Genomic DNA, 229,445 nt, shown 5'->3' on the forward strand with positions numbered 1-229,445 from the left:
GAAAGTCCCACACGTTTTGAAAGCTCGACGTTGGAAATACGCCCATCCTTTTGCAATTCATTCAGAATGTTACGATCGATACGGTCGAGATCTTTGCCAGGGCGCTTCTTGCTATCTACCATTATTATTGTCTCTCTGTATTCCTTCCCTACTCCTGCCTGGACCCTGTGCACATCACTGTTCAGAGCCTGTACCCGTTAATCATCACATCGCCTGGTTTTGTATTAGACGCGATGCGGATTCGGGTTCTGTTGGTAAGAAGACCGTTGCCCGAAGGCTGTCACCGACATCACGTATGGCGTCTGTCCACGCCATGCGTAGATTTCACTGACCCGGTAAAAATGGCATTTACGTGCATGCCTATGCGGCATACGGTTAACGCGGTTTTTTTTCTTCCTTGAATGTTTTCGCAAAAGCGCAGGGGATTGTCAAAGCAAAACATCGTTTTTTAGTACAACATGCCGGATATTCATTACGACAGGGTATTAATCCTCATTTTATTGCCTTATAAACGACCGGTTTTCTTAAGAAAGCGTGATGTTATCGCGCGCGATTCATCGTCCACGGCTATTACACAGATTGATATCAAAATTGCTGCGCTCTTTTTTTACGGCAACAAATTCCCTACAATCCAGCCAAATGTCTGCCAACAACAATGGGGATCTCATGGGCACGGCCAAACACAGTAAGCTGCTAATCCTTGGTTCTGGACCTGCGGGATATACCGCGGCGGTCTACGCTGCACGCGCTAACCTGCACCCGGTACTCATCACCGGTATGGAAAAAGGCGGTCAGCTGACCACCACCACCGAAGTGGAAAACTGGCCAGGGGACCCGAACGACCTGACCGGGCCGCTGCTGATGGAGCGCATGCACGAGCATGCCGCTAAATTCGAAACCGAAATTCTGTTCGATCACATCAACAAGGTCGACCTGCAGAACCGTCCGTTCCGCCTGACGGGTGACAGCGGCGAATACACCTGTGACGCGCTGATCATCGCTACCGGCGCCTCTGCCCGTTATCTCGGTCTGCCATCCGAAGAAGCGTTTAAAGGCCGCGGGGTTTCTGCCTGCGCCACCTGCGACGGTTTCTTCTATCGCAATCAGAAGGTCGCGGTCATCGGCGGCGGCAACACTGCCGTGGAAGAGGCGCTGTATCTGGCGAACATTGCCTCTGAAGTGCACCTGATCCACCGTCGCGAGACCTTCCGCGCGGAGAAGATCCTGATCAAACGTCTGATGGATAAAGTGGCAAGCGGCAACATCGTGCTGCACACCAACCGCACCCTGGAAGAGGTGACGGGCGACCAGATGGGCGTTGCCGGTCTGCGTATCCGTGATACCCAGAACACCGATAACGTCGAAACGCTGGAAGTGGCGGGTCTGTTCGTGGCTATCGGCCACAGCCCGAACACCGCGATCTTCGAAGGCCAGCTGGAGCTGGAAAACGGCTACATCAAAGTGCAGTCCGGCATTCACGGTAATGCGACTCAAACCAGCATCCCGGGCGTATTCGCGGCCGGTGACGTGATGGACCATATTTACCGTCAGGCGATCACCTCTGCGGGCACCGGCTGTATGGCCGCGCTGGACGCTGAACGCTACCTCGATGGACTGGCTGAACAAGGTAAATAATCTTTACAAGTCAGTAACAAACGTAAATAAAGGCGGCGATAAGTCGCCTTTATTGTCTCCCCGTTGTAACATTGCGCTGCCCAACTTCTAATAACGTCACCTGCAAAGTACGCAATGGAAAAAACCCGTCAACAAGAGTTAACACGCTGGCTGAAACAGCAAAGCGTTCTTTCCCGCCGCTGGCTTACGATTTCCCGTATTTTGGGTTTCATCAGCGGTCTGTTGATTGTTGCCCAGGCATGGCTGCTGGCCCGCATTCTTAATCACATGATCATGGAGAACATTCCCCGCGAAGCGCTCCTGCTGCCCTTTATTGTCCTGATCCTGATTTTTATCCTGCGCGCCTGGGTGGTGTGGCTGCGTGAGCGCGTCGGTTTCCACGCGGGGCAGCATATCCGCTACGAGATCCGCCGTCAGGTGCTCGACAGGCTTCAGGAAGCCGGGCCCGCGTGGATCCAGGGTAAACCGGCCGGTAGCTGGGCGACGCTGATCCTTGAGCAGATTGACGATATGCATGACTACTACGCGCGCTATCTGCCGCAGATGGCCCTTGCCGTCTTCGTTCCGCTGCTGATCGTGATCGCCATTTTCCCGGTGAACTGGATGGCAGCGCTGATTCTTATGGGCACCGCCCCGCTGATCCCGCTGTTTATGGCGCTGGTCGGGATGGGGGCAGCGGATGCCAACCGCCGAAACTTCCTGGCATTGGGTCGCTTGAGCGGTCATTTTCTCGATCGCCTTCGCGGCATGGAGACGTTACGCATTTTTGGCCGCGGTGAAGCGGAAACCGAAAATATTCGCCTGGCGTCGCAGGACTTTCGTCAGCGCACCATGGAAGTGTTACGCCTCGCCTTCCTGTCCTCCGGCGTACTGGAATTCTTCACCTCGCTGTCGATTGCCCTCGTGGCGGTCTACTTCGGCTTCTCCTACCTCGGCGCGCTGGATTTCGGCCATTACGGCACGGCGGTGACCCTTTCCGCCGGGTTCCTGGCGCTGATCCTGGCGCCGGAGTTTTTCCAGCCGCTTCGCGATCTGGGGACCTTCTATCACGCCAAAGCCCAGGCGGTTGGCGCCGCCGATAGCCTGAAAACGTTCCTGGAAACGCCGCTGGCCCACCCGGAGCGCGGTGATGTAACGCTGAATGCTAAAGACTCCGTGACCATTGAAGCGCAGGACTTTTCCATTCTGTCGCCCGAAGGCAAAGTGCTCGCCGGTCCGCTGAACTTTACCTTACCTGCCGGACAACGCGTGGTGCTTGTCGGCATCAGCGGTTCCGGGAAAAGTTCTCTGCTGAACGCGTTGTCCGGTTTTATGGCCTACACGGGTTCACTGCGGATCAACAAAACCGAACTGCGCAACCTCGACCCCGACGCCTGGCGTAAACAGCTCAGTTGGGTAGGCCAAAACCCGCAGCTTCCCGCCGCGACGCTGCGCGAAAACGTGCTTCTGGCGCGCCCGGACGCGCGTGAAGATGAGCTGCAATCGGTTCTCGACCGCGCCTGGGTCAGCGAATTTCTGCCGCTGCTGCCGCAAGGGGTGGATACCGTAGTCGGCGACCAGTCCGCCGGGTTGTCGGTCGGGCAGGCGCAGCGTGTGGCCGTTGCCCGCGCGCTGCTTAACCCATGCCAGCTTATGCTGCTGGACGAGCCCGCAGCCAGCCTTGACGCACACAGCGAGCAGCGCGTAATGGAAGCGCTTAACGCCGCCTCCCTGCAGCAAACCACCCTGATGGTCACCCACCAGCTGGAAGGGATTGCCGACTGGGACCAGATCTGGGTCATGGAAAACGGCCGTATTGTTGAGCAAGGCGACTACGCCTCTCTCGTTGCCGCCCAGGGGCCATTTGCGACCCTGCTGGCAAACCGTCAGGAGGATATCTGATGCGCGCTCTGCTGCCTTATCTTGCGCTCTATAAACGCCACAAATGGATGCTGACGCTGGGGATTGTGCTGGCGATTGTCACGCTGCTCGCCAGCATCGGCCTGCTCACGCTTTCCGGCTGGTTCCTGTCGGCCTCGGCCGTCGCGGGGTTCGCCGGATTATACAGCTTCAACTATATGCTTCCGGCCGCCGGGGTTCGCGGTACCGCTATCACCCGTACTGCCGGGCGCTATTTCGAACGCCTGGTCAGCCACGACGCCACTTTCCGCGTGCTGCAGCACCTGCGTATCTATACCTTCAGCAAACTGCTGCCCCTCTCCCCTGCCGGGCTGGCGCGTTTTCGTCAGGGCGAGTTGCTTAACCGCGTGGTGGCGGACGTTGACACGCTGGATCACCTTTACCTGCGCGTGATTTCCCCTATCGTGGGCGCGTTTGTGGTGATTGTGGTGGTCACGCTTGGGCTGTCTGTTCTGGATGTTCCCGTTGCGCTGACCCTGGGTGGGATCATGCTGCTGACGCTTATCGTTCTGCCGCCGCTGTTTTACCGCGCCGGGAAATCCACCGGGGAAAACCTGACGCGCCTGCGCGGGGACTACCGCCAGCAGCTGACCGCCTGGCTTCAGGGGCAGGCAGAGCTGACCATTTTTGGTGCCAGCAAGCGCTACCGCGCGCGGATGGAAAGTACGGAGCTGAACTGGCATGAGGCCCAGCGCCGTCAGTCGGAGCTGACGGCCTTCTCTCAGGCGCTGATGATGCTGATCGGCGGCGTGGCGGTAATAGCCATGCTGTGGCTGGCATCCGGCGATATCGGGGGAAATACACAGCCGGGTCCGCTTATTGCCCTTTTCGTCTTCTGTGCGCTGGCCGCGTTTGAAGCGCTGGCCCCGGTGACGGGCGCCTTCCAGCATCTGGGGCAGGTCATCGCTTCTGCCCTGCGCATCACCCAGATTGCCGAGCAGAAACCTGAAGTCACGTTCAGTGCCGGGCAGACCGTGGTACCAGAGCAGGTTGCACTGACGCTGGAAGATGTCACTTTCGCCTACGACAAACAGGCGCAGAACGCGCTGGACGGTATTACCCTTTCTGTTAATGCCGGTCAGCGGATTGCGATCCTCGGCCGTACCGGCTGCGGTAAATCGACGCTGCTGCAGCTGCTGACCCGCGCCTGGGATCCGCAGCGCGGTCAGATTCGTTTTAATGACACGTCGCTGACTGATTTCAGCGAGCAGGCCCTGCGCAAAACGGTCAGCGTCGTTCCGCAGCGCGTGCATCTGTTCAGCGCCACCCTGCGCGATAACCTGCTGCTGGCAGCCCCAGAGGCCACGGATGATGCGCTTCGCGCCGTGCTGGAACAGGTCGGTCTGCATAAGCTGCTTGAGGACGAGGGATTGAACAGCTGGCTGGGCGAAGGCGGTCGTCAACTCTCCGGCGGTGAACTGCGCCGCCTGGCGATTGCACGCGCGCTGCTGCACGATGCGCCGCTGATGCTGCTTGACGAGCCCACCGAAGGGCTGGATGCCACGACCGAGAGCCAAATCCTTGATTTGCTGGCCAATGTCATGACCGGTAAAACCGTCCTGATGGTCACGCACCGCCTGCGCGGACTGGCGAGTTTTGATCGGATAATTGTGATGGACAACGGACACATTATTGAGCAAGGTAGTCACGCAGAGCTGTTGGCGAAACAGGGTCGCTACTACCAGTTTAAACAGCGTCTGTAGACTATATTTGTAGCGTCCTCACTCGCGTACTGGAGTTTTGCTGTCATGCGCCTGGTCCAGCTTTCTCGTCATAATATCGCGTTCCCTTCTCCGGAAGGCGCGCTGCGTGAGCCCAATGGGCTGCTGGCCCTTGGCGGTGACCTCAGCCCTGCGCGGTTATTGATGGCGTACCAGCGCGGAATCTTCCCCTGGTTTTCTCCCGGCGACCCCATTTTATGGTGGTCTCCCGATCCGCGTGCCGTGCTGTGGCCAGAGCAGTTTCACCTGAGCCGCAGCATGAAGCGTTTCCATGCGAAATCCCCCTACCGCGTCACCCTGAACCACGCCTTTGGACAGGTCATTGAAGGCTGTGCCGAAGACCGCTTTGAGGGAACATGGATAACCCGCGATATCATTACCGCCTACCACCAGCTTCATGAGCTTGGCTACGCTCACTCCATCGAGGTATGGGACGGTGGAGCACTCGTCGGCGGCATGTATGGCGTGGCGCAGGGGACGCTGTTTTGTGGTGAGTCGATGTTCTCCCGCGCGGTTAACGCCTCGAAAACGGCGCTGCTGGTCTTCTGCCAGGCGTTTGCCCAGCGCGGCGGACGCCTGATCGATTGTCAGGTGCTCAATGAGCACACGGCTTCCCTCGGCGCCGTTGAGATACCGCGACGCCAGTACATCGAGCATCTGGATGCCAGCCGTCAGGAAAAGCTCCCGCGCGACTTCTGGATACCGAGAACGCTCTTTATGCCCAATGCCTAAATGTTTTCCGCATATTTTTTGTGAGGGTGTTATAATTACGCCGCAGAGTAGCTTCTGCCTGTTGCCCCGCCGCCGTTTGGGACCTTCGCTTCAGATAACGTCCTGACGTTTATCCTGTTGTCTCCCCTTTACGAATGCGCTTCCTGTTCGGTTGTACCGTGACGCTTGGGCAATGCGCCGAAACTGTTTTGCTGCGTTTTAATCGCGCAATTCTTTACTTAATTGATGAATTTCGGCATTATCTTGCCGGTTCAAAACTTGGTAGTGATACCCCAGAGGATTAGATGGCCAAAGAAGACAATATTGAAATGCAGGGTACCGTACTTGATACGTTGCCTAATACCATGTTTCGCGTAGAGCTGGAAAACGGTCACGTGGTAACTGCGCACATCTCCGGTAAAATGCGCAAAAACTACATCCGCATTTTGACGGGCGACAAAGTGACTGTTGAACTGACCCCGTACGACCTGAGCAAAGGCCGCATTGTCTTCCGTAGTCGCTAATTGTTTTCGCCTGTAATGGCAGATGAATATTTAAAAGGTCGGGTTAAACCCGGCCTTTTTTATTTGTGGCTTTAATTTGGCTATGCCGGGGGATGTATTTTTTGGCAACCTGGTGGCCTCATCCCAGCCCTCTTCCACAGGGAGAGGGCGAAAGCGGGCATAAAAAAACCGGGCTATTGCCCGGTTTTTAAGACCTACGTAAGAAATCAGTGAGCCGCTTCCGGCTTGTGCTTCGCCGCACTCTGGAAATCGTACGTCAGTTCGTTCTTCGCCTGGTCCAGCGCCACGGTCACCTGGCCGCCGTCCACCAGCGAGCCAAACAGCAGCTCGTTCGCCAGCGGTTTCTTCAGGTTGTCCTGAATCACACGCGCCATTGGACGGGCCCCCATCGCACGGTCGTAGCCTTTCTCGGCCAGCCAGTTGCGGGCCTCCTGGCTTACTTCCAGCGACACGCCTTTCTGATCCAGCTGAACCTGCAGCTCGACGATGAACTTGTCCACGACCTGATGGATCACCTCGGTAGAGAGGTGATCGAACCAGATAATGTTGTCCAGACGGTTACGGAACTCCGGCGTGAAGATCTTCTTGATCTCCTCCATCGCATCGGTGCTGTTGTCCTGGTGGATCAGGCCGATGGATTTACGCTCGGTTTCACGTACCCCGGCGTTGGTGGTCATCACCAGCACCACGTTGCGGAAGTCCGCCTTGCGCCCGTTGTTGTCGGTCAGCGTCCCGTTGTCCATCACCTGCAGCAGGATGTTGAACACGTCCGGGTGCGCTTTCTCGATTTCATCGAGCAGCAGTACCGCGTGCGGATGCTTGATCACCGCGTCGGTGAGCAGGCCGCCCTGGTCAAAGCCCACGTAGCCCGGAGGCGCACCAATCAAACGGCTGACGGTGTGACGCTCCATATACTCGGACATATCAAAGCGCAGCAGCTCAATGCCCAGCGCTTTGGAGAGCTGAACCGTTACCTCGGTTTTCCCCACGCCGGTCGGGCCGGCAAACAGGAAGGAACCGACAGGCTTGTGCTCATGCCCCAGTCCTGCGCGGGCCATCTTGATCGCTTCGGTTAAGGCCTCAATGGCTTTATCCTGACCAAAGACCAGCATTTTCAGGCGATTGCCAAGGGTGCGCAGCGTGTCGCGGTCGCTCTGAGAAACGCTCTTCTCAGGGATACGCGCGATGCGGGCCACCACGGACTCAATATCCGCCACGTTAACGGTTTTCTTACGCTTGCTGGCCGGCATCAGTCGCGCACGCGCCCCAGCCTCATCAATCACGTCAATCGCCTTATCCGGCAGATGACGGTCGTTGATGTATTTCACCGCCAGCTCCACCGCCGCACGCACCGCTTTCGCGGTGTAACGCACGTCGTGGTGCGCTTCATACTTCGGCTTCAGGCCGTTGATGATCTGCACCGTTTCCTCGACGGACGGTTCGGTCACGTCGATTTTCTGGAAGCGGCGCGCCAGCGCACGGTCTTTCTCAAAGATGTTGCTGAACTCCTGGTAGGTGGTGGAGCCAATCACGCGGATCTTGCCGCTGGAGAGCAGCGGTTTGATCAGGTTAGCCGCATCCACCTGGCCACCGGAGGCCGCCCCTGCGCCGATGATGGTGTGGATTTCATCGATAAACAGGATGCTGTTGGTGTCCTGCTCCAGCTGTTTTAACAGCGCCTTGAAGCGTTTTTCAAAATCACCACGGTATTTGGTGCCCGCCAGCAGCGAGCCGATGTCCAGCGAGTAGATGGTGCAGTCGGCAATCACTTCCGGTACGTCGCCCTGCACAATGCGCCAGGCAAGGCCTTCGGCAATCGCGGTTTTACCCACGCCAGATTCCCCCACCAGCAGCGGGTTGTTCTTGCGGCGACGGCACAGCACCTGGATCGCGCGCTCCAGCTCTTTATCGCGACCAATCAGCGGGTCGATACCGCCAACGCGAGCAAGCTGATTAAGGTTGGTGGTGAAGTTTTCCATACGATCCTCCCCGCCTGCTTGCTCTTCATTGTTATTGACCTGATTGCTGGAATCCGATGCCTGGTTAGGCTCGTCTTTGCGCGTTCCGTGAGAGATAAAGTTAACCACATCGAGGCGGCTGACTTCGTGTTTGCGCAGCAGATAGGCAGCCTGTGACTCCTGCTCGCTGAAGATGGCGACTAAGACGTTTGCGCCAGTCACTTCGCTACGTCCGGAAGACTGGACGTGGAATACCGCGCGCTGCAGCACGCGCTGGAAGCTGAGCGTCGGCTGCGTGTCGCGCTCCTCTTCACTGGCTGGCAGCACCGGTGTGGTTTGTTCAATGAAGGCTTCGAGTTCCTGACGTAGCGCCACCAGATCCACGGAGCAGGCTTCCAGCGCTTCGCGGGCAGATGGGTTGCTAAGCAGTGCGAGCAGTAAATGCTCGACGGTCATAAACTCATGTCGGTGCTCACGCGCTCTGGCGAAAGCCATGTTTAAACTGAGTTCCAGTTCTTGATTGAGCATAGGCACCTCCCCCAATTTTATGCCTTATCAGGCCTTTTCCAGCGTACACAGCAACGGATGCTCGTTCTCCCTCGCATAGTCGTTCACCATCGCCACTTTGGTTTCCGCCACTTCGGCTGTGAAGATGCCGCAGATAGCTTTGCCACGATAATGAACGGTAAGCATCAGTTGCGTTGCACGTTCTACATCATAAGAAAAGAACTTTTGTAGCACGTCAATAACAAATTCCATCGGCGTGTAATCATCGTTCATTAACATAACTTTATACATAGATGGCGGTTTTAGCGCGTCACGCACTTTGTCTTCCGCCAGCTGGTCAAAATCCAGCCAGTCGTTGGTCTTACCCATTTTGCATAACCACTTTGAATCTACCTCAGATGTTAGATAACAATCATCTATTACTGTCATCCGCGATGTCTGTCACAAACTGTTGCAATAGCGTTAACTGCTTCAAACTTTGGTTGATTATTGTCCCATCTCCAGCGCCAAACGCTTGACGACGTCTTTCGTTTCTCTAAATTGTACAAGCGTGAGATGGCGAGGTTTTGAACAGCCCCCACTCCACCACCGGTTCATTCCATCTTAACTTATAAGATTTACGAAGGATGTCGAAGCATGGAAATGGGTACTGTTAAGTGGTTCAACAACGCCAAAGGGTTTGGCTTCATCTGCCCCGAAGGCGGCGGCGAGGATATCTTCGCTCACTATTCCACCATTCAGATGGATGGTTACAGAACGCTCAAAGCCGGGCAGTCCGTCCGGTTCGATGTCCACCAGGGACCAAAAGGCAATCATGCAAGCCTTATCGTCCCCATTGAAGCAGAGACGGTTGCATAGCTCTCTGTTTTATTGTGTACATCCCGCAGTCAAAATGCCAGCCCGATCGGCTGGCATTTTTATTTTCGGGTTATTCCCGAGCCAGCGCATCCACCGGATCCAGCCGCGCCGCGTTGCGGGCGGGCAACCAGCCAAACAAAATGCCGGTAAAGGTTGAACACAAGAATGCGGTAATAATGGCCACCGGCGAGAAGCCAATCTCCCAGCCGGGTAAAAAGAGCTGGAGCGCGAAGGCGATCATCATCGAGAGCGCAATCCCCATCGCACCGCCGACCAGACACACCAGCACGGCTTCAATCAAAAACTGCTGCAGCACGTCGCTGGCTCTGGCCCCGACCGCCATGCGGATGCCAATCTCCCGGGTTCGCTCGGTTACCGACACCAGCATGATGTTCATCACCCCGATACCGCCGACGACCAGCGAAATCACCGCCACCAGCGTGAGGAACAGCTGAAGAGTACGTGTGGTCTTTTCCGCCGTTTTCAAGAGGCCGTCCATATTCCAGGTGAAGAAATCCTTCTTCCCGTGGCGCAGGGTGAGCAGCCGCTCAAGCTGCTGCTCGGCCAGCGCGCTGTCGTAGCCCTCCTTCACGCGCACGGTGATGGAATTGAGCCAGGACTGGCCCATAATCCGCCCGGAGATGGTGGTGTACGGCAGCCAGACGCGCAGGATCTTGCTGCTGCCAAACATCGACTGCTTCTCTTCCGCCACGCCGATGACCGTCGCAGGCATGTTGCCGACCAGGATCACTTCGCCCACCACGTTGGCTTTATTGGGGAAGAGCTGCCTGCGCGAGTTTGCGTCCAGCACCACTACCTGCGCCCTGCCCGCCAGCTGTTCGGCGTTAAAGGTGGCGCCTTCGCTAAAGGTCATACCGTAGACGTTGAAATAATCCCCGCTGACGCCGTTCGCGCTGGCCGCCACGTCAACATTGCCCACGCGCAGGCGCAGGTTTTGCGACACCGCAGGCGTGGCGGAGTTGACCCACGGCTGCTTCTGAATGGCCGCCAGATCGTCGTATTTCAGCGCCTGCTGATACTGCGGCTCGTCGTCACCAAAGTCTTTGCCGGGATAGACGTCAATGGTGTTGGTCCCGATTGCGCGGATATCGGCCAGCACCAGCTGCTTGGCCGCATCGCCCACCACCACAATCGACACCACCGAGGCGATACCGATGATGATGCCGAGCATCGTCAGCAAGGTACGCATTTTATTGGCCGCCATCGCCAGCCAGGCCATGGTCGATGCTTCACGAAAGCCGCTGGAAAATTGCCCCCATCCGGTTGATGCCGGAAGCACTTCTTTCGGCGCCGCAGCCCTGGACTCACGCGGCGGCGGGTTGCTGACCAGCTCGCCGTCGTGGATCTCAATGATTCGCTCCGCCTGCGCCGCCACCTGCGGATCGTGGGTCACGATAATGACCGTATGCCCCTGATCGCGAAGCTGGTGCAGGATCGCCATCACCTCTTCGCCGGAATGGCTGTCGAGCGCGCCGGTTGGCTCATCCGCGAGGATCACCTGCCCACCGTTCATCAGGGCTCGGGCAATACTCACGCGCTGCTGCTGGCCGCCGGACAGCTGCGAGGGCTGATACTCCACCCGCTCCGCCAGCCCCAGGCGCGTCAGCAGCATCTGCGCGCGCTCGAGGCGTTTTTTCCGCTCGACGCCCGCATAGACCGCCGGTACTTCTACGTTCTGCGCGGCATTGAGGTGAGAAAGCAAATGGTAACGCTGGAAGATAAAGCCGAAGTGCTCCCGACGCAGCTTCGCCAGCGCGTCGCCGTCCAGCGTTGAGACGTCCGTCCCGGCCACGCGGTACGTACCGCTGGTTGGTTTATCCAGGCAGCCGAGAATGTTCATCAGCGTCGATTTACCGGAGCCAGATGCCCCGACAATCGCCACCATCTCGCCCGCCTCCACGCGCAGGGAGATGCCTTTTAGCACCTCCACCGGGCCATCACCCGACGGATAGCTGCGGCGAATGTCTTTCAGCTCAAGCAATGCCGTCATTTCGCGGCTCCGGGCAGGCTTTCGCTGATGACAACCTCCTCACCCTCTTCCAGCCCTTTCACCACCACCACGTCGGTGTCGTTGCGCGCGCCAATCACCACTTCGCGCTCGCGCGTTTCGCCGTTGCGCAGCACTTTCACTTTATAGCGGCTATCACCGGCGGACTCACCCAGCGCGGAGAGGGGAATGGTCAGCACGTTCTTCACGCCGGTCAGCTGGATATGCACCTGCGCGGTCATGTCGAGACGCAGCACGCCCTGCGGGTTCGGCACTTCAAAACGGGCATAGTAGAAGATGGCGTCGTTAACCTTTTCCGGCGTCGGCAGAATGTCTTTCAGCACGCCTTCGTAGCGCGTCTGCGGATCGCCCAGCACCGTAAACCAGGCATTCTGCCCCGGTCTGAGATGGATAACGTCCGCCTCCGAGACCTGAGCTTTGACCAGCATGGTGCTCATGTCCGCCAGCGTCAGAATGTTGGGCGCCTGCTGCGCGGCAATCACCGTCTGCCCCTGCAGCGTGGTAATTTGCGTCACTTCCCCGGCCATCGGCGCAACGATTTTGGTGTAGTCGAGGTTGGTTTTCGCCGTATCCAGCGAGGCCTGGTTGCGTTTGATTTGCGCGTCAATCGTGCCAATCTGCGCCTGCTTCACCGCCAGTTCCGTGGTGGCCGTATCTAAATCCTGCTTCGAGATCGCCTGGGTTTTGGCCAGCGCCTGCTGACGGGTCAGCGTCACCTGGGCCAGGTTACGCTCTGCCTGCGCCTGCGCACGCTGCGCGCGCAGCTCCATCAGCGTGGCTTCCACCTCGCGGATCTGGTTCTCGGCCTGTTCAGGATCGATCACGCCGAGCAGCTGGCCTTTTTTAACCTTATCGCCAATCTCAACCGACAGCGTTTTCAGCTGACCGCTGACCTGCGCGCCGACGTCAACCTTGCGCAGGGCATCAAGCTTGCCCGTCGCGAGGACGTTTTGTTGCAGTTCGCCAGGACGAACAATCAGCGTCTGATACTGCGGCACCGGCGCATTCAGCACCTGCCATAGCCAGTACCCACCGGCCAACACCACGACCGCCAGCAGCAGAAACAGCGTTCTGCGTTTTCCCTTGAGGTTCATAAATATTCCAAATAAATGTTCTGGCAATGATAAATGCTGATTCTATCTAAACGACTCCTCAACGAAACCCCTGTTCTCCGAAATCGTCACAATTTGTTTACGAGACGTTGAACGTTCGCCTGCTGAAATGGAGATCTTCATCAAGAAGCAGGATCTAACATGTCTTCCATCGTCGATACACCTTTTTCAAACCTGCCACAGCCTGCATCGGGTTGGCAGCTCTTCAGTCATCTGGCTTCCGGTAAGCTCACGCCAGGGCTGGCGTGGCAAAACCCCGCCTATCGACGTAAATTCATGCTACGTTCGCTGGCGACGCCTGTAAGTACCGCTCGCCTGTTGACGAGCCTTGCAAAACAGCCGAGCCTGATGCAAATGCTGCAGGTGCAGCCAGGACTGCCGTGCCGTCTGCATCGCCCCTGGCTGACGGTGAATATGGATCGCCAGCAGGCCCTTGAGTCCCTTAACTGGCACTATCAAACGATGAGCCGCCATATGCCGGCATCGCTGCTCTCGGGCTATCTGTCGAAAAAGGGCTTCACGCTGCTCACCTTAACCGGTAAAGATGAAGAGCAATTTACCGTCCGCCTGTGCGCCGATGCGTTTCTGGATAAAGAAGGGGAAGCAACCCTCGCCTTCTGCGACCACCAGAATACGGTGCTGGCCGAGATGACCTTCACCCTGTGCCAGTTTGAGGGAAAATCGACGCTGTTTATCGGCGGCCTGCAGGGCGCAAAAGCCCACGTTCCCCATGAGCTGATCCAGGGTGCGACGAAGGCCTGCCATGGTCTGTTCCCGAAACGTCTGCTGGTCGAAGCCGCCATGACTCTCGGCACCGCCTTCCCGGTAGAACAGATTGTCGCCGTCAGTAACGACACCCATATTTATCGCAGCTGGCGCTACCGCAAGAAAAAAGAGGGGAAACTGTTGGCCGATTACGACAGTTTCTGGATCTCCATCGGCGGTGAAAAGCAGGATAGCGGCAACTTCATGCTGCCACTCGTCATGCCGCGTAAACCGATGGAAGAGATCGCGAGCAAAAAACGCTCCGAATATCGCCGCCGCTACGCGCTGCTGGACAGCCTGATTCAGCAGGTGAAACAGGCGACTCAACGTTAATCCGCTCTCCCGCGTGCCAGCCACAACACGCGGGAAAACATCTTCCGCAGCAGGGTCGGCACCGCCTCCACGCCCCGTCTCCCCGCTTCCGTCGCCACTTCAATGGCTAAATCCGGTTTTGAAGAACGATGAATAGCTTTGGCGATCACGCGCCGCATGTTCATCGGGACATCGACCGGCACCATGGCAATTCGGTGGAATACGTCGTCGAACCCCTGACGATACATAAAGTGCTCCATGTCCATCGCGGGCAGCATGGTTAAATGGTCGCGCTCTTCCTCGCGCTCGTTATTCAGCAGGCTGCGTACGGTCGAGGCATATTTTTTGCCCGCCTCATCACCGTCGACCAGAACGTGCCACTCGATCCCCATCCGGCGGGCAAATTTTATCAGCGGCTTGAGTCCCGACTGGGCGAATTCAATCACCTTAATGCCTTCCGCATCAAAATGGTGGCCGCACTGGCGCGCCAGTTCGTTGATGACCCAGGTTTCCGTCTCTCCTTCCACCAGCAGCCAGCAGCGGGCAAAGAGCGACGACGCGCGGTTAAAGCGAATATGAAACGCGATGCGCCGCCCGTCTTCCGCGTTCAATCCACCCGGACCTAACCGGTAGGCGGAGACGCGGGAAGATTCACGCACCAGACGACAGACGTGCTCGACCGGCGTCAGCGATAATAATTCGCCGGAATTGGTGGTCGTAACGCGCTGGAGCGGCAGCAGATTCAGCAGATGCCATGCCACGGAGAGCATGATGGGATGCAGGCGCGTTTCCGGGTCTTCCACCAGCAGCAGCGGCCGGGCGTCCCGGTCAAGACGCACGGTGCCTTTGGCCTGCAGAAGCGTTGAAAACAGCCCCAGCAAAATCACCCGATGGGTACGACCGCCGGGCCGGTCGATCATCCGGTTAATGATATCGAGGTAGCGCCAGCTGCGCTGTTCGTCATGAGAGCGGCGGCGCATGAGGCGGTGGCGCGACTCCGACGTTCCCTGCTCGGAAAAATAGTGCTCCAGCAGCTGTACCATTGCGGACAACCCCTGACGAATTTGACCGTCGGTCAGATTCTGCGGACGCGACACCAGCTCTCTCGCCAGAAAATCCAGCTCGCGGGCGGTGACTTCCACTTCCGGCATATTCGGTACGGTACCGTTACGGATGCGCCGCATAAAACGCGCGTCGCGCAGGCGCAGCACCGGCGTCAGGCGGATCAGGTGGCGGGCAAGATCGTCGATATTGTCCAGCGGGATCGGGCTGGCCTTCTCATCAAGAAAATCACGCAGGGTCAACACGCCCTCGTTTTCCGCCATCTCCCCTTCCAGCCGGTAGAATATCCGGTGGAAACCGTCATCGCACGGTACCCAGCAGGGTGACAGCGGGCGGAAGCGACGCACCCGATGGCGCCCGGGTTCGGATTCGCGGAACGTCAGGATGATATGCAGGTGCTTCTCGCGCCCCGTCACGTCGCCGGGGGGGAACCAGAAATCGTCGCGAACGAAGTGATACAGATCGTCTTCGGGCGAAAGCAGTAACGTCAGCGCATCCAGCAGGCTGGACTTACCCCAGGCGTTCTCGCCGATCAGGACGTTGTTCTGTTCCAGCTGCAGCGACAGGCGGTTAATACCGCGAAACCCGACAATTTCCACACGTTCGAGAAGCATAAATCCCCCGCGCAATGTTCACTTTTTCCTTTAAGTTATCAGCAGTATAGCGGGAGGCGCCCTGTCACGACAGCACAACATTCACCCTGACGAGAATTGGTCTATGCTCTATTTACCGCTGATTTGAACAAGGATTGACATCACATTGCCTTAAATCAAATTAATCGAATTTATTTAAGTGGCGAAGGGGTGTTATTGGTTTCTAAAATACGGACTCTTTGAGTCGTCATCCCTTTATGGCGATATATCCCGCGCGCGGTAAAGCGTGCGGAAAATTATTTGAGGTGGTTGTGTTTAGAAAATTGGCAGCAGAATGCTTTGGTACATTCTGGCTGGTATTTGGTGGCTGCGGTAGCGCCGTTCTGGCAGCAGCATTCCCGGAATTAGGTATCGGTTTTGTCGGCGTCGCGCTGGCATTTGGTTTAACCGTATTAACCATGGCCTTTGCCGTGGGGCATATTTCCGGCGGTCATTTTAACCCGGCAGTGACATTAGGTTTATGGGCCGGCGGTCGTTTTCCGGCGAAAGAGGTAATTGGTTATATTGTCGCTCAGGTGGTGGGCGGTATTATCGCAGCGGGCGTTCTGTACGTCATTGCCAGCGGTAAAGCTGGCTTCGACGCGGCGGCCAGCGGCTTCGCCTCTAACGGCTTCGGCGAGCATTCTCCGGGCGGTTATTCCATGCTGTCTGCCATCGTGATTGAAATTGTGCTGACCGCAGGTTTCCTGCTGGTGATCCACGGCGCAACCGACAAACACGCGCCAGCCGGTTTCGCGCCGATTGCCATTGGTCTGGCACTGACGCTTATCCACCTGATCTCCATTCCGGTTACCAACACCTCCGTTAACCCGGCACGCAGCACCGCTGTCGCCATCTTCCAGGGCGGCTGGGCGCTTGAGCAGCTCTGGCTGTTCTGGGTGATGCCGATTATCGGCGGTATCCTGGGTGGCGTGCTGTACCGCACGCTGCTGGAAAAACGCGATTAATTGCGCGCGGTGTCGGGTGGCGCTAACGCTTACCCGACCCACATGAGTGTGCACTTGTAGGCCGGGTAAGGCGCAGCCGCCACCCGGCTTTTTTATTGCCGCTTTACTGAACAGTCTTTATTGGGTAGTGTCTCTGGCGCTCAACAGATACTCAAAAGGACCGGCTGTTCATGTTTTCAGGACTCCTCATTATTCTGCTGCCCCTGATTGTGGGCTATCTCATCCCGCTGCACAGAGAATCCGCATTACGGCTTATCAACCGTTTTCTCAGCTGGATTGTTTACGTCATTCTTTTCTTTATGGGGATCAGCCTGGCCTTCCTGGATAATCTGGCGACGAATCTGCTTTCCATCCTGCATTATTCTGTGGTCACCGTGGTGGTTATTTTGCTGTGTAATATCGCCGCATTATTCTGGCTTGAGCGCACCGTTCCGTGGAAAAACCATCATCATCAGGAAAAACTGCCTTCCCGAATTGCGATGGCGCTGGAATCATTAAAACTGTGCGGCGTCGTGGTGCTCGGTTTTCTTCTTGGGCTGACCGGCTGGGCATTTTTACAGCACGCGACAGAGGCCAGTGAATATACGCTAATTTTCCTGCTGTTCCTGATCGGTATCCAGCTGCGAAATAATGGCATGACGCTGAAGCAAATTGTTTTAAACCGTCGGGGAATGATGGTTGCGGTCATTGTGGTCGCCAGTTCCATTGTGGCGGGCGTGATTAATGCTTTTATTCTCGACCTGCCGCTGAAAACCGGCCTCGCGATGGCGTCAGGCTTTGGCTGGTATTCCCTCTCCGGTATCCTGCTGACCGAATCCTTTGGCCCGGTCATCGGCAGCGCCGCCTTCTTTAACGATCTGGCGCGCGAGCTGCTCGCCATTATGCTGATCCCGGGGCTGGTTCGCCGCAGCCGCTCTACCGCGCTGGGCCTGTGCGGCGCGACGTCGATGGACTTTACCCTGCCAGTATTGCAACGCTCTGGTGGACTGGAGATGGTGCCCGCCGCCATCGTTCACGGCTTTATTTTAAGCCTGCTGGTTCCGGTTCTGATGGCCGTCTTCTCGGCCTGATACCTCTTTGGCGGTAGGGTGCCTGCCGCCAAAATTGCGCTAAATCAATCTCCCTCTATTTTGTAGCAGAAAGCCCTTTTCTCCGTTCTGGCACAGGCATAACCTTAAACATGTATATCAAATATAACTTTAACAGGTGTGATTATGTTTTGTGTGCAATGTGAACAAACCATCCGTACCCCCGCAGGCAATGGCTGCTCTTACGCACAGGGTATGTGCGGCAAAACCGCAGAAACATCTGACCTGCAGGACCTGCTGATTGCCGCCCTGCAAGGCCTTTCCGCATGGGCGTGCAAAGCCCGCGAATACGGCATTGTCGACCATTACGTCGACAGCTTCGCCCCGCGCGCCTTCTTCTCCACGCTAACCAACGTTAACTTCGACTCTCCGCGCATTGTTGGCTATGCCCGCGAAGCCATTGCCCTGCGTGAAGCGCTGAAGGCGCAGTGCCTGAAGGCGGATGCCAGCGCCCGCGTGGAAAACCCGATGTCTGACCTTCAGCTGGTGAGCGACGATCTCGGCGATCTGCAGCGTCAGGCGGCCGAATTCACCCCAAATAAAGACAAAGCAGCGATTGGCGACAACATTCTCGGCCTGCGCCTGCTGTGCCTGTACGGCCTGAAAGGCGCTGCGGCCTATATGGAACACGCGCACGTGCTCGGTCAGTACGATAACGACATCTACGCCCAGTATCATAAAATCATGGCGTGGCTGGGCACCTGGCCTGCCGATATGAACGCGCTGCTGGAATGCTCAATGGAAATCGGCCAGATGAACTTCCGCGTGATGAGCATTCTGGACGCGGGTGAAACCGGCACCTACGGCCACCCGACGCCGACGCAGGTCAACGTCAAAGCGACCGAGGGCAAATGCATCCTGATCTCCGGTCATGACCTGAAAGATCTCTACAACCTGCTGAAGCAAACCGAAGGCACCGGCGTTAACGTCTATACCCACGGTGAAATGCTGCCAGCGCACGGCTATCCGGAGCTGCGTAAATTCAAGCACCTGATCGGTAACTACGGCAGCGGCTGGCAGAACCAGCAGGTGGAATTTGCCCGCTTCCCTGGTCCTATCGTAATGACCTCTAACTGCATCATCGACCCGACCGTGGGCGCGTATGACGACCGCATCTGGACCCGCAGCATCGTCGGCTGGCCGGGCGTGAGCCATCTTGAAGGTGACGATTTCGGACCGGTGATAGCGCAAGCGCAGCAGATGGCAGGCTTCCCGTACAGTGAGATCCCGCATCTGATCACCGTCGGCTTCGGTCGTGAAACCCTGCTCGGCGCCGCTGACTCGCTGATCGATCTCGTCAGCCGCGAAAAGCTGCGCCACATCTTCCTCGTCGGCGGCTGCGACGGCGCGCGCGGCGAGCGTAACTACTTTACCGATTTCGCCACCCGCGTGCCGGAAGACTGCCTGATCCTGACCCTGGCGTGCGGTAAATACCGTTTCAACAAGCTGGACTTCGGCGACATCGAAGGCCTGCCGCGCCTGATCGATGCGGGCCAGTGTAACGATGCTTACTCGGCCATTATTCTGGCGGTCACGCTGGCGGAAAAACTGGGCTGCGGCGTAAACGATCTGCCGCTCTCGCTGGTGCTCTCCTGGTTTGAGCAGAAAGCGATTGTCATCCTGCTGACCCTGCTCTCTCTGGGCGTGACCAACATCGTGACCGGCCCGACAGCGCCAGGCTTCCTGACGCCGGACCTGCTGGCCGTGCTGAACGAGAAATTCGGCCTGCGTTCCGTGACCAACGTTGAAGATGATATGAAGCAGCTGTTGAGCGCGTAAGGAGTAATTTATGACCATGCCAACCTCACAATGTCCGTGGCGGATGCAGGTGCATCACATCCATCAGGAGACGCCGGATGTGTGGACGCTGTCGCTGCTGTGCCACGACTACTATCCGTACCGAGCCGGTCAGTATGCGCTGGTTAGCGTTCGCCATTCGGCAGACACCCTGCGCGCCTACACCCTCTCCTCCACGCCGGGCGTGAGTGAATACATCACGCTCACCGTCCGCCGCATTGATGACGGCGCGGGCTCGCAGTGGCTGACCCGTGACGTGAAGCGCGGGGATTATATCTGGCTCTCCGACGCGCAGGGTGAATTCACCTGTGACGACAAAGCGGACGATAAATTCCTGCTGCTGGCGGCGGGCTGTGGCGTAACGCCGATTATGTCGATGCGCCGCTGGCTGGCAAAAAACCGCCCGCAGGCCGACGTGCAGGTGATCTTCAGCGTGCGCTCTCCGGACGATGTCATTTTTGCCGAGGAGTGGCGTGATTATCCGGTGACGCTGGTGGCTGAGCACAACGCGACGCACGGTTTTGTGCCCGGTCGCCTGAGCCGCGAGCTGCTGCAAAGCGTGCCGGATATCGCGAACCGCACCGTGATGACCTGCGGCCCGGCGCCGTACATGGCTATCGTGGAAGAAGAAGTGAAAGCGCTCGGCGTGACCCGTTTCTTCAAAGAGCAGTTCTTCACGCCGGTGGCGGAAGCGGCAACCAGCGGGATTCAGTTCACCAAACTGCAGCCTGCGCAGACCTTCTTTGGCCGCGTGGGCACGACGCTGCTGGAGGCGCTGGAAAGCAACAACGTGCCGGTGGCGGCGGCCTGCCGTGCCGGGGTGTGCGGCTGCTGTAAAACAAAGGTGGTTTCCGGGGAGTACGCCGTCACCAGCACCATGACGCTGTCCGACGCGGAGATTGCCGAGGGTTACGTGCTGGCGTGCTCGTGCCATCCGCAGGGGGATTTGGTCCTCGCATAAGCAATAAACGTTCGTTCGTAGGCCCGGTAAGCGTCAGCGCCACCGGGCTTTTTTGCCGGGTGGCACTGCGTTTACCCGGCCTACGTTGTGCCTACTGCGTGTTCGGCATTGGACCCTAACCACCGACGCTTACCCGGCTGAAGTGCTTTCTAAGCTGCCTGTACGGCAGTGAACTTTTCCCTCCGGCTACAAAAGACGGGAAACGCTTTTCTAAGCTGCCTGTACGGCAGTGAACTTGAACGGTGGTTACTTTCTTGTAACAGCAGCTTTTCTAAGCTGCCTGTACGGCAGTGAACCTGCGCAAGCAGGAAGTTCAACGGCTGTCGCATTTCTAAGCTGCCTGTACGGCAGTGAACTGGAACAATCTACACCTATCTTCTTGTGATATAAAGAAATCCCTCTAAAACTCTCCGTAAACCCTTTTTTCATCACCAACAATTCACCGTTGTGAAATCAACAACTTAAAACTTACCAATAAAAAAGGGTCCATAGACCCCTTCCCTCGGAACAGATTCCAACCCCTACCGCCACGCGGGCGTTTTCCCCAGCGCAAACCGCCCTGCCCCTAAAAACGCCACTGCCAGCGAGCCGATAAAGAAGTACACCAGGCTTTCAATCGCCCATGCCCCGACCTTGTCGAGCGCGAATGTCTCATCCAATCCCACCATCAGCCACGCCACGATCATCGTTAACGCCAGCACCAGCGCGGCCGGGCGCGTAAAGAGCCCGACAATAATCAGGATCGGCGCCACCACTTCGCCAATCAACACGCCGTAGGCAATAAACCCCGGCAGCCCTTTCTCCACCAGCATGCCGCTGATAAAGCCCACCCCACCAAACAGCTTATGCAAACCGTGAAAGAGCATCAGCCCACCGACGGCAAGTCGTAACAAGAGTTTGCCAAGATCGTCGCACGATAGCTTTTCATTAACAGCAATTAACAATGATTTAACCATTTGAAATGATTCCTGTTTTCACTGAGATATGACCAGATTATGCCGAAGCGTTGCGCGTGAAAAGCACCTTTTAATTGGGGGGATGTGACGGGCAATACGGAGACTTTCTTCTAAGCTTGTAAGCGTTATCACAAAAAGGAGACGGACAACCATGAAACAAACCGTGGCTGCATATATAGCGAAAACGCTCGAACAGGCTGGCGTAAAACGTATCTGGGGCGTCACCGGCGATTCCCTGAACGGACTCAGCGACAGCCTCAACAAGATGAAGACCATCGAATGGATGCCGACCCGCCATGAAGAGGTTGCCGCGTTCGCCGCAGGTGCTGAAGCGCAGCTTACGGGTGAGCTGGCCGTCTGCGCCGGATCCTGCGGGCCGGGTAACCTGCATCTGATCAACGGCCTCTTCGACTGCCACCGCAATCACGTGCCGGTGCTGGCGATTGCCGCCCACATCCCCTCGTCCGAAATCGGCAGCGGTTATTTTCAGGAGACGCATCCGCAGGAGCTGTTCCGTGAATGCAGCCACTATTGCGAACTGGTTTCATCCCCGGAGCAGATCCCGCAGGTTCTGGCGATCGCCATGCGCAAGGCCGTGCTGAATCGCGGCGTGTCCGTGGTCGTTATCCCGGGCGACGTGGCGCTCAAGGCCGCGCCGGAAGGAGCCAGCACCCACTGGTATCACGCGCCGCAGCCGGTGGTGACCCCAGCCGAGGAGGAGCTGAAAAAGCTGGCGCAGCTGCTGCGTTACGCCAGCAATATCGCCCTAATGTGCGGCAGCGGCTGTGCGGGCGCGCATAAAGAGCTGCTGGAATTTTCCGGAAAGCTGAAAGCCCCGATCGTCCACGCCCTGCGCGGCAAAGAGCACGTCGAATACGACAACCCTTACGATGTGGGGATGACCGGTCTGATCGGTTTTTCCAGTGGCTTCCACACCATGATGAACGCCGACACGCTGATCCTGCTCGGCACCCAGTTCCCGTACCGCGCGTTTTACCCGACGGATGCCAAAATCATTCAGATTGATATCAACCCGGCCAGCATCGGCGCGCACAGCAAGGTCGATATGGCGCTGGTGGGCGACATCAAATCCACCCTTGCCGCCCTGCTGCCGCTGCTGGAAGAGAAAACCGATCGCAAGTTCCTCGATAAAGCGCTAAGCGACTATCGCGATGCCCGCAAGGGTCTGGACGATCTCGCCAAACCGAGCGACAAAGCCATTCACCCGCAGTATCTGGCGCAGCAGATCAGCCATTTCGCGGACGAAGACGCCATTTTCACCTGCGACGTAGGCACGCCAACCGTCTGGGCGGCACGCTACCTGAAAATGAACGGCAAACGCCGACTGCTCGGCTCGTTCAACCACGGCTCGATGGCTAACGCCATGCCGCAGGCGCTGGGCGCAAAAGCGACAGCGCCGGAGCGTCAGGTGGTGGCGATGTGCGGCGACGGCGGGTTCAGCATGCTGATGGGTGATTTCCTGTCGGTGGTGCAGATGAAGCTTCCGCTGAAAATCGTGGTCTTTAACAACAGCGTGCTGGGCTTCGTGGCGATGGAGATGAAGGCCGGAGGCTATCTGACGGACGGCACCGAGCTGCACGACACCAACTTTGCCCGCATCGCCGAGGCCTGCGGCATCACCGGCATCCGCGTGGAGAGAGCCTCTGAGGTGGATGAAGCCCTGCAGCGCGCCTTCTCCATCGACGGGCCGGTGCTGGTGGATGTGGTCGTCGCCAAAGAGGAGCTGGCGATCCCGCCGCAGATCAAGCTTGAGCAGGCCAAGGGCTTTAGCCTGTACATGCTGCGCGCCATCATCAGCGGGCGCGGTGACGAGGTGATCGAACTGGCAAAAACCAACTGGCTCAGGTAAAACATCTGGCATCGCCTTTTTAAATATAAGGACATGCCATGATTGATTTACGCAGTGATACCGTTACCCGCCCGAGTCGCGCCATGCTCGAAGAGATGATGGCCGCCCCGGTCGGGGACGACGTCTACGGCGATGACCCGACGGTCAACGAGCTGCAGCGCTATGCCGCAGAGCTGAGCGGAAAAGAGGCCGCCCTGTTCCTGCCCACCGGCACGCAGGCCAACCTGGTGGCGCTGCTCAGCCACTGCGAGCGCGGTGAAGAGTATATCGTCGGCCAGGGCGCGCATAACTATCTCTACGAAGCGGGCGGTGCCGCGGTGCTCGGCAGCATTCAGCCGCAGCCGATTGACGCTGCGCCGGACGGCACCCTGCCCCTTGATAAAGTCGCAGCGAAAATCAAAGCCGATGATATTCATTTTGCCCGCACCCGGCTGCTCAGCCTCGAAAACACCCACAACGGCAAGGTCCTGCCGCGCGAATACCTGAAGACGGCGTGGGAGTTTACCCGCGAGCGCGGGCTCGGCCTGCACGTGGACGGCGCGCGCATCTTCAACGCCGTGGTGGAATACGGCTGCGCGCTGAAAGAGATTACGCAATATTGCGACTCGTTCACCATCTGCCTCTCTAAAGGGCTGGGCACCCCAGTGGGTTCCCTGCTGGTGGGCAATGCGGACTACATCAAGCGTGCCAACCGCTGGCGTAAAATGACCGGCGGCGGCATGCGTCAGGCGGGTATTCTGGCGGCAGCCGGGCTGTATGCCCTGAAAAACAACGTGGCGCGCCTGAAGGACGATCACGACAACGCCGCGTGGATGGCGGCGCAGCTGCGTGAAATTGGCGCCGACGTGATGCGCCACGACACCAACATGCTGTTCGTCCGCGTGGGCGATGACCACGCCGCTGCGCTTGGCGAATTTATGAAATCACGCGGCGTGCTGATCAACGCCTCACCTGTGGTGCGTCTGGTCATGCATCTCGACGTCAACCGCGAGCAGCTGGCCGACGTGGTGAAACACTGGCAGGCGTTTTTACAGCGATAAGGAGCATCACGTGCCGCAACGCATTCTGGTGCTCGGCGCCAGCGGGTATATCGGTCAGCATCTCACCGCGGCGTTAAGCCAGCAGGGGCACCAGGTGCTGGCTGCGGCACGCAACACGGAGCGCCTGCAGAAGCTCAGTTTGCCGGGCGTCACCTGCCACAGCGTTGATCTCAACTGGCCGAAGGAACTTCCCGCGCTGCTGGACGGGGTCGACACGCTTTACTATCTGGTCCACAGCATGGGCGAAGGCGGCGACTTTATTGCCCACGAGCGTCAGGTGGCGATGAACGTCCGCGATGCGCTGCTGCAAACGCCGGTAAAACAGGTGATTTTTTTAAGCTCGCTCCAGGCGCCCGAACATGAGCAGTCCGATCATCTGCGCGCCCGCCAGCTGACGGCTGACACCCTGCGCGGCGCCGCTATTCCCGTCACCGAACTGCGGGCCGGGATTATCGTCGGCGCGGGCTCCGCCGCCTTCGAAGTGATGCGCGATATGGTCTACAACCTGCCGGTGCTCACGCCGCCGCGCTGGGTTCGTTCGCGCACCACGCCGATTGCGCTGGAGAACCTGCTGCATTATCTGGTGGCCCTGCTGGATCACCCGGCGGAGCAACACCGCGAGCTGGAGGCCGCCGGGCCTGAAGTGCTGAGCTATCAGGAGCAGTTCGAACATTTCATGCGCGTCAGCGGCCGCCGCCGCTGGCTGATCCCCATCCCCTTCCCGACCCGCTGGATTTCGGTGTGGTTTTTGAATGTGATCACCTCCGTGCCGCCGACGACCGCCAAAGCGCTGATCCAGGGGCTGAAACACGATCTGCTGGCGGACGATCGCGAGCTGCGGGCGCTCATTCCCCAGGATTTGATCCGCTTTGACGATGCCGTGCGCAATACGCTGAAAGAGGAAGAGCAACTGGTGAACTCCAGCGACTGGGGCTACGACGCGCAGGCCTTTGCCCGCTGGCGGCCCGAGTATGGCTATTACCCGAAACAGGCGGGCTGCACGGTGAAAACCCACGCCAGTCTGGCCGCGCTGTGGGAGGTGGTGAACCAGATTGGCGGCAAAGAGCGCTACTTCTTTGGCAATATTCTCTGGCAAACGCGCGGCGCGATGGATCTGCTGGTAGGCCACCGGCTGGCGAAAGGCCGCCCGGCACGCCCGTATCTTGAGGTGGGCGACGCGGTCGACAGCTGGAAGGTGATCATCGTCGAACCGGAAAAACAGCTGGCGCTGTTGTTCGGCATGAAAGCCCCGGGGCTGGGCCGACTCAGCTTTACCCTGAAAGACAAAGGCGATCATCGTGAACTGGACGTGCGCGCCTGGTGGCATCCGCACGGAATGCCGGGTCTGTTCTACTGGCTGTTGATGATCCCTGCCCACCTGTTTATCTTCCGGGGAATGGCGAAACGCATTGCGCAACGGGCAGAACAAAAGACGGAAAAGATCTAAATAAAACTCTCTTTCTTTCACCTTTCCCATTGCATAGCGCCGTAATTCACGAAAGAATGCGCACGAAATTCTTTTCAACACAGTGGATAGCTATGAAGGTACTGGTTACCGGGGCGACCAGCGGCTTAGGCCGAAATGCGGTCGAATTTCTGCGCAACAAGGGCATCAGCGTCAGGGCTACCGGTCGCAACGAAGCGATGGGTAAGCTGCTGCAAAAAATGGGCGCAGAGTTCGTCCATGCCGACCTGACGGAGCTGGTCTCCTCGCAGGCGAAGGTGATGCTCGCCGGTATCGACACGCTATGGCACTGCTCCAGTTTTACCTCCCCGTGGGGGACCCAGGAAGCCTTCGATCTCGCCAACGTGCGGGCCACCCGCCGTCTGGGGGAATGGGCCGTTGCCTGGGGCGTGCGTAACTTTATTCATATCTCCTCCCCGTCACTCTATTTCGACTATCACCACCACCGTGACGTGCAGGAAGATTTCCGCCCTGCTCGCTTTGCATGCGAGTTCGCCCGCAGCAAGGCGGCCAGCGAAGAGGTCATCGACCTGCTGGCGCAGTCAAACCCGCACACCCGCTTTACGGTCCTGCGTCCGCAGAGCCTGTTCGGGCCGCACGATAAGGTATTTATTCCGCGTCTGGCGCAGATGATGCACCATTACGGCAGCGTGCTGCTGCCGCGCGGCGGCGATGCCCTTGTGGATATGACCTACTACGAAAACGCCGTTCACGCCATGTGGCTGGCCAGCCAGCCGGACTGCGATAAGCTGATCTCCGGTCGCGCCTACAACATCACTAACGGCGAACCCTGCACGCTGCGCAGCATTGTGCAGCGGCTGATCGACGAGCTGCAGATCAACTGCCGTATCCGTTCCGTGCCCTACCCAATGCTGGATATGATTGCCCGCAGCATGGAGCGCTTTGGCAGTAAAACAGCCAAAGAGCCTGCGCTGACGCATTACGGCGTCTCTAAACTCAACTTTGACTTCACGCTGGATATTTCGCGGGCGGAGAATGAGCTGGGGTATAAACCGATTGTGACGCTGGATGAAGGGATTATGCGCACGGCGGCGTGGCTGCGGGATCACGGGAAGCTGCATCGCTAGCCTTTTTGCCCGGTGGCGGCTTCGCCTTACCGGGCCTACAACGGCTCCGTACTGACCCCTCGCCCCTTAGCCTCATGTAGGCCGGGTAAGCGCAGCGCCACCCGGTAAAAGACAGAGGGTGCAAATACGAAAACGGCAACCCGAAGGTTGCCGTTTGCTTTTACAGAGCCGTCCAGGCATCAGCCCACGCCAGGCCAGCGCCGGGTTCGTAGTATGCCGGGGCATTGTTACACCAGCCGCTGTACGGGAACGGTTTGCACTGGAACAGTTTACCGTGGTTGTTCACGATATCACCTGCGTTGTACTTGCTGTTCGCGCTCCACGCGGCGTAAGAGCCGGAAGTGCCTTCGTCCTTAGACTCGGCTTTCGCTTTCACATTCAGCAGGTAGGACGTGGTGCTGGTCAGTTCACCATCACTGACGGTCAGGCCGATTTCGTACTGCTGAGCCGTTGCAGACTCTGGCGCCTTGAAGGTCACCACCGCTTTGTCCTGACCGGTCACGGTCTGGCCATCCTGGGAACGCCAGGTGTAGGTCAGCTTGTTACCGTCGGCGTCTGTGGAGCCTTCCGCGCTCAGGGAAACCTGCGCACCCGCTTCAACTGCCCCGATTGGGCCCGCAATCTGCGCCACAGGGGCGTGATTCACGGTAGCCGGTTCAACAGGGGTGGTATCTTCCGCTGGCGTCGTATCCGCTGGCGGCGTGGTGTCTGCCGGAGTTTTGTCTTCGCCTGGGGTTACGGCTGAGCCGTCGTCGTTAATGATGTTCACGTTATAGAACTTCTTAACGCAGTTGGTGTAGTCACCCTCTTTGAACGCGCTGAACGGCGTCTGGTACCCCACCAGCTGGCAGGAGTAGGTCTTACCGTCCGGCGTATCCGGGCTCCACCCCCAGTCCTGCTCCCAGTAGATCTTCAGCGCGCCGGCGCCGCCTTCATCGAACTGCTTCATGTTGGCGCAGCCCAGCACTTCATTCGCCGGAACAGGCACTTTCAGGTAGTTCGCGAACTCTTTGTAGTACTTGATGCGGTTTTCAGACTGGGCAATCTCGGTTGGGCCGCCGCACTCTACGCCACCGTTGATGATCTGGGTGGTCACGCCGAAGCCCGGAACCAGGCCGTTGGCTTTATCGTGATCGTTTGGCTGCCAGGTGCCGTCGATAACCTGCAGCATGCTTGGTTTTGGCGGCTGCGGATAGGCGAAGAAGAAGATCGCACTTGCCAGGTTCAGCCAGGTATCCGCCACCAGCTCAGGCTTGTCGAGCAGGGTGCGGACGGTACCAAACATCGCTTCAGAGAACGGACCGTAGTTGTAGTTGTAAGACAGCTGCTTCGCGCCGCGGCCAAAGTAGCTTACGAAGTCGCCGTCTTTGTCTTTACCGCATGGCCAGGTCTGCCCCTGCCAGATGTCTGGGTTACATTCGCCGTTATAGCCGCCTTTCTGGCCTTCGGTCCAGCCCATTTCACGGACGTGAACCAGGGCCTGACGCCACTCGGCTTCCGGACGCCAGCTCTCATGGCCGCCGGTTTCCTGCGCAAAGTGGGCGAACATGGTCGCCAGCTCTTTGCGGCAGATGGCGTCGCTGTCGCGACCATCGTTATAGGTCTTACACAGTGCCGGGAATTTACCAACAGCCTTCAGGAAGTTACTGTAGGTATAAGACTGAGCGCGCAGCGGGAAGAGATATTCCCAGTCGCTGGCCTTCACGATCCCTTCAACGCGCTTGACGTTGTCAGGGTTCGAGGCACGACCTGGCTCTATCTGCTCAACGAGGCTATTGTCCAGGGTCGCAATGGTATCCTTCACCGAAACCATCAGCGGGAAATTGGTCAGCTCTTTTTCCTTTTTCGCCAGATCGCTGGCTTTCATGGTGTACGGCTCACTGCTGGCCGCCTGCAGTGATGCAGCCTGGGCCATAAAGGGTGCAATACATGCCCCCGCCACGAGAACGCTCAGTAATGTCCTTTTCGTCATTTCAAATAATCCTGTATTTAAGCAACTAGGGTGAGTACATTCCCGGCTTATGTATTACTCCCTTAATAAATAAGCCAGAGAGTGTGGTTCTTTTTCATTTTCTGAAGAACACCGAAAGGAATTCTTCAAAAAATAAAAATAATGCTACGGTTATTTACCCGATTTTATTTGCTGATACTTCGCCCACACTTTATGGGCATAACGCATGCGCTGCGGATAATTTTCTTTTTTCAATCCGGCGTTATACGCGCCCACCGCTTCCCAGTTATAGCCATACACGTTTATCATCCCGGACAGGATGGAGGCACCGACCATAATGGAGGTACAGGGCTCATTAATAAGCTGATTTTCATCAATACCCTGACGTGCTAACTCACTGAAGTGTGAGCTGTTAATCTGCATCAACCCGACGTCACGCGTGCCGTCGTGGTTCCAGCCTACCGCGTGGGGATTCATTCCGGATTCGACTTTGGCAATTGCATACAATAACCACGGATCGACATGATAATAATGTCCGGCGTTATCCCAACAGTTCGCGAATACGCTTTGACTAAACAGCAGTAAAAATATAATCACGCGTTTCATGAGCACCTGCTTTTTAAATACTGAACCTCTTTCCGCTCATCATTAGCGATAATTCTGAAGTGTTGGTCACACCCGAAGTGGGGTGTGACCAACTATTGCGGGTTGATATCATTCCCGCAATCCACGGTTCAGAAGGTTATTTGCAGTCTGTTGAAGGACCTTCTTTCACCCATACATCGCTGTTAGCCGGGTTGTCACCGCGGGTCCACCATTTGGCACGGTAAACGTTGCCCTGGTAGGTTGTGGTTTCGCCGCCGTTATAAACCAGGTCAGAACGCCAGTTCATCTTCACGTTGCTGACCAGCTCCCAGGCATCCACACCGAACCCAGGCTGGTTGCCTTGCGTCCAGTACTTCGCTTTCCACACCAGATGGTCGAAGCTCACGGTATCGCCACTGTTGTAGATTTTGCTGGCATCCCACGCGGCATATTTGCTGGCGTTAGCATCGACAGGCGCATCGCAGCTACCGGTTGCAGACCCTTCGTCAGATGGCGGGGTCACGTCATCAGACGGAGGCGTAACCTCATCAGAGGGTGGCGTTACGTCATCAGACGGAGGTGTAACCTCATCAGACGGTGGTGTAACGTCAGCCGGTTTCGGATTCACGGTTACCTGCACGTTAGACTGCACGCTGGTTTTGCCGTCGCCTACAACTACGCTCAGCGTATAGGTAGACGTGGTGGCAACGTCTGGTGCAGTAATCGTCACGTTCGCGGTATCGGTACCGGTTGCATGCATATCCGCTGGCACGCTCCAGGAGAAGGTCATCGCATCACCGTCTGGATCCACAGCCTGCGCGTGCAGAGCATAGGTTTCTCCTGCCTGCAGCGTCACTGCCTCCATTGCGTTCACGACTGGCGCCTGGTTAGCTTTTGGCGCTTTATTCACAACCTGCACATCAATGGCGTTGCTCAGGCCTTTAGCATCCGTAACCGTCAGGCGGAACACCATGGTCTGATCGCTGGTCGCTGCCGCAACGTTGAAGGTGGCTTTCGCTTTGGTGCTGTTGGAGAGAGTTACAGATGGGCCAGAAACCTGGGTCCATTTGTAGGTAATCGCATCGCCGTCTGGATCGCTGGAAGCAGAACCATCAAGCGTGACGGTTGCCGGGCCAGAGACGTTCTGATCCGCAGAAGACGCGATTGGCGCATGGTTGGTGACGACCGGATCGACCGGGGTAGAACCGCCCAGCAGACTTTCGTTCATCGCGTTCAGGATGTCGCCGGTATCAGAGTCAATAGACCAGGCAAAGAGTCCGCCCAGGTTTTTCGACAGCACATACTTGCCTTTAGCGGCGGTAGAGCGTGCATCTTCATAGGTGATCAGGTCGCCGGTAGACTTATTGAAGACATATGGCGCTTCAGCATTCGCGTCGTAACCATATTCCCAGCCAGGCTTGCCTTTGTACTCGTTAACGATCTGACGGTAGTCGACCACGCCAGGTTCCCAGGTACCTTTCACCATACCGGTTGCGGTACCCGTGAATGGATTGTCACCGGTGTAGCCATGCACGCCAGTCCAGCCGCGGCCATACATGCCCGCACCCACCACGATCTTGCCTGGCTGTACGCCCTGAGCAAGCAGCGCGTCCACGCCGTTCTCGGTGGTGTAGTTTGTGTCCGGACGCCATGACGGCGCGCGCAGTGCGGCCTGGTGGCCCAGCTCGGTGTTGCTCCAGCCGCCGTAGAAGTCATAGCTCATCAGGAAGATGTGGTCGAGGTACTGCTGAGCAGCGGTGTAATCCACGTCTTCAATCTTATCGCGGCCCGCACCGATGGCGCTGGTCAGTTCATAGGTACGGCCAGTCTGTGCAGACAGCTCGTTCAGCATGGTGCGCAGGTCATGCATCAGGGCGGTATACGTCGCTTTATCCTGCTGCGGGTTACCCAGGTGTTCGCTCACGCCGCCGCCGCCAGGGAATTCCCAGTCGATATCCACACCGTCAAAGAACTTCCAGGTCTGCAGGAAATCTTTCACAGAGGAGACGAAGCGGGCACGGATTGCCGGGTCGCCCATGTGGAAGAACGGATCGGACAGCGTCCAGCCACCGATGGATGGCAGCACTTTGAGGTCCGGATGCGCTTTTTTCAGCGCCATCAGCTGGCCAAAGTTACCTTTGTACGGGTCGTCCCAGTTGGAGACGCCAGACTGCGGTTTTTGCAGCGCAGCCCACGGATCGTGAATGGCGACGGTATAGTCCGGTCGACCCGCGCAGTCGCGCTGCAGTACGGAGAAGCTGTTACCGCCTTCAACGGTTTTCAGGCCATCGTTGATGCCGTCGCCGCCACAGATTGGAATGAAGCCATAGAGGATGTGGTTAAGGTTCGCTGCCGGGATTTTATCAACCGGGAAGTTACGATCGTAAACGCCCCATTCAGGGAAATACGCCGCAACCACTTTATCAGTATGTTTGGCGAACGTTTTGTTGTTCTCCTGCAGCGGCGCGTTCAGCGGCAGCAGATGGCTGCCGTCGGTGTCCGCCACGATGATCAGCTTGCTGGCGCTTTTGGTACAGCCGCTGGCATTACAGACTTCCACCTGCTCCTGATAACGTCCGCCCTTTTTCACTTTAAAGGTGGCTGAGCCGCTTGCACCAGCTGCGCCGGTCCACACGGTTTTACCATCCAGCAGCACTTTTGCAGACGTTGGCGCGTCGCCGCTCCACACGTTCCACTCGACTTTCACATCCACGCCGTCGTTATGTACCTTGACGAGGCTGTTGTAATCCTGCGCGGCCTGATCCACCTCGACCAGCGCAAATTTGTCATTGCCGGAGCCGATGGTCGGTGCACCTGGCGCAGCAGCGAATGCAGAACCGGTTGCCGCTGCAATAAAGAGCGCCAGATATTTAGGCTTAATAAATTTCATTTTTTTTCCTGATAAATTTATTCGTAAACGAAATTGATCCATGTCTTCCTTTAGAACATGGAATGATATTCACATAGTGCGTTTTTAAATACGCAGACAGCCGTTATCCAAACCTTAAAGACGCGTTGTATTCCTCCATTAAAAGATACAAGCTAAAAATCCGTGTAGCTTATGCCTTTTACGATACACTGAGGATAAAATATCGTCCTTCTCTTTCCTCGTCGAAAATATTGATAAAAAAACTTGACCCGGTTATTTAATAGGTATTCACAAATAGCTGGCAGGTATAGAGCGCTATTCCAGCAAAAGCCAGATAAGGTCCGAAAGCGATGGTTAGGTTATTTTTATTCGATTTATTTAATAGCAAATAGCCCACTATGCCACTTAATGCGGCAATTAATTCAATCGCAGGGAGTGACTGCCAGCCGCACCAGGCGCCCAGCGCCGCCAGCAGCTTGAAATCGCCGTAGCCCAGCCCTTCCCGACGGGTAAGCAGACGAAACGCCCAGTACACCAGCCAGAGCGAAAGATAGCCTGCCACCGCGCCGAGCAGCGCATCACGCAGGAGCAGCCCGTGGCTGAAGGCGTGGAACAGCAGCCCGGCCCAGAGCAGCGGCTGCGTCAGGCAGTCGGGCAGCAGCTGGTGCTGTCCGTCAATCATCGCCAGCGGCAGCAGAAAGGCCGCCAGCACCCACAGCGAGAAAAGGGATGCTAAGTCCGGTATCCACCGGGCGGTGAGGCCAAAGAACACCGCCGTCAACAGCTCGAGTAAAAATAACCGCAGCGGAATCGGCGACTTACAGCAACGACAGCGTCCCCGCAGCGCCAGCCAGCTCAGCAGCGGGATGTTCTCCCATGCGCGCAGTGCATGCTGGCAGACGGGACAGTGTGACGCCGGGAAAAGCAGGTTGCTGCGGCTCTCCTCCTCTAGCACCATCCCCGGCACGCGATCCACCACAACGCCGAGAAAGCTCCCCAGGATCGCGCCGAATACGCCGCTCATCGCGGCAAACCCGACGGGATAACTCTCCCGGACGAGTATCAGCCCGTTCATGCCACTTTTTTCCAGGTCAGCTGGATTTCGGCCTTCACGTCGCTCAGGTGATCCACGGGCGTGAGGTTCATTTTCTCCAGCCTGACGCCTGACGCGAGGTTCATCTCCCGCAGCCAGTTTTTTAATTCATACACGTTGACCCGGTTCACGACAAAGGCCAGAGTCTGACCATCCTGACGAATATCGGTCAGCGTCAGGTTAATTTCATGCGCGCTATTCTCCACCACGCTGCGTGGATTATCGGTTTTCACCTGTAGCACCGGCAGATGATTTTTATCAATTTCTGTTTTCATCCAGTTTACCGTTTCAATTTGTCGCGCCAGCGTCGCCTGGCTATTTTTTATCATGTTATCCAGGGGAATTATCCCTGCGTAATAGATGACGGCGCTGCATAAAGCTCCCGCCGCTATTTTTAAAATGAATTTTTCTCTGGTGCTGTATTGTTGATAACGAGATGTAAACTGTCCAATTCGCGCTTTCATTTATATTTCCCTGTAATCATGGCCGTATACGGCGCGTCCTTTGAAATAGGCTGTAACGTAAAATCAAAATTCGTGCTGGCCTGATGAATGAATTCCTGTAATGCCTGCTCGTTTTGCGCACTCACGCTTAATGTCAGGGCTCCCTGCGTGTCGTCATATTCAAACAGCGTAATTTCCATCGACGGAACGGACTGACGGATCTTTTCCAGTTCGTCCATCTGCAAAAAAATGCCTTTGGGCTGCTTCTTGATGTTCTGTCCGAAATGGTACTTAAGGTTGGTCTGGTGACGCATACTCGGAAAATGGTGTTGATAAAGCTCGACCATCTCCTGCTGCACCTGATTTTCCCGATCTGCCAGCATCCACGCCAGGGTGATGCGGGGGCCGAGCAGCAGGCCCAGAGAGAGAAGCCCCATCACCGCGATGGCGGCCTTCATCCCTTTCGCCGCCCTCGCGCTGGTCGCTTTCGCGCTGAACGCACCGTGCAGCACGTTGACGCGGCACGCCCGCCACTGCGGCTGGATCAGCACCAGCGGATGTTCTGCCGCCAGCTGTTCGTCAACCTCAATGCCCGGCGGGATGTCCCCGTAGCAGCGGACCTCGCCCTCTCCGGCTTTTTGCATCAGCAGCGGCAACAGGCCAACCTCAACGTTACAGGCGATATGCGGCGACAAGCGCAACCAGTAGTTCTCTTCCCGCGCAACCAGCGTGCTTCCACCCGCCGTGACCGGCAGCAGCCAGGCGTCAGGCAGGACCTGAATGACCTTCAGGCCCGCCTCGTGAAAGCGGGTCAGCCACTGCTGCAGGCGGGCGGAATCTATCGCCACGGCGTCCACCTCGGCACCTTTTTTGTTCAGCACCGTCCAGTGGAGATCGTCCACCTCACCAATCAGAGTCTCCTCCGCCATCCACGAGAAGGCGGTCGCCTGCGACGCCATTTTCTTCGGCAGCGTAAAGTGGCGGAAGATCATCTCACTGGCGGGCAGCAGCAGACACACGCGCGCAGCCAGAGGATGGTCGGCAAGGGTATGCAGCGCCTGCGGGGTGTCCAGGGTTGTAACCTGTTCGCTTCCCGACTCACACCACATGATTTTCCCGTCCTCACGGCTGTCGGGACGAACAAAAAGGACCTGTTTCATAGCGTTCTACTTTTCTTATTCAATCATTCGGTAACGACGTTGCCACGTCACAATTTCACCGGCTTCGTTATTCACCTGAAGCTGGCTCACCACGCGAAGCGTTAACTCATCGGTATTGCCGGTGTAGTTGACGCGAAAATACCGGCTGTTGATGGAGAGCAGCCCGGCCACCTGCGGCAACTCTTCCTTCAACTGCGGGAAGGCCTGTTCCAGCGCTTTGCTGAAGACGTCCATACTTTCCCAGCCGGTTTCCGGCCGCGACTCAATCAGGCGTACGGCATCGTCCGCGGTGAGTTTTCCCGGGAACAGGGCTGCCAGTAAGGGCGCCTGCTCCGGCGTCAGAGTATTGACATCCACCTTGCTGGCCGAGTCCGGCAGCGCGCATAACAGCTTGCTCACTTTCGGGTACGCTGCAGCAGGAAACGCCGGCAGCAGCTTGATCTCGGCAAGGGTGCGCATCATCTGATTCGCAGGCTGACGCGCCGGCACTACGCCAGACCAGGCGTCCATCTCCGCGCCCTCTTTCACCGTCGTGGCGTCGCCGTCGAGATAATCCACCAGCTGCTGATAAATTTCTTCCGCCGCCGTCTGGCTGATGCCGCCGTCCGTCAGGATCTGCTCGACAATCTTCTCTTTTCGCGGCTTTTCCGGCACGGTTGACGCATTTTGATCCTGAGCCACTTTGTCTGCGGCCAGCAGGTTATTGACGTTGAAGCAGTCCTGCGCGTCGTCGACCTGGCTGACCACCGTATAGTCTTCACCCTGCGTCTCCAGCGGCTGGTGCCAGTCGCCCGCCGGGTCGAGCGGTTTGCTCTCGCCGCTGGCGTCGTTCTGCAACCGGTCTTTCACCACTTTTTCCTGCGCCTGCATTGCCCAGCGCAGCTGCTGCTGGCTCACCTGATAGTGGGTTTTCTGCAAATTACGGCAGAACTGCTGGCTGATTTTGGCCGCCAGGGCCGACATCATGACCAGCAGGATCAGCACAACCAGCAGGGCAACACCGCGTTGCTGATGGACCCGGCTCATGGCTTCACGTCCGGCGCAGGCGCATTTTGCGGGGCAGGCGCGTTTTCTGCCGCCGGTGCCGCCGCTTCTGGTATCTCTCCCGGCGTGGTAAACACCCAGCGCCAGGTGTCGCCATTTTCCATGGTCAGCGTAAGCTCCACGCCGTCTGGCAGATGGGCAGAGTCACCCCAGCTTTTTTGCCAGCCCTGGTGATAAAACCGCCACTGCATCGCTTTCACCTCGCTGACGATAGGCACTTCATCGGGTTTGACGTCCGCCGGGCTGTCAATCACCGGCCAGACGTCGCGATACAGACGCCCTTCTTCCAGCCGCCAGCGCACGCGCTCCAGCTGGACCGTGCCACTCACGCCGTTCAGCGTGGTAAATTCCACAGCATCGCCATCCTGTAAAAACAGATCCGGCGCGTTGCGCGGCGCCCGCGCCTGCAGCTGGAAAAAATCGCGCTCCATCAGGCTCCAGGCACGCTGAAGCTGATTAAGCTTCGCCGCGCGGGTATCGGTTGCCGAACTGGTGCGCATCGCGCCGTCGAGAATTTGCCAGGCCAGGGTGCTGATGACCGCAAAAATGGTCAGCGCAATCATGATCTCCAGCAGGGTAAAACCGCGCTGGCGTCGGCTCGTCTTCACTTGCTCTCTTCTCCCGGCCCAATGATCTGAAGCGAAATGACCGGCTGGCTTTTATCGCCTTCGGCGTAAACGCGGATGGCATTGGCCCAACCGCTATTGGCGGTTTTCACCCGCTGCTTATGCCAGTACCAGCTGCGCCCCCCCATGATTTCCGTCCCCTGCTCCTCGGCATCGGGAAAATCGGTTTTGCTGAGCTGGGCTTCAGCCAGCTGATTTTCTGCAACCCAGCTGGCCTGCAGCGTTTCGGCCAGCCCGTGGGTGAAGCGCACGTTCAGGGAGACGGAATTCATCAGCGCCAGCGCGGCGGTGGAGAAAATGACCAGCGCCACCATCACCTCCAGGAGCGTCATCCCGTTCTGCTTAACCTTGCCTTTAGTCATCGTTCTCTACCGAAACCGGGGCCGCGCCCTGCGACACCACGCGGAAGTGATGCTGTTTGTCGTAACTTTGCAGCGTCAGCGTAAAACGGCCAATCTCGCCGTCCGGCAGAAAGAGGATCTGGGGGTCGGCCTCGACGTTAGCCGCCAGACGCTGAGGCGAGAGCGACACGTGCATCTCTTCCGGGAAATCGCCTTTCGTGGTAATACGGCCTGCGGATAACGGCACCCAGTGACGTTCGCCGTTTTTATCGTCGAGCGTGACCAGCTGATATTTATCGGTCGCGATCACCAGCCCGACAATATTTCCGTCCATGACCGCGCGGTCTGAACCATAATCAACGAGGGCTTTTAATTGCTGACCAAATATATCCGCACCGCTGCGTGAGGGTATTGTTGAGACAACCATCATGGCGCAACTGGCAAATATCACCAGCGCCAGAATAATTTCCAGCAACGTAAAGCCGCGTTGATTCTTCATTATTTCTCTTTCTTATCCAGAGACCAGTTCGTAATATCGTCTGCGGTGTTGGCTTCGCCATCAGGACCGGCAGAGAAGACGTCTACGGCGCCGTGTTCACCCGGGCTGACGAGCAGATAATCGTTGCCCCACGGATCCTGCGGCAGGCGGCGAATATAGCCGTCGGCGCGGTAGCCGTTGGGAATAGGCGCGATCTCAGGCTTGGTCACCAGCGCCTGCAGACCCTGCTCGGTCGTTGGGTAGCGGTGGTTATCGAGCTTATACATATCCAGCGAGCCTTCGAGCGCAACAATATCGCTGGTCGCCTTTTGCGCGTCCGCTTTTTCTTTGTTACCCATTAAATTGGGCACTACCATACTCGCTAAAACGCCGAGAATAACGATCACCACCATTAATTCGAGCAAGGTGAACCCCGCCTGGCGAGCCAGACGTTTTGTTTTTATAGCCATGATTTAACCTACCATATTATTAAGTTGCAGAAGCGGCTGTAATATTGACAGCACGATGAATAAAACAATCGTCGCCATGGAGACCACCAGCGCTGGTTCAAATACCGAGAGCGTTAACGTAATACGATGCTGTAGCGCCGACTCCTGGTTTTCCGCCGCGCGGTCCATTAAGTTGCCTAACTCGCCGCTCTCTTCGCCGGAGGCAATCATGTACAGCATGGTGGGCGGGAATAATTTCGCCTGCTCCAGCGCGGCATAGAGCGAGGCCCCCTGACGCACGGTATCCGCCGCCTGCTCCAGCACCTGCCGGGCGTAGAGGTTTTCGATACCGTCCATCGCGATATACATCCCTTCAAGCAGCGGCACGCTGCTCGCCTGCAGGATGCTGAGCGTGCGGATATAGCGGGCGCTGTTGATCGCGCACACCAGCTTTTTAATCGGCGAGCCGTTCACCAGCCAGCTGTGCCAGCGAAAACGGTTTTTGGCGTTTCTGAGCCAGGTCTTAAAACCAACAAACCCGCCGCCGAGGATCCCCACGATGTAGATCCCGTACGCCTGCAGGAAATCGCTCACCGCAATCAGCGTGCGGGTGGTGATCGGCAGCTGCTGCTTCATGTGGGTGAACTGCTCGATCACCTGCGGCACCACCGCCACCAGCAGAATGCTGATGACCGCGATGGCGACCACGGTGAGGGTAATCGGGTAGACCATCGCCTGCGTCAGCTTGCTCTTCATCTTCTGGCGCTGCTCGTTGTACTCCGCCAGCTTTTCCAGCACGTCGCCCAGGTGGCCGGTTTTTTCACCGGCCATCACCAGCGTGCAGTAGAGCTTGTCAAAGGTGCGCGGGAACTGGCTGAAGGCGTCGAACAGGGTGTGACCTTCCACCACCTTCTCGCGGATCTCCACCACCATTGCCGCCAGCTTTTTGTCTTCCGTTTGCTTCGAGATCGCCTTCAGCGCGCTCTCGAGCGGCAGTGCGGCGTTGACCAGCGTGGATAACTGACGGGTAAACATCGACAGCACCGGCGTGGAGAGCCTGGCTCCGGTTTTTGCTTTTCCGGCAGACGCCGCTTCACGGGTTTCGCTGATGCTGACGGGCATCAGCTTTTGCTCGCGCAACATCTGGCGAACCTGCTTTTGCCCCTCGGCCTGCAGCGTGCCGCGCTGGGTTTTGCCTGCGACATCCGTCGCCGTCCAGGCGTAGAAGGCCATTACGCATCCCCCCCGCGCTCGGCGGTCACACGCATCACCTCTTCCAGCGAGGTGACGCCGCTAATCACCTTCAGCAGCCCGTTTTCGCGCAGGCTGTAAGCCTGCTTAAAGAGCTGCGTCTCAATGGACATTTCGTCTTTATCTTCATGAATGGCGCGGCGCATGGCGCTGTCCACCACCAGGAACTCGTGAATACCGGCACGGCCCTGATAGCCGCTCTGGCGGCAGTGTTCACAGCCCACCGCGCGGTAAATGGCTTTTGGCGGCGCGTCCATAAAGCTGAACAGCGCTTTTTCATTGGCATCCAGCGGACTGGTGGTCCGGCAGTGCGTACACAGCCGACGCACCAGACGCTGGGCAATGACACCGAGCAACGATGAACCGATTAAAAAGGACTCCAGCCCCATGTCCCGCAGACGCGTAATCGCCCCGGCGGCGCTGTTGGTGTGCAGCGTAGACATGACCAGGTGACCGGTGAGCGACGCCTGCACCGCAATTTGCGCGGTTTCACCGTCACGAATTTCCCCGATCATCACCACGTCCGGGTCCTGACGCAGAATAGCGCGCAGCCCGCGGGCAAAGGTCATGTCCACGCGCGGGTTAACCTGCGTCTGCCCCACCCCTTCCAGCTCATATTCGATCGGGTCTTCCACGGTCAGGATGTTGCGTTCGTGGCCGTTCAGCGCCGAAAGAATGGCGTAAAGGGTGGTACTTTTACCGGAGCCTGTCGGCCCGGTGACCAGGATAATGCCGTGCGGGCGCTCAATCAGCCCTTTTAACTTCTCCAGCTCTTCATCGATCAGGCCCAGCTTGTTGATGTCGGGCTTGAGATTGCTTTTATCGAGCAGGCGCATGACCACGCGCTCGCCGTACTGGGACGGAATGGTCGAGACGCGCACGTCGATCGCCTTGCGGCCAATGCGCAGTGAGATACGGCCATCCTGCGGCAGACGTTTTTCGGCAATGTCGAGTTTCGACATCACCTTGATACGCGACACCAGCAGCGGGGCGAGCTTACGCGCCGGCTGCAGCACCGGGCGCAGCACGCCGTCAACGCGGAAGCGAATGCTCAGCGTGCGCTCAAAGGTTTCGATATGGATATCCGACGCGCCGTCCTTAACCGCCTCGCCGAGAATGGCGTTGATCAGGCGGATCACCGGCGAGTTTTCGTCGTTATCAAGCAGATCTTCGTTATCCGGGATCTCTTCGGTTAACGCCATCAGGTCGATATCCGCATCCATGTCGTCCACCAGCTGCTGTGAAACGCCGCTGCTCTGCTGCCAGATTTTGGCCAGCATCTCGTCAAACGCTTCCGCCGTCACAGTAACCGGGACGAACGCGCGGCCCAACACCCGGCGCACTTCCAGCAGTGCTAACGCCGGGGTGTCCTCACGGATATAGATGTCATTGTTGTAAAGCAGAACGCCGTTATCTTTTGCATAGCTGCTGCTACACAGTGTTTTACTCAGTTCGTCCACGTTGCCCCTCCGCCTTACTCTTTAAACGGATTGCGTGTCGCGCGGGTTTTCACCGGTGCGGCGTGAGGGCTTGCTGAAGGAAACGCGGGCAGGACGGCATTGTCGCTCGGCTCAACAATACCGAGCTTTTTCTCTTCCACGCGCTGCATCTGGCGCACCCGGATCTGGTCATATTTCTCTTTCGAGGCCGCGCTGTAGTTGTCGTCGTCACGCAGAACGGTGGTATGAATGAACACCATCAGGTTGCGCTTGGAGGTATCCTGGGAGGTGTAGCGGAACAGCTGACCGACCAGCGGGATATCGCCGAGCAGCGGCACTTTGGACACGGACTGTTTGGTCACATTTTCCATCAGACCGCCAAGCACCACCGTCTGGCCACTGTGGACCATCACTTCGTTATTGATCGTGCGCGTATTGAAGGTTGGGCCGAGGCTGGAGTCTTCCGTCGCGCTGTTGTCGACGCTGGAGACTTCCTGCTCAATCTTCAGATGGATCATGTCGCCATCGTTAATCTGCGGCACAATTTTCAGCTTGGTACCGACCGTCTTACGCTCAACGGAGTTAAAGACGTTATCGCCGCTGGTGGTTTGCGAACCGGAAAGTACCGGCACATCCTGGCCCACGTTGAACGACGCTTCTTTGTTATCCAGCGTGACCACGCTTGGCGTGGAGAGGATGTCATTTTTGCCGTCGGTGGAAAGCGCAGTCACCAGCGCACCAAAATCACCGTTAAAGAAGCCGGTCGCCAGGCCAGTGAAGCTCGCCCCTTTCATGGTGCCATTTTTAATCTGGCTGATTGGCAGGCCGGTGGAGCCGAACTGCACGCCGCCGTGCTTGCTGGTCCACTGCACGCCGAGATCCAGGCCGTTCCCGTCCTGCACTTCCGCGATGATGGCTTCCACCAGCACCTGCGGACGACGGATGTCGAGCTTGTCGATCACCTTCTCAAGGGAGTTCATCACGTTAGGCTGGGCGGTAATCACCAGCGAGTTGGTTGCTTCGTCGGCGGTAATGTTCAGATCGCTGGACGCTGGCGCGGTTTTCGACTTCGGCGCGCCGGCCTTGTCCTTCAGCTGCTCGCCGATGCCGGTGAGTACCGGCACCACCTTGGTGGCGCTGGCATACTTGAGATAGAAGACGCGGGTATTCCCCTCGTTGTTCTGCTCGCGATCCAGCTGATGGATCAGGGAGCGGGTCCGCGCGCGCGCATCTTCCGAACCGCTGATCACCAGGCTGTTGGTTTCGTCATCGGCCACCACTTTGGTCGCCAGCTGCGGCGCGTTCTGCCCTTTCTGCTCTTCGTTGTTGAGGTTATTCAACATCTCCGAGAGCTCTTTGGCGGACGCAAAGCGCAGCGGCACGATTTCACGACGCTGAATACCGTCTTTGTCCACGCGCTGGACCAGATCCACCAGGCGGTTCACCACCGAAGCTTTACCGGTTAGCAGCAGGACGTTGGACGGCTCAAAGTGGACCACGTTACCGATGCCGGTGGCATCGTTGAGCTGACGCAGCAGCGGCGCCAGCTCGCGAACAGGCACGTTTTCCATGCGCACAACGCGGGTGATGATCTCGTCGCCTTTGCCCGGATTTTTACCGTCGGCCAGCGGCGCACCGGCGGTGCGGGCAATGCTCGAGCGCACCACTTTAACCATGCCGTTATCCATCGGGATCACCGACAGGCCGTACAGGTCCAGCACGCTCAGGAAAAACTGGTAATATTCGTCTTCCGTCAACACGTTATAGGTTCTGACCGACACCGTGCCCTGCACGGACGGGTCGACCAGAATGGTTTTGTTCAGATTGCGGCCTACCGTATCAATAAATTCGCGGATATCGGTGTTTTTAAAGCTGGCGCTAAAGTTAGCTGCGAGCAGCGAACTGGAATATAACGACAATGCGGTCAGCGCCACGCACGCCCAAGGAAATTTCTTCATGTCTGTACACTTGTTAATTGTTTAGAACATTGACCCGAATATTTTCAAGGTGAGCGTGACGTCTGACGACGACCTCCGCTTCTTTCATTTTCGACCAGTTGGCAATAATATCTTTTGCCTTTTTTGCATCGGTCATATCGACAGAATTGACTTTTACCGCCACATCACCTTTTTCCAGACCGGCATGACTGTAGAAGTCAGAGGCATTCCTTGGATTAATGTTGTAGCCTTCCAGCTGGCCCTTTTCGATAAGTGGCTTTAACACCAGATAATCATCCAGATGCACGCTTTCAGCACCAGCATCTTTCGTCGATTGGGTTATCGGGCCGCTGTCAACGCCGCCCTTAAAATAGTCAGGTTTATTTAACGCCAGTACCTGCGTAGCACCTTCGTAATTAACCACCACATTGTCTTTGTTTATTTCCTGAATAAAGGCATCGTTAAAACCGGTCAGCGCTTCGCCTTCGCGATAGCTCTTTTGACCACCCGGCGTTTTGATCACGGCGAAGGACAACCAGGCATCGTCGCTGCGGACGATCCCCTCAATTTCGGCAGCGAGCGGGGCTTTTCCGGCTGCTGGCAGGTTGTCCTGACGCACGGCGGCGGTGAAAAGTGAAAATGTCTTTTCTTCCTGACGTTTTTTTTGCGGTTTCGCCGCTGCGTTCGCGAGTTTATTCGTCACTTTTTTATAATCTTTAAAAATGACGTAGCCTTGCCGACCGCAAAAAATCAGCAATACAAACATAATACAGGGCGTTATCCACCGTGAAAAAAGTGAGAGCCTCATTATTCATCTGGCCTTTAGCAAAGCGGAAATAAGCAGCGTCATGCTGCGCCAATATGTGACATAAATAGTAATTAGCGGCCTGACAATCGACCACCTGCTTCGCCGTTAACTTTGATAAAGAAAAAGATTGACCGTCAAAAAAACCAGTGTTAGAGGAAGCCGACAGGTTATTTTTACCCTGCCCGTAAATTGACCATGACGCACCCTTGCCGTACTTTTCTGGACCATTGCTATTCATGCCCAGAGACGGTAAGTCGTTATGTATCAGAGTCATTTTAAATTTAATCACCCGCCTTTTCGAAAAATCACCCGCGCCTCGGGCGATTTCTTCGTGCCGTATCACCAGGATATTTTCAACCTGCTGAAAGAGAAAACCCAACAGGCGGGGATTATTGGGCTCTTTGCAGACGATGCCCCGCTGCTGGGCCAGTTCAGCGACGCCCTGAAATCCGCAACCCCTGACGTTGTTGCCATCAACGCGTTTCCAAAACTGAGTGCCAGTAGCCTGCTGTATAAACTCAACCCGGGAACGAAAGAGAGCAAAAACCGGCTTCAGGCGGTGGATGCCATCCTGCACCAGTGGCAGGGGGGAAAAAGCAGGACGAAAGTGCTGGTGATTAGCCATACCGATGCCATGAAAGAGACCTGTCGGGAGGTGCTGGCTCTGCTGCTGACGCGCGCGCAGGAGCTGGAGTTTCGTCTGTCCGTCGTACTGATGGGTGCAGCGGATCGGGAAGCCGTTCTGATGCAGCAGTCTGAACTGCGTGAATATGCGCATACCTGCCACACCCTGCGCCCCCTTACCTGCCGGGAGTTTCTCAGCTACGTTCAGGCGCAGTGTGAAGCGCATGGGTGTGAGCACTCGCCGTTGACCCCGGCGCGCGTGCGTAAAATGCATGCGCTGACCAAAGGGAATATCAGCAAGCTGAACGAGCTGGCGCACCTGTCGATGCTCGCCGCCTGGACCGAACGCGCAGAACAGGTTAGCCCGCGTCATCTGCGCCTGGCGGCCGGTGAGATCCTGCCTGCGAAAAAACACGGTATGCGCCTGGCTACCGTGGGGCTGTTCGCCTCCGTGCTGTTCGCTGCCTGCGGCTGGTATTTGACCTCCTCGATCGGAGCAAGACTTCCGATTCAACTGCCGGTGCCCGCGAACTGGAAACAGCAGACGCCCATCGAGCAGGCGCCGGTGGTGCCGGCTATCGACAACGAGGTGGTTAATCAGCCGGATGCGATGCATCAGCTCTATCTGATGTGGGGGTATGACGCCTCGGCGGACGATGCCCTGTGCCAGAACGCCGCGAAGGTGAACCTGATGTGTAAGCAGGGAAATGCCTCACCGGACGCGCTGGCCCAGGAAGGGTATCCGTGGGTGAGTGAACTGAAAACCGGCAACCACCTTAACTATGCCGTGGTCGCCCGCGTCGGGGATAACTCACTCGACCTGCTGATGAATAACCGCACCTGGCAGGTAAGCCGTCACTGGTTTAACCAGCATGCCACCGGCAATTATACCCAGCTCCACCGCCTGACGCCGGAAGGCAAAGACGCCATCAGCGCCGCCAGCGATGCGAAGGACATGGGGTGGCTGGATCAGCAGCTGAGCCAGGCCCTTGCCGAGCCGGAAACCCACGCTCAAACCTGGACGACGGAGATGATGAAACGTACCCGCGAGTTCCAGCAAAAAATGCATCTGCGCGTCGACGGTATCCCGGGTGAAGAGACGCTGATGCAGTTGATGCGCGACACTAACACCACGCCGAGCGTGCTGCTTCAGCCCCCCCATGCCGCACCGGACGCGAAAACGCAGGAGAAGCATTCCTAATGTCTACCATCTGTCTTGCGGCTCAGCGCAGCTACGTTTCCGGGGAGGCGGTCTGGTTTTCGTACCGCATTCCCCGCCTGAGAAAAATCGCTTCTAACGCCTTTTTAGGAATAGTAAGCCTCTGCCTCATGCTGATGGCGGGGCTGTACGCCCACGTATACTGGCAACTGCGCCACCCTGCGCCGGAGCCGGTAAAAAAAGTGAACGTGGCGAAGCCCGAGACGCAGCTTACCGATATGCACTACGTGTACGTGAGCAAGCCGTTCCCGCATCCGCACCCGAAACCCGTCCCGGTGCAGGCCGACGTCCCTGCCATGCAGGATCTGCCGATTAACAGCGACGACGCCGACTGGCAGCAGATGCCTGACGGCACGGTGCCGCACGATACCTCGCGGGATACCCTCCCCGGAACGGAAGCGCACGACGATGCCGTCTCCCCCCGCACGGAGGGTGACGACGCATCATTAACCGAACTGTTTAAGCAGGCGTTAAAAGAACAAGAGCAGGATTATTCGCAAGGGAAAATACCCGCACCGCCGGTTGACGAAACGCAGGATAATACTCAGGCGGGCGCATTACATAAAGAAAGTTCCCGGTCTCCATTAAGTAAAAAGGGAGACCGGCTGGAATAGTTAATATTTTTCAGGCAGGTTGGTGATATTAAGGAGTCGACCCTTTTCCACCACAATGTATTGACCTTTTTTCAGATCGGAGAGGATTTTTATAATCGTACTGCGTGCCAGGCTGGTGTATTCCTGAATATAATCATAAACATTAATATCGCGTTGATGATGTACAATCAGTTCATTAATTTCCAGCAAAAATTCGCGCACGACAGAATAGGCGCTGCGGGCAACCAGCACGTCATCGCGCTTGCTCAGGAGACAGATATACCAGGCCAGTACCTTGGTGAGTTCAGGCCACAAGCCTTTCTCGGTCATCAGTTGAGAGAAAACGCTTTTCGGAATCGAGCGCACCACGGTATTCGAGCGGACCAGGCCATACATATGGGACGAATGATAAAAAATGGAAGAGAGTCCAAAAATGCACTGCCCCTGCAGGGTGAACAAGCAGAGCTCGTCGGATTCGCGGCGGAATTCCACTTCACCGCTGACGATAATATGAATAAATTCATTATCGACGGTGGAAATTTTTTGCCATTTCTTTAACAGTTTTTCTTCAAATCCTTCCGTTGCGGAAATGATTTTTTCTATTTCATGATGAGGACGCAATTTTCTGCCGTAAATGCTTAACATTGTTATACCCGAATTAAGATGTAAATTTTAGATAAAAAATGGCCACGGTGGAACCACCGAAACTATTCGTATAATCCTGATAAAAAACTTCAAGGAGAAGTGATAATAAAAATCACTATGCAGGTGTTATTTTTTATAAATACTTAGCAAGCTATACATCTATCTTAAATGAGGGTACTTTTAAGTCAATTAACTAAAAATGAATTGAGAATGTACTTAAGATTAATCTCAAGAAAACTAAGGTAATACGGCCTGGTCAGGGGCAGCCCTGAGGACTACCCTTGCCCGTACTTCTCTAAAAGCGCCTCGGCGATGGCCAGGGTTTCTACGTCAGCCACGCCGTTCCACAGCGCGGGGCGGAAGTGCATCTGAAACGCGCTGATCACCCTCTTCTGCTGCTGTTCCGTGGCGTTGTCCGGCACCTCGTAGCCATAGCGTTTCAGCACATCAAGCAGCGCACCGCGCTCGACCTCCTGATAGCGCGGCCGCCCGTTAAGATAGAACGCCACGCGCGCGGGATCGGGCCAGGCACCTATCCCCTGCTGCGCCAGCTGCTGCCACGGAAACAGCGGGCCGGGATCGTCTTTACGCTGCGGGGCAATGTCGGCATGGGCAACCACGTTCTGCGGCTGAATGTCATAGCGGGCAATAATGTCCCTGGCAAGCGGGATCAGCGCTGCAATCTGCGCAGGCGCAAACGGGGTAAAGGTTTTCACGCCGTCACGCGTTTGCCAGCCGCGGTTCTCGAGCTCAATCCCCACGGACGTATCATTAATCCGGTTGGTGCCGCGCCAGAAGCTAATGCCCGCATGCCAGGCCAGCTCGCTCTCGGGAACCAGCTGCCAGATGCGCGGCTTGCCGTCCGGCGCCGGGGGGTTGGCAGGGATCAAATAGTGAGAGCTAACGTTTTTATCCGTCAGCGTGGCCAGCGAGCTGTCAAAATCATCCGCGGTGTAGTGGATCACCAGCACCTTGATGCGCGGGTAAGCCGCCTGCGCCTGATGACGCGTATCCAGCTCGTAGGCACCTTTATCGATAATCCCCTTTTCCGTAACGCATCCTGCCAGCAGCAGCGCCAGCAGGAGCGTGGCAAACGCACGCCTCATCGCAGGGTTTTCACCGCCGTACCGCTTACGCTCACCATCAGCATGCTGCCGTCTTTCCCGACCGTTTCGTAGTCAATATCGATTCCCACGACCGCATCCGCGCCGAGGGCTTCCGCCTGCTCGCCGAGCTCTTTAAAGGCGATTTCGCGTGCTTTGCGCAGCTCTTTTTCGTATGCGCCAGAGCGGCCACCCACGATATCGCGGATACCGGCAAAAAAGTCACGGAAGATATTGGCGCCGAGAATCGCTTCGCCGGTGACCACGCCGCAGTACTCGGTTATTGTCTGTCCTTCCAGGGTTGGCGTTGTTGAAAACTGCATGGTTTCTCTCCTTCTTTAGCGTTCAATGCCTTAGGCACAGCATTATCGGTTCGTTACGCTATGATTGAAAGGATAGTTAATAAATAAGGAAATCAACATGCGCTATTCAGCTTTAACACTTTTCGTGCCCTGCGCGCTGGTGCTCAGCGCCTGTACCACCACGGTCACGCCAGCCTTTAAGGATATCGGTACCCGCAGCGGCCCCTGCATTGAGGGCGGCCCGGACACCGTGGCGCAGCAGTTCTATGATTACCGGATTCAGCACCGCAGCAACGACCTCACCGGCCTGCGCCCGTATCTGAGCGATGGTCTGGCAAAACTGCTTAACGATGCCACCCGCGATCCGCAGCACAACGCGCTGCTGAAATCCGACCCGTTCTCCAGCCGCACCACGCTGCCGGACAGCGCAGAAGTGGCCAGCGCGTCAACCATCCCGAACACGGATGCCCGTAACATTCCGCTGCGCGTGAAGCTGACGCAGGGCAGCCAAACCTGGCAGGACGAAGTGCTGATGATCCGTGAAGGCCAGTGCTGGGCGGTGGACGACGTACGCTACGTGGGCGGCAGCGTGCATGCCCCGGCCGGCACGCTGCGCCAGTCGATTGAGAACCGCTGATTCATCAGTGATAAAAATGTTACCCCCGTAAAATGTCCGGCATTTCTCGCGGAATGCCGACATTTATACTCACCGCCTTTGCCCTTCGCTATTTTGTGCTATGTTTAAGAGGAAATACGGGTTATATTTAACTTTTAACGCAGAAATATTGCATAACTATTCTGTCAACGGTACTATCTGCGGCCTCAATTGCTATAGATTGCCTGGATGAGTAAAGACTGCCCCGATGAGTATTAAACTAAACGGCATTAACTGCTTCTACGGCGCACACCAGGCGCTGTTTGACATCACGCTGAACTGCCCGGAAGGCGAAACGCTGGTTTTGCTTGGCCCAAGCGGTGCAGGCAAAAGTTCCCTTCTGCGCGTCCTTAATCTGCTTGAAATGCCTCGTTCAGGTACGCTGGCAATTGCCGGTAACCATTTTGATTTCGCAAAGACGCCGTCTGATAAAGCGATTCGCGAGCTGCGTCAAAACGTCGGCATGGTCTTCCAGCAATACAATCTCTGGCCGCACCTGACGGTGCTGCAAAACCTGATTGAAGCCCCGTGCCGCGTGCTGGGCTTAAGCAAAGATCAGGCCATCGCGCGTGCCGAAAAGCTGCTGGAGCGTCTGCGCCTCAAGCCCTACAGCGACCGCTACCCGCTGCACCTGTCCGGTGGTCAGCAGCAGCGCGTGGCCATTGCCCGTGCGCTGATGATGGAGCCTGCGGTACTGCTGTTTGATGAACCAACGGCCGCGCTGGACCCGGAAATCACCGCTCAGATCGTCAGCATTATTCGCGAGCTGGCGGAAACCAACATTACGCAGGTTATCGTTACCCACGAAGTGGAAGTGGCGCGTAAAACCGCCAGCCGTGTGGTGTACATGGAAAACGGGTATATCGTTGAGCAAGGTGATGCGAGCTGCTTCGCTAACCCGCAAACCGATGCCTTCAAAAACTATTTATCTCATTGATTGTGTCAGGGGAAATATAATGAAAAAAGTATTACTTGCCGTGCTGCTTGCTGGCGTTACCCTTTCCGCTACCGCAGCTCAGACCATTCGTTTCGCCACGGAAGCCTCTTACCCTCCGTTTGAGTCCATCGATGCGAACAACAAAATTGTTGGCTTCGACGTGGACCTGGCTAACGCCCTGTGTAAAGAGATCGATGCGACCTGCACCTTCAGCAACCAGGCGTTCGACAGCCTGATCCCAAGCCTGAAGTTCCGCCGTATCGACGCCGTAATGGCCGGTATGGACATCACCCCGGAGCGTGAAAAGCAGGTGCTGTTCACCACCCCTTACTACGATAACTCTGCCCTGTTCATTGGTCAGAAAGGCAAATTCACCTCTGTCGATCAGCTGAAAGGCAAAAAAGTGGGCGTGCAGAACGGTACCACGCACCAGAAATTCATCATGGATAAGCATCCGGAAATCACCACCGTGCCATATGACAGCTACCAGAACGCGAAGCTGGATCTGCAGAATGGCCGTATCGACGGCGTATTTGGTGATACCGCTGTCGTGACCGAGTGGCTGAAAGCCAACGACAAGCTGGCGCCAGTGGGCGACAAAGTGACCGATAAGGATTACTTCGGTACCGGTCTGGGGATTGCCGTTCGTCAGGGCAACACTGAGCTGCAGCAGAAATTCAACGCTGCGCTGGAAAAAGTGAAGAAAGACGGCACCTACGAAACCATCTACAAAAAATGGTTCCAGAAGTAATTCCTGATGAATGAAATTTTTCCTTTAGCAAGCGCCGCCGGGATGACCGTCGGCCTTGCCGTTTGCGCACTGATTATCGGCCTGGTGCTGGCGATGTTCTTTGCGGTGTGGGAATCCGCGAAATGGTTCCCCGTCGCCTGGACAGGCTCCGCGCTGGTCACCGTGCTGCGTGGGCTACCGGAAATTCTGGTGGTCCTGTTCATCTATTTCGGCTCCTCACAGCTGCTGCTCACGCTCTCGGACGGCTTCACGATTAATCTCGGCTTTGCGCAGATCCCGGTGCAGATGCAGATTGACAACTTCGACGTCAGCCCGTTCCTGTGCGGCGTCATTGCGCTCTCCCTGCTCTACTCCGCGTACGCGTCGCAAACCCTGCGCGGTGCGCTGAAGGCCGTGCCGCAGGGACAGTGGGAGTCGGGTCAGGCGTTAGGGTTGTCAAAATCCGCCATCTTCTTCCGTCTGGTGATGCCGCAGATGTGGCGTCATGCCCTGCCGGGCCTCGGCAACCAGTGGCTGGTGCTGCTGAAAGATACCGCGCTGGTGAGCCTGATCAGCGTTAACGATTTGATGCTGCAAACCAAAAGCATCGCCACCCGTACCCAGGAGCCGTTTACCTGGTACATTGTGGCGGCGGCAATCTACCTGGTGATCACGTTGCTCAGTCAGTACATCCTCAAGCGTATTGACCTGCGTGCGACGCGCTTTGAACGGAGACCAGGCTGATGCTTGAATACTTTCCCGAGTTGATGAAAGGGCTGCACACCAGCCTGACGCTGACCGTGGCGTCCATTATCGTGGCGCTGATCCTGGCGCTCATCTTCACCATCATCCTGACGCTGAAAACGCCGGTGCTGGTGTGGATTGTGCGCGGGTACATCACCCTGTTTACCGGTACGCCGCTGCTGGTGCAGATCTTCCTGATTTACTACGGCCCGGGCCAGTTCCCGTCGCTGCAGGAATATCCGGTTATCTGGCATCTGCTCTCTGAGCCGTGGCTGTGTGCCCTGATTGCCCTTTCGCTGAACAGCGCGGCCTATACCACCCAGCTGTTCTTTGGTGCGATCCGCGCCATTCCGGAAGGCCAGTGGCAGTCCTGCGGGGCGCTGGGCATGAGCAAGAAGGACACGCTGGCGATCCTGCTGCCGTACGCCTTTAAGCGCGCGCTCTCCTCCTACTCCAACGAAGTGGTGCTGGTGTTCAAGAGTACCTCGCTGGCCTATACCATCACCCTGATGGAGGTGATGGGTCACGGACAGCTGCTCTATGGACGCACCTATGACGTGATGGTGTTCGGCGCGGCGGGCGTGGTCTATCTGGTGGTGAACGGTCTGCTGACGCTGATGATGCGCCTTATTGAGCGTAAAGCGCTGGCGTTTGAGCGCAGGAATTAACCACGCAAGTGCATAAAACGGTATTCATGGAGCGGGTAACCTGATGGGTTATCCGCTTTTTTTTCGCGCTCAACACAATACTTAATCATTTTTATTGCATACAAATTCATTAACTGGCATTGTACATCCAGGCCGCAGACACGGCGCATCAATAAGACAGACGGGAGCATTACAATGAAAAAGTTAGTTCTGGCCGCATTACTCGCCACCTTCGCCGCTGGCGCATCCGCTGCGGATAAAATCAATTTCGGCGTCTCCGCCACCTATCCGCCGTTTGAATCGCTGGATGCCAGCAACCAGATCGTCGGTTTCGATATCGATCTGGCGAAAGCGCTGTGCAAACAGATGCAGGCCGACTGCACCTTTACTAACCATGCTTTTGACAGCCTGATCCCGTCGCTGAAGTTCAAAAAATACGACGCGGTGATCTCCGGGATGGACATCACGCCTGAGCGCAGCAAGCAGGTCGCGTTCACCGACCCGTACTACGCCAACTCGGCGGTGGTGATTGCGAAGAAAGGCGCTTATACCTCTTTCGATCAGCTGAAAGGCAAACGCATCGGGATGGAAAACGGCACCACCCATCAGAAGTACCTGCAGGACAAACATCCGGAAGTGAAAACCGTGGCCTATGACAGCTACCAGAACGCGATTATCGACCTGAAAAATGGCCGTATCGACGGCGTCTTCGGCGATACCGCCGTGGTGAATGAATGGCTGAAAACCAACCCGCAGCTGGGCACCGCAACGGAAAAAGTGACCGATCCGCAATACTTCGGCACGGGCCTCGGCATCGCGGTACGTCCGGATAACAAAGCCCTGCTGGAAAAACTGAACGGCGCGCTGAAAGCGATTAAAGCGGACGGTACGTACCAGAAAATTAGCGAACAGTGGTTCCCGCAGTAATGTCTTTTGCCGGGTGGCGGCTTCGCCTTACCCGGCCTACGGGGGGAGTTGTAGGCCGGGTAAGCGCAGCGCCACCCGGCACTCTCTCACAGCGGCACAAAGAACCTGAACCGCGCCCCGCTCGCCGACTCCATCAGCCTGATCCCGCCGCCGTGCAGCTCCAGCATCCGTTTCACGATTAACAGCCCCAACCCGCCGCGATTCTCTCTCGACGCCTGGGTGTTGAGCGCCGACGGCCGCTGGAACAGATCGTCGCGCAGCGAGGCATCCACGCCCGTTCCGCTGTCGGACACTTCGACCTGCAGCTGTTCATTCTCCTGCCACACCGCCAGGCGAATTTCTCCGCCGCCAGGCGTATGGCGCATCGCGTTATCCAGCAGGTTGGTCACCACGCGTTCAATCATCGACACATCGGCGTTTACCATCGGCAGCGGCCCCGGCACGTCAATATGCAGATTGACCTCTCGCGTGCGGGCCGTGAGCTCAAACTTCTGCGCCACGTCGGAAATCAGCTCCGCCATTGCGAACCGCTCGCGCTGGGGTTTAATACCGCCGTGTTCAAGGCGCGCCAGCTCAAACAGCTGCTGCGAAAGATGCCGGACTTTTTGCCCCTGACGCAGCGCGGTGGCGAGATACTGCTGGTGCTCCTGCGGCGTCAGGGTGGCGGATTTGAGCGACAGGGTTTCGAGATAGCCCAGCAGCGAGGTGAGCGGCGTGCGGAGATCGTGCGAAATATTGGCGATAAACTCACGACGCTGACGATCGCTGTCGGCCAGCCGATCCCACTGTTGGGTGATTTTGCGCGCCAGCTCGATAAAGCTGTTGCGCAGGATCGCCACTTCATCTTTTGCCGCCGCGTCCGGCGTCTGTGCCGCCAGCAGCCTGATGGCGCTTATGCTGTCCTGCTCCAGCCCGGCGACCTCCACCGTCAGCTGTTTGACCGGGCGCGTGACCCAGTACCAGACCAGCAGCCCTGCCAGCAGCCCAAACAGCGCGACCCACAGCAGCGACCACAGGACGGTACTCCACAGCGCCTTGTGCCAGGCCATTTCCGCCAGGGCGTTTGACTCCTCGCCCTGCAAAATAATGTACAGATAGCCTTTTAGCTCGCCGTCCTGCCGCAGCGGCGTAGCGCTAAAGACTTTTTGATTTTGACTGCGCGGATCGTCGCCCAGTACCGGCATGGCCGTGCCGCTCAGGAAGCTCTGCACCGGCGCCAGGTCGATTTTTTGCCGCTGAATATGGCCCGGCGGGGCAGCGTCGGCGAGGATATCGCCGTCCGGTGAGACAACGTACAGCTCAACGCTCGGATTAAAGGTCATCAGCCGGCCAAACAGCGGTTTCAGCGCGCTGCGGTCGACCCTGCCCTGCGCATCCAGAATCGGTTCGCGCTGGACGATCTGCTGCGCCAGCCCGCCCGATAACCGCTGCACCATCGCATTACCGTACTGCATGCTGCTGTAGAGCTGGACCGCGCAGGCGACGGCGGCGCAGAGCATCATCAGCAGGATGAAGAGCAGCGTCAGGCGCTGGCTCAGGCTAAAGCGACGCATCATGCTGCGGCTCCGCAAATTTGTAGCCCTTGCCCCAGACGGTGCGAATGATCTCCGGCTCGGCGGCGTCCTTCTCTATCTTGATGCGCAGGCGGTTGATATGGGTGTTGACGGTGTGCTCGTAGCCTTCGTGCTGGTAGCCCCAGACCTGCTCCAGCAGCGCCAGGCGGGAGAACACCTCGCCGGGATGACGGGCAAAGAAGTAGAGCAGCTCGAACTCGCGCGGGGTGAGGTCCACCACCTGGCCGTGAAGCAGCACGCTGCGCGCCAGCGGAACGATGGTCAGCCCGTGCGCCTGAATGTGTCCGTCGGTTTGCGCCTGCCCCATCGCCTGCTGGCGACGAAACAGCGCTTTGATCCGCGCAATCAGCTCCTGCACGGAGAACGGTTTTGCCAGATAGTCATCGGCGCCGGTTTCCAGCCCGGTAATGCGGTCGGTTTCGCTGCTGCGGGCGCTGATGATGATCACCGGCAGGTAGCGCGTCATCTGACGGATGCGGCGGCAAATCTCCAGACCGTCAACGTTGGGCAGCATCAGGTCGAGGATCACCGCATCCCACGTCTGGGCGTCAAGACGCTGTAAGGCGTTGCCCCCGTCGGGCTCGTGGGTGATGGCGTAGCCTTCGTCTTCTAAATTGAGTCGCAGAAGCGCCGCGATATCGTGGTCGTCTTCTACCAGCAGGATCTGCTTCATGGGTAAGCCTATATTCATGTCTTATGACGTAAGCTTACCTGATTTCGCCGGGATGAAGAGTTCACATTTTGTTTAAGATTTTACGAGCAACGTCAACACTTCATAATGCGCGGTGTGCGGGAACATATCGAAAAGCTGAACGCGTTCAATGCGATAGCCCGGCAGTTGAGCGATGTCTTTCGCCATGGTCTGCGCGTTGCAGCTGGAATAGATGATGTATTCCGGCGCCATCTGGCTCAGGTAGTCGCATAGCGCATTCCCGATGCCGCGGCGCGGCGGGTTAACCAGCACCAGTTCCGGCACGTTGCCCTGGCCGGTGGCGAACTGCGTGGAGTCGAGCGCCTGGAAGTGCAGATTCGTTAACCCCAGCTCAGAGGCAGACTGCTTCGCGCAGGCAATCGCTTCGGCAGAGATCTCAATGCCGGTGAGCTGCATCTCCGGCGTGGCGCAGTGCAGGCCAAACCCGCCCACGCCGCAGAACAGATCCCACATATGGTGAACGTTCAACGCACGCACCCAGTCGCGGGCGGTGGCGTACAGGCTGCTTGCCACGGTCGGGTTGGTCTGGAAGAAGCTTTGCGGGCGGATCCACAGCGGCACGCCGTTGAAGCGCTCCGCGAGCGCGTGCTGGTCGGTGAAGAAAATCTCTTTCTCCCCTTCCATAATCGCCATATGCACCGGCTGAATGTTCGCCGTAATGACCTTCAGCTGCGGAAGCTGCGCCTGCAGCCAAGGCAGGGCCGCGCGCAGCTGCTCAAGCTTGGTTTCAGAGCGCAGCACGAAGCGCAGCATCATGCCGCCGTCGATCTGGCTTTCGGTCAGCAGAAGGTATTTCAGCTCGCCGCGCTTGCGGGCCACGTTATAGGGCGTTAACCCCGCCCGGGCAATAAACGGCTTGAGTGCGGCAAAGACCGGTGCAAAGGAGTCGGGATAGAGCGGGCAGTCGGTTAAGTCTTCCGGCGTGCCGTCGCGGTGCAGCATTCCCAGCAGCGGTTTTTCTACGCTGCCGCTGACCACCATTTTGGCTTTGTTGCGAAAACCCTGTTCCGGGCCGCTGACGGGTGCGCACCACTCGCCCACCGCGTGTGCTGCCAGCAGCTGTTGCAGGTCGGCCATTTTGGCGGTGAGTTGTTGAGAGACCGGCTGTTCTATCCACTGACAGGAGCGGCAGCGTCCGGCGTCATAGAGTGCGCACTGCATATGAAAACCTTAAGAATCACGAGGGCTGCGATTATACACATTATTGCAGGCGGAAGAACCGCCGACTGGAGGCCGGAACGAAGAGGAGACAGAGCACCAGCATATCCGGCAGCTTTTGCATAAACAGCGCGCGCAGGATCTCACGTTTGGATTCACCGGCAATGCTGAACAGCTCCGGGTAGCCGTAGCCCAGCGAGGCGGCCCACAGATAGCTCGCCGCGGTAATCTGCGTCAGCAGATAGATCCAGCGCGCCCAGTTGCGCCCTTTGACCAGCGAAAACGCGCAGTAAATCTCGATAAACACCAGCACCAGGCTGCTCAAAAAGACCAGCGTCAGATTCCACGTCTGCACGCTGCGGTGAATGAATTCACCGATGCCGCGCACGCCCAGGGTATTCAGAATCATCAGCACGTCCAGGCAGCGGATCATAATAATGGCGAGCGCCGCCACCTGAACCAGTGCAGGTACGTTAGGACGCGCGTGCGTAATACGTGATTTTTTTAATAATCCCAATGTTTTACTTCCCTGAAAAACAGTGCCGCGTCATGCGCGGCACATCACTGGAAATTTTAAATCCTTCAGCCGCGTCTTGCACGCTGGATATCGCGCACGCGCTGTTTTTCCGCGCGCGCCATCAAATACCAGGCGATAAATCCGACAATTCCGACCACGCCGAGGATGATAGAGGCCAGGGCGTTGATCTCCGGGTTGACCCCCATGCGCACGCTGGAGAAGACCAGCATCGGCAGCGTCGTCGCCCCCGGGCCGGAAACAAAGCTGGCGATCACCAGATCGTCGAGCGACAGGGTAAACGCCAGCAGCCAGCCAGAGATCACCGCCGGCATAATCATCGGCAGCGTGATGATGAAAAAGACCTTCAGCGGCGTCGCGCCGAGATCCATCGCCGCCTCTTCAATGGAGCGATCCAGCTCGCGCAGGCGCGAGGCGATCACCACCGCGACATAGGCGGTACAGAAGGTAACGTGCGCCAGCCAGATGGTGAGCATCCCGCGATCCGCCGGCCAGCCGATGGCGTGCGCCAGGGCCACGAACAGCAGCAGCAGCGCGAGACCGGTGATCACGTCCGGCATAACCAGCGGGGCGGTGATCATAAAGGCGAAGCCGTTCGAACCGCGAAAACGCCCGAAGCGCACCATCACCAGCGCGGCGATCGTGCCCAGCACGGACGCCATGGTCGCCGCCAGCGCTGCAATGGTCAGGCTCAGCCCCACCGCGCTCATCATCGCATCATCGTGGAACAGCTCGCTGTACCAGCGCGTCGACCAGCCTGCCCAGACCGTCACCAGTTTGGAGCTGTTGAACGAGTAGATCACCAGCATCAGCATCGGCGCATACAGGAAGGTAAAGCCGATGACCAGGATCGCAATTCGCCACGGGGAGCGCACTACCGGTAAGTTGTTCATCCGCGATCTCCCATCTGTTTCTGCTGATGCTTGTGGAACCACATGATCGGCACGATCAGCAGCAGTAGCATCACGATCGCCACCGCCGACGCCACCGGCCAGTCGCGGTTATTGAAGAACTCCTGCCACAGCACGCGGCCAATCATGATGCTGTCTGGCCCGCCGAGCAGTTCCGGGATCACAAACTCCCCCACCGCCGGGATAAAGACCAGCATCGACCCGGCGATAATGCCGCCTTTGGTCAGCGGGACAATGACGCTGAAGAAGGTTTTTAACGGACGGGCACCGAGATCGAGCGACGCTTCCACCAGCGAGTAGTCGATACGCGTCAGCGCCGTGTAGATCGGCAGCACCATAAACGGCAGATAGGCGTACACAATTCCAATATAGACCGCGAGGTTGGTGTGCAGGATCGTCAGTGGCTGATCGATAACGCCTAACCACATCAGAAAATTGTTCAGCACGCCGTTGTTTTTCAGGATCCCCATCCACGCGTAAACGCGGATCAGGAACGAGGTCCACGACGGCAGGATCACCAGCAGCAGCAGGATGTTTCGCGTCGACGGCTTGCTGTGCGCCACCGCCCACGCCAGCGGATAGCCCATCACCAGACAGCAGAGCGTCGAGATCGCCGCCACCTGCAGCGATTGCAGATAGGCTTCGAAATAGAGCGGATCGTCGGTGAGCTGCAGGAAGTTACCCAGGTTTAAGGTCAGCGTCAGCTGCCCGTCGGCCCAGTCCAGCAGGTTGGTGTAAGGCGGGATCGCCCGCGCCATTTCCGCCAGGCTTATCTTGAAAACAATCAGGAACGGCAGCAGAAACAGCAGGATCAGCCACACGTATGGCATGGCGATCACCAGCTTGCGGCCGTGCTTCATCTGCATGCGCGTCAGCCAGTGGGCAAAGCCGCCCGGCTTTTCGACGCGGGCTGGAGGTTCAAGTGTACTCATTGGCCGCTCCTTATACCGTCAGCACAACGCAACTGTCTGCATCCCAACACAGGCGCACTTCGTCGCCCCAGGTCGGCTGTCCCTTGCGGTAGCGATGTTCGTTCTGTAACTGCGCGCTGAGCATCTGCCCGCTTTTCAGGCGCACGTGATAGATGGAGAGATCGCCCAGATAGGCAATGTGCACCACTTCGCCCACGGCAAAGTTATAGCCATCGGCAGGCGGATCCTCACAAAGCATGATCTTCTCCGGACGCAGCGCGACGTAAACCGGCACGTTATCCACCACCGAGTTATCCGGATCGACCTTAAGCGGATGCTGCAGCCCCGGCGATTCGATGACCAGGCCGTCTTCCTGACGATCTTTCAGCAGCCCTTCGAAGACGTTAACCGAGCCGATGAACTCCGCGCTGTAGCGGGTGGTTGGGTGCTCATAAATCTCTTCCGGCTCGCCAATCTGCACGAACTTCCCGCGGTTCATGATGGCGATACGTCCGGCCATGGTCATGGCCTCTTCCTGGTCGTGGGTGACCATCACGCAGGTCACGCCCACGCGCTCGAGGATATCGACCACTTCAAGCTGCATACGGTCGCGCAGCTTTTTATCCAGCGCGCCCATCGGCTCATCAAGCAGCAGCAGTTTCGGGCGTTTTGCCAGGCTGCGGGCCAGGGCCACGCGCTGGCGCTGGCCGCCGGAGAGCTGGTGCGGCTTACGCTTCGCGAACTCCTGCATGTGCACCAGGCTCAGCATCTCGGCCACGCGCGCGGTAATTTCAGCCTTCGGCAGCTTGTCCTGCTTCAGGCCAAAGGCGATATTCTGCTCCACCGTCATATGCGGGAACAGCGCGTAGGACTGGAACATCATGTTGATCGGGCGCTGATACGGCGGCACGCTGGAGAGGTCCACGCCGTCGAGCACGATCTGCCCGGCGGTGGGCTGTTCAAAACCGGCCAGCATACGCAGCAGGGTCGATTTACCACAGCCAGAGGCCCCCAGAAGGGCAAAAATTTCGCCTTTATAGATCGTCAGGCTGACGTCGTCCACGGCATGCTGGCCATCGAAAGATTTAGTGAGGTTACGAATTTCAAGCAGCGGGGTCAGCGCTTTACGGACTTTCGCCTGCGGGCGGGGGATCGCGTCATTCACGGGGTGTTCTCCGGTAGAGATCAAATCATGGTGCAGGCGCACCAGAACGGTGCGCCTGTTGCCGGGGGCGCTTCGCTTGCCCGGCCTGTGACAAAGGGTTATTTACCGCTTTTCACCTTGGTCCACGCGCGGGTACGCACGCGGTCAATTTTTGGATCCTGGACTTTCAGGGTGAAGAGCTTGGCGAACACATCCGCTGGCGGATAGATAGCCGGGTTATTACGGATCTCTTCGCTCACCAGCGGCACGGAGGCCTTGTTACCGTTCGCGTAGTAAACGTGGTCGCTGATGTGGGCGATAACCTCAGGACGCATCAGGTAGTTGAGGAACTGATACGCTTCGTCTTTGTTTTTGGCGTCAGCCGGCATCGCGAAGACGTCGAAGAAGGCCAGCGCCCCCTCTTTCGGAATGAAGTAGGAGACGTTCACGCCGTTTTTCGCCTCTTTCGCGCGGTTTGCCGCCTGCCATACGTCCCCTGCCCAGCCGATCGCGACGCAGATGTCGCCGTTCGCCAGGTCGTTAATGTACTGGGACGAGTGGAAGTAACGAATGTTTGGACGCAGCTTCAGCAGCAGATCGGTCGCCGGGCCGGTGTAATCATCGGCCTTATTGCTGTTCGGATCTTTGCCCAGGTAGTTCAGCACGGTCGCGAAAATCTCTTCCGGCGCATCGAGGAAGGAGACACCGCAGCTTTTCAGCTTCTCGAGGTTTTCCGGCTTCAGCACCACGTCCCAGCTGTCCAGCTTCACGTCCGGGCCCAGCGCGGCTTTGACTTTATCCACGTTGTAGCCGATACCGGTGGTCGCCCACAGGTAAGGCATCGCGTATTTGTTGTCCGGGTCGTGCTTAGCCACCAGCTTCAGCACTTCCGGATCGAGATTTTTCCAGTTCGGTAACTTGCTCTTATCCAGCGGCTGGAAGACGCCTGCCGTCAGCTGGCGCTCCAGGAAGCTTGCGGAAGGCACCACGAGGTCAAACCCGGTGCTGCCCGCCATCAGCTTTCCTTCCAGCACTTCATTGGAATCGAACACGTCGTAGACGACTTTAATGCCGGTCTCTTTTTCAAAATTTGCCACCGTGTCCGGCGCAATATAGTCAGACCAGTTATAAACGTGCAGCGTTTTTTGTTCCGCAGCGAGCGTGCCGGCAGAGACGGCCATCAGAGCACCCGCAACCAGACCCGATAACCATTTTTTATTCAAGGCGATCATAGTGTTATTCCTTCTGAAAGCTCGTTAACAAACGAACTAAAACTGTGCAATCAGGATATATGCAAAAATCATGCATAGTTTGTCGCTCTGCTCAAAATAAAAAGAAACCTCTTTACCCGGCAGCTTCCGCTCGCTTTTTTAAGCATCGCAAGAATAACTGTAGCCCGTGTCCCCGGCTATAGCCCAGACGAAAAAACGCCTTTTATCAATTTTTTATGCAGGTTAAGTCTACGTGATAAGCCGAAACGGCCTTCAGGGAGGTGAAATATTCTTTAAAGAAAGGTTAAAAGCAGCAGAAAAAATGGCCTTCTGCAGCCGCTATGGCAGCGACTGCGCAAAAGTCAGACAGGCTTAGTGAAGAAAATTGGGAGATGCATCATTATTCTCTGCATCATCTTCCGCGCTATACAGCAGATGGTGTGCATTGGCTTCCATCATAACCATGGAAATTTGCTCTTCGCTCAAGCGCATAAACCAGGCGAACTGCTTGAACGACAGCCCTGCCCCGGAGAATAAAGACTGGCAAACGACCAGTTTTGGCAGATTATCATCCTGTATGTCGAGAAATGCCTTCACCGTCAAAGAACTGGCATTGATTGCCGACAGGTCGGAAGCCAGCGCCAGCAGCGCGGAGGGCTTCACTTCGGCCAGCGCGGAGAAAAGGATCACGTCGTTAATCAGATCGATTTTGGCATCGAAAATGCCGTCGAAATTCTGCATATGAGGCAGATGCAGCGCCTGGCAGGAATCACATTCGAAGAACGTAATTCCGGCATCATCAAGCCATTGACGTAACGTATCCAGTGTAGGTACGACCTGTAAATCCATCGCGATGCAGCCTCTTTAATAAAAACTTCGCATAGGGTACTTAAAAAGCGCGCGGTAATCCATTTAACCACCCGTTTTCAGACAGTAGCCCGGCGTCGCATGACGCTCGATCCATAAGATCATTTTACCCGCAATATCGACCCCTGTGGTTTTTTCCACACCTTCCAGCCCCGGCGAGGCGTTCACCTCCATGACCAGCGGCCCGCGCGTCGCGCGCAGCAGATCTACACCCGCCACGTCCAGCCCCAGGGTTTGCGCCGCTTTCACGGCAATTTCCCGTTCGCGATCGCTGATATCGGCGATTCTGGCAATGCCGCCGCGGTGAAGGTTAGAGCGGAAATCGCCCTCTTTGGCCTGCCGCTCGATAGCCGCCACCACTTCGTTACCCACCACAAAACAGCGAATATCGCGCCCTTTCGCCTCTTCGATATACTCCTGCACCAGAATGTGGGCATTGAGGCCCCGGAAGGCATCAATCACGCTCTCCGCCGCCTGACGGGTCTCCGCCAGCACCACGCCAATGCCCTGCGTGCCTTCCACCAGCTTGATCACCAAAGGCGCGCCGCCCACCATGTCGATCAGATCGCTGGTGTCGTCCGGGGAATGGGCAATCCCGGTGACGGGAAGATCGATCCCCTGACGGGCAAGAAGCTGCAGCGAGCGCAGCTTGTCGCGGGCGCGGGAAATGGCGACGGATTCGTTGAGCGGGTAGCTGCCCAGCATCTCGAACTGGCGCAGCGCGGCGGTGCCGTAATAGGTAATCTGGGAGCCGATGCGGGGGATCACCGCATCAAAGTGCGGCAGCTTGCGGCCTTTGTAGTGAATCGACGAGGCGGCCGGATCGATGTTCATATAGCAGGACATCGGGTCGAGGATTTCAACCTGATGCCCGCGTTTCGCCGCCGCTTCTCGCAGGCGCTTACATGAATAGAGCGTTCCATCCCGGGACAATATGGCAATTTTCACCCTGCACCTCTCTGAAGACATGGAAAAAGCCTGCGTATCATATACGCAGGCAGGCGCAGGATAAATGGACTATCGCGTCGCCCAGCCCTGTTTGTGCAGGTAATCAAGAATAAACGGGCGATTTTCTTTAATGATGGTGCGGCGAATATGGTCCGTCCAAGTGTCGCGACGGTTATTGCTGCCGCGCGTCATGTAGTAATTCGCCAGCTCTTCATCGTAGTGATTCAGGACATCCTGATCGACCGGCTGGTAGTGGTTTTCATGCACCAGCATCGCCGCAGGAATGCGCGGCTTCAGATCCGGGTTATCCGCCGGCCAGCCAAGGCACAGGCCAAACAGCGGCAGCACGTGTTTTGGCAGCTTCAGCAGGTCGGTCACACTTTGAATGTTGTTACGCAGGCCGCCAATGTAAACGCCGCCTAACCCCAGCGACTCCGCGGCCGTAAAGGCGTTTTGCGCCATCAGCGCGGTATCCACCACGCCCAGCAGCAGCTGTTCGGCCAGGCCCAGCTCGGCCTCAGGGCAGATCTGCAGGTGGCGGTTAAAGTCGGCGCAGAATACCCAGAACTCGGCAGCCTGAGCCACATGCTTCTGCCCGCCGGTCAGCGTCACCAGCTGTTCACGCATCGCCGGGTCGGTAATGCGGATAATGGAGCTGCACTGCAGGAAGCTGGAGCTGGAGGTCGCCCTTGCGCTGTTAATAATCGCTTCGCGCTGCGCATCGGTAATCGGCTCATCGGTGAAGTGGCGAATGGAACGATGGGAAAGGAGCAGGTCTATGGTTGGCGTCATCTTGTCTCTCTTTGTCTTGCTTAAACCGTATGGCAGCCAGTATAGGCAATGATATGCGCGGTGTAATTGGCGAAACATAGCTCATAGATATTATAACGACAGGCGAAACCTTCTTTAATGACGACAGGTTATGGGGCACTATACGTGTCATTCGCCGTCAGGCTTGTTTTTTTGAGGAGAGAGAAATGTTTGCAGTTATTTTTGGTCGTCCAGGGTGCCCTTACTGTGTGCGCGCGAAAGAGCTGGCTGAGAAGCTGACCGAAGAGCGCGATGACTTCAACTTCCGCTATGTGGACATCCACGCGGAAGGCATCACCAAAGCCGATCTGGAAAAAACTGTCGGTAAGCCGGTTGAAACCGTACCGCAGATCTTCCTCGATCAGAAACACATTGGCGGCTGCACCGACTTTGAAGCTTACGCCAAAGAGCACCTGGGCCTGTTTGCTGCCCAGTAATGAAATGAAAGGACGCCCTCACCGAGAGGGCGTTTTTATTTGTGGTGCCGTCGGTTATGAAGCAGACTGCGCACAAATAAGTAGCAGAGCGCGCCAAGGGCGCACCAGAAAACAGCGCTCATCAACCACGCCAGCTCCTGCCAGAAACTCCGCGTAGAGATATACAGCAAGCGCATCATCAGCAAACAGAGCGGCGCGGCCAGCATGGCACCCAGCAGTGGCTTCACCACCTCCCCTTTACGGGAGAGAAAACTGGCAGCTGCCCCCGGCAGGGTAAAAAAGAGCAACCCGAGCTCCGGATGACCCGACGCCCTGAATGCCCCTTTCACGTTAAAAGCAAGCGACATGCATACGACCGTGAACAGCAAAAAGCAGCTGATCACCCCCGCCCAGTTTCGTTTCATATTCAACCTATCCTCCTGACTTATCTCTATCAAAAACACTTTCGTCGGGTAGACGCCCAGTCAGATAAAGCAATGCGGCAATCCTTGCCAAAGTACGCACAGGGTGATGCGATAATCAGTAGCTGTCAGTAGCTAATGCGATTAAACTACACGCCAGCTAATGTTTTAGGGAATAAAGCAGGAAACAGGGAGCGTTAACGCTTTTCCCTGACCCAAAAAACAGTAGCCCAAAAAGTCCTTTCATTCAACAACTTACTGGTAAACAAGAAGTTAGCCTCCGTGAATATAAACGTCGCAGACTTGTTAAATGGGAATTACATCCTGTTATTATTTGTGGTACTGGCGCTGGGTCTTTGCCTGGGTAAATTGCGCCTGGGTTCGGTTCAACTCGGTAATTCCATTGGCGTTTTAGTCGTCTCCTTATTATTAGGCCAGCAGCACTTCAGCATTAACACGGACGCGCTCAACTTAGGTTTTATGCTGTTTATTTTTTGTGTTGGCGTGGAAGCGGGGCCGAACTTTTTTTCTATTTTCTTCCGCGACGGCAAAAATTATCTGATGCTGGCGCTGGTGATGGTCGGCAGCGCGCTGCTGATCGCGTTAGGGCTGGGTAAACTGTTTGGCTGGGATATCGGGCTAACGGCCGGTATGCTGGCAGGCTCGATGACCTCCACTCCGGTGCTGGTGGGTGCCGGTGATACCCTGCGCCACTCCGGTATGGCCGGAGAACAGCTCTCCACCGCCCTCGACCACCTGAGCCTGGGCTATGCCCTGACCTATCTGATTGGTCTGGTGAGCCTGATCGTTGGCGCACGCTATCTGCCAAAACTGCAGCATCAGGATCTGCAGACCAGCGCCCAGCAAATCGCCCGCGAGCGCGGTCTGGATACCGACTCCAAACGTAAAGTTTATCTCCCGGTGATCCGCGCCTACCGCGTCGGGCCGGAGCTGGTGGCGTGGGCTGACGGCAAAAACCTGCGCGAACTGGGGATTTACCGCCAGACGGGCTGCTACATCGAACGTATCCGCCGTAACGGCATTCTGGCGAACCCGGACGGCGACGCGGTGTTGCAGATGGGCGACGACATCGCGCTGGTGGGTTACCCGGACGCCCACGCCCGTCTCGACCCGAGCTTCCGTAACGGCAAAGAGGTGTTCGACCGCGACCTGCTCGACATGCGCATCGTCACCGAAGAGATCGTGGTGAAAAACCATAACGCCGTGGGCCGTCGCCTGGCGCAGCTGAAGCTGACCGACCACGGCTGCTTCCTCAACCGCGTGATCCGCAGCCAGATTGAGATGCCGATCGACGACAACGTGGTGCTCAACAAAGGCGACGTTCTGCAGGTCAGCGGCGACGCGCGACGCGTAAAAACCGTGGCTGACCGCATCGGCTTTATCTCCATTCACAGCCAGGTCACCGACCTGCTGGCCTTCTGCGCCTTCTTTATCGTTGGCCTGATGATCGGGATGATCACCTTCCAGTTCAGCAACTTTAGCTTCGGCATCGGTAACGCCGCCGGGCTGCTGTTCGCCGGGATCATGCTGGGCTTCCTGCGAGCGAACCACCCGACCTTCGGCTACATTCCGCAGGGCGCGCTGAACATGGTGAAAGAGTTCGGTCTGATGGTCTTTATGGCGGGCGTGGGCTTAAGCGCGGGCAGCGGCATTGGCCACAGCCTGGGTGCCGTTGGCTGGCAGATGCTGGTTTCCGGACTTATCGTCAGCCTGGTGCCGGTGGTGATCTGCTTCCTGTTCGGCGCCTACGTGCTGCGCATGAACCGCGCCCTGCTCTTCGGGGCGATGATGGGGGCGCGTACCTGTGCGCCTGCTATGGAAATCATCAGCGACACCGCGCGCAGCAACATTCCGGCGCTGGGCTATGCGGGCACGTACGCCATTGCCAACGTACTGCTCACGCTGGCGGGTACGCTGATCATCATCATCTGGCCGGGGCTCGGATAACTCCTAAGAATGCGCGTGGCGGAAAATATTTTCGTTATGCGCAGAACTTTTTTATCAGGGGGCAGTCATAACTAGTGCCACTGCTTTTCTTTGATGTCCCCAATTTGTGGAGCCCATCAACCCCGCCGTTTTGGTTCAAGGTTGATGGGTTTTTTGTTGCCTGAAATTCCCCACCTTCTAATATTTTCTTCTCGCCCGCCACCAAAAAATATATGATTAAACGCATATAAAAATCATACCTGCAGGAACACCCATGCTCCACCCACTCCACCTCTTCAAAACCCTCTCCGACGAAACGCGGCTCGCCATCGTCATGCTGCTCCGTGAGGCAGGAGAACTGTGCGTCTGCGATCTCTGCGCCGCCACCGCCGAATCTCAGCCGAAGGTTTCCCGCCATATGGCGCTGCTGCGCGAGTCCGGGCTGGTGATCGACCGTCGCGAGGGTAAGTGGGTCCATTACCGTCTCTCTCCCAACATGCCTGCATGGGCGGCAGCCGTTATCGACACCAGCTGGAACTGCCTGCGGGAAGAGACGCGTATGAAGCTGAAAAACCGGCTTCCGGGTTCGTGCTAATCAAAACACATTCACAAAAACAGATATAACGGAGTAAGCGATGTTTCTGGCAGGTGCAATTTTTCTGTTTACGCTGGTGCTGGTCATCTGGCAGCCCAAAGGACTGAGTATCGGCTGGAGCGCGACTATTGGCGCCGTGCTGGCGCTGGCCAGCGGCGTGATTCACATTAACGATATTCCGGTAGTCTGGAATATCGTCTGGAACGCCACGGCAACGTTTATCGCCGTCATCATTATCAGTCTGCTGCTGGATGAGTCCGGCTTTTTCGAGTGGGCAGCGCTGCACGTCGCTCGCTGGGGGAACGGTCGCGGGCGATTGCTGTTTACCTGGATTATCCTGCTGGGCGCAGCCGTCGCAGCGCTGTTTGCTAATGACGGCGCGGCGCTGATCCTCACGCCTATCGTCATCGCCATGCTGCTGGCGCTGGGGTTCAGCAAACAGGCCACGCTGGCGTTTGTGATGGCGGCAGGTTTTATCGCCGATACCGCCAGCCTGCCGCTGATTGTCTCCAACCTGGTCAACATCGTGTCGGCGGACTTCTTCGCGCTGGGGTTCAGCGAGTACGCTTCGGTGATGATCCCGGTGGATATCGCCGCGATTGCCGCAACGCTGGTGATGCTGCACCTGTTCTTTCGCAAGGAAATTCCTCCAGAATATGACCTGGCGAAACTCCAGGAGCCTGCGCGGGCCATTCACGACCTCCCGACGTTCAGAACGGGCTGGATCGTCCTCCTCCTTCTGCTCGTCGGTTTCTTCGTGCTTGAACCTCTCGGCATTCCGGTCAGCGCCATTGCGACCGTCGGCGCGCTGATTTTATTCGCTGTCGCAAAACGCGGACATGCGATAAATACCGGAAAAGTGCTGCGCGGCGCGCCGTGGCAGATCGTCATCTTCTCGCTGGGGATGTATCTGGTGGTGTATGGCCTGCGTAATGCCGGGCTGACGGACTCTCTCACAGGCGTACTGAATAGCCTGGCCGGACACGGGCTGTGGGCCACCACGCTGGGAACCGGGTTCATCACCGCGTTCCTGTCATCCATAATGAACAATATGCCCACGGTGCTGATTGGCGCGCTCTCCATTGACGGCAGCACGGCAACAGGATTGATAAAGGACGCGATGATTTACGCCAACGTGATTGGCTGCGATCTGGGGCCAAAAATCACGCCTATTGGTAGTCTCGCCACCCTGCTCTGGCTTCACGTGCTGGCGCAGAAAAACATGACGATTACCTGGGGCGGCTATTTCCGGACGGGCATCATCATGACGCTGCCGGTCCTGTTTGTGACGCTCGCCGCGCTGGCGCTACGTCTCTCCTTCACACTGTAATGAGCCACTAATATGAGCCACATCACCATTTACCACAACCCCGCCTGCGGCACCTCGCGCAACACGCTGGAGATGATCCGCAACAGCGGCGCGGAGCCAGAGATTATTCTCTATCTGGAAACGCCGCCGTCGCGCGATACGCTGACCGCCCTGATTGCCGATATGGGCATTTCGGTGCGCGATTTGCTGCGTAAAAACGTGGAGCCCTATGAACAGCTCGGCCTTGCCGACGATAAGTTCACCGACGACCAGCTTATCGATTTTATGCTGCAACACCCGATCCTGATTAACCGTCCGATCGTGGTGACGCCGCTGGGCACCCGCCTGTGCCGCCCGTCTGAAGTCGTCCTCGACATTCTGCCGGACGCGCAGAAAGGGGCGTTTACGAAAGAAGATGGCGAAGCGGTGGTGGACGCCAGCGGGAAGAATATCCTGAAAAAATAATCCTTCCTCAGGTGGACGACAGGGCCAGCGCCCGGCGGGCCCTGAATGCCAGGAGAAAACAACCGCCCGCTAGCTCGCCACGCAGACCCGGTTGCGCCCTTCACGTTTTGCACGATAAAGCTCACGATCGGCTCGCGCCAGGGCTGACTGCACGCCATGTTCAATCTCCAGTTCATCCGGCGTCATGCATACGAGCCCCATGCTGGCGGTGAAGCGGATCGTCTGCCCGTTGAAGTCGACGTTCTGGCTGGCAAGGCTCATCCGTACGCGCTCGGCGATCTCAGCGGCCGTCTCCAGAGAGGTCTGCGGCATTGCCACGACAAACTCTTCCCCGCCGAAGCGGGCGACAATGTCGCTACCTCTCACCAGTGCCGGAAGCGCGTTGCCAATATGCTTCAGCACCGCATCGCCGCCGTCATGGCCCCAGGTGTCGTTAATACGCTTGAAAAAATCCAGATCCATGCTCATCAGGCACAGGGGCTGCTGGTGCCGACGGGCAAGATTGCAGGCCCGCAAAGACCACTCATCAAACTGGCGACGGTTTGCCAGCCCGGTGAGCGGATCGAGCCGCGCCTCCTGCTGGAAACGCGCCCGCTGCAGGGCGTTGACGTGAATGTAATGCATCAGAAACCACTGCGTAATGGAGATAACCAGAATCGCCAGCGCCGTCCACAGAGCCTGATAATACCAGCCGTGCAGCACGTCTTTTCTGGCCAGCCCGACGGCCAGCACCCATTTGCGTTCGTTGAGATTAAGAAATACACCCACACGTTCAACGCCATCAATCGGAGAGGTATATCGTTGGACCTGTGCGGTATCGCTTGCGTATTCCAGCAGCTTCGCGAGGCGCGGGTCGGAGGTGTTCAATTGCGAACCGTCATTCGCCCCCATACGGGCAAGCTGCACCGCATTGTCACGGTCAAGGACCGCCATCGCCCCACCCTGACCTAAATCGAAGCCCTGCGCTTCCATTTTGCGAAACATATCGTTCATGGTGTTACCATTGAAGAAACCCAACGCACCACCTAGAAAGCGACCATGTGCGTCGCGCACTGCACGGAACATCACGAAGCCCAACATGTTTTTATCCGTGCCGTTGCTCTGCCAGTAAAACAAACTTTCGGTAACTTCATCCCGGCGAAAATCACTAAACAGAGGGTGCTGCCGAAAGCTGGCCTGCGCAAGCGTAGAGGCGTCCAGAGCGCGCTCAAAAGGAAATAGCGCGCGGCTGCTGAGAAAATCACCGTCTTCATCAAAGACGACAACGCCATCCAGCCAGGCGCGCTTGAGCTCCCCTTGCAGGAATGGCTGCGCGTTTTCAGGCGTGACCGTATGGTTGAGCAGAAAGGCATTCCCGATAAAGCGCATCTGGTAGCGCATCGCGTTAAGGCTGGTATCAAACTGCTGGGACTGGAGTATGGCCGTATTGCGAAGGATACGTGCAGCGTTATCCTCCACATAGCCGCGCTGGTAGAGCAGATGCCCAATCAGCAGACTCGCCTGAACCAAAATCAACAGTACTAACAACGCTCTCTTTTTTGCCAGACTGACCTGCACGAACCAGGTACTTACTTTTTCACCCAACGCCAACCTCAACCACTGAACAGTAAATAACCACCGCGGTGGATAGTCACGTGTTCGGTCCGGATTGTCAATATGGAGAAAAATCGTAATACATTGAAAAATATGAACTAATTTTCTTTATTTAACGGTGTAATGCCCGCAATCCTCCCCACCATCGCCCGAATCTCCTCCCGGCTTAACGGCGCCCGGTCGGTGACATAGTGCAGCGTCATCCCTTCGATAAACGCGTCCAGCGCGCGGGTGGTGACCGGGTCGAACCACTGCTCCAGCGTGGTCTGGCTCATCTTCATCCAGTCCTGCATCACCGTTTTCAGCGCCGCGCTGCGGTGCATAAAGGCGTAAAGCTGATACATCAGCGCCATGTTGTGCGGCGTGGTCACCTGCGAGCTGTGGATCAGCGTGGTGATGGATTCACACGCCATTTCCGGCCCGGTGACGCCCGCGAAGAAATCCCGGTACTGCTGCGACATCTGGCGGGTAAACCACGTGAAGGCCTCCTCCAGCAGCGGCTCCATGCCGTCGAAATAGTAGGTCATCGACCCCAGCGGCACGCCCGCGCAGGTGGCGATTTTACGGTGCGTGACGGCATGAATACCGTGTTCAGCAATGGTGTCGAGCGTCGCCTGCAGGATCTTCTCCCGGCGATGCGGATCGTTGGGTGGTCTGCTCATCAATTCCTCACCTGGTTTGTGTACAAATGTACACAAACTTGCTAGTGTTGTCGCTATTGTTGTACTTCTGGTGCTACCCCAATGACGCTGACCTCTCCCCGCAAAGCCCTGCAACTCCGCCTGTGGGCGCTGTTTATGTTCTTCTTCATTCCCGGTCTGCTGATGGCCTCCTGGGCCACGCGCACGCCCGCCATTCGCGATATTTTGTCCGTCTCTACCGCGGAAATGGGCATCGTGCTGTTCGGCCTGTCGATAGGCTCCATGAGCGGCATTCTCTGCTCCGCGTGGCTGGTAAAGCGCTTCGGTACGCGGGCGGTGATCCGCACCACCATGTGCTTCGCGGTGTTCGGGATGATGGTGCTGAGCGCGGCGCTGTGGTTTGCCTCACCGGTGCTGTTTGCGCTGGGGTTGACGGTGTTTGGCGGCAGCTTCGGCTCGGCGGAAGTGGCGATAAATGTGGAAGGGGCAGCGGTCGAGCGCGAGATGAACAAAACCGTGCTGCCAATGATGCACGGCTTCTATAGCCTCGGCACGCTGGCCGGTGCGGGCGTGGGGATGGCGCTGACGGCCACTGGCGTGAGCGCGAATCTGCATATTCTGCTGGCGGCGCTGGTGTGCATCATTCCCATTCTGACCGGCATCCGGGCCATCCCGGACGGCACCGGTAAAAACTCCGCTGACGAACAGCACTCAGCCGAAAAAGGGCTGCCCTTCTACCGCGATTTCCAGCTGATGCTGATCGGCGTGGTGGTGCTGGCGATGGCGTTCGCGGAGGGGTCCGCCAACGACTGGCTGCCGCTGCTGATGGTGGACGGTCACGGCTTTAGCCCGACCTCCGGCTCGCTGATTTACGCCGGGTTTACGCTGGGGATGACCGTCGGGCGCTTCACCGGCGGCTGGTTTATCGACCGCTACAGCCGCGTGGCGGTAGTGCGCGCCAGCGCCCTGCTCGGCGGGCTGGGTATCGCGATGATCATCTTTGTGGATGTGGACTGGATTGCCGGCGTCTCGGTGATCCTCTGGGGGCTGGGCGCGTCCCTCGGCTTCCCGCTGACCATCTCTGCCGCCAGCGATACCGGCCCGGATGCCCCGACGCGCGTCAGCGTGGTGGCAACCACGGGCTATCTCGCCTTCCTGGTCGGGCCGCCGCTGCTCGGCTTCCTCGGGGAGCACTACGGGCTGCGCAGCGCCATGCTGGTGGTGTTAGGGTTGGTCATCATCGCGGCGCTGGTGGCGCGCGCGGTGGCAAAGCCGGAAACGAATCAAACGACACTGGAGAAGGGATATGAGCGTTAAACTGATCGCCGTCGACATGGATGGCACATTCCTGAGCGATGCCAAGACCTACAATCGCCCGCGCTTTCTGGCGCAGTACGCGCGCATGAAGGCGCAAGGCATTCGCTTCGTGGTCGCCAGCGGCAACCAGTACTACCAGCTCATCTCCTTTTTCCCGGAGATTGCGCATGAAATTTCATTCGTCGCCGAAAACGGCGGCTGGGTCGTGAGTGAGGGTGAAGACGTCTTTAACGGTGAACTGTCGAAAGCCCATTTCGAGACCGTCGCAAGCGTCTTAAACGACGTGCCGGGCATTGAGATTATCGCCTGCGGGAAGAGCAGCGCCTACACTCTCAAGTGCTATGACGAGGGCTTTAAGGCCATCGCGGCGAAGTACTATCACCGTCTGGAAATGGTCAGCGATTTCGACAACCTGAACGATATTTTCTTCAAGTTCGGACTCAACGTGTCCGATGATGAAATTCCGCGTATTCAGGCGCTGCTGCATGAAAAGCTCAGCGACATCATGGTGCCCGTCACCACCGGTCACGGCAGTATCGACCTCATTATCCCCGGCGTGCATAAAGCCAACGGCCTGCGGATCCTGCAACAGCGCTGGGGGATAGAGAACAGCGACGTGGTGGCCTTCGGCGACAGCGGCAACGACGTGGAGATGCTGCGCCAGTCCGGGTTCAGCTTTGCGATGGCAAATGCCAGACCGCATATCAAAGCGGCGGCGCGTTTTGAAGCACCGCATAATAACGATGAAGGCGTGCTGGATGTGATTGAGAAGGTGTTGAACGGGGAGGCACCGTTTAATTGACCGCGTGCGGTCTGGTGCCCTCACCCTAGCCCTCTCACACAGGGAGAGGGCATAAGAATTAAGGTTGCAGGGCGTTTCCGACGCGCTTGTCTTTCAGGAATACCACCATCAGGCCAACCCACAGCACGCCATTGGCGAGGTTAAACAGGCTGAACAGCCCGTTACCGCCCATCGCGTAGGCATGCTTGCTCACCTCGATACCGACGGTAAAAATCAGCATCTGTAGCATCCCCATCGCCGCGGAGACCGTGCCCTTACTTATCTCGCTGGCAAACAGCGTCAGGCGCACCAGCCCGGCGTTCGCCACGCCAATCCCGAAGGCGTAGATACTCAGCCCCGCCGTCATCCACAAATAAGCGTGAGATGACGCGACGGTTGCCACCGCCGCCAGAATCAGCCCTGCCGCAATCGGCCAGCCGCCCATGATAATCAGCGAACGCACGGTGCGGCGTGACGTCAGACGAGCCAGCACCAGGTTACCGATAATCAGCGCACCAAAGATCGGCACCTGCAGCAGGCCGTACTCGTAGCTGCTGAGCTTTTCGCCGCTGATGATAATGACCGGAGACTGGGCAATCCACGCCAGCAGCGGCAGGCTAACAAACCCGGTCGCCAGCGCGCCCGCTACAAAGCGGCCGTTTTTCAGCACCTCTTTGTAATCCCGACCCAGCTCTTTCAGCGAAAGTTTCTCGCCGATGCGGGTGGCGGTTTCCGGCATCGCACGGTGCAGGCCAAAGAAAGCGATGGCGGCGAGAACCGCAAACAGCACAAACATCCCTTCCCAGGGGGCCATATGCACCCATGCGGCGCCCACCAGCGGCCCGAGTAAGGGAGCGATCAGCGCCACGTTCGCCATCAGCGCGGTGATTTTGATACACACCGCCTCTTCAAACGACTCCTGAATGGCCGCATACCCCACGGCGCCGATAAAGCACAGGCTCACCCCCTGCAGGAAACGCAGCAGAGTAAATTGTTCAATATTTTGCGCCAGCAGCGTGGCAAGGCAGGTGACGATGAACCACACCACGCCCGTCAGCATCACCGGGCGACGGCCAATACGATCCGACAGCGGGCCTAACAGCCACTGCAAAAACATGCCGCCGGCCAGATAGGCGGTCATGGAGGTCGGTACCCACTCAATTCCGGCGTTGTACTGCGCCACCACGGCCAGCATACCGGGCTGGATCATATCGTTGCCGATATAGGTAGAAAATTCGTAGAGCACCAGACACAGGGGGAAAAGCAACGCCTGACGACCCAGACGTGAACCTGAAGAAGAACGGTTTAACATGCAATCTCTTTATAATGACAAAATCGCGACGAGTGTAATGAAATGCCGCAGCCCGAGATAGTGATTTATCGAGGATAAACAGAAATAAAGCACATATCGTCTTCGTTTAAGGTTTCCTTAATTTGACAGATTTATGATAGCCCCATTACTCGTCAACGACCCCAAATTATGTCACTCACCTCCAGCCGTTCAGAATTGTCTAAGTTACAGACAAATAAGACAAAACGCCTTTACCGCTTGCCGGCCCGCTTTTATGGTTATCAGCTTTTCATACTGATAGTCCTTGCCGTGGTGTTTACGTGGCTATCGCGCAATGAAGCGCTCGACAGATGGATCACCGGCTTCTGGTATGACGCGGCGACGCAGAGCTTCCCGCTGCAGAAAGACCACCTGCTGGATCTGCTCAACCATCGTCTGGCGAAGTACATTGCCATCGCTTTAGGCGCCGTGGCGCTGTTTTACGGCGCGTACAAGCGTAACGCGAGGCTGGTTACGGCGGCGCTGCTGATGGGGCTTGGTGCGCTGGTCGTGGGCGTGCTGAAAAGCATGAGCCATCACAGCTGCCCGTGGGACCTGGTGGAATATGGCGGTAAGGTGATGTCCTATCCCCTGTTCAGCGCCGTCCCGGCGGACAGCGGCCCGGGGCGCTGCTTCCCCGGCGGCCATTCTTCCAGCGGCTTTATGGTGATGGGACTGTTTTTTGCCTTCTGGCGCGAGCGGCCGCGTCTGGCCTGGAGCTTTGTCGTTCTCGGCATTTTGCTGGGTCTGGCGATGGGCTTCGGTCAGGTCATGCGCGGGGCGCATTTTTTCTCTCACAACCTGTGGGCCGGGTGGTGGGTCTGGTTTTCCCAGGTGGCAGTCTACGGGCTGGTTTCCACCCGGTTTGCTAAAGAGTGATAACGCTATGCTAGAGAATCTGAATTATCAGCTGTTTTATCTGATCAACGCCACCCCGGCCTCGCCCGAGTGGATGATCGACTTCGCCACCTTTCTGGCAAAAGATCTGATCAGTATCGTGCCCGCACTGGCAGCCATCCTCTGGCTGTGGGGACCGCGTAGCCAGGTGAAAGCGCAGCGCAAGCTTGTAATCAAAGTGGCGATGGCTCTCGGCGTAAGCGTCCTGGCGAGTTACATTCTGGGCCAAGCGTTCCCGCACGATCGTCCGTTTGTCGATCACGTCGGCTATACCTTCCTGCACCATGCGCCGGATGACTCTTTCCCGAGCGATCACGGTACGGTGATCTTCACCTTCGCACTGGCCTTCCTGTTCTGGCATCGCCTGTGGTCGGGTGCGGTGCTGATGGTGGTCGCTGTGGCCATCGCCTGGTCTCGCGTGTATCTGGGCGTCCACTGGCCGCTGGATATGGTGGGTGGCTTCCTGGTGGGGCTGATTGGCTGCGTGAGCGCGGCTATCCTGTGGAGCCTCATCGGGGAAGCGCTCTACCGTGCGCTTTCTTCACTCTATCGCGCCATTTTCGCCATCCCGATCCGCAAAGGCTGGATACGTGACTAACCCCGACCTGACAGGTTACACTTGAACCCCCGCCCTGCGGGGGTTCATTTTTTTATGCCGAGGAACTATGGAAACACGTCGCGATGACCGCATTGCTCAGCTGCTACAGGCGCTGAAGCGCAGCGATAAGCTGCATCTTAAGGAAGCCGCCAACCTCCTCGGCGTCTCGGAGATGACCATTCGTCGGGATCTGAACAGCGAGAGCGCGCCCGTCGTGCTGCTGGGCGGATACATTGTGCTTGAGCCGCGTAGCGCCAGCCATTATCTGATCAGCGACCAGAAGACGCGCCTGGTGGAAGAGAAACGCAAAGCCGCGCGGCTTGCGGCCTCCCTGGTACAGCCGCACCAGACGCTGTTTTTTGACTGCGGTACCACCACGCCGTGGATTATCGAAGCCATCGACAGCAGCATTCCGTTTACCGCCGTCTGTTATTCCCTGAACACCTTTCTGGCGCTCCAGGAGAAACCCGAGTGCCGGGTGATCCTCTGCGGCGGTGAGTTTCACGCCAGCAACGCGATCTTTAAGCCGCTCAACCTGCAGGACACGCTCAGCAATCTCTGCCCGGATATCGCGTTTTATTCCGCCGCAGGCGTCAATGTGCGTCAGGGGGCAACCTGCTTTAACCTGGAAGAATTACCGGTCAAGCACTGGGCGTTAAGCGCCGCGCAGTACCATGTGCTGGTGGTCGATCACAGTAAGTTTGGTAAGGTGCGTCCGGCAAGAATGGGCGAGCTGGCGCAGTTCGATGCCATCGTCAGCGATTGCCGCCCGGACGACGAGATTGTGGTCCACGCGAAAGCGCAGCAGGTGAAGTTGATGTATTGAGGTTATGCCGGGTGGCGGCTTCGCCTTACCCGGCCTACAACGGCTCGAACGTAGGCCGGGTAAGCGCAGCGCCACCCGGCAAAAAACTTAGCTAAACCAGCTGCCGAACCACCCGTGGAATTTCATCATCACGAAATCCCACATCCGGCTGAAGAAGCCGCCCTCTTCCACTGCTTCCATCACAATCAGCGGACGCTGTTCAATCGACTTACCGTTAAGCTGGAAATCAATCGTCCCAACCACCTGGCCTTTTTTCAGCGGGGCGGTGAGCTGTGGGTCGGTCAGAGTGTAGCTGGCCTTCAGGTTTTTCAGCTGGCCGCGCGGAATGGTTACCGAGCCCGCCTCACCCGCGCCCAGGTTCACCTCGCTCTTGTCACCAAACCAGACGCGCTGGCTGACGAACGTGGCATCCGGTTTAATCGGCGTCACGGTTTCATAAAAGCGGAAGCCCCAGGTCAGCAGTTTTTCTGATTCGTTAAAGCGAATGCGGTCGGTTTTGGTGCCCAGCACTACCGAAATCAGGCGCATGTCGCCCTGGGTCGCGGAGGCCACCAGGTTATAGCCTGCACCCGCCGTGGTGCCGGTTTTCATCCCGTCCACGTTGACGTTGCTGCTCCACAGCAGGCGGTTGCGGTTCGGCTGGCGAATTTTGTTGAAGGTAAACTCTTTCTCTTTGTGGATGGCGTATTCATCCGGCACGTCGTGGATCAGCGCTTTCCCCAGCAGCGCCATGTCGCGCGCGGTGCTGAACTGGCCCGGCGCATCCAGGCCGTGAACCGTTTTGAACGTGGTGTTGGTTAAGCCCAGCTTCTGCGCGTAACCATTCATCAAGCCAATGAAAGAATCCTGGCTGCCGGCAACGTAGTCGGCCAGCGCGATGCACGCATCATTTCCCGACTGAATAATCACCCCTTTATTCAGATCGGAAACGGAGACCTGATCCCCTGGCTTCAGGAACATCACGGAAGATCCGCGCAGGGCCGGGTTGCCGGTCGCCCAGGCGTCTTTCCCGATGGTCACCATATCGTCCAGCTTGATCTTGCCCGCTTTCAGCGCCTGGCCCACCACATAGCTGGTCATGATTTTGGTCAGGCTTGCCGGATCGAGTTTCTCATCCGCATTTCCTTCCGCCAGCACTTTACCGCTGGCGTAGTCCATCAGGATCCAGGCGCGCGCATCCACAGGCGGCGCTTCGGGCGCAGCCTGTTCAGCTGCGTAGAGCGTTGGTGCAAACAGGAAAAGGAGCGCAGAGCCTGCCGCCAGGCTGCGCAGAGAAGTCATTTTACGCGTCATAAATGCCACCCGAGTGTCCATTCAAAAATTACGTCACATCACCGTGTCGCAAGAAGCGATGAGTAATAGCGCACTAAAACCGTTAAAGAAACCCAACGAGGGTAAAGTTATTAAAGTTTATGCAATAACATTCAGATACGCTTTGATTAAGGCGATTTTTTTGTCTTCTGTTGCGTAATTGTTAGGTTTATCTCACCATGGCGAAAAGCTGATTCGGATTCACATCTCATCGGGAGTAAATATGATTACGCTGTGGGGCAGGAATAACTCGACCAACGTTAAGAAAGTGCTCTGGACGCTGGAAGAGCTGGATTTACCGTTCAATCAAATTATGGCAGGCATGGCGTTCGGCGTGAACAAGGAGGCCGACTATCTGGCCATGAACCCGAATGGCCTGGTGCCGCTGCTGCGCGATGATGAAACGGACGCGACGCTTTGGGAGTCCAACACCATTGTGCGTTACCTCGCCGCCCAGTACGGTCAGGGCCGCCTGTGGGTAGAAAACCCGGCCCGCCGCGCCCAGGGCGAAAAGTGGATGGACTGGGCGAACCAGACGCTGTCCCCGACCCACCGCGTGATCCTGATGGGGCTTATCCGCACGCCGGAAGCGGAACGCGATTATCCCGCGATTCACGCCGCGCAGGATGCCTGCGAAAATCTGTTTGCGATGATGGATGACGAGCTGGCGAAGCACGCCTGGTTCTCCGGCGAGGCGTTCGGCACCGGCGATATCGCCGTGGCGCCATTCGTCTGGAACCTGACCAACATGGGCCTGAAGTGGACGCCGCGCCCGCACCTGGAGCGCTGGCTTAAACAGCTGAGCGATCGCCCGGCGTACCGTAACGTCGTGATGATCCCGGTTACCTGATTACGCGCCGGACGGGCTGACTTTCAACAGCCGCCCGTCCGTCTCGTCGGTCAGGACATACAGATACCCATCCGGCCCCACCCGCACATCGCGAATACGCTGATCCCGGTCACCCAGAATGCGCCCGTCCTCTGTCACCTTGTTACCCTCCACGCTCAGCACGATCACGTCCTTCTCCTTCAGCGCGCCGATAAACAGCTTGTTTTTCCACTGCGGGAAGACGTCGCTGTTGTAGAACGCCATGCCGCTTACCGCGGGTGAGACTTTCCAGACGAACAACGGCTTCTCGGTGCCCTCAACGTGCTCGCCTTTGGCTTCCGGGATTTTCAGACCGCTGTAGTTAATGCCGTGCGTTGCCAGCGGCCAGCCGTAGTTCTTACCCTTCTCCGGGATATTGATCTCATCCCCGCCGCGCGGGCCGTGCTCGTTCAGCCACAGCGTGTCGCTCCAGGGGTTCATCGCCATCCCCTGCGGGTTGCGGATGCCGTAAGACCAGATTTCAGGTCGCGCACCGGGGGCACTCACAAAGGGGTTATCCGGCGGGACTTTTCCGTCTTCGGTGAGGCGCACCACTTTGCCCTGCAATTTATCCAGATCCTGCGCCGTGGGACGCTGGTTATTCTCGCCGAGTCCGATAAAGAGGGAGCCTTTGCCGTCGAACACCAGCCGTCCGCCGAAATGGTTACCGGTTGAGAGTTTCGGTATCTGGCGGAACGCCACCTGGAATCCCTCGATGCGGGAATAGTCGTCGCTCAGGCGGCCAAAGCCCACCGCCGTTCCGGCTTTGCCGTCATGCCCGGCCTCGGCGTAGCTCAGCCAGACGCGGCGCGACATTTCAAAATCCGGCGCCAGCACCACATCCAACAATCCTCCCTGGCCGTTTGCCCAGACCTTCGGTACGCCGACAATCGGATCGGAGAGCCCTTTTCCGGCCTGCCAGCGTTTGAGCTGGCCGCCCTTCAGGGTCACCAGCAGCCCGTTATTATCCGGCAGGAACGCCAGGGACCAGGGGTGATCGAGTCTGTTTTGCAGCACCTCGACCTTAACCGCCTCTGGCGCGGCTAGAAGTGAAAACGGAATAAATAACGCAGGCAGGGAAATCAGCGAGGATCGAGGCATAACGCGCTCCTTTATCGGCATATGGCTTAAAGATTAGCCACTGCGTCCGGGCGCGTTACCACTTTTACAAAAGCTTAATCAGAAGGGGGAGTTGCCTCCCCCGGGATCAGTGCTGTTCAAGCTGTTTGTGCTCGTTCAGACACATGATGCATAGAGAGAGCGTTGTCAGGCAGTTTTCAAGCTTCTCCGCGTTTACGGCGATAAAATTCGGGCAGTCGTGGCGTCCGTTCATCAGACACACCCCTGCAATGGAGAGCACCTCGGCGGCGCGGCGCAGCGCGACTTCTTCACTTTCGCCGTAGTTCGCCTGCAGGGCCGGTGCTTTTTCACGCATGAAATTGCAAAGTTCAAACAGGTTATCACGCAGATGTTCGCTTTCGCTGACTGACATATACCCTTTCGCCTTCCTCAACTGCAGGTACGCGGCCAGGTCGATTCGGGCGTTGATCAGCTTGTTCAGCAGATCGCGTTTTAGTCTGTCAACGGTCATGCTCTTTCCTCCTCTGTCAGCCATGGTGCATAGTCAGGATAAGTACATTTTTTGTACAGTTTAATGCCTGGGATCAATTTTTATTAACTGATTAACATTATTTACAATGTTACAACCTCTGCCCGGCGCATCCGCCTTACAAAGAGTGTATAAATCCCCCGCGATACGCTGTAAAATCCCGCCCTGATAACTCCATAATTGATGAATTTTTAACCTATGAGCAATGTTACGCACCAGCCGAAAATCGGCTTCGTCTCCCTGGGCTGCCCGAAAAACCTGGTGGATTCAGAACGCATCCTGACCGAACTGCGCACCGAGGGCTATGACGTGGTGCCAAGCTACGACAACGCCGATATGGTGATCGTTAACACCTGCGGGTTTATCGACAGCGCGGTCCAGGAGTCACTGGAAGCCATCGGTGAAGCGCTGACCGAAAACGGCAAAGTGATCGTGACCGGCTGTCTGGGCGCGAAAGAAGACCAGATCCGCGAAGTGCACCCGAAGGTGCTGGAGATTACCGGCCCGCACAGCTACGAGCAGGTGCTGCAACATGTTCATCACTACGTGCCAAAACCCAAGCACAACCCGTTCCTGAGCCTGGTGCCGGAACAGGGCGTGAAGCTGACGCCGCGCCACTACGCGTACCTGAAAATTTCCGAAGGCTGCAATCACCGCTGCACCTTCTGCATTATCCCGTCCATGCGTGGCGATCTGGTGAGCCGTCCAATCGGCGAAGTGCTGGCGGAAGCCAAACGTCTGGCCGACGCGGGCGTGAAGGAACTGCTGGTCATCTCCCAGGACACCTCAGCTTATGGCGTGGACGTTAAGCACCGCTCCGGTTTCCACAACGGCGAGCCGGTGAAAACCAGCATGGTGGGCCTGTGCGAGCAGCTGTCCAAACTCGGTATCTGGACGCGTCTGCACTACGTTTACCCGTACCCGCACGTTGACGACGTGATCCCACTGATGGCGGAAGGCAAAATTCTGCCGTACCTGGACATCCCGCTGCAGCATGCCAGCCCGCGTATCCTGAAGCTGATGAAGCGCCCTGGCTCCGTTGACCGCCAGCTGGCGCGCATCAAACAGTGGCGTGAGATCTGCCCGGACCTGACCCTGCGCTCGACCTTCATCGTCGGCTTCCCGGGTGAAACCGAAGAAGACTTCCAGATGCTGCTCGACTTCCTGAAAGAAGCGCGTCTGGACCGCGTCGGCTGCTTCAAGTACAGCCCGGTAGAAGGCGCAACCGCCAACGAGCTGGCGGATCAGGTGCCGGAAGAGGTTAAGGAAGAGCGCTGGAACCGCTTCATGCAGCTGCAGCAGCAAATTTCTGCCGAACGTCTGCAGGAGAAAGTGGGCCGCGAGATCATGGTTATCATCGACGAAGTGGACGAAGAAGGCGCGATTGGCCGCAGCATGGCGGACGCCCCTGAAATCGACGGCGCGGTGTACCTGAATGGCGAAACCAACGTTAAGCCGGGTGATATTATTCGCGTGAAGGTTGAAAACGCGGATGAGTATGACCTGTGGGGTAGCCGGGTTTAATCTCCCCACTCCGCTTTTGTAGGCCGGGTAAGGCGTAGCCGCAACCCGGCACATTTCACTGCACTACCCCTTTATCCTCGGATCCAGCGCGTCGCGCAGCCCATCCCCCAGCAGGTTAAACGCCAGCACGGTCAGGAAAATCGCCAGACTCGGGAAGATCGCCACGTGTGGCGCAATCACCATATCGGCCCTCGCCTCGTTCAGCATCGCGCCCCACTCCGGTGTCGGAGGCTGTGCCCCCAGCCCCAGAAACGACAGGCTGGCCGCCGAGATTATCGACACGCCGATACGCATGGTGAAGTAGACCACGATAGACGACACCGTCCCCGGTAGAATATGGCTGAAGAGAATGGTGGCGTCGCTGGCCCCCATACTGCGGGCCGACTCGATAAAGGTCTGCTGTTTCAGCACCAGCGTGTTGCCGCGCACCAGGCGGGCAAAGGCCGGAATCGAAAACACCGCGACCGCAATGATGACGTTGGCCATGCCGCTGCCCATGATCGCCACCACGGCAATCGCCAGCAGAATGCCGGGGAAGGCAAACAGCACGTCGCAGATGCGCATGATGATGCGGTCCCACCAGCCTTCGTAATAGCCGGCGACCAGCCCCAGCACGATCCCGATTGCCGCGCCGATCAGCACCGCAAACACCCCGGCGGCGAGCGAGATCTGCGCCCCCACCAGCACCCGGCTAAAGATATCCCGCCCGAGAGAGTCCACGCCGAACCAGTGGAGCATTGAGGGCCCGTCGTTCAGGCGGTCGTAGTCAAAATAGTTTTCCGCATCAAACGGCGCCACCCACGGCGCCACGATCGCCACCACGATCAGCAGCAGCACGAACAGCCCCGCCGTCATCGCGACCGGCTGACGGCGAAAGCGCCGCCAGAATTCAGACCACGGGGTGCGGATGTGGTCCGGTTTTAGCCCCGGCATGGCGTTTAATACGGCCTGACGCCGCCAGTTCAATAATCGCATCTTACTTATACCTGATGGCCGGGTTAATGGCGGCGTAGAGCACGTCCACCACGAGGTTGATAAGAATAAACTCCAGCGAGAAAAGCAGGACTTCCGCCTGAATCACCGGATAGTCGCGCATCTCGACGGAATCGACCAGCAGACGTCCCAGCCCCGGCCAGTTGAAGACCTTTTCCACCACGATAGAGCCGCCCAGCAGGAAGCCAAACTGCAGCCCCATCATCGTCACCACCGGGATCATCGCATTGCGGAACCCGTGCTTGAGGATGACCCACTTCTCGCTGACCCCTTTCGCCCGCGCGGTGCGAATATAATCTTCGCTCAGCACGTCAACGAACGAGGCGCGGGTAAAGCGGGCCATCACCGACGACACGGCAGCCCCCAGCGTCATTGAGGGCAGAATGTAATGCTTCCAGGTATCGGCCCCGACGGTGGGCAGCCAGCCCAGCTCAACGGAGAAGATCTGCATCAGCAGCATCCCCAGCGCGAACGCCGGGAAGGAGATGCCGGTCACCGCCAGCGCCATGCCGAGCTTGTCCGGCCAGCGGTTGCGCCAGACGGCCGCCACAATCCCGGCGCCAAGTCCGAACACCACCGCCCAGCTCATGCTGGCTATCGTTAACCAGAACGTGGGCATAAAGCGGCTGGCGATCTCCTCCGACACCGGACGACGCGACACCATCGAGATACCAAAATCGCCCTGCAGAACGTTGCCAATATAGTGCAGAAACTGCATATACAGCGGCTGGTCAAGACCCAGCTGTTTACGCACCAGCTCAATGACCGTGGCATCCGCTTCGGGCCCGGCAACCAGACGCGCCGGATCGCCCGGCAGCATGTGGACAAACAAAAACACCAGCACCGCCACAATCAGCAGCGTCGGGATAAGCCCCAGCAGGCGTTTGCAAACATAGTTCAGCATGGGCGTTATTTTAAATCCGCATCGTCAAAGCTAAAGCCCGTATCCGGCATGATATAGAACCCGGTCAACGCTTTGTTATGGGCTGACACCAGTTTTTCCACCACCAGCGGCACCCACGGCGACTCTTTCCAGATGATGTCCTGCGCGTCCTTGTAGAGGCGTGCTTTCTCCTCCGGTTTGGTGGTTTTCAGCGCATCGGCCAGGTCTTTGTCCACCTGCGGGTTGCTGTAGAACGCGGTATTGAACAGGGTTGGCGGCCAGTTCTGCGAGGCAAACAGCGGCGACAGCGCCCAGTCGGCTTCACCCGTCGAGGCCGACCAGCCGGTGTAGAACATCCTCACCCCGCTCTCTTTCTGCCCTTTTCCCTCTACCTCTGCCGCACGCTGTCCGGCATCCATGGCGGTAACCTGCGCCTTAATCCCCACCTGCGCCAGCTGCTGCTGAGTAAACTGCAGCACCTTCTGGGCGGTACTGTGGTTATGCGACGACCACAGCGTGGTGTTAAAGCCGTTCGGATAGCCCGCCTCTTTCAGCAGCTCGCGCGCTTTGGCCGGATCGTACGGCCACGGCTGATAGCTTTGCGCATACGCGATAGCCGGCGGCAGCACGCCGGTGGCCGGGGTGGCATAGCCCGCAAAAGCGACCTTCACCAGCGCCTGGCGGTTAATGGCATAGTTAATGGCTTCGCGCACCTTCGGATTATCGAACGGCTTTTGCGTGACGTTCATGCTGATGTAGCGCTGCATGATCGACGGGCTGGCGACCAGCTCCAGCTTGCTGTTTTTCTCCAGAATGGCGGCCTGCTCGTACGGGACCGGGAAGGCAAACTGCGCCTCGCCGGTTTGCAGCATCGCCGCACGGGTATTGTTATCCACTACCGGACGCCAGGTGATGGTGTCCAGCTTCGGCAGCCCTTTCTGCCAGTAGCCCGCGTATTTCTTCACCTTCACAAAATCGGTCTGATTCCAGGTGACCAGCTCGTACGGACCGGTACCCACCGGGTGGAAGCCAATCTCCTTGCCGTATTTCTTCAGCGCGGCAGGGGAGATCATCGCCGTCGCCGGATGCGCCAGGATATTGATAAACGCGGAGAACGGCTCTTTCAGGGTGATTTTTACCGTCGCCGGGTCGACCACCTCGGTTTTGGCGATGTTTTTATAGAGGTTATAACGCTTGAGGCTGTTCTCAGGATTGCTGGCGCGATCGAGGTTTACCTTCACCGCGTCGGCATTAAAGTCGGTGCCGTCCTGGAACTTCACCCCGGTTTTGAGCTTAATGGTGTACACCAGCCCGTCATCCGAAACGGTGTACCCCTCCGCCAGCACGTTTTTAAGCTTCATCTCTTTATCCAGGCCAAACAGGCCCTGGTAGAACGATTTCGCCACCGCCTGGGAGAGCGTGTCGTTAGCGTCATACGGATCCAGCGTGGTGAAGTTAGAGCCGACGGCGACCACCACATCTTTGGCAGCGAACGCGGGGGCAGCGGCCAGGGCTGCCGTCACGCTCGCGGCTAACAACCATCTACGCGCTACAAATGTAACCATTATGTTCTCCTGCCTGTTGAAAGTTATAACCGCGAAAAGGCATTGTCCTGACGCGGGGGAGCCACGAAATGACCCGGACCGACCTCACGCAGCGCCACGCGCTCCACGGCCTCGCCGCGTTTACGAATATTGCTCGGCATTTCATCCTGCAGCAGCACGCGCTGGCCGTGACGATGCGCCGGATCGGCGACCGGGACCGCCGCGATGAGCTTGCGGGTGTACGGGTGCTGCGGGTTCTCAAATACGGCCCTTCGCGGCCCGATTTCCACGATTTGCCCCATAAACATCACCGCCACGCGATGGCTGATGCGCTCAACCACCGCCATGTCGTGCGAGATAAACAGGAAGGCGATCCCCATATCCCGCTGTAAATCCAGCAGCAGATTGATGATTTGCGCCCGGATAGAGACATCCAGCGCCGAGACGGATTCATCCGCAATCACCACTTTCGGGTTCAGCGCCAGCGCGCGGGCGATGCAGATACGCTGCCGCTGCCCGCCGGAAAACTCGTGCGGATAACGCCAGGCGTGTTCCGGCTTCAGGCCAACGCGCTCCAGCAGCCAGGCCACGCGACGCTGCGCCGCCTCGCCGTCGAGCAGGTTATGCACCCGCAGCGGCTCCATGATCGAATACCCCACCGTATGTCGCGGATCGAGGGAGGCATACGGATCCTGAAAAATAAACTGAATATCCCGCCGCACCGCCTGCAGCCTGCTGTCAGGAAGGGTATCAATGCGCTCGCCGTTAAAGGTAATGCTCCCCTCCTGCGCGTCCACCAGACGGAGCAACGCGCGCCCGGTCGTGGATTTACCGCAGCCGGACTCCCCTACCAGCGCCAGCGTTTCGCCCGGCCAAAGGTCGAAGCTGACGTTTTCCACCGCGTGCACTTCGCGCTTTACGCGGTTCAACACACCGCTGCGCAGCGGAAAACGCGTGACCAGATTGCGCACTTCCAGAATGGGCTTGCCCGGCACCACGGTGTCCTGCTCGCGTTCCTCCTCCTGCGGCTCAGACGCCTCCAGGGAAATCAACGGAAAACGACGCGGCAGATCGCTGCCGTTCATCGCCCCCAGGCGCGGAACCGCCGCCAGCAGCGCTTTGGTGTAAGGATGCGCGGGCGCGTGAAAAATCTGCTCGACCGGGCCGGTTTCCACCGCGCTGCCCTTGTGCATCACCAGCACCCGATCGGCGATATCGGCGACCACGCCCATATCGTGGGTGATGAAAATCACCCCCATCTCCATCTCCTGCTGCAGCACCTTGATGAGCTGCAGGATCTGCGCCTGAATCGTCACGTCCAGCGCCGTCGTCGGTTCATCGGCAATCAGCACCGCCGGACGGCAGGAGAGCGCCATGGCAATCATCACCCGCTGTCGCATGCCGCCGGAAAGCTGATGTGGATAGCGGCTCAGGATGGCCTGCGCCTCCGGAATGCGCACCAGCTCCAGCATGCGTCGGGCCTCGTTGAGCGCTTCATCACCGCTTAGCCCCTGATGCAGGCGGATGGACTCGGCAATTTGTTCCCCGACCGGGAACACCGGGTTCAGGGAGGTCATCGGCTCCTGGAAGATCATCGCAATGTCCGCCCCGCGCACGCCCTGCATCTGCGCGCCGCTCAGCTCGTTTAAATCAATGACCTGACGGTTACGGCGGCGCAGCAGCATTTTCTCGCTGCTGATTTGCCCGCCCGTCTGTTCCAGCAGGCGCATCAGCGCCAGCGCGGTGACCGATTTCCCGGAGCCGGATTCGCCAACAATCGCCAGCGTCTCGCCGCGCCTGAGCGTGAACGATAAATTCTGTACTGCGGGGATGAACTGCCGCTCTTCCTGAAACGCAATATTCAGCTGATGGACAGCCAGCACTTCGCGGTTGTCCAGCTCTTCACTGTGCGGCACGCGCTGCCCCCTTATTCACGATAGATCCCCGTGCTCGGCTCATCACCGGCATAGCCCCAGGCGCGGTACATGCCTTCGCTGTTGAACGGCAGGGCCACGTTGCCCTCGCGATCCACCGCAATCAGCCCGCCGACGCCGCCCAGGGCAGGCAGTTTCTCCATCACCACGCGCTCGCAGGCTTCGCTGAGGCTTAAACCGCCGTAATCCATCAGCGCGGTGATGTCGTAGGCCGCAAGGGCACGAATAAAGACTCCCCCGGTGCCGGTACACGACACCGCCGCCGTCGCGTTATTGGCATAGCAGCCGGCGCCCGGCAGCGGGCTGTCGCCCACGCGTCCGGGGAGCTTGTTGGTCATCCCGCCCGTGGAGGTTGCCGCCGCGAGGTTGCCCGCTTTGTCGAGCGCCACCGCGCCGACCGTGCCCATTTTGCTGCGCTCATCCAGCGGCGCAGTATGGTCAAGCTGCGTCATGCCCGCCGAACGGGCGTCCAGCAGCTGCTGATAGCGCGCCTCTGTGGAAAACAGATCGGGCGATACCGGCTCCATTCCGTGTTCGAAGGCAAACCTCTCCGCCCCCGCGCCCGTCAGCAGCACGTGCGGGCTCTCTTCCATCACCAGACGCGCGGCCAGCACCGGGTTACGCAGGTGGCTGACGCCTGCCACGGCCCCCGCTTTCAGGGAGATACCGTCCATGACGCAGGCATCCAGCTCGTGGGTTTCATCCCGGGTAAAGACCGAACCTATCCCCGCATTAAATAACGGGCACTCCTCCAGCAGGCGTACCGCCTCGGTGACCACGTCCAGCGCGCTCTCGCCCGCTTCCAGCATTTTCTGGCCCGTTTCGACAATGGCGTACAGCGCGTCGATGTAGCGCTTTTCCTGCTCAGGAGTGAGCTGTGCACGGGTGATTGCCCCGGCCCCGCCATGAATTGCGATTACCGCCTTAACCATTCGCATCACCCGTTAGCCTGTTTTGCGGCTTTTTCTATAAATATCATTATCGTCGACGAAACTTCAGATGATTTTTGAATATAGAAAGACGTAACAGTGATGTAAAGCGTACACCCTCCGGTCATACAGTTAGCCGCACTTTTCTGCCATAATGGACGCTTTCGTTGTTACTCCGCAGGAGCCCACCATGGATTTTACCGCCGGACTGATGCCGCTTGAGACGGCACTCACGCAGATGCTTGACCGAGTTTCCCCGCTGCATGACGTTGAGACGCTGCCCCTCGTGCGCTGTTTTGGCCGTATTGCCGCACGCGATATCGTCTCCCCGCTCAACGTGCCGGGGTTTGATAACTCCGCGATGGACGGTTACGCGGTACGCCTGGCGGATCTCCAGACGGGTAACGCCCTGCCAGTGGCGGGTAAAGCCTTTGCGGGTCAGCCGTTTAGCGGGGAATGGCCTGCGGGCACCTGCGTGCGCATCATGACCGGTGCGCCGGTTCCGGCTGGCTGCGACGCTGTCGTCATGCAGGAAGAGACCGAACAGACCGACGACGGGGTGCGTGTTACCGCCAGCGTCAAAGCGGGCCAGAACATCCGCCGCACGGGCGAAGACATCACCCTCGGCGCGACCGTTTTTGCCGCCGGGCAAAGGCTGACGGTGGCGGAGCTGCCGGTGCTGGCCTCGCTCGGCATCGCGGAAGTTGACGTTATCCGCAAAGTGCGCGTCGCCGTTTTCTCCACCGGCGACGAGCTGCAGCTTCCGGGCCAGCCGCTGCAGGACGGCCAGATTTACGACACCAACCGCCTGGCGGTACACCTGATGCTGGAGCAGCTGGGCTGCGACGTGATTAACCTCGGCATCATTCCTGACGATCCGGAAAAACTGCGCGCGGCGTTTATCGAGGCGGATAAATCCGCCGACGTGGTCATCAGCTCCGGCGGCGTCTCCGTGGGCGAAGCGGATTACACCAAAATCCTGCTTGAAGAGCTGGGCGAAATCGCCTTCTGGAAGCTGGCGATCAAGCCGGGCAAACCGTTCGCGTTTGGCAAGCTTCCACACAGCTGGTTCTGCGGCCTGCCGGGTAACCCGGTCTCGGCGGCACTCACCTTTTACCAGCTGGCGATCCCGCTGCTGGCGAAGCTTTCCGGCAACAAGGCCAGCCCGCTGCCGGAACGCGTGCGCGTGCGTGCCGCCACGCGGTTGAAAAAATCACCGGGCCGTCTCGATTTCCAGCGCGGCATTCTGGCGTGCGGTGCGGACGGCGAGCTCGAAGTGAGCACCACCGGACATCAGGGTTCGCACATTTTCAGCTCCTTCAGTCTGGGCAACTGCTTCATCGTGCTGGAGCGCGAACGCGGCAACGTGGAAGCCGGCGAATGGGTTGAGGTCGAGCGCTTTAACCACCTGTTCGGAGGCTGACATGACGGTGGAGCTGAGCGATCAGGAGATGATGCGCTACAACCGCCAGATTGTGCTGCGCGGGTTTGATTTCGAAGGTCAGGAAGCGCTCAAGGCGGCCAGCGTGCTGGTCGTCGGGCTGGGCGGGCTGGGCTGCGCCGCCGCGCAGTACCTTGCTGCGGCGGGCGTAGGAAGCATGACGCTGCTGGATTTCGATACCGTATCGGTGTCCAACCTGCAGCGCCAGACGCTGCACAGTGACGCGACGGTGGGCCTGCCGAAAGTGGAATCCGCCAGGGCTGCGCTGGCGCGTATCAACCCCCACGTTCAGTTCACGCTGATTGACGCAATGCTGGATGACGACGCGCTCTCCGCGCAGATTGCCCGGCACGATCTGGTCCTGGACTGCACGGATAACGTCACCGTCCGTAATCAGCTCAACGCGGGCTGTTTTGCTCATAAAACGCCGCTGGTTTCCGGGGCGGCGATCCGCATGGAGGGGCAAATCAGCGTCTTCACGTACGCCGAGGGTGAACCCTGCTACCGCTGCCTGAGCCGTCTGTTTGGCGAGAATGCGCTGACCTGCGTTGAGGCGGGCGTGATGGCGCCGCTCGTCGGCGTGATTGGTTCACTGCAGGCAATGGAAGCGATCAAGGTGCTGGCGAATTACGGCACGCCGGCAGCGGGGAAAATCGTGATGTATGACGCGATGACCTGCCAGTTCCGCGAGATGAAGCTGATGCGTAACCCGGGGTGTGAGGTGTGTAGCCAGTAAAAAAGTCGGGTGGCGGCTTCGCCTTACCCGACCTACAACGGCTCGAACGTAGGCCGGGTAAGCGTCAGCGCCACCCGGCAACCGCGTCAGATGGACGTCCGTCCAAACGCCCCCTGCCAGTCCTGCTCAAACTTCACAATCGCTGCGTCTACCGCCGGAGAGGTAATAAACTGCTGCGCCACGTCCAGCGGCAGCGTGATGGACTCGCAGCCTGCCAGCAGGCAGTCCAGCGCCTGACGCGGGGTTTTAAAGCTCGCGGCCAGCACCTTTGACTGCGGCGCGTGCAGCGTCAGCAGCTGTTGCAGCTCAATTACGGTCTGAATCCCGTCCCCGCCCTGCGCGTCCACGCGGTTAACGTAAGGCGCTACATACTCCGCCCCCGCCAGCGCGGAGAGCATTCCCTGCGCGGCACCGTAGACCGCCGTGCCCAGGGTCGGGATCCCTTCCGCTTTCAGCATCTTGATCGCCGCCAGCCCTTCTGCAGTCACCGGCACTTTCACCACCAGATCGTTAATGATGGCGCGCAGCTTACGCGCGTCTTCCACCATCCCTTCGGCGGTGGTCGCCATCACCTGCGCGAACAGACGGCCTTTACCGCCCAGCGCGTCGTGCAGCGCGGGCAGCAGTTCGTCGAGCGGCGTTTTACCGGCCGCAACGATGCTTGGGTTGGTGGTCACGCCCGCCAGCGGGAAGATACGCGCCAGCTTTTTGACTGCCGCAACGTCAGATGTGTCGAGATAAAGTTCCATGATGTCACCCTCAAAATTAGCCTGCACTTACCCTATCACGACAAAACCTGCTCAAGAGTTGACCTGCATCAAGATAACTTTCATTCGAAAGTAATTTAATCTTCATATGCAAGATGAGAGGCGAAAAACATGATCTTCAATATTCAGCGTTACTCTACCCACGACGGCCCCGGAATTCGTACCGTGGTGTTCCTGAAAGGCTGCTCGCTGGGCTGTCGCTGGTGCCAGAACCCGGAAAGCCGCTCCCGCAGCCGGGACGTGCTGTTTGATGCGCGTCTGTGCCTGAACGGCTGCGACCTGTGCCAGCAGGCGGCACCGGGCTGCATCGAACGCGCGCTGAATGGCCTGGTCATCCACCGCGAAAAGCTGAGTGAAGAGACGCTTGATGCCCTCACCGACTGCTGCCCGACGCAGGCGCTGACCGTTTGCGGCGAAGAAAAGCAGGTCGAGGAGATCATGGCGACCGTACTGCGCGATAAACCCTTTTACGACCGCAGCGGCGGCGGGATCACCCTCTCCGGCGGCGAACCGTTTATGAACCCGGAGCTGGCGCACGCGCTGTTTAAAGCCAGCCACGACCAGGGTATCCACACCGCCGTCGAAACCTGCCTTCACGTGCCGTGGCACTATATCGAGCCGTCATTACCGTACGTCGATCTGTTCCTCGCCGACCTGAAGCACGTCGACGGTGACGTTTTCAAGCAGTGGACGGACGGTTCGGCTAAGCGCATCCTGGACAACCTGAAACGCCTGGCCGCCGCCGGGAAAACGATCACCATCCGCGTGCCGCTGATCCAGGGCTTCAACGCGGATGAAGCCTCCATCACCGCCATTACCAACTTCGCTGCCGATGAACTCGGCGTCGACGATATTCATTTTCTGCCGTACCACACGCTTGGCATGAACAAATACACCCTGCTCGGCCAACCCTACTCTGCCCCTGACAAACCGCTGGATAACCCTGCCCTGCTGGACTTCGCGCAGCAGTACGCCTGCCAGAAAGGGTTAACCGCGACCTTACGAGGATAAACTTATGACCACCCTGAATCTCAACACCCTCAGCGAGCGCATTAAGGCGCACAAAACGGCCCTGGTGCATATCGTGAAGCCGCCGGTCTGTACCGAGCGCGCCCAGCATTACACCGAAATGTACCAGCAGCACGTGGACAAGCCGATCCCGGTGCGCCGCGCCCTGGCGCTGGCGCATCACCTGGCCAAGCGTACCATCTGGATCAAGCACGACGAGCTGATCATCGGGAACCAGGCCAGCGAAGTGCGCGCCGCGCCGATCTTCCCGGAATACACCGTCTCCTGGATTGAGAAAGAGATTGACGACCTGGCGGACCGTCCGGGCGCGGGCTTTGCGGTGAGCGAAGAGAACAAGCGCGTGCTGCATGAAATCTGCCCGTGGTGGCGCGGCCAGACGGTGCAGGACCGCTGCTACGGCATGTTCACCGACGAGCAGAAAGGCCTGCTGGAAACCGGCATCATCAAAGCCGAAGGTAACATGACCTCCGGCGACGCGCACCTGGCGGTGAACTTCCCTCTGGTGCTGGAGAAAGGTCTCGACGGCCTGCGCGCCAAAGTGGCCGAGCGCCGCTCGCGCATCAACCTGACGGTGCTGGAAGACCTGCACGGCGACCAGTTCCTGAAGGCAATTGATATCGTGCTGGAAGCGGTGAGCCTGCACATCAAACGCTTTGCCGACCTGGCGCGCGAAATGGCCGCGACCGAAACCCGCGTAAGCCGCCGCGACGAGCTGCTGGCAATGGCGGAAAACTGTGACGTAATCGCCCACGAGCCGCCAAAAACCTTCTGGCAGGCGCTGCAGCTGTGCTACTTCATTCAGCTGATCCTGCAGATTGAGTCCAACGGCCACTCCGTCTCCTTCGCGCGTATGGACCAGTATCTCTATCCGTACTACCGCCGCGACGTGGAGCTGAATCAGAGCCTGGACCGCGAGCACGCCATCGAGCTGCTGCACAGCTGCTGGCTGAAATTGCTGGAAGTGAACAAGATCCGCTCCGGCTCGCACTCGAAGGCTTCCGCCGGTAGCCCGCTGTACCAGAACGTCACCATCGGCGGCCAGAAGCTGGTTAACGGTGAGCCGATGGACGCGGTGAACCCGCTCTCGTACGCGATTCTGGAATCCTGCGGTCGCCTGCGCTCCACCCAGCCGAACCTGAGCGTGCGCTATCACGCGGGCATGAGCAACGACTTCCTCGACGCCTGCGTGCAGGTGATCCGCTGCGGCTTCGGGATGCCAGCGTTCAACAACGATGAAATCGTCATTCCGGAATTCATCAAGCTCGGCGTTGAGCGTGACGACGCCTACGACTACGCGGCCATCGGCTGCATCGAAACCGCGGTGGGCGGCAAGTGGGGCTACCGCTGCACCGGCATGAGCTTTATCAACTTCGCCCGCGTGATGCTCGCCGCGCTGGAAGGCGGCCGCGACGCCACCAGCGGCAAGTTGTTCCTGCCGCAGGAAAAAGCCCTCTCCGCCGGTAACTTCGACAACTTCGACGAAGTGATGGCAGCCTGGGATACCCAGATCCGCTACTACACCCGCAAATCCATCGAAATTGAATACGTGGTGGACACCATGCTGGAGGAGAACGTCCACGATATTCTCTGCTCGGCGCTGGTGGACGACTGCATCGAGCGCGCGAAAAGCATCAAGCAGGGCGGCGCGAAGTATGACTGGGTCTCCGGCCTGCAGGTGGGCATCGCTAACCTCGGCAACAGCCTGGCGGCGGTGAAGAAGCTGGTGTTCGAACAGGGCGTCATTGGCCAGCAGCAGCTGGCGGCGGCGCTGGCCGATGATTTCGACGGGCTGACCCACGAGCAGCTGCGCCAGCGCCTGATCAACGGCGCGCCGAAGTACGGCAACGACGACGACAGCGTGGATATGCTGCTGACCCGCGCCTATCAGACCTATATTGAAGAGCTGAAGCAGTACCATAACCCGCGCTACGGCCGCGGCCCGATCGGCGGTAACTATTACGCGGGCACCTCTTCCATCTCCGCGAACGTGCCGTTTGGCGCGGCGACGATGGCGACACCGGACGGACGTAAGGCGCACACGCCGCTGGCGGAAGGTGCCAGCCCGGCTTCGGGTACAGACCACCTCGGCCCGACGGCGGTAATTGGCTCGGTGGGCAAACTGCCGACGGCAGCGATTCTCGGCGGCGTGCTGCTGAACCAGAAGCTGAACCCGTCAACGCTGGAAAACGACAGCGATCGCCAGAAGCTGATGGTGCTGCTGCGCACCTTCTTCGAGGTGCATAAGGGCTGGCATATCCAGTACAACATCGTCTCGCGCGAAACGCTGCTGGAGGCGAAGAAACACCCGGACCAGTACCGCGACCTGGTAGTGCGCGTCGCGGGTTACTCGGCGTTCTTCACCGCCCTGTCGCCGGATGCGCAGGACGATATTATCGCCCGTACTGAGCATACGCTGTAAGAAAACGCCCGGTGGCGCTGCGCTTACCGGGCCTACAGAGTCTCCCCGTAGGCCGGGTAAGGCGAAGCCGCCACCCGGCTTTCTGACTTTCATTCGAAATTAAATTTGTGCTCCTCGTCACCTTGTTATTAGAATGTTTCAAAACGCAGTGACCCAGGAGCACAGTATGACCGTTAAAGTTATCGTCACCGATATGGACGGAACTTTCCTTGATGATGCCAAGCAGTACGATCGTGACCGCTTCCAGGCACAGTTTGAACAGCTTAAAGCCCGCGACATTGAATTTGTTGTCGCCAGCGGCAACCAGTATTACCAGCTCATCTCCTTCTTTCCGGAGCTTAAAGATCGGATCTCTTTCGTGGCGGAAAACGGCGCGCTGGTGTTCGATCGCGGCGAGCAGATTTTTCACGGCGAGCTGACCCGCCATGAATCGCAGATCGTGATTGGCGAACTGCTGAAAGACAAAGGGCTGAACTTCGTGGCCTGCGGGCTGGAGAGCGCCTACGTCAGCGATAAAGCGCCGGACGCGTTCGTGGCACTAATGTCAAAGCACTACCACCGCTTAAAGCGCATCAGCGATTACCGCGACATTGACGACGTGCTGTTTAAGTTCTCCCTGAACCTGCCGGACAGCGATATTCCTAATCTGGTGGATAAGCTGCACGTCTCGCTGGACGGCATCATGAAGCCGGTCACCAGCGGCTTTGGCTTTGTGGATTTAATTATCCCCGGCCTGCACAAAGCCAACGGCATCAGCCGTCTGCTGAAGCGCTGGAAAATCTCTCCGCAAGAGTGCGTGGCCATTGGCGACAGCGGCAACGATGCCGAGATGCTGAAGCTGGTGAAATATTCCTTTGCGATGGGTAACGCGGCAGAGAGCATCAAAGAAATCAGCCGCTACAGCACCGATGACAACAACCATCACGGCGCGCTGAACGTCATTCAGGCCGTGCTCGACAACCATTCCCCGTTCGACGCCTGATCCTCTTCTCGCCGGAGCCCTGCTCCGGCACCCTCACTCATTTTCCCGTCCTGTGGCGCAGGTCAAGTTTTTAAACTTGCATTAACTTATTTTTAACTTAAAGTATCACTTGTAGACACTTTTACTTTCGAATGAAAGATGCGAGGCAGTTATGACCTTTACCAGTGAAACCTTGCCAGCGGATCACAAAGCGGCAATCCGTCAGTTGAAACGTGAGTTACGCGCGCAGATCGGTGACGTGCAGGCGGTGTTCAACAAGCTCAGCGACAGCATTGCCACCCGCGTGGCGGAAATTAACGCCCTTAAAAATAAAGGTGAATCCGTCTGGCCGGTGATTCCGTTTAACGATGTGAAAAACGGCACGATTACCGACGCACAGCGCGAGGCCGTTAAGCGCCGCGGCTGCGCGGTGATTAAAGGTCACTTCCCGCGCGAGCAGGCGCTGGCGTGGGATCAGTCGATGCTCGACTACCTCGATCTGAACAAGTTTGATGAGGTGTACAAAGGGCCAGGCGATAACTTCTTCGGAACCCTGAGCGCTTCCCGTCCGGAGATTTACCCGATCTACTGGTCGCAGGCGCAAATGCAGGCGCGCCAGAGCGAAGAAATGGCGCAGGTGCAGTCGTTCCTGAACCGCTTATGGACGTTCGAGAGCAACGGCAAGCAGTGGTTCGACCCGGACGTGAGCGTGATTTACCCGGATCGTATTCGCCGCCGTCCGCCGGGAACCACCTCGAAAGGACTCGGCGCGCATACCGACTCCGGCGCGCTGGAGCGCTGGCTGCTGCCGGCATACCAGCAGGTTTTCGCCCGCGTGTTTGACGGCAACGTCGACAAGTACGATCCGTGGAACGCCGCGCACCGTACCGAAGTGGAAGAGTATACCGTCGATAACACCACCAAATGCTCGGTGTTCCGCACCTTCCAGGGCTGGACGGCGCTGTCGGACATGATCCCCGGCCAGGGGCTGCTGCACGTGGTGCCGATCCCGGAAGCAATGGCCTATATTCTGCTGCGTCCGCTGCTGGACGACGTGCCGGAAGACGAGCTGTGCGGCGTGGCGCCGGGGCGCGTGCTGCCGGTTTCCGAGAAGTGGCACCCGCTGCTTATCGAGGCGCTGACCAGCATTCCTGCGCTGGAGGCGGGTGATTCGGTGTGGTGGCACTGCGATGTGATCCACTCCGTCGCGCCGGTGGAAGATCAGCAGGGCTGGGGCAACGTGATGTACATCCCCGCCGCACCGATGTGCGAGAAGAACCTCGCCTACGCGAAGAAGGTCAAGGAAGCGCTGGAAACCGGCGCGTCGCCGGGAGACTTCCCGCGCGAGGATTATGAAAAAACCTGGCAGGACCGCTTTACCGTGAACGATCTCAACATCCACGGCAAACGCGCGCTGGGCATGGTCTAGCTGTCGTACAGCCCTTCCCGCTCCACGGCGGTGCGTCGTTTCCCCTGACGTATCCGCCGTACCGATTCCCGCACGGCCAGCGTGCCGTTCAGCAGCAATGTGCCCACCGGCGCGTCCGGGCGCATGAGCCGCTGCTGGAGCATGTGTACCGCTTCCGTTCCCAGCTCATCGCGGGGAACATGCACGGCCGTTAATGGAACATCCTGAATCGCCGCCAGGTTAAAGCCGTCGATGCTCATCACCGAGACGTCCTGCGGCACGCGCAGGCCGTGGTTTTGTAAGGCGCTGATGGTGCCCGCCGCCATAAAGTCGCCGCCAACCAGGAACGCCGTCGGCAGGTCTTTTCCCTGCTGCTGATTTAGCCAATCGCTCACCAGCTGCTCCGTCTCTCTGGCGCTGAAGCTCGGCACCACCAGCAGATCGCGCCTGTCGTTGAACGCCAGGTTGTGGGACTGCCACGCGTCGCGGATCCCTGACAGACGCAGCTCCATGGTGTAGCGACGCAGGCACAGCACGTTCATCACCTCACGGTGTCCCATCTCGAACAGGTATTCCGCCGCCCGCTCGCCGATGGCGCGGTGATCCGGCGCAACGGCAGGCAGACGCATGTGCCGGTCGCGGCAGTTAATCAGCATGCAGGGTTTGCCCACGTCCACCGCCAGATCGTGGATATGCGGATCGTCAATACCAAGAAGAATGGCCGCCTGGGTATCCGGCTCGTTCATCCGCGCCAGAAACAGCTGGGCGTCGCTGTCGTTCTCCTCCAGCGCGCAGTAGCGCAACCGGACCTCGTGGGAGGCAAGGGCTTTGCTCACGCTCTGGATCACGCGGTAGTAAAAGATGTCGGACCGCTCGTCGAAGGCGCGCTGCGGGGCAAAAACCACCAGGCTGTTAAGCAGCAGACGCCCGGCCGCCATGCCGTCCATTACCCCCAGCTCGCGCGCGCACGCCAGCACCTTTGCGCGCGCTTTTTCGCTGGTATTCGCTTTCCCCGCCAGCACCCGCGAAACGGTGCTGATGGAGAGCTGCGTGCGGGCCGCGATTTCGGTGATTTTTAGCCTTTTGTCCATTTTGTGATCTGGCTCCATTTGCGAAATGAAAAAATTTTCATAGCGTGTTTGTCAGGCAATAACTGGCATGAATGCCATCATGCCAGAGTGTTTTCGTCTGTTATGAGAAATTTTGCACAAAATCCACTTTTGCCCACTCATTTTCTTCCTTAAGGTGAACTTGTCACACAGCTTCCATACTAGTTGTATAGCAACTTAAGCATTATAAGCGGATAGAAATCAAAGGCATAACAATCTGTGTGACACCTGAACCTCCGTCCCCTTACCGTCCGTCTTGTGGAGAGTAAAATGAGTCAGGACATCAATAACACCGTTGCGACAAGCAAAACCCGTCGCGTCATCAAGAACCTGCGCTGGTACGTGCTGGTGCTGTTCTTGCTGGGCGTCACCGTTAACTACATCACCCGAAATTCCTTAGGTATTCTCGCTCCGGAGCTAAAAGAGAGCCTCGGGATCACCACCGAGCAATACTCCTGGATCGTCGGCGCCTTCCAGATCGCCTATACCATTTTCCAGCCCCTGTGCGGCTGGCTGATTGACGTCATTGGCCTGAAGATTGGCTTTATGGTCTGCGCCGGGATCTGGGCGCTGATGTGTATTTTCCATGCGGGCGCCGGAAGCTGGCTGCACCTGGCCATACTGCGCTTCTTTATGGGGGCTTCAGAAGCCGCTGCCACGCCGGCGAACGCCAAAACCATCGGCGAATGGTTCCCGAAATCAGAGCGTCCCGTTGCCGCCGGCTGGGCGGGCGTGGGCTTCTCCATCGGCGCAATGCTGGCTCCGCCTATCATCTACTTTGCTCACGCCTCGTTCGGCTGGCAGGGGGCGTTTATGTTTACCGGCGTGCTGGCGCTGCTGTGGGTGATCCTCTGGTGGGCGTTCTACCACAACCCGGAGCAGCACCCGAACCTGAGCAAGGATGAGCTGGCGTTTATCAAGCAGGATAACGAACCGGCGCCGGTCAAACTGCCCTTCCTGACCGCGCTGAAAACCGTTTCAAAAAACAAACGTTTCTACGGTATCGCCATTCCGGCCTTTATGGCAGAACCCGCCTGGGCGGTGCTGAGCTTCTGGGTGCCGCTGTACCTTGCCAAAGAGCACGGTATGGACCTGAAGCAGATTGCGATGTTTGCCTGGCTGCCGTTCCTCGCCGCCGACCTCGGCAGCGTAGCGAGCGGCTACCTGACGCGTCTGTACACCCGTCTGTTCGGCTGCTCCCGCGTGAACTCTGTCGTCGCCAGCTCCGTGACGGGCGCGTTCCTGATGATCTCGCTGGCCATCGTGGCCATTACCCGCGACCCGTATATCACCATCGTGCTGATCTCCATCGGCGGCTTCGGGCACCAGATCATCTCCTGCATGCTCAGCGCCCTGGTCGTGGAGTCGTTCGACAAAGGCCAGATGGCGACCGTCAACGGCATGCGCGGCTCGGCGGCGTGGATCGCCAGCTTCCTGTTCTCGCTGTTAATCGGTGTGACCGCCGACAAAATCGGCTTTAACCCGCTCTTTATCGCCATGGGCTTCTTTGACCTGATTGGCGCTCTCTTCCTGGTAGCATTTATTGCTGAACGTCGCGCGAAGCGCGCCTGATAGTGGATGTATTGCATATGAAAACCCTGAAAAACTGGACCGTTGATACGCAGTCGGCAAACCATCTTGAACTGCTGGTCGATAACCAGCACCGCCTGTGCCTGTATGTACTGGAAGAGAACCTGTTCCGCGTGCTGATCAAACGCAAAGGCGAGCTGGCGCTGGACCGCACCTGGAGCATCGCCCCGGAACAAGACGTGCCGTGGGAAGGTCGCCGTCGCGACGATCTGAGCGGCTTCTCCTGCCCCGCCTGGACGCTGACGCAGCAGGACGACACGTTAACCGTGGCAACCGAACAGCTGCGCGTCACCGTGCACCAGCCGCTGTGGCTGGAGTGGCACTACCGCAATGAGGCGGGCGAGTGGCAGCCGCTGGTCAACGACCGCCCCACCAGCGCCTACCTGCTGAACGCCCACGGCGACGGCGTGGCGCACTACCTCAGCCGTCGTAAAGACGAGCGTTTCTACGGCCTGGGTGAGAAAGCGGGCGATCTGCAGCGCAACGGTAAACGCTACGAGATGCGCAACCTCGACGCCATGGGCTACAACGCCGCCAGCACCGACCCGCTGTACAAGCACATTCCGTTCACCCTTACCCGCCGCGACGACGTGAGCTACGGCCTGTTCTACGACAACCTGAGCAGCTGCTGGCTGGATCTGGGTAACGAAATCGACAACTACCACACCGCCTATCGCCGCTGGCAGGCGGAAGCGGGCGATATCGACTACTACATCTTTACCGGCAGCCGCGTGCTGGACGTCACCAAAGCCTTCGTGCGCCTCACAGGTAAGACGCTGTTCGGACCGAAATGGAGCCTGGGCTACAGCGGCTCGACCATGCACTACACCGACGCGCCGGACGCGCAGAATCAGCTGATGAACTTCATCCGCCTGTGCGAAGAACACGCCATTCCGTGCGACTCGTTCCAGCTCTCGTCCGGCTATACCTCCATCAACGGCAAGCGCTACGTCTTCAACTGGAACTATGACAAGGTGCCGCAGCCGAAGGTGATGAGCCAGGCGTTCCACGACGCGGGATTGAAGTTGGCCGCAAACATCAAGCCGTGCCTGCTGCAGGATCATCCGCGCTACAGCGAAGTGGCGGAACGCGGTCTGTTCATTCGCGATTCAGAAACCGATGCACCCGAACGTTCCAGCTTCTGGGATGACGAAGGCTCACACCTCGACTTTACCAACCCGCAGACGGTGCAGTGGTGGCAGAACGGCGTTACCACGCAGCTGCTGGAGATGGGCATCGACTCCACCTGGAACGACAATAACGAATATGAAGTGTGGGACGGGGAAGCCCGCTGCTTTGGCTTCGGCAAGGAGATCGCCATCAAGCATATTCGCCCGGTGATGCCGCTGCTGATGATGCGCGCCTCGCTGGAAGCGCAGCAGCGCTTTGCGCCGGAAAAGCGTCCGTATCTCATCTCCCGCTCCGGCTGCGCCGGGATGCAGCGCTACGTCCAGACCTGGAGCGGCGACAACCGCACCAACTGGGACACCCTGCGCTATAACATCCGCATGGGGCTGGGCATGAGCCTGTCCGGGCTGTTCAACGTCGGCCATGACGTCGGCGGTTTCTCCGGCGACAAGCCGGACGCCGAGCTGTTCGTGCGCTGGGTGCAGAACGGCGTGATGCACCCGCGCTTTACCATTCACTCGTGGAACGATGACCACACGGTGAACGAGCCGTGGATGTATCCGGGCGTCACGCCTGCCATTCGCGGCGCGATTGAGCTGCGCTACCGCCTGCTGCCGTATCTCTACACCCTGCTCTGGCAGGCGCATGCCGACGACGAGCCGATGCTGCGCCCGACCTTCCTCGACCACGAGCACGACGCGCAAACCTTCAAAGAGTGCGACGACTTCCTGCTGGGCCGCGACCTGCTGGTCGCCAGCGTCGTCGAAGCCGGGCAGCGCGAGCGCCGCGTCTGGCTGCCGGATAACGAAACGGGCTGGTACGATTTTTACACTCACGCGTGGTATGCGGGCGGACAATCCATCGTCCTCGATGCGCCGCTCGAAAAACTGCCGCTGCTGGTGCGCGCCGGGGCCGGTCTGCCGCTCAGCGAGCGCATCACGCATGTGAGTGCCGAAAAAGATACGACCCGCGAGCTGAAGCTGTTCCCGGTGAAAGGCGTGGGCACAACCTCGGGGCTGCTGTTTGAAGACGACGGTGAAAGCTGGGGCTACCTGAACGGCAATGCGCTGTGGGTGGAATGGGAAATGGTGTGCGACGGCGCAACCATCAACCTGAAGGTGAACGCGCGGGGCGACTATCGTCCGGCGTGGAAGGCGCTGAAGGTGTCATTACCGGCGGGGGAAAAACGTACGCTGCGGGTGAACGGGGTTGAAAGGAGTGAGTGGGTGCTCTGAACATTGCCGGGTGGCGGCTTCGCCTTACCCGGCCTACAAAGTCACCCGCAGGCCCGGTAAGCGAAGCGCCACCGGGCTTTTTTTAGCCGTCGATACCTTTGCTGCGCAGGTAATCTTCGTAGTTACCGGTGAAGTCCACCACGCGCTCTGGCGTAATCTCGATCACGCGGGTTGCCAGCGAGCTGACGAACTCACGGTCGTGAGAGACGAAGATCAGGGTGCCCTGATACATCTCCAGCGCCATGTTCAGGGATTCGATCGATTCCATGTCCAGGTGGTTAGTCGGTTCGTCCATCACCAGAATGTTCGGTTTTTCCATCATCAGCTTGCCGAACAGCATGCGGCCTTTCTCGCCACCGGAGAGCACTTTAGCCGGCTTTTTGATGTCGTCCTGGCTGAACAGCAGACGGCCCAGGATGCTGCGCACCGCCTGCTCGTCGTCGCCTTCCTGCTTCCACTGGCTCATCCAGTCGAAGACGGTCAGGTCATTTTCGAATTCGTACTCATGATCCTGCGCGTAGTAGCCAATCTGCGCGTTCTCGGACCATTTCACGGTGCCGTTGTCCGGCTGCAGTTCGCCGACCAGGGTTTTCAGCATGGTGGATTTACCCACGCCGTTGGCGCCCAGAATGGCAATCTTCTCGCCCACTTCCAGCAGCAGGTTGAAGTTTTTAAACAGCGGGCCTTCATCGAAGCCTTTGGTAAGGGCTTCCACTTCCAGCGCGTTACGGAACAGCTTCTTGTCCTGCTCGAAGCGGATGAACGGGTTCTGACGGCTGGAGGCTTTAACCTCTTCCAGCTTGATTTTGTCGATCTGACGCGCACGCGAGGTCGCCTGACGCGACTTAGAGGCGTTAGCGCTGAAGCGGCTAACGAAGGACTGCAGGTCCGCAATCTGCGCTTTCTTCTTGGCGTTGTCCGCCAGCAGACGCTCGCGCGCCTGGGTGGCGGCGGTCATGTACTCGTCATAGTTGCCCGGATACACGCGCAGCTCGCCGTAGTCCAGATCCGCCATGTGCGTACAGACCATGTTCAGGAAGTGACGGTCGTGCGAGATGATGATCATGGTGCTGTCGCGGTCGTTGAGCGTCTGCTCCAGCCAGCGGATGGTGTCGATGTCCAGGTTGTTCGTTGGTTCGTCGAGCAGCAGGATGTCCGGGTTAGAGAACAGCGCCTGAGCCAGCAGCACGCGCAGCTTCCAGCCTGGCGCAACTTCGCTCATCGGGCCGTAATGCTGTTCAACCGGAATGCCGACGCCCAGCAGCAGCTCGCCCGCACGCGCTTCCGCAGAGTAACCGTCCATCTCGCCGTACTGCGTTTCCAGATCGGCCACTTTATAACCGTCTTCTTCGCTCATTTCGGCCAGCGCGTAGATGCGATCGCGCTCCTGCTTCACTTCCCACAGCTCCGCGTGCCCCATGATCACGGTGTCCAGCACGGTGAACTCTTCGAAGGCGAACTGATCCTGACGCAGCTTACCGATACGCTCGTTCGGATCGAGCGAGACGTTGCCGAGGGTCGGCTCCAGATCGCCGCCGAGGATCTTCATGAAGGTGGATTTTCCGCTACCGTTGGCGCCAATCAGGCCGTAACGGTTGCCGCCGCCAAATTTGACGGAAATGTTTTCGAACAGCGGCTTACTGCCAAACTGCATAGTGACGTTGCTGGTAACTAACACGGGGAGATTCCTGCGAAAAGTGTGATAAACACGGCATTATGCCACAATTCCGAATTGAGATCCCGTGTTGCGGCAATCCACTAAACTTTAACAAAATCGAAAAAAATGTGATTTCGTACACATCTGAATTCCCTGTTAGCGGGAATGCACATATAATGCGCTCCCATCACAGATTCAGACTTATCAACTCATCGCCAGAATGGCTTAGATACCTCGCACAACATGAACATGAAATTAACAACGCTTTTTGCGGCGGCGTTAGCCGTAGTAGGTTTTTGTAAGACCGCGTCTGCGGTGACGTATCCCCTGCCGACCGACGGAAGCCGTCTGGTGGGTCAAAACCAGGTGGTGACGGTGCCTGAGGGTAACTCTCAGCCGCTGGAGTATTTCGCCGCGCAGTACCAGCTGGGACTGTCTAACATGCTGGAAGCGAACCCGGGCGTTGACCCGTATCTGCCAAAAGCAGGTACCGTGCTGAATATTCCTCAGCAGCTGATCCTGCCGGATACCGTTCATGAAGGTATCGTGATCAACAGCGCCGAAATGCGTCTGTATTACTACCCGAAAGGCACCAATACCGTTATCGTGCTGCCAATCGGTATCGGTCAGCTGGGCAAAGACACCCCGCTGAACTGGACCACCAAAGTTGAACGTAAGAAAGCGGGCCCAACCTGGACCCCAACCGCCAAAATGCACGCGGAATACATCGCTGCGGGCGAACCGCTGCCAGCCGTGGTGCCAGCCGGCCCGGATAACCCGATGGGTCTGTATGCCCTGTACATTGGTCGTCTGTATGCGATTCACGGCACCAACGCCAACTTCGGTATCGGTCTGCGCGTAAGCCACGGCTGCGTGCGTCTGCGTAACGACGACATCAAGTTCCTGTTCGAAAACGTGCCGGTCGGTACGCGCGTGCAGTTCATCAACGAACCGGTGAAAGCGACGTCTGAGCCAGACGGCAGCCGCTACATCGAAGTGCACAACCCGCTGTCCACCAGCGAAGACCAGATCAACAACAACGAGATCGTGCCGATTACGCTGAACAGCGCGGTGCAGTCCGTGACCTCTCAGCCTGACGTGGAAACCACCATCGTCGACCAGGCGATTCAGAACCGTTCCGGTATGCCGGTGCGTCTGAACTGATCAATCTGAATCTTTAAAGTACATTATAAGACCTCGAAATCTCGGGGTCTTATTACTCCGCGATACCCACTGCACTCATCGTTTCTGAACAGCAATTATTGCCGTAATTCCCATTCTTGCCATTTTCTGCCAACCCGGCGTGGTTACATCTGATCCTCTAAGTGTTATGATGCGCCTACTTATAACATCAGTTTAATCTGTATTTATAGGGTCTTTTTATTTCCTGGAGCACACTTAGTACAATGATCAGTATTAACTTAACAACAACAAAATCGCGCCTTTATCTCTGTTCGCAGACAGTGTGGTCACTAGCGAACCAGAGTAAAAAAGTCGATCAAATTGTTGTATGGGTCTCCAGTACACCTTATCTCAGTGATGAAGGCATCACTGAAGAGCCTGAATGGGCGCAGAAAATTCGCCAGACAGGTACAAACCTGGTTTTTAAATGGGTTAAAAACACCGGGCCTTATCGTAAATTGTTTCCTGCGTTACAAGCGGCAACGGAAGAGGATATTCTGATTTATGCCGACGATGACGCCATTTATAACGAAATGTGGGCAGAAACCCTACTAGATGATTTTTACCACCACAATCAGGAATATGTGGTTGCTGCGCGCGTGCGCGAAACGGTAAAGAAGAAGAAAGAACTTCTTGATACCTATCGTAATTTCCCGCTTATCACTGTGCCAAAAGTTGTTAAGCAAAACTATATCATCACCGGTCTTGGTGGCGTTGTCCTCAAGAAAAATATGATTCCGGAGTATTTCCATTTTAACGAGGATTTTATTCGGGTTTGTCCTCGCGCAGATGATATTTGGATCAGCAAACTGATTCAGCTCACCAAAACACCGGTCTATGTTTCTGCAAAGAGCATTCGTTTTGTTCATGAGATAATTCATGATTATGGATTATCACGCGACAATACCAGCAAAATAAAACGATCCTGGATCCAAAAAATCCGTTTTACATTTAAGCCGGGTCATATTCAGCATCTGTGTCAGAACGATCTTTACATAAAAGATACAGACAGCTATTTCGAGTCGTGTGCCTGAAGGACGGACTATCCGTTATTCACGATAACAATCCCGCCGTGGTCGTACCGATAGTGGCAGTGGGCATACTCCAGCGGCGTGCCATCTTCCAGATAAATGACCTGCTCCACCTCCAGCACCGGATCGGTTTCCTCACAGACCAGATGCTCTCTGTCCAGCGCGCTGGGCTTTAGCGCCCGCACGACCCGGTATGATCCCATAATTTTCAGCCCCAGGGTTTCCTGAACGTACTGAAACACTGACCCTTCAAGGTGGTTTTTCGTCAGGCCCGGCACCAGATTCATCGGCATCACCGTGGAATCCAGCGACATCGGTTCGCCGTTCAGTAAACGCAGGCGAATGAAGTCGTAGATCGGCGCATCGGCGTTAATCATCAGCGACGCCTGCTCTTTTTCGTTCGGGAAGCGCAGTTCGAAATGCACCACCTGGCTCGTGACCGTGCCCAGATGTTCCCAGGTTTTGGTGGCACCGAAATAGTCGCTGCCGGAAAGATCCCACTGCGAGAGCTGGAGGAAGTTTTTGCGGATGAACGTCCCTTGCCCCTGGCGGGTGTAGACCAGCCCTTCGACGATCAGCTGACGCATCGCCTGCTGGATGGTCATCCGGCTGGTGCTGAACTCCGCCGCCAGCGCAAACTGGTCCGGGAGCGGTTCATTGGCGGCGTACTGCTGGCTGATAATGCGTTTCTTGATTTCCCGCGCTATGGTGATGTACTTCGCCGCCATCGTCCTTCCTTACAGTTAGTTTTCTATCCCGCTGTTTTTCAACGCCACTCGCTCGGCAATCTTGAGGAAAGGCAGGTAGAAGAATACACCAAATATAATGATTGCCAACTGCACCACCACCGCCCGCCAGTCCCCTGCCGTCGCCAGCCAGGCGCTGAGAATCGGCGGCGTGGTCCACGGGATCATCACCACGCAGCGCGACATGAATCCCAGCGTGGTACAAAGCCAGGCGAAGTAAATGCCGATGGCGGGCAACAGCACAAACGGGATCATCAGCGGCAGGTTAAACACAATCGGCAGACCAAAAATCACCGGCTCGTTGATGTTGAATAAGCCCGGCGCCAGCGACAGACGCGCCACCTGCTTCGCCGACTGCTGTCGGGAGAAGATAAAGATGGCGATCAGCAGCGAGATCGTGCTGCCGGTTCCGCCCACCATGCCAAACGTCGGCACGAAGATGTTGTTGATGATGTGCGGAATGGGCTGGCCGTTGGCGAAGGCCAGCATGTTCTCGTTGGTGTTGATCAGCAGAAACGGCTCCAGCACCACGCTGTTGACCACCGACTGATGGATACCGAGCGTGAACAGAAAGTTGCCGAAACTGTAGATGAAAATCGTCCCCGGCAGGCTGGTGTTGATCAGCCGCAGCGGCTGCTGGATAAAGGTGGTAATGAGATGGATCAGATCCGTGTGCAGCACGTTTGCCAGTATGGCCGCCAGCACCGCGAACAGGGAGAGCGTGAGGATCGTCGGGATCAGCGCGGTAAAGGATTTGCTGACCGCTGGGGGCACATTTTCCCCGAGCGATATGTGCAGCGCCTTCAGGCGCGAAATCGCGATAAACACTTCCGTTGAGAGCAGCCCAATCAGCACCCCGGCGAAAATCCCGGTGGAGCCGATATTGGCGAAGGTCAGCACCTGCGTGACGTTCACCGCGGCGTCGCTGCCAACGGGCGTAACCTGTAAGCGCATCGGCATCATAATGATAAAACTGCTGACGGCGATAACCACTGCCGAAACCGGGTTGTCGAAATCTTTGTTGCGCGCCAGTGACCAGGCGATCATCGGGGCCAGCAGCAGCGCGGCGATGTTAAGCGTGCCGTTGATAATCGCCTCGCCCCACACTTTGAAGTGTGCCAGCGTATCGCCGTGAAAAATCCACGGGAACACCACGTTGTTCACCAGCACCGCCAGGCCGGCGAGGATGAAAATCGGCATCACCGTGGCGAAGGCGTCGCGCAGGGAGCGCAGGTGCACCTGGTTTGCCAGGCGCGCCGAGAACTCGACAAACTTATCGACAAAGGACTGCATGTGCGGTGTGATTTTTGTTTCAGACATAGCGGATAGTTCCCATCAATCAGTCACAAAAACGGCCCGGCAGCGTACGGCTTACATCTCGCGTCCGTTGGTATGGATAACCTGTTTTAACCACGCGTAGCTCTTCTTCGGCACGCGCCTGAGGTCTTTCAGGTCGTGGTTTTCCCGGTTGACGTAGACCACGCCGTAGCGCTTACGCATGTCGCCCTGGGAGCTGAGAATGTCGATTAACCCCCAGCCGAGGTAGCCCATGACCTCTGCCCCATCCTCGAATATCGCCGCTTTCATCGCCTCGATGTGCGCCCGGTGGTAGTCGATGCGGTAGGTATCCTCGATGGGGTTGACGCCATCCCACGACTCAATCACGCCAATGCCGTTTTCAATCGGGAAGACCGGCATGCGCCAGTCGTTGGCGTAGCGGGTAATGATGGTGCGAAAACCGAGCGGGTCGATCTGCCAGTTCCACTCGGTGGCTTTCAGGTAGGGGTTATTTTTCTCGCCGTGCAGCAGGTAATAGTTGACCGGCGTGCCTTCCGGGATCGCATCGCTGTCCAGCGTTTTGCTGGCGTAGTAGCTGAAGGCCATATAGTCGTTTCTGGTGCGCGCCAGTAGCGCTAAATCTTCGGCGCGGTAGATATCACCAAAGCCTTCCTGCTCCACCACCGCCATCACCGCCGGGCTGTAGCCCTGCCCGGCAAAGACGCGCAGCAGGTTCTGGTTGAGGAACTCGTCATACTGCTGGGCGCAGAAGATATCGCGCGGTTTGCAGGTGGCCGGGTAAACCAACTGGTGCGCCAGCATGCCGCCCATCAGCTGGCCCGGTTTCGTCTGGTGCAGATACTCGGTCAGCGCCATGTGCGCCACCATGGTATGGTGCTGCAGCTCGTACAGCTCGCGCAGGGTTTGATCGCCTTTCATGTAGCCAGAAATGCGAAACGCTTCCGGCATATGGAAGATGTTCTGCTCGTTGAAGGTCAGCCAGTACTTCACGCGGTCGCCAAAGCAGTCGATCATCTTTTTACCGTAGCGGATAAAGGCGTCCATTACCCGGCGGTCATTGAAGCCGTTGTACTCCTGCGCCAGCGCCAGCGGCATATCGAAGTGGTAGAGGCAGATCATCGGCTCAATACCGCGGGCGATGAGATCGTCAATAAAGCGGTCGTAAAACGCGATGCCCTCGTCGTTGAACGCGCCGTCACCCTGCGGACAGACGCGGCTCCAGGAGATCTGGAAGCGGTAGCAGTTCATGCCCAGATCCTGCATCAGGTCGAAATCTTCCCGGTAGCGATGGTAGGAGTCGGTCGCGACTTTCCAGTCGGAGATGTTCTCCCCAGCTTCGCGAATGTCGTACACCGACATCCCCTTCCCGCCCTCGTTCCAGGCCCCTTCCGTCTGCATGCTCGATACCGAGTTGCCCCATAAAAAGTTGGCCGGCAGCTGATTGCTCATGTTTCCTCCCTATATGACTAGTCATTTAAAATTTCATGACTAGTCATATAGGCGAAGATGGCATGTCGATCAAAGCGGAGGATCGTTTTTTGTGAGGTAGGTTGGAAAGAAGACGCCGGGCAGGAAAAATGAATCGCGCAAACCCTGTTATTGATGCCGGTGCGTTAGCCTATGCAAAATCACATTTCCCGATCGTGCCGCTGGCTGGCCTCATAAAATCACTATTAACTTAATGAGCACGAACCACGGCCCAGGCCGAAAAATAAAAATCTCAACCCTATCAAATGGAAAATGACGCTCATGAAGATATCTACTCGCCGTATCGCATTCGCTCTCAGCTTAGCGTTGCCATGCTCAATGACTCACGCGGCAACGGTGTATACGGGTGATAAGGTGCAAGGAGTGCCGGTTATCTCGACTCTGGATGTATCAGACCTGACAGCAGGACAACATCGCTTCATGTTCGAGGGGGTTGAGACAGGAACAGGACAGCGCTGGTATGTCCCCATCATGGTGGCAAAAGGCAAAACGGACGGGAAGAACGTTCTGCTGCAGGCGGGCGTCCACGGGGATGAGCTAAACGGAGTGCGCATCGTACAAAAAGTGATGGAACAACTGGACCCCGCAAAAATGAACGGCAGCGTTATTGGCATTATAGGTCCAAACCGTTCTGGACTTGAAAGGGTCTCCCGGACATGGTCCGTTTCAACCGATGGGGGCGAGACGATCGACTACAACCGCGTGCATCCAGGAAAAGAAACGGGTAACCCTGCCGAGCGTCAGGCATGGATGATGTGGAATAAGGTTTACAAGGGAAATGTCGACCTGGCGATTGACTATCACACCCAGTCTACCGGAACGGCTTATCCGCTGTTCATTTATGCCGACTACCGCAATGCGGATGCCCGGACGATTGCAGAACTTTTTCCGGCCGATCAAATTAAGAAAGATCCTGGCGAAGCCGGCTCAATGGAAACCACCTTTATTCAAAATGGTATCCCGGCGATAACGGCCGAGACGGGAGAGCCGAGGATTTACCAGCAGGATATGATTGCCAGGGGGGTCGAGGGTGCCCTCAATGTACTGATTCATTACAAGGTGATTGAAGGCAAAATCGGCGCAACCGCCAGCAGCAATAAAACGTATATTGGTAATGCGATCAGTTCAATACGAGCGACCACGGGCGGGTTTGCGGAAGTTTTCGTTAAACCCGGCGACACGGTCAAAGCAGGACAAGAGGTCGCCCTGCAGCGAAATGCATTCGGTGATGTTGTCGCGAAGTATTCAGCAGAGCGGGACGGCAAAGTACTGTCAGTTGGAACAGATGTCGTGAGAGAACCCCGAGCCCTGCTGGTAAGAATCCTTGAGCAAAACCCAGCGGCAACCTGCAAAGACGGTTGCTGATTCCCGCCACAGCCCATCGTTGAATCGGCAAAAGCGTGCTCAGTGAAATAAGCCGCTTTCGCCGATTTCTGTACCGATGGGCAAACAAATTTAAAAATTACCTGATGCGGAGAGTTACTGTTGCGCGAGCTGATTACGGCGATACTCTCCCTGCCGCTCCAGCATCCAGCCGGGATACTCGCGCGGCAGCGCGCTCACCGCATCCAGCTGTTTGAGCTCGTCTTCGCTTAAGCGGATCCCGGTGGCGGCAATGTTGTCGTCCAGCTGTTCAACGCGTTTCGCGCCAATGATGACGCTGGTCACCGCTTTCTGGTGCAGCAGCCACGCCAGCGCGATTTGCGCGACGGAGACGCCCTTGCTTTCGGCGATAGTGCGCATCACGTCCACGCAGTCAAAGGCGCGATCTTTGTTCACCGGCGGGAAGTCAAACTCCAGACGGCGGCTACCGGCTTCGCTCTGCCCGTCGCGACCATATTTTCCGCTCAGCAGGCCGCCAGCCAGCGGGCTCCAGACCATCAGCCCGACGCCTTCGCTCTGCATCATGGGGACCAGCTCGCGCTCAAGATCGCGTCCGGCGATGGTGTAATACGCCTGGAGGGATGCGAAGCGCGCCAGCCCGAGGCGCTCGGAAATGCCCAGCGCTTTGGCAATCTGCCACGCCGCCCAGTTCGAGACGCCGATATAGCGCACGTGGCCGTGCTGCACCAGGTTATCCAGCGCATACAGCGTCTCTTCAATCGGCGTGGCCGGGTCGAAGCCGTGCAGCTGATAGAGATCGATATGATCCAGCTGCAGGCGGCGCAGGCTCTCCTTCACGCTGCTGATGATGTGATAGCGCGAGCTGCCGCGCGAGTTCACTCCTGCCGTTCCTGTTTCGCCAAATACTTTAGTGGCGACTACCACGTTCTCGCGCGGAATTTTCAGGTTTTTCAGCGCCTGGCCGACGATCTCCTCTGAGCGCCCTTCCGAATAAACATCCGCGGTGTCGATAAAGTTGATCCCGGCATCCAGCGCGCGGCCCACCAGCTGTTCTGCTTCACTTTGCTGGAGCTGACCAATCTTGCCCCACATGCCGCCTTCTCCGCCGAAGGTCATGGTGCCGAGGCAGAGTTCAGAAACGAACAGTCCGGTATTGCCCAGTTTTTGATAACGCATAACGCTTTCCTCGCATGTCGATTGGGTGTCTGTTAGTTATACCCGCCCCTCTGCCATCGCGAATGTGGCGTTCCTGTCCGTTTCTTGCCCAATCCTCTGAATATTTATCCGCGCGGGGCGTCGCCAAAGACGCTGTAGTCCGGAAGCTGCACCTGCTGATACGGCTCCCAGCCGCCACCGAGCGCCTTGTAGAGCGCCACCAGATCGAGCGCGCTTTGCACCTGCGCCTGCGCGCGCTGCTGCTCGGCCTGCGCCAGCTGCCGCTGGGCGTCCAGCACGTCGATAAAGCTGGCGATCCCCTGACGATAGCTGTCGCTCGCCAGGTCAAAGGCGTTTTGCAGGGCATCAATGGTTTTCGCCAGGCCCGCTTCACGCTGCTGGTCGGTGCGATAGCTCACCAGCGCATTTTCGACATCGCCGAGCGCAGTCAGCACCGTTTGACGATAGTCCAGCACCGCCGCCCCCTGCTGCGCGCGCGCCACCTTCACGCTGGAAACCAGTCGACCGCCCTGGAAAATCGGAATGGAGACCTGCGGGCCAAAGCTGTAGAAGTGGCTGCTCCAGTCGGTCAGCCAGTTGGTTTCGCTGTTGCGCAGGCCAAACTGCCCGGAGAGGGTAAAACTGGGGAACAGCTGGGCCACCGACACGCCAATCTGCGCCGTGGCGGCATGAAGATTCGCCTCCGCTTCGCGCACGTCCGGACGGCGTCGCGCGAGCGTAGACGGAATGCCGGTTTGCACGATATCCGGCAATGCGGGCATCGGCTGCACGCTTTGTAACTCCGCATCGAGCGCACCCGGCGGCTTGCCAAGGAGGATCGCCAGGCCATTCATCGCCTGCCGCGCCTGCGCCTGGTACTGCGGCAGCTGCGCCTCCAGGTTACCCAGCTGTGCACGCGCATTTTCCACGTCCATCTGCGGCGACAGCCCGCCCCGCTGGCGGCTTTCGGTCAGATCCAGCGTCTGCTGCGCGCTTTTAATCTGGGTGTTCAGCGTGGCGATAATGCTCTGCGCCCCGCGCAGCTGGAGCCACGCGCGCGCCACTTCCGCCTCCAGCGACACCAGCGCGTCGTTACGCTGCTCGATAGCCGCTTTCTGCTGCGCTTCGGCGGCTTCCACCTGTCGGCGCACCTTGCCCCAGAGGTCAATTTCCCACTGGGCGTCGAAGCTGCCCTGGTAGAGGTTGATCGGCTGCGTCAGGGGGCCTAACGCGCCCCGCAGCTCAGGATCGACATTATCCAGCTGGTCATACACGCCGTGGGATTTCAGCTCCCCTTCCAGCCCGAGCTGCTGGCGCGTCGCCTGCAGATTGCCGTTCACCGACGGGTAAAACGCCCCGCCCGCCTGGTTAATCTGCTCGCGCGCGCCGGCGATGCGCAGCACCGTCTGCTGCAGCGTCAGGTTTCCGGCGATGGCGCGCTCAACCAGGCTGTCGAGCTGCGGCGAGCCGAAGGTCTTCCACCAGCGCGGATTGGTCGCGGCGGAGGTCGTCTGCGATTTTACCCCGCTGTCGCCCTTATCGTTCCAGTGCGTGGCGGCGGGCGGCGCGGGCTGCTGGTAGTCCGGCCCGACGGCGCAGCCTGCCAGCAGCATCATTATCATCAGGGGGTGTAAACGTCTGTGTATCATCAATGTGCTCCTGCACTCCCCTCGCTCTTAACCGGCGAGAGCAACAAACAAAACGGAATCAATAGCAAGGCCACCGCGCTCAGAAGGGTGAAGACGTCGATGTAGGCCAAAAAGCGCGACTGCTCAATCATCGTCTGGTACATACGCCCGGTGGCGATGCCGGTGGGATCGCCCACCTGGGTGGTGAAGTTCTGGATCGCCTGCGCGCTATCGCGTATCGCCTGCTGAAACTGCTCGTTAAACGGCGAGGCGTGGTACGCAAGGTGCGCGCTATGCGCCTGAGACCGTTCGGTGATGGCCGCCGTCGACAGCGAGATCCCGACCGAGCCCGCGACGTTACGGAACATAGTGAACAGCGCCGCCGCGTCGGCATTCAGCCGTCTTGGAATCGAAATAAAGGCAATGGTGGTCAGGGGCACAAACAGGAACCCCAGCCCCAGCGACTGGGCGCTGCGGAACAGCACCAGGGTTTCAAAGTCGATATCCGGGGTCAGCGTGCGCGACCAGAAGAACGACACCGCCAGGCAGGTAAAGCCAAAGGCGATAATCCAGCGCGTCTGCACCACCGGCATCAGCTTCAATACCAGCGGGATCGTTAATACAATCAGCACCGCCCCGGGCGACAGCACCAGCCCGGACCAGGTGGCGGTATAGCCTAAATCCTGCTGCGCCAGCTGGGGGATCACCACCGAGCTGCCGTACAAAATCATCGCCATCCCCGCCATCAGCAGGCTGGAAATCGCAAAGTTGCGGTCCTTCATGCAGTGCAGATCCACCACCGGTTTTTTGGCATACACCAGCCAGTAAATGGCACCGATAATGCCGATTAGCGTTAACACGGCGAAGGTACGGATAAAGTTTGAGTAGAACCAGTCCTCATCTTCTCCACGGTCAAGCATCACCTGCAGGCAGCCAAGCCCTAAAGCGATCAGGCCGATCCCCGTCCAGTCGATGGTCAGCTTCTCTTTAGACTTGCTCTCCCACGGCGGATCTTCCAGCAGCTGGTAGATCGCCAGCACCGTAACAATCCCCACCGGGATGTTGATAAAGAACACCCAGCGCCAGGAGTAGTTGTCGGTGATCCAGCCCCCCAGCGTCGGGCCGAGGACCGGTGCAACAATAATCGCGATGGAGGAAAGGCCGAACGCTTTGCCCCTGTCCTCCGGCTTAAAGTAGTCGAGCAGTACCGACTGCTGCGTGGGCTGCAGCCCGCCGCCAAAAAAGCCCTGCATCACGCGGAACAGGATGATCTGCCACAGCTCGGTGGCGATGCCGCAGAGGAACGAGCAGACGGTGAACATGACGATGCAGATCAGGAAGAACTGCTTGCGGCCAAACACCCGGCTCAGAAAGGCCGAGATAGGCAGCACGATGCCGTTCGCGACCAGGTAGCTGGTTAATACCCAGGTGGATTCGTCATAGCTGGACGAGAGCGAACCTGCCACGTGGGGCAGCGCCACGTTCACGATGGTGGTGTCCAGAATTTCCATAAACACCGCCAGGGTGACGACAATCGCCACCGCCCACGGATTGCTGGCGGGCTTCCAGCTGTCGTGGCTGTGATCCGTCATTCCACCGTCACCTTCGGCGCGACCGACAGCCCCAGCGGCAGCGGTTTGTTCGGATCGAGCCCCTTATCAATCACGATTTTCACCGGCACGCGCTGCACAATTTTGACAAAGTTACCGGTGGCATTTTCAGCCGGGAAGGCGGAGAAGCGCGAGCCGCTGCCCTGCTGGATACTGTCAACGTGGCCCTCAAGCGCCATATCCGGCCACGCGTCGACCGACACGGTCACTTTATCGCCGGGCTTCATGCGCTCAAGCTGGGACTCTTTGAAGTTCGCCACCACCCACACGTTCGGCGAAACCAGTGAGAACAGCGCCGTTCCCGCCTGCACCAGCGTGCCGGGCTGCACGTTGCGTTTGGTGACAAACCCGTCGAACGGGGCGCGGACTTCGGTGTAAGAGAGGTTCAGATTGGCCGTTTCCAGCTGCGCTTTGGCCTGTTCGACCTGACGCTCGCGCGCTTCAACGTTGGTTTCCTGTTGGCGGATTTGCAGCTGTACCTGCTCTGCCACTTCCAGCTGCGCCTGGGCGCTGGCCAGACCCGCCTGGGCGCTGCGCAGCTGTGCGTTCGCGGAATCAATACTTTGCTGGGTGGTCGCCCGCGGATCGACGCCGCGCTGGCGGCGATACTCCGCCTGCGCGTTCGCCAGATCGGCCTGCGCTTTCAGCACCTGCGCTTTGGCTTCGTCACGCTGGGCGGGATACTGCACTTTGGAGAGTGCGAGCTGCGCCTGGGCCTGGTGCAGCTGCGCGATAGCCAGCCCAAGCTGGGCTTGGGCCTGATCGCGCTGCGCGGTGGTATCACGCGGATCGATGACCACCAGCAGATCGCCTTTTTTCACGCGCTGGTTATCGCGCACCCGCAGCTCGGTGACGTAGCCTGCCGTTTTCGGGGCAATCGTCACCACGTCGCCGTCGGTAAAGGCGTCGTCGGTCGTCTCTTCGTTACGGGTTAAAAACCACCAGACCAGCGCCACGACGACCATCACCACCACGACAATGCCGAGGATAATTAACGGTTTTTTGCCCGGGCGCTTACGCTCATTATTGTTTTTGTCCTGCTCGTCAGCAGGCGGAGTTTGATCTTCAGCCATAGTTCAGCAACGGTCCTGTCAGTGAGCGGCATCACACTATGCCGTTCACTAAAGCTAGGACGTTGCTATACGTTTGCCAGGAAAAACTGACAAATTGCGCACTATATGAGAAGGAATATTCCGAAACCGATCGCCGCGGCCCAAACCAGCATCGGGATTGACCAGAGATGGAAGCGCCACCAGATGCGGCGATCGTTGGCCATGCGCAGGGCAATCAGGTTGGCCAGCGAGCCGGGCAGCAGCCCAAACCCGCCGATATTCACCGCCCAGGCCAGCAGCGTGTCCGGCGGAACATAGTTGAGCAGCAGAATGGTGGCAGGCACGTTGCTGATAAACTGCGACAGGCCAATCGCCGTCAGCCACAGTCCCGGCTGAGACAGCGTGCTGACGCTGTGGAGCACGTTTTGCAGCACCGGAAGCTGAATAAGCAGATGCACATCAATAAACATCACCATAAAGACCAGCAGCAGCGTCCAGTCCACGCTGACCAGCACGCGTCGCGCGAGGACGACAAAGCCCGCGGCGACAAGCAACACGCCCGCCACCTCATACTTCAGCTCCAGCGCGAACAGAAAGACGATGTATAACCCGAGGCAGCTCCAGACCAGACGCGGCTGCCACTGCGGGCCCGTGGTGCCGCTGTGGTACTGCAGTTTTTTATCCGGAAACGCAAACCAGCAGACCGCCAGCAGCGACAGCATCATCACCAGCGCCAGCGGCGCCATCTGCCAGGTAAAAGCGGCGAACGACAGCCCGGAACGGCCCCAGAGGAGGATATTTTGCGGGTTACCGATGGGCGTTAACAGAGAACCGGCGTTAACGGCGAGCGCTTCGAAGATGATCAGCCTGCTGACCGGGATCTCGCAAAGCTTACGCAGCGTGAGGGTGAGGGGCACGATGATAAACAGCGCCACGTCGTTGGTCAGAAACGTCGACAGCACCGCGGCGGAGAACACCATAAACAGGGACAACCTGCGCTCGGTGGCAAAGCGGCGCACCATTTTACGGCCCAGAACGTCAAAATAGCCGCTCAGCTCAACCCCTTTGGTGAGCATCATCAGGCCGCTCAGGGTAATGATGGTGCGCCAGTCAATGGCAGCGGGCCAGGCCTGCGGCGCAAACGGCACAAAGAGGCTTAACCCTGCGCCAATGAGTAGTAAGAGATGGAAGAAACGATCGCGTGCCAGGGCCTGCAGTCCAGGGATTTTCATTCAGCGGAGGGACCATATTTAAGGGTAAATTCGCGAAACTTCACCAGCGTCTCTTCGCTGACGTGGTGTTCCATGCCTTCCGCATCCCGGCGGGCAATCTCCGGGCTGACGCCCAGCACCAGTAAAAAATTCTCGACAAGCTGGTGGCGCTCGCGGCTCTCCTGCGCGAGTTTCTCCCCTTCCGGCGTCAGAAAGACCCCGCGCCAGGGGATCATTTCAATTAGGCCCACGGAGGCGAGACGTTTTAACATTTTTGCGACAGTTGGCTGCGATACCCCCAGCCTGGCGGCCATATCGACCTGACGCGCTTCCCCGACCTCACGAATCAGATCGGAAATGAGTTCAACATAATCATCAATCAGTTCACGCCGGTGCGCTTCTCGGACCTGGCGAAAACCTTCGACATGCTCTTCAACATTCACCAGTTGCGTCGTTTTTTTAATGGTTGGCTTACCTGCGCGACGGTTCATTGTACTTCCTCAGTGGGGTGACGCTTCCAGCGCCCGGTATCGAGAGCGCACATTGTAAACCATCCCTCCACAAGCACAAAAAATTAACGAAATAGCCATAGCTATACAATATAGCCTGTGCTATATCTGTATGTAATGCAGTCACCCTTCACGGATCGAAGGGATCAAAAATCAGGAGGTCTTATGAACGAATTCAAGAGGTGCATGACCGTGTTTACCCACTCCCCCTTTAAAGTGCGCTTAATGCTGCTGAACATGCTGTGCGATATGTTTAACGGCAAACCGCATCAGGATGATAAACCTTCCCACTAAGCGGCGTTGCGGTACGCCGCTTCATTTTCCCGTCACAATCTCGCTCTAAACTGGCTCCCAGCCGCCTTATTCCCGATCTTTTTTACGGATTTGCAATCCCCTTCGCAAAACATCTGCTTAGCAACTGTTGATATTATTTAGCGCTCGCACTATCTTCTTGCAGCCCTGCACAATTTGCGGCTCGCTGAAGCGGACCCTCATTCCCTCTCCACGCACTGTCAGGCAGGTTATGACCCTTGACGCCAGGGTGAGCACATGGCGTTTTCATCCATGATAGTGACCTATGAATGTAACCCTGATAGATACCGTTGTGACCCGCAGCCGGGCCTTAAGCCCGTGGACGGGTTTTTACTTTTTGCAGTCATTACTGATTAACTTTGCGCTGGGTTATCCCTTTAGTCTGCTCTACGCGGTGGCCTTCACCTGCATTCTGCATGTGCTATGGCGCGCCGCCCCGCGCGCGCAAAAAGCGTTAATCGGCATCTGTTCGCTGGTTGCGGCACTCTATTTCCCGTTTGGTCAGGCGTACGGCTCGCCAAACTTTAATACCCTTCTGGCGCTGCACTCGACCAATATGGAAGAGTCGACGGAGATCCTGACGATCTTCCCGTGGTACAGCTACGTGGTCGGGCTCTTTATCTTCGCGTTGGGCGTTATCGCCATTCGTCGTCAGCCGGGCGAGAAAAAATCCTGGGGTAAGATCGACATACTCTGTCTGGTGTTCAGCATTGCCGTGGCGTTTGTCGCCCCCATCCAGAACATTCCCTGGGACGGTAAGCTAAGGCTCACCAATATCGGCTACCCGGTTTTCCGCTTCGTGAAAGACGTCGTTGTTAACAATAAAGAGGTTCTCGACGAACAGGCCCGCATGGCTGAGCTTTCCAATATGAAAGACACCTGGAACGTGCTGGCCGTGAAGCCGAAATATCACACCTATGTAGTGGTGATTGGTGAAAGCGCGCGTCGCGATGCAATGGGCGCGTTTGGCGGCCACTGGGATAACACCCCGTTTGCCAGTTCGGTCAAAGGCACCCTGTTTACCGATTATGTTGCGGCCAGCGGCTCGACGCAGAAATCACTCGGTCTGACCCTTAACCGGGTGGTGGATGGCAAACCGCAGTATCAGGATAACTTCGTCACCCTGGCAAACCGCGCGGGTTTTCAGACGTGGTGGTTCTCTAATCAGGGGCAAATTGGCGAATACGATACGGCGATTGCCAGCATCGCCAAACGGGCTGACGAAGTGCAGTTCCTGAAAAACGGCGACTTTGAAGCTGACAAAAACACTAAAGACGAAGCGCTGCTGAAAATGACGGCGCAGGTCTTCGCCACCCCGCGCACCCAGCCGCAGCTGATCGTCCTGCACCTCATGGGGTCGCACCCACAGGCCTGCGATCGGACAGGCGGAAAGTACGCGGAGTTTGTGCAGTCCAAAGAGACCTCCTGCTATCTCTACACCATGACGCAAACCGACGACCTGCTGAGCAAGCTGTACGATCAGCTGCGCAATACGGGCGACAGCTTCTCCATGGTCTATTTCTCGGATCACGGGCTGGCGTTTAAAGAGCGCGGTAAAGAGGTGCAGTATCTGGCGCACGATGACAAGTTCCAGCAGAACTTCCAGGTGCCGTTTATGGTGCTGTCGAGTGACGATAAAACGCATCGCGTCATTAAAGCACGCCGTTCAGCAAATGATTTCCTGCAGTTTTTCTCGCAGTGGACGGGGATTACCGCCGGGCAGATAAAAAATGTTTACCCGTTTGTCTCTAACAAGAAAGCTCCCCCAGTGTACGTTACCAACTTCAAGTTACAGAAAGTTGACTACAACCATCTGGGTACGGATATTTTTGATATTAAGAATAAGTAATTGCCGTCTCGTGCGGACCGATGCCCTCTCCCACGGGGAGAGGGAACCAACACTCAAAACGGCAACCTCAGGTTGCCGTTTTGCTTTTATCTTCGACAAAAAAAATCCGCCACAGTGGGCGGATTTTTTATTTAATCACCGAAGTGATTAGAAGCGGTAACCTACGCCCGCGATCCAGGTGCCAACGTCAACGTTGCGGATACGGCTCTGCTCATAGGAGAAGTCCAGAGCAACGTCCTGGATTGGGTTGAACTGCAGGCCTGCGCCATAGGAGAAGCCGTAGTCGCTGTTGCTTGCAGTGCGGTTCAGACCTTCGTTTTCGGTCTGCTGGAATTTACCGTAGCCAACACCTACAACACCGTAGATGCTTGCCCAGTCGTTCAGACGGTAAGCTGGACCAGCAGTGATACCGTAGTACTGGCCTTTGTTGTATGCGCCGTTTTCAGAACGATCTTTCTCGGTGTAGGTGAAAGAACCGATCACGCCCAGTGGGTTGTTATCCTGCTCGTAACGATACTTCAGGTTGAAACCGTTAGCTTTGTTCATCACGCCCTGATAGTCGCTCTGAGCGTAACCACCAGTAACAGTAGAAGTAGCAGCTACAGCGGTACCTGCGGAAACAGCCAGTACAGCGGCCAGTGCTGAAAGACATGCAATTTTTTTCATAACCACCTCAAATGTGATCCAAGTAAGTCCGTAAGTTTTAAATATATCAAAAAAATTTGCGAAACTCTTTGTGATTCGTGATGTCTAATGAAGCCTTTCCTGTAACAGAACGTTTCCAGCGTAAGCTATCTCTTTCAAATCACATGCAATTTTCACTACTAAATGCGCATAGTGCGCGTCTGCGCCGTTACATTCATCCAGATTATTCCTAATCTGACAGGCGATAAATCCACCAGCGCTTATCCATTTTACGGATTTCACCTGCTTTTTTTTCAACAGCGCCTCAACCGTCGCCGCATATTTCCTTTACACTGCAACCTTTACCTCATTTGACATAAGCTGACAGGAGAAAGGATGCCTGGGTTATCCCGCACGTCGTCGGTCTGGTTGCCGGTTGCAGTCATACTCATTGCCATGTTGTCCATTCAAAGCGGCGCCTCGCTGGCAAAATCGCTTTTTCCACTGGTTGGCGCGCCCGGGGTGACCGCCCTGCGTATTGTTCTGGGCACGGCGATACTGGTGGTCATTTTCAAACCGTGGCGACTGCGCTTTAAAAAGGAGCAGCGTTTACCGCTGCTGTTTTATGGACTCTCCCTGGGGGCGATGAACTACCTGTTCTACCTCTCCATCCAGACGATACCGCTGGGTATTGCCGTCGCGCTGGAGTTTACCGGCCCGCTGGCGGTGGCGCTGTTCTCCTCCCGACGTCCGGTCGATTTTATCTGGGTCGTGTTGGCCGTACTGGGCTTATGGTTCCTGCTGCCGCTGGGCCAGAGTGTTTCTGAGATTGACCTGACGGGCGCAGCGCTGGCGCTGGGCGCAGGTGCCTGCTGGGCTGTCTATATCCTCACCGGCCAGCGCGCAGGGGAAGAGCACGGACCGGCAACGGTGGCGCTGGGTTCCCTGATTGCGGCCATCGTGTTTGTGCCCATCGGCATGGCGCAGGCGACAGAATCGATCTGGCAATGGTCCGTCATGCCCATCGGGCTGGCGGTTGCGATTCTCTCTACCGCACTCCCCTACTCTCTGGAGATGATTGCCCTTACGCGTCTGCCGACGCGCATATTTGGCACCCTGATGAGCATGGAGCCTGCGCTTGCAGCCATTTCCGGGATGGTGTTTCTCGGTGAAACCCTGACATTGACCCAGACGCTGGCGCTCTGCTCGATTATCGCGGCATCAATGGGATCGACGCTCACCATGCGCCCCGAACCTAAAGTTGAGAAAGTGGATATCAACTAAGGCCATATATTCTGCATGGCTTCCACGCCATGCAGAATAAAGGCCAAAAAGACAGTCGTTATAATTTCTTACACTCTGATTCCTGCCAGCTAAATATCCCTCTGCGCTGACTTCCTCATCCAGCAATTAAGATTGATCTGTATCAATTTAAAAATTATTCAATATTTTCAATACATTAATTTCTCAACCTCCTTCTCGCTATTAAACCGATAGGCACAGCCAAACCGCAGAGAAAAAATCCGGTGCTATACTTAGTTCCGTAATTACCTGGGACATAAACATCAAGAGGATATGAGATTATGAGTACCGCTAAACTGGTGAAAACGAAAGCGTCTAATCTGCTTTATACCCGTAACGATGTATCGGACAGCGACAAAAAAGCGACTATTGAGTTGCTGAATCGCCAGGTGATCCAGTTCATCGATCTTTCGCTGATCACCAAACAGGCCCACTGGAATATGCGCGGTGCAAACTTTATTGCCGTTCATGAAATGCTGGATGGCTTCCGCACAGCACTGGTTACCCACCTCGATACGATGGCTGAACGTGCCGTTCAGTTAGGCGGCGTGGCGCTGGGTACCACACAGGTGATCAACAGCAAAACCCCGCTGAAAAGCTATCCGCTGGATATCCATACCGTTCAGGATCACCTGAAAGAGCTGGCGGACCGCTACGCGATTGTGGCGAACGATGTGCGCAAAGCGATTAGCGAAGCGAAAGATGAAGATACCGCAGATATCTTCACCGCCGCGTCCCGCGATCTGGATCAGTTCCTGTGGTTCATCGAATCTAACATCGAATAATTCATACGAATTTTCTATCAAACCCTCGCCTTCCGGTGAGGGTTTTGCACATCTATGGTGCACGTTTTTTGCCTGAGAACGTGCAAAAGTGAAGAAATTGTAATAATCACCTCACACAACCGTTAACGGAAGATTGTTTTTTCGTCAGAATTTACGCTAAATATCTCCCTGTCAGTTAAGCCAAACGAAGCGCACCAAAACAGTGCTCCACTTTGGTGCAATAAAACCTCATTGCCCCATTTATTGTGCAATGCATGACATCATCCCCTTTGCAAAACAACAGCTTGTAAAGTTGGCACGATTTTTTCATTGTGCCACCTGTTCTCGCAGGGGATCGCCCCGTGGATATAAAAGGAAATGCTATGAAGTCTGTATTAAAAGTTTCACTGGCTGCACTTACCCTGGCTTTTGCGGTGTCCTCTCAGGCTGCCGACAAACTGGTTGTGGCGACCGACACGGCGTTCGTTCCGTTTGAATTCAAACAGGGTGATAAATACGTTGGTTTTGATGTGGATCTGTGGGCCGCAGTCGCAAAAGAACTCAAGCTGGATTACACCCTGAAGCCGATGGACTTCAGCGGCATCATCCCGGCACTGCAAACCAAGAACGTTGATCTGGCGCTGGCGGGTATCACCATTACCGACGAGCGTAAAAAAGCGATCGACTTCTCTGACGGCTACTACAAAAGCGGCCTGCTGGTGATGGTCAAAGCCGATAATAACGACGTAAAAAGCGTGAAAGATCTCGACGGCAAAGTGGTGGCAGTGAAGAGCGGCACCGGGTCAGTTGATTACGCGAAAGCGAATATCAAAACCAAAGACCTGCGCCAGTTCCCGAACATCGACAATGCGTACATGGAGCTGGGTACCGGCCGCGCTGACGCAGTGCTGCACGACACGCCAAACATCCTGTACTTCATCAAAACCGCGGGCAACGGCAAGTTCAAATCTGTGGGCGAATCTCTGGAAGCTCAGCAGTACGGTATCGCCTTCCCGAAAGGCAGCGACGACCTGCGCACGAAAGTTAACGGCGCGCTGAAAACGCTGAAAGAGAACGGCACCTATAACGAAATCTACAAAAAATGGTTCGGTACCGAGCCTAAATAATTTCACCTGAATTCAGGTTTGTAACGCCCGGTGGCGCTGCCGCTTACCGGGCCTACGTTTTTCGTTTTTCACCACGGTATACAGGAATACATCATGCAGTTTGACTGGAGCGCCATCTGGCCTGCCATTCCACTCTTGCTTGAAGGCGCTAAAATGACCCTGTGGATTTCGGTCCTGGGTCTGGTTGGCGGGTTGATTATCGGTCTTGTCGCCGGTTTCGCCCGCACCTACGGTGGCTGGATTGCAAACCACATCGCACTGGTTTTCATCGAAGTGATCCGCGGCACCCCCATTGTCGTGCAGGTCATGTTCATCTACTTCGCCCTGCCTATGGCATTCACCGACCTGCGCATCGACCCGTTCAGTGCCGCCGTCGTCACCATTATGATTAACTCGGGCGCCTACATTGCGGAAATTACCCGCGGTGCGGTGCTGTCGATTCATAAAGGGTTCAGTGAAGCCGGTCTGGCATTAGGCCTTTCACGTCGCGAAACGATCCGCCACGTTATTCTGCCGCTGGCGCTGCGTCGCATGCTGCCACCGCTGGGTAACCAGTGGATCATCAGCATTAAAGATACGTCGCTGTTCATTGTTATCGGCGTGGCCGAACTGACCCGTCAGGGGCAGGAGATCATTGCTGGCAACTTCCGCGCGCTGGAAATCTGGAGTGCGGTGGCCGTTGTCTACCTGATCATTACTCTGGTTCTGAGCTTCGTTCTGCGTCGTCTTGAAAGAAGGATGAAAATCCTGTGATTGAATTTAAAAACGTTTCCAAGCACTTTGGCCCAACCCAGGTGCTGCACAATATCGATCTGAACATCAAACAGGGTGAAGTGGTGGTGATTATCGGGCCATCCGGCTCCGGTAAGTCGACCCTGCTGCGCTGCATCAACAAGCTGGAAGAGATCACCAGCGGCGATCTGATTGTCGACGGTCTGAAGGTGAATGACCCGAAAGTGGATGACCGTCTGATTCGTCAGGAAGCGGGCATGGTGTTCCAGCAGTTCTACCTGTTCCCGCACCTGACGGCGCTGGAGAACGTGATGTTTGGCCCGCTGCGCGTGCGCGGTGCCAACAAAGCGGCGGCAGAAGCGCTGGCGAAAGATCTGCTGGCGAAAGTCGGCCTCGCAGAACGCGCCCATCATTACCCTTCCGAGCTGTCCGGTGGTCAACAGCAGCGCGTGGCGATTGCCCGTGCGCTGGCGGTCAAACCGAAGCTGATGCTGTTTGATGAGCCTACGTCCGCACTCGACCCGGAGCTGCGTCACGAGGTGCTGAAGGTCATGCAGGATCTGGCGGAAGAAGGGATGACGATGGTTATCGTGACCCACGAAATCGGCTTCGCGGAGAAAGTGGCGTCCCGCCTGATCTTTATTGATAAAGGCCGTATCGCGGAAGACGGTAACCCGCAGGAGTTGATTGCGAATCCGCCGAGCCCGCGTTTGCAGGAGTTCCTGCAGCACGTCTCCTGATCCCTCGCGTTACGCTAAGCCGGGCCTGCCCGGCTTTTTTACGCCAGATTGTTCCCAAAAATCCCCCTCCGCGTCCCGACTTCTATACTTATCATTTTGTTCGACATTTTCACCGGAGGACGCCGTGCCGTGGATCCTGTTGCTGTTGATTAGCCTGTTTAGTGCGCCATCGTTCGCCGTCGCGATCCCCGGTGTGACCACCGGAACAACCGCCAGCCAGCAAAATACGCCCTCTCCGGAACCGGATGTTGAACAGAAGAAAGCGGCTTACGGCGCGCTTGCCGACGTTCTTGAGAACGACACCTCCCGAAAGGCATTAATCGAGCAGTTGCGCAAAGCCGCCGCCACGCCGCCCCAGGAAACCGTTCCGACCCTCACCCCTCCGCAGGAGGAGGAGCAAAAAACGGTGCTGGAAAATGTCACCGACGTGAGCCGCCACTATGGGGAAGCGCTCTCCTCGCGCTTTGCCCAGCTCTACCGCAACCTGATTGGCTCACCGCATAAGCCGTTTAACCCACAAACGTTTACCGCCGCCGCCATGCAGTTCCTGATGCTGGCCGGTGCAGTATTCCTTTTTTACTGGCTGGTGCGCCTGTGCGCGTGGCCGCTGTACCGCAAAATGGGGCAATGGGGACGCAGAAAGAATCAGCAGAAAAGCAGCTGGCTGCACCTGCCGCTGATGATCGCCTCAGCGTTTATCATCGATTTACTGCTGCTGGCGCTGACGCTGTTCTTAGGCCAGATGCTGGCCGACAGGCTGAACGCGGGCAACAAAACCATCGCCTTCCAGCAGTCGCTTTTCCTGAATGCCTTTGCCCTGATTGAGTTCTTCAAGGCGCTGCTGCGGTTACTCTTTTGCCCTCACGTGCCGGCGCTGCGTCCCTTCTCCATTCGGGACGAGAGCGCAACATACTGGGCGCTGCGCCTGAGCGTGCTCAGCGGGCTGATTGGCTACGGTCTGCTGGTTGCCGTGCCGATCATCTCCAACCAGGTGAACGTGCAGTTTGGCGCGCTGGCAAACGTCATTATCATGCTCTGCATTACCGTCTGGTCGCTGTACCTTATCTTCCACAATAAAAAGACCATCACTGAGAGCCTGCTGCATCTGGCCGATCGTTCCCTCTCGTTCTTCAGCCTGTTTATTCGCGCATTCGCCCTGGTGTGGCACTGGCTGGCAAGCGCCTACTTCATCGTATTGTGCTTCTTCTCGCTGTTCGACCCGGGAAACAGCCTGAAATTTATGATGGGGGCAACATTCAAAAGCCTGGCGATTATCGGCATTGCGGCGTTTGTGTCGGGGCTGCTGTCGCGCTGGATCTCGAAAACCATCACCCTGTCGCCGCAGGTACAGCGTAATTACCCGGAACTGCAAAAACGGGTGAACGGCTGGATGTCGGTATCCCTCAAGGTGGCGCGCATTCTCACCGTCTGCGTGGCGATCATGCTGCTCCTTAACGCGTGGAGCCTGTTTGATTTCTGGAACTGGCTGCATAACGGCGCAGGTGAAAAAACGGTCGACATTCTGATTCGCATCGCGCTGATTTTGTTCTTCTCTGCCGTCGGCTGGACGCTGCTGGCGAGCCTCATCGAGAACCGTCTGGTGTCAGATATTCACGGCAGGCCCCTGCCCAGCGCGCGGGCCCGCACCTTGCTGACGCTGTTCCGCAACGCGCTGGCGGTCATCATCAGTACCATCACCATCATGATTGTGCTGTCAGAAATCGGGGTGAATATCGCCCCGCTGCTGGCCGGTGCAGGTGCCCTGGGGCTGGCGATCTCCTTCGGGTCGCAAACGCTGGTGAAGGATATTATTACCGGCATCTTTATCCAGTTTGAGAACGGGATGAACACGGGCGATCTGGTGACCATCGGGCCGCTGACCGGCACGGTGGAGCGGATGTCGATTCGCTCGGTGGGCGTGCGTCAGGATACCGGGGCATACCACATCATCCCCTGGTCTTCGATCACCACCTTTGCCAACTTTGTGCGCGGCATTGGTTCCGTGGTGGCGAACTACGATGTGGATCGTCATGAGGATGCCGATAAAGCGAAGCAGGCGCTGCGCGATGCGGTAGAAGAGCTGATGCAGATGGAAGATATTCGCGGGCTGGTGATTGGCGAGCCGTCATTTGCCGGCATTGTCGGGCTGACGAACACGGCCTTTACCCTGCGCGTGTCGTTCACCACCCAGCCGCTGAAGCAGTGGACGGTGCGCTTTGCGCTCGACAGCATGGTGAAAAAGCACTTTGATCTGGCGAACGTGCGGATGCCGGTACAGACGTATCAGGTCCTGCCGCCGCCCGCAGCGCCGCTCCCACCGCAGGAGCCGACGCTGTAGCCGGGTTGCCGGGTGGCGGCTTCGCCTGACCCGGCCTGCGACGCAGCGCTATTTGCGGCGTTTGTTATCGTCCATAAATGACCAGGCGATAAAGCGGCTTTGCTTCTGGCCCTGCGCCATCTCTTTTTTCACTACTTTCACCGCGCCCGCTTCGGTGAGCGCGCGGTAAAGTGGCGGCAGGTTATCTCCGCGGGAAACCAGCGTCGTAAACCACTTCACCTGACGGCCAAACTGTTTGCTTTCCGCAATCATGCGCAGGATAAAGGCCACCTCGCCGCCTTCACACCACAGCTCCTGCTGCTGACCGCCGAAGTTCAGCGCGGCGTCTTCAGCCTGACCCAGGTTGCGGCGCTTGCGCTCGCTGCCCGCGCGGGCCGCTGCCGCCGAATCGTGGAACGGTGGGTTGCACATCGTGGCGTCATAGGTTTCATTTTTATGAATAATGCCGTTGAAGATTGAGGCGGCCTCTTTCTGACGACGCAGGCGAATGGCGCGGCTTAATCCCGGGTTCGCGTTGATAATCGCCTGGGCGCTGGCGAAGGCCTCGGCACCGATTTCGCTTCCGGTAAAGCGCCAGTGATACTCATGCGCGCCGATCAGCGGGTAAATCAGGTTCGCCCCGGTGCCGATATCCAGCACGGTCGCCTGCTGAGGAATAATGCCATCACGGTCTTCAGCCAGAAGATCGGCAAGGTGATGAAGGTAATCCGCGCGGCCCGGAACGGGTGGGCAGAGAAAGCCTTCCGGAATATCCCAGTTCGCCACACCGTAGTAATGTGCGAGCAGCGCTTTGTTCAACATTTTAACCGCCTGGGGGTCAGCAAAGTTGACCGAAGGTTCACTCGCGGGGGTCTGGACAATATAGTCCTTTAACGGCGGGCAGCTCAGGCATAACGCATTCATGTCGTAGCGGCTGCGGTGGCGGTTTCGTGGGTGCAATCCCGGCTTTTGGGAAGTCATGGCGTTCTCCTTTAAACAGCGGCGTAAGATACCCTTTGCTGGCCCAACGGTAAATCTTTCTCTGCGGCGCTTAAAAAGCCGCCATAAATCAAACACCTTTATGTCTATGATCTGTCAGCGTAATGTCAATTTTTATCGTTCAAAAAACAAGCAGATCATCATCAAATATTTGCGCTAAGTCACACTCGTCAGGCTTCTAAACTTAAGGGGAATCACCTGTTGTTTCCTCATGAGGATGTGATTATGAAAAAGTACCTGACCCTTGTTGTTATCGCCGCCGCCCTGACGACCGCGTCATTTTCTGCGATGGCCGTTCAGTCGCTGACCCAGAGTACCGACACCAGCCAGCTTCAGCCTGCAGGCACCGTCTCCGTAAGCCGCGCAAGTAACCTGGACGATCTGCAGAATAAACTGGCGGAAAAAGCCCGCCAGGAAGGTGCAAAAGGCTTCGTGGTGAATTCCGCTGGCGGAGATAACCATATGTACGGCACAGCGACCATCTATAAATAATCTGCCCCACCCCATGACTGCATCTGCCTGCCAGATGCAGTTTGCTCTCTTCCTCGCCTTGATTGTTCATTTTTTAACCCCACATTAAAAGCAGGGCATAACACCATTTCAGGAGGATGCTATGGCTTCCGGTTGGGCGAATGATGACGCCGTAAACGAACAGATCAACAGTACGATTGAAGATGCGGTTGCGCGCGCTCGCGGTGAAATCCCACGCGGCGAAAGCCTGGAGGAGTGCGAAGAGTGTGGAGAACCGATCCCGGAGGCGCGGCGAAAAGCCATGCCAGGCGTAAGGTTATGCATTACGTGTCAGCAGAATAAAGATTCAAAAAATGCTTCACATTCAGGTTATAATCGCAGAGGTTCGAAAGACAGCCAGTTACGTTGACTTTCCTTTACCTAAGTTAACCGCCGGGGCGCTTACCTTTACGCTCACGATTTTTAGCGAACCGCGTAGCAAAATGTGCCCTTCATTTTTGTTCTGTAAAGCGCATCCACAAGAAGTGTAAAGCGCCACTTTGAATTTATTAGTAATCAATAAGTTATTTGTCATTCAATTTTTTTGATTGACCACGTCAATTCTCTTCGATTTTATCTCTCAAGAAAAAACGTGATACTCATCACATCGACGAAACATCGTCCCCTTAACAGAAACACCTGCGAGAGATTACTTATGAAAACGATCAAATATGCTGTAGCTGCTGTTGCCCTGTCCGCTCTGTCTTTCGGCGCTTTCGCCGTAGAGCCAGTCTCTTCTGCTCAGGCACAGAACATGAACAAAGTCGGTGTGGTGAGTGCTGATGGCGCGACCACCCTGGACGGTCTGGAAGCCAAACTGGCTGAGAAAGCGGCTGCTGCCGGTGCAAGCGGATACACCATTACCTCCGCTAACGGCAATAACAAGCTGAGCGGTACCGCGGTTATCTACAAATAATCGCCTGAATGAATGCTGTCCCCTCGCCAAACCCTCTGGTGAGCTGCTCCAACCCTCATTGACCCTGTTGTTTGTTACCCTTGCTTGCCCGTCCGCCACTGGACGGGCTTTTTTTTGCCTAAAACGCCGCGTCCACGCGTTTGAGACCGGCCTCGACCGTATCAACTTCCCCGGTTGCCAGCAGGCAGCAGGCCATCTGCAGCTTAATAGACTGCGGCACAGGCACGTTTCCGGCGAGGCACTGTTCAATCCAGTGCGCGGTGGTGTGCGGGTCTTTCGCTTCAGGGAGAATGACGTCCGTATTCTCTTCCCCGCGCGCCAGAACAGCGCGCGTACCGGCAGAATCGATCAGCATCAGCTGAGGGCAGCGCAGTGGATTGGCATACACCTCACCTTCTGTACCGTGCATCAGCAGCGCCCTGCCGCCAATCTCCTCAAAAAATTTCCCGACACGCCCCACGTATTCCGGGTGCGATACGCTGGAAAGGCGCAATGCAGCATCTTCTGCAAACGGCGTCGCCAGCTTCGCCAGGGTGTGGGCGCTGTTGCGCACGCCCATCCGCCAGCGCATATCCAGCTGCTTTTCCAGCGGCGGACACAGGGCTCCGACGGGGATGTAAACCGGCTGATGGCCATCCAGCTTCGCCTGCGCCTGTCCTGCATGACGCGTTGGCTTAATCCCCAGCATGCCGAAAATGGTCTCCGTCAACACGCGGGTGGGATCTTCGCTGACCCCGTGAACCACCACCGGGAACCCCAGCTTATGCAATAAGATCGCCAGCAGCGGAGTGAGGTTTGCCTGCTTGCGCGCGCCGTTATAGCTCGGGATGACAATCGGCATCGGTTTTGCCACCGGCGGCGTCAGGCGCAGCGTTTGCGCCTGCATCGCCTCGTAAAAACCGCGCATCTCCGCTTCGCCTTCGCCTTTGATACGCAGCGCAATCAGGATGCCGCCCATCTCCAGGTCAGGTACCTCGCCATCGAGCATTCGGGTATACAGGGCGCGAGCAGTTTCATGGTCCAGATCGCGGGCGTGGTTTTTGCCCCTGCCTACCTCTTTGATAATCTTGCGATAATCCACGACATCTCTCCTGAAAATATCCTTCTGGTAACAATATAGCCCTGTTAAACGTTCGGACGTTAGTTTTTTTCTACATCATCAACGTTCTGTTTTTAAGGATAAAAATGAAACTCAAGCATTATTTCAATTATTTGTGATTCCAGCAGAAGATTCTTAATGCACCATTATTTGTTTAAATAACCAGCGGAAAGTCATTAAGGGTCAACGGTGAAAACGTCCAGGCAACGCTCTCACCAGAAACATATCAGGATTTGTTATGAACAAGGTTGCTTTAGGTTTAATCATCGCCGCAGCGGTGGGATGTTCTGCATCCACGTTTGCGGCAACAAACGGTGAAGGTCAGATCAATTTCACCGGTGAAATTATCGATTCTGCTTGTCAGGTCGTGAATGGATTAAGTAATCCATTAAATGTTCAGCTGGGAAAAGTGTCTAAAACGATATTTACCGGTGCTGGCTCTACCAGCACATTAACGAAGTTTGATATTCAGTTAACGAATTGTCCTGACACGGTCACCTCCGCAGCCATTAATTTCGGCGGTACGCCAGATGCGAATAACAACGCTACGCTGGCCTTAACGCCAGATAGCGATGCGGCGACCGGTGTGGCAATTCAGCTGGTTGATGCCTCAGAGCAGCCTGTCAGCCTGTATACGCCATCGCAGCAGTATCAATTAACCTCCGGTACGGCGGTTAACGATCTGGAATTTGGTGCCCGTTATATCCAAACCGGCGCTGCGATCACCGCAGGCCCTGCAAACTCTGTATCGACCTTCACCGTTATTTATAACTGATCTTATCAATCCTGAGATATTAATGCTTTTGCGGGCATTAATATCTCATCTATTTATTGAGAAATCTGTATGCGCCACGGTTATTTACTGAGCACGCTTTTACTGGTAGCCGCCACTGCACATGCGGGCGTCATTATTAATGGCACCCGTCTGGTCTACCAGGGAGATAAAAAGGAATCATCTCTTGGTCTTTCAAATCCAGATGCGACGGATTATCTGGTGCAGTCCTGGGTTGATTCCGGCGGTAAAAACCTGGCAAAAGCCCCGTTCCTCATCACCCCGCCGCTTTTCCGTCTGGATGCGAAAGAAGATAACGTTCTGCGCGTGGTACGTACGGGCGGAAATTTGCCTGAAGACAGGGAATCCCTGTACTGGTTGAATATTAAAGCGATCCCTTCCTCAAAGCAGGTGGAAGGCGTGAATACGCTGCAAATTGCGATTAATACCCGTATTAAATTGCTGTATCGCCCGTCTGCGGTAAAAGGCAGACCAGAAGACGTGGCCGATAAGCTTGAATGGCGTCGCGAAGGTAACGAGCTGGTGGTGAATAACCCCACGCCGTTTTATATGAATTTCCAGGCGGTCACCCTGAATGGTCAGAAAGTGACGAAAGCGACCTGGGCCGTTCCAAAAACAGAAACGCATTTTGCCATACCGGGTAATGTCAGAGGCTCGAACGTGACGTATTCCATTATTACTGATTACGGCAGCATCAGCCATACCTGGTCGAAATCCGTTCATTAATACTTTTCCCCGGTAATAAAATAATCATGTACAGCCATAAAAAGCCGTTCACCTGCCGATTTTCGTCATTGCTGGTCATTCTTTTTGGCCTGGTAATGGCGATCTTTGCGCATCAGGTTATGGCTGATGATTATTTTAACCCTGCCCTGCTGGATATTGATAATCCCCAGCAGGGAAAAACCGATTTATCAGTCTATGAAAAAGGCCCAGGCCAGGCGCCGGGTAAATATCAGGTTACGGTGTTTATCAATAATAATAAAATTGATACCCGCGATGTCACCTTTACGCTGCAGAAAGACGATCAGGACAACAGCACGCTGCAACCTTGCTTTACCGTGGACGATTTAAAAAGCCTCGGGATCAAAACCCAAAAATATCCGCAGCTGAAAGCCAAAGGCCAGTGCGCCGATTTACACGCCATCCCTGCGGCATCCGCGACCTTCCGCGTTCGCAACCAGCAACTGCTGCTGAGCATTCCCCAGTCGGCGCTCGGTCATGTGCCTCGCGGCTACATTGACCCAAAAGAGTTTGACGAAGGAATTAACGCGGGCCTGCTTAACTACAGTGCAAATGCCAGCCAAAGCCATGCGCGCCAGCCGGGTGAACAGGATAACAGCAGCCAGTACGTTAACCTGCGTCCGGGTTTGAACATTGGCGCATGGCGCATTCGCAACTATTCCACCTGGAATCGCAGCACCACGGGTAACGAGGAGGACCAAAAATTCACCTCCGTATATACCTACGCGCAACGCGATATTGTGGCGATGAAAAGCGACCTCACCGTCGGCCAGAGTTCCTCGCCTTCCGACGTTTTTGACAGCGTACCCTACACCGGCGTGGAGCTGAAATCCGATAACGACATGCTGCCGGACAGTGAAAAAGGCTACGCCCCCATTATTCGCGGCACCGCCCACAGTAACGCGCAGGTGGTGGTACGCCAGAACGGTTACATCATTTATCAGAACACGGTCGCCCCCGGCGCGTTCGAAATTAACGATCTCTACCCCACCGGCAGCAGCGGCGATCTCCAGGTCACCGTGAAAGAGACCGACGGCAGCGAAAGCCATTTCGTCGTGCCGTTTGCCTCCGTGCCGGTATTGCAGCGTGAAAAAAATCTGCGCTACAGCGTGACTGCCGGACGCTACCGTTCTTATGACAACGACGTCGAGAAGACCCCGTTTGCCCAGGGCAGCGCCATCTACGGTTTACCCTACGGTTTCACCGCTTACGGTGGCGTGCAGCAGAGCAGCCATTACCAGTCTCAGGCGGCTGGCGTCGGGAAAAACATGGGCGATTTAGGCGCCTTCTCCCTTGACGTGACCCGCGCGAAGGCCCTGTTGAAAAAACAGCAGGCCAGCAAAGGCCAGTCGTGGCGCGTGCGCTATAGCAAAGACATCGCCCGGTCAGGCACCAACTTCTCGCTGGCCGGCTATCGCTATAACAGCAAAGGGTTTTACACCCTTGAAGACACCATGGAGTCATATACCCGCTCCGACGACTGGTCGGCACCGCAGCAGCGCCGCGCCCGAACCGAAGCCACCATCGACCAGACGCTGCCGGAAGGCTGGGGATCCGTCACCCTGAGCATGGTGAAAGAGACGTACTGGAGTCAGAGCCAGAACATGACCTCGATGAGCGTCAGCTACAACAATAGCTGGCACGGGGTGAGCTACAGCCTCAGCTACAGCATGAACAAAAACACCCAGGACAGCGATGAAGACGGTAACGAGGTGACAAACGACAACCAGTTCTCGCTGAGCGTCTCGGTGCCGCTGGACCGCTGGATGCATAACACCTGGGCCACCTACAACCTGAACAACACCAAAGACGGCACGACGCAGAACATCGGCCTGAACGGCACGGCGCTGAAAGAGGACAACCTGAACTGGAACATCCAGGAAGGGCTGAGCAGCACCGGCAGCGGTAACTCCACCAGCATCAACGCCGATTATAAAGCGACCTATGGCGAAGTGAGCGCAGGCGTCAGTCAGGATAAATATCAGCAGACCGTGAACGTCGGTTTGCAGGGCGGCGTGGTTGCCCATGCGAACGGAATAACCCTGAGCCAGCCGCTCGGTGACACCATTGCGCTGGTGAAAGCGCCGGGCACGCACGGAACCCATATCACAAACCAGACGGGCGTCGAGACCGACTTCCGCGGCTACACCGTCGTGCCGTTTGTTACCGCGTATCGCCACAACACCATCGCGCTGGATACCGAAACGCTACCGGACAACGCCGACGTCACCCACGCGGCGCAGATCGTGACGCCAACCCGCGGGGCCGTGGTGCGCGCCAGCTTTAACACCCGCGTGGGTAACCGCGTCCTGATGACGCTTACGCAAAAGGGTAAACCGCTGCCCTTCGGCGCAACGGTCACCACCGAGGATAAGGACAGCGAATTTATTGTCGGGAATGACGGCCAGACCTACCTCTCTGGTCTGCCGCAGCAAGGGCATCTCTACGTTTCCTGGGGACAGGGGGCGAACGAGCACTGCGTCGCTGACTATGCGCTAACGGATGAGAAAGAGAAAACCAGCATCATTAACGCTGCCGCGCAGTGTCACTGATCCACCGTTCAGGCTAACGATTATGCAAATGATTAAACAGTGCTTTTTCTTACTGGTTCTGGGAACCGCCGCGTTATTTATGCCGCATGCGAAGGCGACCTGTACTACGCCAGATCTGCCGAAAATGATCAACGTGGCCTCTATCTCCGTTCCCACGACGCTGGCCGTTGGCGAAACGATCCCGGGTACAGAGCAAATCGCCCATATCGCCGGTAATTGTGACAATGCGGAAGATAAGGGGCTGGAAATTGTCTCTTGTTACTACGGCACAGGGTCTGAGATTCCAGGCCTGAAAGGTGTCTACGATTCGGGAGTTCCTGGGATCGGTGTGGCGCTGATGAACGATCAGGGGCAGCGCATCAGCGGAGCCGGAGGCGTTAACTGCATTTCCACAGGAACGCCGTTGGGTTATGTTTCCAGCGATGGCAAACAGACCTTTAATTTCGACGTTACGCTGGAGTTGGTCAAAACCAGCGATACCGTAGCGTCAGGCACGCTGAATCAAAGTCAGACCCGTTTTGGGATCGGGGTTTATCACCACGAAGGGCTGGGCGATCCCAACACCATCTCCTATGCTGGCAACGTTATTCTGAAAGAGGTCACCTGCTCCGTCCTGCCGAAAAACCTGACGGTCAATCTGGGGGATTTCCCGGTCAGCGATTTTATCAGCGTGGGGATGCTCTCTTCCCCGGCACGAAACTTTGACGTCACGGTGAACTGCAACAGCACCGTACAGCCTGAAGTGAAAATTACCAGCTCAAACGGCTATGAAACGGCCTTCGAAGGGGTGCTGAAACTCACGCAGCAGACCGGCGTCGCGACGGGCGTCGGTGTCCGAATGCTGTTCGACGACAATATCGTCACCTTTGATACCTACGTTAACACCCGAAGCGAAGCCATTGCCAACGAAACGCTGACCATACCGTTTGAGGTGCGCTACGAGCAGGTCAGCGACGTGGTCACTCCCGGTCCGGCCAACACCGTTGCCACCATCACGCTTGCTTATAAGTAACTAACATGAAGAAGATAATTGCGTTTATGGCGCTGGGGCTGATCGCCCAGGCACACGCCGAGGATATTCAGATCCAGATGACGGGCAACATTTACGCCAATACCTGCATCATCGACAGCGCCAGCCGGAACCTGACGGTGGATTTAGGTCAGGCGGCATCCGGTGATTTTAAAGACGTGGGCGATACCGGCGCGTGGAAAGACTTTTCCCTGTCAGTATCCCACTGCCCGCCAAGCCTCGCGCTTGCCACCGCCTACTTCTATGGACAGGCGGACAGCACGCACCCCACTAAATTCGCCAATATCGGCAGCGCAAAGGGGCTGGCGCTGGAGCTGGCAGACCGGCAGGACAATATTCTCATCGCTCCGCAGGCGAGCTTTAACGCGGTGATTAATCAAAACGATCATACGGCCACCTTCCCACTCGCCGCACGCTACTACGCCACTTCCATGCCGGTGAGCGCAGGGACGTTCAGCAGCGTGGTGCAGGTGACCTTCACTTACCAGTAGGACCGCGCCCCTTAGCACGGATGCTTTTCCTGCGCCCGGCGGTCAGTGTTGCCGGGCGTTTTTTTACCTCGGGGACCTCTGGCTGTTCAATCGGAAAGATCGGCAGCGCGTTTAACAACCGTTGGCCGTAATTTTTAGTGAGCAGACGCTTGTCATAAATCACCACCTCCCCCCAGCAGCCGTGGCTACGGATCAGACGCCCGACCTGCTGAATAAGGTTAAACGACGCCGCAGGTAAGCTTTGCACCTCAAACGGATAGCGGTTGAGGCTCTTCAGCCACTCGCCCTCGGTGATAACGACCGGGCTGTCGATGGGCGGGAAAGCAATTTTATGAATATGCACCTGCGTCAGGTAATCGCCCTTCAAATCCAGACCTTCCGCGAAGGACTGCAATCCCACCAGCACGCTGCGCTCGCCGTTATCGATGCGCTTGCGATGGGTTTCCACCAGCCGGTAACGGGGCTGGTCGCCCTGGACCAGCAGAAGCAGGCGCAGGTCGGTCACATGTTCCAGAAAACGCTGCATCGCCCGTCCGCTGGCAAACAGCACCAGCATGCCGGGGTACTTTCTGCTCTCAACCTGTTCGCGGAAGTAGGCCGCCATCTCCGCAATGTGTTGCTCTTCGTTGTCGATAAGCGGCTCATACTTCATGCGCGGGATCACCAGCTTCCCCTGCTCGCAGTGGTTAAACGGCGAATCCAGCGCGACAAAACGATCGCCCGCTTTCTCTTTCAGGCCACTCATCTCCTGCAGCCGCGAGAAGCTGTTCAGGGAGCGCAGCGTGGCGGAGGTCACGACCACGTGCGGCACGCTGCGCCAGATGAGCTTTTCCAGCTGATCGGCCACGCGGATGCCCACGCAGTGGAAAAACAGGTGGACCTGGCCGTCGCGCACTTCACGCGTGGCCCATTTGGTGACCGGCGCGCCCGACGCCTGCGCCATCGAGGCCAGCCGCCAGAGCTTGCTCTGCGCTTCGAACATGCCGAGCGCACGGTTCATTTGCAAAAGAATACGGTGCAGGCGAACAACGTCATGGGTGCCGGTTTTCTCGCTGAGATCGTTTAAGAACATCTCCGCCAGCCCGCGCAGCTTTTCAAGATGCTTCGCCAGCTGCTGGCAAATCTCCATCACCTCCTCCGGCAGTTCGCCCATCGCAAAGCGGTGTTCCGCCTCCTGGGTAGCGGGAAGATAAAGATTCAGGATGTTGTTCAGAGACGAGATAAGGCTGTAAACCTCTTCGCAGTGGTCGCTCAGACGCTCCGGTACCGCCAGCGGCGGCGTGGTTTTCGGCCGGAACTGCTCCATGCAGGTGGCGACAAGCTTGCAGAAGAGATCCAGCTGCAGGCGGAACCAGGGCGCGGTAATTTCTGCGCTCATCTCCAGCGCGTCGCGCGCCACGTCGGGCAAATGGTGGCCTTCGTCGAGCACCAGCAGCAGGTTTTTCGGCTCCGGCAGCACCGCTTCGCTCTCCAGCGCCGCCATCACCAGCGCGTGGTTAGCCACCACCACTTCGGCTTCCTGAATTTCGCGCCGCGCGACGAAGAACGGGCATTCGCGGTAGTAGTGACAGTTGCGGTTCAGACAGCTGGCCTTGTCGGTGCTGAGCCTGCGCCACAGATCGTCGCTGATGGCTTTATCGGTGTGATCGCGCAGGCCGTCCCATTTATAGCCATCAAGATCGCCTTTCAGCGTTGCGCAGAGCTCCTGCTCGGCTTTGTTGTTGGGCGTGAGATCGTCGTCGAGGAACGCCAGCAGATCCTGTTGCGACGCCTCGCTGCTGGCAAGCCCTGCCAGGTTACGCGGACAGACGTAGCGACCGCGACCAAAGGCGGCCGTAAACCGCAGGTCGGGGATGATTTTGCGCAGCAGCGGTAAATCTTTGCTGAAGATCTGATCCTGCAGCGCCACGTTGGCGGTGCTGACCACCAGCGTTTTGTCCTCTTCCCGCGCGATGGCAATGCCGGGAATGAGATACGACAGGGTTTTCCCGACGCCGGTCGGGGCTTCAATCGCCAGATGTCGCCCGTCGTCCCCGGCGAGCGTTTTTGCCACGTCAGCAATCATCTGCCGCTGCGGCGCTCGGGGGATAAAATCGGGGATCTGCTGTTGTAGCGCCTTATACCATGCGCCAATTTGCGCCTTGAGCGCAGCGGTTAAAGCCATCGGAAAACCTGAAATACTGTATAAACAGCCACTATTGTGGCACTTTCTCTTCGCTGCCGCAAAAAGAAAAGCCCGGCTTTACGACCGGGCTTCCAGATTACTGCGGGTTAGCAGGCTTGCGCGGGCGGCGTCGGCGCTGCCCTTCCCCTGCCGGCTTACCTTCGCCGCTGCGCCACGGATTGTCACCGGCCGGTTTGCTGTCGTTGCTACGACGCGGCGGTTTGCCCGCTGTCTTCGGCGCGCCGCCTTCGGCACGGCGCGGCTGCTGGCCGCGACCACCGCCGCCCTGACCGCGACCGCCCTGACGACCGTTCTGAATCGGCTCGGCTTTGATCGACGGATCCACTTCATAACCCGGGGTTTCGATGCGCGGGATCTCTTTCTTCAGCAGGCGTTCGATGTCGCGCAGGAGCTTGTGTTCGTCCACGCACACCAGAGAGAGCGCTTCACCGGTGGCCGCCGCACGACCGGTACGGCCGATACGGTGCACGTAGTCTTCCGGCACGTTTGGCAGCTCGTAGTTCACCACGTGCGGCAGCTCTTCAATGTCGAGGCCACGGGCGGCGATGTCGGTCGCCACCAGCACGCGGATGTCGCCAGACTTGAAGTCCGCCAGCGCACGGGTACGCGCGCCCTGGCTCTTGTTGCCGTGGATCGCCGCGCTGCGGATGCCGTCTTTGTTCAGCTGTTCCGCCAGGTGGTTCGCGCCGTGCTTGGTGCGGGTAAAGACCAGCACCTGCTGCCAGTTACCCTGGCCGATCATCTGGGAGAGCAGTTCGCGCTTGCGCTTTTTATCAACAAAGTGAACGTGCTGCGTCACCTGCTCAGAGGCGGTGTTGCGGCGCGCCACTTCCACTTCCAGCGGGTTATGCAGCAGCTTTTCCGCCAGCGCCTTGATCTCGTCGGAGAAGGTCGCGGAGAAGAGCAGGTTCTGACGACGCGGCGGCAGCTTGGCCAGCACGCGGCGAATATCGTGAATAAAGCCCATGTCGAGCATGCGGTCGGCTTCGTCCAGTACCAGAATTTCGATGTTATCCAGCTTCACCGCGTTCTGGTGTTCCAGATCCAGCAGACGGCCCGGCGTTGCCACCAGCACGTCCACGCCGCCGCGCAGCTTCATCATCTGCGGGTTGATGCTGACCCCGCCGAACACCACCAGCGAGCGAATGTTGAGATAGCGGCTGTAGTCACGCACGTTCTCGCCAATCTGCGCGGCCAGCTCGCGGGTTGGGGTGAGGATCAGGGCACGAACCGGACGACGGCCTTTGGCGTGCGGCTGATTTTTTACCAGCAGTTCTAACAGCGGCAGCGTAAAGCCCGCGGTTTTACCGGTGCCGGTCTGGGCGCTGGCCATCAGGTCACGGCCCTGAAGAACGGCAGGAATAGCCTGTTGCTGGATTGGGGTTGGCTCAACGTAGCCCTGCTCTGCGATCGCGCGCAGAATTTCCGGGTTCAGGCCAAGGGAATCAAAAGACATAAAAACTCCGAACCGCCCCGACCATCACAGGTGTAGTTTTCAGGGAGATATAACAATTGAGAGGACAAAAACCACAATGTCGCGAAGGGGCGGAGTGTAGCAGCTTTTGTGACGTGGCGCATAAAATATCCCTCAGCGTTCCCTCGACGGGGATGCGAATCAGGCATAATCTTAATCAATCGATTGATTAATTTTTAATGCCGCCATGAATACAACACCCACAACAACCAAAGGTGAACAGGCCAAAAACCAGCTTATTGCCGCCGCGCTGGCGCAGTTTGGTGAGTATGGGCTGCACGCGACCACGCGCGATATCGCGGCGCTGGCCGGGCAAAACATTGCGGCGATTACCTACTATTTTGGCTCAAAAGAGGATTTATATCTCGCCTGCGCCGAGTGGATCGCCGATTTTATCGGCACGCAGTTTCACCCGCACGTTGAGGAGGCCACCGCGCTGCTCGGCCAGCCGTCGCCCGATCGCGAGGCCATCCGCCAGCTGATCCTGAGTGCCTGCCACAACATGATCCGCGTGCTGACGCACGACGATACGCTCAACCTGAGCAAGTTTATCTCCCGCGAGCAGCTCTCCCCCACTGCCGCCTACCAGCGGGTACACGATCGGGTCATTGCCCCGATGCATACCCACCTGACCCGGCTGATCGCCGCCTATACCGGGCGGGATGCCGGCGATACCGCGACAATTTTGCATACCCACGCCCTGCTGGGTGAAATCCTGGCCTTCCGTCTGGGCCGGGAAACCATCCTGTTACGCACCGGCTGGACACAATTTGATGAGGATAAAGCCGCGCAGATCGGTGAGGTGATCGCCTGTCATCTCGATCTGATCCTGCAAGGCTTAACGCAAAGGAGCCTGAAGTCATGAAAAAACCTGTCGCCATCATTCTGGTGGTTGTTGTTTTGCTTGCCGCGGGCGTCGGTGGATGGCTGTGGTACCAGAGCCATCAGGATAAAGGCCTGACGCTGTACGGTAACGTGGATATTCGCACGGTGAACATGAGCTTCCGCGTCGGCGGACGTCTCGCCGCGCTGAGCGTTGACGAAGGCGATGCCATTAAAACCGGGCAGACGCTGGGGATGCTGGACAAAGCGCCCTATGAAAATGCGCTGCTGCAGGCCAAAGCGGGCGTCTCCGTTGCGCAGGCGCAGTATGACCTGATGCTGGCCGGCTATCGCGACGAAGAGATCGCTCAGGCCGCAGCGGCCGTCAAACAGGCGCAGGCGGCCTATGACTACGCGCAGAACTTCTACGCTCGCCAGCAGGGGCTGTGGAAAAGCCGCACCATTTCCGCGAATGACCTGGAAAATGCGCGCTCCTCCCGCGATCAGGCGCAGGCCACGCTGAAGTCCGCGCAGGATAAATTAAGCCAGTACCACACCGGTAACCGCCCGCAGGATATCGCCCAGGCAAAAGCCAGCCTTGAACAGGCGCAGGCCCAGCTGTCGCAGGCAGAGCTGGATCTGCACGACACCACGCTGGTGGCACCGTCAGACGGCACGCTGATGACCCGCGCCGTCGAGCCGGGCAGCATGCTCAACGCGGGCAGCACCGTGTTAACCCTCTCCCTGACCCGCCCGGTCTGGGTACGTGCCTACATTGATGAGCCCAATCTCGGCCAGATGCAGCCGGGCCGCGAGCTGCTGCTTTATACCGACGGTCGCCCGGACAAGCCGTATCACGGCAAGGTGGGCTTCGTCTCCCCTACCGCCGAATTCACGCCGAAAACGGTAGAAACGCCGGACCTGCGTACCGACCTGGTGTATCGCCTGCGCATTATCGTGACCGATGCGGACGACGCCCTGCGCCAGGGCATGCCCGTCACCGTAAAAGTGAACAGCGGGGAACGACATGAATGACGCGGTTATTCAGCTCAACAGTCTGGTTAAACGCTTTAAGGGGATGGATAAGCCTGCGGTCGCGCCGCTGAACTGCACCATCCGGAAAGGCTATGTGACCGGGCTGGTCGGTCCGGACGGCGCGGGGAAAACCACGCTGATGCGGATGCTGGCGGGGTTGCTGAAGCCGGATGAAGGATCGGCCCGCGTGCTGGGCCTGGATCCGATAAAGGACGACGGCCCGCTCCACGCCATGCTCGGCTATATGCCGCAGAAGTTTGGCCTGTATGAAGACCTGACGGTGATGGAAAACCTGAACCTGTACGCCGACCTGCGCAGCGTCACCGGAGAAACCCGGAAGAAAACCTTCGCCCGCCTGCTGGAATTTACCTCGCTCGGCCCGTTCACCGACCGGCTGGCGGGCAAGCTCTCCGGCGGGATGAAGCAGAAGCTGGGGCTGGCCTGCACGCTGGTGGGCGAGCCGAAGGTGCTGCTGCTGGACGAGCCCGGCGTCGGCGTAGACCCGATTTCCCGCCGCGAGCTGTGGCAGATGGTGCACGAACTGGCGGGCGACGGGATGCTAATCCTCTGGAGCACCTCCTACCTCGACGAAGCGGAGCAGTGCCGGGACGTGCTGCTGATGAACGAAGGCGAGCTGCTCTATCAGGGCGAGCCGACGACGCTGACGCAGAGCATGGCCGGGCGCAGCTTCCTGCTGCACAGCCCGCAGGCGTCCAACCGCTCGCTGCTGCAGCGGGTGCTCAGGCTGCCGCAGGTCAGCGACGGGATGATTCAGGGCCGCTCGGTGCGGGTCATCCTCAAAAAAGAGGCCACCGTCGACGATATTCGCCGGGCGCCTGGGATGCCGACGATTGAGATAGAAGAGACGGCGCCGCGTTTTGAAGATGCGTTCATCGACCTGCTGGGCGGCGCGGGGACCTCCGAGTCGCCGCTTGGGGCGATCCTGCACACGGTGGAAGGTACGCCGGGCGAAACGGTGATCGAAGCCAAATCCCTCACCAAAAAATTCGGGGATTTCGCCGCCACTGACAACGTGAATTTTGCCGTGAAGCGCGGCGAGATTTTTGGCCTGCTCGGACCAAACGGCGCGGGAAAATCGACCACCTTTAAGATGATGTGCGGCCTGCTGGTGCCAACGTCCGGCAAAGCGCTGGTGCTGGATATGGATCTCAAAGTCAGCTCCGGCAAGGCGCGCCAGCACCTGGGCTATATGGCGCAGAAGTTCTCGCTGTACGGCAACCTGACGGTCGAGCAGAATCTGCGCTTTTTCTCCGGCGTGTACGGCCTGCGCGGGCGGGCGCAGAACGAGAAAATTCGCCGCATGAGCGACGCCTTCGGGTTAACGACGATTGCTTCCCACGCCACCGACGAACTGCCGCTCGGCTTTAAGCAGCGGCTGGCGCTGGCCTGCTCGCTGATGCACGAGCCGGATATTCTGTTTCTGGACGAGCCGACCTCCGGCGTTGATCCCATTACCCGCCGCGAGTTCTGGCTGCATATCAACAGCATGGTGGAAAAAGGGGTGACCGTGATGGTGACCACCCACTTCATGGACGAGGCGGAGTACTGCGACCGCATCGGGCTGGTGTATCGCGGCAAGCTGATTGCCCACGGCACGCCGGACGACCTGAAAAACCAGGCCGCCGACGACGCGGTGCCGGACCCGACCATGGAGCAGGCGTTTATCACCCTCATCCACGACTGGGATAAGGAGAATGCCCATGCGCAGTAACGCCATTTCCTGGCGCCGGGTGCGCGCGCTGTGCGTAAAAGAGACGCGGCAGATCGTGCGCGATCCCAGCAGCTGGCTGATTGCGGTGGTGATCCCCCTGCTGCTGCTGTTTATCTTTGGCTACGGCATTAACCTGGATTCCAGCAAGCTGCGGGTCGGGATTTTACTCGAACAGCAGAGCGAAGAGGCGCTGGACTTTACCCACGCCATGACCGGTTCGCCCTACATTGATGCCACCATCAGCGACAACCGCCAGGAGCTGATCCAGAAGATGCAGGCCGGGAAGATTCGCGGTCTGATCGTCATTCCGGTGGATTTTGCCGCCAACATGGCGCGGGCGAATACCGATGCGCCGATCCAGGTCATCACCGACGGCAGCGAGCCAAACACCGCGAACTTCGTGCAGGGCTACGCGGAGGGGATCTGGCAGCTCTGGCAGATGCAGCGCGCGGAAGACCGGGGCGAGACGTTTGAACCGCTTATCGACGTGCAGACGCGCTACTGGTTTAACCCCGCCGCCATCAGCCAGCACTTTATTATACCGGGCGCGGTGACGATTATTATGACGGTGATCGGCGCGATTCTGACCTCGCTGGTGATCGCCCGCGAGTGGGAGCGCGGCACCATGGAGGCGCTGCTTTCCACCGAAGTGACGCGCGTCGAGCTGCTGCTGTGCAAGCTTATTCCCTACTACTTCCTCGGCATGCTGGCGATGCTGCTCTGCATGCTGGTGTCCGTCTTTATCCTCGGCGTGCCGTACCGCGGCTCGCTGGTGGTGCTGTTCTTTATCACCTGCCTGTTTTTACTCAGCACGCTGGGGATGGGGCTGCTCATCTCCACCATCACCCGCAACCAGTTTAACGCCGCGCAGGTGGCGCTGAACGCCGCTTTCCTGCCGTCGATTATGCTGTCCGGGTTTATCTTCCAGATAGACAGCATGCCTGCCGTCATCCGCGCCGTGACCTACATTATCCCGGCGCGCTACTTCGTGAGCACGCTGCAAAGCCTGTTCCTGGCGGGGAATATTCCGGTAGTGCTGATTATCAACACGCTGTTTTTAATGGCGTCGGCGGTGATGTTTATCGGGTTGACGTGGATGAAAACCAAACGGCGGTTAGATTAAGGAGCGCGCATGTTTCACCGTTTATGGACGTTAATACGCAAAGAGCTGCAATCCCTGCTGCGCGAGCCGCAAACCCGCGCCATTCTGGTGTTGCCGGTGCTGATCCAGGTTTTACTGTTCCCGTTTGCCGCCACCCTTGAGGTGACCAACGCCACCATTGCCATTTACAACGAAGACAACGGCAAACATTCCGTCGAGCTGACGCAGCGCTTTGCGCGTGCGAAAGCCTTTACCCACATCCTGCTGCTGAAAAGCCCGCAGGACATTCAGCCCACCATCGACACGCAAAAAGCGCTGCTGCTGGTGCGGTTCCCGGCGGATTTCTCCCGCAATCTGGATACCTTCCAGACCGCGCCGATGCAGCTGATCCTCGACGGGCGCAACTCCAACAGCGCCCAGATTGCGGCCAACTACCTCCAGCAGGTGGTGAAGGATTACCAGCAGGAGCTAATGGACGGCAAACCGAAGCCCAACAACAGCGAACTGGTGGTGCGCAACTGGTATAACCCGAATCTGGACTACAAGTGGTTTGTGGTGCCGTCGCTGATCGCCATGATCACCACCATCGGGGTGATGATTGTGACCTCTCTCTCCGTCGCCCGCGAGCGCGAACAGGGCACGCTGGATCAGCTGCTGGTCTCCCCGCTCGCCACCTGGCAAATTTTCGTCGGCAAAGCGGTTCCGGCGCTAATTGTCGCCACCTTCCAGGCCACCATCGTGCTGGGCGTGGGAATATGGGCTTACCAGATCCCGTTCGCCGGATCGCTGGCGCTGTTTTACTTCACGATGGTGATTTACGGGCTGTCGCTGGTGGGGTTTGGGCTGCTGATCTCCGCACTCTGCTCGACGCAGCAGCAGGCGTTTATCGGGGTATTCGTCTTTATGATGCCCGCGATCCTGCTCTCCGGGTACGTCTCGCCGGTTGAGAATATGCCGGTGTGGCTCCAGGATCTGACGTGGATAAACCCGATACGACACTTTACGGATATCAACAAGCAGATCTATCTGAAGGATGCGAGTCTGGATATTGTCTGGGGAAGTTTGTGGCCGCTACTGGTCATCGCGGCCACGACAGGCTCAGTGGCCTATGCGATGTTTAGACGCAACATCGCGTAGCTTTTTCTCTTTGGTCAGCAACGAGACCACCGCAGGCCCTGCGAGGATTGCCAGACCCGCCAGGGCCAGCAGCAGGTTGTTTTGCAGCACGCGTGAAAGCAGCCACAGAACAATCATCGCCGCACCAAAGTACCAGGTGGTGGTGAGTTCTTCGAGCACGTCACCCACCTCGCGCCAGCGCGCGTCATGGTGGCGCTGTAAAAACAGCATCGACAGCACGGTGACGCCGTAAAGGACGCATAGCCCCAGGCCAACACGTACCAGCGTGCCGCTCATCCAGCCCATCACCAGTACGGCCACGACCAGTAAATGCAACATTATCTGCCAGCAACTCAGGCCAGTTGCGACACGAACACGTTGTTGCCACTTCATGGCTTCTCTCCTGAAGGATTTTTCTCTGCTTAATCAGACTACCGCACTTTACGGAAAATTCCGTAACGCCGCATCTTTTTGTGACGACGACTACACTTTATTTTCATCGGGATAGTCACTCAGGAAGGAGCTTATGACGAAAAAAATGCAGCATTTCTCGCTTAAAGTGCTGACGATAAACATTCATAAGGGCTTCACAGCATTTAACCGCCGCTTCATTTTACCGGAGCTGCGCGACGCGGTGCGCACCGTCAGCGCGGATATTGTCTGCCTGCAGGAGGTGATGGGCGCACACGAAGTACATCCGCTTCACTTTGAGAACTGGCCCGACACGCCGCACTATGAATTTCTGGCCGACACCATGTGGAGCGATTACGCCTACGGCCGCAACGCGGTCTATCCTGAAGGTCATCACGGCAACGCGGTGCTGTCGCGTTATCCCATTGAACATTATGAAAACCGCGACGTTTCCGTCGGGGAGAGCGAAAAACGCGGCCTGCTCTACTGCCGCATTACCCCGCCCGACCTTGAGCTGCCCATCCACGTCGGCTGCGTTCATCTGGGCCTGCGCGAAGCCCATCGTCAGGCGCAGCTGAAAATGCTGGCCGAATGGGCCAACGCGCTGCCTGACGGTGAACCTGTTGTCGTGGCAGGCGATTTCAACGACTGGCGCCAGCGGGCAAACCATCCGTTGAAGGTGGATGCCGGGCTGGAGGAGATCTTCACCCGGGCGAACGGCAGGCCTGCGCGCACGTTCCCGGTCCGTTTCCCGCTGCTGCGGCTTGACCGCATCTACGTGAAAAATGCCCACGCCAGCAGCCCGACCGCCCTGGCGCTTCTCAACTGGCGGCATCTTTCCGACCATGCCCCGCTCAGCGCGGAGATCCACTTATGAAATGTTCCTGGCAGGAAGGCAACCGGATTACGCTGCTGGTCAACGGGGACGAGTATTACCCGGCCGTGTTTAAGGCAATTGATAACGCCCAGCAGAAAGTGATCCTCGAAACCTTTATCTGGTTCGAAGACAACGTCGGCAAGCAGCTGCACAGCGTGCTCCTGCGCGCCGCACAGCGCGGCGTCAAAATTGAAGTACTGCTGGATGGCTACGGCTCGCCGGACCTCAGCGATGCGTTCGTCAATGAACTGACCGCCGCAGGCGTGGTATTCCGCTACTACGATCCCGGCCCTCGCCTGTTCGGCATGCGGACCAACCTTTTCCGCCGAATGCACCGCAAAATTGTGGTAGTGGATGAGACGGTAGCGTTTGTCGGCGGCATTAACTACTCGGCGGAACATATGTCCGACTACGGTCCGGAAGCGAAGCAGGATTACGCCATTCGCATCGAAGGCCCGGTGGTGCAGGACATCTTGCTGTTTGAGCTGGAGAACCTGCCGGGGAAAGAGGCCGTACGCCGCTGGTGGCGACGCCGCCATCGCCCGGAAGAGAACCGGAAGCCCGGCGAAGCGCAGGCGCTTTTCGTCTGGCGCGACAACGGCGAGCACCGGGACGACATTGAACGCCACTATCTTAAAATGCTGGCCAACGCTAAGCGCGAAGTGATCATCGCCAACGCCTACTTTTTCCCGGGCTATCGCCTGCTGCATGCCATGCGAAATGCTGCAAGACGCGGCGTGCGCGTGAAGCTGATTGTCCAGGGCGAGCCGGATATGCCGATCGTCAAAGTCGGGGCGCGGCTGCTGTACAACTACCTGGTGAAGGGCGGCGTCCAGATCTACGAATATCGTCGTCGACCGCTGCACGGCAAAGTCGCGCTGATGGACGATCACTGGGCCACCGTAGGCTCCAGTAACCTCGATCCGCTGAGCCTGTCGCTTAACCTTGAAGCCAACCTGATCATTCACGACCGCCAGTTTAACCAGACCCTGCGGGATAACCTGCAGGCGTTGATCGTTAACGACTGCGTGCGCGTGGATGAGTCTATGGTTCCCAAACGCACCTGGTGGAACCTGGGCATCAGCGTGGTGGTGTTCCACTTCCTGCGGCATTTCCCGGCGATGGTCGGCTGGCTGCCGGCGCATACGCCGAAGCTGGCGCAGGTGGACCCGCCGGTACAACCCGAAATGGAAACCCAGGACCGCATAGAAGCGGAAGACGGAGGCAAACCCTGATGTCAAAATCGCATCCACGCTGGCGTCTGGCAAAAAAGATCCTCACCTGGGTATTCTTTATTGCCGTCGCGGTGCTGCTGGTGGTCTACGCGCAGAAAGTGGACTGGGAAGAGGTGTGGAAGGTCATCCGCAACTATAACCGGATGGTGCTGCTGGGCGCGACGGGGCTGGTTATCGTGAGCTACCTGATGTACGGCTGCTATGATCTGCTGGGTCGGGCCTACTGCGGCCACAAGCTGGCCAAACGTCAGGTGATGCTGGTGTCGTTTATCTGCTACGCCTTTAACCTGACGCTGAGCACCTGGGTCGGGGGGATTGGCATGCGCTATCGCCTCTACTCGCGGCTCGGCCTGCCGGGCGGGACCATCACGCGTATTTTTTCCCTGAGCATTACCACCAACTGGCTGGGCTATATTCTGCTCGGCGGGGTGATCTTCACCATCGGCGTGGTGCAGCTGCCCGCGCACTGGTATATCGACGAGGCCACGCTGCGCATTCTGGGCATCGTGCTGCTGCTGATTATCGCCGTTTATCTCTGGGCCTGCGCGTTTGCAAAGCGCCGCCATATGACCATCAAAGGGCAAAAGCTGGTCCTGCCCTCGTGGAAGTTTGCGGTGCTGCAGATGGCGGTCTCCAGCGCCAACTGGATGGCCATGGGGGCCATCATCTGGCTGCTGATTGGCGAGGACGTCAATTACTTCTTCGTGCTGGGCGTGCTGCTGGTGAGCAGCATTGCCGGGGTGATTGTGCACATTCCGGCGGGGATCGGCGTGCTGGAGGCGGTGTTTATTGCCCTGCTGGCCGGGGAGCATGTTTCTCAGGGAACGATTATCGCCGCCCTGCTGGCGTACAGGATGCTGTATTACTTCCTGCCGCTGGCGCTGGCAACGGTCTGCTATCTGGTGCTGGAAAGTCGGGCGAAAAAGCTGCGGGCGAAGAATGAGAGGATGCTAGCGAAGTGAATAAGTCGGGTGGCGGCTTCGCCTTACCCGACCTACGGTTCGCGATTCGCAGGACGGGTAAGGCGAAGCCGCCACCCGGCAAAGCAACCTTAGCGACGGTTGCCTAAAATCCGCAGCAGCATCAGGAACAGGTTGATGAAGTCCAGATAGAGCGTCAGCGCGCCCAGAATCGCGTATTTGCGCAGGTTGGAACTGTCGCGCACGTCGATCTGCTCGCCGATGTTTTTCAGCTTCTGGGTGTCATAGGCCGTCAACCCGACGAAGAGCACCACCCCGATATAGGTCACGGCCCACATCAGCGCGTCGCTCTTGAGCCACAGGTTCACCAGTGACGCCAGCACAATCCCGATCAGCCCCATAAACAGCATGCTGCCGAAACCGCTTAGATCGCGCTTCGTGGTGTAGCCGTACAGGCTCATCGCGCCAAACATCCCGCCGGTGACCACGAAGGTGCTGGCGATAGATGAGTAGGTGTAAACGATAAAGATGCTGGAAAGCGTCAGCCCCGTTAGCGCCGAATAGAGCATAAACAGGGTCGTTGCCATGCCGGCACTCAGCTTGTGCACCAGACCCGAAAGCACAAACACCAGCGCCAGCTGCGCGATAATCAGCCCAAAGAAGGTGATTTTGCTGGAGAAGATAAACATCATCAGCTCCGGCGTATTCGCCGCATACCACGCGATAAACGCGGTAAGCAGCAGGCCAACCGTCATCCAGCCGTACACCTGAGCCATATACGTCTGCAGGCCGCTACGGGTCTGCTGCACTATTGAATCGGAACGCGGAAATCGGTCCATGATTCACTCCTGATTAAGATTAAGTAGACACACTCGTTAAGAGTAACACATCCACGTAAACCGACTACCAACGGCTGGCGGCCTGTTTATCGCTGTCGCGAGATTCCACCCAGCGGTCCCCTTCCGGCGTGGCTTCGCGCTTCCAGAACGGCGCTTTGGTTTTGAGGTAATCCATAATGAACTCCCCTGCCGCAAACGCGCTGCCGCGGTGCGCGCTGGTCACCCCGACAAAGACAATCTCCTCGCCGGGCCACATCTCGCCGATGCGGTGAATCACCGTGACGCGTCCGAGCGGCCAGCGGCCTCGCGCCTCATCCACTATCTCCGCCAGCGATTTCTCGGTCATGCCGGGATAGTGCTCCAGCGTCAGCGCCTTCACGCTGTCACCGAGGTTGTGATTGCGCACTTTGCCGGTAAAGGTCACGACCGCACCGTCTTCGTCGCGTTCCGCCAGCCAGCTGTATTCTGTCCCTACGTTAAAGCGCTCAGGGCCAACCAGAATGCGGGTTTCACTCATATTAGCCCCCTGTGACCGGCGGGAAGAAGGCCACTTCATCCCCGGCCTTCAGCGGATGGGTAAGCTCCACCAGCGTCTGGTTAACGGCGGCCAGCAGCTTGCCTTCGTCGAGCGCCAGCGCCCAGCGGTCGCTCTGTGCCGCCAGATGCGCACGCAGGGCCGCAACGTTGTCAAAAGACGCATCCAGCGTCAGGCTGTCGGTATTCACCAGCTCGCGCACCTGCGCAAAAAAGAGCACCTTAATCATGGCTGTCCACCTTAAAATCTCCGGATTTGCCGCCGCTTTTTGCCAGCAGGCGAACCGGGCCAATCACCATGTCTTTCTGCACCGCTTTGCACATGTCGTAGATGGTCAGCGCGGCCACGGACGCTGCCGTCAGCGCCTCCATCTCCACGCCGGTTTTGCCGGTTAAGCGGCACAGCGATTCAATACGCACGCGGCTCTGCTCCGGCTGCGCCTGCAGGTTCACTTCCACCTTGCTCAGCATCAGCGGATGGCACAGCGGAATGAGATCCCAGGTGCGCTTGGCGGCCTGCATCCCTGCGATGCGCGCGGTGGCAAAGACATCACCCTTGTGATGGCTGCCGTCGATGATCATCGCCAGCGTTTCCGGCAGCATGGTGACGAACGCTTCGGCGCGCGCTTCGCGCACCGTTTCCGCTTTGGCGGAGACGTCCACCATATGCGCTTCGCCAGCGGCGTTAATGTGGGTCAGTTGTGACATAGCTTATTTCTTTAAATGGGGATGGAAATTACACGGACGGGTACGGGCATCCAGCTGCGGGGCGATGATGTTTTCCCACGCGGTGCGGCAGGCTTTGGTCGAGCCCGGCATGGCGAAAATCAGGGTGTTGTTCGCCACCCCGGCAACGGCGCGCGACTGGAGCGTGGAGGTGCCAATCTCTTCAAAGGAGAGCATGCGGAACACCTCGCCGAAGCCTTCCACCTCGCGGTCGAACAGCGGGAGCAGCGCTTCAGGCGCCTGATCGCCCGCGGTAAAGCCGGTGCCGCCGGTGATCAGCACCACCTGCACCTCATCGCTGGCGATCCACTGAGAGACCTGCGCGCGAATGGCGTAGCGGTTCTCCTTCACGATCGCTTTATCGACGATGTGATGCCCCGCGTCATGGGCCGCCTCGCGCAGCCAGTGGCCGGAGGTATCATCCTCTTCGCCACGGCGATCGGAAACGGTAAGGATAGCAATGCGTGTCGGGATAAATTCTGCGCTTACCTGACTCATCTTCTGATTCCTTCTTAAGCCTGATTACCCGCCGATGTAAGACAGGTTCTGAGTAATGCCGGTATTGCCCTGATGCAGGAAGTGGGTCTGTTTTTTATGCGTCAGCGCTTCAGAAATGCGCGCTTCAAGTGCCTCCTGCTGGGCATCGTCTGCCAGCAGATCGCGCAGGTCCACGCCGCCGTCCCCGAACAGGCAGAGATGGAGTTTGCCGACGGAAGAGACGCGCAGGCGGTTGCAGCTGGCGCAGAAGTCTTTCTCGTAAGGCATGATAAGCCCAATTTCGCCTTCGTAATCAGGATGGCAGAAGACCTGCGCCGGGCCGTCGCTGCGCTGGCGGATCTGGTGGATCCAGCCGCGTTTCAGCAGCGCGTCGCGCAGGACCATGCCGGAGATGTGATGACGACGGAACAGCTCGCTGCCCTCGCCGGTTTCCATCAGCTCAATAAAGCGCAGCTGAATGGGGCGGGATTTGATCCAGGCGAGGAAGGTGTCCAGCTGATGGTGGTTGACGTCGCGCATCAGCACCGTATTGACTTTGACCTTCTCGAACCCGGCGCTGAACGCCGCGTCGATGCCGTCCATCACCTGGCGGAATTTATCCTGGCCGGTAATGGCGTGAAACTGGCGGGCGTCGAGACTGTCCACGCTGACGTTAATGGCGGTTAAGCCCGCATCGCGCCAGGTGGCCACGTCGCGCGCCATGCGGTAACCGTTGGTGGTCACGGCAATCTGGCGAATGCGGTCGTTTTCACGCACGGCAGCAATGATGTCCGGGAAATCACGGCGCAGAGAGGGTTCACCGCCGGTCAGACGCACTTTTTCGGTGCCGAGCTCAGAGAAGGCGCGCGTGACGCGGCGCACTTCATCCACGGAGAGAAAGCCGTTATTGGTGACGCTGCCCGGTTTGTAGCCGTCGGGCAGGCAGTAGGTGCAACGGAAGTTGCACACATCGGTAATCGACAGACGTAAGTAATAAAACTTACGCGCGAAAGCATCAGTAAGTTGTGAAGCCATGTACACCTTTCCAGATACGGGAGGCACAGTCATTTCTTTCTGTACCCTGGTGGCAAATTCGCCACGGCCAGAGCGCCATATCTTTCGACACAGGCACAAGGGCTAGAGTGTATGTTTTCAGTGTTGAAAACGTGGTTAAGGCGATAGTAGCGCGGAAAGTCTGACAGCGCCATTATCGCTTTTCGCTATATAATTATGTATATAGCGAATCAATCCTGCATTTTCGCTACAGAATACCTAAAAACTGCACTTTCACATTGATATACGTCATTTTGCTTCGGGTGAGGCATCGTCTTTTAGGGGTAGTTAGGTTACTGTTACGCGATCGAACGTGAAAAGGAATACGTATGCGCAATCGCACTTTTGCGGATCTTGACCGAGTGGTCGCTCTTGGCGGAGGCCACGGCCTGGGCCGCGTTATGTCCTCTTTGTCGTCACTCGGCTCAAGGCTGACAGGGATAGTGACCACCACCGATAACGGCGGCTCAACCGGGCGGATCAGACGTGCCGAAGGCGGTATTGCCTGGGGCGATATGCGCAACTGCCTGAACCAGTTAATTACCGAGCCGAGCGTCGCATCGGCGATGTTTGAGTACCGTTTTGGCGGCAATGGCGAACTTTCCGGGCATAACCTCGGAAATCTGATGTTAAAGGCGCTGGATCACCTGAGCGTAAGGCCTCTCGAAGCCATCAATCTGATCCGTAACCTGCTCAAAGTGGACGCATTCCTGATCCCCATGTCTGAACAACCGGTCGATTTGATGGCCATCGACGCCGAAGGGCATGAAGTGTACGGCGAGGTGAATATTGACCAGCTTCTGCTGCCGCCCAAAGAGCTGATGACTTACCCGAGCGTGCCGGCGACGCGTGAAGCCGTAGAAGCAATTGGCGATGCGGATTTAATTCTGATCGGCCCGGGCAGCTTTTACACCAGCCTGATGCCGATCCTGCTGGTGAAAGAGCTGGCGCAGGCGCTGCGCCGCACCCCGGCGCCGATGGTCTATATCGGTAACCTGGGCCGTGAGCTGAGCCCGGCAGCGGCGAGCCTGTCGCTGGCGGACAAGCTGGACCTGATGGAGCAGTACGTCGGTAAGAAAATTATCGACGGTGTCGTGGTTGGGCCAAAAGTGGATGTGACAGGGATTGGCGATCGCGTGGTGGTGCAGGAGCCGCTGGAAGCCAGCGATATTAAATATCGTCACGACCGCCACCTGCTGCGCGAGGCGCTGGAGAAAGCGATTCAGGCGTTGGGTTAACAAAAACCCCGGTGGCGCTGCGCTTACCGGGGCGACAAAAGACGCTAAACCTGTAGGCCCGGTAAGCGCAGCGCCACCGGGCAAAAAACTCACGATGCCGCGATAAACAGATCCCGCAGCTGATGAAGCTGGTCGCGGATCTGCGCCGCCTCTTCGAACTCCAGGTTCTGCGCGTGCTGCATCATCTGCCCTTCCAGCTCGTGGATCTTCTGCTGCAGCGCCTTCGGCGTCAGCACGACGGTATCTTCTTCCACCATTGAACGCGCCTTGCCGCGGCCTTTCGCTTTGGTTTTGGCAATGTTCTGGCCCAGCGCCAGAATATCCACCACCTTCTTGTTCAGCCCCTGCGGGGTAATGCCGTGTTCTTCGTTGTAGCGCTGCTGTTTCTCGCGGCGGCGCTCCGTCTCACCGATCGCTTTCGCCATCGACGGGGTAATTTTGTCACCGTACAGAATCGCTTTACCGTTGACGTTACGCGCGGCGCGGCCAATGGTCTGAATCAGCGAACGCTCGGAACGCAGGAAGCCCTCTTTATCCGCGTCCAGAATCGCCACCAGCGAAACCTCCGGCATATCCAGACCTTCCCGCAGAAGGTTAATCCCTACCAGCACGTCAAACTCGCCCAGGCGCAGGTCGCGGATAATCTCCATGCGCTCCACGGTATCGATATCCGAGTGCAGATAACGCACCTTCTCGCCGTGCTCTTCGAGATACTCGGTCAGGTCTTCCGCCATACGCTTGGTGAGCGTGGTCACCAGCACGCGCTCGTTAATGGCGGAACGGGCGCGGATCTCAGAGAGCAGGTCGTCTACCTGCGTCGCCACCGGACGCACCTCGATAATCGGGTCCAGCAGCCCGGTCGGACGCACTACCTGGTCAACCACCTCATCGCCCGATTTTTCCAGCTCGTAGTTGCCCGGCGTGGCCGAGACGTAGATGGTTTGCGGCGCCAGCGCCTCAAACTCTTCGAACTTCATCGGGCGGTTATCCAGCGCTGACGGCAGGCGGAATCCGTACTCCACCAGCGTCTCTTTACGCGCTCGGTCGCCGCGGTACATCCCGCCGATCTGCGGGATCGTGACGTGGGATTCGTCGATCACCAGCAAACCGTCTGCTGGCAGGTAATCAAACAGCGTCGGCGGCGGCTCGCCCGGCCCGCGCCCGGAGAGGAAGCGGGAGTAGTTTTCGATGCCGGAGCAGTAGCCCAGCTCGTTCATCATCTCCAGGTCGAACTGGGTACGCTGGCTGAGGCGCTGCTCTTCCAGCAGCTTATTGTTCGCCAGCAGCACTTTGCGGCGCTCGGCCAGCTCCACTTTGATCTCTTCCATCGCCTGCACGATACGCTCGCGCGGCGTCACGTAGTGCGTTTTCGGGTAGATGGTGAAGCGCTGGATCACTGATTCAACGTGTCCGGTCAGCGGATCGAAGAGCGACAGGCGTTCGACCTCCTCGTCAAACAGCTCAACGCGCAGCGCCATATCGTCCGATTCCGCCGGGAAGATGTCGATCACTTCGCCGCGCACGCGGAACGTACCACGCTGGAAGGCCTGGTCGTTGCGGGTGTACTGCAGCTCCGCCAGACGACGCAAAATCGCGCGCTGGTCGATGATCATCCCCTGCGTCAGGTGCAGCATCATCTTGAGATAGAGATCCGGGTCGCCCAGGCCGTAAATCGCCGAAACAGAGGCCACCACAACCACATCGCGACGCTCCAGCAGCGCCTTAGTGGCCGACAGTCGCATCTGCTCAATGTGTTCGTTCACCGACGCATCTTTCTCGATGAAGGTGTCAGAGCTCGGCACATAGGCTTCTGGCTGGTAGTAATCGTAGTAGGAGACGAAATACTCAACGGCGTTTTCCGGGAAGAACTCTTTCATCTCGCCGTAAAGTTGCGCCGCCAGGGTTTTGTTGGGCGCCAGCACCATCGTAGGGCGCTGGAGATCCGCAATCACGTTGGCAATGGTAAAGGTTTTACCCGAGCCGGTAACCCCGAGCAGCGTCTGGTGCGCCAGCCCATCTTCCAGCCCCTCTTCCAGACGACGGATCGCTTCAGGCTGATCGCCAGACGGACGGAAAGCAGAATTCAATTTGAACGGTTTACTCATGGGCGACAACCTGATGACGTTATAAGCGGCAGGTGAATAATTTTACTCCTTGTTGCCAGGAATGCCAGCAAAAAACACTGGATGAAAAACCAGTAGCATGTCAGGATATTTAGAGTAGCGCCTGAATGATTAGCGCGATAGCGACCAAAATTTGGACAGTGGCAACATAAAACACCAGTCAGGTCAGGTTATCCCCAGAACTTTTTCTTTTTTAACATTTGTCAAGCCAGGTAATGATAGTTTTGTGGCAACCGGTGACACTTTCATGACGGGAATTGATTTTATCTAACCAATTAAAAAATAAACGATATTTTCTAAAGCCGCGTTTCGCGTCAATTTGGGCGTAAGCCGCGTCTTCTCTCGCTTATCGCGTGTTTTCTAACTCTAATGCACATGGTTATCCACAGGAATAGTGGATAACTGCTTCCAGCCCATACAGACTGGCGCTCTGCAAATTCCCGGATTTTCCCACGAGGCGGCAGCAAAAAATTTTTATAGCTCTTTTTTGCTGATTAACAGTCGCGTCATTCATAACCAACTGACGAGATCTTGCTCACATTTCCATCATTTCTGGCTCTGCACCACAACTCAACACCGTCGGCACCGTCGATGTGCAATCCCCCTTTTTATCCCTCGCGCTTCTGTGACTTATTCCTAAAAAAGACGCTTTTTTAATCACTTTCCGTTTTATGGCAGGGGTTTTGCAGTTTAACAACGAGCCACACCTACACACATTTTTAAGGAGAGAAAGATGTTGAGCCTGCGTGCAGTGAATCAGTTTTACGGAAGTCAACATACGCTATGGAATGTGGATTTAGATTTTCCGCAAGGGATGTGTACAGGCGTCGTTGGCCTGCCGGGGATGGGGAAAACCACCCTCATGAATTGCATCGCCGGGAAAGTGCCCGTCGAAAGCGGCAGCATCATCTGGTATGAGGCGGGCGCGCCGCCGCGCGATTTGCTCAATCCGCCGCCAGAACAGCGTTCCGGGCCGGGAATAGGCTATGTCTCGCAGGACAGGCGGATCTTCTCCCAGCTCACGATTGAGGAGAACCTGCATATCGCCATGCGGGCGACGGGGAAACCGAACCCGGAGGCGAAAAATGACGTTTACGACCTGTTCCCGGCGCTCTATGCCTTGCGACGAACCCGCGCCAACACGCTCTCTCCGGACGACCAGTATCAGCTGGCGCTGGCTAATGCGCTGGTGAACCGCCCTCACCTGCTGATCCTGGATGAACCGCTGCACGGCGCGGGGCACAGCGTTGCCCAGAAGCTGGTGCAGCTGCTGGGGCGCTTAAACCGGGAGTTAGGGATGACGGTGCTGTTAGCGGAGCAGCAGCTGTCGTTTATCCGCCGGGTGGCGGACCGTTTCTGTCTGCTCTATCGCGGGCGTAACGTGGCGCAGGGCCACGTTAACGAACTGGATGACGAGCTTATCGCTCACTGGATGTCGCGGGAAGCAAAACGCTGAGATCGAGATAACGTCCGATTTCGGCATTTTCCGCGCCGTCAGCCAGCCAGGGAATTTCCCCGAGGCACGGCGCGGGAAGGACGCGCCTGAGCGTCGCCAGATACGCCTGATGGCGTTTACCCGGCGCAACCACGTCGTTGGCTATCCAGCCCGCCAGACGCAGCCCGGCCTGCTGGACGGCCTGTGCGGTCAACATGGCGTGATTGATGCAGCCCAGCTTGACGCCGACGACAAGAATGACCGGAAGCTGCTCGGCCTGCACCCAGTCAGCAAACGTCTGCGTGTCTGAAAGCGGCGTAAACCAGCCGCCGGCCCCTTCCACCAGCACCCAGTCGGCCTGATTTTCCAGCGTCCGCAGTCCGGCAGACAGCACGGCAAAATCAATCGGACGACCTTCGTCAGCGCTGACAATGTGCGGCGAGGTCGGTTCGGCAAAGGTGTACGGATTCACTGCAGAATAGGCGAGTTCACGCGTGCTGTTACGCTGGAGCGCCAGCGCGTCGGTGTTGCGTAACCCTTCCGCCGTCATCTCGCTGCCGGACGCTACGGGCTTATACCCGGCGGTGTTTTTCCCGAGCAGCCGTGCCGCCTGCAGCAATGCCGTGCTGGCAACCGTTTTGCCCACTTCTGTGTCCGTGCCGGTGACAAAATAACGTTCAGTCACGTTCGATAACCCCATGAAAAAGTTGATAGGAGAGCGGGAAATGCCCCCGCTGCTGCGGCCAGGCCAGCTCAAGGCGCTGCAGCTGCCCCCGGGTAAGCGGTTTTTTCTCGCGTCCGGTATGCAGGTGCGTGGCGCCGATGCCCTTCAGCGAACGCATGGCGCTGAACGCATCGCTAAAATTGAGCGTGATGGTCTGCACCGTGCTGCGATAGCGCCAGCCTGCCAGCGCCTGCGTCACCTGCCCATGCGATAAAAACCGGTTAGCGTGCGGCTGTTCATCCACTGCTTTCCAGGCCTGATTCAGCTCCGGCAGCGAACTTTCCAGCAGGGTGGTAAAGGCCACCTTCCCGCCCGGCCGCGCCACGCGATAAAGCTCGCGCAGGGCCTGCGGCAGGCTGCTGCACCACTGAACCGCCAGATGGCTCCAGACCAGATCGAACTGCGCGTCCGCCAGCGGGATCGCCTCGATATCGGCCAGCAGATAACGATCTGCCGCCTGCCGCTGGCGTGCCTCCTCCAGCATCCGGGCTGAGAGATCGATAGCCGTCACCTGGCTTCCCGCCCCGCGCCAGTAGCGGCTGTTGCTGCCGGGACCACAGCCGGCGTCCAGTACTTGCGCAAACGAGGTTTCGCCAAGCGCGGCCAGAAGCCCCTGCGCGCTCAGACGCTGCAGCTCATCATGCTGCGAATAGCTCTGCGCGGCGCGGCCGAATGCCGCCGCGATGGCCTGCTTATTCACCGGCATCATGGAGCGCCTCCAGCAACGTCTCAATATCCTGTGCTTCATGCGCCGCCGTCAGGGTTAAGCGCAGCCGCGCCGTGCCCGGTGGGACGGTGGGCGGGCGGATGGCCGTGACCCACATGCCCCGCTGGCGCAGCGCCTGTGCCAGTGCCAGCGCGCGGGCATTTTCACCGACAATCACCGGCTGGATAGCGCTCTGCGAATCGGGACTGTGGAAAGGCAGCGCCGCGAGTCCCTGACGGAAGCGCGCAATATGCTCTGCCAGCCGCTGGCGACGCTCCTCCCCTTCTGCGCTGCGGATGACAGCCAGCGACGCCGACAGCGCCACGGCCTGCGCCGGGGGCATGCTGGTGCTGTAAATCAGGTGGCGGGCAAACTGCAGCAGATAGTCGGCGACGGGTTCGCTGCACAGCACGGCGGCACCGCTGACGCCAAAGCCTTTGCCGAAGGTGACAATCAGCAGTTCCGGCTTCACGTTTTGCTGGTATGCGCTCCCGCGCCCTTCATCGCCCATCACACCAGTGCCGTGGGCATCGTCCACCAGCAGCCAGGCGTTTTGCCGCTTTGCGGCCTCGTGCAGCGCGGCAAGCGGCGCGCTGTCGCCGTCCATGCTGAACACCCCTTCCGTGACCACCAGCTGTTGTCCGTCGCAGGGTTTATCCAGCAGCGCAGCAAGCTGCCCCGCATCGTTATGGACAAAACGCCGCAGCTGCGCCGGGCTTAAATTTGCCGCCTCCAGCAGGGAAGCGTGGCTCAGGCGGTCGGCGACAATGCGATCGTCCTTGCCCATCAGGGCCGTGATGACCGCCTGGTTGGCGGCAAAGCCGGAGATAAACAGCAGCGCGCGCGGGTAGCCCAGCCAGTCGGCAAGCGCCTCTTCCAGCGCCTGATGCGCCGTGGTGTATCCGCTGACGTGTCCCGATCCGCCGCTGCCCACGCCAAACCGCTCCGCGCCCTGCTGCCAGGCGCGGATAATGGCCGGATGCTGGCTCAGCCCGAGATAATCGTTGCTGGAGAAATTGCAGAACTGCTGGCCTTCACGGGTAAGAAAACGGCCCGCGCCGTTTTCCACCACCCTGCGAACGCGAAATGCCTCTGCCGCCCGACGGTCGTCGAGCGCAGAGTTGATACGTGCCTGCCAGGTCATACGGCTGCCGCGTTGTAGAACTGGTCGGTGTCGGCGTTAAAAATCTGCTGCTCCAGCTGCTGCTGTTGCTCGTTATCGCCCGTCAGCACCTCGGTCTGGTGCGGGTTCAGCCCCAGCTTGCGGAACAGCTGAACGTCTTTGTCCTCTTCCGGGTTCGGCGTGGTCAGCAGCTTGCAGCCGTAGAAGATGGAGTTGGCCCCGGCCATAAAGCACATCGCCTGAGTCTGCTCGTTCATCTGCTCGCGGCCCGCTGAGAGGCGAACGTAAGACGTTGGCATCATGATGCGCGCCACCGCGATGGTGCGGATAAAATCAAACGCATCCACGTCCTCGTTATCCGCCAGCGGCGTGCCCTTGACCTTCACCAGCATGTTGATCGGCACGCTTTCCGGCGGGGTCGGCAGGTTCGCCAGCTGCAGCAGCAGGCCCGCGCGGTCTTTCACCGTCTCGCCTAAGCCCACGATGCCGCCGGAGCAGACCTTGATCCCCGCGTCACGCACTTTATCCAGCGTATCCAGACGCTCCTGGTAGGTACGCGTGGTAATGATGTTGCCGTAAAATTCCGGCGAGGTGTCGAGGTTGTGGTTGTAGTAATCCAGCCCCGCCGCCGAGAGGCGCTGCGCCTGCTCCTCGTTGAGCGTGCCAAGCGTCATACAGGCTTCGAGGCCCATCTCCTTCACGCCCTTCACCATCTGCTCCAGGTACGGCATGTCGCGATCGTGCGGGTTCTTCCACGCCGCGCCCATGCAGAAGCGGGTTGAACCGGCGTTTTTGGCCTTGCGCGCGGAGTCGAGGACCTGCTCGACCTCCATCAGGCGCTCTGACTCCAGACCGGTTTTGTAGCGCGCGCTCTGCGGGCAGTATTTGCAGTCTTCGGGGCACGCGCCGGTCTTGATCGACAGCAGCGTGCTGACCTGAACATGGCGGGGATCGAAGTGCTGGCGATGCACCTGTTGGGCTTCGAACATCAGCTCAAGGAAAGGTTTGTTGAATAATTCAGTAACTTGCGACATCGTCCAGCGTGCGTGGTGAGCCATCGGGCTTCTCCAAAGGGTTTTGTTAATTTTCGGTTCGGTTTATACTCGTAAACCTAAAACTTTTCAAAATGGTTTACAAGTCGATTATGACCCAGGACGATCTCGCCTTCGACAAGCAGCATATCTGGCACCCTTACACCTCCACGACCCGCCCCCTTCCCGTCTATCCGGTGGTCTCTGCCCACGGCTGCGAGCTGCACCTCGCCAGCGGCGAGCGGCTGGTTGACGGGATGTCCTCCTGGTGGGCGGCCATTCACGGGTATAACCACCCGCGCCTGAACGCGGCGATGAAGGCGCAGATTGACCAGATGTCGCACGTGATGTTTGGCGGGATCACCCACCAGCCCGCGGTGGATTTATGCCGCCGTCTGGTGGCGATGACGCCTGACTCGCTGGAGTGCGTGTTCCTGGCGGATTCCGGCTCCGTGGCGGTGGAAGTGGCGATGAAAATGGCGCTGCAGTACTGGCACGCCAAAGGCGAAGCGCGCCAGCGTTTCCTCACCTTCCGCAACGGCTATCACGGGGATACCTTCGGGGCGATGTCGGTGTGCGATCCGGACAACTCCATGCACAGCCTGTGGAAGGGGTATCTGCCGGAAAACCTGTTCGCTCCTGCGCCGCAGAGCCGCTTCGACGGCGAGTGGAACGAGATGGACATGGTCGGCTTCGCCCGACTGATGGCGGCACATCGTCATGAGATTGCCGCCGTCATTCTTGAACCGATCGTGCAGGGCGCGGGCGGGATGCGGATGTACCACCCGGAATGGCTGAAGCGTATTCGCAGGATGTGCGACCGCGAGGGCATTCTGCTGATTGCCGATGAGATCGCCACCGGCTTTGGCCGCACCGGCAAGCTGTTTGCCTGCGAACATGCGGGTATTGCGCCGGATATTCTGTGCCTCGGTAAAGCGCTGACGGGCGGCACCATGACGCTCTCCGCCACGCTCACGACCCGCCAGGTGGCCGACACCATCAGCGACGGTGAAGCCGGCTGCTTTATGCACGGCCCGACGTTTATGGGTAACCCGCTGGCCTGCGCCGTGGCGAGTGAAAGCCTTGCGATTCTGGAGAGCGGCGAGTGGCAGACGCAGGTTGCGGCGATAGAAGCGCAGCTGAAAGCGGAGCTGAGCGCCGCCTCGGGCGCGAATTTCGTGGCGGACGTGCGCGTGCTGGGTGCCATCGGGGTGATTGAAACCACCCATCCGGTGAATATGGCGGCGCTGCAGCGCTTCTTCGTGGACCAGGGCGTGTGGGTCCGGCCTTTCGGCAAGCTTATCTATCTGATGCCGCCGTACAGCATCACGCCAGCGCAGCTTCGAAAATTAACCGACGCGGTTGTAACAGCCGTTAACATTCCCGCGCATTTCACGATTTAACCCAATGCATTACACTTGCTGAACGAGCGATCAACGAGGGTAAACCGTATGAAAATCATCAGTAAAGATCTGCGCGACGGCGAAAAGCTGCCGGAACGGCACGTTTTCAACGGCATGGGGTATCAGGGCGATAACATCTCCCCGCACCTGGCGTGGGACGAGGTTCCGGCAGGCACCAAAAGCTTTGTCGTGACCTGCTATGACCCGGATGCGCCAACCGGTTCCGGATGGTGGCACTGGATCGTGGCAAACCTGCCTGCCGACACGCGCGTGCTGCCGCAGGGTTCCGGTTCAGACCTGGTTGCCCTGCCTGAAGGTGCCATTCAGACGCGAACTGACTTTGGTAAAGCGGGCTACGGCGGCGCGGCGCCGCCAAAAGGGGAAACCCACCGCTATATCTTCACGGTGCACGCGCTGGACGTGGAGAGAATTGAGGTCGATGAAGGCGCGAGCGGCGCGATGGTCGGGTTTAACGTGCATTTCCATTCCCTGGGGAGCGCGTCGATTACGGCGATGTATTCGTAAAAAAAGCCGGGTGGCGTCTACGCCTTACCCGGCCTGGATTTCGCACTCGTAGGCCCGGTAAGCGCAGCGCCACCGGGCAAAAAATCACAGCACCGAAGGTAGCAGCCCCACCAGCCGCCCCTCTTCCAGAAGCTGCATCGCCTTATCAATATCCGGCGCAAAGAAGCGGTCGTCATCGTAATGCGATACATGCTCGCGCAGCACCTGGCGCGCCTGCTCCAGCAGCGGGCTGGATTTGAGCCCTTCACGCAGATCGATACCCTGACTTGCCGCCAGCCATTCCACCGCCAGCACGCCGCGGGTGTTGGAGGCCATCTCCCACAGACGACGCCCGGCAGCCGGTGCCATCGAAACGTGATCTTCCTGGTTTGCAGACGTTGGCAGGCTGTCCACGCTGTGCGGGTGCGACAGCGCCTTGTTCTCACTTGCCAGCGCGGCTGCGGTCACCTGGGCAATCATAAAGCCCGAGTTGACCCCGCCGTTACGCACCAGGAACGGTGGCAGCTGGGACATATGTTTATCCATCATCAGCGCGATGCGGCGCTCGGACAACGCGCCGACTTCGGCAATCGCCAGCGCGATATTATCCGCCGCCATTGCCACCGGCTCGGCGTGGAAATTACCGCCGGAGACCACCTCGTTTTCCTGGGCGAACACCAGCGGGTTATCGGACACCGCGTTGGCCTCCACCAGCAGCACCTCCGCCGCCTGGCGCAGCTGCGTCAGGCACGCGCCCATCACCTGCGGCTGGCAGCGCAGGGAATACGGATCCTGCACCTTCTCACAGTTGTGGTGTGACTCCGCGATCTCGCTGGTGTCGGTAAGCACGTGACGGTACATCGCGGCGGCATCAATCTGTCCCCGCTGACCGCGCACCTCGTGGATGCGGGCATCGAACGGGCGACGCGAGCCCAGCACCGCTTCGGTGGTCAGCGCACCGCACACCACCGCCGAGGCAAACAGATCTTCCGCTTCAAACAGGCCGCGCAGCGCGAAGGCGGTCGATGCCTGGGTACCGTTCAGCAACGCCAGCCCCTCTTTCGCCGCCAGCGTGATCGGCGTTAAGCCGGCTTTTTTCAGCGCCTCTTTCGCAGGCAGCCACTCGCCCTGCCAGCGCGCTTTGCCTTCACCCAGCAGCAGCAGCGACATGTGCGCCAGCGGCGCGAGATCGCCGGAGGCACCGACGGAGCCCTTCGCCGGGATCCACGGATAGACCTCCGCATTCACCAGCGCCATCAGCGCCTGGATGACGCTCAGGCGAATGCCCGAGAAACCGCGCGCCAGGCTGTTGATTTTGAGCACCATCATCAGACGGACAATCTCATCGTCCAGCGGCTGACCGACGCCCGCCGCGTGCGACAGCACCAGCGAACGCTGCAGGTTTTCCAGATCGTGCGTCGCGATGCGGGTCTGCGCCAGCAGCCCAAAGCCGGTATTAATCCCGTAAGCCGTGCGCCCTTCGGCAACGATGGCTTCAACGCAGGCCACGCTGTCGTTAATGGCGGCGTGGGCGCTTTCATCAAGCGACAGGGTGACCGGCTGACGCCAGACGTTACGCAGCTGCTTGAGCGTCAGTGAGCCGGGAGTGAGTGTTAACGCGTTCATTCATGCTTTCCTTGTGTGGCAGGGATCATCGGCAGGTTAAGTCCCTGCTCTTTGGCACAGTCAATGGCAATCTCGTAACCCGCATCCGCGTGACGCATCACGCCGGTGGCCGGGTCGTTGTGGAGCACGCGAGCGATACGCGCGGCGGCTTCATCGGTACCGTCGCAGACGATGACCATCCCGGAATGCTGGGAGAAGCCCATTCCCACGCCGCCGCCGTGGTGCAGCGACACCCAGGTCGCGCCGCTGGCGGTGTTGAGCAGGGCGTTCAGCAATGGCCAGTCGGAGACCGCGTCCGAGCCGTCGCGCATGGCTTCGGTTTCGCGGTTCGGGCTGGCGACGGAGCCGGAGTCCAGGTGGTCTCGGCCGATGACGATCGGCGCGGAAACTTCACCGCTGCGCACCATTTCGTTGAAGGCGAGGCCCAGTTTTTGACGCCACTCCAGCCCTACCCAGCAGATACGCGCCGGCAGGCCCTGGAAGTTAATGCGCTCGCGGGCCATGTCCAGCCAGTGGTGAAGATGCTCGTCATCCGCGACGATCTCCTTCACTTTGGCGTCGGTCTTGTAGATGTCCTCCGGGTCGCCGGACAGGGCAACCCAGCGGAACGGTCCGATGCCGCGGCAGAACAGCGGGCGGATATAGGCCGGGACGAAGCCGGGGAAGTCGAAGGCGTTACTCACGCCCATCTCTTTCGCCATCTGGCGAATGTTGTTGCCGTAGTCAAAGGTCGGAATGCCCATCTGGCTGAAGGCCAGCATCGCAGAGACGTGTTCCGCCATGGAGCGTTTCGCGGCAAGCACCGTGCCTTCCGGGTCGGTCTCCGCTTTTTGCTGATAGTCTTCCCACGACCAGCCTTTTGGCAGGTAGCCGTGCAGCGGATCGTGGGCGCTGGTCTGGTCGGTGACCAGATCCGGTCGCACGCCGCGGGCGACGAGTTCAGGAAGAATGTCCGCCGCGTTGCCGCACAGGGCAATCGACACCGCTTTGCCTTCGGACGTGTACTTTTTGATGCGCGCCAGCGCGTCATCGAGATTCTCGGCCTGTTCGTCGACGTAACGGGTACGCAGACGGAAATCAATGCGGCTCTGCTGGCACTCAATGTTCAGCGAGCACGCGCCGGCCAGCGTGGCGGCCAGCGGCTGCGCGCCGCCCATCCCGCCAAGACCGGCGGTCAATACCCAGCGGCCTTTCAGCGAGCCGTTGTAGTGCTGGCGACCGGCCTCCACGAAGGTTTCGTAGGTGCCCTGCACGATCCCCTGGCTGCCGATGTAGATCCAGCTCCCGGCGGTCATCTGGCCATACATCGCCAGCCCTTTCGCGTCGAGTTCGTTGAAGTGTTCCCAGGTGGCCCAGTGCGGCACGAGGTTAGAGTTGGCGATCAGCACGCGCGGGGCGTTTTTGTGGGTTTTAAACACGCCAACCGGCTTGCCGGACTGCACCAGCAGGGTTTCGTCGTGTTCGAGTTCGGTCAGTGCCTTAACAATGGCGTCATAGCATTCCCAGTTGCGCGCGGCGCGGCCTATGCCGCCGTAGACCACCAGCTCGTGGGGGTTTTCCGCCACCTCAGGATCAAGGTTGTTCATCAACATGCGCAGCGGGGCTTCGGTGAGCCAGCTTTTGGCGGTAAGGGTGGTGCCGCGCGCGGCGCGGACGTCCTGCTGGCGGTATTTACCTGACGACATTGTGTGCTCCTATACGGGACAGATGATGCATTTAGATATACTTGTATAGACAAGCACACACAAGGTCAGATTTAACAAAAAAGATACAATTTTGTTATATTGCGTTAGCGATCACGCTTATAAAACTTATGACATAAAGTGGCCCTGCAGCCGGTAACGGTTCCCCGGGAAAAGCAGACGGGCATGTGACACGATGTGCGACGAGGACCAGGTTCGACGGCGGATCAGCAGGCACGGGTCGTGCTCTTTAATGCGCAGCCGTTCGCACTCCTGCGGCGTGGCGCGCACGGCTTCCACAATGTGCTCCCCTTCCGTCAGCGGTGCGACGAGCGAGAGATAGGCATGCGGCGTGGTCTGGGTGTAATCCTGGTTCAGATAGTCCGGTATCCGTTCGGCGTTCACGCAGCGATCCTCAATCTGCACCGGAATGTCGTTTTCGAAATGCACCATCACCGAGTGGAAGATCCGGCTGCCTTCTTTAACATTCAGCTCTACCGCCTGCTCGGCGCTGGCCTGGGTCTCTTCGAGCACCAGCACCTCACAGCGGTGCTGATGATTACGCGCGGCAATCTCGTCCGCAATGCTGCGGATTTCAAACAGGGCGGACTGCCCTTTCGGCTCCGCCACAAACGTCCCGACGCCCTGCAGGCGCACCAGAAGCCCTTCGTCGGTCAGCTCGCGCAGCGCCCGGTTGATGGTCATCCGGCTAAAGCCAAACTGCGCCACCAGATCGGCCTCCGAGGGAATGCGGTCGTGCGGCCGCCAGACGCCGGTGGCGATTTTTTCGCTGATCGCCTGCTTCACCTTTTCGTAGAAAGGCGCGGGAGGGCTCGACGGCGGCAGGGGTGAGCGTGAAAACATCGTGACTCCTTGAATAGTGTTATGCCCACCAGTGAGCAATTTGCCAGGCCAGACGGGCGGCAAGCTTTGCGCCCTGCCCGTCCCGATCGAACTGCGGGTTAAACTCTACCAGATCGGCGGCCTGTAGCTTACCGCTACGGCAGATTTGTTCGATAACGGGGAGGAGATCCAGAGCCGGTATGCCTAACGCAGCCGGAGCGGAAACGGCAGGCATTTCGCTGGCGGGCAGGACGTCCAGATCGATTGTCAGGTAGACGCGATCGGCCTGGGCCAGCACCTTTTCCAGCGCGGATAGCGCATCGCGCCTGAAATGGAGATCCTCCACCAGCGTGACGTTCAGGCGTTCAGCCTCATCCCACAGCGCCTGCGTGTTCGCCGCCCGGCTCACGCCAAAGCAGGCGTACTGAAATGCCCGCCCGCGCTCATCGCAGTAGTGCGCCAGCTGGCGAAACGGCGTGCCGGACGTCGCCCGGTCGGCCTTGCGCAGATCGAGATGGGCATCCAGGTTGATAATGACCACCCGCTCGTTCGGAAAGGCGTCCAGCACGCCGCGACCGTGCGCCCACGCGGTTTCGTGTCCGCCGCCAAAGACCAGCGTGCGCATCCCGGACCGCTGGCATGACGTCACGGCATCGCTTAACGCCTGCTGTGCCGCTTCCAGCTCGTCACCTTCAACGTAAACCGACCCCATATCCGCCAGCCGCTCGTGTCCCAGATGGCTTGCCATATTTGCCAGCGCCTTGCGCAGCACATCAGGCGCCTGCACGGCGCCGGGCCTGCCCTGATTGCGTTTTACCCCTGCATCACATTCAAAGCCTATCAGCGCAATGCCGGATGCCAGCGGCGTGAACGCCCCCTGCTGCCGTATCGTCTGGAAAATACGCGTTGCGTTGCTGGCCTCGGCGCTGTCGTCGCGCCCCTGCCAGACCGTTTCGGCGACGGGCCGCCATAACCTCATACTGCCTCCCCACGGAAAATACGTTGATACAGCGGATTGCGTCCCGGCTCGTAGACCATCTCTACCGGATGATGCGCATCCCAGACGATGAAATCGGCGACAAACCCGGCCCGCAGCTGTCCGTGGGTTTCCCCGCGGCCCAGCGCCTGCGCGGCATGGCGCGTGACGCCAGCCCAGGCTTCCTCGGGCGTCAGGCCAAACTGGACGCAGGCCATGTTCATCGCCAGGTGCAGGCTGGCAAACGGGCTGGTGCCGGGGTTATAGTCGGTGGCGACCGCCATTGGCACGCCGTGTTTTCTGAGCTGTTCCACCGGCGGACGCTGGCGCTCCTGCAGAAAATAGAACGCGCCCGGCAACAGGACCGCCACCGTGCCGCTTTGCGCCATCGCCTGAACGCCTGCGTCGTCAAGATATTCGATATGATCGGCGGAGCGTCCTTTATACCGGCTGACCAATGCCGCACCGCCCTGATTCGACAGCTGCTCGACGTGACCTTTCACCGGAATACCAAGCGCGGTCGCCGCCTTGAAGAGGCGCTCGGTTTGCGACGGGGTAAAGCCGACGTTTTCACAGAACACGTCGACAGCTTCAAACAACTCTTTTTGCCACAGCGTGGGCAATATTTTCTCGCAGACCAGCGTGAGGTAGGCATCCGGATCCTGTCGGTATTCCGGCGGAACGGCATGGGCCGCCAGCAGCGTTGGGCTGATATCGATCGGATTATTGAGGCTCAGCTGGCGTGCGACCTGCAGCATTTTCTCTTCGGCCTCGGCGTTGAGGCCGTATCCCGATTTGATTTCAACCGTGGTGACGCCTTCATTTATCAGACGCTGAAGCCGCTGCTGTGCCAGATTAAGCAGGGTTTCGGGTGAACTGCTGCGCGTCGCCGTCACGGTCGCGTTAATCCCGCCCCCCTGGGCGCTGATGGTTTGATAAGAGACACCGTTCAGACGCTGCTCCCACTCCGCCGCGCGATCGCCGCCAAACACCAGGTGGGTATGGCAGTCAATCAGGCCCGGGGTGACCAGACGACCCTGAAGATCGACACAGTGAGTGTGTCCGGCCGGAATGTCAGATTCAGGTATCACGGCCAGGATAGTTTGACCCCGTATAACCAGGGCGTGTTGATCTTTCAGTCCATAGGGCGCACGGACGTCCGGCGCCATCGTAGCCAGTCGCGCATTTCGCCATATCACATCGTCAGGATGAATCTGCTGCATGGGCTTTCCACTTGTCATGGGTTGTATAGACATTTATTTTCATCTGTTGTCTGCTGTCAACCGACTTTGCGGAAAATGTTATTTATTTGTGATCACTTACCCGCCGCTCCAGGGCTAAAAATGCAACTTTTACCCTTTTTATCTTCCCGTTTCGCTCAACTTAGTATAAAAAAGCAGGCTATTTCGTCTATCCCGTAAAGACTTGCATACCCAGGAGCTTCACCTTGAACATTTCCAGGATTTCCCGTCTGGCGTTAGCGCTCGCCTTTGGCGTGACCTTATCCGCATGCAGTTCAACCCCACCGGATCAGCGCCCTTCTGAGCAGGTCGCGCCCGGTACCGCCTCCCGCCCGATTTTGTCCGCTGATGAAGCGAAGAACTTCGACCGTGCGCACTACTTCTCGTCGATGGATCCTAACGCTGCGCCGTGGACCCCGTCTTCGATTAACCTGCCGAAACAGCCTGACTTCGTGGTTGGCCCGGCAGGTGCGCAGGGCGTAACGCATACCTCTATTCAGGCTGCGGTTGATGCTGCCATCACGAAACACAGCGCGTCTCGCCAGTACATCGCGATCCTGCCAGGCGAATATGAAGGCACCGTGTATGTTCCGGCGGCACCGGGCAGCATTACGCTTTACGGTCTGGGCGAAAAAGCAATCGACGTAAAAATTGGCCTGGCGATTGATTCTGAAATCGACAGCAACACCTGGCGTCACCTGGTGAACCCGGCCGGTAAATATATGCCGGGCAAACCGGCGTGGTACATGTTTGATAACTGCCAGAGCAAGCGTTCCGCCACCGTTGGCGTGATGTGCTCAGCGGTATTCTGGTCCCAGAATAACGGTCTGCAGTTGCAGAACCTGACCATCCAGAATACCCTGGGCGACAGCGTTGACGCCGGTAACCACCAGGCCGTCGCGCTGCGCAGCGATGGCGATAAGGTGCAGATTAACAACGTGAACATTCTGGGTCGTCAGAACACCTTCTTCGTGACCAACAGCGGCGTGCAGAACACCCTGCAGAATAACCGTCTGACCCGTACGCTGGTAACCAACAGCTACGTTGAAGGTGACGTGGATCTGGTCTCCGGCCGCGGCGCGGTGGTATTTGATAACACCGATTTCCGCGTGGTGAACTCACGTACCCAGCAGGAAGGTTACGTGTTTGCTCCGGCAACCCCGTCGAACCTCTTCTTCGGCTTCCTGGCCGTGAACAGCCGCTTTAACGCTGCCGGTGACGGCGTGGCGCAGCTGGGACGCTCCCTGGACGTGGACGCGGCGACCAACGGTCAGGTGGTGATCCGCGACAGCGTGATCAACGAAGGCTTCAACATGGCGAAGCCGTGGGCGGATGCGGCGATCTCTAAACGTCCGTTCTCCGGCAATACCGGTGCGGTGGACGATAAAGGGAACGTGCAGCGCAACCTGAACGACGCTAACTTCAACCGTATGTGGGAGTACAACAACCGCGGTCTGGGCAGCAAAGTGGTTGCTGAGCCGAAGCAGTAAGCTGTGCTTTTGCCGGGTGGCGGCTTTGCCTTACCCGGCCTACAGGTTATGTAAGCCCGGTAAACGCAGTGCCACCGGGCATAAAAAAACCTCGCATTCGCGAGGTTTTTTGTTTAAGCCGCTTAGTGAGCGTTAACCACCACCCACATCGGCCCCTGGCCTACGGCGTAGCGCCCTTTCTCTTCCAGCAGCCCCTGCTCGCCTTTAATTTCATACAGCGCGATATGGTGGGATTTCTGCCCCGCCGCAATCAGGTATTTGCCGCTGTGATCGATATTAAAGCCGCGCGGCTGGGTTTCCGTCGGCTGGAAGCCTTCAACCGCCAGCACGCTGCCGTCTTCGGAAACGCTAAACACGGTGATCAGGCTGGAGGTGCGGTCACAGGCGTACAGATGACGGCCATTTGGCGTAATGTGAATATCCGCCGCCCAGCGGGTGTCGGAGAAATCAGACGGCATCATATCCAGCGTCTGCACGCACTCAATCTGACCGTTTGGATCTTTCAGCTCCCATACGTCCACGGAGCTGTTCAGTTCGTTGACCACATAGGCGTACTGCTGGTTCGGATGGAAGACCATATGACGCGGGCCTGCACCTTCTACCGTCGTGACTTCAGCTGGATTCTGCGCCACCAGGTGACCATCGTCGCTCAGGGTGAACAGGCAGATACGATCCTGCTTCAGGGCAGGCACCCACAGCGTGCGGTTATCCGGAGAGATATTCGCCGAGTGGCAGCCTTCCAGCCCTTCTACCACATCCACGGTTTCGACCGGAATGCCATCTTCCAGACGCGTTACGCTGACGCAGCCCGCATTATACGAGCCGCTGAAGACAAAGTTGCCTTTACGATCGGTTGAGATATGGGTTGGACTGCCCGGCAGCGGCGCTTCGGCAGTGTAAGTCAGCGCGCCGTCGTCCGGAGAGATGCGATAGGCCAGCACGCGAAACTCCGGGCGCACACCCACGTACAAGAAACGTTTATCCGGGCTGATGACCATCGGCTGTACCTGGCCTGGCACATCAACAACCTGAACCAGCGTGAGTGTCCCTTCGGTATTTAAGCGCCAGACGTGGATCTGCTGGCTTTCAGGACTGGCGGTATAAACGGTTTGTTTCATGAATATTCACTCCTCACTGCGCATGAAAGTAATTAACTTTTGACGGTGAATGCTGAATTGTCGACAGGAATTTTGAAGCATTCGCCTCTCGGTGTACCATCCCATCAAAACGTAAATTCAATATTAACCCGGGAAAACAGATGACCTCGCGTGTGATTGCTCTGGATTTAGACGGTACCTTACTGACGCCGCAAAAAACCCTTCTCCCCTCTTCCCTTGAAGCGCTTAAACGCGCGCAGGAAGCGGGATATCAACTCCTTATCGTAACGGGTCGACATCACGTAGCCATTCACCCTTTTTATCAGGCACTGGCGTTAGATACACCTGCAATTTGTTGTAATGGCACTTATTTGTATGATTATCAGGCAAAAAAGGTTTTAGCCTCCGACCCGCTGCCGGTTCCCCAGGCGCTGCAACTGATTGATCTGCTGGATGAGCATGCCATTCACGGCCTGATGTATGTGGATAACGCAATGGTCTACGAGCGCCCTACCGGCCACGTGGTGCGCACCAGCAACTGGGCGTTGTCCCTGCCTGAAGCGCAGCGTCCGGTCTTTACCCAGGTATCCTCCCTGCGTCAGGCAGCCCAGGACGTTGAGGCTATCTGGAAATTCGCCCTGACGGATGAAGACACGACCAAACTGAATACCTTCGCGAAGCACGTCGAGGAAACGCTGGGGCTGGAGTGCGAGTGGTCCTGGCACGATCAGGTAGATATTGCCCGCAAAGGCAACAGCAAAGGCAAGCGTCTGACGCAGTATGTGGAATCACAGGGCTGGTCAATGCAGGACGCGATCGCCTTCGGCGACAACTACAACGACATCAGCATGCTGGAAGCCGTCGGTACGGGCGTGGCGATGGGCAATGCCGACGACGCGGTAAAAGCGCGCGCTAACGTGGTGATTGGCGACAACACCACCGACAGCATCGCGCAGTATATTTATACCCACCTGCTGTAATCAGGCGGTGATCGAGACGCTCTTAATTTGCGCGTAAAGCCACAGGCCGGGTTTGATCCCTAACTCATCCCTGGCCCACGGGCTGATGCGCGCCCAGAGCGTCCGGCTTCCCACCTCGAGCTTCACTTCCACCTGGCCGTTATCATCAAAACACTCCGCGACTTTGGCGCGCAGGATATTTCGAATACTGGTTTGCAGCGGCGGCTGCAGCACCAGCGAGACGTCAGATGCCTGAATACGAATACGCAGCGCGGACTGCAACGGCTTGTCGATCTTATTGACCCACAGGTGCTGATCGCCCAGCGCCAGCGCCGTCATCGCGTAGTGCGGATGGTGTTCCAGCACGCTCACCTTCAGGATGCTGCTCTGCTGTTCCCGGGGCAGCCAGGGATGCATTACGCTGCTGCCCCAGACCTCTTCCAGGTTGCCGAAGGCCTTGACGCTGCCCTCTTCCAGCACCAGCACTTTGTCGGCCAGATGGAGGATCTCATCCAGCGAATGGCTGACGTAGAGCATTGGAATATTAATTTCTCGCGTCAGGCGCTGCAGGTAGGGCAGGAGCTCACGTTTGCGCGGAATATCCAGCGAGGCCAGCGGTTCGTCGAGCAGCAGCAGTTCGGGCGCGGTCAGCAACGCGCGGCCAATGGCCACGCGCTGTTTTTCTCCGCCGGAAAGCGACGAGGGCAGTCTGTCGAGCAGTGGCTCAATGCCTAAAAGCGTCACCAGCTTATCAAACTGTCCGGCCATGCTTTTCGCCATGCCGTAACGCAGGTTGCCGCGCACGCTGTAATGCGGGAATAAGCGCGCGTCCTGGAAAACATAGCCAATGCGGCGTTTATCCGGCGACAGATACACCTTGTTTTCCACGTCGTTTAAGACGCGGTTATTCAATACAATCCGTCCTGACTGCGGGCGCGTCAGGCCGCTGATGGCATTTATCAGCGACGTTTTTCCCGCCCCCGAGACGCCGAAGATGGCAGTGATACCGCTTGCAGGCAGCGTCTCGTTGAGCGTCAGGGTATGGTTTCCCAGCGTCTGGGTGAAATTCAGTTCCAGCATGCTTATTTCCCCATCCGCTCACGGCTCAGCCGCGCCAGCCATTCCGACACCAGCAGCGATACCAGGGCTAGTACGATTGAGATGATACACAGCCGCGCCGCGGCGCCTTCTCCGCCCGGCGTTTGAATCAGGGTATACATGGCCGACGGAATCGTTCGCGTCTCGCCGGGAATGTTCGAGACAAAGGTGATGGTCGCGCCAAACTCGCCCAGCGAGCGGGCGAACGCCAGTACCGTCCCGACAATAATGCCGGGTAACGTCAGGGGAAGCGTGATGGTGAAAAAGACGCGCCAGCGCCCGGCACCGAGCGTACGGGCCGCCTGTTCGAGCTTCATGTCCACGCCTTCCAGCGCGAGGCGGATCGCCCTCACCATCAGCGGGAATGACATTACCGCCGCCGCCAGTACCGCACCGCGCCAGCTAAACGCAAAGGTCAGTCCAAACCAGTCGTAAAGTTTTTCGCCAATAAAACCGCGTCGCCCCATGGAAATTAACAGCAGATAACCGACCACCACGGGCGGCAACACGAGCGGAAGATGAAGCACGCTGTCGAGCAGCGCTTTGCCGGGAAACCGACGGCGAACCAGTAGCCAGGCAAAGAAGATCCCAAAGGGCAAACTCAGCGCAACCGCCAGGGAAGAGACTTTAAGGCTCAGCAGAACAGCCTGCCATTCAGGATCGGTCAATATCATCAGTGAGTCGTAAATCCGTAACGTTTAAAGATCGCGGACGCTTCCGGCCCCTTCAGGTAATCGCGGAAGGCCGTCACGGTCGCATTTTTATGTCCATCAACAATCGCAACAGGATATTCCACTTTCTTGTGGGAGTCTTCCGGGAACGTTGCCACCACTTTCACACCCTTACTGGCAACGGCATCAGAGCCATACACAATGCCCAGCGGGGCTTCGTTGCGTTCCACCAGCGCCAGCGCGCCGCGGACATCTTCCGCCGGGGCCAGCTTCGGTGACAATGTCTCCCATGCGCCCAATTTTTGCAGCGCTTCTTTGGCGTAGATCCCGGCCGGAACGTGCTCCGGATCGCCCACCGCCAGACGCCCGCCGTTCAGCAGGCTTATCCAGTGGGTCTCTTTGTTGATGGTGAAGTCAGCCTGGGCGCTGGCTTTTGGCGCCACGACAACCAGGCTATTCCCCAGCAGCGTTTCGCGGGTTGCCGCATCAATCGCTTTTTTCTCCGCCGCGTAATCCATCCACTTCTGGTCAGCCGAGATGAACAGATCCGCCGGCGCGCCCGCTTCTATCTGGCGAGCGAGCGTCGAGGAAGAGGCAAACGAGGAGACCACCTCGACGTTTTTCTCTTTTTTATACGCCGCCGCGATATCCTGCAGCGCGTTAGTCAGCGACGCCGCCGCAAAGACCGTGATTTTACCGTCGTCCGCCAGCGCGTGTCCGGTAAGGGAAAGCGTCAACGTTGCCCCTGCAAAAAGGCGTACCCATGAACGTGCCATCTGTAACTCCTGTGAGTAGCGTTATATACACATTAATATAACGGTAACGTCAGGGAGATCCCAGCGTTTAATCGTACCGCTGAAGAGGTAAACCGGCGTAGTGCGTTAAAGAGTATCGGCGAAAACGGGAAAATCTTGAGAGCAAAACGCCCGGGCAAGCCGGGCGTTTTGGGGGGAATCAATGCTGCTTTTTAGCCTGGTCTCTGTGACCAATGTTCGAAAAGACGTTGAACACTTCACCCAGGCCGTAGATGGCACCGAGGATGATGGCCATCACTACTGGTACCATGATCACGGCGAATACCAGACTTTTCAACAACTCTAACATGGTTTTCTCCAGATATTGTGAACAGCTTATTCTACCCTTTCAAGTGAGAAAAACATCCCCTTTTGTGCGGTACCCTTTGCGCCCTGCACCATTTGGGTCACAATACCCTTTTTGCCAGGACACTGTTATGCAGGCCGAAATTCTTCTCACACTCCGACTTCAGCAAAAGCTTTTCGCCGATCCGCGACGTATCGCCCTGCTTAAACAAATAGAACAAACGGGCTCGATTAGCCAGGGGGCGAAAAACGCGGGCATCAGCTACAAAAGTGCCTGGGACGCCATCAACGACATGAACACCCTGAGCGAACAGCCGCTGGTGGACAGAGCCACGGGCGGCAAAGGCGGCGGCGGTGCAATCGTGACGCGTTATGGCCAGCGTCTTATTCAGCTTTACGATCTGCTGGCCCAGATTCAGCAAAAGGCGTTCGATGTGTTAAGCGATGACGATCACGTTCCGCTGGACAGTCTGCTGGCCGCCATTTCCCGTTTCTCGCTACAAACCAGCGCCCGCAACCAGTGGTTTGGTACGGTGACGGCGCGCGACAATCTGCAGATACAGCAGCATATTGAGATCCTGCTTGCCGATGGCACCACCCGTCTGAAGGCCGCCATAACGGCGCAAAGCGCGGAACGTCTTGAACTGGATGAAGGGAAAGAGGTGCTGGTGCTCCTGAAGGCGCCGTGGGTCAGTATTACACGCGATCCCGACGCGGCAAAGACAGCAGATAACCAGCTGCAGGGCACCATCAGCCATATCGAACGCGGCCAGACGCAGTGCGAAGTGCTGATGACCCTGGCAGATGGACAGCCGCTTTGCGCGACCGTACCGCTCAGCGAGTCGGACAACGTAGAAGAAGGTGCTGCCGTCACCGCGTATTTCAACGCGGACCGGGTGATTATCGCCACTTTGTGCTGAGCACATTGACAATCGTACCGACAGTGCGTATCCCTGATATCTGGTGCTGCAAAAACAGGGATAAACCATGTCATCATTGCATATTTCGCAAGGCACGTTTCGTCTTAGCGATACCCGAACGCTGACAATTGCTGATTTGACGCTACGCGCGGGTGAAAGCTGGGCGTTTGTCGGCACAAACGGCAGCGGTAAATCCGCGCTGGCCCGCGCGCTGGCCGGAGAGCTCAACCTTCTCAAGGGCGAATACCAGAGCGACTTTACGCGCCTGACGCGCCTGTCGTTTGAACAACTGCAAAAGCTGGTCAGCGACGAGTGGCAGCGCAACAACACCGATTTGCTCAGCCCTGGCGAAGACGATACCGGCCGTACGACGGCGGAAATTATTCAGGATGAAGTGAAGGATCCCGCCCGCTGCCAGCGCCTGGCAGAACAGTTCGGTATCACCCCTCTGCTGAACCGGCGCTTTAAATACCTTTCGACCGGCGAGACGCGAAAAACGCTGCTTTGTCAGGCGCTGATGAGCGAACCTGAACTGCTTATTCTGGACGAACCGTTCGACGGTCTTGACGTGCAGTCCCGGGCGCAGCTGGCGTCTCTGCTGGCGTCGCTTAATCAGCAGGGATATACCCTCGTGCTGGTGCTTAACCGTTTTGATGAAATTCCGGAATTTATCCAGCACGCGGGCGTCCTGGCCGACTGTAACCTGACCGAGACCGGCGAAAAAACCGCGCTGCTTAAGCAGGCGCTGATTGCCCAGCTCGCGCACAGCGAACAGCTCGACGGTATTACCCTTCCGGAACCCGACGCCCCGTCGGCGCGCCACGCGCTTGATCCCCACCAGCCGCGCATCGTGCTGCGCGATGGGGTGGTCGCTTATGACGATCGCGCTATCCTTAATCACCTCAACTGGACGGTCAATCCAGGCGAGCACTGGCAGATTGTCGGTCCCAACGGCGCGGGAAAATCCACGCTGCTGAGCCTGATCACCGGCGATCATCCGCAGGGCTATAGCAACGACCTCACGCTGTTCGGTCGGCGTCGCGGCAGCGGCGAAACCATCTGGGATATCAAAAAACATATCGGCTACGTCAGCAGCAGCCTGCATCTGGATTACCGGGTCAGTACCACGGTACGCAACGTGATCCTCTCCGGGTATTTTGACTCCATCGGCATTTATCAGGCGGTGTCGGACAAACAGCACAAGCTGGCCCAGCAGTGGCTGGACATTCTGGGCATGGACAACCGGGTGGCTGACGCGCCGTTTCATAGTCTTTCGTGGGGGCAGCAGCGTCTGGCGCTGATCGTTCGCGCGCTGGTGAAACACCCTACGCTGCTGATCCTCGACGAACCGCTGCAGGGACTCGACCCGTTGAACCGCCAGCTTATCCGCCGCTTTGTGGACGTGCTGATTAGCGAAGGTGAAACGCAGCTGCTGTTCGTTTCACATCATGCCGAAGATGCCCCCTCCTGCATCACCCATCGCCTGGAGTTTGTTCCGGACGGTGAGCACTATTACTATCGGCAAAGCAAAATCGATTAATCCCCGGAGGGCACCGCCCTCCGTTTTTCAGATAACCTGCACTAATACATTGCTATCCCGTTGATCTACAATGCCTCACGGTAGCTGAAAATCGGATTTTAAAAACAGTGTAAACGATTCCACTATTTTATCCCATGTCACACTTTTCGCGTCTCTGTTATGCTATGGTTATTACATACCATAAGCCCAATGGAGCGAAATATGCGAGTTCTGGTAACAGGTGGTAGCGGTTACATCGGTAGTCATACCTGCGTGCAGCTGCTGCAAAACGGCCATGACGTCATCATTCTCGACAACCTGTGCAACAGTAAGCGCAGCGTGCTGCCTGTGATTGAACGTCTTGGCGGTAAACACCCGACGTTCGTGGAAGGCGACATCCGTAACGAAGCGCTGATGACCGAGATCCTTCACGACCACGCCATTGAAGCGGTGATCCACTTCGCGGGTCTGAAAGCGGTCGGTGAATCCGTTGCTAAGCCGCTTGAGTATTACGATAACAACGTCAACGGCACCCTGCGTCTCATCTCCGCCATGCGTGCGGCCAACGTCAAAAACTTCATCTTTAGCTCTTCCGCCACCGTCTACGGCGATCAGCCTAAAATCCCTTACGTTGAAAGCTTCCCGACCGGGACGCCGCAAAGCCCGTACGGCAAAAGCAAGCTGATGGTGGAGCAGATCCTGACCGATCTGCAAAAAGCCCAGCCGGAGTGGAGCATCGCGCTGCTGCGCTACTTCAACCCGGTCGGTGCGCATCCGTCTGGCGATATGGGGGAAGATCCGCAGGGCATTCCGAACAACCTGATGCCGTATATCGCCCAGGTGGCCGTAGGCCGCCGCGAGTCGCTGGCGATTTTTGGCAATGACTACCCGACCGAAGACGGCACCGGCGTGCGCGACTATATCCACGTGATGGATCTGGCCGACGGCCACGTTGCGGCCATGCAGCAGCTGGCGGATAAACCGGGCGTGCATATTTACAACCTCGGCGCCGGCGTCGGCAGCAGCGTGCTGGACGTGGTCAATGCCTTCAGCAAAGCCTGCGGCAAGCCGGTGAACTACCACTTCGCACCGCGTCGTGAGGGCGATCTGCCTGCTTACTGGGCCGACGCCACCAAAGCCGACAAAGAGCTTAACTGGCGTGTTACGCGCACGCTTGATGAAATGGCACAGGATACCTGGCACTGGCAGTCACGCCACCCGCAAGGCTATCCGGACTAAGGATCCGTCATGACGCAATTTAATCCCGTCGATCATCCGCATCGTCGCTTTAACCCGTTAAGCGGGCAATGGATTTTAGTTTCTCCGCATCGCGCCAAGCGCCCCTGGCAGGGGGCGCAGGAGACGCCTGCAAAACAGACCTTGCCGCAGCACGACCCGGACTGCTTCCTCTGTCCGGGCAACACGCGCGTCACCGGGGATAAAAACCCGGACTACAAAGGCACCTTCGTGTTTACCAACGATTTTGCCGCCCTGATGACCGACACGCCGGACGCGCCGGAAAGCTACGATCCGCTGATGCGCTGTGAAAGCGCGCGCGGTACCAGCCGCGTGATCTGCTTCTCCCCCGATCACAGCAAAACGCTGCCGGAGCTGAGCGTTGAGGCACTGAAAGAGGTGGTCAGCACCTGGCAGGCGCAAACTGCCGAGCTGGGTCAAACTTACCCATGGGTGCAGGTGTTTGAAAATAAAGGTGCGGCCATGGGCTGCTCTAACCCGCACCCGCACGGCCAGGTCTGGGCGAACAGCTTCCTGCCTAACGAAGCCGAGCGTGAAGACCGCCTGCAAAAAGCGTATTACGTGGAAAACGGCTCGCCGATGCTGGTGGATTACGCGCAGCGTGAGCTGGCCGACGGCAGCCGTACCGTGGTGGAGACCGAACACTGGCTGGCCGTCGTGCCTTACTGGGCCGCCTGGCCGTTTGAGACGCTGCTGCTGCCGAAAGCGCACGTGCAGCGCATCACCGAGCTCAGCGACGCGCAGCGCGACGACCTTGCCCTGGCGCTGAAAAAGCTGACCAGCCGTTACGACAACCTGTTCCAGTGCTCCTTCCCGTACTCCATGGGCTGGCACGGCGCACCGTTTAACGGCGAAGAGAATCAGCACTGGCAGCTGCATGCCCATTTCTATCCGCCGCTGCTGCGCTCTGCGACGGTGCGTAAATTTATGGTGGGCTACGAAATGCTGGCGGAAACCCAGCGTGACCTGACGGCGGAACAGGCGGCTGAACGTCTGCGTGCCGTTAGCGACGTCCACTATCGCGAATCAGGAGTCTAAAAGATGAGTCTGAAAGATAAAACACAATCCCTGTTTGCTGAGAAATTTGGCTACCCTGCCACCCACGTAATTCAGGCACCTGGCCGCGTCAACCTGATTGGTGAACACACCGACTACAACGACGGCTTTGTGCTGCCGTGCGCTATCGATTACCAGACGGTCATCAGCTGCGCGAAGCGCGACGATCGCCAGGTTCGCGTGATTGCGGCGGATTACGGTAATGAAACGGACGCGTTTTCCCTCGATGCCCCGATTGTGACGCACGACAGCCAGCAGTGGTCTAACTACGTGCGCGGCGTGGTGAAGCATCTGCAGAAGCGTAATAAAAACTTCGGCGGCGCCGATTTGGTCATCAGCGGCAACGTGCCGCAGGGGGCGGGCTTAAGCTCCTCTGCGTCTCTGGAGGTCGCCGTCGGCACCGTGTTCCAGCAGCTCTATCATTTGTCGCTGGATGGCGCGCAAATCGCCCTGAACGGCCAGGAAGCGGAAAACCAGTTCGTGGGCTGCAACTGCGGCATCATGGACCAGCTGATCTCCGCGCTGGGCAAAAAAGAGCACGCGCTGCTGATCGACTGCCGCTCGCTGGGCACCAAAGCCGTTCCCCTGCCAAAAGGCGCGGCTGTCGTGATCGTCAACAGCAACTTTAAGCGCACGCTGGTGGGCAGCGAGTACAACACCCGCCGCGAGCAGTGCGAAACCGGCGCCCGCTTCTTCCAGCAGCCCGCCCTGCGCGACGTCACGCTCAATGAATTTAACAAAGTGGCGCACGAGCTGGATCCGATTGTCGCCAAACGCGTTCGTCACGTGCTGACGGAAAATGCCCGTACCGTTGAAGCCGCGTCCGCGCTGGCGAAAGGTGACCTGAAACGCATGGGTGAACTGATGGCGGAATCTCACGCCTCCATGCGCGATGATTTTGAAATCACCGTGCCGCAGATCGACACCCTGGTGGAGATCGTCAAAGCGGTCATTGGCGACAAAGGCGGCGTGCGCATGACGGGCGGCGGTTTTGGCGGCTGCATCGTTGCGCTGGTGCCTGAGGAGCTGGTCCCTGCCGTACAGGACGCCGTGGCGAAGCAGTACGAAGCAAAAACAGGTATCAAAGAAACCTTCTATGTTTGCAAAGCATCACAAGGAGCCGGACAGTGCTAAACGAAACACCTACCCTCGCACCGGATGGTCTGCCGTATCGCCTGTTAACCCTGCGCAATCGCGCGGGGATGGTGGTTACGCTCATGGACTGGGGTGCAACCCTTCTTTCAGCACGCGTACCGATGCCGGACGGCAGCGTGCGCGAAACCCTGCTCGGCTGCGCATCGCCCGAGCAGTATGTTAATCAGTCTGCCTATCTGGGCGCATCCGTAGGGCGCTATGCGAACCGCATCGCGAAGAGCCGTTTTGAACTCGACGGCGTGCAGTACACCCTGCTTCCAAGCCAGGGTGAGAACCAGCTGCACGGCGGCCCGGACGGGTTTGATAAACGCCGCTGGAAGATTGTTCGTCAAAACGACGGCGAAGTGCTGTTCTCGCTGGATTCGCAGGACGGCGATCAGGGCTTCCCGGGTAACCTTATCGCCTCTGCGCGCTTTACATTGACGGACGACAACCGTATTGCCATCGAATACCGTGCGACGGTCGACAAGCCGTGTCCGGTTAACCTGACCAATCACGCGTACTTTAATCTGGACGGTAACCAGTGCGACGTGCGGAACCACAAGCTTCAGATCCTGGCGGATGCGTATCTGCCGGTTGATGAGATGGGCATTCCGTACCAGGGCCTCAAAGACGTGAGCGGAACCAGCTTTGACTTCCGCAGCGCGAAATCCATCGCCCAGGATTTCCTGAGCGATGACGACCAGCGCAAGGTGAAAGGCTACGACCACGCGTTCCTGCTGCAGGCTAAAGGCGATGTGAAACAACCTGCCGCACAGGTCTGGTCCACCGATGAGAAGCTGCAGATGACGGTTTATACCACGGCCCCTGCCCTGCAGTTCTACTCAGGTAACTATCTCGGCGGCACGACGGCGCGCGAACACGAAGAGTACAGCGACTGGCAAGGCCTGGCGCTGGAGAGCGAGTTCCTGCCGGACAGCCCGAATCATCCGGAATGGCCGCAGCCGGACTGCGTGCTGCGCCCGGGTGAAGAGTACGTTAGCGTGACGGAGTATCATTTTATTCCACATTAATATTCAGCCCTCCCTCTGGAGGGCTTTTTTCTGCGCGCCTTGCTGAAAATAGCGCCGATCGCAGACAAAATCATAACCCTGGATTCACAAGCATCTTACACTCAGAGACTATTTTCGCTATGGTTAGGGTTAAGCGTTGCTGCTGGCACGGCCACGGCAATATAATGAGAATTGTTATCATTCTAAAAATGCTTGAGGAGTAAGAGATGGCTATTACTAAGCTGGTTCTGGTGCGTCACGGCGAAAGCCAGTGGAACAACGAAAACCGCTTTACCGGTTGGTACGACGTTGATCTGTCCGAGAAAGGCGTAAGCGAAGCAAAAGCAGCAGGTAAACTGCTGAAGGAAGAAGGCTTCAGCTTTGATTTTGCTTACACCTCTGTGCTGAAACGTGCCATCCATACCCTGTGGAACGTGCTGGACGAACTGGACCAGGCCTGGCTGCCGGTTGAGAAATCCTGGAAACTGAACGAGCGTCACTACGGTGCGCTGCAGGGCCTGAACAAAGCGGAAACCGCTGAGAAATACGGTGACGAGCAGGTTAAACAGTGGCGTCGCGGCTTCGCGGTCACCCCACCAGAGCTGACCAAAGACGACGAGCGCTACCCGGGCCACGACCCGCGTTACGCGAAACTGACCGACGCTGAGCTGCCAACCACCGAGAGCCTGGCGCTGACCATTGACCGCGTTGTGCCTTACTGGAACGAAACCATTCTGCCACGTCTGAAAAGCGGCGAACGCGTGATTATCGCCGCTCACGGTAACTCCCTGCGTGCGCTGGTGAAATACCTGGACAACATGGGTGAAGACGAAATTCTCGAACTGAACATCCCAACTGGCGTACCGCTGGTGTATGAGTTCGACGAAAACTTCAAGCCAATCAAACACTACTACCTGGGTAACGCGGACGAAATCGCAGCGAAAGCGGCGGCCGTTGCGAACCAGGGTAAAGCGAAGTAATTTTCGCTGACCATAAAAAAAGCGCGGAACCGTCCGCGCTTTTTTATTTGAGCCGTCAGAATTAACCGCGACGCGCTTTCACCGCATTCGCCAGCTGGCGCAGGATGGCGTCGGTGTCATCCCAGCCGATGCAGGCATCGGTCACGCTCTTGCCGTACACCAGCGGCTCGCTGCCTTCCAGGTTCTGGTTACCTTCAACCAGATGGCTTTCGATCATCACCCCAATTACCGCCTTCTCACCGCCGGCAATCTGCTGACAGACGTCTGCGCCCACTTCCATCTGCTTTTTAAACTGCTTGCTGGAGTTGGCGTGGCTGAAATCGATCATCACCTGCGGTGGCAGCCCGGCTTTTTCCAGCCCGACTTTGACTTCGGCCACATGCTTTGCGCTGTAGTTCGGCTCTTTGCCGCCGCGCAGAATGATATGGCAGTCACCGTTACCGCTGGTGTTAACGATGGCGGAGTGGCCCCATTTGGTCACGGACAGGAAGCAGTGCGGTGCGCCCGCTGCGTTGATGGCGTCGATAGCCACCTTAATGGTGCCGTCAGTGCCGTTTTTGAAGCCAACCGGACAAGAGAGACCGGACGCCAGCTCGCGGTGAACCTGAGATTCAGTAGTGCGGGCACCAATTGCCCCCCAGCTCATCAGGTCTGCCAGATACTGGGGCGTAATCATATCCAGGAACTCACCGGCCGCAGGCAGCCCGCTGTCGTTAATCTCCAGCAGCAGCTTGCGCGCAATGCGCAGGCCGTCGTTGATCTGGAAGCTGTTATCCATGTGCGGATCGTTAATCAGCCCTTTCCAGCCAACGGTGGTGCGCGGTTTTTCAAAATAGACGCGCATCACGATTTCCAGCTCATCCTTCAGCTCTTCACGCAGGGTGAGCAGACGGGCTGCGTATTCTTTCGCGGCAGCAGGATCGTGGATAGAGCATGGGCCAATCACCACCAGAAGACGATCGTCATTACCTTTCAGGATCTTATGGATCGCTTTACGAGCATGAGAAACCGTGTTTGCGGCATTTTCAGTGGCGGGGAATTTCTCAAGGAGTGCTACAGGAGGTAATAACTCATTGATCTCTTTAATACGTAAATCGTCATTCTGATAATTCATCTTCGTTCCAGCTCTGCCATATCTTTAGTAATGAAAGCAATCCTTTCAATCTATCTTGTCGCTCAGGAAGTGTAAACACGGTTTTACACTTCACGCAGATAATTCCTGGAATTCGCCTAAAAATCGCCACAAAATAGCGAAAAACGAGATCTAACCTAAGCTTTTTAACTGTAACAACCATTTTTACACGCTTAAACGCGATTCCCGACTGACGTAAGTCCGTATGGCGGAATCTTTCGCCTCTGAAAAAGATGCACTGTTGGAAAATGTTATCCAGCGTAACGACAAGAACAGGAGCACCATGATGAAAATGACAAAACTGGCAACCCTCTTCCTGACCGCCACCCTCACCCTGGCCAGCGGTAGCGTTCTTGCGGCCGAAACGGGCTCATCGGGTAACGGTGATGCAAACGCGGCTGCGTCAGCAGGCCAGGTCGCCCCTGATGCCAAACAGAACGTCGCCCCGAACAATGTCGATAATAGTCAGATCAATAATGGAAACACCAACACCGGCGGCACCATGCTGCCCCCCAACGGTACCGACTCCGGCACCATGAATCATGACAGCATGAGCAAAGATGAAGTTCATAAGAACTCCATGTGTAAAGATGGCAAATGTCCCGACCCGAATGACAAAGTGGGGGATGATGCCAATACCAAAACAGATGGTACGACTCAGTAACCGGCTGTGAAATTAATGATAAAAGGAGAGCTAAGGCTCTCCTTTCTTTTTGAGTAACCTATTAAAAACGCTACACTAAAAACGATAACGAATCAGGAAAGATAACATGGCACACACACATTCCCACGCCGCCGGCGACGACAACGCTAAACGATTGCTGCTGGCCTTCGGCGTCACCGCAACCTTCATGATTATTGAGGTCATCGGCGGTCTGGTCTCCGGCTCTCTGGCGCTACTGGCTGACGCCGGGCATATGCTTACCGATGCAGCGGCGCTACTTTTCGCCCTTCTGGCCGTACAGTTTGCCCGTCGTCCCCCCAATACACGCCATACCTTCGGCTGGCTGAGGCTGACGACCCTTGCCGCCTTTGTTAACGCGATTGCCCTGGTGGTCATTACCATTCTTATCGTCTGGGAGGCCATTCAGCGGTTCAGACATCCTCAGCCGATTGCCGGGGCGACAATGATGGTGATTGCCGTGGCAGGGCTGGTGGCGAATATCCTGGCCTTCTGGATTTTGCACCGCGGCAGCGAGGAAAAGAACCTCAACGTGCGCGCGGCGGCTCTGCATGTGCTGGGGGATTTGCTCGGTTCAGTCGGGGCGATTGTCGCCGCGCTGGTGATCCTCTATACCGGCTGGACGCCTGTCGATCCGATTTTGTCCGTGCTGGTGTCGTGTCTGGTCTTGCGCAGCGCCTGGCGGCTGCTGAAGGAGAGCGTGAATGAACTGCTTGAAGGGGCTCCGGCATCCATGGACATCGACGAGCTGAAGCGCAACCTGCGCCGTACTGTTCCGGAAGTCCGCAATGTCCACCACGTGCACGTCTGGCTGGTGGGGGAGAAACCGGTCATGACGCTCCATGTCCAGGTGATCCCGCCTCACGACCACGATGCGCTGCTCGATCGCATCCAGCACTTCCTGGAACATCACTACGACATTAGCCATGCCACCGTTCAGATGGAGTATCAGCCCTGTAGCGGACCAGACTGCCACCTTAACGAGGCGCAGTCCGGTCATTCACATCATCATGACCACTAGCTGGAAAGCGCGCGAGAGCCTCGCTCACGCGCGCTGTTAATCCACATCCGGCTACCGTTCAGCGCGATGAAGGTCAGCAACAGATATTCCAGCGACATGGCATAGACGCCCTGCAGGGCGAAGATCGCTACGCTGATAACGTTGATGATGACCCACAGCAGCCAGTTCTCAACGTATTTACGGGTCATCAGAATCATCGCCGCAATCGACAGCACCATCATGCAGGAATCCCAGAACGGGAAAGCATCCGGCTGGAGTTCTGGCATCGTCACGTTCAGGCCGATGCCGGACATGACCGAAACGGCAATGCGGGTCAGGAACGCAAATACCGGATTGATGAAGACGGTCATTAAGCCAATGGCCACCACGCAGGCGACAAACCAGGCGATGGCTTTCGGCAAGGGCAGCCAGCGAATCTGCAGCTCTGCCTCCTGCTGGCTGTTCTGACGCGACCACGCATACCAGCCGTAAATATTGGCGGCGAAGAAGAACAGCTGCAAAAGCAGGCTGGCGTACAGCTGGATCTGGAAGAAAATAATCGCAAACAGCGTGACGTTAATCAGCCCGAACGCATAATTGCTGATCTTCTCAAGGCTTGCCAGCCAGATACACAATAATCCCGCCAGCGTACCAACGGCCTCAATCCATGACAGGTCATAGCCACCTGCACCAATCGGTATATGAACCAGAATGTTCTGTGTGCTAAAAAAATCCATCTTTTCCCCGGGGCGTAGTGAATTAAGTACGTAGTGTAGCCGCAAAATCCAGCATGCGGTTAAGCGGAATTAACGCGCCTTCACGCAGGCCAGCATCCACGTGGATTTCATGCGCCGCACCACCGGTTTCTAACCCTTCGGCAATCGCTTTCAGGCCGTTCATCGCCATCCACGGGCAATGCGCACAGCTGCGGCACGTTGCCCCCTCGCCTGCGGTAGGCGCTTCGAGAAGCTCTTTCTCCGGCACGGCCTGCTGCATCTTGTAGAAGATACCGCGATCGGTCGCCACGATAAGCTGCTTGTGAGGCAACGTTCTGGCCGCGTTAATAAGCTGGCTGGTTGAACCCACCGCATCCGCCATGCCGACAATCGACTGCGGAGATTCAGGGTGCACAAGAATGGCGGCGTCAGGATAAAGCGCCTTCATGCGCGCCAGCGCCTGCGTCTTGAACTCATCATGAACGATACAGGCGCCCTGCCAGCAGAGTACGTCAGCCCCCGTCTGCTTCTGAACATAGTTGCCGAGATGGCGATCAGGCGCCCAGATAATCTTCTCACCCAGGCTGTCCAGATGTTCAATCAGCTCAACGGCGATGCTTGACGTGACCACCCAGTCTGCCCGCGCTTTCACTGCTGCCGACGTGTTCGCGTAAACCACCACGGTCCGGTCAGGGTGGGCATCACAGAAGGCCGTGAATTCGTCAATCGGACAGCCGAGATCCAGGGAACACTCCGCGTTAAGCGTGGGCATCAGAATGGTTTTTTCCGGGCTCAGGATCTTTGCCGTTTCGCCCATAAAACGCACGCCGGCCACCAGCAGCGTGGAAGCGGGATGTCGTGCACCGAAGCGCGCCATCTCCAGTGAGTCAGAAATGCAGCCGCCGGTCTCTTCCGCCAGCTGCTGAATTTCCGGGTCGGTGTAGTAATGGGCCACCATCACCGCGTCGCGCTCTTTAAGAAGACGTTTAATCTTCTCGCGGTAGAACTGCTTTTCGTCCTGGCTCAGCGGGACAGGCTTAGGCGGAAACGGATAGATTGCGGCTTCAGGATCAAACATCACACTCATTATGGCTTCTCGTTTTACGGGCTTAACAATATTGCCTTTCATTTGCCTGACATAGCAAAACGCGTGGCAATTGTGTTTTGTATACTAAACAAGATAGCGAATCTGGCGTGAAAAGTCACCGGGAATAGATGGGCGGAGCATTTGTTGTACCGCAGATAGCAAAAAGGCGCCTTTAGGGCGCCTTTCTACACTGGTGGGTCGTGCAGGATTCGAACCTGCGACCAATTGATTAAAAGTCAACTGCTCTACCAACTGAGCTAACGACCCCTTGCGGGATTTTTTTCTTCGAAGTGGTGGGTCGTGCAGGATTCGAACCTGCGACCAATTGATTAAAAGTCAACTGCTCTACCAACTGAGCTAACGACCCATTCGGGTGCTGACTTCGAAGATTTTTACTCGGTACCACTTTAAAGTGGTGGGTCGTGCAGGATTCGAACCTGCGACCAATTGATTAAAAGTCAACTGCTCTACCAACTGAGCTAACGACCCGAGTGGTGGGTGATGACGGGCTCGAACCGCCGACCCCCTCCGTGTAAAGGAGATGCTCTACCAACTGAGCTAATCACCCACTCTGTACTGCCGGAACTGCGTTAAGTGGTGGGTCGTGCAGGATTCGAACCTGCGACCAATTGATTAAAAGTCAACTGCTCTACCAACTGAGCTAACGACCCACTTTTATGCTGCTTTCACGTTGTTTGATATCCCGTGGCAACGGCGGCATATATTACTGATTTAAGAATTCTGCGCAACAAAAATTTCGATGAAGATCACTTAACTGCTTAGTAATCATGCTGCACGACCAGAAATAACGCGATTTCTGGTCATGCTATAATCATCCCATCGAATTCAGACGTTTTTGCGCCTGCTTAGCACCTTCGGTACCCGGGAATTTTGCGACCACCTGCTGATAAACCGCTTTGGCTTTCGCCGTGTCGCCTTTGTCCTGCATGATCACGCCAACCTTATACATCGCATCTGGCGCTTTCGGCGATTTTGGGTAATTTTTCACCACTGAGGCAAAATAAAACGCCGCATCGTCCTTTTTACCCTTGTTGTAATTCAACTGACCGAGCCAGTAATTGGCATTTGGCTGATAAGTGGAATCAGGGTATTTCTTAACAAAGCTCTGAAACGCAGCAATCGCGTCATCCTGACGAGATTGATCCTGCACCAGGGCAATGGCCGCATTGTAGTCCGTATTCGCGTCACCGCTCTGTACAGGCGCGCCTGTTGAGGCAGACGTATCAGCAGATGGCGCTGGCGTAGACGTCGCCGCACCGCTCTGATCGCCTGCGGCTGGTTGCGCTGCTGCACCACCACCGCTGCTCAGGCTATCTATCTGCAACAAGATTTGCTTCTGACGTTCCACAACCTGATTAAGCTGATACTGGCTTTCCTGAATCTGACCGCGGAGAGAGTCAATATCATTCTGGTTATCGGAAAGTTGTTGCTGGAGTTGGGTTAAAAGCTGGCTGTGAGCGTTAGAAATACGCTCGAGTTGAGTGACCCGGTCTTCTACCGAGCCTGAGCCGACACTACTGATTGGTGCCTGAGCAAAAGCGGCCCAGGGGGCCGCTATTCCAACCAGTAACGACAGACTCAACAGATGATGTCTGAAGTTACTGCTCATGCAATTCTCTTAGTAAACCAGTACGGCACGACGGTTTTTGGAGTAAGCCGCTTCGTCGTGACCCAGTACTGCAGGTTTTTCTTTACCGTAAGAAACGATGGAGATCTGGTCAGCAGAAACGCCTTTACCCTGCAGGTACATTTTAACAGCGTTAGCACGACGTTCACCCAGGGAGATGTTGTACTCTGGGGTACCACGTTCGTCCGCGTGACCTTCTACGGTGACTTTGTAAGATGGGTTGCTACGCAGGAAGTTAGCGTGCGCATCCAGCATCGCAGCGAAGTCAGAACGGATGTCGTATTTATCCAGATCGAAGTAAACGATGTTGTTCTGCTGCAGCTGCTGCATCTGAAGACGCGCCTGCTCTTCAGAAGACATGTTGCCATTGCCGTTCGCGTCCATACCGGTGCCGGCACCCATCATGCCTTCGCCGCTCTGGTCATTGCTGGCGTTCTTGTTAGAAGAACACGCTGCGATTGCCATTACAGGCAGAGCGATCATCAGCCCCTTCAGCACTTTGTTCAGTTGCATTTCTATGATTCCTTTAGTAATCAATTAATTATTATTTACAGATACGGCGACCAGGCAGGTGATTTTACCTGTCCATCAGTTGCCGGAATACGCGCTTTGAAACGCCCATCTGTAGAAACCAGATTCAGCACAGATCCCATCCCCTGAGAAGAGCTGTAGATTACCATAGTGCCGTTAGGTGCCAGACTTGGCGTTTCATCCAGGAACGTTGACGACAGAACTTGCACGCCACCCGCTACCAGATCTTGTTTGGCAATGTGCTGCTGCCCGCCGTTGGAGCTGACCATTACCATAAATTTACCGTCGCTGCTCACGTCTGAGTTCTGGTTCTGAGAACCTTCCCAGGTAATACGCTGCGGAGCACCGCCGTTAATATTGACTTTGTAGATTTGTGGACGGCCGGCCTGGTCAGAGGTAAACGCCAGGTTTTGACTGTCCGGGAACCATGAAGGTTCGGTGTTGTTGCTGCGACCGTCGGTCACCTGACGGATCTGGCCAGAGCCAATGTCCATCACGTACAGGTTCAGGCTACCGGTTTTAGACAACGCAAACGCCAGTTTAGAGCCGTCTGGAGAGAACGAAGGCGCACCGTTGTGACGTGGGAAAGACGCCACCTGACGAACCGCACCGTTTGCCAGCGTCTGGATAACCAGCGCAGAACGGCCGCTTTCGAAGGTCACATACGCCAGCTTAGAACCGTCCGGAGACCAGGCTGGAGACATCAGTGGCTGCGAAGAGCGTTTCACCAGGAACTGGTTGTAGCCATCGTAATCAGATACGCGCAGCTCATACGGGAATTGACCACCGTTGGTCTGCACCACGTACGCGATACGGGTACGGAACGCACCTTTAATGCCGGTCAGTTTTTCAAATACCGCATCGCTGGCAGCGTGTGCCGCGTAGCGCAGGTACTGCTTAGTGACCTTGTAAGAGTTCTGGGCCAGAACGGTACCTGGTGCACCGCCGGTATCCACCAGCTGCCAGGCCACGTTGTAAGAACCGTCCGGATTAGGGGTAACCTGACCCACAACCACGGCATCAATACCCTGTGCAGACCATGCTGCAGGCTGAACTTCCTGCGCGCTACCCGGCTGCTGAGGCAGGCGAGAACGATCTAACGGGTTGAATTTACCGCTGTTACGCAGGTCAGCCGCCACGATGCCACCGGCATCTTCAGGTGCAGCGCCAGGACCGGCCCACTGGAACGGAACAACACCGATTGGGCGTGCCGAGTCCACCCCCTGGGTGATCTCGATACGTACTTCTGCGTGCAGTACTGCTGCCCACAGCATTAAAAAACTAAATGCTACACGTAATGCCTGCTTCATCATATCTCCCTTATCCGGGTAACCTTACCCACGATAATTTAGCAGAATGTTAACAAACTCAAATAGACAAAACTACCCGCACCCTGTGACTAAACCTGGTCTATTTTTCCCCGTTTGCACGGGGAAAATGTAACTTAAGGTTTGAAGTCCAGCGGCGCATTTTTGAAGACTTCGTAGACTGCCTGCGAAGGCGGTTTAGGCATCTTCGCCTGACGCGCTGCAGCCAGGGCCGCAGTACATAAAGCCGGGTCGCCACCTTCAGACTTAATATCCAGCAGCATGCCGTCCGGAGCCAGTTTTATACGCAACGTACACGTTTTACCGGTATAGGAAGACGCATCATAGAATCGGCTTTCAATAGCGGATTTAATCTGCGCGGCATAACCGTTGATTTCAGCCCCTGTCGCACCGTTACTCTTAGTGTTACCACTTCCGGTCGGCGCTGCGTTGTTTCCTTTCGCCCCACCGCCCGTTTTCGGCGCATTCTTACCGGAGCTCAAATCGCCCAGCAGATCGTCAACCCCTGCGGCAGCAGCGGCTTTTTCAGCGGCGGCAGCCTTTTTAGCAGCCGCTTTTTCAGCTGCAGCTTTCTTATCGGCAGCGGCCTTCTCAGCTGCAGCTTTTTTGTCAGCAGCGGCTTTTTCGGCAGCTGCGGCTTTTTCTGCCGCGGCTTTTTCTGCTGCTGCTTTCTCTGCAGCAGCCGCTTTCTTCGCGGCCTCGGCAGCAGCTTTCTTCTCTGCTTCCTGAGCGGCCTTCTTCGCGGCTTCCGCTTCTGCTTTCTTCTGAGCATCAGCTGCGGCTTTCTTCGCGGCTTCGGCTTCCGCTTTCTTCTGAGCATCAGCGGCCGCTTTCTTCGCCGCTTCGGCTTCCGCTTTCTTCTGGGCGTCAGCAGCCGCTTTCTTCGCCGCTTCTGCCGCTAATTTCGCCTGGGCATCAGCCTGTGCTTTCGCGTCCGCTGCGGCTTTTGCTACCGCCTCTTCCGCCTGCTTTTGCTGTTCCTGTGCTTTTTTCGCGGCCTCTTCGGCTTGTTTCTGCTGCTCTGCCTGCGCTTTCGCGGCTTCCTGCGCCTGCAAACGTTCTTTTTCAAGCTGCTTCAGACGTTCCTGCTCGGCAGCCTGCTTTTCACGCAGTTCTTCCGCTTGCTGTTGCGCCTGTTTTTCACGCTGCTCTTCAGCCCGTTTTGCACTCGCCTTCTGCTGCTGTTGGCGATTATAGTTCTGTACTACCGCACCGGGATCCACCATGACGGCGTCAATGGAAGATCCTCCACCGCCGCCGGCTGATGCATCAATATGCTCGTCGAACGAACTCCAGATCAGCGCTGCAAAGAGAATAACGTGCAGCACTGCGGAGACGATTATCGCTCGCTTAAGCTTGTCGTTCTGTTCGGTTGCCTTTGACACTATCGGTTCCCAAAAACTACGCGGATGATCAAATAGGTTGGGTCATTAAGCCAACTGACTTAACACCCGCACTATGTAGCAAGTTCAGCGCTTTAATAATTTCATCGTAGGGTACGTCTTTCGCGCCACCGATTAAGAAGACCGTTTTCGGATTTGACTCCAGGCGACGCTGCGCTTCGGCAATAACCTGCTCAGGTGGCAGCTGATCCATACGATCTTTTTCTACCACGACGCTGTATTGCCCTACGCCGGAAACCTCAATGATAACCGGAGGATCGTCATTGGTGCTCACAGCCTGTGATTCTGTCGCATCCGGCAGATCCACTTCCACGCTCTGGGTAATGATTGGCGCTGTTGCCATGAAGATCAGCAGCAGTACCAGCAGGACGTCCAGCAGCGGAACGATATTGATTTCGGACTTGAGCTCGCGACGACCTCGTCCACGCGATCTGGCCATGGTTTACCCCTTGTTGCTCTCGGTGCTGGTAAACGCCTGACGGTGCAGAATCGCAGTGAACTCTTCCATAAAGTTGTCGTAGTTCAGTTCCAGTTTGTTCACGCGCTGGTTCAGACGGTTGTAAGCCATAACCGCAGGAATTGCCGCAAACAGACCGATAGCGGTCGCAATCAGTGCTTCAGCGATACCCGGTGCAACCATCTGCAACGTGGCCTGCTTCACCGCGCCCAGCGCGATAAAGGCGTGCATGATCCCCCACACGGTACCAAACAGGCCGATATACGGGCTGATGGAACCGACAGTACCGAGGAACGGAATATGCGTTTCAAGGTTTTCCAGCTCGCGGTTCATCGAAATGCGCATCGCGCGCGAGGCACCTTCCACCACCGCTTCAGGCGCATGATTGTTTGCACGATGCAGACGGGCGAACTCTTTGAAGCCGCTATAGAAAATTTGCTCGGAGCCGGTCAGGTTTTCACGACGTCCCTGGCTCTCCTGGTACAGACGAGAAAGCTCAATGCCCGACCAGAACTTATCTTCAAACGCTTCAGCCTCACGGCCAGCGGCATTGAGGATACGCGTTCTCTGGATGATGATGGCCCAGGATGCGATTGAAAAACCAATCAAAATCAACATGATAAGTTTAACCAGAAGGCTTGCCTTCAGGAACAAATCAAGGATATTCATGTCAGTCACTACTTAAACTCCGCGACAATAGACTTAGGAAGCGCACGAGGCTTCATTATGGTTGGATCAACACAAACAATCAGCACTTCAGCTGAGTTCAGTACGGTATTCTCTGCGTTGACTATCCGCTGCGTGAAAACCAGTGAGGTCCCGCGCATTGATGTAATTTCAGTTTGGACTTCGAGCATATCGTCGAGTCTGGCAGGCGCAAAATACTCAAGCGTCATCTTGCGTACCACGAAGGCAACTCGCTCAGCCAACAGCATCTGTTGACTAAAGTGATGATGGCGCAGCATCTCTGTGCGTGCCCGTTCATAAAAAGCAACGTAGCTGGCGTGGTAAACCACACCACCGGCATCGGTATCTTCGTAATAGACACGAACCGGCCATCGAAACAGCGTTGTATTCACTTTACATCCCAGTAATGCAACAAAAGTTAGAGCTTTTAAACTTCGCTACTATACGCGCGGGAAAGATGGTTTGGAATGGGGGAAAGTAAACGGAGAGTAAATTTTTATGGGCTCGGGTAAGCCCATAACGTTAACGGACATTTCTTATTCAGAAGAAGAAGAAAATCAAACCGGCGAGTAGCACCAGATCGGCGATTAGCGGGCAAAAAATTCCCTGCCAGTGAACGGCTTTCGGACGAAAGCCCACGCCGTGGATCACACCTGCGCACACCGCCCACATAATGAGGAAGCCGTGCCAGATTTCAAGCTCGCTGGTTTTCGCTGCAAAGCGCGAAGGGTCCCAGAAGATACAGCCTGCCAGCAGTAATGCCATCACTAAAGAAAGCGCCCGTAACGGGCGCTTATCCATTACCGCGTAAAGTTTCGCGATAATATTCATCAGTGTTTTTCTTCACCCGCTTTGGTCGCTTCTACGTGCTCAAGCGCCAGGGCAGTGATGACACCAAATGCACAGGCAAGAAGCGTCCCTAAAATCCATGCGAAATACCACATATTCAGCTCCTTACTTAATACATAGAGTGGGTGTTGCTTTCGATATGTTCTTTCGTGATGCGGCCGAACATTTTCCAGTAACACCAGATGGTGTAGGCCAGAACAATCGGAACGAACACGCAAGCAACATACGTCATCAGGTTCAGCGTCATATGGCTGGACGTTGCATCCCACATGGTCAGGCTAGCATTCAGCATGGTGCTGGATGGCATGACGAATGGGAACATCGCAATACCCGCCGTCAGGATGATGCATGCCAGAGTCAGTGAAGAGAACACGAACGCCAGCGCGCCTTTTTCCAGACGAGACGTCAACATGGTCAGCAGCGGCAGCAGCACGCCCAGCGCCGGGATCGCCCACAGCACAGGGGTATTGTTGAAGTTCACCAGCCATGCTCCCGCCTGACGCGCCACTTCTTTGGTCAGCGGGTTAGACGGTGCGGTGTGGTTAATGGCAGACGTCACCACGTAGCCATCAATGCCGTACACCACCCACACACCGGCCAGCGCGAAGCAGACCAGCGTAACCAGCGCAGCAACCTGAGCCGTCGCGCGGGAGCGCAGATGCAGCTCGCCTACGGTACGCATCTGCAGGTAGGTTGCGCCCTGAGTGATGATCATCGCCACGCTGACGACACCGGCCAGCAGACCAAACGGATTCAGCAGCTGGAAGAAGTTACCGGTATAGTAAAGACGCATGTATTCGTCCAGGTGGAACGGTACGCCCTGCAGCAGGTTACCGAACGCCACGCCGATCACCAGCGGTGGAACGAAGCTACCGATGAAGATGCCCCAGTCCCACATGTTGCGCCAGCGGGTATCTTCAATCTTCGAACGGTAGTCGAAACCGACCGGACGGAAGAATAAAGAGGCCAGCACCAGAATCATCGCCACATAGAAACCGGAGAACGCAGCCGCGTAGACCATCGGCCAGGCAGCGAACAGCGCGCCGCCTGCGGTGATCAGCCACACCTGGTTACCGTCCCAGTGCGGGGCGATGGAATTGATCATGATTCGACGCTCGGTGTCATTACGACCGAGGAAACGGGTGAGCATCCCCACCCCCATGTCGAAACCATCCGTGACGGCGAAACCGATCAGCAGAACGCCAACCAGCAGCCACCAGATAAAACGCAATACTTCATAATCGATCATTTGATGACTCCTGTCTTAGCGTGCCGGCTGAGTAGTCGCAGTGGACTGCTCGTAGTGATAGCGACCGGTTTTCAGGCTGCTTGGGCCAAGGCGCGCGAACTTGAACATCAGGAACAGTTCAGCCACCAGGAACAGGGTGTACAGACCACAAATCAGCAGCATGGAGAAGATCAGGTCGCCTGCGGTCAGGGACGAGTTCGCTACCGCCGTTGGCAGCACCTCACCGATCGCCCATGGCTGACGGCCATATTCCGCCACAAACCAGCCGGACTCAATCGCGATCCACGGCAGTGGAATACCGTACAGCGCGGTGCGCAGCAGCCATTTTTTCTCGCCGATGCGGTTGCGAATCACGGACCAGAAGGACGCCGCAATGATCAGCAGCATGATGATGCCGCAGCCCACCATGATACGGAATGCGAAGTACAGTGGCGCAACGCGTGGAATTGAGTCTTTGGTTGCCATCTGGATCTGCGCTTCCGTCGCATCAGAAACGTTCGGGGTATAACGCTTCAGCAGCAGACCGTAACCCAGATCTTTCTTCACGTCGTTAAACTGATCGCGAACGGCCTGGTCGGTAGAACCGGCACGCAGCTGTTCCAGCAGCGAGTAGGCTTTCATACCGTTACGGATACGCTCTTCGTGCTGCACCATCAGCTCTTTCAGACCCGTCACCTGCTTATCAACAGAACGGGTGGCGATGATACCCAGCGCGTAAGGGATTTGAATAGCGAAGCGGTTTTCCTGCGCGTCCTGATCGGGAATACCGAACAGCGTAAAGGCAGCAGGTGCCGGCTGGGTTTCCCATTCGGCTTCGATAGCGGCCAGTTTGGTTTTCTGCACGTCACCCATTTCGTAACCGGATTCATCACCCAGAACAATAACGGAGAGAATCGCAGCCATACCGAAGCTTGCAGCGATAGCAAAGGAGCGCTTGGCGAACGCGAAGTCACGACCGCGCAGCATGTAGTAAGAACTGATACCCAGTACAAACATCGCGCCGCACACATAGCCAGAGGCGACGGTGTGAACGAATTTAACCTGAGCAACCGGGTTCAGGACCAGCTCGGCAAAGCTGACCATCTCCATACGCATGGTTTCGAAGTTGAAATCAGACGCGATAGGGTTCTGCATCCAGCCGTTCGCGACCAGGATCCACAGCGCGGACAGGTTCGAACCTAATGCCACCAGCCAGGTCACCGCCATATGCTGGACTTTACCCAGACGGTCCCAACCGAAGAAGAACAGACCTACAAAGGTGGATTCAAGGAAGAATGCCATCAGACCTTCAATGGCCAGCGGCGCACCGAAGATATCCCCTACATAGTGGGAATAGTAAGACCAGTTAGTCCCGAACTGGAACTCCATGGTCAGACCGGTTGCCACGCCCAGTGCGAAGTTGATACCAAACAACTTGCCCCAGAACTTGGTCATATCTTTATAAATCTGTTTGCCGGAGAGAACGTATACCGTTTCCATGATGGCCAGCAGGAACGCCATACCGAGCGTCAGTGGCACAAACAGGAAGTGGTACATCGCGGTCAAGGCAAACTGTAAGCGCGACAGTTCGACTATATCTAACATCATGACTCCTTGCTCATCGCATGAAGACTCCGAGAGTGAACCCCGTCAGAAAGAGATCCACACGCATGCCCCAATACAAATTATTCGCATCCTTGTCGTCGTTATTACCCTGAAGGAGGATAAAAACGATGACGTGAGGTTACAAATACGTTAATAAAAAACTCAAATTGATACCGCAAATATAATACGCTGCAAAACCCTTACAATAAACAGGTTTTTATTGAATCACATTTACGTTTTTCGACGGTGATCAATTTATAGCAAAATTACCACTTTTCGGCCATTTTGATCGGGAACAATTTAGCGCTTTTCAGCACCTTTTTCCAAGGATTAAACTTTGATTTAAATCAAAAACAAACCTTGATGTTAACTATGTTTAATCGTGGTGAGAATGGTAAAAACCATGTTAATGATATGTGCATGTAAAGATGTGATTGGTTATCGAAGACGAAAAAAAATATAAACAGTAGTGATTTTAATTAACGCGAAACAAAAGCCTCATTTCGATGCGCAGCAAACAATAAAGCATAGTCGGGCCGGGTTATTTTTCCACGGCATTTATGCAACCCTTCGCAATTACATTTATTTTACTTTTGTCACCCCATAACTTAACACCGCGGGGTGACTATTTAATGAAAAAGGCCGCAAACAGTGCAGCCTTTTAATGATATCAGCGATTCTCAGGCAAGAAGAAGGCTAAAGGTTCGCGACTGTCCCGGTCTGAACGCCCCGACAATCCCTTCGTCTTCACCGTGGTCCATCAGCCGTTCATTCATGTCCGTTTCGCAGCACCGCTTCACCGCCGGATTGACGGATAGCGTCACGTCACATGCGCTGGACTGTGAAGGGTTGAACAGACGAAGAATGAGCTCATCACGATCTTCCGCTTTTTTGATCGCACTGAGTACGCATCCCGTTGGCGAAAGCGCTAACAGGCTGTAACTTTCCGGCGTGGTCAACGACGCGCGATTCAGCTTCATTGCATCCCAGGGGATCTTGTTATAACACTGCACCGGCGTTAACCACGATTGAGCCTGCTGCGCGACACCCGCGTTTTCCGGCGTGCCGCTGAAGCTGAAGAGGCTAAAGCGACAGCTTAGCGGACCACGCACCTGAGCGTCCGGGACCGGCATTTTGATACCGGATGGTCTGCCGGGGCGCAGGAGCAGATCTTCTTTGCCGAGTACCCCCACGCCGCGCAGCAAGGTCAGAGCAAATGCTTTTTGTTCATCGCCCACGACTTCAAATTCACGCAGCCCCTCGGTAAATAGCGCAAGCCCGTTTCGTTTTTCCTGCAGGACGGCGTAGTTGAGTAAATTCCAGACGGGAACCGGCGCTTCTTTCCACCCCTCCTCCTGCCAGTTTTGCATCGCCGCGTCCTGCACCGGACGAGAGATCGTGCCAAACTGCGTATCCGCTAACACCTCCCGGGTCGCAAACGGCGTTGGGATGAGCACGCGAACGCGGTGGTCGTCGGCCTGATTATCCAGGCGCACCGCCACGTCAATGCGTCTGCTGTTGCGGCTTAGCGTAATTTCAAATTCAGCGTCGAGGTAGCCGTTTCGCTGGCGCGCCGCGCGTTCCGCCAGGTTCGCCGGAACGGCGATTCGATGGCGGATAACTGCCCTGCTCTGCCAGCCTTCATGCGTAACCTCAAATTCATGCTCGCCCTGCGCGGAAGTGAGTCTCCACTCTTCCCGCGAAGGCGAGTAGTCGTACTCATCGCCATCATCCGAGCTCTCTTCGATTTCCAGCACGCGGTCATAAATAAGCCCGGTTTCTTTGTCGCGCAGGCGCAGCGAACCGTCGTCATTTACGTCAATCTGCCAGAAGGCGTTTTCAAGTAAGGAGGCGGTATTTTCCCCCGGAGAGAGCGCCTTCCCGGCCACGTTAGGTTCGATAAACAGCGTACGGTAGCCCATCGACGGCAATATCTGGCTGAGCTGAATATCAAACTCCATAAACGGTTCGTAATTGCCGTAGTGAACAATTTGTCGGTCAATGAGGCCCGGGTCGAGCTCGCGCGCGCTGCGGATGAAATACGGGATCTCGTTGCCTTTGTCATCCCGCAGACGGAACTGGCTGGCGCGCAGTCGAATCGTGGTGTTCATCACCTCCTCACGCGGCCAGGGCATCAGGTTAAACATCACCAGCTTATCGGCATCGCTTTGCGGCATGTTGTCGACAATCTTGCGCATATAGAAACGCGCCAGGTTGTCTGCCATGTCCTCAGCCAGCTCGAAGCGGGAGACAATCTCGCGATGCACCTTGTCGCTGCAGCAGCAGCCGATGCTGTCGTGAGCGTGGTTTTTGAGGATCTCTTTCCACATCTTCTCCAGCAGGCCGTGGTGGTAGTTGAAGCCCAGCGTCCAGGCAAGCGTCGCCAGCGGCTCAAGGATATTGACAATTTTGTTCTCAATACGCGCATGGGCGATTTTGATATCCATGCGCGTGGAGCCGATGGTCCGGTGCACGCGCATGTATTTCCCGTCGATAAACTCGCCTTTTAAGGTCGCCAGATCGTCGCGGTGCGCGTCGATGCGATCAAAGACCTCCTCAAACCGGCTCATCACAAATAGACGCTGCGGATAGATTTCACGCAGCTTCTCCATCACCGCGAAAATGTTCTGCTGCAGCGGCATCTGGTCGTGGCCGTTGGGCAGCAAAATCGCTTTGGTGACGGACGCCTTTTCCAGAACCTCGAAATAGCTGTCGAGCCGTTTTCGCAGCCCCGCTTCGTCCTCCGGTAAGTACTTACCAATCGCGTAGCCCAGCGGCAGCACCTGTGCCGTCACTTCACTGCCGTCCTGGCTCTGCCAGAGAAATTCGGTTTTATCGGTCCCGTGGCGTTCAGAACAACCGCGCCAGAACATCGTGCGGGTAATGCCAAACCCGTTATAGATATGCGGAAGCTGGCCGGACATGCCAAACGAATCCGGCAGATAGCCGATCTTCATCGGCTCGCCGAAGGCCATACAATCCCGGATGCCGTACATCAGGTTGCGGACAATCGACTCGCCGCTCACGATCGTGGTATCGGTCTGGGTATACCAGGGGCCGATAATCAGCTTTCCACGCTCGACAAGCGCCTTCACGCGAGAGCGGTTTTCGGGCACAACGGCAAAATAATCCTCCAGAACAGCCGTCTGTCCATCGAGAACATAGTATTTGTACTCATCATCCTGCTCCAGCCGGGTCAGGATCTCTTCCATATTATTGACCAGAAGAATACGCGACTCTTCGGTGGTGAAGTACCACTCACGGTCCCAGTGCATATGCGGCGTGATATGAACGCGAGATACAGCTTTCATCTTCGTTTCCTGTTTGTGCGTTTTTACGATAAGGCGTCTTCAGTGACGTAGTTGCCCTTTTTTACCGCCTGGCGTCGCCAGAGCAGCAGAACCAGGGTGGAGATAGCGGTACCCACCAGCGCCGCGCCAAACCAGCCCGCCGCAGCAACCACACCGCCCAACCCGGCATCGTGAAGTAAAAAGAGAGAGAAAATCCCGGCCCCCGGCGTAGACAACCCGATCCCCATCGCACCGACAGCCGCGCCTGTCACCATGGATCCGAGTACAAATGAGCCAATGACGCGAAGCGGATCTTCAATCGCCATCGGAATCGCCCCTTCGGTAATGCCCGCGAGGCCGAGCAGCCAGGTCGATTTACCGGTTTCAATTTCAAACGACTTAAACAGCTTCGGTGCCAGCATCGTTGACGCCGTGACGGTGAAGGCTGAGACCATTTTGACGGAGGCAAAGATGGCATAGGGACCGTATACCCCGTTCGCCATCGCCCCCAGGCAAAACGCGTAAGAGGCTTTGTTGACCGGGCCGCCCAAATCGAATGAGCACATAAACCCGAGGATTGCCCCCAGAAGCAGCGCATTCGCGCCGGAGAGACCGTTAAGCCAGACGGTGAGCGTGTTATTGAGCCAGGCCACCGGTTCGCCAATCACAAACAGCATCAGGCTGCCCGCGCCCAGCACGCCAATCACCGGATAGAGATAAAAAGTCAGAAAGCCGTTGTAGCGGCTACTGAGCCGGATGTGGTTTTTCACCCAGCGCATCAGATAGCCCGCGATCAGCCCACCGACGATAGCGCCGAGAAAACCGGAGCCGATCATGTTGGCAGCCAGACCGGCCGCAAAGCCCGGCGTCAGCGCGGTTTTATCCGCCAGCGAGTAGGCGGTGTAGGCCGACAGGACAGGCACCATCAAAATGCCGAGCATGCCGCCGCCAAGCTTGCGGTACATCCACAGCCACGAGTTTTCCTGGTCAAACAGGTGCTGCAGGCCCAGGATTTGCGCCAGCAGCACCGATACGGCCAGCACCGTACCGCCGGCGACGATCAGCGGCACCGCAAAAGAGATGCCGCTGAGAAGCGCCTGCTTGAGTTCAGTTTTAACGCGCTTTTTCGTTTCGGTATCGACCTGCGCATGGCGCGCATCGGTAGAAGGCTTTAGCGCCAGCGCGCGCTCAATCAACGCTTCAGCATGACGCAGGGGTTCCGCAACGGGAACGGAAATGGCGGGGATCCCCTGAAAGCGCTCGCTCTCTTTGATCGCCACTTCAGCGGCAAAAATACACGCTTTCGCCTCCAGCAACTGCTGGGCAGTAATTCGCCCTTCGATGCCGTTCGCCCCCTGCTTTTCGACCACCACGTTGACGCCGAGCTTACGTCCCGCTTTCTCCAGGTACTCTGCGGCCATATAGGTATGCGCGATCCCGGCCGGACAGGCGGTGACACAGACGACGGTTGGTGCATTCACCGGCGTATCAGCCTCGTCTTCCTTCGAGACACCGTTCAGCGCATCAAGCAGATCCTCCGCCGTCGCTGCAGCCATAACGCGTTCCCGGAGGACATCATCGGCCAGGCGAGACGTCAGCGCCGTCAGCACCTGGATATGCGTGGATCCCGCTTCAGCTGGCGGGATGGCAAGCAGGACGATCAGCTCTACGCGTTCAGGGCCGTCCACCCCCTCCCACTCCAGCGGTTCGCGCAGCGTAGCAACCGCAAAAGCCGCTTCGTTCACCGCGTTCGATTTACCATGCGGGACAGCCAGCCCTTCACCCAGGGCGGTTGGCCCCTGAGATTCGCGGCGGTAGACCTCCGCCAGAAATACATCGCCATCGGTAATTTTGCCCAGCGCCACCAGCCGCATTGTAAGCTGGCGAATGGCCTCATCACGGCTGGCATAGTGTGCCTGCACGCAGACAGCACTGGTGTGGGTCAGAGTCGTCAGGTTCATAAGATCCTCACACATACGTTGTTATTGTCTGGCGGCAATTGTGGCAGGTCATACAATACATTTATGTGATCATTTTCACTAACAACGCAAATTTGTATTTAAGTTGTATTATTTACAAATTTTAAGCGGGAGGCATAATTCCATGAAAAGGTACTAGAAAGGCAGATTCGATGGGTAACAAACCGATGTACCGGCAAATAGCCGATGCGCTTCGCGTAAAAATCAGTGCGGGAGAGTTAAAGCCTGGCGATGCGTTACCGACGGAATCCAGCCTTCAGGAGGCATTCAACGTGAGTCGCGTCACGGTGAGACAGGCGCTGAAGCTGCTTACGGAAGAGCAGATCGTCGAGAGCATTCAGGGCAGCGGCACCTACGTAAAAGAAGAGCGCGTCAATTACGACATTTACCAGCTCACCGGGTTTTACGAAAAACTGGCGGACCGGAACGTGGATACCCACAGTGAGGTGAGCATTTTCGAAGTGCTGAAAGCCGATGCAAAACTTGCCGAAAAGCTGAATCTCTCTCATGACGATAAAGTCTGGCACGTTAAACGCGTCCGCTTTATCAAACAAAAACCGGTAAATCTGGAAGAAACGTGGATGCCGCTGGCCATGTTCCCCGACCTCACCTGGGAAGTGATGGAGAATTCGAAATACCACTACGTTGAGCAGATCAAAAAGCTGGTTATCGATCGCAGCGAGCAGGAGCTGGTGCCGATCATGCCGTCAGAGGAGGCGATCGCCGCGCTGTCGCTCGATCCGGCAAAGCCGATCCTGGAAAAAGTCTCCCGCGGGTTTCTGAAGGACGGGCGGGTATTTGAATACAGCCGCAACGTGTTCAATACCGATGATTACAAGTTCACGCTAGTCGCCAGACGCAGGCAATAAAAAAGGCCGCTTTACAGCGGCCAACCATGTCGAAACGGACATTTTTATACTGCAACGCACCCCTTTCGGGGAGCAGAGAGGACTTACTTAATGATGGATTTCAGTGCTTCGCCGATATCCGCCAGGCTGCGAACGGTCTTCACGCCTGCGGCTTCCAGCGCTGCGAATTTCTCATCAGCCGTACCTTTACCACCGGCGATGATCGCGCCTGCGTGACCCATACGCTTGCCTTTCGGCGCGGTCACACCCGCGATGTAACCCACAACTGGCTTGGTCACGTGTTCTTTGATGTAAGCAGCCGCTTCTTCTTCCGCGCTACCACCGATCTCACCGATCATTACGATCGCTTCGGTCTGTGGATCTTCCTGGAACAGCTTCAGGATGTCGATGAAGTTAGAGCCCGGGATCGGGTCACCGCCGATGCCCACGCAGGTGGACTGGCCGAAACCGTAGTCGGTGGTCTGCTTAACCGCTTCATAGGTCAGGGTACCGGAACGGGACACGATGCCCACTTTACCCGGCTTGTGAATGTGGCCCGGCATGATGCCGATTTTGCATTCGCCCGGGGTGATCACGCCTGGGCAGTTCGGGCCGATCATACGCACGCCAGCTTCATCCAGCTTCACCTTCACGGTCAGCATATCCAGCGTTGGGATACCTTCGGTGATGGTGATGATCAGTTTGATGCCTGCGTCGATCGCTTCCAGAATAGAGTCTTTGCAGAACGGCGCCGGAACGTAGATCACGGTTGCGGTTGCGCCCGTCGCTTCTACGGCTTCACGCACGGTGTTGAACACCGGCAGGCCCAGATGCGTGGTGCCGCCTTTACCTGGCGTTACGCCGCCAACCATCTGCGTGCCGTAGGCAATCGCCTGTTCGGAGTGGAAAGTCCCCTGGCTACCGGTGAAGCCCTGGCAGATAACCTTGGTATCTTTATTAATTAAAACTGACATTATTTCCCCTCCACTGCGGCAACAACCTGCTGAGCTGCATCCGTCAGACTTTTCGCTGCAATAATATTCAGGCCGCTGTCAGCCAGTTTTTTCGCGCCGAGTTCAGCGTTGTTACCTTCCAGACGCACAACCACCGGAACGTTAACACCCACTTCTTCTACCGCACCGATGATACCGTCGGCGATCAGGTCGCAACGGACGATGCCGCCGAAGATGTTAACCAGAACGGCCTTCACGTTGTCGTCGGAGAGAATGATTTTGAACGCTTCGGTTACGCGCTCTTTGGTTGCGCCACCGCCCACGTCGAGGAAGTTCGCTGGCTCGCCGCCGTGCAGCTTAACGATGTCCATGGTGCCCATCGCCAGGCCCGCACCGTTAACCATGCAGCCGATGTTACCGTCCAGCGCCACGTAGTTCAGCTCCCACTGAGCAGCCTGTGCTTCACGCGGGTCTTCCTGAGACTGGTCGCGCATTTCGCGCAGATCCGGCTGGCGGAACAGCGCGTTGCCGTCAGCGCCCAGCTTGCCGTCGAGGCAGATCAGATCGCCCTGGGTCGTGATCACCAGCGGGTTGATCTCGATCAGCGCCAGATCGCGCTCCAGGAAAATGGTCGCCAGGCCCATGAAAATCTTGGTGAACTGCTGAACCAGCTTGCCTTCCAGACCCAGTTTGAACGCCAGCTCGCGACCCTGGTAAGGCATTGGGCCTGCCAGCGGATCGATAGCCACTTTGTGGATCAGGTGCGGGGTCTCTTCCGCCACTTTTTCGATTTCCACGCCGCCTTCGGTAGATGCCATGAACACCACGCGACGGGAGCTACGGTCAACCACCGCGCCCAGGTACAGCTCTTTCGCGATGTCGGTTGCCGCTTCAACCAGGATCTGGTTAACCGGCTGGCCGTTCGCATCTGTCTGGTAGGTTACCAGACGCTTGCCGAGCCAATGTTCAGCAAACGCACGAATTTCTTCTTTGCTCTTAACAACCTTCACACCGCCCGCTTTACCACGGCCACCAGCGTGAACCTGACACTTAACTACCCACGGGCCGGAACCGATTTTAGATGCGGCTTCTTCTGCTTCACGCGGGGTAGTACAGGCATAACCCACCGGAGCCGGTAAGCCATACCGGGCAAACAGCTGTTTGGCCTGATATTCATGTAAGTTCATGTGTTCTATCCATCCTTCAGGGTAATCGTTATCTTCAAACCCGTAGACCGGCACAGCGTGTGCCGGTCTACGGGGCAGGTGATGCTAAATCGTGACTAGACGTCCAGCAGCAGACGCGTTGGATCTTCGAGCAGCTCTTTAATGGCTACCAGGAAGCCCACGGACTCGCGGCCGTCGATCAGGCGGTGGTCGTAAGAGAGCGCCAGGTACATCATCGGCAGGATCTCAACTTTACCGTCTACCGCCATGGGACGATCTTTGATGGCATGCATACCCAGGATCGCGCTCTGCGGCGGGTTAATGATCGGGGTAGACATCAGCGAGCCGAAGACGCCGCCGTTGGTAATGGTGAAGTTACCGCCGGTCAGGTCGTCTACGGTCAGCTTGCCGTCGCGGCCTTTCACCGCCAGCTCTTTGATGTTTTTCTCGATGTCGGCCATACCCAGGGTATCCACATCACGCAGAACCGGGGTCACCAGGCCACGTGGGGTCGAAACCGCCATGCTGACGTCGAAGTAGTTGTGGTAAACCACGTCATCGCCATCAATGGACGCGTTCACTTCCGGGTAGCGTTTCAGCGCTTCAACCACCGCCTTCACGTAGAAGGACATAAAGCCCAGACGGATACCATGACGTTTTTCGAACGCGTCACCGTACTGCTTACGCAGGTCCATGATTGGCTTCATGTTCACTTCGTTGAAGGTAGTCAGCATCGCGGTAGAGTTTTTCGCTTCCAGCAGACGCTCGGCCACGCGCTTGCGCAGGCGGGTCATTGGCACGCGTTTTTCGCTGCGTGCGCCCAGAGCAGGCTGTGCTGCCGGTGCTGCCGCAGGGGCTTTCGCTTCGGCCTGAGCAGGCGCTTTCGCCAGATGCTTGTCGATGTCTTCGCGGGTCAGACGACCGCCTACACCGGTACCTTTGATGGCTGCCGGGTCAAGGCTGTGTTCCGCCAGCAGGCGACGGATCGCCGGGCTGAGCGCGTCGTTGGTCTGTTCTTCCAGAGACGCCTGCTGGCGCTGCGCTGGCGTAGAGGCTTTCTCTTCAGATTTCGCGCTGGACTCTTTGCCCGCGCTGTTGCCTTCACGCAGGCGACCCAGGATCTGACGAGAGGTGACGGTGGTGCCTTCGTCTTCCAGCACCGCGTCCAGAACGCCATCCGCCGAAGCCGGTACTTCCAGTACCACTTTGTCAGTTTCGATTTCTACCAGCACTTCATCGCGCTTAACGGCATCGCCTGGTTTTTTGTGCCAGGTAGCGACGGTCGCATCTGCTACAGATTCAGGCAGGTCGGGAACAAGAATATCTACGCTACTCATTATGTATCCTTTAATTAATCGACGTTCAGCGCGTCATTGACCAGATCTTGTTGCTGCTTCTGGTGAACGGACATATACCCTACCGCCGGAGAGGCGGAGGCCGGGCGACCTGCATAGCGCAGGGCTGACCCAAATGGAATCACTTCACGGAAATGATGCTGGCTGCAGTACCATGCGCCCTGGTTGAGCGGCTCTTCCTGGCACCAGACAAAATCATGAACGTGAGCGTACGGTTTCAGCGCTTCCTGCACCGCCTGGTGCGGGAACGGATAAAGCTGTTCGATACGCACGATGGCGACATCTTTCTGATCGTTCTTACGGCGCTGTTCCAGCAGGTCGTAATAAACCTTACCAGAACACATCACCACACGCTTCACGGCCTGTGGATCCAGCTCGTCAATTTCACCGATGGCCGGCAGGAAGGTACCATTTGCCAGCTCTTCCAGGCTGGACACCGCCAGCGGGTGACGCAGCAGGGATTTCGGCGACATGACCACCAGCGGACGACGCATACCGCGCAGCGCCTGACGACGCAGCATGTGGTAAACCTGAGCAGGGGTCGACGGCACGCAAACCTGCATGTTCTGCTCGGCGCAGAGCTGCAGATAACGTTCCAGACGCGCGGAGGAGTGCTCCGGACCCTGGCCTTCATAGCCGTGCGGCAGCAGCATCACCAGGCCACACATACGGCCCCATTTCTGTTCGCCGGAGGAGATGAACTGGTCGATCACCACCTGCGCACCGTTGGCGAAGTCGCCGAATTGCGCTTCCCAGATGGTCAGGGTGCGCGGTTCTGCCGTGGCGTAACCGTATTCGAAAGCCAGTACCGCTTCTTCAGACAGTACGGAGTCCCAGACCTTGAACTGGCCCTGACCGTTGTGCACGTGCTGCAGCGGGGTGTAGGTTGAACCGTTAGACTGGTTGTGAACCACCGCGTGACGGTGGAAGAAGGTGCCACGGCCCGCATCTTCACCGGACAGACGAACAGGAATGCCTTCGTCAACCAGCGTCGCGTAAGCCAGCGTTTCCGCGCCGCCCCAGTCGAACAGCTTCTCGCCTGCCGCCATGGCCTGACGGTCAGCATAAATTTTCGCCACGCGAGACTGCATCTCGATAGCGTCCGGCACGGTGCTGATGCGTTTAGCCAGCTCCTGCAGGCGCTTCATCTCCACCTTGTTCGGGTAGCTCTCATCCCACTCGTGGTTGAGGTACGGCGACCAGGTAAAGGAGTGCATGTTCATCGGGCGCAGCTCTTTCACTACGCATTCACCCGCGTCCAGTGCGTCGCGGTAGAGGTTGACCATTTCGGTCGCATCTTCCAGCGTCGCCACTTTGTCGCTTTCCAGCTTGTCAGCATAGATTTTGCGCGGGGTCGGGTGTTTTTTGATTTTCTGGTACATCAGCGGCTGGGTTGCACTTGGCTCATCCGCTTCGTTGTGGCCGTGACGGCGGTAGCAGAAGAGGTCAATGAACACATCGCGTTTGAAGGTATTACGGAAGTCCAGCGCCAGGCGGGTCACGAAAGCCACGGCTTCCGGGTCATCCGCGTTAACGTGGAAGATCGGCGCCTGAACCATCTTACCGATGTCGGTGCAGTACGGGGTAGAACGTGCGTCCAGCGGGTTAGAGGTGGTGAAGCCCACCTGGTTGTTGATCACGATGCGAACGGTACCGCCCACTTCGTAACCACGCGCTTTGGACATGTTCAGGGTTTCCTGCACCACGCCCTGCCCTGTCACCGCCGCATCACCATGGATGGTGATTGGCAGAACTTTGTTGCTGCTCGGCTCGTCCAGACGATCCAGACGCGCGCGCACGGAACCGATAACCACCGGGCTGACGATCTCGAGGTGCGACGGGTTAAACGCCAGCGCCAGGTGAACCAGACCGCCTTCGGTTTCGATATCAGACGAGAAGCCCATGTGGTACTTCACGTCGCCGGTGCCGAGGTGTTCTTTATGTTTGCCCGCGAATTCGTCGAACAGGTCCTGCGGTTTTTTACCCAGCACGTTGACCAGTACGTTCAGACGACCACGGTGTGCCATGCCCAGCACCACTTCACGGGTGCCGCTCTTGCCTGCGTGACGAATCAGCTCTTTCAGCATCGGCACCAGGGCGTCGCCGCCTTCCAGCGAGAAGCGTTTTGCGCCCGGGAACTTCGCGCCCAGATAGCGCTCAAGGCCTTCCGCTGCGGTCAGTTCGCTGAGGAAGCGTTTTTTCTCGTCAGCCGAGAAGGTCGCGTGGCCCGCTACGGATTCGATACGCTGCTGGATCCAGCGCTTCTCTTCGGTAGAGGTAATGTGCATGTATTCCGCGCCGATGGAGCCGCAGTAGGTTTGCTTGAGCGCGTCAATCAGATCGCCCAGCTTCATCGTGTCTTTGCCGATGGCAAAGGAACCTACGTTAAAGCTTTCCTGGAAATCGGCCTCGGTCAGATCGTGATACGCCGGATCGAGATCGGCCACACGGTCTTGTTTCCACAGTCCCAGCGGATCGAGATTCGCATGCTGGTGACCACGGAAGCGATAAGCGTTGATAAGCTGCAGGACTTTAACCTGCTTCGCATTGGTGTCAGGGTCGGAAATCGCAGAAGAGTAACGTGAGGCATCCTTCGCCAGACGACGGAAATAATCACGTGTTTTGGAATGGAATTGATCCGGTTTGACCCCTGTACCAGGCAACTGCTGGAACATGGAACGCCAGTTTGCGTCCACTGAGTCAGGATCGGTTAAGAAGTCTTCATAGAGCTGTTCTATCCAGCTCTGGTTGGCACCAGAGAGGTAAGAAGAGTCCAGCCAGGCTTTCATTGCGCCGTTCTGCATCGTGATCCCTTAAGCATTTTTATGCTTACTTTCGCCGTAGAAACTACCACGCACACCACGTGTACGTGCCGGGGTTCACCTGCGAGCTCTTTTCATTTGGCCCGCGAAGGAACCTTTAGAAACTGTCTGGACTTCAGGGTAGTACAGGGCAGTTTTTAAAGGTTTCTGCATTTTGCCCGGTGGCGCTACGCTTGCCGGGCCTACAGTTTCGTAGGCCGGATAAGCGCAGCGCCATCCGGCAACGTCACTTACGCACTGCGCTGCAGCAGCATCGACTTAATATGGCCGATGGCGCGCGTCGGGTTCAGCCCCTTCGGACACACACTGACGCAGTTCATGATGCTATGGCAGCGGAATACGCTGAAAGCGTCACTCAGTCCTTCCAGACGGCTGTCGGTTTCGGTGTCGCGGCTATCGATCAGGAAGCGATAGGCAGCCAGCAGACCGGCCGGGCCGATAAACTTGTCCGGGTTCCACCAGAACGACGGGCAGGACGTAGAACAGCATGCGCAGAGAATACACTCGTACAGACCATCGAGTTTTTCACGCTGCTCAGGAGACTGTAAGTGCTCACGAGCCGGTGGATTTTGCCCATTATTCAATAAGTAAGGCTTAATCTTCTCATATTGTGCATAGAATTGCCCCATGTCTACCACCAAATCACGCACGACCGGCAGGCCTGGCAGAGGACGGATAACAATTTTCTGACCAGGACGCTGCAACGCTGAAATTGGCGTGATGCAGGCCAGGCCATTTTTGCCGTTCATGTTCACACCGTCAGAGCCACACACCCCTTCACGGCAGGAGCGGCGGAACGACAGGGTTGGATCTTTTTCTTTCAGCTGGATTAAGGCATCCAGCAGCATCATGTCGCGACCTTCTTCCGCTTCAAGCGTGTAATCCTGCATGCGCGGAGCGTCGTCAACATCCGGGTTATAACGATAAACTGAGAATTCGAGTTTCATTATCCTGTCTCCGCATTAGTAAGTACGAATCTTCGGCGGGAACGCCGGACGCAGTTTCGGTTCCATGTTGACGCTACGACGCGTCATGGTTTCCGACTCTGGCAGATACAGGGAATGGCACAGCCAGTTTTCGTCATCACGCTCCGGGAAGTCGAAGCGGCTATGCGCGCCACGGCTTTCGGTACGGAAGTTTGCCGACATCGCGGTCGCGAACGCGGTTTCCATCAGGTTATCCAGCTCCAGGCACTCAACGCGCTGGGTGTTGAACTCGCTGGAGGTGTCGTCCAGACGGGCATTTTTCAGACGCTCGCGGATCGCTTTCAGCTGCTCAAGACCTTTGGCCATCGCGTCGCCTTCGCGGAATACCGAGAAGTTGTGCTGCATGCATTCCTGCAGCGCTTTACGGATTTCCACCGGATCTTCGCCGTTACGGTTGCCGTTCCAGCGGTTGAGGCGCTCAAGAGAGGCATCAATTTCGTCGTCGGTCGCGTCACGCAGCGCGCCCTGCTCGGCAATGGATTCCTGCAGATGCAGACCCACTGCGCGACCAAACACCACCAGATCCAGCAGCGAGTTGCCGCCCAGACGGTTTGCGCCGTGTACGGATACGCAGGCAATTTCACCCACCGCGAACAGGCCAGGAATGACCACGTCTTCGCCCTGCTCGTTCACGGTCAGCGCCTGACCGGTCACTTTGGTCGGAATACCGCCCATCATGTAGTGGCAGGTTGGGATAACCGGAATCGGCTCTTTCACCGGATCGACGTGCGCGAAGGTGCGGGACAGTTCCAGGATGCCCGGCAGACGGGATTCCAGCACTTCTTTACCCAGGTGGTCGAGCTTCAGCTTGGCGTGTGGACCCCAAGGGCCGTCACAGCCGCGGCCTTCACGAATTTCGATCATGATGGAACGCGCCACCACGTCACGACCCGCCAGGTCTTTCGCATTCGGGGCATAACGCTCCATGAAGCGCTCGCCGTGTTTATTCAGCAGGTAGCCACCTTCACCACGGCAGCCTTCTGTTACCAGCACGCCTGCACCGGCGATGCCGGTTGGGTGGAACTGCCACATCTCCATATCCTGCACCGGCACGCCCGCGCGGATAGCCATACCGACACCGTCACCGGTGTTGATGTGGGCGTTGGTGGTGGACTGGTAAATACGGCCTGCACCGCCGGTCGCCAGCACGGTTGCGCGGGCTTTGAAGTAGACCACTTCACCGGTTTCGATGCACAGCGCGGTACAACCAACGATGGCGCCATCGGCGTTTTTCACCAGATCCAGCGCATACCATTCGGAGAAGATGGTGGTGTGGTTTTTCAGGTTCTGCTGATACAGGGTGTGCAGCAGCGCGTGACCGGTACGGTCAGCCGCCGCCGCGGTGCGTGCCGCCTGCTCGCCGCCGAAGTTTTTCGACTGGCCGCCAAACGGACGCTGATAGATGGTGCCATTTTCCAGACGGGAGAACGGCAGACCCATGTGGTCCAGCTCCAGAATCGCTTCCGGGCCGGTTTTACACATATATTCGATGGCATCCTGGTCACCGATGTAATCGGAACCTTTTACCGTGTCATACATGTGCCATTCCCAGTTATCTTCATGGGAGTTACCCAGCGCAACGGTAATACCGCCCTGCGCAGACACAGTATGGGAACGGGTTGGGAAGACTTTAGAGAGCAGCGCACAGCTCTGGCCACTCTGGGAAATTTGCAGTGCGGCACGCATACCTGCGCCACCGGCACCAATCACAACAGCATCAAATTCTCTGACTGGCAGTTTCATTACACACCCCACACCACAACGAATCCATAAATAACGTAAACCACCAGTGCAACCACAATGGCCAGCTGCAGTGGAAGGCGAATCGCCAGCGGTTTAACGTAATCGGTCAACACCTGCCACATGCCAATCCAGGCATGAATAAGGATGGAGAAAAGGGCCAGCAGGGTGAACACTTTGGTGAAGGCGGATCCGAAGAACCCACTCCAGATTTCCCACGTCAGCGTGCCGCTGGTCGCGAAGAAACCGATCATATAGATGATGTAGAGGGTGAGAACGATGGCGGTAGCACGGACCAGAATGAAGTCATGTACGCCGTTGCGTCCTAATGCGGAGGCGTTGCTTACCATACGAGAACTCCTGCGAGAAGTGAAAGCACGACTGTAATCACAAATGAAATGTTAGCGGAGCGCTTCCCGGCTTCGAAAGTCTCTTCCAGGTAGCCAAAGTCCATCAGCATATGGCGAACACCCACCACAACGTGGTACGCCAGCGCGGTCAGAATGCCCCACATGATGAATTTCACGAAGAAGCTGTTCATGATGGCAGAGGCCTGGAGGAATCCTTCAGGAGAAGAGAGGCTGGTGCCCAGTAACCACAGCAGAATACCGACCGCCACAAACGTAATCACACCAGAAACACGGTGCAGAATGGACGCTATTGCTGTTACGGGGAACCGGATCGTTTTGAGATCCAGATTGACAGGTCTTTGTTTTTTCACATTTCTTATCATGAATAACGCCCACATGCTGTTCTTATTGTTTCCTTCCTCCGGACTGCGATGCGGGTCAGACAGCGTTCCTTTTCTATAACTGCGCGTCATGCAAAACAGTGCTTCCAGATGCTTAAACGACACATTACAACGCTGGGTGGCTCGGGATTGCAGGGTGTTCCGGAGACCTGGCGGCAGTATAGGCCGTTCACAAAATCATTACAATTAACCTACATACAGTTTGTCGGGTTTTCTCTGGAACAGTGATCAGGGTCACGATAACAACATCTTTTTAATTTTTAATCATCTGATTTGACAAATGTTAAACAATATTGTTACAAACGTCATCAGAAAAGGCATATAATGCGCAAAAGTTATGAGGTCTCTCTTTCACCTGACAAATAGTTATGTAACAGTGTGATGGTATTGACCGAAGTTATCAGGACAGTTATTAGTGATATACAGGTTTGAATAATTCGGACTGCAAAAACGCTGATTTGCTGTTGTTTCACTGATATTTCATTCGTTTACCTGCAAGGCGCCATAGCTCTGTACCCTGGTTTGTCCTCGTGAGCTGAGCGGTAAGCCAAATAACAATCTGGTAACGGTGATTAACAGCTGAAAGCAAATCCGGTAAAGCGCAGTCTTAAGCATAAGGCGCTAAGGAGACCGTAAATGGCTGATACAAAGGCAACGCTCACCCTAAATGGTGACACTGCTATTGAACTGGATGTGCTAAAAGGCACGCTCGGTCAGGATGTTATTGATATCCGTACGCTGGGTTCCAAAGGGGTATTCACCTTTGACCCTGGATTTACCTCTACCGCATCTTGCGAATCCAAAATCACCTTTATCGACGGTGACGAAGGTATCCTGCTCCATCGCGGCTTCCCTATCGATCAGTTAGCCACCGAATCCAACTATCTGGAAGTGTGCTACATCCTGCTGAACGGCGAAAAACCGACGCAGGCCCAGTTCGATGAATTTAAAACCACCGTGACCCGTCACACCATGATCCATGAGCAGATTACCCGTCTGTTCCATGCGTTCCGTCGTGACTCTCACCCAATGGCGGTGATGTGCGGTATTACCGGTGCGCTGGCCGCGTTCTACCACGACTCCCTTGACGTGAATAACCCGCGTCACCGTGAAATCGCAGCTTACCGTCTGCTGTCCAAAATGCCTACCATGGCGGCGATGTGTTACAAATACTCCATCGGCCAGCCGTTTGTGTATCCGCGTAACGACCTCTCCTACGCGGGCAACTTCCTGCGCATGATGTTCTCCACGCCGTGCGAAGAGTACGAAGTGAACCCGGTTCTGGAACGCGCGATGGACCGTATTCTGATCCTGCATGCTGACCACGAACAGAACGCCTCGACCTCAACCGTTCGTACCGCAGGCTCTTCAGGCGCGAACCCGTTCGCCTGTATCGCTGCGGGCATCGCCTCCCTGTGGGGACCGGCGCACGGCGGCGCCAACGAAGCGGCGCTGAAGATGCTGGAAGAGATCAGCACCGTTGAGCACATTCCTGAGTTCGTGCGTCGCGCGAAAGACAAGAATGACTCCTTCCGCCTGATGGGCTTCGGTCACCGTGTTTACAAAAACTATGACCCGCGCGCCACCGTGATGCGTGAAACCTGCCACGAAGTGCTGAAAGAGCTGGGTACCAAAGATGACCTGCTGGAAGTGGCGATGGAGCTGGAACACATCGCGCTGAACGACCCGTACTTCATCGAGAAGAAACTCTACCCGAACGTCGATTTCTACTCTGGCATTATTCTGAAAGCGATGGGCATTCCGTCTTCCATGTTCACCGTGATCTTCGCCATGGCGCGTACCGTAGGCTGGATTGCGCACTGGAACGAAATGCACAGCGAAGGCATGAAGATCGCCCGTCCTCGTCAGCTGTATACCGGCTACGAGCAGCGTGATTTTAAGTCTGACCTGAAGCGCTAAAAGTTAAGCCCGGTGGCGCTACCGCTTACCGGGCCTACAAATGCGAAACGTAGGCCGGGTAAGGCGTAGCCGCCACCCGGCTTTTTTATTTTTGACAATGTGGACACCAGTAAAAGGGTCTCGAAGAGAGCATAATCCTGTCGATAATCCCGCCGCACCGCTCGCACTTCTTCCCCGCCCGATGAAATACCTTGAACCGGAACAGCGCCCCGTGGTGCTTGTTTTCATCTACGATGCCACGCGTGTTGTACGACAGCCGCGGAATGTCCAGCAGCGCGTGGGACAGCGCCTCCAGCTGTTCATCGCTCAGCTGAGAAGCTTTGTGCTGCGGTGCCAGCCCGACTTCCCAGAGGATCTCCACCCGCAGGTAGTTGCCAAGCCCGGCGAGAAAGGCCTGGTCAAGGAACAGGCCGGAAAACTGCCGGTTGCGGAATGTGGGCGATAGCAGTCGTTCCTTCACATCGCTCGCCGTCAGGCGCATATCCAGCACGTCCGGCCCAACCCGCTGTAAGAACGGGTGCGTGAGCAACTGCTCAGGCGTTAACATTTCGATATCAGAAGCGCTATAGAGCAGGATCGCCTTATCCGCCGTTTGCAGCCTGACGCGCAGCACGCGGGTCGTTTGCGGCTGTTCACCCGCCTCCACCACGCGCCACACGCCGTAAAGCTGGTTATGGCTATATAACGTCAGGTTATGGGAAAAGTGCGTGAGCAACGCTTTGCCGCGCGTTTCAATATGCGTTACCGCCTGCCCCACCAGCTGTGATTCAAACGGTTTCAGTTGAGGAAAAGCAAACCAGACCTCCGTCAGCGGTTTGCCCTTTATCGCCGCCTCGAGGCTATCCGCCGCGCGGCGGATCTCCGGGCCTTCTGGCATTTTTCTGTCCTTTTATCATTAATCTGCGCTGACAAGAATGCCCTCTTCAGCGAACGCGGCCCGCAGGCGGCGCGCGAACTGGAGCGCATGCTCGCCATCGCCGTGTAAACATACCGTATCCGCCTGAACGTGCGCCGTTGTGCCATCCACGGCGGTCACTCGCCCGTAGCGCACCATCTCCAGCGTCTGCGCCAGCGCTTTCGCTTCATCGGTAATCAGCGCACCGGCTTGCGTGCGCGGAACCAGACTGCCGTCCGGCATGTATCCCCGATCGGCAAACACCTCCTGCCGCGTGGTCAGCCCCAGCCGTTCTCCGGCACGAATAAGCTCACTGCCCGCCAGGCCGACCAGAATCAGCTGCGGATTACAGTCCCGCACCGCACGGGCAATCGCCGCCGCCAGCACCGGGTCTTTTGCCGCCTGGTTATAGAGCATACCGTGCGGCTTCACGTGACGCAGTACGCCCTTCCCGGCGCGAACCATCGCCTCCAGCGCGCCAGTCTGGTAGAGCACCTGCGCGTAGACCGTCTCAGGCGGCAGGTCCATCGCGGTGCGACCAAAGTTCTCCCGGTCAGGGAAGCTCGGGTGAGCGCCAATCGCCACGCCATTTTTGATGGCATGACGCACGCTCTCCAGCATGGTTTGCGCATCGCCCGCGTGGAAGCCGCAGGCAATATTGACCGAAGAGACCAGCGTCATTAGCGCCGCGTCGGCGCTGCCGCCCTCGCCCAGATCGGCGTTTAAATCAATCTTTACCATCGAGCCTCCACGCCAGCTGTTCGAGATAGCGCTGCTGATCCTGCCGCGCCTTTAGCGCTTCCTCCAGCGAACACTGCACGAAGTGAATCGGCTGTCCGAGGGGAATTTGCGCCAGATGGTAGCGATCGGCTTCAATAATGCAGGCAATTCGCGGATAGCCCCCCGTCGTCTGCGCGTCGTTCATTAAGACGATCGGTTGCCCGTTGCCTGGAACCTGAATAACACCGGGCAACAAACCGTGGGAGAGCAGTTCCCGGTCGGTGGTCCGGATCAGCGGCTGCCCCTGCAGACGATAGCCCATTCGGTTACTCTGCGGACTAAGCTTCCACGGCGCGCGCCAGAAAGACTCTTTTGAGGCCTCGTCGAACTCATGATATTCCGGCCCCGGTAAGGCGCGGATCTGGTTTCCCCAGAGAAGTTGTTTTACCCCCTGAGCCGTCGAGAAGTGACGCGAAGAGGGCTTAATCGCCAGGCGATCGCCGTCGCGCAACAGACGTCCTTCGTGACCGCCTATCCCGGCTTTCTGATCGGTACTGGATGAGCCCAGCACCTCAGGCACATCAATGCCGCCAGCCACCGCGAGATAGCTACGCACGCCGTGCAGAGGACGCTTTAAGGTCAGACGCTGCCCGGCTTTCGCCCGCAGACGCCAGCCGGTCCACACCGCTTTGCCGTCCAGCGTGGCATCACAGCCGGCGCCGGTGAGCGCGAACCAGGTCTCCTGACCAAACTCAATGACACACTGGCCGAGCGTAATTTCGAGCGCCGCCGTGCTGCCGGGGTTGCCCACCAGCACGTTAGCGATTTCCAGTGCTGGACGGTCCAGCGCGCCACAATAGCTCACGCCGGACTGGCGCATGCCAAAGCGCCCGGCATCCTGTACGGAGGTATAAAGCCCGGCGCGAATAAGCGTTAACATACCCCCTCCTTCTGCGGGATAAAGCGAAGGGTATCGCCCGGGCGCAGGAGTATTGGCGACGCCAGCCCGGGGTCAAATAACGGGGTGGCGGTATGCCCAATAAGCTGCCAACCACCGGGCGAAGCCAGCGGATATACGCCGGTCTGCTCGCCACCAATCGCGACCGTCCCCGCCGGTACGCTCAGGCGCGGTTCAGCGCGGCGCGGCGTATGCAGCCGGGGAGATAATCCCCCCAGATACGGGAATCCGGGCTGGAATCCCAGGAACCAGACGACGTAATCCACCGAACTGTGCAGCTCAACAACCTGCTTTTCGGTGAGTCCGCAATGGTCTGCGACCACACCAAGATCCGGTCCCCCCGTACCGCCATAAACGACCGGGATCTCAATGGCACGCGATTCCGGCTCCAGCGCCTCGCTCTCTTCCCACCAGCGCTGTAAACGCTCGATGGCATCCAGCGCCAGCGTATGCGGACTACGCAGCACCACCGTGATGTTATTCATCCCCGGAATGGCTTCAACCACGTCCGGCAGATCGACCAGACGCTGGGTTAGCCGCCAGATACGCTTTTGCGTGGCAAGGGTCACCGGCGGCTCGAGCTCCAGAACCACTGCCGTTTCTCCCAGAAGATAACAACGCGCTCGCTGCACTCAGGCACCTCTCATCAGGCCGGGTTAGGGATATCAATAAAGGTTACATCCAGATCGGTATTTTCCGTCAGCCACTCGCTGAGGGCCCGAATGCCGCCGCGCTCGGTGGCATGATGGCCGGCCGCGTAGAAATGCAGCCCCTGTTCACGCGCCGAGTGAATGGTCTGCTCGGAAACCTCGCCGGTGATAAAGGCATCAACACCGAAGCGCGCGGCGCTGTCGATAAAGCCCTGCCCGCCCCCGGTGCACCAGGCAACGCGTTTTACCAGGTCCGCGCCCGTATCGCCGCACCACAGCGGGCGACGCCCCAGGCGCGCTTCAATCCACGAGGCCAGCTCCAGTCCGGGAACCGGCATCGCCAGCTCGCCCCACGGCACCAGCGGCTCGATTTCGCCCATTACGGTTATCCCCAACAGCTGCGCAAGCTGAACGTTGTTGCCCAGTTCCGGGTGTGCGTCCAGCGGCAGGTGGTAACCGTACAGGTTGATGTCATTTGCCAGCAACGTTTTCAGGCGGTTGCGCTTCATGCCGCGAATAATCGGTGATTCGTTTTTCCAGAAGTAGCCGTGATGGACAATCACCGCATCGGCTTCCTGACGGACAGCCTCGTCCAGCAGCGCCTGGCTTGCCGTGACGCCGGTGATAATTTTCTGCACCGTTTCGCGCCCTTCTACCTGCAGGCCATTTGGGCCGTAGTCGCTAAAGGAGGCGGTATTGAGTTTTTCGTTAATCAGGCGTTCCAGTTCACTGTTTTTCATCTTTATGCTCTCAAACTTTTCGGGCGGCTTCGTACGCCGCCAGCGTGGCGGTGCGCGCCTGTTTATGGTCAACAATCGGGCGGGGATAATCGAGCTTTACGCCCTGTTTATCCGCCCATGCCCACGGGTCGTGGATTGCTTTCGCAGGAACGTTCCTGAGCGCGGGCAACCAGCGGCGGATAAAGTCGCCGTTGGCATCAAATTTTTGCCCCTGAGTGGTCGGATTAAAAATCCTGAAATAGGGAGCCGCATCGGTGCCGGTAGAGGCCGCCCACTGCCAGCCGCCGTTATTCGCAGCGAGATCGCCGTCGATCAGCTGAGAGATAAAATAGCGCTCTCCGATACGCCAGTCGATAAGCAGATCCTTCACCAGAAAGCTGGCGGTAATCATTCGCAGGCGGTTGTGCATCCACCCGGTTTCATTCAGCTGGCGCATGGCAGCATCAACAATCGGATAGCCCGTTTCCCCTTTTTGCCAGGCCTGTAAACGTGCCTCATCGTGCTGCCATTTTACGTTGTCGGTCCAGGGGATGAACGGACGATGCTTACAGAGATCGGGATGATACGTCATCAGATGGCGATAGAATTCACGCCAGATGAGTTCGTTCAGCCACACCGAACCCGCCCCGCCGTCCATCGCCTGCGGCTGCTCGGCCAGAAGACGATGTAAACACTGGCGAGGAGAGAGTACGCCCAGCGCCAGGCTTGCCGATAAGCGGCTTGTCCCTTCAATCGCCGGGAAATCCCTGCGCGCGTCGTACTCTCCCGCGCCCTGTTTGCAAAACTGGCGCAGCTTCGCAATTGCTGCCTTCTCGTTTGCGGGGAACAGAAGCTCATCGAATGCCTGTTGGGGATAGTTAAACGTTAATTCAGGCAGCGTGGTTATAGCTTCCCCTCTGGCTGCGGGTGCGGGTACGCACTCCGGCAGCGCCTCTTTCAGACGTTTAACAAAAGCATTTTTAAACGGTGTGAACACTTTATACATTTCATGGCCGCCGGTCATGACGCTGCCCGGTGCCAGCATTACGCTGTCATCAAATCCTTCACAAACCACCTCGCCCAGAATGTTCTCCAGTTGGCGATCCCGCAGCCGTTCGTTCAGCTCGTACTGGTAGTTATAAAAAAGATGCGTGACGCCGTTCTGCTGACATACCTCCCGCAACATCTTAAGCTGCGCGGCAAAGTCACTGACCTCTTTGTAGATCAGCGGGATACCTTTTTCAGCCAGTGAGTGTTGCAGATCGTTCAGATGCGATTTGAGGTAAGCCGCCTGCCGCGGGGCCATATCATGCTGCTGCCACTGCTCAGGCGTAGCGATAAACAGCGCCAGCACGCTGGCGTCATCGGAACGGCAGGCTGCCGCGAGTGCGAAGTTGTCATGTACGCGCAGGTCCGCGCGAAACCAAACCAGATGGGTGGGCATAAAACTCCAGGCTATTGTCCATTATGTCCGTAAGGGCATGCCGTAAAAGGAAAAAGCATGCATTGAACTACTTTGCCATGAAGTGTAGACGGGATGAAATAAAAAAGGCCGCCCAAGGCGGCCTTACAGACTGATGACAAGGTGCATGCTGTGCATTTCGCCCGGCGGCGCTACGCTTGCAAGGGCCTACAATGAAACATGCAATGCATTGATCTCTTTGCCCTGTGTAGGCCGGGTAAGCGCAGCGTCACCCGGCAAGAAAGACGGCTATTATGTGCCTGTAAACCCTGACGAGGGGCTATCACTCCCCCGGCGTTTTTTTCTGGGTGTCGTCTTAGTATCAGTAAAAATCGCAGGTCGCTTTCTCGGCCTGATCCATCCACACCGGCTTCTCGCTGGTTTTCGCCCAGACGCGGTGCAGATAGCTATAAAAACGTGCACGATCTTTCCAGAACAGCATCACCGGCAGAGCCAGCACGCCAGCCACTACGGCGAAAGCGCGGCGCATGAACACGATATGAGCCGGAAACTCTTTATAAAGATCCATATTTTTCTCCCCTATAGTTGGCCGGAAACGTCATCCGGAAAATTCAAAATCTGTGACCTGGCTAAAATAATATCGCTTTGTTTGTAATTTTACTACTCATCCGACCACTTATTTTCGTCCGTTTAGCGAAAATTTACATTCACGCCGTAATTAAGTTACAAAAAAGTTAACGATTTACTTATCAATAGTTAAATTGTGGGCTTTGCCATTTTTATACTTTTTTTACACCCGCCCTTCTCATTTTTGCGAAATCTTTGCGCCATAAATCCTACCGTTAGCACAACAACAAAAGTCACCCGGAGGTGGATTGTGAGTGCAGGTCTTATTGCCGGCATCGTGCTGGTGTTCCTGTTATTGGGTTATCTGGTTTATGCCCTGATTAATGCGGAGGCATTCTGATGGCTGCTCAGGCGTTTTTGCTTATTGCCAGTTTCTTAGTGGTGTTGTTCGTCCTGGCAAGGCCACTGGGCTCGGGGCTGGCACGGCTGATCAATAACGTTCCCCTGCCCGGCACGGGAGGCGTTGAAAAAGGGATCTGGCGCGTACTGGGTATAGACGATCGGGAGATGAACTGGCGTGACTATCTGATCGCCATTCTGCTGCTGAATATCGTTGGCCTCATCGCGCTTTTTGCCATGCTGATGTTGCAGGGTGTCCTGCCTTTGAATCCGCAGCAGTTACCGGGCCTGTCCTGGCATCTGGCGCTAAACACGGCGGTCAGTTTTGTCACCAACACCAACTGGCAGTCCTATGCCGGTGAAACCACGCTCAGCTACTTCAGCCAGATGGTCGGGCTAACCGTGCAGAACTTCCTCTCTGCCGCCAGCGGTATTGCGGTGATCTTCGCGCTAACGCGGGCGTTTGCGCGCCAAAAAGTGAGCACGCTGGGTAACGCATGGGTAGACCTGACGCGCATTACGCTGTGGATCCTGCTGCCGATTGCGCTGCTGATCGCGCTGTTCTTCATACAGCAGGGCAGCCTGCAAAACCTGCTGCCTTACGCACCTTATACCTCGCTGGAAGGCGCAAAACAGCTCCTGCCGATGGGGCCAGTGGCGTCGCAGGAAGCCATCAAAATGCTCGGAACGAACGGTGGCGGCTTCTTCAATGCCAACTCGTCGCACCCGTTCGAAAACCCGACCGCCCTGACCAATTTTGTGCAGATGCTGGCGATTTTCCTGATCCCCGCCGCGCTCTGCTTTGCCTTTGGCGACGTGGTCAACGATCGCCGCCAGGGGCGTACCCTGCTCTGGACCATGTCGCTGATCTTTGTGGTCTGTGTTGCGCTGGTGATGTGGGCCGAATGGCAGGGTAATCCGCACTTCCTCTCACTGGGTGCAGATAGCGCAATCAACATGGAAGGTAAAGAGAGCCGCTTTGGCATTCTCGCCAGTAGCCTGTATGCGGTGGTCACCACGGCAGCGTCGTGCGGGGCCGTCAATGCCATGCATGATTCCTTTACGGCGCTGGGCGGCATGATCCCGATGTGGCTGATGCAGATTGGTGAGGTGGTGTTTGGCGGCGTGGGCTCCGGTCTTTACGGCATGCTGCTGTTCGTGCTGCTGGCGGTGTTTATTGCCGGTCTGATGATTGGCCGCACCCCGGAGTATCTGGGTAAAAAGATCGACGTTCGCGAGATGAAGTTAACCGCACTGGCAATTCTGGTCACCCCGGCTCTCGTGCTGCTCGGCACCGCGCTGGCGTTGATGACCGAGGCTGGACGCAGCGGCATCTTTAACCCCGGCATTCACGGTTTTAGCGAAGTGCTGTATGCCGTCTCCTCTGCCGCCAACAACAACGGCAGCGCCTTTGCAGGCTTAAGCGCCAACTCTCCGTTCTGGAACTGTCTGCTGGCGTTCTGCATGTTCGTGGGCCGCTTCGGGATCATTGTGCCGGTTATGGCGATAGCCGGATCGCTGGTGAACAAAAAAATCCAACCGACCACCACCGGAACGTTACCGACCCACGGCGCGCTGTTTATCGGCCTGCTGACGGGCACCGTGTTGCTGGTCGGCGCCCTGACCTTTATCCCCGCCCTCGCGTTAGGCCCGGTCGCGGAATACCTCTCTTTACGCTGATTTTGCGGAGAAATTGTCATGAGTCGTAAACAACTGGCCCTGTTCGAACCGTCATTAGTTCGCCAGGCGCTCATGGATGCGGTGAAAAAGCTGAGCCCGCGCGTGCAGTGGCACAACCCGGTGATGTTTATCGTCTGGGCGGGAAGCGTCCTGACCACCGCCCTGGCGATTGCCATGGGAACGGGCCATATGCCGGGAAATGCGATGTTTACCGGCGCCATCAGCCTGTGGCTGTGGTTTACCGTGCTGTTCGCCAACTTTGCGGAAGCGCTGGCGGAAGGCCGGAGCAAAGCCCAGGCCAACAGCCTGAAAGGGGTGAAAAAGACCGCCTTCGCACGCAAGCTACGTGAGCCGAAGTACGGCGCGCAGATGGACCACGTTCCGGCAGATGAACTGCGTAAAGGCGATGTGGTGCTGGTGGAAGCCGGTGACATCATCCCTTGCGACGGCGAAGTTATTGAAGGGGGCGCATCGGTCGATGAGAGCGCTATTACCGGCGAATCCGCGCCGGTGATCCGTGAGTCCGGCGGCGATTTCGCCTCCGTGACGGGCGGGACGCGCATTCTCTCCGACTGGCTGGTGATCCAGTGCAGCGTTAACCCGGGTGAAACCTTCCTCGACCGGATGATCGCCATGGTGGAAGGCGCACAGCGCCGTAAAACGCCAAACGAGATTGCCCTGACCATCCTGCTGGTGGCCCTGACCATTGTCTTCCTGCTGGCAACCGCGACGCTGTGGCCGTTCTCTGCCTATGGCGGTACCGCGGTCACCGTCACGGTGCTGGTGGCGCTGCTGGTTTGTCTGATCCCCACCACCATCGGCGGCCTGCTGTCGGCCATCGGCGTCGCCGGCATGAGCCGTATGCTCGGTGCCAACGTCATCGCCACCAGCGGGCGTGCGGTAGAAGCCGCCGGTGACGTGGATGTCTTGCTGCTGGATAAAACCGGCACCATTACCCTCGGTAACCGTCAGGCGTCGGATTTCTTACCCGCCCCGGGCGTGGATGAAAAAACGCTGGCGGATGCCGCCCAGCTCTCATCGCTTGCCGATGAAACCCCGGAAGGCCGCAGCATTGTGATCCTCGCCAAGCAGCGCTTTAACCTGCGCCAGCGCGACGTGCAGAGCCTGCACGCCACGTTCGTGCCCTTCACGGCGCAAACCCGCATGAGCGGCATTAACATTCAGGATCGCATGATCCGTAAAGGCTCGGTTGACGCGATTCGCCGCCACATTGAGGCCAACAACGGTCATTTCCCGCCGGAAGTGGACAGCCTGGTCGAAAGCGTGGCCCGTCAGGGGGCGACGCCGCTGGTGGTGGCCGAAGGCGCGCGCGTGCTCGGGGTCATTGCCCTGAAGGACATCGTCAAAGGCGGCATCAAAGAGCGCTTTGCCCAGCTGCGTAAAATGGGGATCAAAACGGTGATGATCACCGGGGATAACCGTCTTACCGCCGCGGCGATTGCCGCCGAAGCGGGCGTGGATGATTTCCTTTCCGAAGCCACACCGGAAGCCAAGCTGGCACTGATTCGTCAGTATCAGGCGGAAGGCCGTCTGGTGGCGATGACCGGTGACGGGACCAACGATGCTCCCGCCCTCGCGCAGGCCGACGTGGCGGTGGCGATGAACTCCGGTACCCAGGCCGCAAAAGAGGCGGGCAACATGGTCGACCTCGACTCTAACCCGACCAAGCTGATTGAAGTGGTGCACATCGGCAAACAGATGCTGATGACGCGCGGTTCGCTGACCACGTTCAGTATCGCCAACGACGTGGCGAAGTATTTCGCCATCATTCCGGCCGCGTTTGCTGCGACCTATCCGCAATTAAACGCCCTGAACGTGATGCACCTGCACTCTCCGGCCTCGGCCATTCTGAGCGCAGTGATTTTTAACGCCCTGATTATTGTCTTCCTGATCCCGCTGGCGCTGAAGGGCGTGAGCTATAAGCCGCTCACGGCGGCCGCCATGCTGCGCCGCAACCTGTGGATTTACGGCCTGGGCGGGCTGGTGGTGCCCTTCGTCGGTATCAAGGTTATCGATCTGCTGTTGACCCTGTTCGGGCTGGTTTAAAAGGTGAATCAAATGACGATGTTACGCCCCGCTATACTTTTGTTTATTCTGCTGTCTCTCATTACCGGCGGGCTGTACCCGCTGGTAACCACCGCGCTGGGCCAGTGGTGGTTTAAGGATCAGGCCAACGGCTCGCTGATACTGCAAAACGGTGAAAACCGCGGTTCACGCCTGATTGGTCAGAACTTTACGGATGCTCGCTACTTCCAGGGACGCCCTTCCGCCACTGCCGAAAGCCCGTATAATCCGATGGCATCCGGCGGCAGTAACCTGGCGGGCAGCAACCCGGAGCTGGACAAAGCAGTCGCTGAACGCGTGGCAACCCTGCGCGCCGCGAATCCGCAGGCCAGCCGCGAGGTGCCCGTAGAGCTGGTGACCGCCTCGGCCAGCGGGCTGGACTACAGCCTGACGCCGGCAGCGGTGGCCTGGCAGATCCCGCGCGTCGCCGCCGTCCGTCAGTTGACCGTGGAACAGGTGAGCCAGTTGGTGGCAGAGCACACGCAAAAGCCGCTGGTCAGCTTCATCGGCATGCCCGTGGTAAATATTGTTGAGCTGAATCTGGCGCTGGACGCGCTAAGGAAAAACTAAATGACCGACGAGCCCATGCGCCCGGATCCGGACAGGCTGCTTGAACAGACGGCTGAAGCCCATCGCGGCAAACTGAAAATTTTCTTTGGCGCCTGCGCGGGCGTCGGGAAAACCTTCGCCATGCTGACGGAAGCCCAGCGGCTTCGGGCGCAGGGGCTCGATATTCTGATCGGCGTGGTTGAAACCCACGGACGTAAAGAGACGGCATCACTGCTGAAGGGGCTGGCTACCCAGCCGCCCCGCCGCATCAGCCACCGCGGTCGGTTAGTCACCGAATTCGATCTCGATGCCGCCCTCGCCCGCCGCCCCGCGCTTATCCTGATGGACGAGCTGGCGCACAGCAATGCGCCAGGCTCGCGCCACCCCAAACGCTGGCAGGACGTTGAAGAATTACTTGAAGCCGGTATCGATGTGTTCACCACGGTTAACGTTCAGCATCTCGAAAGCCTGAACGACGTGGTCAGCGGCGTGACCGGCATTCAGGTACGCGAGACGGTGCCCGATCCCTTCTTCGATTCCGCCGATGAGGTGGTGCTGGTCGACCTGCTGCCCGATGATTTACGCCAGCGCCTGCACGAAGGCAAAGTCTATATCGCCGGCCAGGCCGAGCGCGCCATCGAACATTTCTTCCGTAAAGGCAACCTGATTGCCCTGCGCGAGCTGGCCCTGCGCCGAACCGCCGACCGGGTGGACGATCAGATGCGCGCCTGGCGCGATTTACAGGGACAGGAACGCGTCTGGCACACGCGGGACGCCATCCTGCTGTGCGTGGGCCACGGCAGCGGCAATGAAAAGCTTGTCCGCACCGCCGCGCGCCTGGCTGCCAAATTTGGCAGCGTCTGGCATGCGGTATATGTCGAAACGCCGCAGCTGCACGCGCTGCCCGAAAACCAGCGCCGCGCGATCCTGAGTTCGCTGCGCCTGGCGCAGGAGCTGGGCGCGGAAACCGCCACCCTTTCCGATCCGCAGGAAGATAAAGCGATTCTGCGCTACGCGCGCGAGCATAACCTGGGGAAAATCGTCATCGGCCGTCGCCAGCATCGCCGCTGGTTTAGCCGCGAATCCTTTGCCGACAAGCTGGCCCGTCGCGCGCCGGATCTGGATCTGGTGATCGTGGCGCTGGATGACAAACCTACTCCCTTACCCAATCGCGCGCCGGACAGCCGTACCTTCAGCGATAAATGGCGCATTCAGCTTCGCGGCTGTCTCGTCGCCGTCGTGCTCTGCGCCCTGATTACCGTGATTGCCAGCCAGTGGCTGATTGCGTTTGATGCAGCCAACCTGGTGATGATCTACCTTTTGGGCGTGGTGGTGGTGGCGCTCTTCTACGGGCGCTGGCCGTCGGTCCTGGCGACGGTGATCAACGTCATCAGCTTCGATCTGTTCTTTATTGCCCCCCGCGGTACGCTGGCCGTCTCGGACGTGCAGTACATCCTCACCTTTGCCGTCATGCTCACCGTCGGGCTGGTGATCGGCAATCTGACGGCGGGCGTGCGCTATCAGGCGCGCATCGCCCGCTATCGCGAACAGCGCACGCGCCATCTCTATGAGATGTCGAAATCGCTGGCGGTGGGCCGCACGCCGCTGGATATCGTGCAGACCAGCGAGCAGTTTATCCGCTCGACGTTTCATGCCAGCAACCTGATTTTACTCCCGGACGAACACGGCAAGCTGCGCCCGCTGACCTCCGCCACAGGCATGACGCCCTGGGACGAAGCCATCGCGCGCTGGAGCTTTGACAAAGGCTTACCGGCGGGCGCAGGGACCGACACCCTCCCCGGCGTGCCCTACCAAATTCTGCCCCTGCGCAGCGCCGATAAAAATCAGGGGCTGGTCATCGTGGAGCCTTCCAACCTGCGCCAGCTGATGATCCCCGAACAGCAGCGTTTACTGGAGACGTTTACGCTGCTGGTTGCCAGCGCGCTGGAACGACTGGCCCTCACCGCCAGCGAGGAACAGGCCCGGCTGGCGAGCGAGCGTGAAAGCATTCGTAACTCGCTGCTGGCGGCGCTGTCTCACGATCTGCGTACCCCGCTCACCGTCCTGTTTGGTCAGTCAGAAATTCTGACGCTGGACCTGGCGGCGGAAGGCTCTAAACATGCCCTTCAGGCCAGCGAGATCCGCCAGCACGTGCTGAATACCACGCGCCTGGTGAATAACCTGCTCGACATGGCGCGTATCCAGTCGGGCGGATTTAACCTCAAAAAAGAGTGGCTCACGCTGGAAGAGGTGGTGGGCAGCGCGCTGAAAATGCTCGAGCCCGGCCTGGGCGGGCGACATATTGCGCTGAACATGCCCGAGCCCCTGACCTTAATTCATGTTGATGGTCCGCTGTTTGAACGGGTGCTGATCAACCTGTTGGAAAATGCCGCCAAATATGCGGGCGCCAGCGCGCAGATTGGGGTGGATGCGACGGTGGACG

The 229,445-nt window shown here is 57.4% G+C and carries 211 protein-coding genes, 5 tRNA genes and 1 riboswitch (2 of these 217 cut by a window edge); of the genes, 92 read left to right on the plus strand and 124 right to left on the minus strand.

Annotated elements, in window-relative coordinates; all coding sequences use genetic code 11:
- On the minus strand, positions 1–122 hold the beginning of the coding sequence (gene lrp, locus LLF79_RS07745; RefSeq protein ID WP_000228469.1) for a leucine-responsive transcriptional regulator Lrp. Its footprint begins 373 nt before the window's first position; 122 of the gene's 495 nt are visible here — the first part of the coding sequence; its start codon is at positions 120–122; the stop codon falls past the left edge of the window.
- Positions 123–666: 544 nt separating this feature from the next.
- On the opposite strand from lrp, the gene trxB reads away from it, so the two are divergent.
- The 5 genes from trxB (at position 667) to infA (ending at position 6,490) form a co-directional block, all read left to right on the plus strand.
- A complete protein-coding gene (gene trxB / locus LLF79_RS07750) occupies positions 667–1,635 on the plus strand; it encodes a thioredoxin-disulfide reductase (protein ID WP_021240886.1) in 969 nt (322 codons plus the stop codon).
- Between the two features lie 114 nt (positions 1,636–1,749).
- Positions 1,750–3,516 carry a cysteine/glutathione ABC transporter permease/ATP-binding protein CydD gene (cydD, locus tag LLF79_RS07755; protein WP_045352046.1) on the plus strand — a complete coding sequence of 589 codons (1,767 nt, stop codon included), beginning with the start codon at positions 1,750–1,752 and terminating at the stop codon, positions 3,514–3,516.
- On the plus strand, positions 3,516–5,237 hold the full coding sequence (cydC, locus tag LLF79_RS07760; RefSeq protein ID WP_227879345.1) for a cysteine/glutathione ABC transporter ATP-binding protein/permease CydC: 1,722 nt from the start codon (positions 3,516–3,518) through the stop codon (positions 5,235–5,237). The genes cydD and cydC overlap by 1 nt, the downstream gene beginning before the upstream one ends.
- 45 nt (positions 5,238–5,282) lie before the next feature.
- Positions 5,283–5,987: a leucyl/phenylalanyl-tRNA--protein transferase gene (aat, locus tag LLF79_RS07765; RefSeq protein ID WP_008499991.1), complete on the plus strand. Its 705-nt coding sequence runs from the start codon at positions 5,283–5,285 to the stop codon at positions 5,985–5,987.
- Between the two features lie 284 nt (positions 5,988–6,271).
- Complete coding sequence (infA, locus tag LLF79_RS07770) at positions 6,272–6,490, plus strand: translation initiation factor IF-1 (protein WP_002211347.1); 219 nt, start codon at positions 6,272–6,274, stop codon at positions 6,488–6,490.
- Positions 6,491–6,696: 206 nt separating this feature from the next.
- On the opposite strand, the gene clpA is transcribed toward infA, so the two are convergent.
- Together clpA and clpS are read right to left on the minus strand one after the other, a co-directional pair.
- Positions 6,697–8,976 carry an ATP-dependent Clp protease ATP-binding subunit ClpA gene (clpA, locus tag LLF79_RS07775; RefSeq protein WP_014831269.1) on the minus strand — a complete coding sequence of 760 codons (2,280 nt, stop codon included), beginning with the start codon at positions 8,974–8,976 and terminating at the stop codon, positions 6,697–6,699.
- A gap of 27 nt (positions 8,977–9,003) precedes the next feature.
- The gene (gene clpS / locus LLF79_RS07780) at positions 9,004–9,324 is read right to left on the minus strand and encodes an ATP-dependent Clp protease adapter ClpS (RefSeq protein WP_006174393.1); all 321 of its coding nucleotides are present in this window, start codon (positions 9,322–9,324) and stop codon (positions 9,004–9,006) included.
- 267 nt (positions 9,325–9,591) lie between these two features.
- Between clpS and cspD the strand changes: the two genes are divergently transcribed.
- Positions 9,592–9,813 (plus strand): cold shock-like protein CspD, encoded by a 222-nt coding sequence (cspD, locus tag LLF79_RS07785; protein WP_008499993.1) that lies wholly within the window; start codon positions 9,592–9,594, stop codon positions 9,811–9,813.
- A gap of 70 nt (positions 9,814–9,883) precedes the next feature.
- Here cspD and macB read toward each other — a convergent pair whose 3' ends face one another.
- On the minus strand, positions 9,884–11,824 hold the full coding sequence (gene macB, locus LLF79_RS07790) for a macrolide ABC transporter ATP-binding protein/permease MacB (RefSeq protein WP_227879346.1): 1,941 nt from the start codon (positions 11,822–11,824) through the stop codon (positions 9,884–9,886).
- Positions 11,821–12,936: a macrolide transporter subunit MacA gene (gene macA, locus LLF79_RS07795; RefSeq protein WP_023327007.1), complete on the minus strand. Its 1,116-nt coding sequence runs from the start codon at positions 12,934–12,936 to the stop codon at positions 11,821–11,823. The genes macB and macA overlap by 4 nt, the downstream gene beginning before the upstream one ends.
- A gap of 159 nt (positions 12,937–13,095) precedes the next feature.
- Here macA and LLF79_RS07800 point away from each other — a divergent pair, with 159 nt between their 5' ends.
- Positions 13,096–14,052, plus strand: coding sequence for a VirK/YbjX family protein (locus tag LLF79_RS07800; protein WP_023343674.1), 957 nt, complete (start codon positions 13,096–13,098; stop codon positions 14,050–14,052).
- Here LLF79_RS07800 and LLF79_RS07805 read toward each other — a convergent pair.
- Positions 14,049–15,707 (minus strand): ATP-dependent endonuclease, encoded by a 1,659-nt coding sequence (locus tag LLF79_RS07805; RefSeq protein ID WP_008499997.1) that lies wholly within the window; start codon positions 15,705–15,707, stop codon positions 14,049–14,051. The genes LLF79_RS07800 and LLF79_RS07805 overlap by 4 nt on opposite strands.
- A gap of 290 nt (positions 15,708–15,997) precedes the next feature.
- Here LLF79_RS07805 and aqpZ point away from each other — a divergent pair, with 290 nt between their 5' ends.
- The 4 genes from aqpZ (at position 15,998) to hcr (ending at position 20,539) form a co-directional block, all read left to right on the plus strand.
- Positions 15,998–16,693: an aquaporin Z gene (aqpZ, locus tag LLF79_RS07810; RefSeq protein WP_008499998.1), complete on the plus strand. Its 696-nt coding sequence runs from the start codon at positions 15,998–16,000 to the stop codon at positions 16,691–16,693.
- A gap of 170 nt (positions 16,694–16,863) precedes the next feature.
- Positions 16,864–17,763 (plus strand): lysine exporter LysO family protein, encoded by a 900-nt coding sequence (locus tag LLF79_RS07815; protein WP_227879347.1) that lies wholly within the window; start codon positions 16,864–16,866, stop codon positions 17,761–17,763.
- A 144-nt stretch (positions 17,764–17,907) separates the two neighbouring features.
- Positions 17,908–19,560: a hydroxylamine reductase gene (gene hcp, locus LLF79_RS07820; RefSeq protein WP_227879348.1), complete on the plus strand. Its 1,653-nt coding sequence runs from the start codon at positions 17,908–17,910 to the stop codon at positions 19,558–19,560.
- 10 nt (positions 19,561–19,570) lie between these two features.
- A complete protein-coding gene (gene hcr / locus LLF79_RS07825; protein WP_123922660.1) occupies positions 19,571–20,539 on the plus strand; it encodes an NADH oxidoreductase in 969 nt (322 codons plus the stop codon).
- Positions 20,540–21,060: 521 nt separating this feature from the next.
- Here the strand turns inward: hcr and LLF79_RS07830 are convergent.
- Positions 21,061–21,495 (minus strand): DoxX family protein, encoded by a 435-nt coding sequence (locus LLF79_RS07830; protein ID WP_069598054.1) that lies wholly within the window; start codon positions 21,493–21,495, stop codon positions 21,061–21,063.
- Positions 21,496–21,646: 151 nt separating this feature from the next.
- On the opposite strand from LLF79_RS07830, the gene poxB reads away from it, so the two are divergent.
- The 4 genes from poxB (at position 21,647) to LLF79_RS07850 (ending at position 26,958) form a co-directional block, all read left to right on the plus strand.
- Positions 21,647–23,365, plus strand: coding sequence for a ubiquinone-dependent pyruvate dehydrogenase (poxB, locus tag LLF79_RS07835; protein WP_227879349.1), 1,719 nt, complete (start codon positions 21,647–21,649; stop codon positions 23,363–23,365).
- A gap of 38 nt (positions 23,366–23,403) precedes the next feature.
- On the plus strand, positions 23,404–24,405 hold the full coding sequence (ltaE, locus tag LLF79_RS07840; RefSeq protein WP_227879350.1) for a low-specificity L-threonine aldolase: 1,002 nt from the start codon (positions 23,404–23,406) through the stop codon (positions 24,403–24,405).
- Positions 24,406–24,415: 10 nt separating this feature from the next.
- Positions 24,416–25,852, plus strand: a complete 1,437-nt coding sequence (locus tag LLF79_RS07845; protein ID WP_122008501.1) for an SDR family oxidoreductase — start codon at positions 24,416–24,418, stop codon at positions 25,850–25,852.
- Between the two features lie 92 nt (positions 25,853–25,944).
- Complete coding sequence (locus LLF79_RS07850) at positions 25,945–26,958, plus strand: NAD(P)-dependent oxidoreductase (RefSeq protein WP_227879351.1); 1,014 nt, start codon at positions 25,945–25,947, stop codon at positions 26,956–26,958.
- A gap of 160 nt (positions 26,959–27,118) precedes the next feature.
- Here the strand turns inward: LLF79_RS07850 and LLF79_RS07855 are convergent, their stop codons facing one another.
- The 16 genes from LLF79_RS07855 to LLF79_RS07930 form a co-directional block, all read right to left on the minus strand.
- Positions 27,119–28,930, minus strand: a complete 1,812-nt coding sequence (locus LLF79_RS07855) for a chitinase (protein WP_008500007.1) — start codon at positions 28,928–28,930, stop codon at positions 27,119–27,121.
- A 150-nt stretch (positions 28,931–29,080) separates the two neighbouring features.
- The gene (gene iagB, locus LLF79_RS07860) at positions 29,081–29,515 is read right to left on the minus strand and encodes a type III secretion system invasion protein IagB (protein ID WP_046092276.1); all 435 of its coding nucleotides are present in this window, start codon (positions 29,513–29,515) and stop codon (positions 29,081–29,083) included.
- A 136-nt stretch (positions 29,516–29,651) separates the two neighbouring features.
- Positions 29,652–32,384, minus strand: a complete 2,733-nt coding sequence (locus LLF79_RS07865; protein ID WP_008500009.1) for a glycosyl hydrolase family 18 protein — start codon at positions 32,382–32,384, stop codon at positions 29,652–29,654.
- Positions 32,385–32,640: 256 nt separating this feature from the next.
- Entirely contained in the window at positions 32,641–33,438 is a 798-nt protein-coding gene (locus tag LLF79_RS07870) for an A24 family peptidase (protein WP_023292905.1), read from the minus strand.
- Entirely contained in the window at positions 33,435–33,920 is a 486-nt protein-coding gene (gspM, locus tag LLF79_RS07875) for a type II secretion system protein GspM (protein ID WP_115465474.1), read from the minus strand. Before gspM ends, LLF79_RS07870 begins: the two co-directional genes overlap by 4 nt.
- Positions 33,917–35,059, minus strand: a complete 1,143-nt coding sequence (gspL, locus tag LLF79_RS07880) for a type II secretion system protein GspL (RefSeq protein ID WP_021240907.1) — start codon at positions 35,057–35,059, stop codon at positions 33,917–33,919. The genes gspM and gspL overlap by 4 nt, the downstream gene beginning before the upstream one ends.
- Before the next feature lie 15 nt (positions 35,060–35,074).
- Positions 35,075–36,085, minus strand: coding sequence for a type II secretion system minor pseudopilin GspK (gene gspK / locus LLF79_RS07885; RefSeq protein WP_021240908.1), 1,011 nt, complete (start codon positions 36,083–36,085; stop codon positions 35,075–35,077).
- Positions 36,082–36,711 (minus strand): type II secretion system minor pseudopilin GspJ, encoded by a 630-nt coding sequence (gspJ, locus tag LLF79_RS07890; protein ID WP_025912913.1) that lies wholly within the window; start codon positions 36,709–36,711, stop codon positions 36,082–36,084. The genes gspK and gspJ overlap by 4 nt, the downstream gene beginning before the upstream one ends.
- Positions 36,708–37,091 carry a type II secretion system minor pseudopilin GspI gene (gspI, locus tag LLF79_RS07895; protein WP_023292909.1) on the minus strand — a complete coding sequence of 128 codons (384 nt, stop codon included), beginning with the start codon at positions 37,089–37,091 and terminating at the stop codon, positions 36,708–36,710. The genes gspJ and gspI overlap by 4 nt, the downstream gene beginning before the upstream one ends.
- On the minus strand, positions 37,084–37,569 hold the full coding sequence (gene gspH, locus LLF79_RS07900; protein WP_008500017.1) for a type II secretion system minor pseudopilin GspH: 486 nt from the start codon (positions 37,567–37,569) through the stop codon (positions 37,084–37,086). The genes gspI and gspH overlap by 8 nt, the downstream gene beginning before the upstream one ends.
- Complete coding sequence (gene gspG, locus LLF79_RS07905) at positions 37,569–38,018, minus strand: type II secretion system major pseudopilin GspG (RefSeq protein ID WP_008500018.1); 450 nt, start codon at positions 38,016–38,018, stop codon at positions 37,569–37,571. The genes gspH and gspG overlap by 1 nt, the downstream gene beginning before the upstream one ends.
- A 3-nt stretch (positions 38,019–38,021) precedes the next feature.
- Positions 38,022–39,230: a type II secretion system inner membrane protein GspF gene (gspF, locus tag LLF79_RS07910; protein WP_023343664.1), complete on the minus strand. Its 1,209-nt coding sequence runs from the start codon at positions 39,228–39,230 to the stop codon at positions 38,022–38,024.
- Positions 39,230–40,708, minus strand: a complete 1,479-nt coding sequence (gene gspE, locus LLF79_RS07915; RefSeq protein WP_227879352.1) for a type II secretion system ATPase GspE — start codon at positions 40,706–40,708, stop codon at positions 39,230–39,232. The genes gspF and gspE overlap by 1 nt, the downstream gene beginning before the upstream one ends.
- Positions 40,709–40,722: 14 nt before the next feature.
- A complete protein-coding gene (gene gspD / locus LLF79_RS07920; protein ID WP_023343662.1) occupies positions 40,723–42,645 on the minus strand; it encodes a type II secretion system secretin GspD in 1,923 nt (640 codons plus the stop codon).
- Positions 42,646–42,658: 13 nt separating this feature from the next.
- A complete protein-coding gene (gene gspC / locus LLF79_RS07925; RefSeq protein WP_227879353.1) occupies positions 42,659–43,390 on the minus strand; it encodes a type II secretion system protein GspC in 732 nt (243 codons plus the stop codon).
- Positions 43,341–43,706, minus strand: a complete 366-nt coding sequence (locus LLF79_RS07930; RefSeq protein ID WP_126287664.1) for a hypothetical protein — start codon at positions 43,704–43,706, stop codon at positions 43,341–43,343. The genes gspC and LLF79_RS07930 overlap by 50 nt, the downstream gene beginning before the upstream one ends.
- Here LLF79_RS07930 and LLF79_RS07935 point away from each other — a divergent pair.
- On the plus strand, positions 43,692–45,257 hold the full coding sequence (locus tag LLF79_RS07935) for an ExeA family protein (RefSeq protein WP_227879354.1): 1,566 nt from the start codon (positions 43,692–43,694) through the stop codon (positions 45,255–45,257). The two genes, LLF79_RS07930 and LLF79_RS07935, sit on opposite strands and share 15 nt — an antisense overlap.
- On the plus strand, positions 45,257–45,889 hold the full coding sequence (locus LLF79_RS07940; RefSeq protein WP_227879355.1) for a hypothetical protein: 633 nt from the start codon (positions 45,257–45,259) through the stop codon (positions 45,887–45,889). The genes LLF79_RS07935 and LLF79_RS07940 overlap by 1 nt, the downstream gene beginning before the upstream one ends.
- On the opposite strand, the gene LLF79_RS07945 is transcribed toward LLF79_RS07940, so the two are convergent.
- The 3 genes from LLF79_RS07945 to LLF79_RS07955 form a co-directional block, all read right to left on the minus strand.
- A complete protein-coding gene (locus LLF79_RS07945; protein ID WP_227879356.1) occupies positions 45,890–46,513 on the minus strand; it encodes a helix-turn-helix domain-containing protein in 624 nt (207 codons plus the stop codon). It abuts the gene before it with no gap.
- Between the two features lie 275 nt (positions 46,514–46,788).
- The gene (locus tag LLF79_RS07950) at positions 46,789–47,619 is read right to left on the minus strand and encodes an N-acetylmuramoyl-L-alanine amidase (protein WP_044596920.1); all 831 of its coding nucleotides are present in this window, start codon (positions 47,617–47,619) and stop codon (positions 46,789–46,791) included.
- The gene (locus LLF79_RS07955) at positions 47,616–47,939 is read right to left on the minus strand and encodes a heavy metal-binding domain-containing protein (protein WP_008500028.1); all 324 of its coding nucleotides are present in this window, start codon (positions 47,937–47,939) and stop codon (positions 47,616–47,618) included. The genes LLF79_RS07950 and LLF79_RS07955 overlap by 4 nt, the downstream gene beginning before the upstream one ends.
- A gap of 97 nt (positions 47,940–48,036) precedes the next feature.
- Here LLF79_RS07955 and LLF79_RS07960 point away from each other — a divergent pair, with 97 nt between their 5' ends.
- From LLF79_RS07960 to artJ, 6 genes are all read left to right on the plus strand, one after another.
- Positions 48,037–48,555, plus strand: a complete 519-nt coding sequence (locus tag LLF79_RS07960) for a lipoprotein (RefSeq protein ID WP_023292915.1) — start codon at positions 48,037–48,039, stop codon at positions 48,553–48,555.
- A 226-nt stretch (positions 48,556–48,781) separates the two neighbouring features.
- Complete coding sequence (gene artP / locus LLF79_RS07965) at positions 48,782–49,510, plus strand: arginine ABC transporter ATP-binding protein ArtP (RefSeq protein ID WP_008500030.1); 729 nt, start codon at positions 48,782–48,784, stop codon at positions 49,508–49,510.
- A 19-nt stretch (positions 49,511–49,529) separates the two neighbouring features.
- Positions 49,530–50,261, plus strand: coding sequence for an arginine ABC transporter substrate-binding protein ArtI (artI, locus tag LLF79_RS07970; RefSeq protein ID WP_008500032.1), 732 nt, complete (start codon positions 49,530–49,532; stop codon positions 50,259–50,261).
- 6 nt (positions 50,262–50,267) lie between these two features.
- A complete protein-coding gene (gene artQ / locus LLF79_RS07975) occupies positions 50,268–50,984 on the plus strand; it encodes an arginine ABC transporter permease ArtQ (RefSeq protein ID WP_008500033.1) in 717 nt (238 codons plus the stop codon).
- Positions 50,984–51,652, plus strand: a complete 669-nt coding sequence (gene artM, locus LLF79_RS07980) for an arginine ABC transporter permease ArtM (protein ID WP_008500034.1) — start codon at positions 50,984–50,986, stop codon at positions 51,650–51,652. The genes artQ and artM overlap by 1 nt, the downstream gene beginning before the upstream one ends.
- Before the next feature lie 174 nt (positions 51,653–51,826).
- Positions 51,827–52,558 (plus strand): arginine ABC transporter substrate-binding protein ArtJ, encoded by a 732-nt coding sequence (gene artJ, locus LLF79_RS07985; RefSeq protein WP_021240923.1) that lies wholly within the window; start codon positions 51,827–51,829, stop codon positions 52,556–52,558.
- Positions 52,559–52,644: 86 nt separating this feature from the next.
- On the opposite strand, the gene LLF79_RS07990 is transcribed toward artJ, so the two are convergent.
- The 11 genes from LLF79_RS07990 to nfsA form a co-directional block, all read right to left on the minus strand.
- Positions 52,645–54,114: an ATP-binding protein gene (locus tag LLF79_RS07990; RefSeq protein WP_045405969.1), complete on the minus strand. Its 1,470-nt coding sequence runs from the start codon at positions 54,112–54,114 to the stop codon at positions 52,645–52,647.
- A complete protein-coding gene (locus LLF79_RS07995; protein WP_227879357.1) occupies positions 54,098–54,805 on the minus strand; it encodes a response regulator transcription factor in 708 nt (235 codons plus the stop codon). Before LLF79_RS07995 ends, LLF79_RS07990 begins: the two co-directional genes overlap by 17 nt.
- Positions 54,806–54,877: 72 nt before the next feature.
- On the minus strand, positions 54,878–56,005 hold the full coding sequence (rlmC, locus tag LLF79_RS08000) for a 23S rRNA (uracil(747)-C(5))-methyltransferase RlmC (protein ID WP_227879358.1): 1,128 nt from the start codon (positions 56,003–56,005) through the stop codon (positions 54,878–54,880).
- Between the two features lie 40 nt (positions 56,006–56,045).
- Positions 56,046–56,519 (minus strand): YbjO family protein, encoded by a 474-nt coding sequence (locus tag LLF79_RS08005; RefSeq protein ID WP_047073438.1) that lies wholly within the window; start codon positions 56,517–56,519, stop codon positions 56,046–56,048.
- A gap of 65 nt (positions 56,520–56,584) precedes the next feature.
- A complete protein-coding gene (gene potI / locus LLF79_RS08010) occupies positions 56,585–57,430 on the minus strand; it encodes a putrescine ABC transporter permease PotI (RefSeq protein WP_008503447.1) in 846 nt (281 codons plus the stop codon).
- Positions 57,427–58,380, minus strand: a complete 954-nt coding sequence (potH, locus tag LLF79_RS08015; RefSeq protein WP_021240928.1) for a putrescine ABC transporter permease PotH — start codon at positions 58,378–58,380, stop codon at positions 57,427–57,429. The genes potI and potH overlap by 4 nt, the downstream gene beginning before the upstream one ends.
- 10 nt (positions 58,381–58,390) lie before the next feature.
- Positions 58,391–59,524 (minus strand): putrescine ABC transporter ATP-binding subunit PotG, encoded by a 1,134-nt coding sequence (gene potG / locus LLF79_RS08020; protein ID WP_021240929.1) that lies wholly within the window; start codon positions 59,522–59,524, stop codon positions 58,391–58,393.
- Positions 59,525–59,622: 98 nt separating this feature from the next.
- Positions 59,623–60,735 (minus strand): spermidine/putrescine ABC transporter substrate-binding protein PotF, encoded by a 1,113-nt coding sequence (potF, locus tag LLF79_RS08025; protein WP_008503444.1) that lies wholly within the window; start codon positions 60,733–60,735, stop codon positions 59,623–59,625.
- Between the two features lie 351 nt (positions 60,736–61,086).
- Positions 61,087–61,563 (minus strand): YbjN domain-containing protein, encoded by a 477-nt coding sequence (locus tag LLF79_RS08030; protein ID WP_003858385.1) that lies wholly within the window; start codon positions 61,561–61,563, stop codon positions 61,087–61,089.
- Between the two features lie 63 nt (positions 61,564–61,626).
- Complete coding sequence (rimK, locus tag LLF79_RS08035; RefSeq protein ID WP_021240931.1) at positions 61,627–62,529, minus strand: 30S ribosomal protein S6--L-glutamate ligase; 903 nt, start codon at positions 62,527–62,529, stop codon at positions 61,627–61,629.
- 69 nt (positions 62,530–62,598) lie between these two features.
- Positions 62,599–63,321: a nitroreductase NfsA gene (gene nfsA / locus LLF79_RS08040; RefSeq protein ID WP_008503442.1), complete on the minus strand. Its 723-nt coding sequence runs from the start codon at positions 63,319–63,321 to the stop codon at positions 62,599–62,601.
- Between the two features lie 185 nt (positions 63,322–63,506).
- On the opposite strand from nfsA, the gene LLF79_RS08045 reads away from it, so the two are divergent.
- Positions 63,507–63,776 carry a GrxA family glutaredoxin gene (locus LLF79_RS08045; protein WP_006809455.1) on the plus strand — a complete coding sequence of 90 codons (270 nt, stop codon included), beginning with the start codon at positions 63,507–63,509 and terminating at the stop codon, positions 63,774–63,776.
- A gap of 35 nt (positions 63,777–63,811) precedes the next feature.
- Here LLF79_RS08045 and LLF79_RS08050 read toward each other — a convergent pair whose 3' ends face one another.
- Positions 63,812–64,186 (minus strand): inner membrane protein YbjM, encoded by a 375-nt coding sequence (locus tag LLF79_RS08050; RefSeq protein WP_025912901.1) that lies wholly within the window; start codon positions 64,184–64,186, stop codon positions 63,812–63,814.
- 273 nt (positions 64,187–64,459) lie between these two features.
- On the opposite strand from LLF79_RS08050, the gene LLF79_RS08055 reads away from it, so the two are divergent.
- From LLF79_RS08055 to arsC, 4 genes are all read left to right on the plus strand, one after another.
- A complete protein-coding gene (locus tag LLF79_RS08055) occupies positions 64,460–66,145 on the plus strand; it encodes an aspartate:alanine antiporter (RefSeq protein WP_008503440.1) in 1,686 nt (561 codons plus the stop codon).
- Between the two features lie 253 nt (positions 66,146–66,398).
- Positions 66,399–66,719, plus strand: coding sequence for a metalloregulator ArsR/SmtB family transcription factor (locus tag LLF79_RS08060; RefSeq protein WP_008503437.1), 321 nt, complete (start codon positions 66,399–66,401; stop codon positions 66,717–66,719).
- 40 nt (positions 66,720–66,759) lie between these two features.
- Positions 66,760–68,049: an arsenic transporter gene (locus LLF79_RS08065; protein WP_165556959.1), complete on the plus strand. Its 1,290-nt coding sequence runs from the start codon at positions 66,760–66,762 to the stop codon at positions 68,047–68,049.
- A 12-nt stretch (positions 68,050–68,061) separates the two neighbouring features.
- Entirely contained in the window at positions 68,062–68,493 is a 432-nt protein-coding gene (arsC, locus tag LLF79_RS08070) for a glutaredoxin-dependent arsenate reductase (RefSeq protein WP_021240937.1), read from the plus strand.
- Between the two features lie 69 nt (positions 68,494–68,562).
- Here arsC and LLF79_RS08075 read toward each other — a convergent pair whose 3' ends face one another.
- Both LLF79_RS08075 and LLF79_RS08080 read right to left on the minus strand, forming a co-directional pair.
- A complete protein-coding gene (locus tag LLF79_RS08075; RefSeq protein WP_227879359.1) occupies positions 68,563–70,020 on the minus strand; it encodes a GGDEF domain-containing protein in 1,458 nt (485 codons plus the stop codon).
- A gap of 164 nt (positions 70,021–70,184) precedes the next feature.
- Positions 70,185–70,748 carry a TetR/AcrR family transcriptional regulator gene (locus LLF79_RS08080; protein WP_021240939.1) on the minus strand — a complete coding sequence of 188 codons (564 nt, stop codon included), beginning with the start codon at positions 70,746–70,748 and terminating at the stop codon, positions 70,185–70,187.
- Between the two features lie 81 nt (positions 70,749–70,829).
- Here LLF79_RS08080 and LLF79_RS08085 point away from each other — a divergent pair, with 81 nt between their 5' ends.
- Entirely contained in the window at positions 70,830–72,044 is a 1,215-nt protein-coding gene (locus LLF79_RS08085; RefSeq protein WP_023326980.1) for an MFS transporter, read from the plus strand.
- Entirely contained in the window at positions 72,034–72,846 is an 813-nt protein-coding gene (locus tag LLF79_RS08090; RefSeq protein WP_032656371.1) for a Cof-type HAD-IIB family hydrolase, read from the plus strand. The genes LLF79_RS08085 and LLF79_RS08090 overlap by 11 nt, the downstream gene beginning before the upstream one ends.
- 58 nt (positions 72,847–72,904) lie before the next feature.
- Here LLF79_RS08090 and LLF79_RS08095 read toward each other — a convergent pair whose 3' ends face one another.
- On the minus strand, positions 72,905–74,137 hold the full coding sequence (locus tag LLF79_RS08095; protein WP_227879360.1) for an MFS transporter: 1,233 nt from the start codon (positions 74,135–74,137) through the stop codon (positions 72,905–72,907).
- Between the two features lie 168 nt (positions 74,138–74,305).
- On the opposite strand from LLF79_RS08095, the gene LLF79_RS08100 reads away from it, so the two are divergent.
- The 3 genes from LLF79_RS08100 to deoR all read left to right on the plus strand — a co-directional run bounded on the left by LLF79_RS08100 (position 74,306) and on the right by deoR (position 76,476).
- Complete coding sequence (locus LLF79_RS08100) at positions 74,306–75,034, plus strand: phosphatase PAP2 family protein (RefSeq protein WP_227879361.1); 729 nt, start codon at positions 74,306–74,308, stop codon at positions 75,032–75,034.
- A gap of 7 nt (positions 75,035–75,041) precedes the next feature.
- Entirely contained in the window at positions 75,042–75,650 is a 609-nt protein-coding gene (ybjG, locus tag LLF79_RS08105; RefSeq protein WP_045352107.1) for an undecaprenyl-diphosphate phosphatase, read from the plus strand.
- A 67-nt stretch (positions 75,651–75,717) separates the two neighbouring features.
- Complete coding sequence (deoR, locus tag LLF79_RS08110) at positions 75,718–76,476, plus strand: DNA-binding transcriptional repressor DeoR (RefSeq protein ID WP_150145964.1); 759 nt, start codon at positions 75,718–75,720, stop codon at positions 76,474–76,476.
- A gap of 87 nt (positions 76,477–76,563) precedes the next feature.
- On the opposite strand, the gene dacC is transcribed toward deoR, so the two are convergent.
- The gene (dacC, locus tag LLF79_RS08115) at positions 76,564–77,769 is read right to left on the minus strand and encodes a serine-type D-Ala-D-Ala carboxypeptidase (protein ID WP_008501207.1); all 1,206 of its coding nucleotides are present in this window, start codon (positions 77,767–77,769) and stop codon (positions 76,564–76,566) included.
- Positions 77,770–78,010: 241 nt separating this feature from the next.
- Between dacC and LLF79_RS08120 the strand changes: the two genes are divergently transcribed.
- On the plus strand, positions 78,011–78,637 hold the full coding sequence (locus LLF79_RS08120; RefSeq protein ID WP_023326978.1) for a glutathione S-transferase family protein: 627 nt from the start codon (positions 78,011–78,013) through the stop codon (positions 78,635–78,637).
- Here LLF79_RS08120 and LLF79_RS08125 read toward each other — a convergent pair whose 3' ends face one another.
- Positions 78,638–79,756 (minus strand): PQQ-dependent sugar dehydrogenase, encoded by a 1,119-nt coding sequence (locus LLF79_RS08125; protein WP_227879362.1) that lies wholly within the window; start codon positions 79,754–79,756, stop codon positions 78,638–78,640.
- A 106-nt stretch (positions 79,757–79,862) separates the two neighbouring features.
- Positions 79,863–80,246: a biofilm formation regulator BssR gene (bssR, locus tag LLF79_RS08130; RefSeq protein ID WP_021240947.1), complete on the minus strand. Its 384-nt coding sequence runs from the start codon at positions 80,244–80,246 to the stop codon at positions 79,863–79,865.
- Positions 80,247–80,462: 216 nt separating this feature from the next.
- Between bssR and rimO the strand changes: the two genes are divergently transcribed.
- Entirely contained in the window at positions 80,463–81,788 is a 1,326-nt protein-coding gene (gene rimO / locus LLF79_RS08135; RefSeq protein ID WP_008501203.1) for a 30S ribosomal protein S12 methylthiotransferase RimO, read from the plus strand.
- Between the two features lie 63 nt (positions 81,789–81,851).
- On the opposite strand, the gene gsiD is transcribed toward rimO, so the two are convergent.
- Genes gsiD through iaaA form a run of 5 tightly spaced genes read right to left on the minus strand, consistent with a single transcriptional unit; the run spans position 81,852 to position 88,074 of the window.
- Positions 81,852–82,763, minus strand: a complete 912-nt coding sequence (gene gsiD / locus LLF79_RS08140; protein ID WP_021240948.1) for a glutathione ABC transporter permease GsiD — start codon at positions 82,761–82,763, stop codon at positions 81,852–81,854.
- Between the two features lies 1 nt (position 82,764).
- A complete protein-coding gene (gsiC, locus tag LLF79_RS08145; RefSeq protein ID WP_227879363.1) occupies positions 82,765–83,685 on the minus strand; it encodes a glutathione ABC transporter permease GsiC in 921 nt (306 codons plus the stop codon).
- Positions 83,686–83,690: 5 nt separating this feature from the next.
- Positions 83,691–85,229 carry a glutathione ABC transporter substrate-binding protein GsiB gene (gene gsiB, locus LLF79_RS08150; RefSeq protein ID WP_126287673.1) on the minus strand — a complete coding sequence of 513 codons (1,539 nt, stop codon included), beginning with the start codon at positions 85,227–85,229 and terminating at the stop codon, positions 83,691–83,693.
- Between the two features lie 23 nt (positions 85,230–85,252).
- The gene (gene gsiA, locus LLF79_RS08155; protein ID WP_100122656.1) at positions 85,253–87,124 is read right to left on the minus strand and encodes a glutathione ABC transporter ATP-binding protein GsiA; all 1,872 of its coding nucleotides are present in this window, start codon (positions 87,122–87,124) and stop codon (positions 85,253–85,255) included.
- 11 nt (positions 87,125–87,135) lie between these two features.
- Entirely contained in the window at positions 87,136–88,074 is a 939-nt protein-coding gene (gene iaaA / locus LLF79_RS08160; RefSeq protein WP_227879364.1) for a beta-aspartyl-peptidase, read from the minus strand.
- A gap of 187 nt (positions 88,075–88,261) precedes the next feature.
- On the opposite strand from iaaA, the gene moeA reads away from it, so the two are divergent.
- Together moeA and moeB are read left to right on the plus strand one after the other, a co-directional pair.
- Positions 88,262–89,494: a molybdopterin molybdotransferase MoeA gene (gene moeA / locus LLF79_RS08165; RefSeq protein WP_100122657.1), complete on the plus strand. Its 1,233-nt coding sequence runs from the start codon at positions 88,262–88,264 to the stop codon at positions 89,492–89,494.
- A 1-nt stretch (position 89,495) separates the two neighbouring features.
- Positions 89,496–90,248 (plus strand): molybdopterin-synthase adenylyltransferase MoeB, encoded by a 753-nt coding sequence (moeB, locus tag LLF79_RS08170; protein WP_039025633.1) that lies wholly within the window; start codon positions 89,496–89,498, stop codon positions 90,246–90,248.
- Positions 90,249–90,334: 86 nt separating this feature from the next.
- Here moeB and fsa read toward each other — a convergent pair whose 3' ends face one another.
- Complete coding sequence (fsa, locus tag LLF79_RS08175; protein ID WP_008501195.1) at positions 90,335–90,997, minus strand: fructose-6-phosphate aldolase; 663 nt, start codon at positions 90,995–90,997, stop codon at positions 90,335–90,337.
- Positions 90,998–91,126: 129 nt separating this feature from the next.
- On the opposite strand from fsa, the gene LLF79_RS08180 reads away from it, so the two are divergent.
- The 4 genes from LLF79_RS08180 to LLF79_RS08195 all read left to right on the plus strand — a co-directional run bounded on the left by LLF79_RS08180 (position 91,127) and on the right by LLF79_RS08195 (position 96,853).
- A complete protein-coding gene (locus LLF79_RS08180; RefSeq protein WP_044596935.1) occupies positions 91,127–92,026 on the plus strand; it encodes a glycyl-radical enzyme activating protein in 900 nt (299 codons plus the stop codon).
- A gap of 4 nt (positions 92,027–92,030) precedes the next feature.
- Entirely contained in the window at positions 92,031–94,463 is a 2,433-nt protein-coding gene (locus LLF79_RS08185; RefSeq protein ID WP_227879365.1) for a formate C-acetyltransferase/glycerol dehydratase family glycyl radical enzyme, read from the plus strand.
- 166 nt (positions 94,464–94,629) lie between these two features.
- Entirely contained in the window at positions 94,630–95,445 is an 816-nt protein-coding gene (locus tag LLF79_RS08190) for a Cof-type HAD-IIB family hydrolase (RefSeq protein WP_008501192.1), read from the plus strand.
- A gap of 151 nt (positions 95,446–95,596) precedes the next feature.
- Positions 95,597–96,853 (plus strand): DUF1479 domain-containing protein, encoded by a 1,257-nt coding sequence (locus tag LLF79_RS08195; protein ID WP_025912884.1) that lies wholly within the window; start codon positions 95,597–95,599, stop codon positions 96,851–96,853.
- Here the strand turns inward: LLF79_RS08195 and LLF79_RS08200 are convergent.
- On the minus strand, positions 96,850–97,923 hold the full coding sequence (locus LLF79_RS08200; RefSeq protein WP_063615839.1) for a LacI family DNA-binding transcriptional regulator: 1,074 nt from the start codon (positions 97,921–97,923) through the stop codon (positions 96,850–96,852). The two genes, LLF79_RS08195 and LLF79_RS08200, sit on opposite strands and share 4 nt — an antisense overlap.
- Before the next feature lie 288 nt (positions 97,924–98,211).
- Here LLF79_RS08200 and LLF79_RS08205 point away from each other — a divergent pair, with 288 nt between their 5' ends.
- Both LLF79_RS08205 and LLF79_RS08210 read left to right on the plus strand, forming a co-directional pair.
- Entirely contained in the window at positions 98,212–99,513 is a 1,302-nt protein-coding gene (locus LLF79_RS08205) for an MFS transporter (RefSeq protein WP_227879366.1), read from the plus strand.
- A 17-nt stretch (positions 99,514–99,530) separates the two neighbouring features.
- Entirely contained in the window at positions 99,531–101,894 is a 2,364-nt protein-coding gene (locus LLF79_RS08210; protein WP_227879367.1) for a TIM-barrel domain-containing protein, read from the plus strand.
- A gap of 82 nt (positions 101,895–101,976) precedes the next feature.
- On the opposite strand, the gene LLF79_RS08215 is transcribed toward LLF79_RS08210, so the two are convergent.
- On the minus strand, positions 101,977–103,572 hold the full coding sequence (locus tag LLF79_RS08215; RefSeq protein WP_008501187.1) for an ABC-F family ATPase: 1,596 nt from the start codon (positions 103,570–103,572) through the stop codon (positions 101,977–101,979).
- Between the two features lie 222 nt (positions 103,573–103,794).
- On the opposite strand from LLF79_RS08215, the gene ldtB reads away from it, so the two are divergent.
- Together ldtB and LLF79_RS08225 are read left to right on the plus strand one after the other, a co-directional pair.
- A complete protein-coding gene (gene ldtB / locus LLF79_RS08220) occupies positions 103,795–104,715 on the plus strand; it encodes a L,D-transpeptidase (protein WP_008501186.1) in 921 nt (306 codons plus the stop codon).
- Between the two features lie 242 nt (positions 104,716–104,957).
- Positions 104,958–105,767 (plus strand): glycosyltransferase, encoded by an 810-nt coding sequence (locus LLF79_RS08225; protein WP_023615566.1) that lies wholly within the window; start codon positions 104,958–104,960, stop codon positions 105,765–105,767.
- 8 nt (positions 105,768–105,775) lie between these two features.
- On the opposite strand, the gene LLF79_RS08230 is transcribed toward LLF79_RS08225, so the two are convergent.
- Genes LLF79_RS08230 through LLF79_RS08240 form a run of 3 tightly spaced genes read right to left on the minus strand, consistent with a single transcriptional unit; the run spans position 105,776 to position 109,258 of the window.
- Positions 105,776–106,492: a GntR family transcriptional regulator gene (locus LLF79_RS08230; protein ID WP_227879368.1), complete on the minus strand. Its 717-nt coding sequence runs from the start codon at positions 106,490–106,492 to the stop codon at positions 105,776–105,778.
- Positions 106,493–106,507: 15 nt separating this feature from the next.
- Positions 106,508–107,830 (minus strand): PTS sugar transporter subunit IIC, encoded by a 1,323-nt coding sequence (locus tag LLF79_RS08235; RefSeq protein WP_039266027.1) that lies wholly within the window; start codon positions 107,828–107,830, stop codon positions 106,508–106,510.
- A gap of 51 nt (positions 107,831–107,881) precedes the next feature.
- On the minus strand, positions 107,882–109,258 hold the full coding sequence (locus LLF79_RS08240; RefSeq protein ID WP_008501183.1) for a glycoside hydrolase family 1 protein: 1,377 nt from the start codon (positions 109,256–109,258) through the stop codon (positions 107,882–107,884).
- Positions 109,259–109,558: 300 nt separating this feature from the next.
- Here LLF79_RS08240 and LLF79_RS08245 point away from each other — a divergent pair, with 300 nt between their 5' ends.
- Positions 109,559–110,662: a succinylglutamate desuccinylase/aspartoacylase family protein gene (locus tag LLF79_RS08245; protein ID WP_059361462.1), complete on the plus strand. Its 1,104-nt coding sequence runs from the start codon at positions 109,559–109,561 to the stop codon at positions 110,660–110,662.
- Between the two features lie 114 nt (positions 110,663–110,776).
- On the opposite strand, the gene LLF79_RS08250 is transcribed toward LLF79_RS08245, so the two are convergent.
- The 6 genes from LLF79_RS08250 to mntR form a co-directional block, all read right to left on the minus strand.
- Positions 110,777–111,817, minus strand: a complete 1,041-nt coding sequence (locus LLF79_RS08250) for an aldo/keto reductase (protein WP_149366215.1) — start codon at positions 111,815–111,817, stop codon at positions 110,777–110,779.
- Positions 111,818–111,921: 104 nt separating this feature from the next.
- Positions 111,922–113,445 (minus strand): efflux transporter outer membrane subunit, encoded by a 1,524-nt coding sequence (locus LLF79_RS08255; RefSeq protein WP_039266024.1) that lies wholly within the window; start codon positions 113,443–113,445, stop codon positions 111,922–111,924.
- Complete coding sequence (locus tag LLF79_RS08260; protein ID WP_039266022.1) at positions 113,445–115,016, minus strand: DHA2 family efflux MFS transporter permease subunit; 1,572 nt, start codon at positions 115,014–115,016, stop codon at positions 113,445–113,447. Before LLF79_RS08260 ends, LLF79_RS08255 begins: the two co-directional genes overlap by 1 nt.
- A complete protein-coding gene (locus LLF79_RS08265; protein ID WP_008501178.1) occupies positions 115,013–116,107 on the minus strand; it encodes an HlyD family secretion protein in 1,095 nt (364 codons plus the stop codon). Before LLF79_RS08265 ends, LLF79_RS08260 begins: the two co-directional genes overlap by 4 nt.
- 101 nt (positions 116,108–116,208) lie before the next feature.
- Positions 116,209–117,318: an anion transporter gene (locus tag LLF79_RS08270; protein WP_044596943.1), complete on the minus strand. Its 1,110-nt coding sequence runs from the start codon at positions 117,316–117,318 to the stop codon at positions 116,209–116,211.
- The gene (gene mntR, locus LLF79_RS08275; RefSeq protein WP_008501176.1) at positions 117,315–117,788 is read right to left on the minus strand and encodes a manganese-binding transcriptional regulator MntR; all 474 of its coding nucleotides are present in this window, start codon (positions 117,786–117,788) and stop codon (positions 117,315–117,317) included. The genes LLF79_RS08270 and mntR overlap by 4 nt, the downstream gene beginning before the upstream one ends.
- Before the next feature lie 183 nt (positions 117,789–117,971).
- Between mntR and mntS the strand changes: the two genes are divergently transcribed.
- Positions 117,972–118,100, plus strand: coding sequence for a manganase accumulation protein MntS (gene mntS, locus LLF79_RS08280; protein ID WP_008501175.1), 129 nt, complete (start codon positions 117,972–117,974; stop codon positions 118,098–118,100).
- Between the two features lie 283 nt (positions 118,101–118,383).
- A complete protein-coding gene (locus LLF79_RS08285; RefSeq protein WP_044596944.1) occupies positions 118,384–119,967 on the plus strand; it encodes a phosphoethanolamine transferase in 1,584 nt (527 codons plus the stop codon).
- A 147-nt stretch (positions 119,968–120,114) separates the two neighbouring features.
- Here the strand turns inward: LLF79_RS08285 and ompX are convergent, their stop codons facing one another.
- Positions 120,115–120,633 (minus strand): outer membrane protein OmpX, encoded by a 519-nt coding sequence (ompX, locus tag LLF79_RS08290; RefSeq protein ID WP_008501173.1) that lies wholly within the window; start codon positions 120,631–120,633, stop codon positions 120,115–120,117.
- A gap of 354 nt (positions 120,634–120,987) precedes the next feature.
- Here ompX and rhtA point away from each other — a divergent pair, with 354 nt between their 5' ends.
- From rhtA to ybiO, 6 genes are all read left to right on the plus strand, one after another.
- A complete protein-coding gene (gene rhtA / locus LLF79_RS08295) occupies positions 120,988–121,875 on the plus strand; it encodes a threonine/homoserine exporter RhtA (protein WP_008501172.1) in 888 nt (295 codons plus the stop codon).
- A 299-nt stretch (positions 121,876–122,174) separates the two neighbouring features.
- A complete protein-coding gene (gene dps, locus LLF79_RS08300; RefSeq protein WP_008501171.1) occupies positions 122,175–122,678 on the plus strand; it encodes a DNA starvation/stationary phase protection protein Dps in 504 nt (167 codons plus the stop codon).
- Between the two features lie 362 nt (positions 122,679–123,040).
- Entirely contained in the window at positions 123,041–123,784 is a 744-nt protein-coding gene (gene glnH, locus LLF79_RS08305) for a glutamine ABC transporter substrate-binding protein GlnH (protein ID WP_008501170.1), read from the plus strand.
- A 93-nt stretch (positions 123,785–123,877) separates the two neighbouring features.
- Positions 123,878–124,537, plus strand: coding sequence for a glutamine ABC transporter permease GlnP (gene glnP / locus LLF79_RS08310; protein ID WP_003858462.1), 660 nt, complete (start codon positions 123,878–123,880; stop codon positions 124,535–124,537).
- Positions 124,534–125,256, plus strand: a complete 723-nt coding sequence (gene glnQ, locus LLF79_RS08315; RefSeq protein WP_008501169.1) for a glutamine ABC transporter ATP-binding protein GlnQ — start codon at positions 124,534–124,536, stop codon at positions 125,254–125,256. The genes glnP and glnQ overlap by 4 nt, the downstream gene beginning before the upstream one ends.
- Before the next feature lie 124 nt (positions 125,257–125,380).
- A complete protein-coding gene (ybiO, locus tag LLF79_RS08320) occupies positions 125,381–127,594 on the plus strand; it encodes a mechanosensitive channel protein (RefSeq protein WP_039024387.1) in 2,214 nt (737 codons plus the stop codon).
- Positions 127,595–127,642: 48 nt separating this feature from the next.
- Here the strand turns inward: ybiO and rlmF are convergent, their stop codons facing one another.
- A complete protein-coding gene (gene rlmF / locus LLF79_RS08325) occupies positions 127,643–128,554 on the minus strand; it encodes a 23S rRNA (adenine(1618)-N(6))-methyltransferase RlmF (RefSeq protein WP_227879369.1) in 912 nt (303 codons plus the stop codon).
- A gap of 243 nt (positions 128,555–128,797) precedes the next feature.
- On the opposite strand from rlmF, the gene mcbA reads away from it, so the two are divergent.
- From mcbA to ybiJ, 3 genes are all read left to right on the plus strand, one after another.
- Positions 128,798–129,064: a DUF1471 family periplasmic protein McbA gene (gene mcbA, locus LLF79_RS08330; protein ID WP_021240977.1), complete on the plus strand. Its 267-nt coding sequence runs from the start codon at positions 128,798–128,800 to the stop codon at positions 129,062–129,064.
- 121 nt (positions 129,065–129,185) lie between these two features.
- The gene (locus tag LLF79_RS08335; protein WP_021240978.1) at positions 129,186–129,452 is read left to right on the plus strand and encodes a DksA/TraR family C4-type zinc finger protein; all 267 of its coding nucleotides are present in this window, start codon (positions 129,186–129,188) and stop codon (positions 129,450–129,452) included.
- Between the two features lie 285 nt (positions 129,453–129,737).
- Entirely contained in the window at positions 129,738–129,998 is a 261-nt protein-coding gene (gene ybiJ / locus LLF79_RS08340; protein ID WP_013097471.1) for a DUF1471 family protein YbiJ, read from the plus strand.
- A 118-nt stretch (positions 129,999–130,116) separates the two neighbouring features.
- On the opposite strand, the gene ybiB is transcribed toward ybiJ, so the two are convergent.
- Positions 130,117–131,079, minus strand: coding sequence for a DNA-binding protein YbiB (gene ybiB, locus LLF79_RS08345; protein WP_227879370.1), 963 nt, complete (start codon positions 131,077–131,079; stop codon positions 130,117–130,119).
- A 256-nt stretch (positions 131,080–131,335) separates the two neighbouring features.
- On the opposite strand from ybiB, the gene LLF79_RS08350 reads away from it, so the two are divergent.
- The 5 genes from LLF79_RS08350 (at position 131,336) to LLF79_RS08370 (ending at position 136,707) form a co-directional block, all read left to right on the plus strand.
- Positions 131,336–131,872, plus strand: coding sequence for a fimbrial protein (locus LLF79_RS08350; protein ID WP_227879371.1), 537 nt, complete (start codon positions 131,336–131,338; stop codon positions 131,870–131,872).
- A 69-nt stretch (positions 131,873–131,941) separates the two neighbouring features.
- Positions 131,942–132,616 carry a molecular chaperone gene (locus LLF79_RS08355; RefSeq protein WP_008501161.1) on the plus strand — a complete coding sequence of 225 codons (675 nt, stop codon included), beginning with the start codon at positions 131,942–131,944 and terminating at the stop codon, positions 132,614–132,616.
- Between the two features lie 26 nt (positions 132,617–132,642).
- Positions 132,643–135,186, plus strand: coding sequence for a fimbria/pilus outer membrane usher protein (locus LLF79_RS08360; RefSeq protein ID WP_227879372.1), 2,544 nt, complete (start codon positions 132,643–132,645; stop codon positions 135,184–135,186).
- 22 nt (positions 135,187–135,208) lie between these two features.
- Complete coding sequence (locus LLF79_RS08365; protein ID WP_227879373.1) at positions 135,209–136,198, plus strand: fimbrial protein; 990 nt, start codon at positions 135,209–135,211, stop codon at positions 136,196–136,198.
- A gap of 5 nt (positions 136,199–136,203) precedes the next feature.
- On the plus strand, positions 136,204–136,707 hold the full coding sequence (locus LLF79_RS08370) for a fimbrial protein (RefSeq protein WP_227879374.1): 504 nt from the start codon (positions 136,204–136,206) through the stop codon (positions 136,705–136,707).
- Here the strand turns inward: LLF79_RS08370 and dinG are convergent.
- Together dinG and rhlE are read right to left on the minus strand one after the other, a co-directional pair.
- Positions 136,694–138,871 carry an ATP-dependent DNA helicase DinG gene (gene dinG, locus LLF79_RS08375; protein WP_045336695.1) on the minus strand — a complete coding sequence of 726 codons (2,178 nt, stop codon included), beginning with the start codon at positions 138,869–138,871 and terminating at the stop codon, positions 136,694–136,696. The two genes, LLF79_RS08370 and dinG, sit on opposite strands and share 14 nt — an antisense overlap.
- Positions 138,872–138,968: 97 nt before the next feature.
- A complete protein-coding gene (gene rhlE / locus LLF79_RS08380; RefSeq protein ID WP_023292954.1) occupies positions 138,969–140,348 on the minus strand; it encodes an ATP-dependent RNA helicase RhlE in 1,380 nt (459 codons plus the stop codon).
- A 205-nt stretch (positions 140,349–140,553) separates the two neighbouring features.
- Between rhlE and cecR the strand changes: the two genes are divergently transcribed.
- Genes cecR through LLF79_RS08405 form a run of 5 tightly spaced genes read left to right on the plus strand, consistent with a single transcriptional unit; the run spans position 140,554 to position 146,194 of the window.
- Positions 140,554–141,231, plus strand: a complete 678-nt coding sequence (gene cecR / locus LLF79_RS08385; RefSeq protein ID WP_023343624.1) for a transcriptional regulator CecR — start codon at positions 140,554–140,556, stop codon at positions 141,229–141,231.
- On the plus strand, positions 141,228–142,223 hold the full coding sequence (gene hlyD, locus LLF79_RS08390; protein ID WP_227879375.1) for a secretion protein HlyD: 996 nt from the start codon (positions 141,228–141,230) through the stop codon (positions 142,221–142,223). Before cecR ends, hlyD begins: the two co-directional genes overlap by 4 nt.
- Positions 142,216–143,955, plus strand: a complete 1,740-nt coding sequence (locus tag LLF79_RS08395) for an ATP-binding cassette domain-containing protein (RefSeq protein ID WP_227879376.1) — start codon at positions 142,216–142,218, stop codon at positions 143,953–143,955. Before hlyD ends, LLF79_RS08395 begins: the two co-directional genes overlap by 8 nt.
- The gene (locus LLF79_RS08400) at positions 143,945–145,078 is read left to right on the plus strand and encodes an ABC transporter permease (protein ID WP_227879377.1); all 1,134 of its coding nucleotides are present in this window, start codon (positions 143,945–143,947) and stop codon (positions 145,076–145,078) included. The genes LLF79_RS08395 and LLF79_RS08400 overlap by 11 nt, the downstream gene beginning before the upstream one ends.
- Before the next feature lie 9 nt (positions 145,079–145,087).
- Complete coding sequence (locus LLF79_RS08405; RefSeq protein ID WP_227879378.1) at positions 145,088–146,194, plus strand: ABC transporter permease; 1,107 nt, start codon at positions 145,088–145,090, stop codon at positions 146,192–146,194.
- Here LLF79_RS08405 and LLF79_RS08410 read toward each other — a convergent pair.
- Positions 146,156–146,566 carry a YbhQ family protein gene (locus LLF79_RS08410; protein ID WP_008501149.1) on the minus strand — a complete coding sequence of 137 codons (411 nt, stop codon included), beginning with the start codon at positions 146,564–146,566 and terminating at the stop codon, positions 146,156–146,158. The genes LLF79_RS08405 and LLF79_RS08410 overlap by 39 nt on opposite strands.
- A gap of 133 nt (positions 146,567–146,699) precedes the next feature.
- On the opposite strand from LLF79_RS08410, the gene LLF79_RS08415 reads away from it, so the two are divergent.
- Genes LLF79_RS08415 through LLF79_RS08425 form a run of 3 tightly spaced genes read left to right on the plus strand, consistent with a single transcriptional unit; the run spans position 146,700 to position 149,658 of the window.
- On the plus strand, positions 146,700–147,461 hold the full coding sequence (locus tag LLF79_RS08415) for an endonuclease/exonuclease/phosphatase family protein (protein WP_008501148.1): 762 nt from the start codon (positions 146,700–146,702) through the stop codon (positions 147,459–147,461).
- On the plus strand, positions 147,458–148,696 hold the full coding sequence (gene clsB, locus LLF79_RS08420) for a cardiolipin synthase ClsB (RefSeq protein WP_023343620.1): 1,239 nt from the start codon (positions 147,458–147,460) through the stop codon (positions 148,694–148,696). The genes LLF79_RS08415 and clsB overlap by 4 nt, the downstream gene beginning before the upstream one ends.
- On the plus strand, positions 148,696–149,658 hold the full coding sequence (locus LLF79_RS08425) for a YbhN family protein (protein ID WP_008501146.1): 963 nt from the start codon (positions 148,696–148,698) through the stop codon (positions 149,656–149,658). The genes clsB and LLF79_RS08425 overlap by 1 nt, the downstream gene beginning before the upstream one ends.
- Before the next feature lie 89 nt (positions 149,659–149,747).
- Here the strand turns inward: LLF79_RS08425 and LLF79_RS08430 are convergent, their stop codons facing one another.
- The 6 genes from LLF79_RS08430 to moaA all read right to left on the minus strand — a co-directional run bounded on the left by LLF79_RS08430 (position 149,748) and on the right by moaA (position 153,227).
- Positions 149,748–150,455 (minus strand): Bax inhibitor-1/YccA family protein, encoded by a 708-nt coding sequence (locus LLF79_RS08430; protein ID WP_025912865.1) that lies wholly within the window; start codon positions 150,453–150,455, stop codon positions 149,748–149,750.
- A gap of 64 nt (positions 150,456–150,519) precedes the next feature.
- Positions 150,520–150,972 carry a molybdopterin synthase catalytic subunit MoaE gene (gene moaE, locus LLF79_RS08435; RefSeq protein WP_021240989.1) on the minus strand — a complete coding sequence of 151 codons (453 nt, stop codon included), beginning with the start codon at positions 150,970–150,972 and terminating at the stop codon, positions 150,520–150,522.
- A gap of 1 nt (position 150,973) precedes the next feature.
- Positions 150,974–151,219: a molybdopterin synthase sulfur carrier subunit gene (moaD, locus tag LLF79_RS08440; protein ID WP_023343619.1), complete on the minus strand. Its 246-nt coding sequence runs from the start codon at positions 151,217–151,219 to the stop codon at positions 150,974–150,976.
- Positions 151,212–151,697, minus strand: a complete 486-nt coding sequence (gene moaC / locus LLF79_RS08445) for a cyclic pyranopterin monophosphate synthase MoaC (protein ID WP_227879379.1) — start codon at positions 151,695–151,697, stop codon at positions 151,212–151,214. Before moaC ends, moaD begins: the two co-directional genes overlap by 8 nt.
- Positions 151,698–151,700: 3 nt before the next feature.
- The gene (gene moaB, locus LLF79_RS08450; protein WP_021240991.1) at positions 151,701–152,213 is read right to left on the minus strand and encodes a molybdenum cofactor biosynthesis protein B; all 513 of its coding nucleotides are present in this window, start codon (positions 152,211–152,213) and stop codon (positions 151,701–151,703) included.
- A 24-nt stretch (positions 152,214–152,237) separates the two neighbouring features.
- Positions 152,238–153,227 carry a GTP 3',8-cyclase MoaA gene (moaA, locus tag LLF79_RS08455; RefSeq protein ID WP_008501140.1) on the minus strand — a complete coding sequence of 330 codons (990 nt, stop codon included), beginning with the start codon at positions 153,225–153,227 and terminating at the stop codon, positions 152,238–152,240.
- Positions 153,215–153,349: riboswitch (molybdenum cofactor riboswitch) on the minus strand. Its footprint overlaps the gene before it by 13 nt.
- A 225-nt stretch (positions 153,350–153,574) precedes the next feature.
- Here moaA and yvcK point away from each other — a divergent pair.
- Positions 153,575–154,483, plus strand: coding sequence for a uridine diphosphate-N-acetylglucosamine-binding protein YvcK (gene yvcK, locus LLF79_RS08460; RefSeq protein ID WP_008501139.1), 909 nt, complete (start codon positions 153,575–153,577; stop codon positions 154,481–154,483).
- A gap of 89 nt (positions 154,484–154,572) precedes the next feature.
- Here yvcK and uvrB read toward each other — a convergent pair whose 3' ends face one another.
- Positions 154,573–156,588 carry an excinuclease ABC subunit UvrB gene (uvrB, locus tag LLF79_RS08465; protein ID WP_045417458.1) on the minus strand — a complete coding sequence of 672 codons (2,016 nt, stop codon included), beginning with the start codon at positions 156,586–156,588 and terminating at the stop codon, positions 154,573–154,575.
- Positions 156,589–157,339: 751 nt separating this feature from the next.
- Between uvrB and LLF79_RS08470 the strand changes: the two genes are divergently transcribed.
- On the plus strand, positions 157,340–158,062 hold the full coding sequence (locus LLF79_RS08470; protein WP_008501137.1) for an ABC transporter ATP-binding protein: 723 nt from the start codon (positions 157,340–157,342) through the stop codon (positions 158,060–158,062).
- On the opposite strand, the gene bioD is transcribed toward LLF79_RS08470, so the two are convergent.
- The 4 genes from bioD to bioB are packed head-to-tail and all read right to left on the minus strand — an operon-like array spanning position 158,025 to position 161,652.
- Positions 158,025–158,726, minus strand: a complete 702-nt coding sequence (gene bioD, locus LLF79_RS08475; protein ID WP_021240995.1) for a dethiobiotin synthase — start codon at positions 158,724–158,726, stop codon at positions 158,025–158,027. The two genes, LLF79_RS08470 and bioD, sit on opposite strands and share 38 nt — an antisense overlap.
- Entirely contained in the window at positions 158,719–159,474 is a 756-nt protein-coding gene (gene bioC, locus LLF79_RS08480; protein ID WP_059362973.1) for a malonyl-ACP O-methyltransferase BioC, read from the minus strand. The genes bioD and bioC overlap by 8 nt, the downstream gene beginning before the upstream one ends.
- Positions 159,458–160,615 (minus strand): 8-amino-7-oxononanoate synthase, encoded by a 1,158-nt coding sequence (gene bioF, locus LLF79_RS08485; protein ID WP_059362971.1) that lies wholly within the window; start codon positions 160,613–160,615, stop codon positions 159,458–159,460. Before bioF ends, bioC begins: the two co-directional genes overlap by 17 nt.
- Positions 160,612–161,652: a biotin synthase BioB gene (gene bioB, locus LLF79_RS08490; protein WP_008501133.1), complete on the minus strand. Its 1,041-nt coding sequence runs from the start codon at positions 161,650–161,652 to the stop codon at positions 160,612–160,614. The genes bioF and bioB overlap by 4 nt, the downstream gene beginning before the upstream one ends.
- A gap of 86 nt (positions 161,653–161,738) precedes the next feature.
- Between bioB and bioA the strand changes: the two genes are divergently transcribed.
- A complete protein-coding gene (bioA, locus tag LLF79_RS08495) occupies positions 161,739–163,028 on the plus strand; it encodes an adenosylmethionine--8-amino-7-oxononanoate transaminase (protein ID WP_375542343.1) in 1,290 nt (429 codons plus the stop codon).
- Positions 163,029–163,076: 48 nt separating this feature from the next.
- A complete protein-coding gene (locus LLF79_RS08500; RefSeq protein WP_021240999.1) occupies positions 163,077–163,553 on the plus strand; it encodes a kinase inhibitor in 477 nt (158 codons plus the stop codon).
- Positions 163,554–163,637: 84 nt separating this feature from the next.
- Here LLF79_RS08500 and hutH read toward each other — a convergent pair whose 3' ends face one another.
- The 5 genes from hutH to hutI all read right to left on the minus strand — a co-directional run bounded on the left by hutH (position 163,638) and on the right by hutI (position 169,882).
- A complete protein-coding gene (gene hutH, locus LLF79_RS08505; RefSeq protein ID WP_023343614.1) occupies positions 163,638–165,158 on the minus strand; it encodes a histidine ammonia-lyase in 1,521 nt (506 codons plus the stop codon).
- Complete coding sequence (gene hutU / locus LLF79_RS08510; protein WP_045417464.1) at positions 165,155–166,843, minus strand: urocanate hydratase; 1,689 nt, start codon at positions 166,841–166,843, stop codon at positions 165,155–165,157. The genes hutH and hutU overlap by 4 nt, the downstream gene beginning before the upstream one ends.
- A gap of 126 nt (positions 166,844–166,969) precedes the next feature.
- The gene (locus tag LLF79_RS08515; protein ID WP_008501127.1) at positions 166,970–167,704 is read right to left on the minus strand and encodes a histidine utilization repressor; all 735 of its coding nucleotides are present in this window, start codon (positions 167,702–167,704) and stop codon (positions 166,970–166,972) included.
- 19 nt (positions 167,705–167,723) lie between these two features.
- Positions 167,724–168,662 (minus strand): formimidoylglutamase, encoded by a 939-nt coding sequence (hutG, locus tag LLF79_RS08520; protein WP_227879381.1) that lies wholly within the window; start codon positions 168,660–168,662, stop codon positions 167,724–167,726.
- A complete protein-coding gene (hutI, locus tag LLF79_RS08525) occupies positions 168,659–169,882 on the minus strand; it encodes an imidazolonepropionase (RefSeq protein ID WP_227879382.1) in 1,224 nt (407 codons plus the stop codon). The genes hutG and hutI overlap by 4 nt, the downstream gene beginning before the upstream one ends.
- Before the next feature lie 224 nt (positions 169,883–170,106).
- Between hutI and LLF79_RS08530 the strand changes: the two genes are divergently transcribed.
- A complete protein-coding gene (locus LLF79_RS08530; RefSeq protein WP_008501124.1) occupies positions 170,107–171,390 on the plus strand; it encodes a putative acyl-CoA thioester hydrolase in 1,284 nt (427 codons plus the stop codon).
- Between the two features lie 122 nt (positions 171,391–171,512).
- Here the strand turns inward: LLF79_RS08530 and pgl are convergent, their stop codons facing one another.
- On the minus strand, positions 171,513–172,508 hold the full coding sequence (gene pgl / locus LLF79_RS08535) for a 6-phosphogluconolactonase (protein ID WP_227879383.1): 996 nt from the start codon (positions 172,506–172,508) through the stop codon (positions 171,513–171,515).
- Positions 172,509–172,648: 140 nt separating this feature from the next.
- On the opposite strand from pgl, the gene LLF79_RS08540 reads away from it, so the two are divergent.
- Positions 172,649–173,467, plus strand: a complete 819-nt coding sequence (locus LLF79_RS08540; protein WP_008501122.1) for a pyridoxal phosphatase — start codon at positions 172,649–172,651, stop codon at positions 173,465–173,467.
- On the opposite strand, the gene modC is transcribed toward LLF79_RS08540, so the two are convergent.
- The 4 genes from modC to LLF79_RS08560 all read right to left on the minus strand — a co-directional run bounded on the left by modC (position 173,468) and on the right by LLF79_RS08560 (position 176,319).
- Entirely contained in the window at positions 173,468–174,526 is a 1,059-nt protein-coding gene (gene modC, locus LLF79_RS08545) for a molybdenum ABC transporter ATP-binding protein ModC (RefSeq protein WP_023292995.1), read from the minus strand.
- A gap of 2 nt (positions 174,527–174,528) precedes the next feature.
- Positions 174,529–175,218 carry a molybdate ABC transporter permease subunit gene (gene modB / locus LLF79_RS08550; protein WP_021241005.1) on the minus strand — a complete coding sequence of 230 codons (690 nt, stop codon included), beginning with the start codon at positions 175,216–175,218 and terminating at the stop codon, positions 174,529–174,531.
- Positions 175,218–175,991, minus strand: a complete 774-nt coding sequence (gene modA, locus LLF79_RS08555; RefSeq protein ID WP_045405886.1) for a molybdate ABC transporter substrate-binding protein — start codon at positions 175,989–175,991, stop codon at positions 175,218–175,220. Before modA ends, modB begins: the two co-directional genes overlap by 1 nt.
- Before the next feature lie 178 nt (positions 175,992–176,169).
- Positions 176,170–176,319: an AcrZ family multidrug efflux pump-associated protein gene (locus LLF79_RS08560; RefSeq protein WP_008501118.1), complete on the minus strand. Its 150-nt coding sequence runs from the start codon at positions 176,317–176,319 to the stop codon at positions 176,170–176,172.
- Positions 176,320–176,446: 127 nt separating this feature from the next.
- Between LLF79_RS08560 and modE the strand changes: the two genes are divergently transcribed.
- The 7 genes from modE (at position 176,447) to gpmA (ending at position 184,194) form a co-directional block, all read left to right on the plus strand.
- A complete protein-coding gene (modE, locus tag LLF79_RS08565; RefSeq protein WP_023343608.1) occupies positions 176,447–177,235 on the plus strand; it encodes a molybdenum-dependent transcriptional regulator in 789 nt (262 codons plus the stop codon).
- A gap of 67 nt (positions 177,236–177,302) precedes the next feature.
- Positions 177,303–178,775: a molybdate ABC transporter ATP-binding protein ModF gene (modF, locus tag LLF79_RS08570; protein ID WP_059362469.1), complete on the plus strand. Its 1,473-nt coding sequence runs from the start codon at positions 177,303–177,305 to the stop codon at positions 178,773–178,775.
- A 201-nt stretch (positions 178,776–178,976) separates the two neighbouring features.
- Positions 178,977–179,993, plus strand: coding sequence for a UDP-glucose 4-epimerase GalE (galE, locus tag LLF79_RS08575; RefSeq protein WP_008501115.1), 1,017 nt, complete (start codon positions 178,977–178,979; stop codon positions 179,991–179,993).
- A gap of 9 nt (positions 179,994–180,002) precedes the next feature.
- On the plus strand, positions 180,003–181,049 hold the full coding sequence (gene galT / locus LLF79_RS08580) for a galactose-1-phosphate uridylyltransferase (protein ID WP_193148521.1): 1,047 nt from the start codon (positions 180,003–180,005) through the stop codon (positions 181,047–181,049).
- A 3-nt stretch (positions 181,050–181,052) separates the two neighbouring features.
- Positions 181,053–182,201 carry a galactokinase gene (galK, locus tag LLF79_RS08585; protein ID WP_059362463.1) on the plus strand — a complete coding sequence of 383 codons (1,149 nt, stop codon included), beginning with the start codon at positions 181,053–181,055 and terminating at the stop codon, positions 182,199–182,201.
- Entirely contained in the window at positions 182,195–183,235 is a 1,041-nt protein-coding gene (galM, locus tag LLF79_RS08590; RefSeq protein WP_021241010.1) for a galactose-1-epimerase, read from the plus strand. Before galK ends, galM begins: the two co-directional genes overlap by 7 nt.
- A gap of 206 nt (positions 183,236–183,441) precedes the next feature.
- Complete coding sequence (gene gpmA, locus LLF79_RS08595) at positions 183,442–184,194, plus strand: 2,3-diphosphoglycerate-dependent phosphoglycerate mutase (protein WP_008501111.1); 753 nt, start codon at positions 183,442–183,444, stop codon at positions 184,192–184,194.
- A 61-nt stretch (positions 184,195–184,255) separates the two neighbouring features.
- On the opposite strand, the gene aroG is transcribed toward gpmA, so the two are convergent.
- The gene (gene aroG, locus LLF79_RS08600) at positions 184,256–185,308 is read right to left on the minus strand and encodes a 3-deoxy-7-phosphoheptulonate synthase AroG (protein ID WP_008501110.1); all 1,053 of its coding nucleotides are present in this window, start codon (positions 185,306–185,308) and stop codon (positions 184,256–184,258) included.
- A 304-nt stretch (positions 185,309–185,612) separates the two neighbouring features.
- Here aroG and LLF79_RS08605 point away from each other — a divergent pair, with 304 nt between their 5' ends.
- A complete protein-coding gene (locus tag LLF79_RS08605) occupies positions 185,613–185,990 on the plus strand; it encodes a protein YbgS (RefSeq protein WP_059365184.1) in 378 nt (125 codons plus the stop codon).
- Positions 185,991–186,096: 106 nt separating this feature from the next.
- Complete coding sequence (zitB, locus tag LLF79_RS08610) at positions 186,097–187,029, plus strand: CDF family zinc transporter ZitB (protein WP_008501107.1); 933 nt, start codon at positions 186,097–186,099, stop codon at positions 187,027–187,029.
- Here zitB and pnuC read toward each other — a convergent pair.
- From pnuC to mngA, 20 genes are all read right to left on the minus strand, one after another.
- Positions 187,026–187,745, minus strand: a complete 720-nt coding sequence (pnuC, locus tag LLF79_RS08615; protein WP_023293003.1) for a nicotinamide riboside transporter PnuC — start codon at positions 187,743–187,745, stop codon at positions 187,026–187,028. The genes zitB and pnuC overlap by 4 nt on opposite strands.
- A gap of 22 nt (positions 187,746–187,767) precedes the next feature.
- A complete protein-coding gene (nadA, locus tag LLF79_RS08620; RefSeq protein ID WP_032656266.1) occupies positions 187,768–188,811 on the minus strand; it encodes a quinolinate synthase NadA in 1,044 nt (347 codons plus the stop codon).
- Positions 188,812–189,002: 191 nt separating this feature from the next.
- Positions 189,003–189,078 (minus strand) — tRNA-Lys (locus LLF79_RS08625).
- Positions 189,079–189,102: 24 nt separating this feature from the next.
- Positions 189,103–189,178, minus strand: a tRNA-Lys gene (locus tag LLF79_RS08630).
- 46 nt (positions 189,179–189,224) lie between these two features.
- Positions 189,225–189,300 (minus strand) — tRNA-Lys (locus LLF79_RS08635).
- A 3-nt stretch (positions 189,301–189,303) separates the two neighbouring features.
- Positions 189,304–189,379, minus strand: a tRNA-Val gene (locus LLF79_RS08640).
- Positions 189,380–189,406: 27 nt separating this feature from the next.
- Positions 189,407–189,482, minus strand: a tRNA-Lys gene (locus LLF79_RS08645).
- A gap of 161 nt (positions 189,483–189,643) precedes the next feature.
- Complete coding sequence (gene cpoB, locus LLF79_RS08650) at positions 189,644–190,441, minus strand: cell division protein CpoB (protein ID WP_021241013.1); 798 nt, start codon at positions 190,439–190,441, stop codon at positions 189,644–189,646.
- 9 nt (positions 190,442–190,450) lie between these two features.
- Positions 190,451–190,972, minus strand: a complete 522-nt coding sequence (pal, locus tag LLF79_RS08655) for a peptidoglycan-associated lipoprotein Pal (RefSeq protein WP_003858578.1) — start codon at positions 190,970–190,972, stop codon at positions 190,451–190,453.
- 35 nt (positions 190,973–191,007) lie between these two features.
- A complete protein-coding gene (gene tolB, locus LLF79_RS08660) occupies positions 191,008–192,300 on the minus strand; it encodes a Tol-Pal system beta propeller repeat protein TolB (RefSeq protein WP_227879535.1) in 1,293 nt (430 codons plus the stop codon).
- A gap of 134 nt (positions 192,301–192,434) precedes the next feature.
- Entirely contained in the window at positions 192,435–193,703 is a 1,269-nt protein-coding gene (tolA, locus tag LLF79_RS08665; protein ID WP_227879384.1) for a cell envelope integrity protein TolA, read from the minus strand.
- Positions 193,704–193,731: 28 nt separating this feature from the next.
- Entirely contained in the window at positions 193,732–194,160 is a 429-nt protein-coding gene (tolR, locus tag LLF79_RS08670; protein WP_003858589.1) for a colicin uptake protein TolR, read from the minus strand.
- Between the two features lie 3 nt (positions 194,161–194,163).
- Entirely contained in the window at positions 194,164–194,856 is a 693-nt protein-coding gene (gene tolQ, locus LLF79_RS08675; RefSeq protein WP_008501101.1) for a Tol-Pal system protein TolQ, read from the minus strand.
- Entirely contained in the window at positions 194,856–195,257 is a 402-nt protein-coding gene (gene ybgC / locus LLF79_RS08680; RefSeq protein ID WP_227879385.1) for a tol-pal system-associated acyl-CoA thioesterase, read from the minus strand. Before ybgC ends, tolQ begins: the two co-directional genes overlap by 1 nt.
- Before the next feature lie 148 nt (positions 195,258–195,405).
- The gene (gene ybgE, locus LLF79_RS08685) at positions 195,406–195,696 is read right to left on the minus strand and encodes a cyd operon protein YbgE (protein WP_008501100.1); all 291 of its coding nucleotides are present in this window, start codon (positions 195,694–195,696) and stop codon (positions 195,406–195,408) included.
- Entirely contained in the window at positions 195,696–195,809 is a 114-nt protein-coding gene (gene cydX / locus LLF79_RS08690) for a cytochrome bd-I oxidase subunit CydX (protein ID WP_003858598.1), read from the minus strand. The genes ybgE and cydX overlap by 1 nt, the downstream gene beginning before the upstream one ends.
- 14 nt (positions 195,810–195,823) lie before the next feature.
- Complete coding sequence (cydB, locus tag LLF79_RS08695) at positions 195,824–196,963, minus strand: cytochrome d ubiquinol oxidase subunit II (protein ID WP_023293006.1); 1,140 nt, start codon at positions 196,961–196,963, stop codon at positions 195,824–195,826.
- Between the two features lie 15 nt (positions 196,964–196,978).
- Complete coding sequence (gene cydA / locus LLF79_RS08700) at positions 196,979–198,547, minus strand: cytochrome ubiquinol oxidase subunit I (protein ID WP_008501098.1); 1,569 nt, start codon at positions 198,545–198,547, stop codon at positions 196,979–196,981.
- A 680-nt stretch (positions 198,548–199,227) separates the two neighbouring features.
- Positions 199,228–201,858: a mannosylglycerate hydrolase gene (gene mngB, locus LLF79_RS08705; RefSeq protein ID WP_227879386.1), complete on the minus strand. Its 2,631-nt coding sequence runs from the start codon at positions 201,856–201,858 to the stop codon at positions 199,228–199,230.
- Positions 201,859–201,881: 23 nt separating this feature from the next.
- A complete protein-coding gene (gene mngA, locus LLF79_RS08710; RefSeq protein ID WP_227879387.1) occupies positions 201,882–203,798 on the minus strand; it encodes a PTS 2-O-a-mannosyl-D-glycerate transporter subunit IIABC in 1,917 nt (638 codons plus the stop codon).
- 170 nt (positions 203,799–203,968) lie between these two features.
- On the opposite strand from mngA, the gene LLF79_RS08715 reads away from it, so the two are divergent.
- Positions 203,969–204,685 carry a GntR family transcriptional regulator gene (locus LLF79_RS08715; protein ID WP_227879388.1) on the plus strand — a complete coding sequence of 239 codons (717 nt, stop codon included), beginning with the start codon at positions 203,969–203,971 and terminating at the stop codon, positions 204,683–204,685.
- A gap of 83 nt (positions 204,686–204,768) precedes the next feature.
- On the opposite strand, the gene sucD is transcribed toward LLF79_RS08715, so the two are convergent.
- The 8 genes from sucD to sdhC form a co-directional block, all read right to left on the minus strand.
- Positions 204,769–205,638: a succinate--CoA ligase subunit alpha gene (gene sucD, locus LLF79_RS08720; protein ID WP_008501094.1), complete on the minus strand. Its 870-nt coding sequence runs from the start codon at positions 205,636–205,638 to the stop codon at positions 204,769–204,771.
- Positions 205,638–206,804 carry an ADP-forming succinate--CoA ligase subunit beta gene (sucC, locus tag LLF79_RS08725; RefSeq protein ID WP_006809579.1) on the minus strand — a complete coding sequence of 389 codons (1,167 nt, stop codon included), beginning with the start codon at positions 206,802–206,804 and terminating at the stop codon, positions 205,638–205,640. The genes sucD and sucC overlap by 1 nt, the downstream gene beginning before the upstream one ends.
- 95 nt (positions 206,805–206,899) lie before the next feature.
- Complete coding sequence (odhB, locus tag LLF79_RS08730; RefSeq protein ID WP_025912846.1) at positions 206,900–208,120, minus strand: 2-oxoglutarate dehydrogenase complex dihydrolipoyllysine-residue succinyltransferase; 1,221 nt, start codon at positions 208,118–208,120, stop codon at positions 206,900–206,902.
- Between the two features lie 14 nt (positions 208,121–208,134).
- Positions 208,135–210,942 (minus strand): 2-oxoglutarate dehydrogenase E1 component, encoded by a 2,808-nt coding sequence (gene sucA / locus LLF79_RS08735; RefSeq protein ID WP_008501092.1) that lies wholly within the window; start codon positions 210,940–210,942, stop codon positions 208,135–208,137.
- Between the two features lie 248 nt (positions 210,943–211,190).
- Positions 211,191–211,907 (minus strand): succinate dehydrogenase iron-sulfur subunit SdhB, encoded by a 717-nt coding sequence (sdhB, locus tag LLF79_RS08740; protein ID WP_008501090.1) that lies wholly within the window; start codon positions 211,905–211,907, stop codon positions 211,191–211,193.
- 15 nt (positions 211,908–211,922) lie between these two features.
- Complete coding sequence (sdhA, locus tag LLF79_RS08745) at positions 211,923–213,689, minus strand: succinate dehydrogenase flavoprotein subunit (protein ID WP_008501089.1); 1,767 nt, start codon at positions 213,687–213,689, stop codon at positions 211,923–211,925.
- The gene (gene sdhD, locus LLF79_RS08750; RefSeq protein WP_008501088.1) at positions 213,689–214,036 is read right to left on the minus strand and encodes a succinate dehydrogenase membrane anchor subunit; all 348 of its coding nucleotides are present in this window, start codon (positions 214,034–214,036) and stop codon (positions 213,689–213,691) included. The genes sdhA and sdhD overlap by 1 nt, the downstream gene beginning before the upstream one ends.
- Positions 214,030–214,434 (minus strand): succinate dehydrogenase cytochrome b556 subunit, encoded by a 405-nt coding sequence (gene sdhC, locus LLF79_RS08755; RefSeq protein ID WP_020684965.1) that lies wholly within the window; start codon positions 214,432–214,434, stop codon positions 214,030–214,032. Before sdhC ends, sdhD begins: the two co-directional genes overlap by 7 nt.
- A gap of 639 nt (positions 214,435–215,073) precedes the next feature.
- On the opposite strand from sdhC, the gene LLF79_RS08760 reads away from it, so the two are divergent.
- On the plus strand, positions 215,074–216,357 hold the full coding sequence (locus LLF79_RS08760; protein ID WP_008501086.1) for a citrate synthase: 1,284 nt from the start codon (positions 215,074–215,076) through the stop codon (positions 216,355–216,357).
- Between the two features lie 85 nt (positions 216,358–216,442).
- On the opposite strand, the gene nei is transcribed toward LLF79_RS08760, so the two are convergent.
- From nei to LLF79_RS08795, 7 genes are all read right to left on the minus strand, one after another.
- Positions 216,443–217,234, minus strand: a complete 792-nt coding sequence (nei, locus tag LLF79_RS08765; RefSeq protein WP_227879389.1) for an endonuclease VIII — start codon at positions 217,232–217,234, stop codon at positions 216,443–216,445.
- A gap of 18 nt (positions 217,235–217,252) precedes the next feature.
- Positions 217,253–217,993 (minus strand): 5-oxoprolinase subunit PxpA, encoded by a 741-nt coding sequence (gene pxpA, locus LLF79_RS08770; protein WP_008501084.1) that lies wholly within the window; start codon positions 217,991–217,993, stop codon positions 217,253–217,255.
- Complete coding sequence (pxpC, locus tag LLF79_RS08775; RefSeq protein WP_021241019.1) at positions 217,980–218,912, minus strand: 5-oxoprolinase subunit PxpC; 933 nt, start codon at positions 218,910–218,912, stop codon at positions 217,980–217,982. The genes pxpA and pxpC overlap by 14 nt, the downstream gene beginning before the upstream one ends.
- Positions 218,906–219,562, minus strand: coding sequence for a 5-oxoprolinase subunit PxpB (gene pxpB / locus LLF79_RS08780; protein WP_227879390.1), 657 nt, complete (start codon positions 219,560–219,562; stop codon positions 218,906–218,908). The genes pxpC and pxpB overlap by 7 nt, the downstream gene beginning before the upstream one ends.
- Positions 219,563–219,576: 14 nt before the next feature.
- A complete protein-coding gene (locus tag LLF79_RS08785; protein ID WP_021241021.1) occupies positions 219,577–220,320 on the minus strand; it encodes a type 2 GTP cyclohydrolase I in 744 nt (247 codons plus the stop codon).
- A 10-nt stretch (positions 220,321–220,330) separates the two neighbouring features.
- Positions 220,331–221,743 carry a deoxyribodipyrimidine photo-lyase gene (phrB, locus tag LLF79_RS08790; protein WP_039024417.1) on the minus strand — a complete coding sequence of 471 codons (1,413 nt, stop codon included), beginning with the start codon at positions 221,741–221,743 and terminating at the stop codon, positions 220,331–220,333.
- A 340-nt stretch (positions 221,744–222,083) separates the two neighbouring features.
- Positions 222,084–222,290: a YbfA family protein gene (locus tag LLF79_RS08795; protein WP_008501079.1), complete on the minus strand. Its 207-nt coding sequence runs from the start codon at positions 222,288–222,290 to the stop codon at positions 222,084–222,086.
- Positions 222,291–222,599: 309 nt separating this feature from the next.
- Between LLF79_RS08795 and kdpF the strand changes: the two genes are divergently transcribed.
- The 5 genes in view from kdpF to kdpD are tightly spaced (at most 18 nt apart) and all read left to right on the plus strand, a layout consistent with a single transcriptional unit that may run on beyond the window.
- A complete protein-coding gene (kdpF, locus tag LLF79_RS08800; protein WP_014069365.1) occupies positions 222,600–222,689 on the plus strand; it encodes a K(+)-transporting ATPase subunit F in 90 nt (29 codons plus the stop codon).
- A complete protein-coding gene (gene kdpA / locus LLF79_RS08805; RefSeq protein WP_032674373.1) occupies positions 222,689–224,368 on the plus strand; it encodes a potassium-transporting ATPase subunit KdpA in 1,680 nt (559 codons plus the stop codon). Before kdpF ends, kdpA begins: the two co-directional genes overlap by 1 nt.
- An 18-nt stretch (positions 224,369–224,386) precedes the next feature.
- A complete protein-coding gene (gene kdpB / locus LLF79_RS08810; protein ID WP_008501077.1) occupies positions 224,387–226,435 on the plus strand; it encodes a potassium-transporting ATPase subunit KdpB in 2,049 nt (682 codons plus the stop codon).
- A gap of 12 nt (positions 226,436–226,447) precedes the next feature.
- Positions 226,448–227,023, plus strand: coding sequence for a potassium-transporting ATPase subunit KdpC (kdpC, locus tag LLF79_RS08815; protein WP_227879391.1), 576 nt, complete (start codon positions 226,448–226,450; stop codon positions 227,021–227,023).
- On the plus strand, positions 227,024–229,445 hold the 5' portion of the coding sequence (gene kdpD / locus LLF79_RS08820; RefSeq protein WP_227879392.1) for a two-component system sensor histidine kinase KdpD. It continues 266 nt past the right edge of the window; the window shows 2,422 of its 2,688 coding nt (coding positions 1–2,422); the start codon lies at positions 227,024–227,026; its stop codon lies off the right edge, out of view.

It is taken from the genome of Enterobacter cloacae complex sp. 2021EL-01169 (genome assembly GCF_020733125.1).
Lineage (GTDB): Bacteria > Pseudomonadota > Gammaproteobacteria > Enterobacterales > Enterobacteriaceae > Enterobacter > Enterobacter roggenkampii.

Bases quoted from the DNA above. Each gene is read 5' to 3' on its own strand.
- trxB (WP_021240886.1), top strand. From the start codon at position 667: ATGGGCACGGCCAAACACAGTAAGCTGCTAATCCTTGGTTCTGGACCT.
- cydD (WP_045352046.1), top strand. From the start codon at position 1,750: ATGGAAAAAACCCGTCAACAAGAGTTAACACGCTGGCTGAAACAGCAA.
- cydC (WP_227879345.1), top strand. From the start codon at position 3,516: ATGCGCGCTCTGCTGCCTTATCTTGCGCTCTATAAACGCCACAAATGG.
- aat (WP_008499991.1), top strand. From the start codon at position 5,283: ATGCGCCTGGTCCAGCTTTCTCGTCATAATATCGCGTTCCCTTCTCCG.
- infA (WP_002211347.1), top strand. From the start codon at position 6,272: ATGGCCAAAGAAGACAATATTGAAATGCAGGGTACCGTACTTGATACG.
- clpA (WP_014831269.1), bottom strand. From the start codon at position 8,976: ATGCTCAATCAAGAACTGGAACTCAGTTTAAACATGGCTTTCGCCAGA.
- clpS (WP_006174393.1), bottom strand. From the start codon at position 9,324: ATGGGTAAGACCAACGACTGGCTGGATTTTGACCAGCTGGCGGAAGAC.
- cspD (WP_008499993.1), top strand. From the start codon at position 9,592: ATGGAAATGGGTACTGTTAAGTGGTTCAACAACGCCAAAGGGTTTGGC.
- macB (WP_227879346.1), bottom strand. From the start codon at position 11,824: ATGACGGCATTGCTTGAGCTGAAAGACATTCGCCGCAGCTATCCGTCG.
- macA (WP_023327007.1), bottom strand. From the start codon at position 12,936: ATGAACCTCAAGGGAAAACGCAGAACGCTGTTTCTGCTGCTGGCGGTC.
- LLF79_RS07800 (WP_023343674.1), top strand. From the start codon at position 13,096: ATGTCTTCCATCGTCGATACACCTTTTTCAAACCTGCCACAGCCTGCA.
- LLF79_RS07805 (WP_008499997.1), bottom strand. From the start codon at position 15,707: ATGCTTCTCGAACGTGTGGAAATTGTCGGGTTTCGCGGTATTAACCGC.
- LLF79_RS07815 (WP_227879347.1), top strand. From the start codon at position 16,864: ATGTTTTCAGGACTCCTCATTATTCTGCTGCCCCTGATTGTGGGCTAT.
- hcp (WP_227879348.1), top strand. From the start codon at position 17,908: ATGTTTTGTGTGCAATGTGAACAAACCATCCGTACCCCCGCAGGCAAT.
- hcr (WP_123922660.1), top strand. From the start codon at position 19,571: ATGACCATGCCAACCTCACAATGTCCGTGGCGGATGCAGGTGCATCAC.
- LLF79_RS07830 (WP_069598054.1), bottom strand. From the start codon at position 21,495: ATGGTTAAATCATTGTTAATTGCTGTTAATGAAAAGCTATCGTGCGAC.
- poxB (WP_227879349.1), top strand. From the start codon at position 21,647: ATGAAACAAACCGTGGCTGCATATATAGCGAAAACGCTCGAACAGGCT.
- ltaE (WP_227879350.1), top strand. From the start codon at position 23,404: ATGATTGATTTACGCAGTGATACCGTTACCCGCCCGAGTCGCGCCATG.
- LLF79_RS07850 (WP_227879351.1), top strand. From the start codon at position 25,945: ATGAAGGTACTGGTTACCGGGGCGACCAGCGGCTTAGGCCGAAATGCG.
- LLF79_RS07855 (WP_008500007.1), bottom strand. From the start codon at position 28,930: ATGACGAAAAGGACATTACTGAGCGTTCTCGTGGCGGGGGCATGTATT.
- iagB (WP_046092276.1), bottom strand. From the start codon at position 29,515: ATGAAACGCGTGATTATATTTTTACTGCTGTTTAGTCAAAGCGTATTC.
- LLF79_RS07865 (WP_008500009.1), bottom strand. From the start codon at position 32,384: ATGAAATTTATTAAGCCTAAATATCTGGCGCTCTTTATTGCAGCGGCA.
- LLF79_RS07870 (WP_023292905.1), bottom strand. From the start codon at position 33,438: ATGAACGGGCTGATACTCGTCCGGGAGAGTTATCCCGTCGGGTTTGCC.
- gspM (WP_115465474.1), bottom strand. From the start codon at position 33,920: ATGAAAGCGCGAATTGGACAGTTTACATCTCGTTATCAACAATACAGC.
- gspL (WP_021240907.1), bottom strand. From the start codon at position 35,059: ATGAAACAGGTCCTTTTTGTTCGTCCCGACAGCCGTGAGGACGGGAAA.
- gspK (WP_021240908.1), bottom strand. From the start codon at position 36,085: ATGAGCCGGGTCCATCAGCAACGCGGTGTTGCCCTGCTGGTTGTGCTG.
- gspI (WP_023292909.1), bottom strand. From the start codon at position 37,091: ATGACTAAAGGCAAGGTTAAGCAGAACGGGATGACGCTCCTGGAGGTG.
- gspH (WP_008500017.1), bottom strand. From the start codon at position 37,569: ATGAAGAATCAACGCGGCTTTACGTTGCTGGAAATTATTCTGGCGCTG.
- gspG (WP_008500018.1), bottom strand. From the start codon at position 38,018: ATGGCTATAAAAACAAAACGTCTGGCTCGCCAGGCGGGGTTCACCTTG.
- gspF (WP_023343664.1), bottom strand. From the start codon at position 39,230: ATGGCCTTCTACGCCTGGACGGCGACGGATGTCGCAGGCAAAACCCAG.
- gspD (WP_023343662.1), bottom strand. From the start codon at position 42,645: ATGAAGAAATTTCCTTGGGCGTGCGTGGCGCTGACCGCATTGTCGTTA.
- gspC (WP_227879353.1), bottom strand. From the start codon at position 43,390: ATGTTTGTATTGCTGATTTTTTGCGGTCGGCAAGGCTACGTCATTTTT.
- LLF79_RS07935 (WP_227879354.1), top strand. From the start codon at position 43,692: ATGTATCAGAGTCATTTTAAATTTAATCACCCGCCTTTTCGAAAAATC.
- LLF79_RS07930 (WP_126287664.1), bottom strand. From the start codon at position 43,706: ATGACTCTGATACATAACGACTTACCGTCTCTGGGCATGAATAGCAAT.
- LLF79_RS07940 (WP_227879355.1), top strand. From the start codon at position 45,257: ATGTCTACCATCTGTCTTGCGGCTCAGCGCAGCTACGTTTCCGGGGAG.
- LLF79_RS07945 (WP_227879356.1), bottom strand. From the start codon at position 46,513: ATGTTAAGCATTTACGGCAGAAAATTGCGTCCTCATCATGAAATAGAA.
- LLF79_RS07950 (WP_044596920.1), bottom strand. From the start codon at position 47,619: ATGAGGCGTGCGTTTGCCACGCTCCTGCTGGCGCTGCTGCTGGCAGGA.
- LLF79_RS07955 (WP_008500028.1), bottom strand. From the start codon at position 47,939: ATGCAGTTTTCAACAACGCCAACCCTGGAAGGACAGACAATAACCGAG.
- LLF79_RS07960 (WP_023292915.1), top strand. From the start codon at position 48,037: ATGCGCTATTCAGCTTTAACACTTTTCGTGCCCTGCGCGCTGGTGCTC.
- artP (WP_008500030.1), top strand. From the start codon at position 48,782: ATGAGTATTAAACTAAACGGCATTAACTGCTTCTACGGCGCACACCAG.
- artI (WP_008500032.1), top strand. From the start codon at position 49,530: ATGAAAAAAGTATTACTTGCCGTGCTGCTTGCTGGCGTTACCCTTTCC.
- artQ (WP_008500033.1), top strand. From the start codon at position 50,268: ATGAATGAAATTTTTCCTTTAGCAAGCGCCGCCGGGATGACCGTCGGC.
- artM (WP_008500034.1), top strand. From the start codon at position 50,984: ATGCTTGAATACTTTCCCGAGTTGATGAAAGGGCTGCACACCAGCCTG.
- artJ (WP_021240923.1), top strand. From the start codon at position 51,827: ATGAAAAAGTTAGTTCTGGCCGCATTACTCGCCACCTTCGCCGCTGGC.
- LLF79_RS07990 (WP_045405969.1), bottom strand. From the start codon at position 54,114: ATGATGCGTCGCTTTAGCCTGAGCCAGCGCCTGACGCTGCTCTTCATC.
- LLF79_RS07995 (WP_227879357.1), bottom strand. From the start codon at position 54,805: ATGAAGCAGATCCTGCTGGTAGAAGACGACCACGATATCGCGGCGCTT.
- rlmC (WP_227879358.1), bottom strand. From the start codon at position 56,005: ATGCAGTGCGCACTCTATGACGCCGGACGCTGCCGCTCCTGTCAGTGG.
- potI (WP_008503447.1), bottom strand. From the start codon at position 57,430: ATGAACAACTTACCGGTAGTGCGCTCCCCGTGGCGAATTGCGATCCTG.
- potH (WP_021240928.1), bottom strand. From the start codon at position 58,380: ATGAGTACACTTGAACCTCCAGCCCGCGTCGAAAAGCCGGGCGGCTTT.
- potF (WP_008503444.1), bottom strand. From the start codon at position 60,735: ATGATCGCCTTGAATAAAAAATGGTTATCGGGTCTGGTTGCGGGTGCT.
- LLF79_RS08030 (WP_003858385.1), bottom strand. From the start codon at position 61,563: ATGGATTTACAGGTCGTACCTACACTGGATACGTTACGTCAATGGCTT.
- nfsA (WP_008503442.1), bottom strand. From the start codon at position 63,321: ATGACGCCAACCATAGACCTGCTCCTTTCCCATCGTTCCATTCGCCAC.
- LLF79_RS08045 (WP_006809455.1), top strand. From the start codon at position 63,507: ATGTTTGCAGTTATTTTTGGTCGTCCAGGGTGCCCTTACTGTGTGCGC.
- LLF79_RS08060 (WP_008503437.1), top strand. From the start codon at position 66,399: ATGCTCCACCCACTCCACCTCTTCAAAACCCTCTCCGACGAAACGCGG.
- LLF79_RS08065 (WP_165556959.1), top strand. From the start codon at position 66,760: ATGTTTCTGGCAGGTGCAATTTTTCTGTTTACGCTGGTGCTGGTCATC.
- arsC (WP_021240937.1), top strand. From the start codon at position 68,062: ATGAGCCACATCACCATTTACCACAACCCCGCCTGCGGCACCTCGCGC.
- LLF79_RS08080 (WP_021240939.1), bottom strand. From the start codon at position 70,748: ATGAGCAGACCACCCAACGATCCGCATCGCCGGGAGAAGATCCTGCAG.
- LLF79_RS08085 (WP_023326980.1), top strand. From the start codon at position 70,830: ATGACGCTGACCTCTCCCCGCAAAGCCCTGCAACTCCGCCTGTGGGCG.
- LLF79_RS08090 (WP_032656371.1), top strand. From the start codon at position 72,034: ATGAGCGTTAAACTGATCGCCGTCGACATGGATGGCACATTCCTGAGC.
- LLF79_RS08095 (WP_227879360.1), bottom strand. From the start codon at position 74,137: ATGTTAAACCGTTCTTCTTCAGGTTCACGTCTGGGTCGTCAGGCGTTG.
- LLF79_RS08100 (WP_227879361.1), top strand. From the start codon at position 74,306: ATGTCACTCACCTCCAGCCGTTCAGAATTGTCTAAGTTACAGACAAAT.
- ybjG (WP_045352107.1), top strand. From the start codon at position 75,042: ATGCTAGAGAATCTGAATTATCAGCTGTTTTATCTGATCAACGCCACC.
- deoR (WP_150145964.1), top strand. From the start codon at position 75,718: ATGGAAACACGTCGCGATGACCGCATTGCTCAGCTGCTACAGGCGCTG.
- dacC (WP_008501207.1), bottom strand. From the start codon at position 77,769: ATGACGCGTAAAATGACTTCTCTGCGCAGCCTGGCGGCAGGCTCTGCG.
- LLF79_RS08120 (WP_023326978.1), top strand. From the start codon at position 78,011: ATGATTACGCTGTGGGGCAGGAATAACTCGACCAACGTTAAGAAAGTG.
- LLF79_RS08125 (WP_227879362.1), bottom strand. From the start codon at position 79,756: ATGCCTCGATCCTCGCTGATTTCCCTGCCTGCGTTATTTATTCCGTTT.
- bssR (WP_021240947.1), bottom strand. From the start codon at position 80,246: ATGACCGTTGACAGACTAAAACGCGATCTGCTGAACAAGCTGATCAAC.
- rimO (WP_008501203.1), top strand. From the start codon at position 80,463: ATGAGCAATGTTACGCACCAGCCGAAAATCGGCTTCGTCTCCCTGGGC.
- gsiD (WP_021240948.1), bottom strand. From the start codon at position 82,763: ATGCGATTATTGAACTGGCGGCGTCAGGCCGTATTAAACGCCATGCCG.
- gsiC (WP_227879363.1), bottom strand. From the start codon at position 83,685: ATGCTGAACTATGTTTGCAAACGCCTGCTGGGGCTTATCCCGACGCTG.
- gsiB (WP_126287673.1), bottom strand. From the start codon at position 85,229: ATGGTTACATTTGTAGCGCGTAGATGGTTGTTAGCCGCGAGCGTGACG.
- iaaA (WP_227879364.1), bottom strand. From the start codon at position 88,074: ATGGTTAAGGCGGTAATCGCAATTCATGGCGGGGCCGGGGCAATCACC.
- moeA (WP_100122657.1), top strand. From the start codon at position 88,262: ATGGATTTTACCGCCGGACTGATGCCGCTTGAGACGGCACTCACGCAG.
- moeB (WP_039025633.1), top strand. From the start codon at position 89,496: ATGACGGTGGAGCTGAGCGATCAGGAGATGATGCGCTACAACCGCCAG.
- fsa (WP_008501195.1), bottom strand. From the start codon at position 90,997: ATGGAACTTTATCTCGACACATCTGACGTTGCGGCAGTCAAAAAGCTG.
- LLF79_RS08180 (WP_044596935.1), top strand. From the start codon at position 91,127: ATGATCTTCAATATTCAGCGTTACTCTACCCACGACGGCCCCGGAATT.
- LLF79_RS08185 (WP_227879365.1), top strand. From the start codon at position 92,031: ATGACCACCCTGAATCTCAACACCCTCAGCGAGCGCATTAAGGCGCAC.
- LLF79_RS08190 (WP_008501192.1), top strand. From the start codon at position 94,630: ATGACCGTTAAAGTTATCGTCACCGATATGGACGGAACTTTCCTTGAT.
- LLF79_RS08195 (WP_025912884.1), top strand. From the start codon at position 95,597: ATGACCTTTACCAGTGAAACCTTGCCAGCGGATCACAAAGCGGCAATC.
- LLF79_RS08200 (WP_063615839.1), bottom strand. From the start codon at position 97,923: ATGGACAAAAGGCTAAAAATCACCGAAATCGCGGCCCGCACGCAGCTC.
- LLF79_RS08205 (WP_227879366.1), top strand. From the start codon at position 98,212: ATGAGTCAGGACATCAATAACACCGTTGCGACAAGCAAAACCCGTCGC.
- LLF79_RS08210 (WP_227879367.1), top strand. From the start codon at position 99,531: ATGAAAACCCTGAAAAACTGGACCGTTGATACGCAGTCGGCAAACCAT.
- ldtB (WP_008501186.1), top strand. From the start codon at position 103,795: ATGAACATGAAATTAACAACGCTTTTTGCGGCGGCGTTAGCCGTAGTA.
- LLF79_RS08225 (WP_023615566.1), top strand. From the start codon at position 104,958: ATGATCAGTATTAACTTAACAACAACAAAATCGCGCCTTTATCTCTGT.
- LLF79_RS08230 (WP_227879368.1), bottom strand. From the start codon at position 106,492: ATGGCGGCGAAGTACATCACCATAGCGCGGGAAATCAAGAAACGCATT.
- LLF79_RS08235 (WP_039266027.1), bottom strand. From the start codon at position 107,830: ATGTCTGAAACAAAAATCACACCGCACATGCAGTCCTTTGTCGATAAG.
- LLF79_RS08240 (WP_008501183.1), bottom strand. From the start codon at position 109,258: ATGAGCAATCAGCTGCCGGCCAACTTTTTATGGGGCAACTCGGTATCG.
- LLF79_RS08245 (WP_059361462.1), top strand. From the start codon at position 109,559: ATGAAGATATCTACTCGCCGTATCGCATTCGCTCTCAGCTTAGCGTTG.
- LLF79_RS08250 (WP_149366215.1), bottom strand. From the start codon at position 111,817: ATGCGTTATCAAAAACTGGGCAATACCGGACTGTTCGTTTCTGAACTC.
- LLF79_RS08255 (WP_039266024.1), bottom strand. From the start codon at position 113,445: ATGATACACAGACGTTTACACCCCCTGATGATAATGATGCTGCTGGCA.
- LLF79_RS08260 (WP_039266022.1), bottom strand. From the start codon at position 115,016: ATGACGGATCACAGCCACGACAGCTGGAAGCCCGCCAGCAATCCGTGG.
- LLF79_RS08265 (WP_008501178.1), bottom strand. From the start codon at position 116,107: ATGGCTGAAGATCAAACTCCGCCTGCTGACGAGCAGGACAAAAACAAT.
- LLF79_RS08270 (WP_044596943.1), bottom strand. From the start codon at position 117,318: ATGAAAATCCCTGGACTGCAGGCCCTGGCACGCGATCGTTTCTTCCAT.
- mntR (WP_008501176.1), bottom strand. From the start codon at position 117,788: ATGAACCGTCGCGCAGGTAAGCCAACCATTAAAAAAACGACGCAACTG.
- mntS (WP_008501175.1), top strand. From the start codon at position 117,972: ATGAACGAATTCAAGAGGTGCATGACCGTGTTTACCCACTCCCCCTTT.
- LLF79_RS08285 (WP_044596944.1), top strand. From the start codon at position 118,384: ATGAATGTAACCCTGATAGATACCGTTGTGACCCGCAGCCGGGCCTTA.
- ompX (WP_008501173.1), bottom strand. From the start codon at position 120,633: ATGAAAAAAATTGCATGTCTTTCAGCACTGGCCGCTGTACTGGCTGTT.
- rhtA (WP_008501172.1), top strand. From the start codon at position 120,988: ATGCCTGGGTTATCCCGCACGTCGTCGGTCTGGTTGCCGGTTGCAGTC.
- dps (WP_008501171.1), top strand. From the start codon at position 122,175: ATGAGTACCGCTAAACTGGTGAAAACGAAAGCGTCTAATCTGCTTTAT.
- glnH (WP_008501170.1), top strand. From the start codon at position 123,041: ATGAAGTCTGTATTAAAAGTTTCACTGGCTGCACTTACCCTGGCTTTT.
- glnP (WP_003858462.1), top strand. From the start codon at position 123,878: ATGCAGTTTGACTGGAGCGCCATCTGGCCTGCCATTCCACTCTTGCTT.
- rlmF (WP_227879369.1), bottom strand. From the start codon at position 128,554: ATGACTTCCCAAAAGCCGGGATTGCACCCACGAAACCGCCACCGCAGC.
- mcbA (WP_021240977.1), top strand. From the start codon at position 128,798: ATGAAAAAGTACCTGACCCTTGTTGTTATCGCCGCCGCCCTGACGACC.
- LLF79_RS08335 (WP_021240978.1), top strand. From the start codon at position 129,186: ATGGCTTCCGGTTGGGCGAATGATGACGCCGTAAACGAACAGATCAAC.
- ybiJ (WP_013097471.1), top strand. From the start codon at position 129,738: ATGAAAACGATCAAATATGCTGTAGCTGCTGTTGCCCTGTCCGCTCTG.
- LLF79_RS08350 (WP_227879371.1), top strand. From the start codon at position 131,336: ATGAACAAGGTTGCTTTAGGTTTAATCATCGCCGCAGCGGTGGGATGT.
- LLF79_RS08355 (WP_008501161.1), top strand. From the start codon at position 131,942: ATGCGCCACGGTTATTTACTGAGCACGCTTTTACTGGTAGCCGCCACT.
- LLF79_RS08360 (WP_227879372.1), top strand. From the start codon at position 132,643: ATGTACAGCCATAAAAAGCCGTTCACCTGCCGATTTTCGTCATTGCTG.
- LLF79_RS08365 (WP_227879373.1), top strand. From the start codon at position 135,209: ATGCAAATGATTAAACAGTGCTTTTTCTTACTGGTTCTGGGAACCGCC.
- LLF79_RS08370 (WP_227879374.1), top strand. From the start codon at position 136,204: ATGAAGAAGATAATTGCGTTTATGGCGCTGGGGCTGATCGCCCAGGCA.
- dinG (WP_045336695.1), bottom strand. From the start codon at position 138,871: ATGGCTTTAACCGCTGCGCTCAAGGCGCAAATTGGCGCATGGTATAAG.
- rhlE (WP_023292954.1), bottom strand. From the start codon at position 140,348: ATGTCTTTTGATTCCCTTGGCCTGAACCCGGAAATTCTGCGCGCGATC.
- cecR (WP_023343624.1), top strand. From the start codon at position 140,554: ATGAATACAACACCCACAACAACCAAAGGTGAACAGGCCAAAAACCAG.
- hlyD (WP_227879375.1), top strand. From the start codon at position 141,228: ATGAAAAAACCTGTCGCCATCATTCTGGTGGTTGTTGTTTTGCTTGCC.
- LLF79_RS08395 (WP_227879376.1), top strand. From the start codon at position 142,216: ATGAATGACGCGGTTATTCAGCTCAACAGTCTGGTTAAACGCTTTAAG.
- LLF79_RS08400 (WP_227879377.1), top strand. From the start codon at position 143,945: ATGCGCAGTAACGCCATTTCCTGGCGCCGGGTGCGCGCGCTGTGCGTA.
- LLF79_RS08405 (WP_227879378.1), top strand. From the start codon at position 145,088: ATGTTTCACCGTTTATGGACGTTAATACGCAAAGAGCTGCAATCCCTG.
- LLF79_RS08410 (WP_008501149.1), bottom strand. From the start codon at position 146,566: ATGAAGTGGCAACAACGTGTTCGTGTCGCAACTGGCCTGAGTTGCTGG.
- LLF79_RS08415 (WP_008501148.1), top strand. From the start codon at position 146,700: ATGACGAAAAAAATGCAGCATTTCTCGCTTAAAGTGCTGACGATAAAC.
- clsB (WP_023343620.1), top strand. From the start codon at position 147,458: ATGAAATGTTCCTGGCAGGAAGGCAACCGGATTACGCTGCTGGTCAAC.
- LLF79_RS08425 (WP_008501146.1), top strand. From the start codon at position 148,696: ATGTCAAAATCGCATCCACGCTGGCGTCTGGCAAAAAAGATCCTCACC.
- LLF79_RS08430 (WP_025912865.1), bottom strand. From the start codon at position 150,455: ATGGACCGATTTCCGCGTTCCGATTCAATAGTGCAGCAGACCCGTAGC.
- moaE (WP_021240989.1), bottom strand. From the start codon at position 150,972: ATGAGTGAAACCCGCATTCTGGTTGGCCCTGAGCGCTTTAACGTAGGG.
- moaD (WP_023343619.1), bottom strand. From the start codon at position 151,219: ATGATTAAGGTGCTCTTTTTTGCGCAGGTGCGCGAGCTGGTGAATACC.
- moaC (WP_227879379.1), bottom strand. From the start codon at position 151,697: ATGTCACAACTGACCCACATTAACGCCGCTGGCGAAGCGCATATGGTG.
- moaB (WP_021240991.1), bottom strand. From the start codon at position 152,213: ATGAGTCAGGTAAGCGCAGAATTTATCCCGACACGCATTGCTATCCTT.
- moaA (WP_008501140.1), bottom strand. From the start codon at position 153,227: ATGGCTTCACAACTTACTGATGCTTTCGCGCGTAAGTTTTATTACTTA.
- yvcK (WP_008501139.1), top strand. From the start codon at position 153,575: ATGCGCAATCGCACTTTTGCGGATCTTGACCGAGTGGTCGCTCTTGGC.
- uvrB (WP_045417458.1), bottom strand. From the start codon at position 156,588: ATGAGTAAACCGTTCAAATTGAATTCTGCTTTCCGTCCGTCTGGCGAT.
- LLF79_RS08470 (WP_008501137.1), top strand. From the start codon at position 157,340: ATGTTGAGCCTGCGTGCAGTGAATCAGTTTTACGGAAGTCAACATACG.
- bioC (WP_059362973.1), bottom strand. From the start codon at position 159,474: ATGATGCCGGTGAATAAGCAGGCCATCGCGGCGGCATTCGGCCGCGCC.
- bioF (WP_059362971.1), bottom strand. From the start codon at position 160,615: ATGACCTGGCAGGCACGTATCAACTCTGCGCTCGACGACCGTCGGGCG.
- bioB (WP_008501133.1), bottom strand. From the start codon at position 161,652: ATGGCTCACCACGCACGCTGGACGATGTCGCAAGTTACTGAATTATTC.
- bioA (WP_375542343.1), top strand. From the start codon at position 161,739: ATGACCCAGGACGATCTCGCCTTCGACAAGCAGCATATCTGGCACCCT.
- LLF79_RS08500 (WP_021240999.1), top strand. From the start codon at position 163,077: ATGAAAATCATCAGTAAAGATCTGCGCGACGGCGAAAAGCTGCCGGAA.
- hutH (WP_023343614.1), bottom strand. From the start codon at position 165,158: ATGAACGCGTTAACACTCACTCCCGGCTCACTGACGCTCAAGCAGCTG.
- hutU (WP_045417464.1), bottom strand. From the start codon at position 166,843: ATGTCGTCAGGTAAATACCGCCAGCAGGACGTCCGCGCCGCGCGCGGC.
- LLF79_RS08515 (WP_008501127.1), bottom strand. From the start codon at position 167,704: ATGTTTTCACGCTCACCCCTGCCGCCGTCGAGCCCTCCCGCGCCTTTC.
- hutG (WP_227879381.1), bottom strand. From the start codon at position 168,662: ATGAGGTTATGGCGGCCCGTCGCCGAAACGGTCTGGCAGGGGCGCGAC.
- hutI (WP_227879382.1), bottom strand. From the start codon at position 169,882: ATGCAGCAGATTCATCCTGACGATGTGATATGGCGAAATGCGCGACTG.
- pgl (WP_227879383.1), bottom strand. From the start codon at position 172,508: ATGAAACAAACCGTTTATACCGCCAGTCCTGAAAGCCAGCAGATCCAC.
- LLF79_RS08540 (WP_008501122.1), top strand. From the start codon at position 172,649: ATGACCTCGCGTGTGATTGCTCTGGATTTAGACGGTACCTTACTGACG.
- modC (WP_023292995.1), bottom strand. From the start codon at position 174,526: ATGCTGGAACTGAATTTCACCCAGACGCTGGGAAACCATACCCTGACG.
- modB (WP_021241005.1), bottom strand. From the start codon at position 175,218: ATGATATTGACCGATCCTGAATGGCAGGCTGTTCTGCTGAGCCTTAAA.
- modA (WP_045405886.1), bottom strand. From the start codon at position 175,991: ATGGCACGTTCATGGGTACGCCTTTTTGCAGGGGCAACGTTGACGCTT.
- LLF79_RS08560 (WP_008501118.1), bottom strand. From the start codon at position 176,319: ATGTTAGAGTTGTTGAAAAGTCTGGTATTCGCCGTGATCATGGTACCA.
- modE (WP_023343608.1), top strand. From the start codon at position 176,447: ATGCAGGCCGAAATTCTTCTCACACTCCGACTTCAGCAAAAGCTTTTC.
- modF (WP_059362469.1), top strand. From the start codon at position 177,303: ATGTCATCATTGCATATTTCGCAAGGCACGTTTCGTCTTAGCGATACC.
- galE (WP_008501115.1), top strand. From the start codon at position 178,977: ATGCGAGTTCTGGTAACAGGTGGTAGCGGTTACATCGGTAGTCATACC.
- galT (WP_193148521.1), top strand. From the start codon at position 180,003: ATGACGCAATTTAATCCCGTCGATCATCCGCATCGTCGCTTTAACCCG.
- galK (WP_059362463.1), top strand. From the start codon at position 181,053: ATGAGTCTGAAAGATAAAACACAATCCCTGTTTGCTGAGAAATTTGGC.
- gpmA (WP_008501111.1), top strand. From the start codon at position 183,442: ATGGCTATTACTAAGCTGGTTCTGGTGCGTCACGGCGAAAGCCAGTGG.
- aroG (WP_008501110.1), bottom strand. From the start codon at position 185,308: ATGAATTATCAGAATGACGATTTACGTATTAAAGAGATCAATGAGTTA.
- LLF79_RS08605 (WP_059365184.1), top strand. From the start codon at position 185,613: ATGAAAATGACAAAACTGGCAACCCTCTTCCTGACCGCCACCCTCACC.
- zitB (WP_008501107.1), top strand. From the start codon at position 186,097: ATGGCACACACACATTCCCACGCCGCCGGCGACGACAACGCTAAACGA.
- pnuC (WP_023293003.1), bottom strand. From the start codon at position 187,745: ATGGATTTTTTTAGCACACAGAACATTCTGGTTCATATACCGATTGGT.
- nadA (WP_032656266.1), bottom strand. From the start codon at position 188,811: ATGAGTGTGATGTTTGATCCTGAAGCCGCAATCTATCCGTTTCCGCCT.
- cpoB (WP_021241013.1), bottom strand. From the start codon at position 190,441: ATGAGCAGTAACTTCAGACATCATCTGTTGAGTCTGTCGTTACTGGTT.
- pal (WP_003858578.1), bottom strand. From the start codon at position 190,972: ATGCAACTGAACAAAGTGCTGAAGGGGCTGATGATCGCTCTGCCTGTA.
- tolB (WP_227879535.1), bottom strand. From the start codon at position 192,300: ATGAAGCAGGCATTACGTGTAGCATTTAGTTTTTTAATGCTGTGGGCA.
- tolR (WP_003858589.1), bottom strand. From the start codon at position 194,160: ATGGCCAGATCGCGTGGACGAGGTCGTCGCGAGCTCAAGTCCGAAATC.
- ybgE (WP_008501100.1), bottom strand. From the start codon at position 195,696: ATGAATATTATCGCGAAACTTTACGCGGTAATGGATAAGCGCCCGTTA.
- cydX (WP_003858598.1), bottom strand. From the start codon at position 195,809: ATGTGGTATTTCGCATGGATTTTAGGGACGCTTCTTGCCTGTGCATTT.
- cydB (WP_023293006.1), bottom strand. From the start codon at position 196,963: ATGATCGATTATGAAGTATTGCGTTTTATCTGGTGGCTGCTGGTTGGC.
- cydA (WP_008501098.1), bottom strand. From the start codon at position 198,547: ATGTTAGATATAGTCGAACTGTCGCGCTTACAGTTTGCCTTGACCGCG.
- mngB (WP_227879386.1), bottom strand. From the start codon at position 201,858: ATGAAAGCTGTATCTCGCGTTCATATCACGCCGCATATGCACTGGGAC.
- mngA (WP_227879387.1), bottom strand. From the start codon at position 203,798: ATGAACCTGACGACTCTGACCCACACCAGTGCTGTCTGCGTGCAGGCA.
- LLF79_RS08715 (WP_227879388.1), top strand. From the start codon at position 203,969: ATGGGTAACAAACCGATGTACCGGCAAATAGCCGATGCGCTTCGCGTA.
- sucD (WP_008501094.1), bottom strand. From the start codon at position 205,638: ATGTCAGTTTTAATTAATAAAGATACCAAGGTTATCTGCCAGGGCTTC.
- sucC (WP_006809579.1), bottom strand. From the start codon at position 206,804: ATGAACTTACATGAATATCAGGCCAAACAGCTGTTTGCCCGGTATGGC.
- odhB (WP_025912846.1), bottom strand. From the start codon at position 208,120: ATGAGTAGCGTAGATATTCTTGTTCCCGACCTGCCTGAATCTGTAGCA.
- sucA (WP_008501092.1), bottom strand. From the start codon at position 210,942: ATGCAGAACGGCGCAATGAAAGCCTGGCTGGACTCTTCTTACCTCTCT.
- sdhB (WP_008501090.1), bottom strand. From the start codon at position 211,907: ATGAAACTCGAATTCTCAGTTTATCGTTATAACCCGGATGTTGACGAC.
- sdhA (WP_008501089.1), bottom strand. From the start codon at position 213,689: ATGAAACTGCCAGTCAGAGAATTTGATGCTGTTGTGATTGGTGCCGGT.
- sdhD (WP_008501088.1), bottom strand. From the start codon at position 214,036: ATGGTAAGCAACGCCTCCGCATTAGGACGCAACGGCGTACATGACTTC.
- sdhC (WP_020684965.1), bottom strand. From the start codon at position 214,434: ATGTGGGCGTTATTCATGATAAGAAATGTGAAAAAACAAAGACCTGTC.
- LLF79_RS08760 (WP_008501086.1), top strand. From the start codon at position 215,074: ATGGCTGATACAAAGGCAACGCTCACCCTAAATGGTGACACTGCTATT.
- nei (WP_227879389.1), bottom strand. From the start codon at position 217,234: ATGCCAGAAGGCCCGGAGATCCGCCGCGCGGCGGATAGCCTCGAGGCG.
- pxpA (WP_008501084.1), bottom strand. From the start codon at position 217,993: ATGGTAAAGATTGATTTAAACGCCGATCTGGGCGAGGGCGGCAGCGCC.
- pxpC (WP_021241019.1), bottom strand. From the start codon at position 218,912: ATGTTAACGCTTATTCGCGCCGGGCTTTATACCTCCGTACAGGATGCC.
- LLF79_RS08785 (WP_021241021.1), bottom strand. From the start codon at position 220,320: ATGAAAAACAGTGAACTGGAACGCCTGATTAACGAAAAACTCAATACC.
- phrB (WP_039024417.1), bottom strand. From the start codon at position 221,743: ATGCCCACCCATCTGGTTTGGTTTCGCGCGGACCTGCGCGTACATGAC.
- LLF79_RS08795 (WP_008501079.1), bottom strand. From the start codon at position 222,290: ATGGATCTTTATAAAGAGTTTCCGGCTCATATCGTGTTCATGCGCCGC.
- kdpA (WP_032674373.1), top strand. From the start codon at position 222,689: ATGGCTGCTCAGGCGTTTTTGCTTATTGCCAGTTTCTTAGTGGTGTTG.
- kdpB (WP_008501077.1), top strand. From the start codon at position 224,387: ATGAGTCGTAAACAACTGGCCCTGTTCGAACCGTCATTAGTTCGCCAG.
- kdpC (WP_227879391.1), top strand. From the start codon at position 226,448: ATGACGATGTTACGCCCCGCTATACTTTTGTTTATTCTGCTGTCTCTC.